This is a genomic window from Mycobacterium gordonae, from assembly GCF_017086405.1.
GTDB lineage: Bacteria > Actinomycetota > Actinomycetes > Mycobacteriales > Mycobacteriaceae > Mycobacterium > Mycobacterium gordonae_D.
Genome location: NZ_CP070973.1, coordinates 6,447,150 through 6,677,835, shown reverse-complemented (window position 1 = coordinate 6,677,835; position 230,686 = coordinate 6,447,150). Strand labels below are relative to the sequence as shown.

Below are 230,686 nucleotides of genomic sequence, written 5' to 3'. Positions count from 1 at the left end.
GGCGGCTGAGACGGCCAACGTCGGCGCCGCCGCGGTCGCATTGGAAGCACTGAGTGTCGAACCGATGCCGGCAAGATTGCGAGCCGCTGCCACCAAGCGGTCGGGCGCCGCGTTCACAAACGACATGACACCTCCCAATCGGTCTACGACGACAGACTCGGCCAGTGTCTGTTATCCGTCGCTGGGCAGCGACGGATATGAGCACCGTAGCGCCTTTTCGAGAAAATGAAACCAACAAATTTTCCGAGATTTCCGGCGAGCCTGCGACAGTGAGGCAGGACAACCCGTCCAGTTCGGCCGGACCTATGGCCTTGCCGCCCGCGCCACCGATTCCGGCCGCCCCGGCGATGGCAGCCATCCCGCCAGTGCATCCGCCGCCGCCACCGCCGGGCCAGCCGGCCTCGCCGCCCGGCCCGCCGGGTCCGCCCGCTCCGGTCCCTCTCCGGTGAGGTGGCTGGCCGTTCGCCCGGCACCGCCGGCCTCACCGAGGTCCAACGGGGTCCCACCGGTCCCGCCTTATCCGCCGTCCCCGGGACGACAGGAGAAGCCGAGCCACGGCTGCGCCGGCCCCACCAAGGCCGTGCGTTGACGGTTTACTCGACGCGACCGAGCGCGTCGAGCACAAGCTTCAGCACCTGCACCGCGCCCGCCTTGTCCAGCGGATCGTTGCCGTTGCCGCACTTGGGTGACTGCACGCACGAGGGGCATCCGCTCGGACATTCGCACGCCCGGATCGCCGCGGCGGTGGCCCCGAGCCAGGTGGTGGCCCTACGAAAGCCGCGTTCGGCGAACCCCGCCCCGCCCGGATAGCCGTCGTAGACGAAGACCGTCGGTAGGCCTTCGGGACCGAGCGCGGTGGACAGCCCGCCGATGTCGCCACGGTCGCAGCTGGCCACCAATGGGAGCAGACCGATGGCGGCATGCTCGGCCGCGTGCAGCGACCCCGGAACGCGTAGCATTTCGATACCGTTGCGCTCCAACGTATCCGGATCGACGGTGTACATCACCGCGGTGGTCGGCAGCGAATGCTGCGGCATGTCGAGCTCGATAAAATCGATCACCTCGCCGTTGCTCCGCCGACGCAGATATCCGACCACCTGGTGGGTGACGGTCACCGGCACCAGGCCCAGCGTGACCGGTCCGAACGCCGAACGCTCGCCCTGTCCGGTCACCGCGATGTCGGTGATCTCCCGCGCGAACGTGGCGTAGCCCGGGTCCTCGGCGTGGACGAACGCGATGCCCTCCTCGAGGTCTAGGGAGTCGACCACGTAGCTCTCGCCCTGGTGCAGATACACCGCGCCCGGATGGATGGAGGCCGGCGCTTGCCCGACACCGGTGTTGCCCAGCAGGCGTCCGGTGTCGGATTCCACGATGACGATCTGGCCACCGATGGAGCCCCGGATGTCAACCGCGCCATGGGGATCCATTCCGGGTGCGGGAAAGTACTTGCTGCCTCGTCGTTTCAGCAGACCGTCGTCGACCAGCCCTTCGGCCACGTCCACCGCGTCCAGTGACCGCACTTCAGTGTCGTCGAGTGGCAGTTCGGTTGCCGCGCAGAGTAATTGGGGACCCAGGAGAAAAGGATTGCGCGGGTCGATGACGACGCGCTCCACCGGCCTGTCCAGCAATGCGGTCGGGTGGTGCACGAGGTAGGTGTCCAACGGATCGTCGCGGGCGATGAGTACGACCAGTGCGCCCTGACCACGTCGCCCCGATCGGCCGGCCTGCTGCCAGAACGAAGCCACCGTTCCGGGAAACCCGGCCAGCACCACGGCGTCCAGGCCCGCGATGTCGACCCCGAGCTCGAGGGCATTGGTGGTGGCCACACCGCGCAGCCGCCCGTCGGCCAGCGCGTTCTCCAGGGCCTTGCGATCCTCGGCCAGATATCCGGCGCGGTAGGACGCTACCGTCGGGACCAGTTGCGGCGCAAGGTCGCCCAAGCGTGCCTGCGCACCGAGTGCGGTCAGCTCGGCCGCCCGTCGGGACCGCACGAACGTCAGCGTCTGAGCGCCCTCGATGATCAGGTCGGCCATCACCCGGGATGCCTCAGCGCCGGCCGACCGTCGCACCGGAGCGCCGTTCTCGCCCAGCAGATCGGACAGCAGGGCCGGCTCCCACAACGCGACGGTGCGGGCGCCTTGCGGTGAGCCGTCCTCGGTGACCTCCGCCACCGGCTGGCCGATCAGCTCGGTCGCCGTGATGCCCGGGGAGTCTGTGGTCGCGCTGGCGAAGATCACCGTCGGGTATGACGAATAGCGGGCGCACAGGCGCAACAGGCGGCGCAGCACCATCGCCACATTGGAGCCGAAAACCCCGCGGTAGTAATGGCATTCGTCGACAACCACAAAGTGCAGGCCGCGCAGCAGCACCGTCCACCGGGGATGGTTGCGCAGTATCGACAGGTGAACCATGTCGGGATTGGAGAAGATCCAGCGGGAACGCTCACGGGCGAAGCGGCGCACTTCGGTGGGACTGTCGCCGTCGTAGGCAGTGGGCGCGACGTCGTTCAGGGCGGCGGAGGTGACCAGTGCCTGCGCCGCGCGCAACTGGTCGTGCCCCAACGCCTTGGTGGGTGACAGGTACAACACGCGGGCGCGCGGGTCGCCGGCCAGCGCGTCGAGCACCGGCAGCTGGTAGGCGAGCGACTTCCCCGACGCGGTGCCGGTACTCACCACGACATGACGTCCGGAGTGCGCCAGTTCGGCGGCCTGCACCTGGTGTGACCAAGGCGCCCGGATGCCCCGATCGGTGAATGCGCGCACCACGTCGGGGCGCGCCCACGCCGGCCACCCCTGCGGCCGCCCGGGCCGGGGTGGGAGTTCGGCGGTGTGACGCAGCGGATGCTCGTCAGCCGCGGTACCGGCGAGCGCGGCGGCAAGCAGTTCACTGCCGAAACTCGCCATCGGTAACCTTTCTCGGCCCTGTTTTGGCCGGGGGCGCCCCCGGGCTGTGACGCTGACGTAAATTGACCGTCGATTCGGCGGTCTGTCTGGGCCTAGAGACTGTCGCCGACGCGTTGAACATGGTTGACTGAGTGCGGTCGCAGCTTCTGTGTTCGTGTAAAACTTTCGCAGGATCGACGTTGCGGTCGCGGTTCCTGCGAGGTTATCTGTCGGGTGAAGTTCCGGCGACTCTGCGAGGTATGGCGGTCGCGGCTGGCCCGGGGCATCGAAAGGCGGCGCCCCGCACCCAGAAAGAAAAGGAAAGATCGAGAGATGCCACAGGGAACTGTGAAGTGGTTCAACGCGGAGAAGGGCTTCGGCTTCATCGCCCCCGAAGATGGATCCGCGGATGTGTTTGTCCACTACACGGAGATCCAGGGGACGGGCTTCCGCACCCTCGAAGAAAACCAGAAGGTCGAGTTCGAGATCGGCCACAGCCCTAAGGGCCCCCAGGCCACCGGAGTCCGCTCCGTCTAGGCGGAGAGATTCTGACGTAACCCCCCGGCGCAGGCTCGCAGCAGCGAGAACCGCCCCGGGGGGTTTTCGTGTCTGCCCGCCCGCGCTCGTGTTGCGAAACGCGGGGTTTGCCACGGCGGGGGAGGGCGGTGGCCAGCGCCGTCCCGTCGGCGGGCATTGGTGGCCCGGCCTCCTGCTTGGGGGTCCGGGGATCGGTTCGGATCGTGATGGGCGCGGCCCCGGTGGGCCAGATTGCGTGCGGCGTTGGTGTCTGTGTCGGCGGTGTGCCCGCAGCCGCAGGTGAACAACCGATCGACCAGCGTCATTCCGGTGTTGACCGTGCCGCATTGCGGGCCTAGCCGGGTTGAGGGATGCCAGCGGTCGGCCTCGATGGGCTGCCCGACCCCGCGGGTACGATGCTGATGGGCTGGGTGCAGATCAGCGGCCTCGATATTGAGTGAGATCCACCACCTGCCGCCGTGATGACTGATGGTGGCAAACAGAATTTCGCTCGGTGTTTGGCGATCGTCCGCCGCAGCCGACGGGTGTCGTCATGCACCGCAACAGCACCAATGCCGGGCAGCGTGACCGAGCTGGACCGCACGGGTTCGACGGGGCAAAATTGATCGATGGCGTCAAACGCCATGTGCTCGTCGATCCGCCGGCGTGCTGGTTGCCGACGTCGCCACCACAGGCGACATGCAGGACCGGGCCGTATTCCCCACGCTGCTTCGTCAGGCAAAACGCATCGCCGCGACCATCAGCCACGTGTGGGCGGACAACGGCTACACCGGTCAGACCGCGTTACCAGCGCCGCCGCCAGGGCCGGTGTCACAGTGGACGTGGTGTCCGGGCCGAAACCCGGCCACAGGTTCATCGTCCAACCACGACAGTGGGTGGTCGAACGCACCAACGGCTGGATCAACCACTGCCGCCGCATCGACCGCCGCTACGAAACCACCCTGGCCGCGCACGAAGGCTTCGTCTACCTCAGCCAAACCGCCCCGCAGCTCCGACGACTCGACCGCAGCCAGTTGTTCGACACGCTCTAGGTGCTGACGCCGCCGGCTCCACCGGTGCCGCCGGCACCGCCGGAAAATCCGTTCGCGTTGCCGCTTGTCGTGCGAGGTGTGCCGGGCGCGCCGGCCGTCCCGCCCTTGCCGGCTACCGGGATCCCGCCGGTCCCGCCGGTCCCGCCGGTCCCGCCGGTCCCGCCGTTCCCGCCCCACCCGCCTTGGTTGATTGCGCCGGCTAAGCCGCCGGTCCCGCCGGTCCCGCCGGCCCCGCCGGCTCCGGCCCTGTGCTGGCTATCCCCGCCGTTGCCGCCGGCCCCACCGACGCCACCACCGTTGCCGTAGATTCCCCCGCCGCCGGTGCCGCCGGCCCCGCCCACCCCGCCGGTACCTCCATCGTTGGAACCGAAACCACCTAAGCCGCCGGCGCCGCCGGCGCCCCCAAGGCCGCCGTTCCAATAGGCGTAGTAGCCGACCCCACCCGTTCCCCCTGTACCTCCTGCGCCGCCATTGCCGCCGATGACGGCCGAACCCCCTTGCCCGCCCTTGCCGCCGGCTCCGGCCATCCCGGCGATGGGATTGCTATTCGTTCCGTTGTTGCCCGCGCCGCCGTTGCCTCCGGTGCCGCCTTTACCGCCGGCCCAGGCATTAGCGGCAAGCGAACCCTTGGCGCCGTTGCTGAGGCCCGCGCCGCCGGCCCCGCCAGCACCGCTGTTTCCGGCATTGCCGCCATTGCCGCCATTGCCTCCCAAGCCGCCCCCACCACTGCTGTCGTTCCAAGCGCCAACCCCGCCGACGCCGCCGTCACCGGGCTTACCTCCCTGCCCTCCGGTACCGCCGTCGCCGCCGATGCCTCGTAGCCCGTCGACGTTGCCCTTGCCGTGCGCGATCCCGCCGAGACCGCCGTCACCGCCGGCCCCACCGGCGCCCCCGTCGCCGCCGTGTCCACCGTTTCCACCGGCGGCACCGAAGGTGGCATTTTGGTCCTGACCGTTGGTGGCATTGCCGCCGATCCCGCCCGTGCCGCCGGCGCCGCCGGCGCCGCCTTGGCCACCATTGCCGGCCAGCGAACCAGCCTCGCCGCCCTTGCCGCCTACGCCGCCCTTGCCGCCGGCAGAGCCGGTTGTACCGTTAGCGCCGTCAAGGCCAGGGCCGGCCGCGGCAGTGGTGCCGTTGGCGCCAGTTCCGCCGGACCCGCCCACACCGCCGGTGCCACCGTCGCCGACCAGCCCGCCTTTGCCGCCGGCCCCACCGGCTGCACCGTCGCTCCCGGGCCCGGGAGCACCAGGGGCGTCACCAGCGGCGCCGGTGCCGCCGGCACCGCCATTGCCGCCGGAGGAGGGCAGGCCACCTTTGCTGCCGGCGGCACCGATGGTGCTGCCGAAACCGCCTTGTCCGCCCTGGCCGCCGAGTCCGGGGTCACCGCCTTGGCCGCCCGTTCCGCCCACGCCGTTGTTGACCGACCACAGGCCCGCGCCGCCCGCGCCACCCTTGCCGCCCATGCCCGCGACACCGCCATCACCGCCGGCTCCGCCAGCGCCTTCCTGGCCTCCCACGAAGCTGAAGCGCAGCGTCCCAGACGCGCCGCCAGCGCCACCGTTACCGCCGACTCCGCCGTTGCCGCCGGTCCCACCGGCAAAGCCTGCTTTAGAGGCTGCACCGGAGGCACCGTCACCGCCCAGCCCGCCGGTGCCTCCGGCGCCGCCGGTGCCTCCGGCGCCACCGGAACCCGCCAGGAAGCCGCCGGCGCCGCCGGCGCCACCATCTCCACCGGCCCCGCCAGTACCGCCCGTGACGCCCACGCCCGATGTGCTGCCGCTGGCGGCCAAGCCCGGGGCTCCGGCACCGCCGGCACCGCCGGCACCACCGTTGCCGAACAAGATTCCGCCCGAGCCGCCGTTGCCGCCGAGGCCGCCCCTCGTCGCGAGATCGGTCGCGGCACCGCCGGCACCGCCTTGGCCGCCCACGCCCCCCAACCAGCCGCTGTTGCCGCCTAATCCTCCGGTGCCACTGCCGGTTCCGCCCGCACCGCCTGCTCCTCCCGCACCCCACAGGAAGGCGCTTCCCCCGGTGCCACCCACGCCGCCGCCGCTGCCGCCGATACCACCTGTGCCGCCTTGACCGAGCAACCACCCACCCGCCCCGCCGGCACCACCGGCGGTGCCCCTGCCGCCGGCCCCACCGGTTCCGCCGTTGCCGATCAGCCCGGCGGCCCCGCCGGTCCCGCCGGCCAACGATGAGGTTCCAGCAGCCCCGTTACCGCCGTTACCGATGAGCAATCCGCCCGGACCGCCAGCCTGCCCGGGCAATGCGCCATTGGTGCCGTCGCCGATGAGCGGGCGTCCCAGCAATAGCTGGGTGGGCGCGTTGATGGCGTCCATCACGCCGTCCACCAGGGTTTGCAGCGGCGAGGTGCTGGCCGCCTCGGCGGTGGTGTACAGGCCCGCCGAGGACGTCAGCGCCTGCACAAACCTGGTGTGAAACGCCGCCGCCTCGGAGCTGACGGCTTGAAATTGTCCGGCGTGCGCACCGAACAGAGCGGCGATGGCCGCCGATACCTCGTCAGCGCCGGCAGCTGCGATGGCTGTTGTCGGAAGCGCGGCCACCGTCCTTGCTTCGTCCAATGTCGTACCCAGGCTCAGCAGATCTGAGGCGGCGTTTATCAGATAGTCGGGTGCCACACTTACAAACGACATGGTCAATCCTTCTGTCGGGCTTGTCGCCCGTGTTCCGGGCAACAGTGCAAGTAGATTGACCCGCGTACAAGGGCGCGTCTAGGACAAGTTTTCGAAGATTATCTTGCGTCCGCTTGAACGAATTACCAGAGGCGCAGCGCTACCGAAGTTAGGGCTAATTAAACGATTTCACCGTGCCCACCAACCGTTGAGGAAGACGCAACAGTGTCTTCGCAACCTTGTGCTAGACGCCCATGTGGGGGCTCCTTACTGTTTGCTGAACACCGGCGCCCAACAGCGATAGCCGAACGCCCGGCGTGCTTTCCCGGTCCAGTGAAGCAAAGAGACCGGCGGGCCAAACGGCGGCAGTCCTGGCGCGAGAAACCCGCTCCGGTGCAACCCACGGTATTGGTCTCGGGCCCAAGTGAGGACGGTGTCATGAACTTCGCGGTACTGCCTCCGGAGATCAATTCCTCGCGTTTGTACTTCGGTGTCGGCTCGGGCTCGCTACTGGCGGCGGCGTCCGCCTGGGAGGGGCTTGCGGCGGACTTTGGTACGGCCGCAAACTCGTTCGCTTCGGTTACCGCGGGTCTGGCGGATGCTGCCTGGCAGGGTTCGGCCTCGGCGGCCATGACCAACGTAGCCGCCCCCTATCTGGGTTGGCTCAACGCGGCAGCAGTCCACGCTGGGCAAGCAGCCACCCAGGCCCGGCTGACGGCGGCCGCATTCGAGTCGGCGCAAATGGCGACGGTGCATCCGGTGATCATCTCGGCCAACCGCGCCCTTTTTTTGGCGCTGGTGCAGGCGAACGCGCTGGGCCAAAACGCTGGCGCGATTGCTGCGGCGGAGGCCCAGTACGAAGCGATGTGGGCGCAGGACGTGGCCGCGATGTTCGACTACCATGCTGGCGCCGCAGCCGCGGCTTCGGAGTTGACGCCGCTCATTGCCGGCGTGCAGGGGATGCCGGGCCAAGTCTTGGCCGCGGGCCAAACATCCATCCTCGGTGCGTTCGCCAACCTGGGCTCAGCGAATGTCGGTGGGGGCAATGTGGGCAACGCAAACGTCGGAAGTTTCAACGTGGGCGGCGGAAATCTCGGACATACCAATTTCGGCATCGGGAACTTAGGCAGCCAGAATGTTGGTTTCGGCAATCATGGCAGCTACAACTTCGGGTTCAGCAATACCGGGGACGCCAACACCGGCTTCGGGAACAACGGTGCCGACAACATCGGCCTCGGTAACTCCGGGACCAGCAACATCGGTATCGGGCTGACCGGCAGCCGGCAAGTCGGATTCGGTGCTTGGAACGCCGGTACCGGCAATCTTGGCCTGCTGAACTCGGGCACCGGCAATATCGGATTCCTCAATTCGGGCACTGGAAATTTCGGAATTGGTAATTCGGGAAATTTCAACACCGGGATTGGCAATGCTGGAATATCCAACACCGGGTTTTTCAACGCGGGCAACATCAACACCGGCTATGGCAACCCGGGTAGCCTCAACACGGGCATATACAGCACGGGCACGTCAAACACCGGAAACTTCAATACCGGAAGTTACAATTCCGGTAGCTACAACGCGGGCAGTTACAACACCGGATCGTTGAACACCGGTTCGTTCAACACCGGTTTTTTCAATTCAGGACACTTCAACAACGGAGCTTTCGTCCACGGAGACAATTTGGGACACGTAGGGTTCGATCTTGCCATCACTACGCCCACTGTCCCCATCGACGTGCAGGAAAGCATCCCGGTCAACACGACGATTCAAGTCGGCGGAAACGTGGTCAGCCTGCCGGGTTACTATTACCCGCGCACGAATTTTCTCGACGATTATTTTTATCTCGGCCCGTTCAATATCCCGGTTTCCTCGATCTCCGTTCCCTTGGTAACAATCAATGTGGGTGGACCAACCACAGCGCTTGCCATAAGCTTCGTCGGCGCGTTGGAGGGACGGACCATCCATTTCCTCAGTTTCCCTGGTGGTCCGGGGTATGGTAATTCGACGGGGGGGCCGTCGTCGGGCTTTTTCAATAGTGGGGCCGGTAGTTCGTCGGGGTTAGGTAACTTTGGGCCGAATAATTCCGGTCTGCAGAACATCGCGCGGGGGGCGGTGGGTAGCTCGGGTTTGTTCAACGTCGGTGTGCTGCAGTCTGGTTTGTTCAACCTGGGCAATACGATGTCGGGGGTCTTCAACACCGGCAGCTCGGGGTTCGCGGTTCCGGCGCTGAACTCGGGTCTGTTGAACGTCGGGAACGAGCTGGCCGGCCTGTCTCAAGGCGGCTCTGGGGGGCTGGTCGTCAACCTGGGGCTGGCTGATCACGGCGTGTGGAACGTGGGCCTGGGCAATACCGGCGATTTCAATCTGGGCAGTGGCAACGTGGGCCGGTTCAATCTCGGTGGGGGCAACTTCGGTGATGTCAACCTCGGTGCCGGCAACATCGGAAGCGGCAACGTCGGCTTCGCCAACACCGGGCCGCAGCTCACGGCGGGGCTGAACAATATTGGGTTGGGCAATACCGGCAGCAACAACATCGGGTTCGGCAACGTCGGGACGGCCAATACCGGGTTCGCCAACACCGGTTCGGACAACATCGGTATCGGGTTGTCCGGGACCCGCCAGATCGGGTTCGGCGGGTTTAACAGCGGTGTCGGCAATCTCGGCTTGTTTAACTCCGGCACCGACAACATCGGTATCGGCAACTCCGGTCACGGCAATGTCGGGCTGTTCAACTCCGGCAGCTTCAACACCGGCATCGCCAACACCGGCAGCACCAACACCGGCCTGTTCAACGCCGGCATCGCCAACACCGGCCTGGCCAACACCGGCCACTACAACACCGGCAGCTTCAACACCGGCAGCACCAACACCGGCATCGCCAACCCGGGTGACTACAACACCGGCCACCTCAACACCGGCCACTACAACACCGGCATCGCCAATGCCGGCGATATCAACACCGGCGCCTTCATCGCCGGCAACCAAAGCAACGGCCTGCTGTGGCGGGGTGATCTCCAGGGCCTGGCCGGAGCCAACTACACAATCCGTGTGCCCGAAATTCCGTTGCATGTCACTGGAACGGTTCCCGTCAATATCCCTATCACGACTACATTCACCGATACCGTTTACAGTGGCATGACCATCTCCAATATTCCCCTGGGTTTCACTGTGGCCCTCGGTCCCATACCAGCTTTCACGGCTAATATCAATTCACTTTTTATCCCGCCGGTCACCGTTGTGGGTCCATTACCCTACCCTAGCGCGACTATCGGCGGTCCAGGCGTGTCGATAAATATTACTGGCTTCGCCAGCATCGGTCCGGCAGAGCTAACTCTCTTCAACGTCGGCGGAAAGCCCGGATTCGGAAATTCGTCGACATTGCCGTCGTCGGGGTTTTTCAACAGTGGTACGGGCAGTTCGTCGGGTTTCTTCAACCTCGGCCCGAACAATTCCGGATGGCAGAACATCACCTCGCGCGGAATCTTGGGGAACTCCGGCGTCGGCAATATCGGCACCCTGCAATCGGGCATCGCCAATACCGGCAGCGTCATCTCCGGGTTGGTCAACGCCGGCCCACTGGGGCCTGCCACGCCCCACAACATCTCCGGCTTCCAAAACGTGGGCACCGGCCTAGCCGGCCTCCTGCGCGACAGCACCAACGGCACCACCATCAACCTCGGGCTGGCCAACGTCGGCGCGCTGAACATCGGCGGCGCCAATATCGGCAGCGTGAACCTCGGTGGCGGCAACGTGGGCCGGTTCAATCTCGGTGGGGGCAACCTCGGTGACTTCAACCTCGGTGCCGGCAACATCGGAAGCGGCAACGTCGGCTTCGCCAACACCGGGCCGCAGCTGAGCGCGGGTCTGAACAATATTGGGTTGGGCAATGCCGGCAGCAACAACATCGGGTTCGGCAACGTCGGGACGGCCAATACCGGGTTCGGCAACACCGGTTCGGACAACATCGGTATCGGGTTGTCCGGGACCCGCCAGATCGGGTTCGGCGGGTTTAACAGCGGTGTCGGCAATCTCGGCTTTTTTAACTCCGGCACCGACAACATCGGTATCGGCAACTCCGGTCACGGCAATGTCGGGCTGTTCAACTCCGGCAGCTTCAACACCGGCGTCGCCAACACCGGCAGCACCAACACCGGCCTGTTCAACGCCGGCATCGCCAATACCGGCCTGGCCAACACCGGCCACTACAACACCGGCAGCTTCAACGCGGGAGACTTCAATACGCTCGATTTCAACACCGGCCACTACAACACCGGCAGCCTCAACACCGGAAACTACAACACCGGTCTGGCGAACTCCGGCAATTTCGACACCGGCGCGCTGATCGCCGGCAGTTTTTCCAACGGCATCCTGTGGCGCGGTGACTATCAAGGACTCTTGGGCTACGGATTCGGCATTTCGATTCCCGACACCGCTATACCGGTAAACGTTGATGTGCAGGCACCGATAAATATACCCGTTCAGGTGAAGCTCGGTACCGTTTCAGTTCAGCCGTTCGTCCTTCCGAGATACACGGCCACGATAAACTTGCTCGGTACCGGAGATATCTCGACAGTTGCCCTTGGGCCTCTCGCAATACCGCGGATCAGCATCACACTGCCAAATATCACGACTCAAATTGGTGGGCCAAGTACCTCAATACACCTTAGTGGTGCGGGCGGTATCGGCCCCATCAGGATCCCCATCTTCGAGCTACCCGCCGGTACCGGGTTCGGCAACTCGACCACCGCCCCCTCCTCTGGTTTCTTTAATTCCGGTTCGGGGAATTCCTCTGGCATTGGGAATATCGGTGGCAACCTATCCGGGTTCGTCAATAGCTCATACGTCGGCCTTGGCGCCTCCGGCTACGGAAACCTGGGCGAGTTGTTGTCCGGTGCATCAAACATCGGCAACACGATCTCGGGTCTTTTCAATACGAGCACGTTGGACATCTTTAGTTCAGCCAATGTCTCGGGCATCGCGAACACCGGTCAAGAGATCGCGGGCTTGGGCGATGGTTCGCTGGTCTTCAACGTGGGCCTGGGCAATACCGGCGATTTCAATCTGGGCAGTGGCAACGTGGGCCGGTTCAATCTCGGTGGGGGCAACCTCGGTGACTTCAACCTCGGTGCCGGCAACATCGGAAGCGGCAACGTCGGCTTCGCCAACACCGGGCCGCAGCTGAGCGCGGGTCTGAACAATATCGGGTTGGGCAATACCGGCAGCAACAACATCGGGTTCGGCAACCTCGGGACGGCCAATACCGGGTTCGGCAACACCGGTTCGGACAACATCGGTATCGGGTTGTCCGGGACCCGCCAGATCGGGTTCGGCGGGTTTAACAGCGGTGTCGGCAATCTCGGCTTGTTTAACTCCGGCACCGACAACATCGGTATCGGCAACTCCGGTCACGGCAACGTCGGTTTGTTCAACTCCGGCAGCTTCAACACCGGCGTCGCCAACACCGGCAGCACCAACACCGGCCTGTTCAACGCCGGCATCGCCAACACCGGCCTGGCCAACACCGGCCACTACAACACCGGCAGCTTCAACACCGGCAGCACCAACACCGGCATCGCCAACCCGGGTGACTACAACACCGGCCACCTCAACACCGGCCACTACAACACCGGCATCGCCAATACCGGCGACATCAACACCGGCGCCTTCATCGGCGGCAATTACTCCAACGGCCTGTTCTGGCGGCAAGATTACCAGGGCTTGATTGGATTCAGAATTGGTATCCACATACCAGAGATACCGCTGTTGAACATGAACTTGGAAGTTCCCGTCAATCTTCCAATAGATCTGAACCTGAGCACACTCAGTCTTACGGGCTTTGTTATTCCGCGGTTTGGTGTAACACTCTTCGATTCGGATTACTCCTCGGTCAGTATCGGCCCCATCGTCGTGCCGGCCGTCACTGGGACGCTGCCTCATATAACCGCATTGGTCGGCGGACCGGCAACGACGTTAAATGTTCAAATCACCAGCAGCGTTGGTCCAATCGATATCCCGATTATCGACATTCCGCGAGCTCCCGGTTTCGGTAATTCGACGGGTGGGCCGTCGTCGGGCTTTTTCAATAGTGGGGCCGGTAGTTCGTCGGGGTTGGGTAACTTTGGGCCGAATAATTCCGGTCTGCAGAACATCGCGCGGGGGGCGGTGGGTAGCTCGGGTTTGTTCAACGTCGGTGTGCTGCAGTCTGGTTTGTTCAACCTGGGCAATACGATGTCGGGGGTCTTCAACACCGGCAGCTCGGGGTTCGCGGTTCCGGCGCTGAATTCGGGTCTGTTGAACGTCGGGAACGAGCTGGCCGGCCTGTCTCAAGGCGGCTCTGGGGGGCTGGTCGTCAACCTGGGGCTGGCTGATCACGGCGTGTGGAACGTGGGCCTGGGCAATACCGGCGATTTCAATCTGGGCAGTGGCAACGTGGGCCGGTTCAATCTCGGTGGGGGCAACTTCGGTGATGTCAACCTCGGTGCCGGCAACATCGGAAGCGGCAACGTCGGCTTCGCCAACACCGGGCCGCAGCTCACGGCGGGGCTGAACAATATTGGGTTGGGCAATACCGGCAGCAACAACATCGGGTTCGGCAACGTCGGGACGGCCAATACCGGGTTCGGCAACACCGGGTCGGACAACATCGGTATCGGGTTGTCCGGGACCCGCCAGATCGGGTTCGGCGGGTTTAACAGCGGTGTCGGCAATCTCGGCTTGTTTAACTCCGGCACCGACAACATCGGTATCGGCAACTCCGGTCACGGCAATGTCGGGCTGTTCAACTCCGGCAGCTTCAACACCGGCATCGCCAACACCGGCAGCACCAACACCGGCCTGTTCAACGCCGGCATCGCCAACACCGGCCTGGCCAACACCGGCCACTACAACACCGGCAGCTTCAACACCGGCAGCACCAACACCGGCATCGCCAACCCGGGTGACTACAACACCGGCCACCTCAACACCGGCCACTTCAACACCGGCATCGCCAATGCCGGCGATATCAACACCGGCGCCTTCATCGCCGGCAACCAAAGCAACGGCCTGCTGTGGCGCGGTGATCTCCAGGGCCTGGCCGGAGCCAACTACACGATCACCATTCCCGAGATACCGGCATTTGTCGACGTCAATATTCCGATCAACATCCCCGTTACCGCATCGATCACCAGGGTAGACATTCCAGCGATCACCATTCCGGCCGTCCCGTTCTCGGGTTTCGACAATGGTCTTGGGGGGACGGTTCAGGGCAAGATCGGGCCGATCTCCATCTCGCGCATTGTCCTGGACGTCGTGAATCCCGCGGTGACCCTGAATATCGGCAATCCCGATGGCTCGACGGTGATCCATGTTGCCGGCACAGGCGGTCTCGGGCCGATTCAAATCCGACTCATCGATATTCCGGCAACCCCTGGCTACTTCAATTCGTCGGCATTGCCGTCGTCGGGGTTTTTCAACAGTGGTACGGGCAGTTCGTCGGGTTTCTTCAACCTCGGCCCGAACAATTCCGGATGGCAGAACATCACCTCGCGCGGAATCTTGGGGAACTCCGGCGTCGGTAATATCGGCACCCTGCAATCGGGCATCGCCAATACCGGCAGCGTCATCTCCGGGTTGGTCAACGCCGGCCCACTGGGGCCTGCCACGCCCCACAACATCTCCGGCTTCCAAAACGTGGGCACCGGCCTAGCCGGCCTGCTGCGCGACAGCACCAACGGCACCACCATCAACCTCGGGCTGGCCAACGTCGGCGCGCTGAACATCGGCGGCGCCAATATCGGCAGCGTGAACCTCGGTGGCGGCAACGTGGGCCGGTTCAATCTCGGTGGGGGCAACCTCGGTGACTTCAACCTCGGTGCCGGCAACATCGGAAGCGGCAACGTCGGGTTCGCCAACACCGGGCCGCTGCTGAGCGCGGGTCTGAACAATATTGGGTTGGGCAATACCGGCAGCAACAACATCGGGTTCGGCAACCTCGGGACGGCCAATACCGGGTTCGGCAACACCGGTTCGGACAACATCGGTATCGGGTTGTCCGGGACCCGCCAGATCGGGTTCGGCGGGTTTAACAGCGGTATCGGCAATCTCGGCTTGTTCAACTCCGGCACCGACAACATCGGTATCGGCAACTCCGGTCACGGCAACGTCGGTTTGTTCAACTCCGGCAGCTTCAACACCGGCGTCGCCAACACCGGCAGCACCAACACCGGCCTGTTCAACGCCGGCATCGCCAACACCGGCCTGGCCAACACCGGCCACTACAACACCGGCAGCTTCAACACCGGCGAAGCCAACACCGGCAGCGCCAACCCCGGCGATCACAACACCGGCTACTTCAACCCCGGCAACTACAACACCGGCGCCCTGAACAGCGGCGACGTCAACACCGGCGCATTCAATTCCGGCAACTACAACAATGGGGCTTTCCAGAGAGGCGATTATGGCGGCCTTTTTGACATTTCCTACCGCATCACTATCCCCGAAATTCCGTACCACTACGACGTGCGCAGTGACATCGAGGTACCGATCAGCGGAATCATCAATCAAATTAATCAGCAAGCCTTTGTCGTCGGGGAGATCCCACTCGTCATCGACCTCGTTCAAGAAGTATGCATTCCGATCCCCCTGCCGCCGTTCTTCGATTGCTACAACGTCACCGTGTCTGTTTACGACGGCACAATCGGAGGATGGACGATCGACCAGAGTGCGATTCAGCCTGCAACGCCGATCAATTACCTGTATCAAATGCCTATCAATTACTCCGGGGCGGGTAATCTGGGACCCTTCGACTTCGGTTTCGATTTGCGGCAGAGTCCGGGAATATTCAATACGACGGACGCTCCATCGTCAGGTTTCTTCAACTCCGGCAGTGGCAGCGACTCGGGGTTCTTCAACGCAGGACCAGGTCGTTTGTCGGGCATTCTTAACGCGGGGGCCAGCGATTTAGGTGTCCTGAAGTCGGGAATAGTGAACGCCGGCAGGGCCCCTTCGGGCCTATTCAACATTGGCCCGGCAGCGCTGGACATCCGTGCGCTTATATCTGGCGCCGGAAACGTAGACGTGCAATTGTCTGAATTATTGCGCGGCTTAGGACTATCCTGACCCAGCACCGGCGGCGCCGTTCGGGCTCCTAGTTGGCCTCGGCAGCCAGCGCATCGATGAGTTCGTCGAGTTCGGTATAGATCAGCGCGAGGTGCAGCTAGCCGTTGTCGGCGCGGATAGCGACGACGATGTCGAGTATCGACTCGGTGTCCCTTCACTGCGGGCGACGCAGGTCGTAGATCGAACGCGGCCCAGTTGCGAACCCGGCCGCCATCCTCGCAGCGACTGCAGCACCAGCCGATCGGCCGCGGTGGTTGGGCACCGAACACGATGGTTGGGCACGGAACACGACGATGCGGCCGGGGCAGGCATGGTGGGCCGGCGGGCGGCAGCACGGTAGAGCGGTTTCCCATCGGGGTGTGGGCATCCCCAGCGACCACCATGGCCCGGTTACCGTTGACGGGCGCGGTGACGATCCCGTTCTCCGCCTCGCCGGATGCGGACAAGCGCCTGATCGCCGCGCTGGCCTACTGTCTGTGGCGTGAGCCAGCTTTCCTTCTTCGCCGCGGAGTCAGTACCGCCCGCGGTCGGGGACTTGTGTGGGCTGCTGGCGGCACCCGGTCAGATCGTGCTGGTCGGCGCCGGCGCGCGGCTGTCGGTGGTTGTCGACGAGGCCTGGCGTGCTGCGGCGCTGGCCGAGATGATCCGGCAGGCCGGCCTGGTCCCTGAAATCACCCGGACCGACGAAAACCACCCGTTGGTGCGGACCGCCGCCGACCCGGCGTTGCGCAGCATCGCGACCGAATGGACGCGAGGTGCCGTGAAGACGGTTCCGCCGCGCTGGTTGCCCGGGCCGCGGGAACTGCGGGCCTGGACCCTGGCGGCGGGCAACCCCGAGGCCGACCGGTATCTGCTCGGGCTGGATCCGCACGCGCCGGACACCCATTCACCGCTGGCATCGGCTCTGATGCGGGTCGGCATCGCGCCCACTTTGATCGGTACTCGCGGTGCCCGCCCAGCGCTTCGGATCAGCGGCCGGCGGAGGCTATCGCGCCTGGTAGAGAACGTAGGGGAGGCTCCCGATGGACCAGATGCGGCAGCCCGATGGCCACGTGTTTGACGGCCCGCCGCGACCCCGTCACCGGTGGTCCGGTTGGCCGCCGGTTTGCGCGGGCCCGCCCAAGGGTGCGAAATTGTCAGTTGCCCGCGGGGCGAAGATACGGCGGCGTACCTATGGTTGACCGGAAATCCGGAATATCGGGGAGCCGCCCTGTCATTGTTTCTGCGAGACGGTTCCGCCCAGGGACCGATACAGGAGATGGAGCGTAGGCGCAGTTGGTTGAGCGGGCCCCCAAGAGGGCTAGCAGCGGGAGAAACGGCAGCACCCGGCGACTCGTGATCGTGGAGTCGCCCACCAAGGCGCGCAAACTTGCTGGTTACCTGGGATCCAATTACATCGTCGAGTCGTCACGTGGACACATCCGCGACCTGCCCCGCGCGGCCGCCGACGTTCCCGCGAAGTTCAAATCCGAGCCATGGGCGCGGCTGGGCGTCAACGTCGACGCCGACTTCGAACCGCTCTACATCATCAGTCCGGAGAAGAAGAGCACCGTCACCGAGCTCAAAGGCCTGCTCAAGGACGTCGACGAGCTCTACCTGGCAACGGATGGGGACCGCGAAGGTGAGGCGATCGCCTGGCACCTGATGGAGACCCTCAAACCCCGCATTCCGGTCAAGCGGATGGTTTTCCACGAGATCACCGAGCCGGCCATCCTCGAAGCCGCCGAAAACCCCCGCGACCTGGACATCGATCTGGTCGACGCGCAGGAGACCCGTCGCATCCTGGACCGGCTGTACGGCTACGAGGTCAGTCCGGTGCTGTGGAAGAAAGTGGCGCCCAAACTGTCGGCGGGCCGGGTCCAATCGGTCGCCACCCGCATCATCGTGCAGCGCGAGCGCGACCGAATGGCCTTCCGCAGCGCCTCCTACTGGGACATCCTGGCCAGGCTGGACGCGAGCGTGTCCGACCCGCAGGCACAGCCGCCCACGTTCGCCGCACGCCTGACCAACGTCGACGGGCTGCGGGTGGCCACAGGTCGTGACTTCGATTCTCTAGGCGTGCTGCGCAAGGCCGACGAGGTGATCGTGCTCGATCAGGCGGGTGCTACCGCGCTGGCCAACAATCTGCAGGGCGCGCAGCTCAATGTCGCCTCGGCCGAAGAGAAGCCGTACACCCGCCGTCCGTACCCACCGTTCATGACGTCGACGCTGCAGCAGGAGGCCGGCCGCAAGCTCCGGTTCTCCTCCGAACGCACGATGAGCATCGCGCAGCGTCTGTATGAGAACGGCTACATCACCTATATGCGTACCGACTCGACGACCCTGTCGCAGTCCGCCATCACCGCGGCACGCAACCAGGCGCGTCAGCTCTACGGCGAGGAATACGTGTCGCCGTCGCCGCGGCAGTACACCCGCAAGGTGAAGAACGCCCAGGAGGCGCACGAGGCCATCCGGCCCGCGGGCGAGACGTTCGCGACGCCGGACGCGGTGCGCCGGGAACTCGACGGCGACGAATTCCGGCTCTATGAGCTGATCTGGCAGCGTACGGTCGCCTCGCAGATGGCCGACGCGCGCGGCACCACGCTGAGCCTGCGGATCGAAGGCCGCGCCGGCGAGCAGCAGGTGGTGTTCTCGGCGTCCGGGCGCACACTGACCTTCCCGGGCTTCCTCAAGGCCTATGTGGAAACGGTCGACGAGCTCGCCGGGGGCGAGGCCGACGACGCCGAGCGCCGACTACCGAACCTGTCGCCGGGCCAGCGGCTGGCCGCCATCGAGCTGACGCCGGACGGCCACTCCACCAACCCGCCCGCCCGCTACACCGAGGCCTCGCTGGTCAAGGCGCTCGAAGAACTGGGTATCGGTCGGCCATCCACCTATTCGTCGATCATCAAGACCATTCAGGACCGCGGCTATGTGTACAAGAAGGGCAGCGCCCTGGTGCCGTCCTGGATTGCGTTCGCGGTGATCGGCTTGCTGGAACAGCATTTCGGCCGGCTGGTCGACTACGACTTCACCGCCGCGATGGAGGACGAGCTCGACGCCATTGCCTCCGGCAATGAGCGACGCACCAACTGGCTCAACAACTTCTATTTCGGCGGCGACCACGGGGTGCCCGACTCGGTGGCCCGCTCCGGCGGCCTGAAGAAACTGGTCGGGGTCAATCTCGAAGGCATCGACGCTCGGGAAGTCAACTCCATCAAGGTGTTTGACGACGCTGAGGGCCGTCCCGTCTACGTGCGTGTCGGCAAGAACGGGCCGTATCTGGAACGCACGGTGACCGGAGACGATGGCGAACCAACTCCGCAACGGGCCAACCTCAACGACTCGCTCACCCCCGACGAGCTAACTCTCGAAGTGGCAGAAGAGCTTTTCGCCACTCCGCAGGAGGGGCGACTGCTGGGAGTGGACCCGGCGACGGGTCACGAGATCGTGGCGAAGGACGGCCGGTACGGACCGTACGTGACCGAGCTCCTGCCCAAGCCCGAGGGCGACGACGACGGCGGTGCTGGGGCCGGCGCCAAGAAGGGCAGGAAGCCCACCGGACCCAAGCCCCGCACCGGTTCGTTGTTGCGCACCATGGATCTTCAGACGGTGACCCTCGAGGACGCGCTCAAGCTGCTGTCGCTACCGCGGGTCGTCGGGGTGGACCCCGCTTCCGGAGACGAGATCACCGCGCAGAACGGCCGCTACGGCCCATATCTGAAGCGCGGCACCGATTCCCGGTCTTTGGCGACCGAGGAGCAGATGTTCACCATCACCCTCGACGAAGCCCTGAAGATCTACTCGGAGCCGAAACGTTCCGGGCGCCAAGCCGCTTCGGCACCTCCGTTGCGAGAGCTGGGTAACGACCCGGTTTCGGGCAAGCCGATGGTGATCAAAGACGGCCGCTTCGGGCCCTACGTCACCGACGGCGAGACCAACGCCAGCCTGCGCAAGGGCGACGACGTCCTGTCGATCACTGACGAGCGGGCGGCGGAGCTGCTGGCCGACCGCAGAGCCCGCGGCCCGGTGAAGCGCACCGCAAAGAAGACCGCCCGCAAGGCGCCGGCCAAGAAGGCGCCGGCCAAGAAGGCCGCCAAACGGAGCTAGACATCCCAGGTGGTTAAGTCGTCAAGCTGCTGCGGGGGTTTGGCGGTGGGCCCAAGCTGTGTATTCGTCGTATGGCGTGTGGTGGCGTAGGCAGCCGTGGAGGATGCCGACGAGTCGGTTGCCGAGGGCGCGTAGGGCCTGATGGTGGGTGTCACCCTTGGCGCGGTGCTGGTCGTAGAAGGCGCGGGCACCGGGGCTTCTGGTGAGGGCGCAGAATGCCCATTGATCGAGCGCGTCGTAGAGACGTCTGTTGCGGGCGTGGCGGGCCAGCACGGCACGTTTTCGGCCTGATGCGATGGTCAACGGTGATGTTCCGGCGTAGTTCTTGCGACACTTGGCAGTGGTGTAGCGGTTCGGGTCATCCCCGAACTCACCGAGCACCCGGGCGCCGAGCACAACACCAAGTCCTGGCAGGGAACGGTAGATGTCGGCGTCCGGGTGTTTCTCAAAATGGTCGGCCAGCGCGGTCTCGAGCTCGTCGATCTGAACATTGAGTGCGGCGATCACATGGACCGCTGCAGTCGTGGTGGCGCCGAAGGCAGTAGCCACCGCTGGGGGTGCTGTGAGGTGTTCGCGACGCAAAATGGTCTGAATCTGCCCAGCGCGTGTCTCGATATTGCGTTGCCGGCCAGCCGCTTTGAGCGCTGAGCCGATCTTCGACAGGCTCAACCGAGCGCCCTGTTTAGGAGTGGGTGCGCGACTCAAGACTGCCAACGCGTCACCGTCGGTGAGGGATTCGAAGGCCTCCAGGGCGGCGGGGTAGTACTCCCGCAGGCCGCTGCGCAGCATGTTGGCATGGCGCGTCCGTGCCCAGATCAAGCTCTGATGGGTACGGGCCAGCACCTTGATCGCCTCGGCATCGGCGCTGTCGCCGGCGATCCGGCGGTGGTTGTGCCGATCGGTTCGGACCAGGTCAGCGAGCACTTTGGCGTCCCCGGCATCGGACTTCGCACCCGAAACATGGTGGCGATCGCGGTAGCGGGCCGCCGCCATCGGGTTGATCGCCCACACCTGATAACCGGCTGCTGCCAACGCCGAGACCCACAGGCCACGATCGGTCTCGATGCCGATCATCACCTGGTCGGGTTCCTCGGCGTGTGCGGCAACCAATTCGTGTAAGGTGCCAATCCCTAGTAAGCCCTCGGGTAATCGCCGGGCTGCCAATCGTTGGCCAGCCTCGTCCATCAGATACACGTCGTGATGGTCTTCGGCCCAGTCGTTGCCGACAAAGATCACCAGTGCCCACCTCCTGCAGTCGTCGTTGACTCACATTGAGCCAGAGGACACCCGGCAGCGGACTAATGGATCAGTGCTCGCAGTGGCACGACATCCCATCAGCGCTTCAAGCGACCTCACCGAACCGGCCGGGGCACGATCTAGCTCTAGGGATCAACATTCATCCCGGTCCTACACAGTGCTCGCCGGCCAGCGGCTCGATGATCAGCGTCCTGCGGTCAACAGCTCAAACCCGACAACGCCACGCTGATCGACTCCCATTAGTCCTGCGTTACGGCGGGGACCCCATTGTGCCTTTCGGCTTCTGCTTGGCTCTTTGCGCGAGCTGTGATGGCCTTTCGACGCGAGTGGATGGCGTCCGCGCTATTGGCTACGATTCGGCGCAGGATCTTTGCGCCGCCTTCGCGGGCCACAACAAATCTCGCAAGCTGCCGAAAGGCTGGATAAGAACCAATCAATGCCCATCCAAAGTCGCCGGGGCATCTCAGACACGCCAACCCGCGCCCCGTCCCAACGTGGCCGCCGAACCGTCCCTATCGAAGCAACGGCCGCTGCTGCGCACTGTTGTGCACCGGCGCGCGCTGCGTATGTGTGAAGTGCACATTGCGGCTCACATTCGGGTTGATCCACAAGGTGCAGCGGTTGAATATCAGGTGCTCGCGCCCGTGGTAGTTAAGTCCGCGCGTCCCGCGGGTTGTCGTTCAATCCACAGTCAGTTGGACTGGCCGTTGCCACCGTTCGTGGCGGCGAAAACGCCGCCGGCAGCGCTACGGCCGCCGACACCGCCGCTTCCGATCCCGCCACCGAAGCCGCCGCTGTTACCCTGGCCGTAAGCGTTGCTCGCGCCGCCGGCCCCGTTGCTGTTTCCAGCGATGCCGGGCAGCGACTGGCCGAGAGAGGTCGCCCCGGCCCCACTCCCTCCGCCGCCGCCGGTAAGGGTGCCACCGGTCGCACCCGCACCGCCGCTGCCGGTCGTGGTGCCAGTACCGATGCCGGTGGCGGTGCCGCCCGTGCCTCCGTTGCCCGCGCTGCCGCCGGTCGCAACGGGTCCGCCCCCGCCGCCCCCGCCGCCGCCATTGGCGACGCCTGCCGTTCCGGAATTGACGACAACCGCCTGTCCGCCGGCGCCACCACCTCCACCGGTGCCGCCGACGCCCCCGGCTGCGTGGCTGCTGCCGCCGCCTCCGCCGCCTCCGCCGCCCGCGGTCACCTGCATGAAGTCGGAGGTAGCTGTGGCGGTGCCGCCGGCACCGCCGTTGCCGCCGTTGCCGCCGTTGCCGCCGGTTCCACCAGCGCCGATCCCGCTGCCAGTGGCGCCGCTGGTCCCGCCGGCGCCGCCTCCGCCGCCGCCGCCGGCGTAGGCGAAAGTAGCTGTCGACGCGGTAGATGCGGCGCCGCCGGCACCGCCGTTGCCGCCGTTGCCGCCGTTGCCGCCGTCGCCGTTGGTTCCGCCGTTGGGGGTGGCGCCACCGGTTCCGCCGGCCCCGCCGTGGCCGCCGGTGCCCCCTGCGCCGCCGAGGAGGAAGCTGCTGTTATACGGGATGTTGTCGGCGCCGGTGTCGCCGCGTCCGCCGTCGCCGCCTGTTCCGCCGGTTCCGCCGGTTGCGGCTGCACCGCCACTGCCGGAGCCGGTGCCGGCGGCGCCGGCGTTGCCGCCCGCTCCGCCGGTCCCGCCGTCGCCGCCGTTGGCGCTGGTGCCGGTGCCGGTGGTGTAGCTGTAGCCGGTCCCGCCGTTGCCGCCGGCGCCGCCGTTGCCGCCGTTTCCGTTGGTTCCGCCGTTGGGCGTTGCGCCGCCCTGGCCGCCGTTGCCGCCGGTGCCGCCGGCATAGCCGGCGCCGCCGGGGATGCTTGCGTTGTCGCCGTTGCCGCCGCGCCCGCCGGTGCCGCCGTCGCCGCCGGTTCCGGCGTTGCCGGTGCCCCCGGTGTTGCCGCCGGTGCCGCCGGTGCCTGCTGCTCCGCCGGCGCCGGCGGAGCCAGCGTCTCCACCGGTGCCGCCGTTTCCGCCGGTCTGTCCGGGCGTGCCGACGCCGTCGGCGCCGGATCCGCCGGCTCCGCCGGTGCCGCCGGTGCCGCCGTCTCCGCCGAGTCCGCCGTTGCCGTTGGTGCCTCCGGCGCCGGAGTTGCCGCCGGTGCCGCCGGTTCCGCCTGCCCCGCCGGCGTAGCCGGTGTTGCCGGTGTCGCCGGTTCCGGCGGCCGCGTCGGTGCCGTTGTCGCCGTTGCCGCCGCGCCCGCCGGTGCCGCCGTCGCCGCCGGTTCCGGCGTTGCCGGTGCCCCCGGTGTTGCCGCCGGTGCCGCCGGTGCCTGCTGCTCCGCCGGCGCCGGCGGAGCCGGCGTCTCCACCGGTGCCGCCGTTTCCGCCGGTCTGTCCGGGCGTGCCGACGCCGTCGGCGCCGGATCCGCCGGCTCCGCCGGTGCCGCCGGTGCCGCCGTCTCCGCCGAGTCCGCCGTTGCCGTTGGTGCCTCCGGCGCCGGAGTTGCCGCCGGTGCCGCCGGTTCCGCCTGCCCCGCCGGCGTAGCCGGTGTTGCCGGTGTCGCCGGTTCCGGCGGCCGCGTCGGTGCCGTTGTCGCCGTTGCCGCCGCGCCCGCCGGTGCCGCCGTCGCCGCCGGTTCCGGCGTTGCCGGTGGCTGCGGCGGGCGCGAACAACCCGGTCTGCCCCGGCGCTCCGCCGGCGCCGGCCGCGCCTCCGGCGCCACCGTCACCGCCGTCCCCGCCGACATCGTGCACACCCGTCGCGCCGTCGCCGCCGGCTCCGCCGAGCCCGCCACTGCCACCGGTGCCGCCGGCTCCGGCCGCCCCGAACAGGCCCGGATGCGCGCCCCCGGCCCCGCCGGCACCCCCGGCCCCGCCCGCAGCACCCACCTCGCCGGCATCACCGGGGTTCACGCCGCTAAGGCCGCCGCCGCCGGCCCCACCGGACCCGCCGATCCCGCCCGCACCCCCGGCCCACAACAACACCGCCCGACTAGCCCCACCGGCCCCGCCTATGCCGCCCGCGCCCCCGGCCATCCCGGTCAGGCCGTCCCCACCGGCGCCCCCGGCCCCACCGGCCCCGCCGAAACCACCCAGCCAGCCCCCGGCGCCTCCGGCCCCACCAGCACCGCCGAGCTGTCCGGGCGCGCCCGCCCCGCCGGCACCCCCGGCCCCACCGGAGCCGAACAACCCCGCACTGCCGCCGGCCCCGCCGGCCCCGCCGGGGGCACCTGAGCCGCCCGCGCCGCCATTGCCCCATAAGAACCCGCCGGCCCCACCGGCTTGCCCGCTGCCCGCGGCGCCGGCGGCACCATCACCGATCAATGCCCGGCCGAACAGCGCGTTGGTGGGAGCGTTGATCACTCCCAACACCGCCTCCTCCAGCCACTGCAACGGCCCGGCATTGGCCGCTTCAGCACCGGCGTAGGCCCCCGCCCCAGCGCTCAACGCCGCCACGAACTGGGCGTGAAACGCCGCCGCCTGCGCCCCCAGGACCTGATACTGACGGCCATAGGCACCGAAGCACACCGCGATCGCCGCCGACACCTCATCGGCGGCCGCGGCTGCCACCGCCACCGTGGCATCAGCGGCCGCGGCATCAGCGGCCGCGACCCCCGAGCCGATCCCAGCTAGCTGCACCGACACCGCGGCCAACACCTGCGGCGTGACCATCGCATACGACACGATCGACTCCCACTCCCGAATAACGCCCATAACCACTATTGCCCACCCCCTGAAATACCGGTCAGACCGCAATTAATCAACCTGAAAATTCGGCGACATCCCAACAAATCGAGCAAAATGTCTAGACGCTGCACAGAAGATTATTTATGCCTGTGAGATGACTCGCCATTGCCGAGATCGCAGATTTTCTCGTTCGCCCAGAAATTGCTGTGCGTGTCAATATTTTCGACGGCAAATGACTTTATGTCTGGTCGACACCGTGCAACCGTGGACGCGATCGTCCTCGCGAAGTGTGAAGGCTCGCCGGCTGCTAGCGGCGAACGTCGCTGGAAACCTCGCGGGAGACGTCTTCCGGCTCAGCCAGATTCAGCGGGCGGGCCAACTGCGTGGGCGCGGCGCGGCCCCGCAGGAACACCACCTCGCCGACGTCCCAGCACAGTGCCTCGGCGTCCAGCGCGCCGCTGACCGCGATCGCCGAGGCCAGCACGTGGCCCGCTTCGAGCTTGGCCAGCTCGGTGAGGCGGGCGGCTTCGTTGACCGGGTCGCCGATGACGGTGTACTCGAAACGCGCCTGCGCGCCAATGTGTCCGGCGATGGCGCGGCCCGCCGACACGCCGATACCGAACTCCGCGGATCCCAGCACGGGGATGAGCTCGTCGTGCAACTCGCGGGCTGCGGCCAGCGCCGCACCGGCACCATCGGGGTGTTCGATCGGGGCGCCGAAGATCGCCAGCGCGGCGTCGCCCTGAAACTTGTTGACGAACCCGCCGTGCCGGCCGACGGTGTCGACCACCACGCGGAAGAATTCGTTAAGCAGATGGACGACCTCGACGGGCGGCCGTGACGCGGCGAGCTGGGTGGAACCGACCAGGTCCACGAACAACACCGCGACGTCGCGTTCCTGCCCGCCCAACTCGGTGCCCCGTTCCAGTGCCCGCCGGGCCACGTCCTCGCCGACATAGCGGCCGAACAGGTCGCGCAGCCGCTGCCGTTCGGACAGGTCGCGGACCATGTCGTTGAATCCGGCCTGCAGCAGACCGAGCTCACTGGCGTCGTAAATCTGCATGTGCGCGTTGTAGTTGCCCCGCTGCACCTCAGACAGCGCCCAGCGGAGCTGGCGCAGCGGGTCGGCGATGGACATCGACACCAGCAGGGTGCTGGCCGCTCCGATGCCCAGTGCCGCCAGCGCCAGCAGCAAGATCGGGTTGAACAGCTTCTCCGGTGAGGCGCGCAGCAGCGCGATCTTGTCGGAAACCACCGCCAGCACGATGGCCAGCAGCGGGACGGCCGTCGAGAGCACCCAGGTCAGCATCAACCGCAGGATCACGCCGGGTGCCCGCACGCTCTCGGGGACGCCACTGCGCAGCGCGGCCACCGCGACCGGACGCAACACCCGCTCGGACTGCAGGTAGCCGATGATCGCGGTGGCGGTGGCGCCCAACGCGGTGGCGACCACCACCACCGGCGCGGCTTCCCGAGCCACCGACCAGCTGGCCAGGATGAAAATCACGCTCCCGACGGCCCAGGAAGCCGCGCTGGTCATCGTGCGGTAGAACGGCATCCGGAGCGCGCGGGTGCGGGCCAGCTCAGTGGTGGACGGGTCCGCTTCGACCAGCAGGTTGTCGCGTCGCTGCCAGCGGAAAACCGGCACCAACAGCTTGAGGTTCCAGGCGAACCCCGCGAAGAACAGAAAGATCACCGAGCTGATGAAGATTGCGACGTTCAGCGGCGGCAGATCACCCAGCTCGATCCGGTCGCGCGGCGGCAGACCGTAACGCAGAAAGCCCAGCACGAACAAGCCGCCGATGATGTCGGCCTGCAGCATGCTGAGCGAAAACACCGGCCATGGAGTGCGCACCACCCACCTGGCGAATGCGCTGATTCGCCGCGGGAGTGTTGCTGCCATGGCCACGCACCCACCGTATCGGTCAGCGGGGACTCGTCGGAAACCAAAAATGTCTCCGGCACGTCGCGTGGCGTGGGCGAAAGTTGCCGAAAGATCACGGATTTGTCGCAAAACGGATGCTGATCGGTCTCTGTCGGGCGCCCTGGCTACTGTTGCCGATGATGACCGGGGTGTTTACGCGGCTGGTAGGCCAGCAGGCGGTGGAAGCCGAACTGCTCGCCGCGGCCAGGTCCGCCCGCCGAGATGCTCGGAGTGATCAGTATCACGGAGGCGCCGACGTCGGGAATATGACACACGCGTGGCTGATCACCGGACCGCCCGGCTCCGGCCGTTCAGTGGCCGCGCTCTGCTTCGCGGCAGCGCTTCAGTGCACGTCAGAGGGCGAACCCGGCTGCGGGAGCTGCCGCGCCTGTACGACGACGATGGCCGGCACTCACGCCGACGTCCGGCGGGTCATCCCCGAGGGTCTGTCCATCGGGGTGGACGAGATGCGGGGGATCGTGCAGGTCGCGTCGCGGCGGCCCACCACCGGTCGCCACCAGATCGTCGTCGTCGAGGACGCCGACCGGCTGACCGAGGGTGCCGGCAACGCCCTGTTGAAGGTCGTCGAGGAACCGCCACCGTCGACCGTTTTCCTGCTGTGCGCGCCGTCGGTGGACCCCGAGGACATCGCGGTCACCTTGCGCTCCCGGTGCCGGCACGTGGCACTGGTGACACCACCCACCGAGGCGATCGCGCAGGTGCTGGTCGACGGCGACGGACTGGACGCCGACACCGCAGGCTGGGCGGCGTCGGTCAGCGGCGGGCACGTCGGCCGGGCGCGCCGGCTGGCCACCGACCCGGAGGCCCGGCAACGACGCCAGCAGGCGCTGGAGCTGGTACGTGACGCCGCGCGGCCGGCCCGCGCCTACACCGCCGCCGAGGAACTGGTGGCGGCGGCCGAGGCCGAGGCGGTGGCACTCACTGCCGGACGGGCCGAGGTCGAGACGGAAGAACTGCGCACCGCCCTGGGGGCCGGCGGCACCGGAAAAGGCGCGGCAGGTGCGATGCGCGGCGCCGCCGGTGCGATCAAGGACCTCGAGCGCCGGCAGAAGTCGCGCCAAACCAGGGCCTCGCGCGACGCCCTGGACCGGGCGCTGATCGACTTGGCCACCTACTTCCGGGATGCGCTGGTGGTCTCGGCGAACGCGGGCCACGTGCAAGCGAACCACCCGGACATGGCCGAGCGGGTGGCGTCGTTGGCCGGGCACGCCAGCCCCGATCGGTTGCTGCGCTGCATCGAGGCCGTGCTGGAATGCCGGGAAGCGTTGGCCATCAACGTCAAGCCCAAGTTCGCCGTCGACGCCATGGTCGCCACCATCGGCCAGCAACTGCGTTAGACTCGTGCCGCCCGCCAGGGCACGGCCGCCTTAGCTCAGTCGGTAGAGCGATTCACTCGTAATGAATAGGTCAGGAGTTCGATTCTCCTAGGCGGCTCCGCACCACCACTCCCGATGGATCGGTCGCGTCGCGGTTCGACGCGCGCCTGAGACCGGCATGCAAATGTCCGCCGTTTCGCCATGGGCGTCGACCAGCGAGCGAACAGGGCCGCGACGAGAACGTGGCCGGATAGCTCAATAATGCGAAGCGTTATATCGATCCTATTGATCCCGGATCAGCAGGTCTAAGCTACGTCTGTCGCGGTCGACCGCGTCGCGACCGAAGCCGGTCCGGCCCCGACGGGGGGCTTCGCACGGGAAGATCCGTTTCTGGGCAGAACGGACATTGATGCAAGCTTCTGCTGCGCTGGCTCAGGCTGGACAGCCCCTCCTCCGTCAAACCGGATTGTCGGTTTCCGCTAGTCCTGGGAGCTGGTCCGGTGACCGATAGCGGCCAGGGTCAAGCACCGATATCGGCGCCGACGGACCTGCCGGTCGGCGAATTCGTTCCGATCGGCATGCCCATCGACTTGGACAATTGTGCCCGCGAGCCGATCCATATCCCCGGCAGTATCCAGCCACGCGGGGTGCTGGCGGTGGTGCGCGAGCACGACTTCACGGTGCGCCAGGTGAGTGTCAACGTCGTCGACCTGCTCGGGCACTCGCTGAACGCCATTCTGCAAAGGCCGCTGTCTGCCCTCGTCGGCACCGAACAGGCCGCCCGAATTCAGCAGGTCGCCTCGACGACGCCCGATCTCGACCATCGCGACCCGCTTGACTGCGTGATTGAGGTCGCCGGCGAGCCACGGGCATTCGAGGCAGTGTTGAGTCGAGCATCCCACGGTGTGCTCTTGGTCGAACTCGAGCGGGCCTATGGCGAGCGCCCGTTTGCCTTCCCCAACACCTATCAGGCGGTGCGCAGTTCGGTGGAGGCGTTCAACAGAGCCGTCTCGCTGAGCGAGCTGTACGACACTGCCGCCCGCGCGGTGCGCTACCTGACCGGCTTCGACCGGGTCATGGTGTATCGCTACGACGAGGACTACAACGGCGAAGTGGTCGCCGAGTGCAAGCGGGCGGACCTCAATTCCTTTCTCGGCCTGCACTACCCCTCCACCGATATTCCACTGCAGGCCCGGGCGCTGTATGAAAAGAATCGGCTGCGGCTGATCTCCGACGTCGACTACACACCCGCACCATTGGTGCCGGCCATCGACCCGGAGACCGGTACGCCATTGGACCTCACCTATGCCATGCTGCGCAGCGTCTCACCCATCCACGTCGAATATCTGCAGAACATGGGTGTGCGCGCGTCGATGTCGATTTCTCTGTTGCGGCACGGCCGGCTGTGGGGTCTGATCGCCTGCCACCACTACGCCGGTCCCCTGCTGCCGCCGCTGGGGACCCGCGCGGCGGCCGAACTGCTCGGCGCGACCCTGTCGGTACACCTCGTCGACAGGTTCGAGGAGGAGCAACTGCACAAACGATTGGCGGCGCAGGCGGTGCTGGGCAAGCTGGCGGTCGCTGTGATGGAAGACGGCAAACCGCTCTCGGCGGCGTTGCTGGGGACGTCCGGGCTGTTCGACCTCGTGCCGGCCGACGGAGTGGTCGTGAATGTCCAAGGCGATTACCGGGTCCGCGGGGCGGTACCGCCACCGCAGATAGTGGCGGCCGTCGTCGCGTGGGCCCGTGACGCCGGGGAAGGCATTGCCAGCACCGATTGTCTGTCCGGCGAGCTCTCCGCACCCGACCTCGATCCCCAGGTGGTCGCCGGTGCGCTGGTACTCAACCTGCCCGACGGGCAGTATGCCGCCTGGTTCCGGCGTGAGGTACTGCGCTCGGTGGATTGGGGTGGCGATCCGCACAACAAGGCGATCGCGGTCGGCGAAGGTGACACAGTCCGCATCAGCCCGCGAAAATCGTTCGAGCGGTGGCGGGAAATCGTCGAGCAACACAGCCAACCGTGGACACCGAGCCAGGTCGAGTGCGCCGATGCGTTGCGGCGCCACCTGGTCGATTCGCTGTACAGCCGCACCCGCGGTGCGCTGCGGGTGGCCGAGACGGTGCAGCGCAGCCTGCTGCCGGAGTCGATCCCGACGCTGCACGACTGGCAGCTTTCTGCGCACTACCAGCCGGCCGCGGGCGACAACGTCGGCGGCGACTGGTACGACGCGTTCGAGCTACGCGACGGCCGATTGATCGTGCTCATCGGTGACGTCGCCGGACACGGCATCACCGCGGCCGGCACCATGGCACAACTGCGCAACGCCCTGCGGGCGCAATTGTTCGCCGGGGCGTCACCGGCCGAGGCGTTGCACCAGCTCAATGACTTCTGCTTGCACTTGTTGCCCGGGGCATTTGCCACGGTTGTCGTCGCGCGCGTCGACTTGGGCTCGGGACGGGTCGAGGCCGCCTGCGCGGGACACCTGATCCCATACCTGGCGGATTCCTCCGGATCGACAGCCGCGCCGGCGCCGATCCGGCTTTCCCCACCGATCCGCATTCGCGGTGCGACCTACGCCCCGAGCGCCTTTATCCTCGAACCGGGACAGGGGTTGGTGATGTTCTCCGACGGCCTGGTGGAGCGTCGGGGTGAGCCTCTCGATCGCGGTTTGGACCGGCTGGCCCAGACCCTCGGCCAAGCTGTCGACGTGTCGGCGTCCTGGGTAGGGGCCGCGATGGCGGCGGGCAACACTGACGATGACGTCACCGTCATCGCGCTGCGCCGCACCTGATACCTGGCGCAGAGTGCCCGGCAACTGGCTCTAGCGGGTAAAGCATTCAGAAGCCAGAGTTTGCGGACATTTCGGGTTAGTCGAGTTTGGATCCATCAGGTGCCGGCCCGGCGTGTCGTTTTTCCTTTCTGCTGCAAATACTTGCCGGTCGCATGCGGTCCAGGCCGATATGAGGTGGCAGGCCTTTTGCGCGCATAAGACTTGCGCGGGACGATTGTTGCCTGCTGATCCGCTACCCCGCAGGGCCAGAGCACCAGGTGGGATTGGGTAGCCGTCGAGCAGGTCCAAGGACGCGGTCGATTCCGGAATGAATTCAATTCATGAGATGAATTCAAATCAGCCCCGGCTGAATAGCGCTTCTCGCCGGAAATGCGGAGATCACTAAGGCGCACGGAGGGCCAGTTACCAGACTCAGCTGCTAAGCAACGAGTCAAAATCCAATAAACGAAAAACGGATGGCCTTGTTCGTTTGTATCGCGCCAGGCCGGGTACGTCTGTGTTCCCATCCGAACTGGCGGTACCGAGGAATGGCGGATCAATGCAGGTCGCGATCGTCTGTGAAAACGATGCCTGGGCAGATTCCGACGACGTCGTCGGCGGCGATCTCGGCGACAACACAACGCAGTTCTGCGCCGCGCTCACACGCCAGGGACAGACTGTCACCGTCTACCAGCGTGGATCAGCCGTGCAAGCCTCCTCGGTGGACAGCGGCGGCTACCGGGTGGTGGCGGCAGGCGTGGGACCGACCGCGCCGGTGGCCCCGGCGAAGGTATTGCCCTTCGTCACGGAGTGGGCTGCTGAACTGGAGAGACTATGGTCGTCAAACTCACCCGAGATCGTGCATGCCTTCGGATGGCTGGGCGGCTTGGCGGCGCAATTGGCCGCACGTCGGTTGCTGCTACCTACCGTGCAGAGCTTCCACGGTCTGGCTGCCACGATCGGTCCAGCAGCCGAACCTGGCGCCGTCGCCGAACGCGCCCGTCTGGAACCTCTTCTCGCGCGTAATGCCAGCTGGATCACCGGCGGGAGTTCGCCAGAACTTGAAACGCTGAGCAGGCTGCGACGTGGTCGGGCGCAGGTTTCGCTACTGCCCGCCGGGATCGACTGCGGGCGTTACCTTACGCCCGATCCCACCACAGCCGGGTCGCTGCGCATCGTCCAATTGGAACGCAATCCATTGCCTCAGTCCGGATTCGACAGGGTTATCCGGTCCCTGCCCAGGCTGCCGGACGCCGAACTGGTGCTTGCGCAAACGCAAAGCGAAACGATCCGGCACCGGAAAGAATGGGCAAAGCTCAGTCGGTTGGCTGATCAGTTGGGCGTGGGAAAGCGCGTGCGATTCATGGGTCACGTTGTCGCGCAGGATGTTCCGGCGTTACTGCATTCCGCCTCCGTGATCGCCTGCACAGCGCGGCAGATGCCATCTGCTGCCACAGCGCTGGCGGCGATGGCCAGCGGCGTGGTTGTTGTTGGAGTGGCTGTCGACGCGCTGACCGATGCGGTCATCAACGGTGTCACCGGAACTTTGGTGTCACCGACCAACCCGCACGAATTGACTGCAGCGCTGAAACTCCTTCAGGCGAGCCGTTTTCAGCGAGACAGCATGGGATCGGCGGGCCGGTCGCGAGTGATGTCACGCTTTTCCTGGGACCGGATCGCGCTAGACGCGAGCCTCACCTACGGAAAAGTCGCTGTGCAGAAGCCGAAGCTGGCGGCGACACCCACCTGAATCCCGTCCGGGCCGGTCTGCGCGGGACTGTGAGCGCCGCAACTGACCCCATCGACGTCGAAGATCCTGCTGTCGCCTGCGACGAGCCGCGCTACCTCGACTGACCGGCCCGCCTCCCACGCCGCAGCCGGTAAATGCCGGACTGTTCGGTCAACTCGTGACCATAATCAGAAGTGGTCGACGGACGGGATCAGTCGAGGGGAGGAATTGCATGCCGCAGCTGCTCGTTGGGCCGGAGGCGCTGACGATGGCGACGGCGAATGTGGCAGGTATCGCTTCGGGCCTCGATACGGCGCGCCTGGCCGCCGCTGCCCCCACCACCGCGCTCGCCGCCGCTGCCGCTGACGAGATATCGGTGGCGGTAGCCGATCTCTTCGCCGGATTCGGTCAGCAGTACCAGGCGCTCGGCGCGCAGACCAACGCTCTGCTGCAACAGTTCGGTCAGTCCATCGGCGGGGCGGCCCAGGCGTATGCGGCTGCGGAGGGAGCGAACTCGTTGCTCCTGGAGTCGACCGGCTTCCTCCGCCGCCAGTTCGCCATCTACGACTTCAGCGACGCGCGCGGCTGGGCCGCGTTCATCTTGGACTACACCTGGGGGCTTCCCGGGACGGCGCTGGGCTACGGCGTGCAGATCGTCAACGAGTTCACGCCGAATTCCAATTACGACCCGGCGCTGAGCGCACTGGCCGGCTCGCACGTTTACCGCGGCGGTATCGGGCTCTCCGGCTACGCCACCACGTTCGGCAATGTCACCAGCAATCTGGGCTACACCCCGAAGGCCGTGGACCTCATGCTCAACCACGAAGCGCTTCATGTCTGGCAGAACAGGGTGTTCGGCCCGCTGTTCTCTGCCAGTTACCACGCCTGGACGGTGGGTGGGACCGCCGTCGGGGTCGGGTACTGGTTGTTACACCCCGGAGAGGACCTGTCCCGGCTGATCATGACGGCCGCTTACTACGACAATCCTTGGGAGACCTGGGCTTATCGCAACGATCATGCCTGGCCGCCACCGGGGGCGAGCCCCGCGCTGCTCTGGCCTTTGTAGGTCAGGCGAACGCGGCTCGGCGTTTGGCCAGGAAAGCGTCGATGCCCTCCTGCCCGTCGGGGCTGCCCGCGCATGCCGCGATCATGCGGCCCTCGATCTCCATCTGTTCCTCCAGCCCGTTGCCGAAGCTCATCAGCATTAGCCTCTTCACCGAAGCATTGGAAAGCCTTGCTGTAGAACGCAATTCGGCAACCAAAGCTTCCGCGCGATCGGTCAGGGCGGCATCGGGCACGACCTCGGTGAGCAATCCCCACTGCGCCGCTTCCGTGGCCGATAGCCGCCGGTTGGTCAGCATCAGCTCTTGCGTGCGCCGCACCCCGACCAGTCGCGGTAGGTAGTAAGACGAACTGCCGTCGGGACTCAGCCCCGCCTTCGTGTAGGCCATCGTGAAGGATGCCGACTCGGCGGCCAACACGAGATCGCCGATCAGGGCGAGGCTGAACCCGGCTCCTGCCGCCGCGCCGTTGACGGCGACGATCAAGACGGCCTCCATGCGGGCGAACGTCGAGATCGCCCGGTGCAGATCGTCGGCCAGGCCCTTCACGAAGCGGCCCGCGCCCAGCGGCGAGCGTGCCATCGCACCCAAATCACCGCCGGCGCAGAAGAAACGCCCATTGCCGGTGAGCAGCACCACTTTCGTCTCTGCGACATCGCACCGGCTCGCCGCATCCCTCAATTCACGGCCCAGCACGTCGTTGATGCTGTTCGCCGCGTCCGGCCGGTCGAGTGCGATGCGGGTGACTGGCCCGTCTTGCGCGAAGTCGAGAGTCTCGTAGGCGGTCATGCATGGATGCTAGCCAGGGACGCCTCAGCCGTTCGGTCCGGGCAAGCCGACCGCCCCGAAAACGACGCCCTTGGCGCCGCCGGGCCCGCCGGTCCCGCCGGTCGATGTCCCGGGCGGCGGGCTGGGCACACCGCCGGCCCCGCCGTTGCCGCCGGTGCCGAGGATCTTGGCCGATCCGCCAACCCCGCCGTTGCCGCCGTCACCGCCGGCCCCGCCGACGCCGCCGGTTCCGCCCGCGCCGCCACCGCCGGCGTTGCCTCCGGTGCCCACCCAGCCGGCGTCGCCGCCCTGGCCACCGGCACCCCCGTCGCCTCCAACGCCTGCCGGGGATGAGAACGCCTCGCCGCCCCGGCCGCCGAATCCGCCGACACCACCGTTCCCGTACACCGGGCCCGCGGCGCCGCCCGCCCCGCCGCTGCCGCCGTTACCGCCCACCCCGCTGCCGTCCGCCACGCCGCCCATTCCGCCCGCACCGCCGTTGCCGCCGCCGCCGAACAGAAAGCCGCCCGCACCGCCGGCGCCGCCACCACCGCCGGTCGCGCTCGGCGCGCCGGTTCCGCCCGCACCGCCGGCACCGCCGAAGCCGATCACCCGGGCAGCTCCGCCCGCGCCGCCGCTGCCGCCGCCCAACCCACCCGATCCGCCGCCGCCGCCGTTACCCAGCAGCCATCCGCCGGTGCCGCCGGCACCGCCCCCGGCCCCGGCACCACCGCTGCCGCCCACTCCTCCGTTGCCGATCAGACCCGCTGCCCCGCCCGCCCCGCCGGTCTGGCCGGCCCCGCCGGCCGCGCCATTCCCGCCGTTTCCGATCAGCAGGCCGCCCGCCCGCCGGCACCGCCCGGCGTCGTCGCGTCGGCGCCGTTTCCGATCAGCGGGCGCCCCAGTAACGCCTGGGTCGGCGCGTTGATGAGGTCGAGTAGCGGCTGCAACGGTCCTGCTGCGGCGGCATCGGCGGACGTATATGCCCCGGCGCCGGATGCCAGCAACTGCACAAACCGCTGGTGGAACGCCTCAGTTTGGGCGCTCAGCGTCTGGTACTGCTGCGCGTAGCCGGAGAACAGCGCCGCCACCGCGGCCGAGACCTCGTCGCCGGCGGCGGCCGGCACCGCCGAGGTGGGCAGCGCCGCAGCCGCGTTCGCGTCGTGCAGCGCCGACCGGATACCCGCCAGGTCGTTTGCCGCTGAGGACATCAGCTCCGGAACCGCCAAAAGGTTCGACAACGCTGCCCTCCCGCTCGGACTGATGGACAATCAGCGTATCGGGATCGCGGGTGAGAATGTTTCACCCAGTGGCTGACAGCGGAGCTAGAAATCCGACCGGTCCCGACGCCAGGCATAGCGAGAGCGCGGCGGTGGCGGCCCGAACCGTGATCGCGTCGCCGGCGCCCGGCAATCGGGCGTACACGCGGTTGAGGCCCGGATGCACCGGGACCTTGACCTCGGGCCCCTCGGACAGGGCCAACACCATGGATCCGTCGCTGTTGCCCAGGTAGTTCAATTCGACGGTCCAGTCGGCCGGCAACAGCGGCCCGTCCAGCACCAGGCGTGCCGGCTGGTCGGGTTGGGTGAAGTAGCCGCAGTGCGGTACGGGACCCGGTGCGATGGTCCGCACCCAGGTCACCCGTGCCGCGACCAGCTGGCCCTTACTGTTGATCATCCGCAACTGCGTTGTAGCAGTGCTGAATTCGGGCCTGTCGCGGACCAGTGCGAACATGTGGCTGGCCAGGTTCTCCGGCCAGGCAACCCGCTGCAACACCAGCGGATCGACGTCCTGATCCAGCAGGGGAGCGGCCCGGTCCGAAGCCGCCAGACCGGCCTGCGCGTTCTTCAGGTAGGGCTCGGCCGGGTTGTCGCGCCAGGACGTCAGGAACGTTGCGGTCGAGTACAGGCTGCTGGCCAGAAACGCCAGCGCCACCAGGGTCGTCAGCGCGGTGCGCGGCCGCGACGGGGCCAGCCAACCGGACGTGTCCCGGTTCGGCGCGGTGAACGCGACCGCGGCCAGCAGCGCCAGCACGAAAACCAGATCGGGGAAATATCTCAGCGTCTGTGCCAGCTCCAATGCGGTGAACCGGGACGACCGCATCAGGTAGATCGGCACCTGGCAGGCCACCGCGTAACCGGCCGCGGTGAGCCACACCCATCCGATGCGTCGCTTGCGGATCAACGAAACAGCAAGCAGCGCAAAGAGAGTCAACCAGCCGAGCACCATCACCGGCAGCGCAGGCGTGGCCCAGGGCGAGGCGGGTGCCCAGCGCGCCCAGTCCCACGGCCCACCGGCCAGACCCGGCACGATGCCGTGGGTGATGGACCGGCGCAACAACGCCCACGTCATCGCCAGATCCGAACTCCAGCGTCGCTGGTTGACCACTGCCAAATACAGCGCCACCCAGCAGGCGGTCAGCATCAGCGCGGCCACCCACAACCGGACACCGCCGCGCCACGCCGTGCGCAGTGCGGAAGCACCGGACACGTGACACATCAGCGCAACTACCGCGAAGGCCACGAACGGGATCACCGCCGCCTTCTCGAAGAACAGCAGGCCGCCGAAATAGACCAGCACACCGGACACCGCGTAGCGCTGGTTGCCGGTCCGCACCAGCAACACGGCGTCGCCGCACACCCAGGCCAGCGCAGCGAGCATCGGCAGTGAGTTCAGCGCCGCCGACCACCAGGCGAATCCCGGTACCCCCAACGGGGTGAACAGCGCGAACGTCAACGGAATCAGTAGCACCGGCCGCCAGCCGAGGATCACGTACAACGCGCGCAGCAGCGCCAGTGAGGCGAGCAGCTGCAGCACCACCAGGCTGACCGCCGGCCACGTCCAGACCAGCGGCGCCAGCCGGATGATCATCCCGGCCACCAGGAATGCGCCCGGCATCACATGTCCGTCGTGGTCGTCGAACAGGTAGGACGGCGATAACAGACCCTGCGTGCCGGCCCGGCCGATCAGAATCAGATCGTCCCAATAGAAGTAGCCACGAAACGCCAGCACTGCGCGAACGCCCAGCTGCGCTGTGATCAGCGCGGCCGCCGCCACCACGACTCGGTATGGTGGGCCGGTGCGAGCACTGGTCACCGGGGCAGCCGGTTTCATCGGGTCGACGCTAGTCGACCGTCTCCTGGCGGACGGTCACACGGTGGTCGGCCTGGACAACTTCGCGACCGGTCGGGCGACCAACCTAGAGCACCTGGCGGACAACCCTGCACACGTCTTCGTCGAGGCCGACATCGTGACCTCGGACCTGGATGCCGTCCTCGGCGAGCACCAGCCGGAGGTGGTGTTCCACCTGGCCGCCCAGATCGACGTCCGGCGCTCGGTGGCCAACCCGCAGTTCGACGCCTCGGTCAACGTGATCGGCACAATCCGGCTGGCCGAAGCTGCGCAGCGCGCGCAGGTCCGCAAGGTGGTGCACACGTCGTCGGGTGGATCCATTTACGGTGTGCCGCCGCAGTATCCGACGCCCGAGACGGTGCCCACCGATCCTGCGTCGCCCTATGCCGCGGGGAAGGTGTCCGGCGAGATCTACCTGAACACGTTCCGTCACCTGTACGGCCTGGACTGTTCGCACATCGCGCCCGCCAACGTCTACGGGCCGCGCCAGGACCCGCACGGTGAGGCCGGCGTGGTGGCGATCTTCGCGCAGGCGTTGCTGGAAGGTAAGTCCACCAAGGTGTTCGGTGACGGCTCCAACACCCGCGACTACGTGTTCGTCGACGACGTCGTCGACGCCTTCGTCAAGGCGTCCGGTGACGCCGGGGGTGGGCAACGTTTTAACGTCGGCACCGGCATCGAGACGTCGGACCGCCAACTGCACACCGCCGTGGCGGCGGCGGTCGGTGGCCCCGACGACCCGGAGTTCCATCCGCCGCGGCTAGGCGATCTGAAGCGCTCCTGCCTGGACATCGGTTTGGCGGCAGGGGTTTTGGGCTGGCGGCCGACGGTGGACCTGGATGAGGGGGTGCGTCGCACGGTCGAATACTTCCGGCGGCACAAGCACGCCTAGTACCTAGTTCTCGGGCGGTTGCGCTCCCTCGAGTGCGATCGCGCGGGCCAGCCGGGCGTAGCGCAGTTCCAGGTCCTTGAACCGCATGTAGGTGCTGAGCGTGGTGAAGCTGAACGCCATGATCAACCCGTACAGCATCAGGTCGGTGCCGCGCCGCACCCCGAACCACTTGGCCACCACCGTGGTGTCGTCCGGTCGCAGCACCGCATAGACACCGAGCAGCACGAACAGGACGTAGCCGACCTTAACCCAGGCGCGCGCCCGGGCACTGCGCCGCGACCGCAGTAGGAAAACCAACAGCGCGATGATCGATCCGATCAGCAGCACCTGGATCCAGTTCATCGCCGCATTCTCCCTCGCAGAAATCCATCGAAGATGATGTTGACACCGTTGAGCAACGGCTGGCCCTTCGACTTCGAGTAGTCGGTGTAGAGCACCTCGACCGGCACTTCGGCTACCCGCCAATGGTTTTCGGCGATCATCATGACGATCTCGGTGGCGTGGCTCATGCCGCTCATGGTGATGTTCAGGCCGTCGGCGACGGCCTTGTTGAACACCCGCAGGCCGTTGTTGGTGTCAGTCAGGCCGAGCCGCCGGCCCCGGCGGCTCAGCCGTGCGGCGGTCTGCAACACCAGGCGCTTGACGAGCGGTGGCCGGTTGGCGACCTGCTGGCCGAATCGGGTTCCGATCACGATGTCGACGTCGCCCCGATTGAGCCGGTCGATCATCGTCACCACGTCCTTGACGCGGTGCTGGCCGTCGGCGTCGAAGGTGGCGAACACCGTGGCGCCGGGTTGCCGGCGGGCGTACTCGACGCCGGTCTGGATGGCCGCGCCCTGGCCGAGGTTGATGGGATGACGCACCAGGGCCGCACCGGCCTGCCGGGCGATCTCACCGGTACCGTCCGCGCTGCCGTCGTCCACGCACACGACGTGGCCGAAGACGGTTCGCAGTTCGGCGACGACCTCACCGATGACGACGGCTTCGTTGAAGGCGGGGACGATGATCCAGACGTTGGAGTAATCCGTTTGTAAGGCCATTTCAAGGCCAAAATTACACGCGTTGGCCGCGCCCGAGCGCGACCAGATGGACGGCGATTCCCACCATGGGGCCGCACAACAGACCGATGACCGTGCGGGTCTCCAGCGCAAGCGGCAGCGCCAGCAGCAGCCCGGAGGCGACGGTGGCGCTGACCCACCCCAGCGAATAGGCCCGGTGCAATGCGGCGGCCACCGACGCGGCACCGGTGAGTGTCAGCAGCGCGATGGCCACCGCGGCGGCGGTGAGCCAGGCCAGCAGCGCACTACTGGCCTGATACTGCGAGCCGAACGCGAAGCGCAACAACCACGGCCCCACCAGGCCGGCGAGTAGAACGCCCATGCCGCCGATGCCGGCGATGAGCAGGGCCGGCGAGACCAGTGCCCGCAGCCGGTGACTGCGCTCGTCGACGAAATGCGCGATCAGGTTGCCCTGCATGGCGGTCAGCGGGACCAGCAGCGGCGCACGGGTCAGGGTGACCGCCAAGATCACGACGCCACCCTGGGCGCCCAGTTCGGTCGACGTCAGCTTGAGCAAGACCGGAAATCCCATGACCAGGATGGCGCTGGCGCCAGCTGCGGTGATCGAGTGGGCCGCCCCTTGCAGAAACGTCCTGGTGCTGCCGGGTGTCAGCACGCGGGCCGAATGGCGTGCAACAGGTGAGCTGGCCAGGATGATCAGCCAGGCCAGCGAACCGGCGACGGTCGCCCACAGAAACCCGACCAGGCCCCAGCTGAGGACAAACGTCGCCAGGGCGACCGCCACCCGAATAACGGCGTCGGTCACCATCAATGCGCCGTACTGGCCCCACCGGTTGACTCCGGCCAGCATGCCCAGCAGCGTCGCGTGCAGGCAGAACCCGGCCAACCCGATGCTGAGCAGCGCGACCGACAACCAGCGGTCCTGAACAAAGACCCGTCCGCTCCACAGCGCCGCGCTGCCCGCGATCACGGCGGCCGAGGTCAGCCCGACCATGCCGGCCACCCGCAGCGGATGGGTTCGAGCGCCGTCCGGGAGCACGTCGAGGTACTGCATCGCCCGGACTTCCCGGGTCGTCTCCTGCAGCAGGCCGTTCGTGGCCCCGGTCACCAGGCCGAAGGCCCCCCAGAAGACCCCGAATACGGAGAACCCGCTCGGTGCCAGGTTGCGTGCCGCCAGGTAGATCACCGCGTAGCCGCACAGCGCGGTCACTGCCGTCGCGCTGCCGACCCGGGCGACGCTGCCGCGCGCGACCGGCCCCACCGAGGCGCCCGTCGCTCCGGGAGTTCCCGAGCTGTCCTCGCCGTCTGTCACCGTGGCGACACTATCCGACGGAGCGTTCAGTGCCCTTCGGCCTGGAACCGCTCCACCGAACGCTGCACCTCTGCCTCAGCCTCAGCCCGCCCGACCCAGTCGGCGGCCTTGACGAACTTGCCCGGCTCGTTGTCCTTGTAGTGCTCGAAGAAGTGCTTGATGTCGTCCAGCTCGCATTGGGGGACGTCGGCGAGTTCCTGCACGTGGTCCCACCGGTGGTCACCGGCCGGCACGCACAGCACCTTGTCGTCGCCGCCCTTCTCGTCGACCATCCGGAACATCGCCACTGGCCGTACCTCGATCAGCACACCGGGGAACACCGGCTGGGGCAGCAGCACCAGCGCGTCCAGCGGGTCTCCGTCCTCGCCGAGGGTGTCCTCGATGAAGCCGTAGTCGGCCGGGTAGGCCATCGGGGTGTGGAGGTAGCGGTCCAAGCGCACGCGTCCGGTCTCGTGATCGATCTCGTACTTGTTGCGCTGACCCTTGGGGATTTCGATGGTCACGTCGAATTGCACGGGTACACAGTAGTCGAGCGGGTGCCGCGGCACTGCTCTGCGGCCTATTCGGCAGAATGGGACACGAAAAGACAGGAGTTCACCGATCTCTATGGGCCCCAAACGCTGGCGCAAGTCCACCCACGTGCTGGTCGGGCTGGTGGTGCTGGCGTTCGTGGTCGCCGTCGTGGCAGCCGCGGTGCTCTTCACCACCGGCGGGCACGGCGTCGGCGGGGCGCGCTCCCCGGTCCCGCCGCCGCGGCCGCCGACGGTCAAGGCGGGGGTGTCGCCCGTCGCCGACAATTCCGCCGCGCCCAGTCCCGCTGCCGTGACGGCAGCGTTGGCACCTGCCGCTGCTGATCCGAACCTGGGCAGGCTGGGCGGCCGGATCACCGACGCGATGACCGGCAAGGAGTTGTGGCGCCAGCTCGACGATCTGCCGATGGTGCCGGCGTCGACGAACAAGGTGCTGACCGCCGCGGCGGCGCTGCTCACCCTGGACCGACAGTCGCGAATCAGCACCCGGGTGGTGTCGGCAGGTCAGGCTGCGCAGGGCCCGGTGGTGCTGGTGGGGGCGGGGGACCCGACGTTGTCGGCCGCACCGCCTGGTGTGGAGACCTGGTATCGAGGTGCGGCGCGCATCAGTGACCTGGTCGAACAGGTGCGTCGCAGCGGCGTGACTCCGACGGCCGTGCAGGTCGACACCGCTGCGTTCAGCGGTCCCGGGTTGGCGCCCGGCTGGGATCCGGCCGACGTCGACAACGGCGATGTGGCGCCCATCGAGTCCGCGATGATCGACGCCGGGCGCATCCAGCCGACCACCGTCAACTCGAGGCGTTCCAAGACCCCGGCGCTCGACGCCGGACGGCAGCTGGCGATCGCCCTCGGCCTCGATCCGGCTGCGGTGACCATTGCCTCGGCGCCGGCCGGCGCGCGCCAGCTGGCGGTGGTCCAGTCGGCGCCGCTGATCCAACGGCTGTCTCAGATGATGAATGCCTCGGACAACGTGATGGCCGAATGCATCGGCCGTGAAGTAGCCGCCGCCATCAACCGGCCGCAAAGTTTCACCGGCGCGGTCGACGCGGTCACCAGTCGGCTCAACTCCGCCCACGTGGACACCGGCGGGGCCGCGCTGGTGGATTCGAGCGGCCTGTCGGTCAACGACCGGTTGACCGCGCGGACCCTGGATGGGGTGATGCAGGCTGCGGCCGGACCGGATCAGGCGTCGTTGCGGGCGTTGCTGGACCTGTTGCCGATCGCCGGCGGCAGCGGCACGCTCGGTGAACGCTTCCTGGACCGCGCCACCACCCAGGGCCCGGCCGGCTGGCTGCGCGCCAAGACCGGCTCACTAACGGCGGTCAACTCACTCGTCGGGGTGCTCACCGACGCTAGCGGTCGGGTGCTCACCTTCGCGTTCATCTCCAATGACGCCGGCCCGAACGGCCGCAACGCGATGGATGCGCTGGCCACCAAGTTGTGGTTCTGCGGGTGCGCGACGTGAGCCCATCGACGTCCGGGTCGTCGGGTCTGTCCATGGGCAATGCCGTCGACTGGCGGTTCGCCGCCACGGTCGGGGAGAAGCTGGCCCGGGGCGGGCCGGTCACCTCCGACTACACGCGGCGGCAGGTGGTGGAGGAGTTGAGCCGGGCCGCCGAGCAGGCCGAGCCGCCGGTGCGCGAAGTCACCGGGCTGATCACCGGTGACGCGGTGCCGCCGGCCCGCATCGTGAACCGGCCGGAGTGGATCCGCGCGGCCGCCGAGTCCATGCGTGCCATGACCAACGGCGCGGAGAAGCCGCACAGCTTTTTCACCGGCCGGCTTACCGGCGCCCAGACTGGTGCCGTGCTCGCCTTCGTGTCCTCCGGCATCCTCGGCCAGTACGACCCGTTCACCACCCCAGACACCGGCACCCTGCTGCTGGTCTATCCCAACGTCATCGCCGTCGAACGTCAGCTGAAGGTGGATCCCTCGGACTTCCGGTTGTGGGTGTGCCTGCACGAGGTGACCCACCGCGTGCAGTTCACCGCCAATCCGTGGATCGCCGGCCACATGTCGAGCTCGCTGAGCCTGCTGACCCAGGAGCCCGCCGAAGACATCCGGGAGGTTGCCGGCCGGCTCGCCGACTTCGTCCGCAATCGGGGGCGCGACGAGTCCCATCCCGAAGGGATCCTGGGTCTGGTGCGCGCCGTGCAGTCCGAGCCGCAGCGCCAGGCCCTGGATCAACTGCTGGTGCTCGGCACACTGCTGGAAGGCCATGCGGAGCACGTGATGGACGCCGTCGGTCCGGTGGTGGTGCCGTCGGTCGCCGCTATCCGGAGCAAGTTCGATGAACGTCGTCAGCGCAGGCAGCCGCCGTTGCAGCGGCTGGTGCGTGCGCTGCTGGGTTTCGAAGCCAAACTCAGTCAGTACACCCGTGGCAAGGCATTCGTCGACCAGGTGGTGGACCGGGTTGGCATGACGCGGTTCAACGCGATCTGGACGGGTCCCGAGACGTTACCCCTGCCGGCCGAGATCGAACACCCGCAGCGATGGATCGACAGGGTCCTGTAGCCCACCTGCGCAGGGCGGTAACCGAATTCGCGCAGACATATCTGGGTGATACGGATCGCTGGTGTGTGGGCCTGTCCGGCGGGCCGGATTCGCTGGCCCTGATCGCGGTCGCGGCGCGGCTGCGGCCCACCACCGCGTTGATCGTCGACCACGGCCTGCAGGCTGACTCTGCGATTGTCACGGAAACCGCACGGGCACAAGCTATTTCGCTCGGTTGCACGGAGGCGCGGGTGCTGCGGGTAGCGGTAACCTCGGACGGCGGCCCGGAGGCCGCCGCGCGTGCCGCTCGTTATCGCGCCCTCGATGCGAATCGGGACGGGCCGGTGCTGCTGGCGCACACGCTCGACGACCAAGCCGAGACGGTATTGCTGGGGTTGGGTCGGGGATCCGGGGCGCGGTCCATCGCCGGCATGCGTCCCCACGATCCGCCGTGGTGCCGGCCGCTGCTCGGGGTGCGGCGAACGGTGACCCACGGCGCGTGTACCGAACTCGGCTTGGCCCCTTGGCGGGACCCGCACAACGCGGATCGCCGCTTCACCCGTGCCAGGTTGCGCGGCGAGGTGCTGCCGCTGCTGGAGGACGTGCTGGGCGGCGGGGTGGCCGAGGCGCTGGCGCGCACCGCCACGGCACTGCGCGAGGACACCGACCTGATCGACGCGATCGCCGCCGACGCGCTGCCGGGGGTCTCGACTGGGGCGGGGCTGGATACCGCGGCGCTGGCCGTGCTGCCCGCTCCGGTGCGCCGGCGGGTGATCCGCGGTTGGTTGCTGGCCGGCGGCGCGGTCGGACTGACCGACAAGCAGATCCGTGGGGTGGACACGCTGATCACCGGGTGGCGCGGGCAGGGCGGGGTGGCGGTCGGGTCCAGGCTGCGGGGTCGGCGCCTGTTCGCCGGGCGGCGTGACGGCGTACTTGTATTGCGCCAGCAGGCAATCTGACGCCTGCGTTGGTTCTTCTCAGGTGGGCGTGGCACGCTGTGCACGTGACGGCGGAGCTGTACCCGGGGGACATCAAGTCGGTGCTGCTCACCCAGGAGCAGATTCAGGACCGCATCGCTGAGCTGGCGCACCAGATCGGCGAGGACTATCGGGATCTGGCGGCTACCACCGGCCAGGACCTGCTGTTGATCACCGTCCTGAAGGGCGCGGTGCTCTTCGTCACGGATCTGGCGCGCGCCATCCCGCTGCCGACCCAGTTCGAGTTCATGGCGGTGAGCTCCTACGGCTCCTCGACGTCCTCCTCGGGAGTGGTGCGCATCCTCAAAGACCTCGACCGCGACATCCATGACCGGGACGTGCTGATCGTGGAGGACGTCGTCGACTCCGGCTTGACCCTGTCGTGGCTGTTGCGCAACCTGACCAGCCGCCATCCACGCTCGCTGCGGGTGTGCACGCTGCTACGTAAGCCGGAGGCGGTGGGCGCCAACGTCGACATCTCCTACGTGGGCTTCGACATCCCCAACGATTTCGTGGTCGGTTACGGCCTGGATTACGACGAGCGCTACCGCGATTTGTCCTACATCGGGACGCTGGACCCGCGGGTTTACCAGTAACTACGTCAGCTCCCACACCGCGGTCACCGAGAAGCCCACCGTCTGCTGACCCGGTTCCAGCGGCGCCATCGACGCGCGCGGCGCCGGCTGCGGGCCGGACGGGTGCGTCGCACCCGAGGCTTCCGAGATGGACAGCACCTTGCCCAGACTCAGTCCGGAGAGCTGGGCGTACTGCTGGGCGCGGTACTTGGCGTCGTCGAAGGCGCGGGCCCGCGCGTCCTTGACCAGCTGCGAGTCGTCGGCGATCGAATAGTTGACCGAGCCGATCCGGGTGGCGTCGCCCCCGGTGCTGACGACCAGGGCCAGCAGCTTGGACGCTGCGTCGGTGGGGTGGATCTTGAGTTCGACACCGTTGGTGGCGCGGTAGCCCGTGATTGTCGTCGTTCCGCTGGTCTCGGGGGTGGCGTACTGCGGCTGCAGGCTGACTGTGGTGGTGCGGATGTCCTTGCGGTCCAGGCCGGCACCGACCAGTGCGTTGATTACGGCTTGCTGACGCTCGTTGGTCTGGTTCATGGCGGTGGTGACGTCGGCCGCGGCGAACTCGATGGCCACGTTCGCGGTCAAGGTGTCCGGGACACCCTGAACCTCTCCCGAGCCGATGACCGTGACCTGCCGTGGATTGACTCCCGGAGAGGGTGTCGCTGGGTGGGAGTCGCAGGCCGACAAAGTGAGGAGCGTGAGGCCGGCGGTGGCTGCGACGATCAACGTTCGGAAGCGGTTTGCGGTCGGCATGTCCGTGACCCTAACCGCCGACAGGGCGACGGGAGTTGTTTACCTGCTGTTCAATCTTCGACCTCCGGCCGCGGGTGCGGCGTGCCCTGGTGGTGGTGTAGCAAAGGCATGTAGACCCGCTGACACCCGCACACCTCAAGTGTTATCCCGAGCTGGCTGCAATAATTCGTCCGCGCAGCGGCTCGTTTCGTGTGCGCATCGCAACTGCGCTCTGCGGTTCATTGGTCTTTGGTAACTGCTCAAACGCGGTTTTCGCCCCAGCTTCCGCGTGGCGAGACCGACGTACGGCTGCTCGAAGTCCCGCCGGCGACCCGTGGGCACCGTTTCCAAGGTGTTCAATCGCGGTTGATCAGGTCTTTTGTCTCAGCGCGCCGAGATGCATAGCATATCCGGCTAGATCCTGACGGCGTTTAGTGAGTAACTCATAGAAACCTCACTTCATATATGAAACATATATGATTCATAACTGGACGCTCTCTGTCCTGCGCTTATCGGTTAGCAAATGAATAATCGTTAACTCGACAATGAACAGGCTGTGCGAAGCATGTGGAGGTCCCATCCCGCTGCTTAACGTGAGTCCAGATCCGCTAACGCGCCGGTGACGACGGAGTCATTCGGCGCGCCACGCTGCCGATGCTCATTGCAAACCAGGGAGGAAATCTCATGTCGCTCGTCTACGCAGAGCCCGACACGCTGGCTGGTGCCGCGGGGGAGTTGCAGTCCATCAACGCGGCCATGCGCGCCGGCAATTCGGCCGCCGCAGGCCCCACCACCGCCATCGCTCCGGCCGCGTCGGACCTGGTCTCACTGCTGACTGCCACCCAGTTCGCCAGCCACGCGAATCTCTACCAGGAGATCAGCGCTCAGGCTGTGGCGGTTCAAGAGCAGTTGGCGGCGACCCTGGGACTCAGCGCGGCGTCTTATGGGATCACTGAGGGCGCTAACGCCGCCACGATCGGTTAGGGACGCTATTCATGGTGGACTTCGCAGCTTTTCCGCCGGAGGTCAACTCCACGTTGATGTACACCGGCGCCGGTTCGGGCCCGATGCTGGCCGCCGCCGCGGCGTGGGACGCGTTGGCCGGCGAGTTGCAGGCCGTTGCGGCCTCGTACGGTGCGGTCGTGATCAGCCTGACCGACGGGCCCTGGCAGGGGCCGTCTTCGGCCGCCATGGCGGCCGCGGCGACACCGCAGATTGCGTGGCTGAATGGCGCCGCCGAGAAGGCCGCACAGGCGGGCTCGCAAGCAGCCGCGGCGGCGAGCGCCTTCGAGGCCGCATTCCTGGCCACGGTGCCTCCCCAAGTGGTCGCGGCCAATCGGGCGCTGTTGGCGGCCCTGCTGGCGACCAACTTCCTCGGCCAGAACACCGCGGCCATCGCGGCCACCGAGGCTCAGTACCTTGAAATGTGGGCACAGGATGCGGCCGCGATGTACGGGTACTCCGGGGCGTCGGCGGCGGCAACAGCGCTGCCGGTGTTGACTCCACAGCACGTGGCCACCAGTCTGGCCGGGTTGGGCGCCCAGGTGAACGCGCAGTTCAATGCGCTGAACTCGGCGGCTGCGGCGGCAGGTCTGCATGAGATACCGAAGGCATTGAGCCAGATGGCCGGCCTGACGAACACGCCGCCGTGGTTGGCCAACCCGCAGGCGGCGCTGGGTCTTACCGGGCACACCTGGAACGCCACCGGTGATGGGATCGTCGTCAACGGAATGCTGGGCGACGTGGTGGAGGGCCTGACCGGATCGGCAACGCTGGATGCCAGCACCGCATTCGACTCTTACATCAGGCTGATCTCGCCGTTCCGTCTCTCCACTACGGCGCTGAAGGACATCGACGGCCTCTTCCACAGCGCGTTCCCTGCGGCCGCGAAGGCCGCCGAGGGCGCCGCGAAGGCCGCCGAGGGCGCTGCCGCGGCCGTTGCTCCCACCTTCGGCAGCGGACTGGGCAACGCGCTGGGCGGAATCGTCGGAGCGGCCGGTAACGCGGCCAAGGTCGGTGCGGTGTCAGTCCCGGCCAGCTGGGTCAGCACTCCGGCGGTCAACCCGATCACTGTGGCGCTGAACGGAATGAGTGGGGCTGCCGCCGCCGAACCTGCCACGGCGGCGTTTGGCGGGTTGCCCATGATGCCGGGAGCGGGCGCGGGTCGCAGTGTGGCCAACTTTGCCGCACCACGCTACGGGTTCAAGCCGACCATGGTCGTGCAGCCGCCGTCAGGGGGATAACGGCAGCACAAGATAGTTTCGGCAACAAAGCGGACGGCGGCAGTGTGAACTGCCGCCGTTTCGCATTCGTGGCGCGCCTGCGGTCCAATCGAAGCCCGGTGCCTTCTTCCAACGTCCCGTCAAACCCGAAAGTCTTTCGCCAAGAGGATGATTCGCCTTCTTGTGAGTGGGCTACGAGCCCGACTCCGCCCGTCGGCGATCGCGCAACAGCAAACCAATTGGGGCACAAATGCTTTCGACAGGAGAAGGAGGGTGGCGCAGATACGTCGAAAGTTGGAATATTCATACATGGCTCATAGAATCGGGATCTTAACACTGAGACCCCTTGTGGCAGATGAATTGTTGCCAACTCCATGATGAACAGGCCATCGAAACCCTTGTGCTGCCCCGAGGTCGCTCCCCTAGCCTGGCCAGTGGCCGCTTCGCAGACCCTCGGGCGTAGTCAGCGTGGCCGCCGATTGAGAAGTGCTTCGGGGGAAGTTGCTTTCACAACATGCTTTTAGGGAGGAAAAACATGTCACTCGTGATAGCGCGGCCAGAGATCGTGGCCGGAGTCGCTGGTGAGTTGCAGTCGATCAATGCCGTCGCCAGGGCGGGGGACGAGCTGGCGGCGGCGCCTACGACCGGAGTGGTGGCTGCCGCGGCGGATATGGTTTCTGTTCTGACCGCAGCCCAGTTCGCCGCCCACGCCAGGGTGTACCAGGTGATCAGCGCTCAGGCTGCCGCTGTGCAACACGAATTGGCGACCACGTTGGCCATCTCCGCCGGGTCCTACGCCGATACCGAGGCCGCCAACGCGACAACGGTCGCCTAGCGGGACATGCCAATGGATTTCGCGCTGATGCCACCGGAGGTCAACTCGACCTTGATGTACTCCGGCCCCGGTGCCGGACCAATGCTGACTGCCGCGGCCGCCTGGGAAAACCTGGCCACAGAACTGCAGGGAACCGCGGCGTCTTACCGGTCGTTGCTGTCCGGCGTCGCGGCGGGACCGTGGTTGGGGCCCGCGTCGGCGGCCATGTCCGTCGCGGTCGCGCCGCACTTGACCTGGTTGAGCACGACCGCTGCCCAAGCCGAACAGGCCGGAGCCCAAGCCGCTGCCGCGGCGGGCGCCTACGAGGCTGCGTTCGTCGGCACTGTACCTCCAGCGGAGGTGGCGGCGAACCGTGCTTTGCTCGCAACCTTAGTTGCTACCAACATCTTTGGGCAGAACACCCCGGCCATCGCGGTGGTGGAGGCCGACTACGCCGAGATGTGGGCACAGGACGCGAGCACCATGTACAGCTATGCTGGTACTTCGGCCGCGGCGACCACACTGCCCGAATTCGTACCGCCGAAATCGGCCACCACACCGTCCGGCCCGGCAGCCCAGGCGGCGGCGGTGGGTCAGGCTGCCGGCAGTGCCGCCGCGGCGGATACCGTTGCGCTGCAACAGATGATCAATTCCCTGCCCACCAGCCTGCTCGGCCTCGCCGGGTTCACCAACACTCCGCCCTGGCTGACCAATCCGGCTGCGGCACTTGGCTTAACTGGCCATACCTGGAACTCCAACGGTGACGGGATCGTCGTCGGCGGACTGTTCGGTGACGTGGTGGAGGGCTTGACGGGTTCGGCAACAATTGACGGCAGCACAGGCTTTGATGCCTTCATCAGGTTGGTCTCTCCGGTCAGGCTCTTCGGTACTGCCTTCAGAGACATTCAGGGTCTCAGCGCCGCAATGTTGCCGCATGCCGCCTCGGAGGGTGCAAAAGTGTTGCAGGCGTTGCCGGCCGCGATCCCAGCCCCTTCGCTGCTGCCTGGCCTGGGTGGGATCGGCACCGCCGCACAGATCGGCGGTTTGTCGGTTCCCAACGCCTGGGCTTCCGCGACGCCCGGGCTCGGCCGCGTTTCGACGCTGCCGTTCAGTGGCGCGGGCGCCAACGCGGCGGTGGCTCCCGAACCCAGTCAGCACATGCTCGGCGGCATGCCGTTGGCGGGTGGACTGGGACGCGGAGCGGCCGCCAACGCGCCCCGTTACGGATTTCACCCGACCGTCATGACACGGCCACCCTTTGCGGGTTAAGCCGCCTACGGCGTGACCAGAATCTTGCAGTGCCGCTCCGGATCTGCGAGATCGTCGAAGGCCGCCCCGACGTCCGTCAGGTCCACCTGACCGGTGATCATCGGCGCGACATCGATGCGGCCCTCGCCGATCGCACGCAACGAGTCGGCGAACTCCTCGGGCGTATAGGCGTTGACGAACTGCAGGTTGATCTCCTTGGCGATGCCGAAGAACGGGTGCACAGAGTCGGGTTGCATGCACACGCCGGCGACGACCAGTCGGGTACCGTTGCGCGCCCGCCGCATGATGTCGTCGATGATGCCGGGCACCCCGACCGCCTCGAACACCACTCGCGCCTTGACGCTGTCGAACGGGGATCCCTGCGCCGGGTCCACCGTCCGGTGTGCGCCCATCTTGGCCGCCAGCTCGCGGCGCTTCGGCGAGAAGTCTGACGCCACAATGGCTTCCACGCCGCGCAGCCGCAGCGCCGCGATGATGGCGATTCCGATCGGTCCGCAGCCGATCACCAGGGCGGTCTCGCCCGCCTGGATGGCGGACTTGTTCACCGCATGCAGTCCCACCGCCATCGGTTCGGCCAGTGCGGCGTGTCTGGGGTCCAGGCCGTTGGGAATGGGCAGCAGCAGCGGAGCGGAGAGCAACATCCGCTCGGCATAGCCGCCAAGCGTGGTGTTGCTGAAGACGATGGGCTCAATACCTTTGTCGGACAACACCACCGGGATCGACGTTACCAACGTACCGGGTGGTTCAGTTTCGGTGTTGGGTCCGGCTTCGAGCACCTCGGCACTGAACTCGTGGCCCATGAAGACGTCTTGGTTGAGATCCAAGTTCATGCTGCCCCGTCCCCGGGCCAGCTGGTTGCTCAGCGCCACGACGTCGGCGCCGTGCGCCGCGAAATGCAGATCCGAGCCGCAGATTCCGCAACACCGCACCGCGACCAGCACCTGGCCGGGTCCTGGAACCGGATCCGGCACGTCGTCACGGTAGACCATCCGACCGTCGCGCAGCACCGACGCGCGCATCAGTTGGCGGTTCCGTCGTGTTCGGCTACGTGCTGGGTGATCGCCTGCACGACGGCCTGGCCCGCCCGCCCGATCAGCTCCTCTCGCTTGTCCCTGGCCCATTCATGGGATGCGCGTGGCGCTTCCAGTTGACCCTTGAAGTGGGGAATAACCTTGCGGGCGAACAGATCATAGGAGTGAAAGGTCGCCTGCGGCGACGCCCAGTCATGCCCGAGCAGCAGCAAGGTCCCGAAGCCGCCCGAGCGGTCCAGCAGATCTTCGATGTGAGCGATCGCGACTTCGGGGGTTCCGATGCAGCAGTTCCCCTTGGCGGCATAGTCTTCGACGAACTCGCGGGGTGACTGCGCGCCTTCGACCGTGTTGGACAGTGGCACGAAGCCTGCAGCGCCGAAATACTTGGCGAAGTCCATCAGCCCATAGGTGCAATCCTCAATCGCCTGATCGCGCGTGTCCGCGATGTGCATGATGCTCAGGACCCGCCAGCCGTTACGGTCGGGCTCCGGCCGACCCGCCTTAGCGGCCTGCTCGCACACCACGTTCCAGGTGTTCTCCAGTGCCGCGAATCCGCCGGGCACCGACATCGACAGCGACAGCAGTGAGGTGCCTAGGGCGCCGGCCAGGCGCGGCCCGGACGGTGAAATCATTGCGGCAGTCGATATCTCGGGATATGGCCAGGTGTAAGGTCGGATGTGCAGCTGGGCATCGCGCAGGGTGAACCACTCGGTGTGACGGTCGATGCGTTCTTCCGGTGCGGCCCGGAACAACGCCAGGATCGCCTCCAGGGATTCCTGCATCATCCGTCGCTGGTCGACCGGATCGATACCCATCATGTACGCGTCGGAGGGCAGCGCACCAGGTCCGGTGCCGAACATCACCCGCCCCCGGGTCAGATGATCCAGCAGTACCCAGCGGTCGGCCACCATCAGCGGATGGTGGTAGGGCAGCGAAACTACGCCGGTGCCCAGTCGGATGTGCTTGGTGCGTTCGGCGGCAGCCGCGATGAAGACCTCGGGGCAGGCGATCAATTCGTAGCCGCCGGAATGGTGTTCGCCGAACCATGCCTCGTCATAGCCCAGGCGGTCCAGCGCGACGACACGCTCCATGTCGTACTCCAGAGCCACCGTCGGAGATTGGCCGGTCGGGTGAAACGGCGTGATGAAAACGCCGAATCGCATTGGTGCACTCACCATTTGACTCCTTCGAGGAATTCCAGCAGTGCTGAGTTCACTTCGTCGGGCCGTTCCTGCTGCAACCAGTGCCCGGCGCCGTCGATCATGAGCTCGCGGTAGGGGCCGCTGACCACTTCGGCGGCCCGGTCGCTGCGCGTGAAAGCCAGCACCGGATCGGCCCCGCCGCCGATGAACAGGCACGGCACGGTGATCTTCGCTTGGTCCAGTTCCGGCGTCGTCTCCCAGTTGCGGTCCATGTTGCGGTACCAGTTGAGCCCACCGGTGAAACCGGTTCGGCTGAATTCCCTGACGTAATGGTCGATCTCGTCCTGACTGATCCAGTCGGGCAGCGAGTCGGGTTCGGGGAGCCGGTCGATGAAGCCTTCTGGACCGGGTGCCACCATCCGCAATGCCGCGCCCTGGTCACCCGTCAACTGCAGACTGCCCATCATTCGGCGCATCACCCGGGCGGGGTCGCCGTTGAGTTCGGCATCGGCGACGCCCGGTTCCTGGAAATACAGGATGTAGAAGAAGTTGTCGCCGAACGTGCGCCGCAGCGCAACGGTTACCGGCCGCTTGGCCCGCGGTACCGGGGGAACGCTCAGCGCCGCTACCGCGGCGACACGGTCGGCGTGCAGCAGGCCGGCGTTCCACACCACCATGGCGCCCCAGTCGTGGCCGATCCACGCCGCCCGCTCGGCGCCGACATCGTCGAGCAGGCCCACGATGTCAGCCGTCAGATGGTGGATGTCGTAGGCGTCGATCGCCTCCGGGCATGAGGAACCGCCGTAGCCGCGCTGGTCGGGAGCGAGCACGTGATAGCCGGCATCGGCGAGCACCGGGATCTGGTGTCGCCACGAGTAGGCCAGTTCCGGAAAGCCGTGGCAGAGCACCACCACGGGGGCACCGCGGTCGCCGGCCTCGACCACCCGCAACCGCACACCGTTGGTGTCAACTAACCGTTCGGTTGATACGCCCATCGTCTCACCAAATCACAACACCGTCGGGCTGAGAAGGGGTCTCGAGAAGGGTCTTGAGATGGGAGCTCGAGAAGGGCCGGTCAGTTCTCGGGGGCTCGGCCGCGCATCATGGCTTCATGCGACTGGACCATGTGGTGCTCTGGACTAAGGACCCCGCTCGGGCGATCGATTTCTACACCAGGGTGGTCGGTCTGGCACCCGTCCGGTACGAGGAATTTCAGGCCGGCGACGCGCCTTTCCCCAGCGTGCGCGTATGCGACGACGCCATCATCGATCTGCTGCCGTCCGACGGCGCCCCCGACACCGAGGCGATGACCAAGGTGCAGGGCAGCGCGGGTCATCCGGTCAACCACGTCTGCCTGGCCATGACGAAAGCGGAGTACGACGCGCTGGACCGTCGGCTGCAGGCCGCGGGGGTGGATACGAGCGCGCGGTTGAATCACAGCTTCGGTGCCCGGGGCTGGGCGCCGCAGGGTTATTACTTCGCCGACCCGGACGGCAACGTGGTCGAGGCCCGCTACTACGCGTGACTGTTCGCCCAGATATTCCGCCCAACCTGGAATTGGCCGCACGCTCAGCGATGGTCGGGAACCGCTGATTGTCAGCCAGGACACAAAGACGACCCGCTCTGCCGGAGCTGGCCATCGCCACGGGCGGTAACCTGGACCTTTCCAGCTGCGTTTATCGGAAGGACCTGGCCCGTCGGCCGATGATTGATGAACCGTAAAAACGTGATACGCACCGTGACGGCAGTCGCCGTCCTGGTGCTGCTCGGCTGGTCGTTCTTCTACTTCAGCGACGACACCCGCGGTTATAAACCCGTCGACACCTCGGTGGCGATCACCCAGATCAACAGCGACAACGTCAAGAGCGCGCAGATCGACGACCGCGAACAGCAACTGCGATTGACCCTCAAGAAGGGCAACAACGACACCGAGAACTCCGACAAGGTCATCACCAAGTACCCCACGGGCTACGGTGTCGACCTCTTCAACGCGCTGACGGCGAAGAATGCCAAGGTCAGCACGGTAGTCAACGAAGGTAGCCTGATCGGCGAGCTACTCGTCTACGTGCTGCCGTTGTTGCTGCTGGTCGGCCTGTTCGTGATGTTCTCCCGCATGCAGGGCGGCGCCCGGATGGGCTTCGGCTTCGGCAAATCCCGAGCCAAACAGTTGTCCAAGGACATGCCCAAGACCACCTTCGCCGACGTCGCCGGCGTCGACGAAGCGGTCGAGGAGCTCTACGAGATCAAAGACTTCCTGCAAAACCCGTCGCGCTACCAGGCCCTTGGCGCCAAGATCCCCAAGGGCGTGCTGCTTTACGGCCCTCCCGGCACCGGCAAGACGCTGCTTGCGCGCGCTGTGGCGGGTGAGGCGGGAGTGCCGTTCTTCACCATCTCCGGTTCCGACTTCGTCGAGATGTTCGTCGGTGTCGGCGCATCGCGGGTGCGTGACCTTTTCGAGCAGGCAAAACAAAACAGCCCCTGCATCATCTTCGTCGACGAGATCGACGCGGTCGGACGTCAGCGCGGTGCCGGCCTGGGCGGCGGACACGACGAGCGTGAACAGACGCTCAACCAGCTGCTGGTCGAGATGGACGGCTTCGGCGACCGCGCCGGGGTCATCCTGATCGCCGCCACCAACCGACCCGACATCCTGGACCCGGCGCTGCTGCGGCCGGGCCGATTCGACCGACAGATCCCGGTCTCCAATCCTGACCTGGCCGGCCGCCGGGCGGTCCTGCGGGTGCATTCCAAGGGCAAGCCGATCTCCCCGGACGCCGATCTGGACGGACTGGCCAAGCGGACCGTCGGCATGACCGGCGCCGACCTGGCCAACGTCATCAACGAGGCGGCGCTGTTGACCGCCCGGGAAAACGGCACGGTGATCACCGGCCCGGCGCTGGAAGAGGCGGTCGACCGCGTCATCGGCGGACCGCGCCGCAAGGGCCGCATCATCAGCGAGCACGAGAAGAAGATCACCGCCTACCACGAGGGCGGGCACACGTTGGCGGCCTGGGCGATGCCGGACATCGACCCGGTCTACAAGGTCACGATCCTGGCCCGTGGCCGCACCGGCGGGCACGCGGTCGCCGTGCCGGAGGAGGACAAGGGCCTGAGAACCCGCTCGGAGATGATCGCCCAACTCGTCTTCGCGATGGGCGGGCGCGCGGCCGAAGAACTGGTCTTCCGCGAGCCGACCACCGGCGCGGTCTCCGACATCGAGCAGGCCACCAAGGTCGCTCGCGCGATGGTCACCGAATACGGCATGAGCGCGCGCCTCGGCGCGGTGAAGTACGGCACCGAACACGGTGACCCTTTCCTGGGCCGCACCATGGGCAACCAGGCGGACTACTCCCACGAGGTCGCCCGCGAGATCGATGAAGAGGTCCGCAAGCTGATCGAGGCCGCGCACACCGAGGCATGGGAGATCCTCACCGAATACCGGGACGTGCTGGATACGTTGGCCGGTGAGTTGCTGGAGAAGGAAACCCTGCACCGGCCAGAGCTGGAGGCCATTTTCGGCGACGTCGAAAAGCGCCCGCGCCTGACTCTGTTCGACGACTTCGGTGGCCGGATCCCGTCAGACAAACCGCCCATCAAGACGCCCGGCGAGCTGGCGATCGAGCGCGGCGAGCCGTGGCCGCAGCCGGTGCCCGAGCCGGCGTTCAAGGTGGCGATCGCGCGCGCCAGCAAGGCCGCCGAAGAGGCCGAGGCGGAGCAGGGCAACGGCGACCCGAATGCGCGCGGCGCCAACGGTTCGCACGCGAGCACGCAGCCCGACTACGGCGCACCGGCGGGGTGGCACGCACCCGGATGGCCGCCGCCATCGTCCAGCAGGCCGCAACCCGCACCCGGCTATTCCGGCCCGGATGAGTCTGACGCAGAGCAGCCCTCCGGTCCGCGGGACAAGGATGTGACCCGGTCCAATCCGCCGGCCCATGGCTGACTAGATGGAGGGTTCGATGACGCAACTGGAATCCATGCAAACCGGCGCCCGGCCGTTCGACCAGGCCCGCGCGGAGGCGGCGGTTCGCGAGTTGCTGATCGCGGTCGGTGAGGATCCTGATCGCCACGGTCTGCGCGACACGCCGGCCCGCGTGGCGCGTGCATACCGGGAAATTTTTGCCGGGCTCCACACGGAGCCCAGCGCGGTGCTCAGCGCGATGTTCGACGAGAACCACGACGAGTTGGTGATCGTCAAAGGGATACCGATGTACTCCACCTGCGAGCACCATTTGGTGGCTTTCCACGGGGAGGCCCACGTCGGCTACATCCCGGGTGCGGACGGCAGGGTGACCGGCTTGTCGAAAATCGCTCGGCTGGTGGACCTCTACGCGAAGCGTCCACAGGTGCAGGAGCGGCTCACGAGTCAGATCGCAGACGCCCTGGTGCAGCGGCTGGATCCGCGCGGGGTCATCGTGGTGATCGAGGCGGAGCACCTGTGCATGGCGATGCGCGGTGTCCGCAAGCCCGGGGCCACCACGACGACGTCCGCGGTGCGAGGTCAGTTCAAGTCCGACGCCGCTTCCCGGGCGGAAGTACTCGATCTGATTCTGCGTAAGTGAGTTTGGCACCCGTGCAGGTGATGGGGGTGCTCAACGTCACTGACGACTCGTTCTCCGACGGCGGTCGTTACCTCGATGCTGAGGGCGCGGTCGAGCACGCTCTGGCGATGGTCGCCGACGGCGCCGACATCATCGACGTCGGGGGCGAGTCGACCCGTCCGGGCGCCACTCGGGTGGACCCGGAGCTGGAAACAGCGCGTGTGGTCCCTGTCGTGAAAAATCTTGCCGCACAAGGGATTGCCGTCAGTATCGACACGATGCACGCGCGGGTGGCGCGCGCGGCGCTGGAAAACGGTGCGCAGATCGTCAACGACGTGTCCGGAGGGCGGGCCGACCCGGCCATGGCGCCACTGCTGGCCGAGGCCGGGGTGCCGTGGGTGCTGATGCACTGGCGGCCGGTATCGGCCGACCACCCACACCGGGTACCGGAGTACCGCGACGTGGTGGCCGACGTGCGCGAGGACCTGCTCGCCAGTGTGGACGACGCGGTGGCGGCGGGTGTTGACCCCGGCAAGCTGGTGATCGACCCCGGGCTGGGTTTCGCTAAGACGGGCCAACATAATTGGGCCTTGTTGCACGGACTTGCGGAGTTGGTTGCCACCGGGTTTCCGGTGTTGCTGGGGGCGTCGCGCAAACGCTTTCTCGGTACGTTGCTGGCCGGGCCCGACGGCGTATCCCGACCGGCCGACGGTCGCGAGACGGCGACCGCGGTGATCTCCGCATTGGCGATGCTGCACAGGGTCTGGGGGGTACGGGTGCACGACGTGCGCGCTTCGGTCGACGCCCGCAAGGTCGTCGGGGCGTGGCAGGGTGCGGAAGGGGCGACAACCGGTGGCTGACCGAATTGAGTTGCGCGGCGTCAAAGTTCGCGGACGTCATGGCGTTTTCGACCATGAGCGGCTTGACGGGCAGGACTTCGTCGTCGACATCACGGTGTGGATCGACCTGGTGCGGGCGGCAGCCAGTGATGAGCTGGCCGACACCTACGACTACGGCGCGCTCGCGCAACTGGCGGCCGACATCGTCGGCGGAACGCCGCGGAATCTGATCGAAACGGTGGGGGCCGAGATCGCCGACCGGGTAATCACCGACGAGCGGGTGCACGCGGTCGAGGTGACAGTGCACAAGCCACAGGCGCCCATTCCGCAAGCCTTCGACGACGTGGCCGTGGTGACCAGGCGGTCTCGGCGCGGCGGGCGCGGATCGGTGATCCCGGCGGGCGCGGTCGTATGACACGCGTCGGCAACGATGCAGTAAGGGCACCTGCCGCTTGCGGGGGAGAACGGCGCCAGTGACACGAGCGGTGCTGTCCATCGGCTCCAACCTGGGTGACCGGTTGGCCCATCTGCAGTCGGTCGTCGACGGACTCGGGGATGGGCTCGTCGCGGTGTCGGCTGTGTACGAGACCGACCCGTGGGGCGGCGTGGAGCAGCAACCGTTCCTCAACGCGGTCGTGATCGCCGAGGACCCTGACCGCGATGCGCATGCCTGGTTACGCCGGGCGCAGGAGTTCGAGCAGGCGGCCGGACGGGTTCGGGAGCTCCGTTGGGGCCCACGCACGCTCGATGTCGATCTGGTGGCCTGCTACGGCACGCAAGGTCCGATCGCCGTCGACGATTGCGAGCTGACCCTGCCGCATCCGCGAGCCCATCTGCGGGCCTTTGTGCTGGTGCCCTGGCTGGATGTCGATCCGGCCGCTGAACTCTGCCGGCCGGTGCGTGAGTTGCTCACCGAGTTGGAGGTGGACGTGGCAGGCGTTCGCCCGACGGCATTGGCGCTGGAAACCTGATGGGCCCGACCCGCAAACGCGATCTGACGGCCGTGGTGCTCGGTGCCGCGTTCGGGGGCTACCTGTTGATCACGGTGTTGTACCGGTACTTTCCGCCGATCACGGTGTGGAGTGGGGCCTCGCTGCTGGTGGTCGCCGTCGCGGAGGGGCTCTGGGCTCGAACCGTGCGGGCCAAGATCAACGACGGCGAGATCGGCGACGCACCTGGTTGGCTGCACCCGCTGGCGGTGGCCCGCAGCCTGATGGTCGCCAAGGCGTCGGCCTGGGTGGGAGCGGTGATGCTGGGTTGGTGGCTGGGGGTGCTGGTGTACTTCTTGCCGCGCCGGTCCTGGATGCGGGCCGCCGCCGAGGACACCGGCGGCGCGGTGGTGGCGGCGGTCAGCGCCCTGGCTCTGGTGATCGCGGCGATGTGGCTGCAGCATTGCTGCAAATCGCCTCCGCAGGATTCGGTTGAGCCTGGCGAGGGCGCCGAGACCTAGCCGTCCGGCCGCCCGGCAACACTTGCCGAGAATCGCCGGACTGGCGCGACACGCCAAGTGACCTCGCCCGGGTACAGTCAGGGGCCATGACCGTTCTGTCCCGCGGCGCCCGGGTTCGGCGCGGCGGCCGCAGGCCGGGGTGGGTGCTCTTGACGACGTTGCTGGTCCTGGCTATCGGGGCTAGTTCCGCGCTGGTTTTCACCGATCGGGTGGAACTTCTCAAGCTCGCTGTGATCCTGGCGTTGTGGGCCGCCGTGGCCGGCGCTTTCGTGTCGGTGTTGTACCGCCGGCAGGCCGAGGCCGACCAGGCCCGGGCGCGGGACATGAAGTTGGTGTACGACCTGCAGTTGGACCGGGAGATCTCGGCGCGCCGCGAGTACGAGTTGACTGTGGAGTCGCAATTGCGCCGGGAACTGGCCGCCGAGATACGCGCTCAGGCGGCTGACGAGATCGCGGCGTTGCGGGCCGAACTTGCCGCCTTGCGGACCAACCTGGAGATCCTGTTCGACACCGATCTCGAACAACGTCCGGCCCTCGAGACGTTGAACAGGGAAGCGGCGCGAGCGTTGACCGAACGGTCTGCCACCGCAGCCAAGAACGGCGAGAGCCCGGCCGCCGACTGGGTTGCCAGTGATCGGGTGACCGCCGTCCGCCAGCGGGAACCCGACGAAGAGCTCGCCCGCGAAGAGGAAGTTGCGATCATCGACGTCCCCGAGGAACCACTGCTGCCACCAAGGCAGCCGGCAAATGTCCGGGAGTACCCGCCGCCGCCGCAGCCGGCTTTTCAGCCGCGACACCGGCCACCACCACAGCCGAAACCGCAATTCCAGCCCCAGCCGCAGTTCCAGCCACCGCCGCCCCAACCCCAACCCCAACCCCAACCGCAACCGGCAGCCTGGCAGCCGGCCCCCGCAGAGGGGCAGTGGTTGCCACCGGGCACGCCAGGGAGCCATTGGGCGCCGACCGATGCCCCTGCAGTCGCGCCCCGCGTGCAGCCGGAGGCCCGCAGAAGGCGTTACCGGGACGAGCCCGCCGAGCCAGACTCCGGCGCTCTCGACGTCGCACCCGATGAGCCCGCGCCGCAATACGGCGGCCGCCGCTCGCGGTCCCGGCATTCCGCGGAGTACCGGGATTTCGGTGTCGGCAATCTCGCCCGGCCACGAGACATCCAGCCCGAGGAGGCTCTGGAGCAACCGGCACCTGCACCGCCTCGCCTTGCCCCGGCGCCGCCGGCGCCGCGGCATCGCAGTGCCGAGGAGCCGGTTGCCAGTCGAGAAGCAACCGACACTCCAAGCAGTGGTCAGTCGGCCGCCGACCTGTTGGCGAGATTCCAGGTGGAGCCGAGCGGCGGCGGCCGCCGGCGCCGGCGTGACGCCTGACACGCTGCGCTCGATCTGACGGATCGACTACAGTCGTAGTGACCGTCCGGTACCCCGACAGTGGGACTGGAACGTACGAACGAAATGTGTGAGGTCGTCTGCGATGGAGCAGTTCGACGGATTGCGCCCGGCCAGGCTCAAGGTGGGAATCATCTCGGCCGGCCGGGTCGGCTCCGCGTTGGGAGTTGCGCTGGAGCGCGCCGACCACGTGGTGGTGGCGTGCAGCGCCATTTCCCGGGCGTCTCTGCAGCGGGCGCAGCGGCGGCTCCCCGACACGCCGGTGCTGTCGCCGCCGGACGTCGCCGGCGCGGCCGAGCTGTTGCTGTTGGCGGTCACCGACAGTGAGTTGCCGGGTTTGGTGGCCGGGCTGGCCGCCACTTCGGCAGTACGCCCGGGCACCATCGTGGTGCACACCTCCGGGGCCAACGGGATCGGAATTCTCGACCCGCTGACTCAGCAGGGCTGCATCCCGGTGGCCATCCACCCGGCGATGACCTTCACCGGCGCAGACGAAGACATCGCCCGGCTGCCGGACACCTGCTTCGGTGTCACCGCGGCCGACGAAGTGGGATACGCCATCGGCCAGTCATTGGTTTTGGAGATGGGCGGGGAGCCGTTCTGCGTGCGCGAGGACGCCCGGGTGCTTTACCACGCCGCACTGGCGCACGCGTCCAATCATCTGGTCACCGTGCTGGCCGACGCGCTCGAAGCCTTGAGAACCGCCCTGAAGGGGGGCGAGTTGCTCGGCCAGCAGCGTGTCGACAGCCAACCGGGCGGTATCGCCGAACGTATCGTCGGTCCGCTGGCCCGCGCGGCGCTGGAGAACACGCTGCAGCGCGGCCAGGCCGCGCTCACCGGCCCGGTCGCCCGCGGCGACGCCGCCGCCGTTGCCGGACACCTGAACGCGCTCGGCAATGCCGATCCGCAGCTCGCCCAGGCGTACCGGGTGAACGCGCTGCGCACCGCGCAGCGCGCGCACGCCCCCGATGACGTCGTCGAGGTGCTGGCGCGATGATCGGCAACCGGAAGCCGCCCGCCTTCAAGCCGGGCGACCTGAATGTGTACTCGGCGCCCGCCGACGTCACCGACGTTGCCCGTGCGCTGCGGCACACCGGTCGGCGAATCATGTTGGTGCCGACCATGGGCGCGCTGCACGACGGCCACCTGACGCTGGTCCGTGCCGCCAAACGGGTGCCGGGCGCGGTGGTGGTGGTGTCGATCTTCGTCAACCCGTTGCAGTTCGGCGCGGGCGAGGATCTCGACGCCTACCCGCGCACGCTCGACCAGGATGTGGAGCTGTTGCGGGGTGAAGGCGTGGAGATCGTGTTCGCGCCTTCGGCATCGCACATGTATCCCGATGGACTGCGTACCACCGTGCAGCCGGGACCATTGGCTACCGAGCTCGAAGGTGGTTCGCGCCCTACGCATTTCGCCGGCGTGCTGACGGTCGTGCTCAAGCTCCTGCAGATCGTGCGGCCGGACCGGGCGTTCTTCGGCGAGAAGGATTACCAGCAGCTGGTGTTGATCCGGCAGATGGTCGCCGACCTGAACGTGGACGTCCAGGTGGTCGGTGTGCCGACGGTGCGCGAACGCGACGGGCTGGCGATGTCGTCGCGCAACCGCTACCTCGACCCGGCGCAACGCGAAGCCGCGGTGGCCCTTTCGGCCGCGCTGAGCGCGGGCGCGCACGCGGCGACGCATGGCGCTCAGGCTGCGCTGGATGCGGCGATCGCGGTGTTGCGGGCCACGCCCGAACTGGTGGTCGACTACCTGCAACTGCGCGACACCGAGCTGGGGCCGGTCCCCGCCGGCGGATCCGGCCGCCTGCTTGTCGCGGCGCGCCTGGGCACCACCAGGCTTCTGGACAACGTGGCAATCCAAATCGGCAGTTTCGCCGGCACCACCAGTGGGCCGGACGTCCAATCACATTGGAGGAATTGATGTTACGAACGATGCTGAAGTCGAAGATCCACCGAGCGACCGTCACCCAGGCCGACCTGCACTACGTCGGTTCGGTGACGATCGACGCCGATCTGATGGACGCCGCGGACCTGCTGGAGGGTGAACAGGTCACCATCGTCGACATCGACAACGGCGCCCGGCTGGTCACCTACGCGATCACCGGTGAGCGTGGCACCGGAGTGATCGGAATCAACGGTGCCGCAGCGCATCTCGTTCACCCCGGGGATCTGGTGATCCTGATCGCGTACGGCACCATGCAGGATTCTGAAGCCCGCGAATACCAGCCGCGGATCGTCTTCGTGGACGCCGACAACAAGCAGGTCGATCTGGGCAGCGATCCCGCTTACGTGCCAGACGGCGTGGACGAGTTGCTCGACCCCCGGATCGGCGTGCGGTAATCGTGCTGCTGGCGATCGACGTTCGCAACACTCATACGGTCGTCGGCCTGGTATCCGGAGCCAAAGAGAATGCGAAAGTAATCCAGCAGTGGCGGATACGCACCGAGTCAGAAGTCACTGCAGACGAGTTGGCGCTGACCATCGACGGCCTGATCGGTGAGGATGCCGAGCGGCTCACCGGCGCCGCGGGGTTGTCCACCGTGCCATCGGTGCTGCATGAGGTCCGGATCATGCTGGACCAATACTGGCCGTCGGTGCCGCATGTGCTGATCGAACCGGGGGTGCGCACCGGCATTCCGCTGTTGGTGGACAACCCGAAAGAGGTGGGTGCCGACCGCATAGTGAATTGCCTGGCGGCCTTCAACAAATTCGGTAAGGCCGCCATTGTGGTCGATTTCGGATCATCGATCTGTGTGGATGTGGTGTCGGCCAAGGGTGAGTTTCTCGGTGGCGCCATCGCGCCCGGTGTGCAGGTGTCCTCCGATGCTGCGGCGGCGCGCTCGGCGGCGCTGCGCCGGGTCGAACTGACCCGGCCGCGATCCGTTGTGGGCAAGAACACTGTTGAATGTATGCAGTCCGGCGCGGTGTTCGGCTTTGCCGGATTGGTCGACGGCCTGGTGGGCCGGATCAGGGATGACGTCACCGGATTCTCTGCTGATCACGACGTCGCCGTCGTGGCCACCGGGCACACCGCGCCGCTGCTGCTACCCGAACTGCACACCGTCGAGCACTACGACCAGCATCTGACGCTGCACGGACTGCGGCTGGTTTTCGAACGAAACCGGGATGCCCAACGCGGCCGGCTCGAGACCGCTCGCTGAGCGGGGGCGCGATTTCATTTAAGCTGGCACGTCGTGAGTGCCGCCGATCGAGACGCCGATAAAGATCCCGTCGAGGATCTTCCCGAGCAGTTCCGGATCCGTCGGGATAAGCGAGCGCGGCTGCTCGCCGAAGGCCGCGACCCCTACCCGGTGGCGATTGAGCGGACGCACACGCTGGCGGAGGTTCGCGCCGCGCACCCGGAGCTGCCCATCGACACCGCGACCGATGACGTGGTCGGTGTCGCGGGCCGGGTGGTATTCGCCCGCAACACCGGAAAATTGTGTTTTGCGACACTTCAGGACGGCGACGGCGCTCAGCTGCAGGCCATGATCAGCCTTGACCGGGTTGGTCAGGCGGCCCTGGATGCCTGGAAGGCCGACGTCGATCTGGGCGACATCGTCTTCCTGCACGGCACCGTGATCAGCTCACGTCGCGGCGAACTTTCTGTCCTCGCCGATTCTTGGCAGATGGTCGCCAAGTCGCTGCGGCCGCTGCCCGTCGCTCATAAAGAGATGAGTGAAGAGGCGCGGGTACGCCAGCGCTATGTCGACCTGATCGTGCGTCCGCAGGCGCGGTCGGTGGCCCGGCAGCGCATTGCCGTTATCCGCGCCATCAGAAATGCACTGGAACGCCGCGGGTTCCTGGAGGTCGAAACTCCCATCCTGCAGACGCTGGCCGGCGGAGCTGCCGCGCGGCCGTTCATCACCCATTCGAATGCGCTCGACATCGACCTTTACCTGCGGATCGCGCCGGAACTGTTCCTCAAGCGCTGCATCGTCGGTGGTTTCGACAAGGTCTTCGAACTAAATCGGGTCTTCCGGAACGAGGGAACCGATTCGACGCATTCGCCGGAATTCTCGATGTTGGAGACCTACCAGACGTACGGGACCTACGACGATTCGGCAGTCGTCACGAGGGAGCTTATTCAAGAGGTAGCCGACGAGGCGATCGGTACCAGACAACTTCCGATGCCCGACGGCAGTGTGTACAACATCGACGGAGAATGGGCAACTCTGCAGATGTATTCTTCTCTGTCCAAAGCTCTGGGAGAAGAGATCACGCCCGAGACGTCGGTCGAACGGTTACGTGAGATCGCGACGCAACTCGACGTGGAGATTCCCGACAATCGTGGCTTTGGTCACGGCAAACTCGTGGAGGAACTCTGGGAGCACGCGGTCGGCAACACGTTGACCGCGCCCACATTTGTGAGGGATTTCCCGGTGGAGACGACGCCATTGACCCGACACCACCGCAGCACCCGCGGGGTAACCGAGAAGTGGGACCTATACGTGCGGGGAATGGAGCTGGCCACCGGGTACTCGGAATTAAACGACCCGGTCGTGCAGCGGGATAGATTTGCCGATCAGGCGCGCGCCGCAGCGGCCGGGGATGACGAGGCGATGCAACTTGACGAAGATTTTCTCGCTGCCCTGGAGTTCGGGATGCCGCCGTGCACGGGAACGGGAATGGGTATCGATCGGTTGCTGATGTGTTTGACCGGGCTGTCAATTAGGGAGACGGTATTGTTCCCGATTGTTCGTCCGCACTCCAACTGAACTGCGCACGTTGTGTCTAGATTGAGTATTCTCCGTTTCTATGGCAGATTAGATCAGTGGGGAGTCTATACAAACTGGATCTGTAACCGCACGGGAAGAAACGCGAGGGTAAGCCAATGGCGAAAAAAGTGACCGTCACCTTGGTCGATGATTTCGACGGTGCCGGCTCCGCCGACGAAACGGTCGAATTCGGGCTTGACGGGGTGACCTATGAGATCGACCTTTCGAGTAAGAATGCGACGAAGCTGCGCAATGACCTTAAGCAATGGGTTGCTGCCGGCCGTCGCGTGGGCGGTAGGCGGCGCGGGCGATCCGGCTCGGGTCGTGGCCGCGGAGCAATCGACCGCGAACAGAGCGCCGCGATCCGCGAGTGGGCACGCCGCAACGGCCACAATGTGTCCACCCGTGGCCGTATTCCGGCCGATGTGATCGACGCGTTCCACGCCGCCACCTAGGCACGAACGGTCCGGCGCCCAGGCTTCCGAGCCTGGGCGCCGGATTTGTGCTTTCGCTTGTGGCGAACTGATCGGAGCCCAGCGCGGGAAACGCATTGGGGCTTTTCCTCGTTAAACCGGGTTGAACCGGGTTGAACCAGCCACTTACGAGCATCGCTGCGCACTGCGAGGTATGAACCCCGGCAGGCCGACCATTACAGTGGACGGCAGGTACGCGGTGCCGGGCGCTGAGTCGACAGAAGGTCGGCGAAGGCCGCCGGACGCCTTTCCGAGACGGAGTACCTAATGGTGAGGGAGAGCAGGTAACCGACGATGTTCGAAAGATTTACCGACCGTGCCCGCAGGGTCGTCGTCCTGGCGCAAGAAGAGGCCCGGATGCTCAACCACAACTACATCGGCACCGAACACATCCTCCTGGGTCTGATCCACGAGGGCGAGGGCGTCGCGGCCAAGTCGCTGGAGTCGCTGGGAATCTCGCTGGAAGGTGTGCGCAGCCAGGTCGAGGAGATCATCGGCCAAGGTCAGCAGGCGCCGTCCGGGCACATCCCGTTCACGCCGCGGGCGAAGAAGGTTCTCGAGCTGAGCCTTCGTGAAGCGTTGCAGCTCGGCCACAACTACATCGGTACCGAGCACATCCTGCTCGGCCTGATCCGTGAGGGCGAGGGTGTGGCGGCCCAGGTGCTGGTCAAGCTGGGCGCTGAACTGACCCGGGTGCGCCAGCAGGTGATCCAGCTGCTGAGCGGCTACCAGGGCAAGGAAGCCGCCGAAGCCGGCACCGGCGGGCGGGGCGGCGAATCCGGCAGCCCCTCCACATCGCTGGTGCTCGACCAGTTCGGCCGCAACCTGACCGCGGCGGCCATGGAGGGCAAGCTCGACCCGGTCATCGGCCGCGAGAAGGAAATCGAGCGGGTCATGCAGGTGCTGTCCCGCCGCACCAAGAACAACCCGGTGCTGATCGGCGAGCCCGGCGTCGGCAAGACGGCCGTGGTCGAGGGTCTCGCTCAGGCGATCGTGCACGGCGAGGTTCCCGAGACGCTCAAGGACAAGCAGCTCTACACGTTGGACCTGGGATCGCTGGTCGCGGGTTCGCGCTATCGCGGTGATTTCGAGGAACGCCTGAAGAAGGTGCTCAAGGAGATCAACACCCGCGGCGACATCATCTTGTTCATCGACGAGCTGCACACGCTGGTCGGTGCGGGTGCCGCCGAAGGCGCCATCGACGCGGCCAGCATCCTCAAGCCCAAGCTAGCCCGCGGCGAGCTGCAGACTATCGGCGCCACCACGCTCGACGAGTACCGCAAGTACATCGAGAAGGACGCCGCACTCGAGCGCCGTTTCCAGCCGGTGCAGGTGGGCGAGCCGACGGTGGAGCACACCATCGAGATCCTCAAGGGTCTGCGCGACCGCTACGAGGCTCACCACCGGGTGTCCATCACCGACGGTGCGCTGGTGGCCGCGGCCACCCTGGCCGACCGCTACATCAACGACCGGTTCCTGCCGGACAAGGCGATCGACCTGATCGACGAGGCCGGCGCCCGGATGCGGATCCGCCGGATGACCGCACCGCCAGACCTGCGCGAGTTCGACGAAAAGATCGCCGAGGCGCGCCGGGAGAAGGAATCGGCGATCGACGCCCAGGACTTCGAGAAGGCCGCCAGCCTGCGGGACCGCGAGAAGCAACTGGTCGCGCAGCGTGCCGAGCGTGAAAAGCAGTGGCGCTCTGGCGATCTCGACGTCGTCGCCGAGGTCGACGATGAGCAGATCGCCGAGGTGCTGGGCAACTGGACCGGCATCCCGGTGTTCAAGCTCACCGAGGCCGAGACCACGCGTCTGCTGCGCATGGAGGACGAGCTGCACAAGCGGATCATCGGCCAGGTGGACGCCGTCAAGGCGGTTTCCAAGGCCATTCGTCGTACCCGTGCCGGGCTGAAAGACCCGAAGCGCCCGTCGGGCTCGTTCATCTTCGCCGGCCCGTCCGGTGTCGGTAAGACCGAGCTGTCCAAGGCGCTGGCCAACTTCTTGTTCGGCGACGATGATGCGCTCATCCAGATCGACATGGGCGAGTTCCACGACCGCTTCACCGCGTCGCGGCTGTTCGGTGCCCCTCCTGGTTACGTCGGCTACGAAGAGGGCGGTCAGCTCACCGAGAAGGTGCGGCGTAAGCCGTTCTCGGTGGTGTTGTTCGACGAGATCGAAAAGGCGCACCAGGAGATCTACAACAGCCTGTTGCAGGTGCTCGAGGACGGCCGGCTCACCGACGGTCAGGGCCGCACGGTGGACTTCAAGAACACCGTGCTGATCTTCACGTCGAACCTGGGGACTTCCGACATCTCCAAGCCGGTGGGTCTGGGCTTCACTCAGGGCGGTGGTGCCAACGACTACGAGCGGATGAAGCAGAAGGTCAACGACGAGCTGAAGAAGCACTTCCGGCCGGAATTCCTCAACCGTATCGACGACATCATCGTCTTCCACCAGTTGACGAAGGACGAGATCATCCAGATGGTCGATCTGATGATCGGCCGCGTCGCCAACCAGCTCAAGAGCAAGGACATGGCTCTGGATCTGACCGACAAGGCCAAGTCGCTGCTCGCTAAGCGGGGCTTCGACCCGGTGCTGGGTGCGCGTCCGCTGCGGCGCACCATCCAGCGCGAGATCGAGGACCAGCTGTCGGAGAAGATCCTCTTCGACGAGGTCGGTCCGGGTCAGGTCGTCACCGTCGACGTGGACAACTGGGATGGCGAGGGCACCGGCGAGGACGCGGTGTTCACCTTCACCGGAACGCGCAAGCCGCCGGCCGAGCCGGACCTGGCCAAGGCCGGTGCGCCGAGCACCGGATAGGGGGCGGGCCGCGCAATAGCGCCCCAACGGACAAGACGCGGCGAAGAGCGGTCACCGAATTATTCGGTGACCGCTCTCGCCTTGGCGGGCGGTGTCAGAATCGGATTCCGAAATCTCAGGTCCGCGTCTTAGCCGGAGAGTATGCTCCGAACACTCATCAGTGTCGATGTCTGTCGGAGGTGGCTCATGTCGTTCGTGATAGTGACAAAAGACCTGGTAGCGGCCGCGGCCGCGGACCTTGCCGGCATCGGTTCGGCGGTCGGCTCGGCCAACAAGGCGGCGGCCACGACGACAACCGGTGTGGTGGCCGCGGCGGCCGACGAAGTCTCGACGGGCATCGCGGCGCTATTCAGCGTCCACGCACAGGAGTACCAATCGGCCAGCGCCAAGGCATTGGCGTCCACCACCCAAATTGTGCAGGCATTGAAGGCGAGTGCGGGTGCGTACGGCAGCGCGGAAGCCGCCAACATCGTCGGGCTCAATCTGCAGGATCTGATCAACTTGCCGTTCCGAACGCTGTTCGGGCGCGGGCTCATCGGCAACGGCGCCAACGGGGCGGCTCCGGGCGCCAACGGCGGTGACGGCGGGTTCCTCTGGGGTAACGGTGGTAACGGTGCGCCAGGTCTAGCTGCAGGACAGGCGGGTGGCAACGGCGGAAATGCCGGGCTGTTCGGCAGTGGCGGAAATGGCGGGGCCGGCGGACCCGGCGGGAACGGGGGCAGCGGTGGCAGCGCCTTACTGTGGGGCAACGGCGGGCTCGGTGGCGCCGGCGGTGCCGGAATCGCCGGTGTCAACGGGGTCAACCCTGCGACCAGCCCTGCGTCGACGGGTAATCCCGGGGTGGCGCCCGGCGGAGCCGGCAAAGCGGGAACCGACGCCTTCCTTTTCCAAGTTGGACAAGACGGCGGGGCCGGCGGCCACGGTGCAGACAGCCTCGCTGCCGGCGGCGGAGGTCCAGGTGGGGACGGCGGTATCGGCGGCTCCGGCGCATCCGGCGGCGTCGGAACCGCCGGTGGCAATGGTGGTGTCGGTGGTCACGGGGGGTTCCTGGTGGGCGACGGCGGCGACGGCGGCGTGGGCGGAGCCGGCGGATCTGGGGGCGCTGGCGCCCAAGGGGGAACCGGCGGAGCCGGGGGCGGCGGCGGCGACGATATCAACGCCTCCGGCGGCAGGGGCGGTGATGGCGGTAATGGCGGTGATGGCGGGACTGGCGGGGACGGCGGCGCCGGCGGCAATGGCGGTGCCGGCGGTGGGAGCGGGCTGTGGGGTCGTTCCGGCAGCGCTGGGTTCGGCGGCCTGGGCGGCGCCGCGGGTAGCGGTGGACCCGGCGGCAATGGCGGAGGCGCTGGTCAGGGAGGGTCAGGGTCCGTCAGCCTCGGGTTCACCGGGTCGCCCGGTAATCCCGGTAACCAGGGAGCCGGTGGGACGCCCGGCTTGAACGGCAACCCCGGCTGAGGTGCCGCTCGATTGCTCATCGGGCGGGTTCGCGCACTACACTGGCCTTGTTGTGGACAGGCAACGGAATCTGGTGAAATTCCAGAACGGTCGCGCCACTGTGCATAGTCAGACCCAGCGCCTGTCGCAGGCATAGGCATCCAGCGGGGACGCGAAATCCCCGGAAGGAGTTTGATCGTGGCGAGTTCTGAGACGACGCAGGTCGGTTCGGTTGACCTGTCGGCGGCCAATGCCGCGCTGTGGTTGGCGGCGACTGCTTTCCTGGCACTGTTGGCGATCTACTTCGTCGGCATCGACCAGGGAGCGGTGTCGCTGTTCGGTAGCGACACCCACGTGCACGAGTTCTTCCACGACGCAAGGCATTTGCTCGGCTTCCCGTGCCACTGATGCGCTTCTGAGCCGGCACTGTGGAGAAGCGTCTGATTGCGCGCGGTGTGCTGGCGGGTGCGCTCGGTGCCGTGCTGGCGTTCCTATTCGCCCGGGTGTTCGCCGAGCCTGTCATCGGCCGCGCCATCGAGTTTGAGGGCGCCCACGAGCACGGCAGTCAGCTGTTCTCGCGCGGCGTCCAGGGCAACGCCGGTTTGGGTTTCGGCGTGCTGTTTTTCGGGATCGCGTTGGGCGCGTTGTTTGCGGTGGTGTTCTGCGTCTATTACCCGAGATCGGGAAGCATTGCGCCACAATCGGTTTCGGCGCAAATGGCGGCCGCTGGATTTGTCGCGGTGTACCTGGTGCCATTCCTGAAGTACCCGCCCAATCCGCCCGCGGTCGGTCAACCAGACACGATCGGGGCGCGCACGCTGTGGTATTTGCTGATGGTGCTGGCTTCGGTCGGGGTGGCGATCGTCGCCCTCTGGCTCGCCCGGCGCTCGGTGGAGCGCTTCGGCACGTTCCACGCCAGGCTGCTCGCGGCCGGCGCGTACGGGGCGGCAGTCATCGCCGTCATGCTGGCGCTGCCGAATGTGGCGGAGGTGCCACCCGGCTTTCCCGCTGCGGATCTCTACGAGTTCAGACTGGTCTCGCTGGGTGCCCAGTTGGTGCTGTGGACGGCGGTCGGGCTGGTGTTCGCGCTGCTCGCGAGCAGGTTATTGGGTGATGGGGCGCAGGCGGAGAGCGTCGGGGCGTGACGCCGGCTGTCACCCGGCTCACGTTGATATCGCATGCCATGACCGACGCCATGGCGGCGCGGCGATTTCCCGCCGACGAGCCGCTCAGTGACATCGGCCGCCGTCAGGTCGAGCGCCTGAGAGGTGACTTTTCGGCGCTCGCCGCCCCCGAACTGCGAACGCGTCAAACCGCGGAACTGTCTGGTCTGCACGCCATGATCGAGCCACAGCTAGCCGATCTGGACTGCGGCCTGTGGCGCGGGCGAGGCATACCGGCCATCCCGCCCACCGACCTGCAGACCTGGCTGACCGACCCGGCGGCGGCGCCGCACGGCGGAGAGTCCGTCGCCGACCTCACCGATCGGGTCGCCGGCTGGCTGAAGTCGCAGGACGGCAACATGACTTCGACGGTGGCGGTCACTCACCCGGCGGTGATCAGGGCGGCGATCCTGGTTGCCCTCGACGCTCCGCCGAAGTCGTTCTGGCGCATCGACATTGCACCCGTCAGCCGCACGGTGCTGCACTGCCGCGCCGGGGCCTGGACGCTGCGGATCTAGTCAACCTGCCGGCAGGGTCAGCGGCCTCATCCGGCCTGCCCGTCGGCGCCACGGTGGCCGGTCACACCCGGACTGCCAGGTGCGCCTTCCCCGCCGATGCCTCAGCAAGACGCGTTACCTCCGCGCGCCGGCTCAACGTGCAGCGAAAATTCTAGTTCAGCGGGGCGCGACCAGGGCGAAGACCTGCTGCGCGACTTTCAGCATCCAGCTGGTCACCGTCGGCCCGTGGTCGTGCAGCCAGTTCAGCTGGAAACTGACGACCCACGGCTGCCCGGTCTTGTCGACGGCATACCAACTGAACGTCAGATCTCCCGGCAGGCCACCGGCTTTGGCGCCGATGTACGGCCATACGGCGGGATCCAATCGGATGCCGGCTACAGCGGACAGGATCTGGCGCACCGGCGCGGCCGCGCCCACGGCATCGGCCTGCAGCGCCACGTGAACGCGGCAGATGTCCTCGGCGTTGCCGTACCACTCCGCACCGTACGCGGACGCCGGCGTGTGTGCACGAAATGGATCAGGCTGGTAGTCGGTGGAATTCGCCTGCTCCAGCATCGCGGCTCGCTGCTGCTGCGATGCGTTCTTCCATCGCTCGCGCACATCGGGCTGGCCCCAGCCGATCGAGAACAACTCGTACATGGTGGGGAAGGGCGTCATGCTGGCCGGATCATGATGCCCGGCGGTGGCCAGAGCCCGCTCGATGGCGTGTGTTCCCACTCGCTCGATCAGCATGTCAGTGGCCATGTTGTCACTGGTGGCGATCATCTTCTCGGCCGCCGTACGCACCGAAACATGATCGCCGGGAGCCAGTTCCAAACCTGACGATCCGACCGCCTTGCCCTTGGCGGTCACCGTCAACTGGTCATCCCAGGACACCGTGCCGTTCTTGACCGCGGTCGCCACGGCGTGCAGGACGTACAGTTTGAAGATCGATGCCAACGGCAGGGGTTGGGAGGTGTTGGTGCCCGCTACCCGGTCGCACTGACCGTCGTCGACCTTGGCCACCTGATAGGAGTAGCGGGCGCCGGTCTTGCTCAACACCGCATCCACGTCCGACCAGGTGTTGATCGGCGGGGGCGGCTGGGTGTCGACTTCGAACCGGTCGACTTCGCCGGTATCGCCGGTGTGGATCCGGACGTCCTGACGCGCGCCGTAGGAGGAGATCAACTGCAATGTCGCGACGTTGGCCCCGATGAAGACGGAGTCCAGCGTGAAAGGCCGGTCCCACCACAGACTCTCCATGGTGGCTTGCACAGGCTCGACCTTGTCGGCGGCGGCCAGGGTACGCACTCCGTCCGGCCCGATAGGCCAGTCGGAGTTCAGCATGTCCATGGTTTGCTGGGCTCGCAAACCCGGTGGCGTGCTGGTGTCGATCCGACGTCCCACATTCGCCGCATTGGCCGACGGAGTGGGTGAGGAAGAGCACCCGGGGGTGAGCGTCACCACCAGCGCGGCGGCGGCACTCCACGCCAGCGCCCGACGCTGCGCCGCCCGCCGCCTAGCCGGCCTGGGCGCTGCCGGCAACGTCGAGCACGACCTCGAATTCCAGCAGCGACGCGCCACTGGCCACGGGGTTGGCACGCTCACCTGCGTGCGCTTCTTTCGCGGGCCCGTTCGCCCAGGCCTGGAACGCTTCATCAGACTCCCAATGTGTCACCACAAAGTAGCGGTCGTCACCTTTGACCGGACGCAGCAGCTGAAAGCCGAGAAAGCCGGGCTGGTTATCCACCGCATGCGCGCGATGAGCGAAGCGTTTTTCCAGTTCGGGGCCAGCGCCGGCGGGCACCGAGATTGCATTGATCTTCACCACTGGCATGGGGCTAGGTTACCGTGCCGAACATGGCCACCCATCTGCTGACCCATCGCGGGGGAGCGGGCAGGCCGCTGGTCTTGGTGCACGGGCTGATGGGACGCGGCACCACCTGGTCGCGGCAGCTGCCCTGGCTCACCCGCCTCGGCACGGTCTACACCTACGACGCTCCCTGGCACCGCGGCCGTGACGTCGAGGACCCCTTCCCGATCAGCACCGAACGTTTCGTCGCCGACCTCTCCGACGCGGTCAGCTCACTGGGCACCTCGGTGGTCCTCGTCGGCCATTCGATGGGCGGATTGCACTCTTGGTGCCTGGCCGCCGAGCGGCCGGAGTTGGTGAGCGCGCTGGTGGTGGAAGACATGGCCCCGGATTTCGTGGGGCGGACCACCGGCCCCTGGGAGCCGTGGTTGCACGCACTGCCGGTCGAATTCCATTCCGCTGCAAGGGTGTTCGCCGAGTTTGGGCCGGTGGCCGGGCAGTATTTCCTGGAGGCGTTCGACCGCACCGGCACGGGCTGGCGGTTACACGGGCACACCGCGAGATGGATTGAGATCGCCGCGGAGTGGGGCACTAGGGACTACTGGACGCAGTGGCGTGCCGTGCGCGCGCCGACGCTGCTGATCGAGGCGGGCCACACCGTCACGCCGTTCGGTCAGATGCGCCAGATGGCCCAAAGAAACTTCCCGACAACGTATTTAGCGGTCCCGGAGGCCGGCCACCTGGTGCACGACGAAGCCCCCGAGGCGTACCGGCGGGCCGTCGAATCATTCTTGGCCGGCAGAAGCCAGTAGCTGGAAGACCGGGCACGCCGCGTTCTGCGAGCGGCTGCGATCGGCGTCTGAACTGCGCCTCGGCAGCAAAGTGCGTGGGGCAGGACTTCCGGGCGGTCAGCGTCGCCGCGGCGGCAAGCCATCAGCGGTTCACCGGGGGTGGTGACGGCGGCAGCCGGTTCATATTCCGGTGTGTTGGCCGCCAGCGTCGAGCAAATGCTGCGCACTGTCATCAATGCGCCGACCCAGGCGTCGCTCGGCCTGCCCGCTGATCGGCAGGGTCCCAGTGGTGCCGGTGACGCGGTCGGAACGGGGTTTGTCAACAAGAACCCGGGGAGGGCGGCGGCTTCGGGGTGCCCGGTGCCGACGGGCAATCGGGTCAGGCGGGATCCGGCGCGGCGCGCGGGGGAATTAGCGAAGCCGTTTACGTGAAACAGGCATGGGTATCATCAAGCGGTGGCTGTTGCCAGAAAGCGCAGGGCAGAACCCGCGCCTGCGCTCGACACGCAGGACCGAAGCTGGACCTTCCTGACCAACCACGCCCATGTGTTGTTGTGCATCTCGACGGGCGAGGAGTTGACCGCACGGGAGTTGGCGCTGCGAGTCGGTATCACCGAACGCTCGGTGCAGGCGATTTTGACGGACCTCACCGCCGAGGGCTATCTGCTCAAGTCGAAGGTCGGTCGCCGCAACGTCTACGAAGTCAATCCCGACGGCAGGCTGCGTCACCCACTCGAAGCCACCCACACCGTCGGTGAACTGGTCGCCGCGTTGTCCTGACCGGCGTAAGGATCGATGGCCGCGACCCGCCGCACGCGGCAACGCCGCGCTTGCGATCGCCGTCAGGACCGATCGCGGCGACCCGCCGCACGCGGCAACCCCGCGTTTGCGATCGCCGTCAGGGATTGCACTGCGGACAGTAGCGCGGCTCGGCAGTCCCGGTACGGGCGGCCTCGCTGCGGTACACACACGCCGGGCAGCCGAGGATGTCGGACGCAACGAGCGTGGTGGGCGATCCACACGCACGGCACCGTAGCCCTTCGCGGACCGCAACCCTGCCGTATCCAGGACACAGGCAATTCGGACACGGCGTGGCCAGGCGTCCGGCGAGCCGCTTCGCCAGGGCCGACAGGACTTCCCGGCGACCAGGGTTGTGGTGTGCCCTCAGGTCGGGCTCCAGCCGGGCACGGTGGTCGTCGGAGGCCGCCGCCGCGGTGTTGACGGTATTGACCAGAACGAACGCGTCCGTGAGTCCCTTGCCGAACAAACGTGTGCTGCCCGCAATCGTGGCTGTGACCACCGCCCCTTGTTCCGGGAACCCGAACCGTCGCGCGGCGTCGATGGCTTCATGGCCGTTCTCGACCAGCTTGGGCGGTCCCGGAGCACGGGGCACATTGACCCCTTCGACAACATGGATCCCACGGTTGTCGTCGATGAAGACCAGTATTTCCTGGTGCATGGCCAGCATGCCGTACCAGGTGTCGTAGCTGGCTTCACTGGCCACACCGTAGGGCACCTTGGCCGCAGTCATGGCCAGCCGGGCTTTAGCGGTGGCCGCGGCTACCGGCGTCAACGTCCTGGTGACTTCACCGGTGAAGGTGCCGAACTGGTCGGTGTCAATTCCGGGTGGCGCGAATACCCGAGCGCCGAACTCAGCGGCGAAGGCCGGCGCCACCTGGCGTTCCTTACCGTGCATGGTGCCCATCGCGATCACCGTCCCGGTATAGCCGGCAACCTGCGCGTTCATAAGGTGGTCGCAGCAAGCTACCGGCCCGGACGCAAGCCGGGCCGGTAGCTTGTGCTGATCAGACAAGCTCCAACAGCGGTGTCTGGTTGTCGGCGATGTCGCCGATGGTCCCGCACACCTTCAGCCGGCCGTCCTCACGATCGATCACGGCGCAGACGATCCCGCACTGTCCGGTGTCGACGGCTTTTGCGACCACCGGCGACTTGTGCAGCAGCGACACACCGATGTGCGCCACATGGGCTGCCGAAAGATCGTCGGCGCTGTTGATCCCCGCGTCTTTGCGGGCGAGCGAGGAGATCGCCTGCTCGACGACAGCGCGGGATGCCCCTTCGGGGAATTTGGCGGTGTTCCAGGCGTCCAGGGCGGTCTGCATTGCGCTGCTCTCCGAATGCCCGAGGACGACGATCAACGGCGCCTTGAGCGTGCCGACGGCGTATTCCAGGGTGGCCAGGACGCCGTCGTCGATGACGTGTCCCCAGTTGCTGATGTCGATCAGCGAGCCCCAGTTCTGGCCGAACACCACCTCGCTGGCCATGTCGGAATCCGCCGAGCGGAACACGACTGCGAGGGGCGGTCGGCCACTGGCCGTGTTGTTCTGCTTGGCTCGCACTGCGGCGTAGAAGTGCTGGTTGCCTGCTTGCAGGCGCTGCCACGCGGATGAGGGGTTGGACATGATGGTTCCTTTCTTGGTGGGTTTTCAGCTGAAGTAATCGGGTCGGCTGACGTAGGTGTCGGTCACGAACATGACCCCGGGTGAGCCGTCGAGCAGGCGGCGCAGTCCGGCGATCAGCGCCTCGGACTTGTTGTCCGGGACGACGGTGATGAGCAGCTCCAACGCCGCTTGCTGGTTGAAAAGCAGCCGGCCCTGGTGATAGCCGTGGTGGCCGAGGCCCGAGACGCCGGAGACGCTGGTGAATCCGGTGGCCCCGGCGCCGCGGAATTGCTCGCGGACGGCGGGAGCGTGTTCGCCGGCTACGACCACTTCGATCTTGGTCATCTTGGTCAGTCCGTTCAGCGGCATGGGATTACCTCCTCAGTTGCGGTGTTGATGTCGAATTCGGCGTCCCAGCGCCGCCAGCCGGCGCGGGTCCAGCGCTGCCAGGCGTGTCCAGGACCTTCCCGGGCCGCCAGAGCAACCCAGTCGTTACCGAACAGGTGTATGAGCACCGGGTTGCGCTCGACGATGTCGTCGATCCGCTCTAGCGGCGCTTCGACGACGGTCAGCAGACGCATCGCCTCGTGTCCGAAGGACTGACCGTCGGTCAGCGACTGCCGAGGCAGCCCCAGCAGGAGGTCACCGCCGTGGCCGGCGAGCACACCCACGCCGGCGACGACGTTGTGGATCGTCTTGGTTCCCGCTCCGAAGAGCTCGGGGGCCACCGTCGAGAAGAAGTACTGGCAGTTGATCCACTGCGCGACCACCATGGGAGCGGTCAGGATGGTTTCCAGCGCGCTGCCGTCCGGGTCGACGTCTGCCTCGTAGGAGTGCAGAAACACCCGGCGCTGCAGGTCGATCCCACGGGTCATCGTTCGGGGCCCGACGATGAAGGCAGCGTTGCCGGCCAGACCCCACTCGGGGAAGACCTGTGCCCAGTCGGTCGATCGGCTGGCGACGTGCCGCGCGGCTCGGGCCGGGTCCGGACGGGTGGGACCACCCGGTAGCACGGCGCAGCGCTCGGCGGCCAGTTCGGCGCCGGCAGCGCCGAGGTCTCTTTCCAGCCGTTGCAAATCGGGAAGATGGCTGGCCGGCACGAGATGCTCGTCCAGGATGGTGACCCGGTCGGTCGCGGTGTCATGCAGCGCTGCGACGAACCAGGTGTCCTCCGGAATGGTGATCCCGCGTTCGGTCAGGTCGGCACGGACGTCGGCGTTGTTGAGTATCGCCGCAGCGGTCCGGGCATTCGGGCCGCCCGGCTGCCCGCCACACGCACCGCAGTCCAGCGCGGCCTGGTAGGGATTGTTCTCGGTGGTGCTGCCGTGTCCGCACATCACCACCAGCCGGCCGAACCCCTTGGTGAGGCCCATGGTGGTCAGTGCCACCTGCGCGTAGAGACCCCGGTGGGCCAGGTCGACGGTGTCGTTGACCGACAGCACGGTGGGGGCCGGCGGGGCCAGCCGGTCACGCAGCCGCCGGCGGAGGGTACCGGTGGCCGCCGGGCTCAGCGTCTTGGCCGCTGCCCAGGGACCGGCGGCCCAGCCGGAGGCCTCCGCCAAGGTGAATGGAGCGAGCAGCGCCTGTTTGGCGGTGTAGAAGGCCGCGTCGGCGCCGGCCATGACGGCGGTGCCGGCCTGTAATCGCGCCGCCGCAGCTGCGGCCGTCGGTGTCGGGCTTTCGTGCACCTCATGCTCGGGCCGGATCAGGACCGGGCACAGGTCGTTGGGCGCCCCGCCGACCAGGCTGGTGAACCGGATAGCGACGGCGAAAAAGCCAGCGAAACCCAGTGTTTCGTACCCGTCCTGGATTTCGATGTGGCGCCGTAAGCCTTCCGAGCGAGTGTCGATGCAGCACACGAGCTGGGTGTGCGGACGCTCGCCGGATTGGTGGGTCGTGCTGCGCGCCAGAGTATGCAGCAGCGAATCCCGGTAGTGCGCTTCGTAAGCCTGCTGCCACACCACTGACCGCGCGGTGACCGGCAGCGCCGCCAGGATCTTTGCCGCAGAGTCCAATTCACGGTCGCTCACCTGGTCGAGTTGCCACTGGGCGGCGAGATCCGCGGCCCGCTCCCGTGCCGACGGGATCGGCCGCCGATTGATCTGCTCCGGCTGGGGTGAGGGGCCAGAAAGTTTGTGCGACAACAGAATCGATTCATAGGTGAGCCGTATAGCCAGGTAGTCGAGCACGTCCGCGCCAAGGACCCGCTCGGCATACCACCGCACATGAGCCGCCCAGCCGGGGAGTCGCGTCAGGTGTGCCTGCAGGTAGGTGATGCGTTCGTCGTCGGTGACGCGCAACCGCCGCAGTGCATGCAATGCGGCGTCGTCAGCCCGATCCGGCACCTTCTGCAACTCGGCGCGCACTCGGCGGCCCAGTTTGTGGTCACCGGGAGCCAGGGCGCGCCAGGCGTGGAAGAAGCCCCGCTCCCGCCCGGGCATCGGCCAGCCGGCCGCGGGCGAGCCGAAGAAGGCCGCACACCACTTGGCGCACTGGGCATCGACCTCTTCGGCGACCTGTGGCGCGGTGAGTTCCGCCCGGGTGACGTTGCGGCGCTGCGGCTTTGCCGGGCCGCGCCCGTGGAGCAGGTCGCCCAGCAGCAGCTCGGACGGCGTCGCCGTCCGCGTCCCGAGCCGGATGGCTTCCCCGTCCAGCAGCGCGGGGTAGCGCAGTCGCAGTGTCGATTCGAGGTCGGCATCGGTGATCCGCCCACGGCGGTAGAGGTCGCGGTAGTCGGCTTCGTTCAACAACCCGGCCAGGCCGTAGAGGTCACCGGCGCGCAGGATCGCCTGCTCGAACGGCATCGTTTCGAGTCCGGCCAGTGGGTTGACCGCGATGAACGTCTCGAGCGGGTAGTGCGTCGGGATCACCCGGGCTGCGAGGTTCACCTCGCTGCGCAATTGTGCGCGCAGCGTATCGGTTGAGACGCGCTCATGAAGCATTGTCATCGGGGGGCTCCTGTCAGTTGTGGAGTCAGGCGGATTGCTGGAACAGTGCCGGCCACAAGGGCTTTGGTGTAGATGAAGCGCTGTATGCGGCCCAGGGAGCCGTCGCCGGGAGCCTGGCGCAGCAGCGCCAGCACACCGAGCACGATGGCCACCAGGGCAATGCCGAGCGCGGAGGAGGACGGCACGGTGACGGTCGGTATGGCGGGAGCCAGGAACCCGGTCACCGCGCCGAGCACCGCCAGGTAACCGATGGCCGCGGCGAACAGGACCGCCCCTGCGCCGACGACGGCTCGCGCATCCGGAGACCGCCCCAGCCAGCCCAGCAGGGCCGCAGCGGCGGTGGCCCAGGTGAAGATCAGCAGTGCTTGTGCCGAGCCGTGCTCACTGGCGTGCAGCGGCACCACCGTCGCGGCCACGTACAGCGCGGCGGCTGGTAGCAGTAGGGCGGTGAGCTGCACCGCTGCCCGTCGGGCCGGGGTCAGCGCCGGTGCGGGTGGCCGGGCCGCCTTCTGCCGGCGTTTGGCTATCGCCGACCCGGATGACAGGAACAGGGTGGCCTTGTAGAAACCGTGGCCCACCAGGTGGAACACCGCTGCGGCGGACAGGCCCAGGCCGCAGGTCACGATCATGAAGCCCATCTGGGCCATCGTCGAATATGCGAGCGAGCCCTTGATGTCGGACTTGGTGAGCATGACGACCGCCCCGTAGACCATGCTCACCAGGCCGGCGGTGAAGGCCATGCCCATCGCGACGGGCGATCCGCTGACTATCGGGCTCAGGCGCACCAGCAGCACACCGCCGGCGTTGACGACGCCCGCGTGCAGCAGGGCCGATACCGGGGTGGGTGCGGCGAGAGTGGCCGGCAACCAGCGGTGGAATGGAAGCTGAGCCGATCGGGACAGGGCCGCCACGACGATCAGCGCCGCTATGACCGCCAGTGTCGATGAGTTTCCGATCAAGTCGGCGTTCAGCGTCGACAGACTGCGGTTGCCTCGCAGCAGCGTGATCGAGGCCACCGCCGACCACAGGGCGAGGTCTCCGATGAGGAAGGCGGTAACCGTGCGCCGCACCCCGTCGCGCGCCGCCGGTAGTTCCCAGTAGGTCGCCAGCAGCAGGCAGAGGGCGGCTCCGGCCATGGTCCAGCTGACGGCCAGGCCGATCAGCGTTCCAGCGGTCATCAGGCCCGCTGAGGCCGAGGTGAGCAGGCCGGTTGCGGCGGTGAACCAGCCGGACCGACGGTCGCAGGCGAGGTACCGCAGGGCGAACAACTGCACGACCGTGCTCACCCCGTAGACCAGCAGCAGCAGCAGGGCGCTGAGCCGATCGGCTCCCAGTTCGGCGATCAGGGTGCCTTGGCCGGTCTGCAGGGTGGCGCGGACGGGCCCGTGCAGCAGCACGTCGACGGTCGTCGCACCTGCGGCCAAGAAGCCCGCAGCCGCAGCTGCGACGCCGAGCCGCCCGACCCAGGGTCGGGAGCCGGCCAAGAGTGCGACGAGCGAGGCGAGCAGGGGGACGGACAAAGCGGCGATGAGGACAGTGCTCACTGGTGATCACCACCCGTGGGTGCTACGAAATCTCCCGTGTTCATGCGAGAGAAATTACGCGAGACAAAATACATCTGTCAAGTCTCACGAAATAAATTTCGTATAAACGCCTTCTGCTATCCTTCTCCGCCCAGCGCAAACCGCCCGTCGGCAGTCTGTGTTACCAGACCGTCGATCAGTAGCGAGTAAAGCGCTCGGTCGCGCTGGGCGTTATCGGTCAGCCAGGCGATATCCAGCTGGGCGCGAGTGACCGGAGAGGTGTTGTTGCGCAACACATCAAGTAATCGACCACGAACTTGCCGGTCGGTGCCGGCGTAGGTCTGGGCCCGCCGCGGCGGCCCGTCGCCGGCCGGGAAACCCGCCTCGCGCCAGGCGCAGTTCTCCAGCGGACACAGGCCGCACCTGGGTGTTCGCGCGGTGCAAACGGTTGCACCGAGTTCCATCAGTGCAACCGAAAAAGTAGGTGCTACAGCGCCTTTCGGCAGCAGAGCCTCGACGTCGGCGTGATCGCGGGTGGCCGACGGGTTGCCCGCGTCGGCCCTGCCGTGAACGGCACGGGCCACCACGCGCCGAACATTGGTGTCCACCACAGGAACTCGCTGTCGATAGGCGAAGCATGCTACGGCCCGAGCTGTGTAGCTACCGACACCTGGCAACGTCAGCAACGTGTCCACATCGTCCGGGACGACGTCACCGTGGTCGCGGGCGATGACGACAGCGCACTCGTGCAGACGTTTCGCGCGACGCGGATAGCCCAACTTGCCCCAGGCCCGCAACACGTCCGCGGCGCTGGCCGCGGCCGTCGCCGACGGAGTCGGCCAGCGGTCCACCCACTCCGTCCAGACCGGCAGCACTCGCGACACCGGCGTCTGTTGCAGCATGAATTCGCTGACCAGAATCTGCCACGCACTGACCCCGGGCTGGCGCCACGGCAGATCCCGCCGCGACCGTTCATACCAGGCGACAAGATTGGTGGCTGGTATGTGTACTGGGCCGATCACCGGCCGTTCCGGCACAATAGCTGGCATGCCGAACAGCAACCCGATAAGCGCCTGGAAAGCACTCAAAGAGGGTAACGAGCGATTCGTCGCGGGCAAGCCCGCCCATCCCAGCCAGAGCGTCGACCACCGAACCAGCCTGGCCGGGGGCCAGACCCCGACCGCTGTCATCTTCGGGTGCGCGGACAGTCGAGTGGCCGCCGAACTGATTTTCGATCAGGGCCTCGGCGACGTGTTCGTGGTTCGCACCGCCGGTCAGGCCATCGATACGGCCGTGCTGGGCTCCATCGAGTACGCGGTCGCGGTGCTGAACGTTCCGTTGATCGTGGTGCTCGGCCACAACAGCTGCGGTGCCGTGAAAGCCACCATCGACGCGCTCGACGACGGCGCCATACCGGGCGGTTTCATCCGCGACGTAGTGGAACGGGTGGTGCCGTCGATCCTGGCGGGGCGCCGGGACGGCCTGAGCCGGGTCGACGAGTTCGAAGAACGGCACGTCAGTGAGACGTTGAAGCAGCTCATGACGCGTTCGTCGGCGATCGCGGACCGCGTGACCCGTGGCACCCTGGCGCTGGCCGGCGTCACCTATCAGCTCGCCGAGGGCAAGGCGGAACTGGTCGACCACATCGGCGACATCGGCGAACAGGCTCCGCAGGAACAAGCGGTCTAGCAGGTCCTAACACGTGGACTGTCCAGCAAACTCGGCGACACGCCGAGGCGGGTCAGACGAGGATGCGTGACCTGGTCCTACCGTGGAAATGTGCTGGATCTGGAACCGCGTGGCCCGCTACCGACCGAGATCTACTGGCGGCGCAGGGGACTAGCCCTGGGTATCGCGGTTGTGGTGATCGGGATCGTGGTGGCCACCGTCATCGCTCTCGTCAGTAGCAACGCCGGGGCCAAACCTGGCGCAAAGCCCGCCTCCGCTCAGAGTCATCCCGGCTCCGACGCTCCGCAAGCGCCGGCAACGCAGCAGCCCGCCGGGCAAACCGAGGCTCCGGCCCCCGGCGCGCCGCCGGGCGTGCTGAATCCAGAGTCGGCCACACCGACCGCCGCGGTCCAACCGCCGCCGGTGCTCAAGGACGGCGACGACTGCCCCGATGCGACGCTGGCCGTCAAGGGCTTGACCAACTCACCTCAGTACTACATCGGCGACCAGCCGAAATTCACCATGGTGGTCACCAACATCGGCCTGGTGTCCTGCAAGCGGGACGTCGGCGCCGCGGTGCTGGCCGCCTACGTGTACTCGCTGGACAACAAGCGGCTGTGGTCCAATCTGGACTGCGCGCCGTCGAACGAGACCCTGGTCAAGACTTTCACCCCGGGCGAGCAGGTCACCACCGCGGTGACCTGGACGGGGATGGGTTCGGCGCCGAAGTGCCCGCTACCCCGGCCGGCGATTGGGCCGGGCACCTACAACCTGGTCGTCCAGCTCGGCAACCTGCGCTCGCAGCCGCTCCCGTTCGTCCTCAACCAGCCGCCGCAGCCGCCGGGTCCGGCGCCCGCCCCCGGGCCGGCGCTCGCGCCGCCGCCGGAGGCGCCGCCCGCGCAGGGGAATTAGAACCAGCCAGTAATCCCGTCGTCGCGGTCAGTGATCCGTCAGCGTCGATTCGGCCAGCTGGGATAGCCCCTCGCGCACGTGGCGGGCCCACATGGCGCCGATGCCGTCGACGGATTGCAGGTCGTTGGCGCTGGCGGCCAGTAGCCCCTGCAGCGTCCCGAACGCACGCACCAGCAGGTCCACGTGGGCGAATTGCAGTCGCGGAATTCCGGCCATCGCACGGTAGCCACGCGGGCTCAACGCCGAGTCCTGGGCCTCAGCCGTCGTCGGGTAGCCGAACACCTTGGCAAGGGAAGTGAAATCGAGCAGCTCGGTGTCGGACAGGCCGTCCAGCTCGTTCAGCGTTTCGCCGATCTGCGCCGTGGACGGCGGCTCGGGATGGGCGTGGTAGTCGCGCACGATCAACTCACGGGCGATGTCGTTGCCGCCCAGGAGTTCCTCCTGCTGTAGCCGAAGCTGGCGACCGTCGGTGCCCAGTTCGACGGCGTCGTAGTCGATCGCCAGTCCGATGCGGCGGACCAGTTCGAGGCGTTGCACCACCGTCATCACGTCGCGCAGCGTGACGAAGTCCTCGATCTCGGCACGCGATAGCTGACGACTGACTTCGTCGAGCCGGGTCTTGTACCGCTCCAGGGTGGCGATGGCCTGATTCGCCCGCGACAGGATGGTCGCGGAGTCGGTCAGCACATGGCGCTCACCGCCCACGTAGACGGTCACGATGTTCATCGAGTGACTGACCGAGATGACCGGGTAGCCGGTTTGGATCGCTGCCCGCTCGGCGGAGCGGTGCCGGGTTCCCGATTCGTCGGTGGGTATCGAGGGGTCCGGCACCAATTGCACGTTGGCCCGCACGATGCGGCTGCCGTCGGTCGACAGGACCACGGCGCCGTCCATCTTCGACAGCTCCCGCAACCGGGTCGGCGCATACCGGACGTCGAGCGGGAAGCCGCCGTCGCAGATTGCTTCCACGTTCTCGTCGTGCCCGAGCACTATCAGGGCGCCGGTGCGGCCGCGCAGGATGCGTTCGAGGCCGTCACGCAGCCCGGTGCCGGGAGCCAGTCGGGCGACGGCCTCACGCAGGGTCGGACGTGTCACAGCGAGCATTCTGCTATGGCCGGCCGGGCAACGGGACCCCTACCGGGGGCTGTCGAGGCGATGCAATTCCACTTCGGTGGCGCTGCGGTAATCGGCGATGCCTGCCAGGTGCTGCAGGGCCTCGCCAAGGGTGGACGCGCTCAGGGCGCGCAGACCCGCGGGAATCGCCTTGCAACCCGGCGGGACCAGCGCGATGGTGAAGCCCTGTCGGGCGGCCTCGGCCAGCCGCCGGTCCATGCCGTGCACCCGGCGCAGATCGCCCGCCAAGCCCACCTCACCGATCATCACCGCGGTCGTGGGCAGCGCCAGGTTCGCGTACGCGGAGGCCAGCGCGGTGGCCACCGCGAGGTCCGAAGAGGGGTCGGTCAACCGCATGCCACCCACGGTGGCCAGGTAGATGTCGTTGACGGCGAGGCGCAGGCCGGCGTGTTTTTCCAGCACTGCGGTGATCATGGCTGCCCGGGAATGATCGATACCGCTCACGGCCCGGCGCGGCGAGCCGCCGTTAGGGGTGGCCAGCAGGGCCTGCACCTCGCCGATCAGCGGCCGCTTGCCGTCCAGGGTCACCGTGATAGCGGTGCCCGGGACCGGATTCGGCCGTTGGTCCAGAAATAGGTTCGACGGATCGGCGACCCCTTCGATGCCGCTGTCGTGCAGGAGGAAACACCCCACCTCATCGGCGGCGCCGAATCGGTTCTTGACGCCGCGGACCATGCGCAGCGCGCCGTTGCGATCACCCTCGAAGTGCAGCACCACGTCGACCAGGTGTTCAAGGGAACGTGGTCCGGCGATGGCTCCGTCCTTAGTGACGTGCCCGACGAGAACCATCGCGACGTCGTTGGCCTTGGCGGCGGCCGTCAGTGCCGCCGTGACGGCGCGTACCTGGGTGACACCGCCCGCGGCCCCGTCGACCTCGGTGGTGGACATCGTCTGCACTGAGTCGACGATGACCAACGCCGGCCGCACCGTGTCGATGTGCTCGAGCACCGTGTGCAGATCGGACTCGGCAGCGAGATACACCTCGTCGAAGGCAGCGCCGCCGCAGCCGATCCGATCGGCGCGCAGCCGCACCTGTCCGGCGGACTCTTCACCGGATATGTACAGCGCACGCCCTCCCCGCTGTGCCCAGCAGTGGGCGACTTCGAGCAGCAGCGTGGACTTTCCGACCCCGGGTTCGCCCGCCAGCAGCGTCACGGACCCGGGAACCACGCCGCCGCCCAGCACGCGGTCGAGTTCATCCACACCGGTCGAGCGATGCCGGCTCTTATTCGGCTCCACCGCGCTGATCGGCACCGCCCGCGAGCCGGACGGCACCGAGCGCTTCCCGTTGCCGACAGCGGCCAGTACGGCCACTTCTTCGACGGTCCCCCAGCTGCCGCAGTCCAGGCAGCGCCCAACCCACTTCGCGCTTACGTGACGGCACTCCGAACAGCGGTATTGCGATCGCGCGTTGGCCACCCCGTGACGGTATCGGGACGCGGTGACAGTTGCGGTCGAAAAACGCCGGGCCACCGGTCAGGCGTGGTTAGTGCCCTCGCGCGGTTGGGACAGCCCGGCCGAGATCGGCACCTGCACGCTCGCCTCACCGGCCTTCTCGAACTTGAAGGTGAACTTGTAGGTCAGGCCATTTGTGATCGGCTTGGTCAAGTTGACGGTCGCCTTGGCGGCGCCGTTGCCCTCGGCAGGTCCCGGAGCCACGGCCTGGCCCTCCGGAGTGCCGACGATCAACATCTTGCCGGCCGGCAGCTTTGCGTCGCCGGACACCGTCACGTTGCCGATGTCACTGGTGATCCCCGTGAGCCGGTCGTTGACGTCCGGTGAGTTGTTGACCGCCACCAGCACCAGATCGACGGTCTTACCTGGTTGCAGGAAGTCGCCGGTCTGCGGCGCCTGGATACGGATGTCGCGCAGTGCGATGTTGTTGACTGTCACCCTGTTGCCGTTGACGGCGGGCTCCTGGTTGGCAGTCTGGGAAATCTGCCCGGTTCCGCAACCACTGAGCGCGACCACGGCCAGCGCGACGGCGGCCAACCAGGCGGTCAGCTTCGCCAGGCGAAGTGGCGGGCGAATGTTCGAGTGGTTCACGCAATGCCTCCTGGTCGGCCCCGTCGCAATTCAGGCGCAATTCAACTATGCAGAGTAGTAGCAAGGCACCGCTGACGGTAGCGGAGGGATGCCCAGTGTTGTTCTTCGGCTGTCCTCACGCGGGCCGGACGCCCGGCGCAATCGAGTGGTCCGGGCGGCTAGTCTTTTCAGGCGCTTCCGGGCCCGCGGCCCGGGGGTCGGATGCGCATCCGGTGCCGGGCAAGTCGTGGTCGCGGTGCCACCCCACTGCACGTCTGGGCCCGCCTGTCAACCCCTAAGTTGCGCGTGGCGTGCCCCTGACCTGCACCGTTGATCTACACGTGGTGACCCGGCGTGTTAGAATGAACTAACGAAAGGGGCTCGAATCATATGATCTTCAAGGTCGGTGACACCGTCGTCTACCCACACCACGGTGCTGCGTTAGTCGAGGCGATCGAAACTCGGACCATTAAAGGGGAACAAAAAGAGTATCTCGTCTTGAAAGTTGCGCAGGGTGACCTGACTGTTCGAGTGCCCGCCGATAACGCCGAATACGTCGGCGTCCGTGACGTGGTCGGCCAGGAAGGCCTGGACAAGGTTTTCCAGGTGCTGCGTGCCCCGCACACCGAAGAACCCACCAACTGGTCGCGTCGTTACAAGGCCAACTTGGAGAAGCTCGCCTCGGGCGATGTGAACAAGGTGGCCGAGGTCGTGCGTGACCTGTGGCGTCGTGACCAGGAGCGCGGTCTGTCGGCGGGCGAGAAGCGAATGCTGGCTAAGGCACGGCAGATTCTGGTTGGCGAGCTGGCGTTGGCGGAGAGCACCGACGAAGCCAAGGCCGACACCATCCTGGACGAGGTCCTGGCTGCCGCGTCCTGAACGGCAAAGTAGTAGCGGTCGTACCGGCCGCCGGTTCCGGGCGGCGGTTGGCTGCCGGGGTGCCCAAGGCGTTCTATCAGCTCGAAGGGGAGTCCCTGGTTGAGCGCGCCGTAACAGGCCTACGCGCGTCCGGCGTGGTCGATACCGTCTTCGTCGCGGTCCCTCCGGACCGAACCGACGAGGCCAAACTGATCCTGGGTCACCTCGCAACCATCGTGGCCGGCGGAGCCAGCCGCACGGAGTCCGTGCGGCTGGCTTTGTCGGCATTGACCGACCCGGGGCCCGATTCGGCGCCTGAGTTCGTCCTGGTGCATGACGCGGCCCGGGCGCTAACCCCGCCGTCGCTGATCGTGCGCGTCGTGGCGGCGCTGCGGGACGGTCACGACGCGGTGGTTCCGGGCCTGCCGCTATCGGACACCGTCAAGGCCGTCGACGCCAACGGGGTGGTGCTGGGCACACCGGAACGAGCGGGTCTGCGTGCTGTGCAGACACCGCAGGGCTTCGCCACCGATGTGCTGTTGCGTGCCTTCCAGACGGCCACCGACACCGATTTCACCGACGACGCCGCCCTTGTCGAGCACATCGGCGGCCAGGTCCAGGTGGTCGACGGGGATCCACTGGCCTTCAAGATCACCACTCCGCTGGACTTGTTGCTGGCCAAGGCTATAGTGCGGCAGTGATGCAGATGCCGCGCGTCGGTATGGGTGTCGACGTGCACCCGATTGAGCCGGGTCGACCGTGCTGGCTGGTGGGTCTGCTGTTCCCCAGCGCCGACGGATGTGCCGGGCACTCCGACGGCGACGTCGCCGTCCACGCGCTGTGTGACGCCGTGCTCTCCGCCGCAGGTCTGGGCGACATCGGCGGCGTGTTCGGCGTCGACGACCCCCGCTGGAAGGGCGTCAGCGGTGCTGACATGCTGCGCCATGCCGTCGAACTTCTTTCCGAGAGCGGCTTCATGGTCGGTAACGCGGCCGTGCAGGTGATCGGTAACCGGCCGAAGATCGGCTGGCGCCGCTACGAGGCGCAAGCGGTGCTCTCCCGCCTACTCAACGCACCGGTGTCGGTGGCGGCTACCACGACCGACGGGCTCGGCCTCACTGGGCGTGGCGAAGGCCTGGCAGCGATTGCGACGGCGCTGGTCATTCCGCTCCGATGAACACCGGCCGCCCGGGTGCTGCGGGTGTAGGCAGTAAGCTGGCACGTCGTGACCGATCGTGCCCAATTGCGGCTTCATGACACGGCGACGGGAGCCGTCCGTGATTTCGTGCCGCTGCGCGCCGGACACGTCTCCATCTACCAGTGCGGTGCCACCCCGCAGGGACTTCCACACATCGGGCATGTCCGCAGCGGCGTTGCCTTCGACATCCTGCGCCGCTGGCTGACGGCCCGTGGCTATGACGTCGCGTTCATCCGCAACGTCACCGATATCGACGACAAGATCTTGAACAAGGCCGCGGCGGCCGGGCGCCCCTGGTGGGAGTGGGCCGCCACGCACGAACGGGCGTTCACCGCCGCGTACGACGCTCTCGACGTCCTGCCGCCGTCGGCCGAGCCGCGGGCCACCGGGCACATCACCCAGATGGTCGAATTAATGGAACGCCTGATCGAAACCGGCCACGCCTACCCCGCGGCCGGCGACGTCTACTTCGATGTGCTCAGTTACCCGGACTACGGCCAGCTGTCCGGTCACCGCATCGACGATGTGCACCAGGGCGAGGGTGTGGCCACCGGCAAGCGCGACCAGCGTGACTTCACCCTGTGGAAGGGCGAAAAGCCCGGCGAGCCGTCCTGGCCGTCGCCGTGGGGAAGGGGACGGCCGGGCTGGCACATCGAGTGTTCGGCGATGGCTCGCACCTATCTGGGACCGGAATTCGACATCCATTGCGGCGGAATGGATCTGATCTTCCCGCACCATGAAAACGAGATCGCCCAGAGCCGCGCGGCCGGGGACGGGTTCGCCCGTTTCTGGCTGCACAACGGCTGGGTGACGATGGGCGGCGAGAAGATGAGCAAGTCGCTGGGCAACGTGGTGGCCATCCCGGCGATGCTGCAGCGGGTGCGCCCGGCCGAGCTTCGTTATTACCTCGGCAGCGCTCACTACCGGTCGATGCTCGAGTACACCGAGGTCGCGCTGCAGGACGCGGTGAAAGCGTATGTCGGCGTGGAGGAATTCCTGCACCGCGTGCGCAGCCGGGTGGGTGCGGTATACCCCGGCGAATGGACGTCCCGGTTCGCCGCGGCGCTCGACGATGACCTGGCGGTGCCGATGGCGCTGGCGGAGATTCACCAGAAACGCGCCGACGGCAACCGTGCCCTTGACACCGGCGATCACGAAGGTGCCCTCAAGAGCGCTGCATCCATTCGCGCGATGATGGGCGTTCTGGGTTGTGACCCGCTGGACGAGCGCTGGGAGACTCGCGACGAGACCTCGGCCGCGCTGGCGGCTGTCGACGTTCTGGTTCAGGCCGAACTCGAAAATCGGAAGAAGGCCCGGGAACAACGCAACTGGGCGTTGGCCGACGAGATTCGCGATCGGCTCAAACAGGCCGGCATCGAGGTCACCGACACCGCCGACGGCCCGCAGTGGACGTTGGGCGGTGACGGCAAGTAGATGGCCGGTAACTCGCAGCGCCGGGGGGCGATACGGAAGGCCGGCTCCAAGAAGGGGCCGACTGTCGGCTCGGGTGGCCAGCGCCGTCGCGGCCTGGAAGGTCGTGGCCCGACGCCGCCGGCGCACATGCGTCCCAATCATCCTGCCGCCAAACGCGGCAAGCCCCAACAGCAGCGGCCGACCAAGCCGGTCGACGAGGTCGAGACGGTGCTGGGCCGCAACCCGGTGGTGGAATGCCTGCGCGCCGGAGTGCCGGCGACCGCGCTCTACGTCGCCCTGGGTGTTGAGGCCGACGAACGGGTGACCGAATCCGTGGCCCGGGCCGCCGAGAAGGGGATCGCCATCCTGGAGGTGCCGCGCAGCGATCTCGACCGGATGACGTCCAACCACCTGCATCAAGGCATCGCGCTGCAGGTTCCGCCCTTCGACTACGCTCACCCCGACGACTTGGTGGCCAGCGCCTTGGAGGCTCCGCCGGCACTGCTGGTCGCCCTGGACAATATCTCCGACCCCCGCAATCTCGGCGCGATCGTGCGGTCGGTGGCAGCGCTGGGGGGGCACGGCGTGGTGATACCGCAACGTCGATCCGCCTCGGTCACCGCTGTCGCGTGGCGCACCAGCGCCGGGGCCGCGGCGCGAATCCCGGTCGCGCGTGCGACCAATCTCACCAGGACGCTGAGGGACTGGGCCGACCGCGGGTTGCAGGTAGTCGGATTGGACGCCGGTGGCGACACCATGTTGGACGACCTGGACGGCAGAGACCCGATGGTGGTAGTGGTCGGTTCGGAAGGCAAGGGCTTGTCCCGGCTGGTCCGGCAGAACTGCGACCAGGTGGTTTCCATTCCGATGGCCGGTCAGGCCGAATCACTGAATGCGGCGGTGGCCGCCGGAGTGGTGCTCGCCGAAATCGCGCGGCAACGCCGAAGCTGAGCTGCTGCACGGCCGGTCTGACTGGCTCCCGATTCCTATGAATGTTCATAGGAATCATGTCGACATAGCGAACTCAAAGAATCTTGACCGGCCCGTCGGTCGGTCCATCCTCGCGCGTTACGAGTCCTATTTTCGCTGCTCGTGATCCAATGCCAGCGCCAAAATTGAACTCAGGCTGAACAAAAGTTTGCAGCGGGTGAACACTTGCCGCTACCGGTTTCTGTGACTTCGCCTTCAATCTAACGTGTTTCATATGAGAACTCGCTAAAGGGGAGGATCACGGCACGTTAGCAATATAAGATACGCGACTTTTTCGCGGGTACCGCCGATGTGCGGTGGTGCCGTCTCAACCACTGGGCTTTGTAGCCAACGCACCGAGCATTCAAGGAGTAACGATGTCGTTCGTACGCACCTATCCGGAGCACCTGGCGGCCGCCGCCAGCAACCTGCAGTCGCTGGGCGCGGCTCTGAACGTGGGGAGCGCGGCGGCCGCCGGCCCCATCACCGGCGTGATTCCCGCCGCTGTCGACGAGGTGTCCATCCTGACCGCGACGCAATTCGCCACTCACGGTCAGCGGTTCCAGGAATTGAGCGTGCAGGGGGCCCGGATCCAGGCGATGCTCGCCGCGACCCTGGCGACCAGCGGCAACTCCTACGCCGAGACCGAGGCGGCAAACGCCGCTCTGGCTCACTGAGCGGCTGAAGGCATCGGGGAGTCCTTGCAATGGTGGATTACGGGATGTTGCCGCCCGAGGTCAATTCCGCGCGCATCTACGCCGGTCCCGGGCCGGCCTCACTGGTATCGGCAGCGGTGGCATGGAACAACCTTGCCGCTGATTTCCAGGCAGCGGCCTCGGGCCACCGATCGGTGATCGAGGGTCTGACCGCCGGCCCGTGGCTGGGTCCTGCTGCGGCGAAGCTGGTTTCGGCCGTTTCGCCGTTCGTCAGCTGGCTGAGCAGCAGCGCCGAGCAGGCCGCCGAGGCAGGAGGTCAGGCGGCCGCCGCGGCGACCGCCTATGAGCGTGCGTTCGCCGCCAGCGTCCCGCCGCCGTTGATTGCCTCGAACCGCACCATGCTGCAGCAGTTGGTCACCACGAACCTGCTGGGCCAGAACAGCGCGGCGATCTCGATGCTGGAGGCCCAGTACGGCGAGTTCTGGGCTCAGGACGCCGGGGCGATGTACACCTATGCCGGAACCTCGGCAGCCGCAACGAATTTGACGCCGCTGGCGGCACCGGCCGAGGTGGTGGACCCGATGGGGGTGGCCGACCAGGCCATCGCGGTCTTCAAGTCCGGGGGACAGGGTGTGCAAAACCAACTCAGCGCCCTGGGAGCACAGCTCACTCCTCGCGTCAGCGACGTGGTCAAGTCCCTGTCTTCGCCGCTCAACGGCGCCGGCCCACAGATCGACGCGTGGATCATGGCCAACACCCCGTTCGACGACATCGTGCCGCTGTACAGCAAGTATCTCTCGCCCTACGTCAACTCGCTGGCGGCGATGATTCAGTCGACGCAGACCATCGGGCAGAACACCAGCGGTTGGTCGGGCGTCGGCAACCTCGCGAACACGTTGTTCAAGCCAGCCGCTCCGGCGGCCGCGAAGGCCGCCGAAGGCGTTGCGGCGGCGGCAAGTGGTGCTGGACAAGCGGCTTCCGGTGCCGCGGGCAACCTCGGAGCCGGTCTCGGCGGCGTGGCTGGCAGCCTGGGCAAGGCTGTGCCGATCGGCGGCTTGTCGGCGCCCGCGAGCTGGGTCCCGTGGCACGCCACCACCAACCCGGGCTTTGTGTCGGCGATTCCGGCCGCCGCCGAAGGCGGCAACAGTTTTCCCATGGCTCCGCCGCTCGGGCAGTTCGTCAACGGTGGATACGGCCGCAACGTCCCGCAATACGGCTTCAAGCCCTCGGTCATGGCCAAGCCGCCAGCCGCCGGGTGAGCACATGGTTGACTACGGTTCGTTGCCGCCCGAGGTCAACTCGGGGCGGATCTACACCGGTCCCGGCCCAGGGCCGATGCTGGCCGCCGCGGCGGCGTGGAGCGGGCTGGCCGCGGACTTCCAGGCCGCTGCGGCGGGCCATCGGGCGGTGATCACCGAGCTGACCAGCGGGCCGTGGATAGGACCGGCGTCGGCGGCGTTGGTCGCGGCTGCGTCACCGTTCATCGGCTGGTTGGACGGCAGTGCTGAGGAGGCAGGGCAGGCGGCGACTCAGGCGTTCGCGGCCGCTGCGGCCTTCGAGACCGCCTTCGCGGCAACGGTTCCGCCGCCGGTGATCGCGGCGAACCGGGCACTGCTGGCTGTTCTGGTCGCCACCAACTTTCTCGGGCAGAACACCCCGGCGATGGCCGCGACCGAGGCCGCGTATCTCGAATTCTGGGCTCAGGATGCGGCAACCATGTACAACTACGCGGGTAGCTCGGCGGCCGCGACTCAGCTGCCCGAACTGCCTGAGCCGGCCGAGGTGGTTGACCCGGGCGGAGTGGCCGACCAGGCTGTCGCGGTCGTCAAGAGTGTCGGTGAATCCGTGCAGGCGCAGGTCAATAGCATTGGCGCACAGTTGGGAACACGGGTCGGCGACGTCTTGCAGACGCTTTCCTCTCCGCTGAACGGGCAAGGAGCCGCCATCGACCAGTGGATCATGGCCAACACCCCGTTCGACGACATCGTTCCGCTGTACAGCAAATACATCTCGCCGTACCTGAACGCGTTCGCGCAGGGCCTCCAAGACACGCTATTCGTTGGGGACGAAACCGCCGGCTTCGCCAAACTCGGCAGTTTTGCGAACGATCTTGGCACCGCTGCGGCGGCGGCCGAGAAGGCGGCGCAAGCTGCGGACGCGGCAGTGCCCAAACTCTCCAGCAGCGCCGGTGGGGTGGCGGCGGGTCTGGGCAGGGCGCTCCCGCTGGGTAGCGGGTTGTCGGTACCGGTGAGTTGGACTTCGGCCACCGCCCAGACCGGGTCCGGGGTGACGGCGATCAGCAATGCCACCTCGATTTCGGCGGCGGCAGAAGGGGTCGTGAGCGGCAACATGCCGGTGGCGCCGCCGGTCGGGCAAATCGTCAATGCCGGTAATGGCCGCAGGAGTCCCGCCTACGGGCACCGGCTGACGTTCATGACGAGACCGCCGGCGGCCGGCTAGACCCCGAACACCCGCACGCTCGCCCAGAGCGCGAGCACCGCCACCACCAGGGCGGGAGGAACGGTGCACAGCCCGAGCTTGGTGTACTCGCCGACTGAAGCCGGTACCCGGTGCTGGCGCAGCACCCGCCGCCACAGCAGGTTCGATAGTGAACCGACGTAAGTCAGATTGGGGCCGATGTTGACCCCGATCAGCACGGCCAGTACGGCCACGGGCCCGCTGCCCGCCACCAGCGGCACCAATACCAGGGTGGCCGGCAGGTTGTTGACGACGTTGGCGAGCACGGCGGCCAGTGCCGCGATCCCCAGCAGCGCGGCCAGACCGGATCCGGTCGGCACCAGCGCCGACATCTTGGCGGTCATCCCGTTGAGCATGACGGCTTGCACGACGACGCCCAGCGCCAGCACGAACACTAGGAACCAAATGTTCACCGCTGCCAGGACCTCGCCCACCGTCGTGCGCCGGTGGCGCAGGCTGCGCGCTGCCAGCACCGACGCACCGGCCAGCGCCGCCCAGGCGGGAGCGATGTCCAACCACTCGGCCGCGGCGAATCCCACGAGCGTCAGCGCAACCACCGCCAGCACGAACACCGGAGGTCTCGGCGGGGGGCCGAAATGTTCCGGGTCGGGCTGGATGCGCAGGTCCTTGGCAAAGAACAGGCGAAAGACCAGGTAGACGGTAGCTATCGAGCACAGCCAGGGCAACGCCATCAGCAGGGTGAACCTGGTGAAGGAGATGTCGGCGCCTCGGTAGACCAGCAGGTTGGTCAGATTCGACACCGGTAGCAACAGCGAGGCGGTGTTGGCCAAGTGAGCGGTGGCGTAGGCATACGGCGGCGCCGCGGACCGCAACTGGCGCACCGTCGCGAGCACCACCGGGGTCAACAACACCACGGTGGCGTCGAGGCTGAGCACCGCGGTGATGGTGGCGGAAATGACGAAGACCTGGCGCAGTAGACCGTATGACCCGGAGCTCGCACGCGCCATCGCCGCGCCGGCGGCCTCGAACAGGCCTTCGTCATCGCACAATTTGGCCAGCACCAGCACCGCGCCCAGGAACGCTACGACCCGGGCCAGTCCGGACACCTGAGCTACGGCCTGGTGCGGCGATATCGCGCCGAGCGCGATCAGCACGGCCGCCGCCGGGACGGCCGCCACCGCTTCCGGCCAGCCCCGGGGACGCGCCACCGCGAATCCGAGCACGACCGCCAGCAGCGCCAGCGAGAGGACCAGAAGCAACGTCTATGCCCAGGGGTCTTCGCGACGAAAGACCGTGGGCAGTTGCAGGCAGACTCCGTCCCGTGCGGCGAGTTCGTCCAGCACGCTCATCGACACGTTCAGGTCGTCGCCGGCAAAGGGCAAGGCCCGCAACGGCTTTGACAGCGGGCGGAAGAAATCGTCCCAGTGGATCGGGATGATCCGACGCGCGCCCACCGCGCGCACCGTCTCATTCCAGTACTCGGTGATGTATGACCTGGACTGCAGTCCGAGTTGCCCGACGCTGAGGTAGGCCGCGTCGGCGCGCATCCCGTGCAGGGCGCCGGCGAGGTAGCCGGCGCTGCCCTGAATGAGCAGGCGCCGGTCCGACTGCCGGTGGTGAATCAGTGCCGACCAGGACTCGCCGCAGCGGTAAGCCGACGCCTTCACCGGTGGTCGCACCGGAGCCGTGATCGCACCCGGAAAACGGTCGGGTGGGCAGTGATGTGACTCGGTCAGCGTGACGTCGTAGGCGCCTAACGTCATCGGCACACCGGAGGTCGCTACCAGGATCCGATCCGCCGGGAGTCCGTACCCGCGGCCGATATTGGCAGCCGATTCGCCACCGACCAGTTGGGCGCCGGTGCGATCGGCCACCAGGGCGGAGTCCAGCGCGTGGTCGATGTGGGTATGCACCGGGATGACCGCGGCAAGTCGCGATACCTTGGCCCGCGCCAGACACCCGTCCACGCGCGCCGCGGACGGGGCCACCTTCCCGGCCGCCACCGAGGCCAGTCCGGGTCTGGAGAAATAGCCGTCCGTCATCAATGCCGAGGTGCCGTCGTCGACAAGTACCGTCGCGACTCCCATCCACGTGACCCAGAGCGGTGAATAACGTTGCGCTATCTGTACATTGAACCGGTCGGCATATTGGCTGAGATCCGGACGCCCGATTTTGAGTCGCATCAGCAGAATGCCCCGATCTCGACTCCGGCGGTGCGGAGGTATTCGTGCACGGCCGCCGCGATCTGTACGGCACCGGGTGAATCGCCATGTACACAAATGGATTCCGCGTCGAGCGCCAGCGCCGTACCGTCGGTCGCGGTTACCTCCCCGGTGGTCACCATATTCACCACTCGGCGTGCAATCAGCGCCGGGTCATCAAGCACCGCACCGGGTTCCCGGCGGGGGACCAGGCGCCCGTCGGGCTGGTAGGCGCGGTCGGCGAACGCCTCGGCCACCGTGCGCAGACCGCGCCGGTCGGCTTCCTCGAAGAACGCCGAACCCGACATGCCCAGCACGGGCAACGAAGCGTCCACCGTCGCCACCGCCTCGGCGACAGCGGCAGCCTGATCACGATGGGAGACAATCGAATTATAAAGTGCTCCATGTGGTTTCACGTAGGATACCGCCGATCCTGCGGCCTGTGCGATGGCCTGCAGGGCGCCGATCTGGAAGACGACATCGGCCAGCAGATCCTCCGGGGCGACGTCGATGAAGCGTCGGCCGAAGCCGACCAGATCCTGATAGCTCACCTGTGCGCCGATCCGCACGCCGCGTCGTGCCGCAGATCTGCACACGCGCAACAGACCCGCCGGATCGCCGGCGTGAAAGCCGCACGCCACGTTGGCGCTGCTGACGATACTGAGCATGGCGTCGTCGTCACCGAGTTGCCAGACCCCGAATCCTTCGCCCAGGTCGGCGTTGAGGTCGATGCGGGCCACCTCGCCAGCTTAGAAGGCCGCGCCGGCTACAGCTTGGCGACCTTGGTGGCGATCTGGTTGGCGATGTCGGTCGCCGACGGGCCGGTTTCCTTGTAGGCGCACGTGACGATGTCGATGGCGAGGTTATTGCGCACGGTCAAGGCGCGCTGGCAGGACCAGCCGTTCCCGGCCTCCTGGACCTGCGAGCTGGTCAGCATGCCGTTGCTGCTCGTCACCTCGCCCACCGACCAGATGGTGACGGGCTGGTTGGGGCTGCCGTCGTCGAACCGACGGTTGGAGCAGGACTTCCAGCTCTGGACCGAGGAGTTGTAGAAGTTGCTGGCGTCCTGGGCGTTCGGGAAGGCGACCACCGCCTGGATCGCGTAGTGCTTGCGCTTCTTGGAGTCGTCGATGCTGTCATCGAGGCGCTGGCCGCGCATCGACGTCCACCCGGTGCCCTCGTAGACCTTGTCTTGGGCGGCGCCGTCCACGGCCAGGCAGTTTTTGTCGTTGATGTTCTTGCTCCAGTCCCACATGCCCTTGGCCTTGAACCAGACCTTCATCGACGTGGCGCCCAAGGCACTGTTGATGCGCCCGGGATCCAGCATGAGGTCGTCCAACGCACTGACCGGTATCGGTGTCTGGTTCGCCAGGCCGGCCTTGTCGCCGGCGACAGCGTTTCCGTCGACGACGTCGGTGCAGCCGGCCACCAACGTGCACGCAGCGACCAGCACGGTAATCTGCAGGCGCACTCGATCCCCCCTCCCCGCGGCCCCCTGTCGCGAGTGTTCTGTCAGCTTAAGTGCTGCTCAGCGCTGTCGCCCGAGTAACCAGCAGAACAGGTAGATGACGAAGGAGATGGCGGCTACGAAGACCGATACGGGGACGCCGGGGGCCAACGACAACACGATTCCCCCGACCGCCGCGATCTCGGCGAACAGCACCGAGGCGGCGATGGCGGCCCCCGGCGAATTGATCACCCGAGCGGCCGCCGCGGCGGGAGTGATCAGCAACGACATCACCAAGAGCGCGCCGACGATCTGGACCGCCTGCGCGGCCACCACACCTACCATCGCGGCGAACACGATGCCCAATACCCGCACCGGCACGCCACGGGCGGCCGCGACGTCCGGATCGACCGTGGCGAAGAGCAGGGGGCGATAGCAGGTACCCAACACGCCCACGACCAGCGCACACACCACGGCCAGCATGACCAGACCGGAGTAGCCGACGCCGACGATCTGGCCGGTGAGCAGCGCGAAGCTGGTCCCGGTACGGCCCGGATAGAGGTGGATGAACAGCACCGCCAGGCCCATCCCGAAGGCCAGCACCACCCCGATCACCGAATCCCGCTCGCGGGCGCGCTGACCCAGGATCCCGAACAGCGCGGCCGCCAGGGCACTGCCGACCAGCGCGCCGATCCCCACCTCGAACCCCGCCAGCAGCGCGAAAGCGGCTCCGGTCAAAGACAGTTCGGCCGAGCCGTGCACCGCGAAGGACATCTGCCGCATCACGATGAACGGTCCGATCAGCCCGGCCACCAACCCCAGCAGGGCCGCCGCGGCCAGCGCATGCTGTACGAAGTCGTGCCTGAGCAGATGAAGGGTCAGGTCGAAGGCGAACAGGTGGTCCAGCATTTCGGTGAGCCGCTCGTTCATCACACCTGCCCGTCCGGGGCCCCGACCACGAAGTAGCGGCCTTTCACCTTGACCACTTCGATGTCGGCCCGGTAGAGCTCGGACAGCGTCTGCGCCGTCATCACCTGGTCGACCTCGCCGCTGCGGAATCGACCGTCGACCAGGTACAACACCCGATCGACGTACGGCAGGATCGGATTGAGCTCGTGAGTCACCACGATGACGGCGGTACCGGCAGCATTGCGGCGCCGGTGGATGAGTTCGGCGACCCGTTTGGCGTTGGCCGGGTCCAGGGTCAACAGTGGTTCGTCGTACAGCATCAGCGCCGGGTCGCTGACCAGCGCTTGCGCGATGCGCACCCGCTGCAGCTCGCCGCCGGACATCAGTCCTACCCTGACGTCGGCCAAGCGTTCGCCGTTGACTTGCTGCAGGGCCGCTCGCACGGCATCGTCGCGGCGTTGCCGCGGTGCCCGACGCAGCCCCCAGGCACCCCAGCGGTGCCCGTCGACGCCGAGCGCGACCAGATCGCGTCCGCGCAGCATCACTTCCCGGTCGATCGGATGATGTTGCGGCACATACCCGACCGGGCCGTTCACCGTCGCCGTCCCGGCGCTCAGCGGAAGCTGACCTAGCAACACCTTGAGTAGTGACGTCTTGCCGGTCCCGTTGGGTCCCAGCACCGCGATGAATTCGCCGGCCGCCACCGACAGGTCGAGGTGGTCCCAGAGCACGCGGTTACCGAAGGCCAGCCGGGCGCTGGTCAGCGCGACAACTTGAGGTTTCACGGACGCACCCGGTTAGCGGCCGGCGGCCGACTGCAGGGCGGCGGTCAGCTGGGCGACGGTGGTGCGCTGCCAGCTCAGGTAGTCCGAGCCGCTGGGCAGGCTCTCGGACACTTCGGTCACCGGTACGCCGGATTGCCGGGCGGCGGCTTGCAGGTCTGCGGTGGCGGCGGTCGCGGTCTGCGGATTGACCAATAGTGCCGCCACCTGCCGGCGGTTGATCAGATCCAGTGCGGAAGCCATGTCGGTCGGCGCGGGATCGGCGCCGTCCTCGTCGGCCATCGCGAACCCGACCGGAGTGCGGTCGGTCAGGCCCGCCGCCGTCAGCAGGTAATGCACGACAGGCTCGGTCGCGATGACGCCGGTGGCCGGGTACCTGGTCGCGATCGCGCGCTCGGAGCTGGCGATCGCGTCGGCGCCGCGGCCGAACTGGGCCGCATTGGCGCGGTAATCCGCCGACTTGAGCGGGTCGATGATCGCCAGCCGCTCGGCGATGGTGATGGCCACCGCCTTGGCGACGGCGAGGTTGTAGAACACGTGCTCGTCGGGCGCCTCGCGCGCCGGCGGGAGAAACGAGTACGCGTCGATCGCGTGGATACCGGGGTGGCCGGCCAGCACCCGGTCTACCCAGGGGTCATAGCCGCCGCCGTTGTAGATCACCAGGTCGGCATCGGTCAGTGCCGCCGCGTCGGCGGGAGTCGCCTGATACGAGTGTGGATCGACGTCCGCGCCGCTCAGGATGGATTTGACCACGATGTGGCCGCCGGCGACGGCACGTGCGACGCTGCCCCACACCTCGGTGGAGGCCACCACGGCTACCGCACCCGGGTGCTCCGGACCACCCGACGCGCAACCCGTCAAAGTGGTGGCGCAGACCAGGCAGACCGCAAGCCGCATCCGCACGTCGCATCCTCTCGCCCGGCCGGTTGGCCGACGCATAATACTAATGAAAATCGTTTCCATTAGAAAGTCGGTCGATCCGGCCGACGGGAATCGCTGTAGCGTCACCGAACGTGAGTCCCACACCGCGCAGGCGGGCGACTCTGGCGTCGTTGGCAGCCGAGCTCAAAGTGTCGCGCACCACGATCTCGAACGCCTTCAACCGACCGGATCAGCTCTCGCCAGAACTCCGTGACCGGGTCTTCGCCACGGCCAAGCGGCTGGGCTATGCGGGGCCCGACCCGGTGGCGCGCTCGCTGCGCACCCGCAAGGCCGGCGCGGTCGGTCTGGTGATGACCGAGCCGCTGACCTATTCCTTCAGCGACCCGGCGGCCCGCGATTTCGTTGCCGGAGTGGCGCAGTCATGCGAAGAACTCGGGCAGGGGCTGCTGCTGGTGGCGGTGGGCCCGAACCGCAGCATCGAGGACGGCACCTCCGCCGTGCTGGGTGCCGGGGTGGACGGCTTCGTGGTCTATTCCGTCGGTGACGACGACCCCTATCTGCAAGTGGTCCTGCAGCGGCGGCTGCCGGTCGTGGTGGTCGATCAACCCGTGGACCTGCCGGGGGTGTCCCGGGTGGGCATCGATGACCGGTCGGCGATGCGTGAGATCGCCGAGTACGTGCTGGGTCTGGGGCATCGGGAGATCGGGCTGCTGACCATGCGGCTGGGCCGGGACCGCAGGCAGGGCCTAGTCGACGCCGAGCGGCTGAAGTCTCCGACCTTCGACGTACAGCGGGAACGGATCATCGGTGTCTGGGAGGCGATGACGGCCGCCGGCTTGGACCCCGACTCGCTGACCGTGGTGGAAAGCTACGAGCACCTGCCGACCTCCGGCGGCGATGCCGCCAAGGTGGCCCTGGACGCCAATCCCCGAATCACCGCGCTGATGTGCACCGCCGACATCCTGGCGCTGTCAGCGATGGATTACCTGCGTGCGCATGGCATTTACGTTCCCGGTCAGTTGACGGTCACCGGTTTCGACGGGGTCGAGGACTCGCTGAGCCGCGGCCTGACGACGGTGGCCCAGCCCAGCCTGCAGAAGGGTCGTCGCGCGGGCGAACTGGTGCTCAGGCCGCCGCGGTCTGGATTGCCCGCGGTTGAACTGATGGCCACCGAGCTCATCCGGGGGCGTACCTCGGGACCCCCCGGCTAGCCGATGGTCGCGACCCGCGGCGACCGGCCTACGGCCGCTCTTGCGATCGCGACTGGCCAGCTGGTCGCGACCCGCGGCGACCGGCCTACGGCCGCTCTTGCGATCGCGACTGGCCAGCTGGTCGCGACCCGCGGCGACCGGCCTACGGCCGCTCTTGCGATCGCGACTAGCAGTTCTCGTGATCGCCGATCAGCAGCCGCACGGCCAGATCCAGCCGCTTGCTCACGTCGGTGGCTGAGGCGCGGCGGGTGAGCCACGCCAGCAGGTTGGACAGCCACACATCGGAGATCACCCGGGCGATGTGGTACTGATCCTCGGTCGGCTCGCCATCGCTCATCGCGCGGGCGAACATGCTGTCGATCAGCTTTTCGACTTGGTCGACTTCGCTGGCCGCCGATGCGTCGGCGAACACGTAGGCGCGCGTCATGGCCTCGGTCAACAGGGGGTTGCGCTGCATCGCGCGGTTGAGCTTGCCCACCATGAAGTTCAGCCGCTGGAACGGCGTGCCGCCGGCCACCGTGGAACGGTCGGTTTTGGCGTCGATGCGGCTGAACTCGCGGCCCAGCGCCGAAACCAGCAGGTGCACCTTCGACGGGAAGTACCGGTAGAGCGTTCCGACGGCCACGTCGGCGCGGTCGGCGACGGCGCGCATCTGCACCGCTTCGTAGCCGCCCTTCGACGCGATGGCCATGGTGGCGTCCAGGATTCGCTTGCGGCGCTCGCGTTGTGCTTCCGAGCCGAGCTCGGACTCAGCCAATACGGCCATGTTCACAACCTCGCGCGGTTGGCCGTCGGGCGACATGTGGCAGGCAGCTCCTCATGCGGGCGATTCGATCGCGAACGATACGCATTCATCGCGTTAATCTCCCACCTCCCTATGGCCGGGCCAACGTCCGTGTACTGGCCTGATGACCACCGACTTGACGGTCGATCGGTTCCACTATTAGAACACGTTCTAGTGTGGAGGAAAGATATCTTGGAATGTGAATTTGACGACGCGGAGGACTGCTGGTGGTAGCGACCGTCACCGACGAACAGTTCGCGGCCCGCGAGCTGGTGCGCGACTGGGCCCGCACCGCGGCGTCGGGGCAGACCGCGAGCGCGGCGGTCCGCGCCGTCGAACAAGGGGATCCCGACGCCTGGCGGCCGGTGTACGCCGGCCTGGCCGACCTGGGGATCTTCGGCGTCGCAGTGTCCGAGGACGACGGTGGCGCCGGAGGCAGCATCGGCGATCTGTGCGCCATGGTCGAAGAGGCGGCCAAGGCGCTGGTGCCGGGTCCGGTCGCCACGACGGCGCTGGCGACCCTGGTCGTCACCGATCCCGACCTGCGGGGCGCGCTGATGTCCGGTGACCGCGTTGCCGGGCTGGGGCTCGAAGGTGACGTGAGTATGGACGGAACGACGGTCTCGGGGGCTGTGCCGTGGGCACTCGGCGCTTGCGCCGGTGGCGTCCTGCTGGTGCCTGTCGACGGCAATTGGTTGCTCATCGATCTCGACGCTGACGGCGTCGCGCTGGAACCGTTGGAGGCCGCCGACTTCTCCCGTCCGCTGGCCCGGGTCGAGTTGACCGCGGTGGCGGGGACGGTGATCGAAACTCCCGGTGTAGGAGACCTGGCGGCGACCGTGCTGGCCGCTGAGGCCGCCGGCATCACCCGCTATGCGCTAGAAACCGCTGTCGCCTACGCCAAGGTGCGCGAGCAGTTCGGCAAACCCATCGGCAGCTTCCAGGCCATCAAGCACATCTGCGCCGAGATGCTGTGCCGTGCCGAGCAGGCTGAGGTGGCCGCGAGTGATGCAGCCGGGGCGGCGTCCGAATCCGATTCCCAGCAATTCGCCATCGCGGCGGCCGCGGCCGCCAGCATCGGCATCGCTTCGGCGAAGGCCAACGTCAAGGACTGCATTCAGGTGCTCGGCGGAATCGGCTGCACCTGGGAGCACGACGCGCATCTCTATCTGCGCCGGGCCCATAGCAACAGCCGCTTCTTGGGCGGTCTCGAGCACTGGCTGCGCACGGTCGCCGCGCTGACCCAGGACGGGGTGCGGCGCAAACTGTCGATCGACCTGACCGAGGTCGAGGGGCAGCGTGCCGAGATCGCCGCAGCGGTTGCGGAAGTGGCTTCTTTGCCGGCCGAGAAGCGACAGGTGGCCCTGGCCGAGGCGGGGCTGCAAGCACCGCACTGGCCGCCGCCTTACGGGCGCGGTGCGGGGCCGGCCGAGCAGCTACTGATCGACGAGGAGATGGCCGCCGCCGGCGTGGAGCGCCCGGACCTGGTGATTGGCTGGTGGGCGGCGCCGACCATTCTCGAATACGGCACGCCCGAGCAGATCGAGCGTTTCGTGCCCGCCACTCTGCGCGGCGACTTCCTATGGTGTCAGCTGTTTTCCGAGCCGGGCGCCGGTTCGGACCTGGCGTCTTTGCGTACCAAGGCCGTCCGCGGCGATGGTGGCTGGCAGCTCACCGGGCAGAAGGTGTGGACGTCGGCCGCGCACAAAGCCGCGTGGGGGGTGTGCCTGGCCAGGACGGACCCCGATGTCCCCAAACACAAAGGCATCACGTACTTCCTGGTCGACATGAAGTCGCCAGGGATCGAGATTCGGCCGCTGCGCGAGATCACCGGTGACTCGCTGTTCAACGAGGTCTTCCTGGACAACGTGTTCGTCCCAGACGAAATGGTGGTCGGTACGGTCAACGACGGTTGGCGGCTGGCTCGCACCACGCTGGCCAATGAGCGGATCGCGATGGCCACCGGAACCGCGCTGGGCAACCCAATGGAAGAGCTGCTGCTGGTACTGGCCGGGATGGAACTTGATGCGGCACAACAGGATCGGCTGGCCAAGCTGATTCTGCTGGCGCAGGCCGGGGCATTGCTGGATCAGCGCATCGCTCAGTTGGCCGTCGGCGGCAAGGACCCCGGCGCGCAGTCCAGCGTGCGGAAGCTGATCGGCGTGCGCTACCGGCAGGGGCTGGCCGAGTTCGTCATGGACGTGTCCGACGGCGGCGGCCTGGTGCGCAACCGCGCCGTGTTCGACTTCTTGAACACGCGGTGTTTGACGATTGCCGGAGGGACCGAGCAGATCCTGCTCACGGTGGCGGCCGAGCGGTTGCTGGGCTTGCCGCGGTAGTCGCAACCAGCTAACGGCTGGCGATAGATACTGTCCGCGCCGCGGATCAGTGCTGCGATGATCGAGATCAGCATGCCGACCGGGTGACCGCCCCGGACTGTGGGCTGGTCGATTGCGGGCCGACGTGCGTGCCGATCAATCATGAATGTCATTCCTGTTCAGCTAGTTTCAACATGACATTGATTTGCACAACACGAGGGTCGGCTACTCAACCACCGCCGACTCCGCGGCGAAGACAAAAACTGAGGCGATGAAATGCCCTTGACCTAGCGTAATTACGGACGTCAACACTCGTATTGTGCGATCCGAAAGGCGTTTTCGCCGTCACGGTCCTTGGGAACCATCAGACCGTCCAGCCGGTCGATACTGCGATTCGAGTCGCTGACGCCGTGGCCGCCAGCTTTCGCAAGCGCCCATGTGAGGGTTGACGGCAGGGCGACGCGCCAGCGTCGACGGCGTTACCCGGCTCTCAACAGACTCGTCGATCGTCACGCGTGATCGGCGTCCGCCACTTCGTGGGACGCTATCGCCACTTCGCAGGTCGCGGGCTCGGCCGACCGGTGCTGCCGGGGAGGATTCCCGTGGAGCGATCGCTCGGCAGAGGTAGGCCCCGACGCGACGACCGCCGTTGGCGTTCTGCCCCACAGTGACTGGGATCGTCGCCGCTGCGTTCAGATGCACCGTCTTACCGGCGATTTCGGGCGCTCGCACCAGGCGAGGCGCACGTGGGCAGCCGTGCCGCCCGAAATTTTCTTGCGCCTAAAGGTATGGAAAGCCCTGTTAATCCGACTGAACGTCGTTCTAATATGTCGCCTAATTTGAGTTCGCGATCAACCGGCCCAGGAGGCAATGCAGATGTCCTTTCTCACCGCCGTCCCAGCGGAATTGAATGCGACCGCCGTCCAGTTGTCGGGTATGGGTGCGGCAATCAGGCAGGCCGGTTTAGGCGCGGCAGGGTCAACGGCGCAGATTCTGCCGGCGGCTGAGGATGAGGTGTCGGCGGCGATCGCGGCGCTGTTCGGGTCCTACGCCCGGGACTACCAGGGTCTGAGTTTGCAGGTGGCGCGGTATCACGACCAGTTCGTGCAGGCGTTGGGTCGCGGCGGCGCGGCGTATGCGGCCACTGAAGCGGCTAGTGCCGGGCCGCTGCAAGGTCTCCTGGATGTCATCAACGCGCCCACTAATGCGCTGCTGGGGCGACCGCTGATCGGCAATGGCGCTGATGGGGCGGCCGGAACCGGCCAGGCCGGCGGCGCTGGGGGTCTCTTATTCGGTGATGGTGGCAGGGGAGGTTCGGGAGCGGCGGGCAAGGCGGGTGGCGCGGGCGGCTCGGCGGGGTTGTTCGGTAATGGCGGCGCCGGCGGTGCCGGAGGCGCGGCCGCCGTCGCTGGTGGCGCCGGGGGTTCCGGCGGGGCAGGTGGGGCCGGTGGATTCTTGGGTGGTAGCGGCGGTGCAGGCGGGATCGGCGGCGCCGGCGGGGCCGGGGCGGCCGGGCTGGCCGGCGGGGTCGGTGGGGCCGGCGGAGCCGGTGGGGTCAGCCGAACCTTGATCGGCTGGGCCGGCGGGGCCGGCGGGGCCGGTGGCGTCGGCGGCGCGGGCGGTGTGGGTGCGGCCGGCGCCGTCGGGGGTACGGGGGCCGTGGGCGGTGCCGGCGGGGCCGGCGGTGCCGGCGGGGCGGCGGTCGGTCCTTTGGGCGTGGGCGGCTTGTTCGGCGGCGGCGGTGCCGGCGGTCACGGCGGGGTTGGCGGTATCGGCGGCCAGGGAGGTATCGGCACCGACCACAGCGCCACGATCGGCCAGGTCGGCGGGCTGGGTGGCAACGGCGGCACCGGTGGTGCGGGCGGAGCGTCCGGCGCCGGTGGTGCGGGCGGATTCTTTGGTACCGCTGGGCAGGCGGGTATCGCTGGCGACGGCGGCCAGGGTGGTGCGGGTGGACAAGGCGGAGCCGGTGGTTCCGGCGCGGCGGCACCTGCGCCGGGAGCGACCGGCGATTCCGGTGCGCGCGGCGGGGCCGGCGGTACCGGTGGTGCCGGTGGCGCCGCAGGTGCGGGTGCTGGTGGTCGCCAGGGTGCCGGTGGTGTGGGCGGTAGTGGCGGGGTAGGCGGTACCGGCGGTCAGGGTGGCATCGGGGCCGACGGGACCGACCCGGCGCAGGCTGCCCAGGGTGGCGGTGATGGCGGGACCGGCGGGACCGGCGGGGACGCGGGGACTGGTGGTGTCGGGTTCGGTGGCACGGCGGCCTCGGGCCAGGCCGGTGACGGTGGTGCCGGCGGCGTTGGCGGCACCGGTGGGCGCGGTGCGGACTTCACCGCGGCGGTCGCGGCCGGTCAGCAGGGTGGTCAGGGCGGCCAGGGTGGGGCTGGTGGCACCGGCGGTGCCGGTGGTGCCGCGGGTAACGGTGGGGGCGGCAATCAGGGTGCTGGTGGGGTGGGCGGTAGCGGCGGGGCCGGCGGCAACGGCGGTGCCGGCGGCAACGGCGCCGATAGCTCGTCCGTAACCCAGTCCGGCGATGCCGGGGGGACCGGCGGGACCGGCGGGACCGGCGGGGACGCCGGGGCGGGTGGCAGCGGCTTCGGCGGCACAGCCGCAGGCGGCAAAGGCGGCACCGGCGGTATCGGCGGTGGCGGTGGGACCGGTGGTAAGGGCTTCGGCAGCGCAGTGTTTGGTGTCTCCACCACACAGGGCGGCATCGGCGGCACCGGTGGCACCGGCGGCCTCGGTGGAAACACGCCCTTCGGCGGACAGAACGGCACGGGCGGTCAGGGCGGCACCGGCGGCACCGGCGGCTCAGGCGGCGAATACGATGTGCCGTCCATCGCGATTGGAAACGGGGGTGGTGGTGGCGGCGGCGGCGCCGGCGGCGCCGGCGGTCAAGCGGGCACCGGCACCGGCCCCCTCGGAACGGGTGGCAGCGGCGGCATGGGTGGCACCGGCGGTACCGGCGGGAATGCCACCAGCGCAAAGCTCACCGGATTTGGTGGTGTGGGAGGCGGCGGAGGCGTCGGTGCATTCGGCACAACGGCGCCGGGCGCCGGCGGCGCTGGCGGCGGCGGCGGCGCCGGCGGCCATGTGACCGCGACCGGCGGGGCTGCCGGCGGTGGCGGTGGTGGTGGCGGCGCTGCGGTCGCCCTCGGCGGGCAGGGCGGCAGCGGCGGCGCCGGTGGCGACGTCGGCACCGAGATACCCGCTCGAACAGGCGGGTCCGGCGGTGCGGGCACCTTCTTCGTGCCCGGTTCTGCCGGCGGCGGTGGAGGCGGCGGGGGCGCCGCCGTCGATATCCTCGGCGTCTTCGCCGACGGCGGCAACGGTTTCGCAGGTAACAACGGTAGCGGTGGCGGCGCCGGTGCTGTCGGAGGAAACAGCGGTGGGTCCGGGGGCTCCAGCCCAGGACAAGGTGGTCAAGGAGGGATCGGGTACAACAGCATCGGCAACGGTGGCACTGGCGGCTCCACCTAAAGTGCTGCCCAAACGTCCGCTGACTGACCGATACCCTGCGACCCGCTGTCTGCGACTCGTCGCCACGAGGTGGCGGGCGAAAGCAGGCGTAATGAGGGCTGGAATGTCATCCGGTATTTCCGCGCCACAGCTAAGCCGTTCTTGTCACCCGGAACCGCCTAACCAGGTGCAGTGACCAGTTGCGACGGCGCAGCCACCCCTAGGAGAAGTTCGTCTGCGCGCAGGTGCTGGGGGAGGTGAGGTTGACCCCCGAGTAGACCACCTGCATGTGCGTGCACACGAAGACCATCACGTTGGTCATCGGCTGCCCGGTGGCCCAGCTGGTCGAGTCAATGACGCCGGTGGTCTGGTACTTGTCCGGCGGCCCTTCGCCGAAGTAGACGGTGGTGATCACGTCGCCCCCACCGGTTTTCATCACCCGCTCGAATTGGCTGGTGGCGTGGGCGTCCAAGTACGCCACCCGGCTGTTGGAGCGGATCTCGGTTGTCTGGCGCGCCCACAGGCCGGGTGGGAAACCCGCCGGCCCGTCGGGCGTCATCAGGTTTGCGCCCGCGACGAAGTCGCAGCTGCCGTTGCCGTGGCAGTCGACGAAGCTGTGCGTCTGAATCTGCGTCGCGTCATCGACGGGGAAAAGCGTGGTCGCGGTGTTGCTGGCGGCCGCAGCCGTGGGAGCGGGCGCCAACGCTGCCAGCAGCCCACCCAGCGCCAGACCTGGTAACAGCCGCTTCATCCTGCTCCCCTTCCCACCGATCGCCAAGCAGAACCTATCCCCGCGACTACTCGTCGTAGGTCACTTCTACCGAATCAGATTCCGGGTGAGATTGACAGGCCAGAATCAGCCCGTCGTCGAGGTCCTGCTGTTCGAGCACATCGTTGACCTCCATGCTCACTTTGCCGCTGCGCACGGTCACGGCGCAGGCGCCGCAGTGGCCCTCCCGGCAGGAGAACGGCGCGTCCAGCCCCTTGGCCAGCAGCACGTCGAGCAGCTTGGCGCTGCGCGGCCAGGACACGGTGTGGGATTCGCCGTCGAGTTCCACTACTGCGGTCGCCGGTGCCTCGTCGCCGTCGTCCTCGATCTTCACGGCCGCGAAGGGATCCGACTCGAGCGACTTGAACACCTCGATGTGCACTTGCTGCGCAGGGACTTTCAGTGCTTCCAGGGCAAGCCGTGCCGCCTCCATGAAAGGTCCGGGCCCGCAGATGAACGCCGAGCGGCTGGTGAACGGGGCGGCCAGCGCCGCCAGCGCGGCCGCGCTCGGCAGGCCCTGCAGCGATTCCAGCCAGTGCACCACGGTGAGCCGGTCCGGGTACTTGGTGCCCAGCTCCCGTAGCGCATCCCGGAAGATGACCGAGCGGTCGTCGCGGTTTGCGTAGACGAGAGTCACCTGCCCGCTGCCTTCGGACAACGCCGACTTGCAGATCGACATGATCGGGGTGATGCCGCTGCCGGCGGCCAGCAGCAGGAAGTCGCTGTCCAGCGTCTTGGGTACGAAGGTGCCGGACGGGGCGAGCACGTGGATGCGCATGCCCGGGTGTGCGTGCTCGCACAGCCAGTTCGACGCGTAGCCGCCGGCGGTCCGCTTCACCGTCACGGTCAGCGAGTCGTCGGTGAATGGCGAGCTGCACAGGGAGTAGCAGCGCGCCACCGAACCGGAGCGGTCGCTGGGCACCCGCAGCGTCAGGAACTGGCCGGGCGCGTAACGCAGCCGCTCGGGCGGGACGGCCGCATCGCCTGGCGCCTCGAACACGAGCGACCGTGCGTCGTCGGTTTCGGCGACTACCTCGGCGATCTGCAGCTCCAGCACGTGGTCGCCGAGCGGCTCGTCGGGCGCTTGGTCCAGATCCGCCTCCGTCAAGGCGCTTCCTCTCTTCGGTCTTAACTAGAACATGTTATAGAAAACCCGATTCGCATCTCTACCAGCCGCAGGAATACCCTGCTCGACACAAATCGGAACGTGTTCTAGTCTCTCTGTAAGTCAGCACTCCCAGGAGGCATACGTCAGTGACCACTATTCAACAGCGTGATGCGCAGACGGTCCTAGCTGCCATCGATGATCTGCTGCCGCGGATCCGGGAGCGCGCTCAGGCCACGGAAGATCGGCGCCGGCTGCTCGACGAGACCGTGCAGGAACTCGACGACATCGGCTTCTTCACCCTGCTGCAGCCCGAGCAGTGGGGCGGTCTGCAGTGCGAACCCGCATTGTTCTTCGAGGCGGTGCGCCGCCTGGCCAGCGCCTGCGGGTCCACCGGTTGGGTGAGCTCGATCCTGGGTGTGCACAACTGGCACATGGCGCTGTTCGACCAGCAGGCCCAGGAGGAGGTCTGGGGACAGGACGCCAGAACCCGAATTTCTTCGTCGTACGCCCCGATGGGCGCCGGGGTCGTGGTCGACGGTGGCTATCTGGTCAACGGGTCGTGGAACTGGTCATCCGGCTGCGACCACGCCACCTGGGCCTTCCTTGGCGGTCCCGTCATCAAGGACGGCCGCCCGGTCGACTTCGGCAGCTTCCTGATTCCCCGCACCGAGTACCGCATCGACGACGTGTGGCACGTGGTCGGGTTGAAGGGCACCGGCAGCAACACCGTCGTCGTCAAGGACGTCTTCGTGCCCCGGCACCGGTTCCTGTCCTACAAGGCGATGAACGACGGAACCGCCGGCGGTTACCGGACCAATACCGCTCCGGTTTACAAAATGCCCTGGGGCACAATGCACCCCACTACCATCTCGGCGCCGATCGTGGGCATGGCATACGGCGCCTACCAGGCGCACGTGGAGCACCAGGGCAAGCGGGTGCGCGCCGCCTTCGCCGGCGAGAAGGCCAAGGACGACCCGTTCGCGAAGGTGCGCATCGCCGAGGCGGCCAGTGACATCGACGCCGCCTGGCGGCAGTTGAGCGGCAACGTCGCCGACGAGTACGCGCTGTTGTCGGCCGGCCAGGAGATCCCGTTCGAGCTGCGGGCCCGGGCCCGCCGCGACCAGGTGCGCGCCACCGGGCGTGCGATCGCGTCGATCGACCGGCTCTTCGAGGCATCCGGCGCCACCGCCTTGGCCAATGACGCACCGGTGCAGCGTTTCTGGCGGGATGCACACGCCGGCCGGGTGCACGCTGCCAACGACCCGGAACGGGCGTACGTGATCTTCGGGAACAACGAGTTCGGGTTGCCGCCCGGCGACACGATGGTATGACCGCGACAGACGAGCTGACGTTCGAATCCACCTCGCGCACTGCCGAAGTCGACGTCGACGGGCCGCTGCAGCTGCACTATCACGAAGCGGGCGCCGGTAACGACCAGACGGTGGTGTTGTTGCACGGCGGCGGCCCTGGCGCGTCGAGCTGGTCGAACTTCTCGCGCAACATCGCGGTGCTGGCGCAGCAGTTCCACGTGCTGGCGGTCGATCAGCCGGGCTACGGGCACTCCGACAAGCGCGCCGAGCACGGGCAGTTCAACCGCTACGCGGCCCGCGCGCTGAAGGGGCTGTTCGATCAGCTGGAGTTGGGACGCGTTCCGCTGGTGGGCAATTCACTCGGTGGCGGCACCGCGGTGCGGTTCGCACTGGACTATCCGGACCGGGCCGGCAAGTTGGTGCTGATGGGGCCGGGCGGCCTGAGTGTCAACCTGTTCGCGCCTGACCCCACCGAGGGGGTCAAGCGGCTGGGCAAGTTCTCCATGGAGCCCACCCGGAAGAATCTCGAGGCATTCCTGCGGGTCATGGTGTACGACCAGAAGCTGATCACTCCGGAGTTGATCGACCAGCGTTTCGAGTTGGCCAGCACCCCGGAATCGCTGCAGGCGACCCGTGCCATGGGAATGTCGTTCTCCGGAGCCGACTTCGAGCTCGGCATGATGTGGCGCGAGGTGTACAAGCTGCGCCAGCCGGTGCTGCTGATCTGGGGGCGGGAGGACCGCGTCAACCCGCTGGACGGCGCGCTGGTGGCACTCAAGACCATCCCTAGGGCCCAGCTGCACGTTTTCGGGCAGTGCGGGCACTGGGCTCAGGTGGAGAAGTTCGACGAATTCAACAAACTGACGATTGATTTCCTAGGAGGTGCGAGATGAGCATTCGGTCATTGGGCTATCTGCGCATCGAAGCCACCGACATGGCCGCGTGGCGCGACTACGGCCTGAAGGTGCTCGGCATGGTCGAGGGCAAAGGTACGGTCGACGGTGCCCTCTATCTTCGGATGGACGACTTCCCGGCCCGGCTGGTGATCGTTCCCGGCGAGCAGGACCGGCTGGCCGAGGCCGGCTGGGAGTGCGCGAATGCCGAAGGGCTGCAAGAGATCCGGAACCGTCTTGAAGTCGAGGGCACGCCGTACAAGGAGGCCACCGCGGCCGAACTGGCCGAACGCCGGGTCGACGAGATGATCCTGTTCAACGACCCGTCCGGTAACCCGCTGGCCGTCTTTCACGGCGCTGCCCTGGAACACCGCCGCGTGGTCAGTCCCTACGGGCACAAGTTCGTCACCGAGGAGCAGGGTCTGGGTCACGTGGTGCTGACCACCCGCGACGACGCCGAGGCGCTGCACTTCTACCGCGACGTGCTCGGTTTCAAACTGCGCGATTCGATGCGGATGCCACCGCAGGTGGTGGGCCGGCCCGCCGACGGTGCCCCGGCGTGGCTGCGGTTCTTCGGCTGCAATCCCCGGCATCACTCGCTGGCTTTCCTGCCGATGCCGACGCCGTCGGGCATCGTGCACCTGATGGTCGAAGTGGAGAACTCCGACGACGTCGGCCTGTGCCTGGACAGGGCCCTGCGCCGCAAGGTGCCCTTGTCGGCCACGTTGGGCCGGCATGTCAACGACCTGATGCTGTCCTTCTACATGAAGACACCAGGCGGCTTTGACGTCGAATTCGGTTGTGAGGGAAGGAAAGTCCAAGACGAAGGCTGGATTGCGCGGGAGAGCACCGCGGTGAGCCTGTGGGGTCACGACTTCTCCGTCGGCATGCGTGGCTAGCCTCGAGGAATGACTGCTGCGCCGATTGACCCGCGCGCGTTCCGCACCGTGCTGGGTCAGTTCTGCACCGGGATCACCATCATCACCACCGTGCACGACGACGTGCCGATCGGCTTCGCCTGCCAGTCGTTCGCCGCGCTGTCGCTCGACCCGCCGCTGGTGTTGTTCTGCCCGACCAAGGTGTCGCGGTCCTGGCAGGCCATCGAGGCCAGCGGCCGGTTCTGCGTGAACGTGCTCACCGAGGCGCAACAACACGTGTCGGCCCGATTCGGTTCTCGAGAGCCCGACAAGTTCGCCGGGATCGACTGGCGCCCTTCGGAACTCGGCTCACCGATCATCAACGGGTCGTTGGCCTACATCGACTGCACGGTGGCGTCGGTGCATGACGGCGGTGACCACTTCGTGGTGTTCGGCGCGGTGAACTCGCTCTCCGAAGTGCCCGAGATCAAACCGCGCCCGTTGTTGTTCTATCGCGGCTCCTATACCGGAATCGAACCGGACAAGACGACACCGGCCCAGTGGCGCGACGATCTGGAGGCCTTTCTGACTACCACCACGGACGACACCTGGCTTTAGCCGTGGTGTCAACAGGCTTTACGTGTGCCGAGTGAAACTTTTGGCGCCGCGAATTTGTCCACCGGTGTGATCGTAAATTGTTGCAAAATTAGACAAAATTGTCTTTTGAAGAAGCTGTTCCATTTCTGCTATTGCGCGGTTAACATCTGGGCCATCTTGCTCCGCTCACAGAAAAGGCCACCGAATGTCAATTGAAGCAACCGAGTCGCGCGTCTCCGAGCTCCGGAAGCGGGAGGCGGCAGAAGAGGCCTGGCAATGGATCGTCGACCTCAAAGAACAGGCGAAGTCCGACAGTGCCGCGGCAGCGGCGGAACTCGACGCGATCTTCCGCAAGGGGACGCCGCCGGGCGACCTGGACGGACCCACGGACGGCATCCTCGTCATGACGACGACGAATCCGCTCGTCGACGCCGCGGCACGCTTCGTGACCGGCTTGTGGATGCCCTGGCAGGGTAAGCGCTTCGACCTCTCGGCCGGCACCGGCGACAACCGGATGACCTCCAATGCCAAGCTGCCCTCGAAGTTGCTGTGGCCGCTGTACAAGATGAAGGACGCCGCCGACGGCAAGCTCGCCTTCGACTTCAAGACTTACCAGGATGCCGGCAAGCAGGACCCGGATGTGCAGGTGATGGTCATCGACTATGCCGATGTCAAGGAAAACCCCTACGTGATCATCCGTAGCATCCGCGACGAGTTGGTCGAGGTGGTGCCGGGCACGTATCTGGGCAAGATCCTGTTCCGCCTGCCCCGCGACCGCTACGAGATGATCGGCTTCTTCGCGCTCCGCACCTAATTTCGTGCGGGGTTTCGTGCGGGCCCGGCGTGGTCTAGGCCCGGTCGTCGCCTTCGACGGCCGGGTCATAGCCGGGCAGACCCAGATCCTCCCGCATGAGATCGGCCGTCCGCTCGGCGAACATCGAGATGGTCAGGAACGGGTTGACCCCAATGGCGCGCGGAATCACCGACGCGTCGCACACGTACAGCCCGTCGTAAGTGCCGCCGTCCGGCCGGAACACTCGTCCCGCATGGTCGACCACACCCGCGTCGACATTGTCCGCCGTGGTGCACCCGCCCATCGGATGAGCGGTGATCAGGTGCTTGCCCAGAAAGCGCTTGTCCCAGCGCGGGTTCTTGATGTAGGTGCCCCCGATCGCTTCGACCGCCGGCCGCATGACGGCGTCCACATCCTTGTAGACGAGTTCGGTCGGAGCCCCCGGCCAGTCGATCTTGACGGTGCCGTTCTTGCGCAGCACCAGCTCGCCGTCGGAATTGTCGTGAACCATGATCAGAAAGCCCAGCGAGTGGTTCATCGCCCCGTCGGTGTTGAACGTGATGTCCCGGCGCCACCGGTCGAGCTTGGCCTTGCGGTAGTCGCGGTAGCTGGTTGCCGCCAACCCCATCAACCCGAAGCGGAAGCTGTCGATCAGCGCGCGAGGCAACGACAGATCCTGCACCGTGAAACGTTTACGCAGGTCGGACTGGTCGGCACCGAAACGCATCGCGGCGGTGATGCTGGGCCCGCAGGCCAGCAGGGACCGCGGTGGCCCATCGGTGGTGGCCCAGGTCTGGGTGTCGGTCTGCATGTCGGTGTTGTAGGCGATGCCGAAGTTGTCGCCGTTGCCGCTGAAGTTCTTGCCGAGCCGGGTGGACAACTGCAACCCCGCCTGGCTTGAACGCAGCAGGATCCCGTTGCTCCCCAGCGTGCCCGCAGCCACCACCACCTGCCGCGCGATGACCGCGGTCTCCTCACCGCCCTTGCCTCCGGTGCGACGGGTGATCACACGCCAGCGGCCGTCGTCGGTTGGCTCGACCCGAAGCCCCTCGATGCCGGTGAACAACTCGACGCCGAAGTGCGCGGCCATCGGCAGGTAATTGGTCATCAGGGTGTTCTTCGAACCGGTGTTGTCGCCGGTACCGTCACCGCCGTGGTTGGGGCAGCGCCTGCGCTGCACGCCGTATTTCGTCACCCGGTCCTCGGTGCTGACGGTGAGGTTGAGTAGCTGCAACTGGGCGCCGGCGTTCTTGGCGATCTGGGTGAAGGCGTCGACCCGGCGCAGCGGCACGTTTTCGGCGTACGGCGCCGCGCCCAGCATGCGCCGGGCGCGCAAGAAGTACTCCTCGAGGCCGCCGACGCCTTCCCGCTCCTGCTCCACCAGCCGCTGGAACTGCTTGGGCCACGACGCCAGGAACACTTCGCGGTCCGGCACGATCGCCACGTTGAAATTGATCAGCGAGGTGCCGCCCAATCCGTTCGCGTGGATGACGTCGATGGTCTTGAAGCGTTCGAGTTCGATCAACCCCAGTGGGTTGAGCGGCGAGCGCAGCTCGGCCGCCGCCGCCTTCTCGGTCTCGGGGAAGGTGCCGGTCGGATGCTCGGAGCCGCGCTCGAAAACCGCGATGCTCAGTTTGCCGCCGGCTCGTGCGTTTGCCACCCCGAGCCGCGCGGCGGTGATCGCACCGCCGTAACCGGACCCGAGGACCACCACGTCGTAGTCGTTGCGCAGTGCGTCCGGGTGAGTTGCCAGCGTCGCGGCTCGTTCCAGGGCCGTTCGGGAGAGTGATGACTCCATGACGGCAACCTCCAATGTCGGGGACCGGTAAATGTGTAGCGCAGCCTAAACCCGTGGCGGCTCGCATACCACAGTTCTTTCCAAATTGGACGAGAATCTTTTCAGATTTGACGCGGGGGCGTTTATCGAGGCTTCACGGCGGCCACGTAAAAAAGGTTTACATCCGAATTCGAGTCCCTATGTCAAAGCCTTGGACACCGAACCGCGGCGCAGAAGAAATAACGGTTGGGACTCGCTTTAATAACGCACGGTGTTGTACTGTGCGATCCACTAACAACGTCAGTTAGTCCAAACTTCCGTGTGATCCCGGGGAACCGCCATGTCTTTTTCGTCTGCCTGCCCAGTTGCGGTCGGTGTGCCGACGGACGCGGCGGTCGCATCCGAGGCGCCTGTCGCGCGCCGCCGCAGCGCTCCGAGGATCGTCAGGGCGGGCCGCCGAGCGGTGCGAAAAGCCGACGGATCGCTGCAGACGCTCGGCCGCTTCTTCGACCTGGCCGTGCAGTCCGCCGTGTACCTGATCACCGATCTGTTCCGGCTGCGTCACCCGTGGCGGGACACGCTCAGCCAGGCGTCGTTCATCGTCAGTGTCACCGCGATTCCCGCCCTGCTGATCTCCATTCCGTTCGGCGTCATCGTTGCGGTCCAGGTGGGCAGCGTCATTCAGCAGGTCGGTGCGACCTCGATCTCCGGCGCGGCCGGCGGTCTGGGCGTCATCCGGCAGGCCGCGCCGATCGTTGCCGCGCTGCTGCTGGGCGGCGCGGCGGGAGCTGCGGTCACCACCGACCTGGGCGCGCGCAGCATTCGCGACGAGGTCGACGCGCTGCGGGTGATGGGCATCAACCCGGTGCAACGCCTGGTGACGCCGCGCTTGGCGGCGATGATCATGGTGGCCCCGTTCCTGTGTGTCTTCATCATCTTCATGGGGCTGTCGGCAGGCTACGTGATCAATGTGGCCTTCCAGTCCGGCACCCCGGGCAGTTACATTGCCTCGTTCGGATCCTTTGCCACCACAGCCGATCTCGTCGTTGCGCTGTTGAAGACATGGCTGTTCGGCGTGATCGTCACCTTGATCGCCTGCCAACGGGGGCTGGAGGCCAGGGGCGGCCCGCGCGGAGTGGCTGACGCGGTCAACGCCGCCGTCGTGCTGGGCGTGGTCGCGGTCTTTCTGCTGAACCTGGTGATCACCGAACTCGTCACCACGCTGATGCCGACGAAGGTGGGCTGATGGCGGGGTATGTGGCAAGGCCGGCGCGGTACCGGCCCGGTGGTGGGGCCGCAGTGCTGCGGCTGCCGCTGGGGGTCGCCAACCGGGGCCTGTCGTTCTTCGAGCGTCTGGGGCATCAGGCCAGCTTCCTGATCCTGGCGCTGGGCGCGATACCGCGCACCGTGACCCGCTACCGGCGTCATACCGGGGCGATCCTGGTCGACATGATCTGGGGCAACGGTTCATTGATCGTCGGCGGCGGGACCGTCGGCGTGTTGGTGTTTATGGGCGCGGCGATCGGAGCGTCGGTCGGAATCGAGGGCTACGCGGCTCTGGACATGGTCGGAATGGGTCCGCTGACCGGCTTCATCTCCGCCTATGCCAACACCCGGGAAATGGCGCCGATGATCGCGGCGATCGGATTCGGCGCACAAGCGGGCACCCGGATGACCGCCGAGATCGGCGCGATGCGGATCTCCGAAGAGATAGACGCCCTTGAGGTGCAGGGGATTGCCTCGATTCCCTACGTGGTCACCCCGCGTGTCATCGCCGGCGTCATCACGATCGTTCCGCTCTACCTGATGTCGCTGGTGCTGAGCTACCTGTTCTGCTCCCTGGTGGTCAACGTGATACACCACCAGTCGTCGGGCACCTACTACCACTATTTCGACGCGTTCATCCAACCGTCCGACGTGCTGCTTTCGGTGATCAAGGCGGCCATCTTCGTGCTGCTGATCGTTGCGATCCATTGCTACGAGGGCTATTACGCGGCCGGCGGTCCCGAGGGCGTGGGCCAGGCTTCGGGCCGCGCGATCCGGGCCAGCCTGATCTCGGTGGTGGTCGCCGACATGGTGCTCACGTTGGTGTTCTGGGGCAACAACCCTGGCCTGAGACTTTCGGGGTAGCGCATGACGATTCGTGCCCTGGTCGCGCGACGGGCGACCGCGACCACCTTGAGAATTCGCGGGCTGGTTGTCGCCATCGTGTTGGCGGTGCTAGGCACCGTGCTGTACCAAACCGCGCAAGGCGACTACGACGATACTTTCAGACTGACCGTGATCGCCAACACCATCGGTGAGGGCCTGGGGCCGGGCGCCGAAGTCAAGTTTCACGGTCTGGCCATCGGCTCGGTCAAGGAGCTGGAATCGGTCGGCTACAACAGGCAGCGGATGACGGTGGTGCTCGATCCGAACCAGGCCCGCGCGCTGACCACCGACACCAAAGCCAGATTCACCTCGTCAAACGTATTCGGCACCGCCGCAGTCGAACTCGTCAGCGGCGGCGACGGGCCACCGTTGCGGTCAAACCAGACCCTGGTGATGAGCGCCGACGTGCAGGCAGCATCGATCACCGGTCTGTTGCGGCAGGGTCAGAAGCTCAGCCGCAGTTTCGACAACCCGGAATTCGAACACGTCATCGACGTGCTGCGTCGCCACGCCGACATCGTCGAGCCGCTGGCCCGAGCGGGGTCGGATCTGGCCAAGATCATCGCTGACACCGACACCATGCCTGTCGCGCAATCACTTTCGGTGCTGGCATCGTTCGTCAACGGGCTGGGTGACGCGCTGCCCGTGGTTGGACTGAGCACCAACCTGGTGGACGGGTTGACCCCCCTGGTCAGCCCCGGCGGCATCGAGCGGACCAACCTGGTATTCGGCCAGACCGGGCAGTTGCTGATCGATGTCGGACAGCTCGCCGCGCAACACAACACTTGGATCGTCCAGTTCGTCAACGCGGTCATGAACATCGGCATACCGGCGTCCTTCGCGGCCGGCAGTCTCGCCCCCGCCTACGACCGGCTGTCCAGCCTTGTCGACCGCGCCGACAGCGCCCTGATCGTGGTGGACGGACAGGTCCGGCTGCGCACCGAAGTTTCCCTGGACGGCGGGCCGCGACGATGAGAAAGCTTGCCAGGCCGGTCTTTTGGCTATCGGTGTTCACCGCGGTGGCGACCGTGTGCGCGATCCTGCTGCTCACCGCGCTACGCAGTCCGGTCAACGGCGTGGTCTCGCACTACACGGCGACATTCACCGACGTATCCGGGCTGGATGTGGGCAACGACGTGCGCATCTCCGGCGTGCAGGTCGGCAAGGTGAAGGCAATCCGGCTCGACGGCCGCACGGCCAAGGTCGACTTCAGCGCGCTCAATGAGCATCCGGTGTATCGCAACACCGTTGCGGCCGTCCGTTATCAGAACCTGCTGGGCCAGCGCTATATCGAGCTGGTTCAGACGTCCGCGGCTGGCGAACGACTGCCCAACGGTTCGAACATCCCGGTCGGCCAGACGGTGCCGTCATTCGATATCACCAAGCTGTTCAACGGGTTCCGGCCGGTATTCCAGACCCTCGACGCGGCCCAGCTCAACCAGTTCGGGGAGAACCTGCTACGGCTCATCCAGGGCGACGACACCGGAATCGGGCCGGTGCTGCGAGATCTGGACGTCATCTCGAAGTACGCGGTCAATCGGCAGGCCGTCATCACGATGCTGTTGCACAACCTAAGCGACCTGTCACAGGATCTCGGCGGGAAGTCGCAGCAGTTGTTCGACCTCATCAACGCACTCAACGGTGCGCTGTCGACGTTCACGTCCAAAGCCGAGGAATTCCGCACTTCGATCGACATCGAACTGCCGATGATGCGCAGCCTGGTCCGGGTGCTGCAAACCGCGGAGCGCGGTTTCGACGCATCGACGTCTCCGTTGTACGGCCTGACCACCCGGCTGTTCCCACAGACACCGACGGTGATCGCCGGGCTGTCCCTGACCCCCACCCTGATCCAGGGGTTGCGGGATTCTCTGGTTGACGACGAGCGTCCGGCGTTTACCTGCTCGAACGGCGAGATGCTGCTGCCCGGCATCGGCCAAGTATCCTTCGCCCAGCAGGATTTGGTGGTATGCCGATGATCAGCCTGCGGAACCGTCGCGTGCTCGACGATCGCGGCGAGGCGGTGCGTAATCGCCGGCTTGGCGTCGTGGGTGTGTTCGCCATCGTGGTCGCGTTGGTCACCACCGGGCTGGCCTACGTCAACCCGGCGGGACAGGCCAGCTATACCGCGCACTCGGCCACCTCCGGTGGGGTGCGGGTCGGCGATGAGATCCGGGTAGCCGGAGTGCCGGTGGGCAAGGTCACCGGCGTGCGGCTGAACCGGACGCTCGTCGAGATGACGTTCGACGTCGATCGGTCGGTCTCCATCGGGACCGATTCGACGTTGGACATCCGGCTGCTGACCCCGCTCGGCGGTCATTACGTGGCGCTCGATCCGCACGGAAGTGCACCGTTGGGCCACAACACTATTCCCCCCCAGCGGGTCAAGACCCCGTTCGAGGGAAACGACATCATCCAGGCGGTCACGCCCTTCCTGCGGGATGTCAACGGCCAGGTCATCCACGACACGTTCACCGAACTCGCCAGCGCGACCAACAAGTACCCCGACGCGCTGCGCGAGATCCTACAGTCTGCCAACGAGTTGACCGGATCGCTGAGCAAGATGAGCGGTGACTTTCATCGCGGCCTCGATTTCGTCAACGACGCCAGTAGCGCGTTCGCGTCCGGGCGTCAGCAACTCACCGCTCTGATCGAGCAGTTCGCGCTGGTAGGGCAGCGCTACACCACCAAGTCGGTCGATATCGTCGAATTCTTCACCCTGCTAGGTGAATTGACCCGCATCATCGACCGGGTCATGGTGTTCTACAACCGTGAGTTGGCACCGTCGATCAATGGCATCGACGACATCGTCACCGCACTGGTGGCCCACCCGGAGCGGGTCGGCAAGGCCAGTGAGGGCCTGACTCAGATCGTCAATGTCCTCTTGCCGATGCTGCAAGGACACGGCGTGGTCGTGGACCAGAGCAATCGAGTCGTGCATGCTCCGCCCGTATGTCTGCCCAACATGGTGAAGCAGTGCTGAGATGAAGAACAAATCCGCTTGGATCGGTGCCACGGTGTTGGCCGCTATCGTCGGAGTCGTCGCACTCGCGATCACCGGCGCCAAGGCGATGACCCCTGCCACCCGGGCGTTGTGCGCCGAATTCAGCGACGCGGTGGGTCTTTACCCGGGAAACAAGGTGCAATTGCTGGGCATTGATGTGGGATCGGTGACCGCCATCGCCAACAAGCCCGATTACGTGCAAGTGGACTTCACTGTGCCCGGCGACCTCGAGTTGCCGGCGGATGTCGGAGCACTGACGTATTCGCAGTCGATCGTCGCCGACCGGCACGTCGAACTCACCAAGCCCTACGCCGGTGGTCCGAAGTTTTCCGGTGCGCAGTGCATCAAGCTGGAGTCGACCAAGACGCCGATCAGCGTCAGCCAAACCTTCTCTGCGGTAGACAAACTCGCCGGCGCCATCCTGGGTGACGGCCCGGACCCCGCGAAAGCGCCCGGTGCCCAGGCGATCAACCAGAGTCTGGCGGCGCTGAGTCGCTCCCTGGAGGGCACCGGCCCGGAGACCAACCAGACGCTGCGCGATCTGGTGACGCTCGTGGGCGACCCCGGCCATGCCGACACCGAATACCGGCAACTGCTGGCCAACAGCGAGATTCTGACCTCGGACCTGCTGGCGCACTGGGACACCTTCACCACGGTGCTGCAGACCTTGCCCGAAAGCCTGCGGATGATCGAGGGTCTGTCCAATGGATTCGGTTCCGCGCTAGCGCATCTCGCGCACTCACTGCCGCTTCTGGTCGATGCGTTGAACCGCTTCGGGCCCAGGGCCTATAACAACATCGGCGACAGACTGATCCCGTGGCTCAGGGACGTCCTCACCGCCTATACCCCGCAGATCGTCGGCTTCATCAACGCTCTGCCGCCGGTGACCAACTGGATTGCCGCGCAATATCAGCCGGCCTGGGGTACGCACCGTGTCACGTATGTCCCGCCGCAGGTGTCGATGTCACCGTCGCAGGCCGGCGCGATCTGTGCCGTTCTACAGCAGCGGCAGGTGCCCGGCGCCGAGGCGGCCTGCGCACCCGGAGCCAGGTCCGATGCGCTCACCCTCGGTCTGACCGACCTGCTACTCGGGGCGGCATCATGATGCGGCGGTGGCTGGTCGGGGTGTCGGTGGCCTGCGCGTGCCTGCTGTCGGGTTGTTCGCTTGACCCGACGCGTCTACCGGTTCCAGGGGCCTACGTGCCGATCGACAAGTACAGCATCAAAATCGAGTTCTCGAGTGTGCTGAATCTGCCGGCGCGGGCCAAGGTGGACCTCGGCGGTGTCCAGGTGGGTATCCTGGACCGGGTACAGTTGGTGGGCAGCACGGCCGTCGCCTACGTCGACGTCGACAATAGCGTCAAGCTGCCCCAGAACACCCGAGCCGAGTTGCGTCAGGCTACGGTGTTGGGCGACATCTACATTGCGCTGTTGCCGGCGGAGCGCCCGGCACCTACCCAGCTGCACGAGGGCGACACCATACCGCTGCGCAATACCGTGCCGGCGGACAACGTCGAAGACATTTTGCGCTCGGTCTCGACCCTGGTGTCCGGCGGGTCACTGAACACGCTGGAAGAGTCGGTGGCCAATTTCAACAAGGCCTTCTCGAAAGATCCGGTCGAGTTGGACCGGATGCGTCAGAAGCTCGCCGGAATGTTGCGCGACCTGGCGGCCAACCAGGACAAGATCGACGAGATCCTAACCAGCACACAACGTGTCAGCAACGACTTGCTGGCCGAGACCGGGGCCTTCGACCGGCTGATCAATGAGGGGCCGGTGCGACTGCGGGCGATGTCTGCCGTACTGCCCGGCATCGTCCACTTGCTGGTATGCGCACAGGATCTGGGCCGTTACGGCGGAGAGTTGTTCGTACCGAACACGCCCGATTTCCTGCAGATGCTGTCTTACATCACGCCTACGGTTCGAACCATCGCTGCTGCCGACACCTCACTGCCTGCGATGACCGAGAAGATGGTCGCGCTGATCCGCGACAAACTCATCCCGTTCTACAGCAACGGTAGTCCACGGTTGAGCGTGTCGGTCGACCCGGGAACCCGCGCGGACGAGGCGATTTCGGCGATGCGGACGATGGGTATGCTGCCATGAAATTCAATGCCGGGGTAACCGTAGCGGTTCTCGTGATCGCAACGCTGTTGGGGGCGGGGTATTTGACGTTTGGGGTGCTCAAGGTGGAACCTACGGCCCAGCCCACCCGGCTCACGCTGATGCTCGACACTTCCGGTGGGTTGATGCCGACGTCGCAGGTGACGATGCGGGGTATCAGGGTCGGCAAGGTGTCGGGGATCCACACCACCCCAAGCGGATTGAAGGTGTCGATCGACCTCGACCCGGGGCATTCGATCCCCGCGGACAGCGCGATCAGCATCCAGAACCTGTCACTTGTCGGCGAGCAGTACATCGACTTCAAGCCGCAACATATCGCCCCGCCCTACCTCAGCGACGGCACCGTGATCCCCGCCGAGCGGGTGGCCTCCGCCGTTACGGTGAGCGACCTGCTCACCAAGGCCAATGCGTTGCTGTCGGTGCTCAACCCGACGTACGTGAACAACATCGTCGGCACCGTGTCGCAGGTGTTCTCCGGCAACGACGCCGCCATCGACTCGTTGGCGGCCACCGCGGGCGGGGTGGCCAAGATCGAGCGGGACAACAAGCAGATCCTGGCTGCGCTGTTCGGCAACCTCGCCACATTGACCACCAACATCAGCGAGCAGGACGTCGGCGGAGTGCTCAGCCGCAGCGGAAAGATGCTGCCGAGCTCGATCTTGGCGCTGGCCAGGCTGACCCACGAGGTCGACGTGTACGCCCATTCCGGTGATGGCGTGTTCGCCCCCGGCGCACCGGTCCCCACCTTGGTGGCCAACCTCCGGCGATACCTCGACATGCTGTCGGGACCGCTGAGCACCTTTGCCGCGGCATTGGAGCCGGCGACCGCGCCGCTGCGCGGATTCAAGGTCGACGCGGGGCATTTCGTCGACATGTGGGAGTCAACTTTCAGCGATGCAGGCGAGGTTCGCGTGCAGGTGAGCGTTCCGGAGGGACACCGATGAGTGACACGTTGATTGATGAGAAAGAGACGCTCGACGAGATCGAGATTGCTGTGGAGGTCACAGCGGCCGCCGAGTCGCGGCCGAATCGATTGCGCGACAAGCGGTACTGGCTGGTCGCGCTGGCTCTGGTCGCGGTTGTCGCGGCCGGGTGGTTCGCGTTCGACAAGTATCGCAGCGTGAGCGGTGAGCTGGCTGCTCTGCAGCAGACCCAGGCCGATAGCGATGCGGCGGCCAAGCTCGCCAGGGACTACGCGCTGAAATCTCTGACCTACACCTTCGAGGACCCCGACGCCTTCTTCCGATCGGTCGAAGAGGGTGTGTCGCAGACACTCAAGGACAAGTACCTCAACGCCACCGAACTGCTCAAGGGCATCATGACGCAGGCGCAGGTGACGTCCTCGGGTGAGGTGCTGGCCACTGACGCGGTGGCCCAGCCCGGGCAGGTCTACCAGGTGGTGGTGTCGGCCGCGCAGACGACCCGCAACCTGCAGAACCCGAAGTCGCGGGTGTCGCTCATCCTGCTGCAGGTCACCGTCAACAAGGTGGGCGGTCAGTGGCAGGTCTCCGATATCGGGCCCAAGACCGGCAGCCACACCGGTGCGGACCCGATCGGCCCGCTCGACCCGGGGCAGGTGCCGGGCCGGTGAGGTTTGGCGGCCGCGTATGCGGCAATGCTTCGCGGTGTGGCGAACCAAGCTTGTGACACGGTCGTCGATTATCTGAGCGCGCAGCTCGACCAGGTATTCGCGGGTTTGGTGGGGCTTCGCGAAGGTGACGATCCCATCCACGACACTCGGGTGGCGATCCGGCGGCTGCGCAGCACCCTGCGGGTATTCGGCAAGGTGATGGACGCAGCGGCCGTCGGCGACCTGGACGAGGAACTGAAGTGGTTCGCCGGCCTGCTCGGTGAGGTCCGCGACTGTCAGGTCCAGTTGCGCCGCTTCACCGCGGCGCTCGACGAACTGCCCGACGAGCTGGTGCTGGGCCCGGTCAAGTCACGCATTCGCAATGACCTTCGCGCCGTTGAACTTCCCGCCCGCAATCGGGTGGGCGCGGAGATGGAGTCGACCCGTTACCAGGCTTTGCTGGCGGTGCTGCGGGATTGGCGGGTGAGGCCGCCCGTGGCCGCGGGAGTAAGCCGCAAAGACTTGCGCAAGAGAGCGTCCCGGGCCGCGCATAAGGCGGACCGGCGATTGGCGGCCGCGCTCGAAGATGGTTCCGGCGACATGCTGCACAGGGCCCGCAAGTCGGCGAAGCGCGCTCGCTACGCCGCCGAGCTGCGAAAACCCGTGGATCGGCGGGCGAGACGAGTTGTTCGGCATTACAAGCAGATACAAACCGTGCTCGGTGATCATCAGGATGCCGTGGTGGCTACCGAGGTGTTGCGCCGGATGGCGGCGGTGGCGGGAACGACGCCAGGGGAGAACGGGTTCACCTTCGGCTTGCTCTATGCGCGCGAGGAGCGGATCGCGTCCGAGTCGAGGTCACACTTGTCACTTCTGCATCTGCATTCCGGGGCATGACATCGTCTGAAACGTGATATCGCCGGCAATATCACGTCCGCGGGCATGGATCTGATATCACCGGCGATATCGACTTCGCGAGGGACTTGTGCCCTGGCTTTCCGCTGCCAAAGTGACTGCTGTGATCGCGCCGGACCCACCGGCCATCGCCAGTGACTGGTGAGATCAGCGTCGCCGTGCTACCCAGTTCGACGTGAACCGCTACACATTCCGCGTCGAGTGGTGTCCGGAATACGACGCGTACCTTGCTAAGTGCCTTGAGTTACCGTTTCTGACCGAACGCGCGCCGCTGGCTCAGCAGGCCGTCGCGCTGGCGGCGGAGGCAATCGAACGGCACCTAGAGACCTGCCGAGAAGAAGGCAGCGAGGCGCCGCCGCCACTGACCGAGCGTGACCACAGCGGTACTTTCGTCGTGCGAACATCGCGCGCGTTACACACCCGGCTCGTCATCGAAGCAAACGAACAGGGCGTGTCGATGAATCACTGGGTGGTGCAACAGCTTTCGGGACGTCAGTCGAAGGGTAGCTTCGGCGAACTCTTTTTCGACTGACGGCCCGGTACGCCAGCGGTGCCACCGGTCAGGTGCGCGCCCCGCGGAAGTGATCGGTGTCGCCGTAGGAACCTTCGCGGGTCACAATGTCGTCGCGGGTCTGCGACTGCTCGGCGTTCTCCAGCCTGGTGTTCGGGTCGATGGTGTCGGCCCGCTTCCACTGCTCGTCGAGCTGTTCGCGCGACGTGGCGGCCTCGCTCTGATGGGCGGCTGCGCGATCCTGCAGGCGCTTGGCCTCGGCGGCCTTGGCCTCCGCCTCGGCTTGGGCGGCACGGGCCCGCGCGGCGGTCTCCTCGGCCAGCGCCTCGCGGCGCTCCAGGCGGGCGGACTCCACTCTGGCCTGCTCGCGTATCTCCTCGGCTTGCTGAATCTGCCGACGCCGTTTTGCCTTGGTGGACAAGACGATCAAGCCAACGATCACCGCGACGACGACTAGCGCGGCGATCACGATCAAGACGATAGTGCCGGTACTCATGGGGAGCTCCAGTGATAGGACGGTTTGCTGTTGTGCGGTGGCCGTCTGCAGGCCGTCTGGAGCGAATCCCCATATTCCACAAAAATAAAACAAGCACCGGGAAGTGCTACATGAAGTCCAGTGCCTCAACCGTCGCGGTACCGCCCTCGTGCGACGGCCGGTTTGCGCCGCCGATCACGTAGATCGTGCTACCAACCGTCGCGACCGCCTCGCCGTGGCGCGCGGTCGGCATCGGCGGCAACGTCGACCATTTGCCGTCGGCGATGTCATAGGCCTCCACCACGGCCAGCACCTGGGTCGGTTCCTCACCGCCGACCGCCACGACCCGGCCGTCGATGAACGTCGCGCCGTAACTTCCACGCGGCGTCGGCATGTCGACCAACTTGGTCCAGGCATCCGCTTGCGGGTCGTAGCGCTCGAAGGCGGCGGAATTCTTGTCGGCCGACAGGAACCGGCCGCCGACGGTGTACACATAGGTGCCGTCCGACACCGCCGCAAGGTGCTCCCGCGGGGTCGGCATGTTCGCCGCGTCCTTCCACGAGTTGCCGTCGAAGACCTCGGTCTGGGGCACCACTTGCTTGGCGTTCTGCCCACCGACTACCACGAGCTTGTCGCCGACCACCGCGGCGGCCGGCGCGGCCCGCGGGTGGGTGAGGCTCGCCAACTCAACCCAGCTCCCGCCACGCAACGCGAAGACCTTGTTAGAGGCGTCGGCGATGTTGTCGCTGGCACCGCCGAGCACCACCACCTCGTTGCGGTACGTGGCCGCTGCGGCGTGGTGCAGCGGGATGGGCAATGGCGGCCCGGTTTCCCAGACGCCGCTGCGCGGGTCGTAGCTTTCGACCGTGGTCAGGACCGATCCGTTGTAGAGCCCGCTGATCAGCCAGATCTTGTCGCCCTGCACCGTCCAAGCCATCATCAGCCGGGGACTCTTCGCGTCCGGCAGGCTGCGCCATTGGGCGGCGGGCTGAGTCTTGCGGGCCGGCAACGTCAACGCTTCGGCCGACGACACCACCTGCTGGTCACCCGGCCCGCTCGCGCCGCCGATCGCGTAGACCGTCTTCTCCACCGCGGCCACGGCCATCCCGTGCCGTGCGCTCGCCATGTCGGGCAGAGAATCCCAGTTCTTCGCCATGAGGTCGAACACCGACACGCTCTTGAGCACCTCGCCGCCGGACAAGCCGCCGGCCGCGACCAGACGTCCGTCGGCGATCGCCACGCCGAGATCGCTGCGGGGCCGTGGCAACGGCGGCAACGTCGTCCATGTTTTCGCGTCCGGGTCGTATGCCTCCACCGCGGCCGAATCGGTGCTGCCGCTGGCTCCGCCGACCGCGTACACCAACTTGCCGTTGGTGGCTGCGGCGAGCAACTGCCTCGGCGTCGGCAGTGGAGCGCCTAGCGTCCACGAATTACCGTCGAAGACTTCGGTCGTGTTCAGCAGCGCGCCGCCGGCGTCCACACCACCGGTCACGATGATCCGGTCGCCGACCACCGCCGCGGCCGCGGCGGCCCTGGGCTGCAGCAGGTGTGGCAACTCCACCCAGTGGCTATTGACCACCCGCCAAACCTGATCGGTCGCAACAGGTTTGGTACCGGTCGTCTTCCAGCCGCCGAGCACCACCGGGTTGCCCTGCCACGTCACCGCCATAGCGCGCTGAACCGGGACCGGAAGGTCGTCGCCGCCCTTCCATTCGTCGATGGCCGGGTCGTATCCCTCGTGGCGTCCGGTGACGTTGCCGTCGCTTCCGACGCCGCCGAAGATCCAGATGGTGCCATCGGATTGCGTCGTCGCCACCGCATCGCGGGCGATCCGCGCATTGGTAATGGGTTTCCACACCACCGGCGCCTGAGTCCGCGACTGGCTATTGGCGGTGGTGTTCTTCTTGTCGTCGGGCATCGCAAGGAACACTCCGCCGGCGACCAGCAGCAGGACCACCAGGATCGCCGCCCCGATCAGCAGAAACTTCTTGTTGCTCGCCGCCCTGGCGGGGGGAGTGGCCGACGCCGGTGCCGGCGGGACCTGGGCCTGCCTGTGGGTGCCGTGCGCATCGCGCAGCATTCGCGCGGCTTCGGCAGGGTTCTCCGCGACGCCGGGCTCGGCGGCCGGCGGAGGGATCGAACGGCTGATCGCGGACGTGGGGCCTTCAAAAACTGCGTCCCGGCGCGGCGGCGGGATTTGCCGTGTCTCGCCGGTCCCCGCCGGCGGGCTCGCCGAGACGCCCGGCCCCGCGATGGACGTGCGCCCGGTGTTGTCGCCCATACTGGTGATGGCCATCGCGTCGGGCTTCAATCCGCTGGCGCGCTGCGCGGCCTGCAACTCACGCCCGAATTCCTCGGCGGACGCCGGCCGCTTCTCCGGATCGATTGACATCGCATGCTCGATCGCCGAACACACGGCGTCGGGGATCCCGTCTGGCCGCATGTCCGGGATGCCAGTGGAACTGATCCGCAGATACTGGGCAATTAGGTCTTCGCCCTTGCGACGCTCATGCGCGGCATTGCCGGCGATCAGCGCGTAGATCGTGGCCCCCAGCGAATAGATGTCAGCGGCGACCGTGGCGGGGTTACCGGTCATCACCTCCGGAGCGGTGTAGTCGATCGTGCCGGAGAAGAACCCGGTCGCGGTCTCGTATCCGCCTTCGATGTGGGCGATGCCGAAGTCGCTCAACTGCGGCTCGCCGTAATCGTTGATGAGCACGTTCGCCGGCTTGATATCGCGGTGCAGGGTGCCGTTGCGGTGCGCGGTTTCCAGTGCCCCGCAGAGCTTCACCCCGATACGCAGCGCCTCGGGCCATGGGATGGGCCCCTCATGGCGCAGCCGGACCGCGAGGGAATCCGCGGCGTGGTAGGGCATGACGATGTAGGGGCGGTTGCTGATGGTCATCCCGACGCGCAGGATGTGCACGATGTTCGGATGCCCGGAGAGCCCGCCCATCGCGTAGCCCTCCCGCAGAAAGCGCTCCCGGCTCTCCTCGTCGAAGTGGGACGGCAACACCTTCACCGCGACGTTTCGTCCCAGTGCCGTCTCGTAGCAGCGGTAGATCACCCCGGCGCCACCACGGCCGACCTGTCGGGCATCCTCGAATCCGGCCGCGGTGAGTTCGTCTGCGATGCCGCCTGTTACGGGCGCGCCGTCGGATTCCTCAGGCATGTGCTGGTGCTTCCCCTCCGCAGCGATGGACGTTTCGCGACGTCAACAGTAGCGAACCCGACCCTAGGTAGTCGCGGTTCAGGTCAGAATGGCTTCATGGCAGTAGATCTGAGCGCATACTTCGACAGGGTCGGCTACGACGGGGCCACCGAGCCGACCCTGGACGTGCTGCAGGCTCTGGTGACCGCCCACACCCGCACCATTCCGTTCGAGAACCTCGACCCGTTCATGGGCCTGCCGGTCGCCGATCTTAGCGTGGATGCGTTGAGCGACAAGCTGGTTCGTCGGCGCCGCGGCGGCTACTGCTACGAGCAGAACGGTCTGTTGGGCCATGTGCTGGCTCAACTGGGTTTCCAGGTTCGCCGGTTCGGGGGTCGCGTGGTGTGGATGAATCCGCCGGATGCGCCGGTTCCCGCTCAGACCCACACCCTGCTCGCGGTGACCTTCCCCGGTAGCGAGGGACCGTATCTGGTCGATGTCGGGTTCGGCGGCCAGACACCCACCTCGCCGCTGCGGATGGCGATCGGCGGGGTGCAGCAGACGATGCATGAGCCGTTCCGGCTGGAAGATCGTGGCGACGGGTTGGTTCTGCAGGCCCAGGTCCGTGACCAATGGCAGTCGCTGTACGAGTTCACCACGCAGACCCGCCCGGAAATCGATCTGACCGTGGGCAGCTGGTACGTCTCCACACACCCGTCCTCGCATTTCGTGACCGGTCTGATGGTGGCCGCGGTCACCGACGACGCCCGGATGAACCTGGCCGGTCGCATCCTGACGATCCACCGCGCCGACGGCAGCGCGAAGACCGTGCTCGGCGACGCGGCCGCGGTGGTGGATATCGTGCGCACCCGGTTCGGTATCGATGTGCCCGACCCGGGTGGCCTCGAAGCCCGGCTGGACGCGCTACTGGCTCGGCAACCAGGCGCCGATTCGGCGTAGGGCGGCTTCGATATCGCTCGTGGGCCCGGCGAACGACAACCGGACGTAGGAGTTGCCCCGGGCCGGATCGAAATCGATGCCAGGGGCGATGGCTACACCGGTTTCGTTCAGCAGCTTCGAGCAGAACGTCAACGAGTCGGTGGTGAAGTCCGAGACATCGGCGTAGACGTAGAACGCGCCGTCGGTCGGCGCCAGCCGGTCGACGCCAATTCGGCGCAGGCCGTCCAACAGCATCGAGCGGTTGACCGAATAGTGATGCAGGTTCGCCTCGGCCTCGGCTATCGACTCGGGGCTGAAGGCCGATACCGCGGCGATCTGCGACAGCACCGGCGGACAAATGGTGAAGTTTCCGGTGAGGCAGTCCACCGCGCGGCGCAGCTCGGTGGGCACCACCAGCCAGCCGAGCCGCCACCCGGTCATGGCGAAGTACTTGGAGAAGCTGTTGACGATCAGCGCGTTTCGCGATGTCTGCCATGCGCAGCTGGTCTGCGGCGCGCCGTCGTAGACCAGGCCGTGGTAGACCTCGTCACTGATCAGCCGCACCCCGGACTGGTCGCACCACGAGGCGATGGCGGCCAGTTCTTCTGGTGGTATCACGGTGCCGGTGGGATTGGCCGGACTGGCCACGATGACGCCCTTGACCGGGGGATCCAGGTCGGCGAGCAGCTGCGCAGTGGGCTGGAACCGGGTCTGCGGCCCGCAGGGAATTTCCACCACCTCACATCCCAACGCCGACAGGATGTTTCGGTAGCACGGGTAGCCGGGGCTGGCCATCGCCACCCGGTCGCCGACGTCGAAGCAGGCCAGGAACGCCAGCAGAAAGCCGCCCGAGGAACCGGTGGTGATCACCACCGCATCGGCCTCGACAGAAATACCGTGCTGGCGCCGATAATCCGCGGCGATTGCGGCACGCAGCTCCGGAATGCCCAGCGCCACGGTGTAGCCCAGTTGGTTGAGATGCAGCGCCGCAGCGGCGGCGGCGCGCACCGGTTCCGGGGCGCCCACGCTGGGCTGTCCGGCGGACAGGTTCACCAAGTCGCCGTGGGTGCGCTGGCGCTCGGCCGCCGCCAGCCACACGTCCATCACGTAGAACGGCGGTATGCCGGCTCGCTGGGCGACGTGCTGGTTCACGATGTCGAGAGTACTTCGGATTCCAATCGGCCCAGCAGCTGTCGCGGCGAGTCAAGCAGATGGGCACTGCCATGAGCCCGTTTGAAATACAGATGCATGTCGTGTTCCCAGGTGATCGCGATACCGCCGTGCAGCTGGATACCTTCGGCCGCAACGGCGTTCAGCGCTTCGGTGGCCGCCAGTCGGGCGGTGGCGGCGTTGGTCGGGGTGGGCGCGGCGCAGGCGTCGTCGACGACGGCGCGAGCCGCGCTGACCGCGACGTAGAGGTCGGCCATCCGATGCTTGAGCGCCTGGAAGCTGCCGATGGGCCGGCCGAACTGCACCCGGCTCTTGGTGTACTCGACGGTGAGGTCAAGGCATCGCTCCGCGGCACCGATCTGCTCGGCGGCCAACAGTATTGCCGCGAAGTGGGACAGCCCCGGATCGTCGCCCACCGGCCGGGTGTCCTCGGGCTCAAGTCGAGCGAGCCGGCGGGTGACGTCCATAGTGGCGACGGGCTCGGCGCTGAACCCGGTCCACCTGGTCAGCTGACCATCGGTGGCGGCGACCACGACGTCGGCGATTTCGCCGTTGACCACATAGCCCGGGTCGAGCACTAATGCCCCGATGGACGTGCCTTCGGCGAGTGCGGTCAGCGTGTCGGCATCGGGTTCGGTGCCGGCGAGCAGCGCCAGTTCGGCCAGCGTGGTGCCCAGTAGCGGGGACGGCACCAGGGCGCGCCCGAGTTCCCGCAGAACCGTTGCCGCATCGGCCAGTTCGCCACCGGCCCCGCCCAGCTCCTCGGGGACCACCAGAGCCGCCGCGCCGACCTGCTCGCACAACAGCTGCCACAGCGACTCGTCATAGCCGCGCTCGGACTCGATCGCGGCGCGTACCGCTGCCGGGCCGGCGTGTTTGGCCACCAGGGCCGCAACGGTTTCGCGCAGCATTTCCCGTTCGTCTGACGACGTGCTCATCAGAGCGCCTCCAACACTCGGCGTCGGTGCGATTGCGTTGTGCCCCAGGCGGACCGCAGGGCCTGCACGCGCAGCAGCAACAGCGACAGATCGTGTTCCTGGGTGAAGCCGATGGCGCCGTGCGTCTGCAGGGCCGAGCGCGCAGCGAGCAGACCAGCCTCGCCGGCGGCGACCTTGGCGGCGCTGACGTCGCGCGGTTCCAGTGACACCGCCGCGCCGTACACCAGCGGCCGGGCCAGTTCGATCGCGATGTGCACGTCGGCGAGCTTGTGTTTGATCGCCTGATACGAGCCGATCAGCCGTCCGAACTGGGTCCGCTGTTTCGCGTAATCGACACTGCCCGCCAGCAGTGCCTCGGCCGCGCCGATCAACTGCGCGGCGGTGGCCAACGCGCCGAACTCGTAGGCCTTTTCGGTATCCGCCGACCAGGCTGCACCGGTCGCGGTGACGTCGTGGAGACGGCGGCTGGGATCGACGGAGTCGTGGCGGTCACCCGGTGTGCCCGCGGTGACGCTGCCCTGACCGGCCTGCAGCACCAGAGCGGCGGTGTCGGCGTCGACGGCGCGCGGAACCTCCGGCGGCAGTGCGACGGTGGCGATCAGCTCACCGGCGGCCAGGCCCGCACTGCGCTGGTCGTCGGCTAGCAGAATCGGGGCCACGGCAATGGACTCGGTGACCGGCCCCGGCACGCACCAGTGGCCGAGTCGCTCCATCGCGACCACCAGGTCCACCGGCGAGGCATCGATACCGTCGTACTTCTCGGGCACGATCAGGGCGGTGATGCCGAGGTTGGCCAGTTGCGCCCACACTTTGAGGCCGGGTGCGGTGTCGCCCGCCGACCAGGCGCGCACGGCGGCCGGTAGATCCGCCGCACCCAGGGCCGCGTCGATGCTGGCAGCGAAGTCGCGCTGCTGCGCGTCCAGTGCGAAGTCCATCAGCGCTTCTCCCGGGGTAGGCCGAGCAGTCGTTCGGAGATGATATTGCGCTGAATCTCGTTGGTGCCGGCGTAGATCGGACCGCCGAGCGCAAACAGCAGGCCATCGGTCCACGGGCCGACGAGCTCGGCGTCTGCGCCGCGGATGTCCAGTGCGGTCTGGTGCAGCTCCACATCCAGGTCCGACCAGAACACCTTGGTGACCGAGGACTCCGCGCCCAACTCGCCGCCGCTGGTCAGCCGGGTGACGGTCTCGAACGTCTGCAGGCGGTAGGCCTGTGCCTTGATCCAGCCGTCAGCCACGCGGTCGGCGAACTCTGGAGGCGAGCCGCTGTCTTTCCATAGTCGCACCAGGCGTTCGGCGGCCGCGAGGAATCGGGCCGGGCTGCGTAGCGACATGCCACGCTCATTGCTGGAGGTGCTCATAGCCGCCCGCCAACCGTCGTTCGGGTCGCCGATGACGTCGTCATCGGGCACGAAGACGTCGTCGAGGAAGATTTCGCCGAAGCCGGTGTCACCACCGAGTTGGACGATCGGGCGCACCGTGCTGCCCGGTGCCGTGAGGTCGAACATGAAGTAGGTCAGCCCGTTGTGGCGCTGCGCGGACGGGTCAGAGCGGAACAATCCGAATCCCATGTCGGCGAACGGCGCCCTAGAGCTCCAGATCTTCTGACCGTTGAGCAGCCAGCCGCCGTCGGTCTTGGTGGCGGTGGAGCGCAGCGATGCCAAATCGCTGCCGGATTCCGGCTCCGACCATGCCTGCGCCCAGATCTGTTCGCCGCTGGCCATTTTCACCAGAATCCGGTCCAGCTGCTCTTGGGTGCCGTGCGCAAACAGGGTGGGCGCCAGCATCGAGGTGCCATTCGCGCTGGCCCGACCGGGCGCACCGGCGCGGAAGTACTCTTCTTCATAGACCACCCAGTGCAGTAGCGGCGCATCGCGGCCACCGTATTTCGCGGGCCAGTTGATCACCGACAGGCCCGCGTCGAACAGCACCTTGTCCCAAAGCCGATGCTGGGCGAAGCCTTCGGCATTGTCGTAGGACTTTGTCGGGATGGACTCCCGATTGGCCGCGAGAAACTCGCGCACCTCGGCCTGGAAGGCCAGCGTTTCTTCGTCGAATATCAGGTCCACTTCAGGTCCAATCTCAGGCCATGTCTCGCAGTTGTGGTTTGACCACCTTGCCGCCGGCATTGCGCGGCAGCCCGTCGACGAACCGCACCGAGCGCGGTGCTTTGAAGTTCGCCAAATGCTCTCGGGTGTAGGCGATTACCGATGCCTCGTCCAGTTCGGCGCCAGGCCGCGTGACGACGAACGCCCGTCCCACCTCACCGAGCCTCGGGTCGGGCACGCCGATCACCGCGGCGTCGGCGACACCGTCCATCCGGGCCAGCACCTGCTCGATCTCGGCGGGGTAGACGTTGAACCCGCCGCAGATGTACATGTCCTTGAGGCGGTCGGTGATGCGCAGGTTGCCGGCGTCGTCGACGACGCCGATGTCACCGGTGTGCAGCCAACCGTCGGAATCTATTGCTGCAGAAGTCGCTTCGGGATCATCGAGGTAACCCAACATCACATTGGGTCCACGCAGCAGCACTTCACCTGTTTCGTCGATGCGTAATTCGAAGTCGGCGAAGGGGCGCCCGCAGGTGGTGGCCACCGTCACCGCGTCGTCCTCGGCGCGGCACATGGTTCCCATGCCGTTGGCCTCCGTCAGGCCGTAGGCGGTCAGCACGATGTCGATGTCGAGTTCGGACTGCATGCGCTCGACCAGCACTACGGGCACGGTGGCCGCACCGGTGACCGCGAACCGCAGCGAGCTCAGGTCGTAGTCACCACGGGCGGGGTGATCGAGCAGGGTCTGGTAGATCGTGGGCGGCCCGGGCAACACGGTGATGCGGTGTTGCTCGATGGCTTGCAGGGCGCGCAGCGGGTCGAAGGTCAGATGGGGGATCAGCGTTGCGCCGGTCTGCAGGCAGGCCAGGATGCCGGCCTTGTAGCCGAAGTTGTGAAAGAACGGGTTGATGCACAGGTAGCGGTCGGCGCTGGTGATTTTGCCGTTGGCGGCCCAGGATGCCGACGCGGCCAGCGACTGCCGGTGCGCGCACAGCACGCCTTTGCTGCGGCCCGTGGTGCCGGAGGTGAACAGGATGTCACTGACGTCGTCGGGGGCGACGGCGGCGCTGCGCGCCGGGACCGGGTCGAGGTCGACGCCCCGGGCGATGAAGTCGTCCCAGTTCCCGTCAGCCTCCTCGATCGGAATCCGCACGATGTGCCGCAGCGCGGGCAGCCCGTCGCGGTCCAGGTTCGCGGCCCGGTCGGCACCGAGGAACTTGCCCGCTGCGAACAGCACCGGCGCTTCGGTGCGCGCGATGATGTCGGACGCCTCGGCCGCGGTGTATCTCGTGTTCAGCGGCACCATCGCCGCTCCGGCGTGATGGCTGGCCAGACACGCCACCACCCAATGCCAGGTGTTGGGCGACCAGATGGCTACCCGGTCCTTCGGCTTGACGCCGAGCGAGACGAGCGCGGCCGCCGCTCGGTGCACCTCGGCCCGCAGCTCAGCGGCGGTGAAGCTGCGGTCATCGGTGATCAGCGCGGGGTGGTCGGGGAGCTCGCGCGCGAATCGATCCAGCGCCGCGGGAATCGTGCGCGGATCGCTGGACATGGTGGACGCTCCTCCTCAACCGGCCACAGCGGCCTGCTTCGGCGCCGGGCTAACAAAGCAAGTGCTTGGTAGGTTAGCCTACAGGTTATGCAGGACGTCGAAGAGTTCCGGGCCGAGGTCCGCCAGTGGCTCGCCGACAATCTGGTCGGCGAATTCGCGGCGCTGAAGGGTCTCGGCGGGCCGGGTCGAGAGCACGAAGCCTTCGAAGAACGCCGCGCGTGGAACCAGCACCTGGCGAAGGCGGGTCTGACCTGTCTGGGCTGGCCGGTGGAACATGGCGGCCGTGGGTTGTCGACCGCGCACCGGGTGGCGTTCTACGAGGAGTATGCCCTCGCCGACGCCCCGGACAAGGTCAACCACTTCGGTGAAGAGCTGCTGGGTCCGACGCTGATCGCTTTCGGGACTCCAGAGCAGCAACAGCGCTTCCTGCCGCACATCCTCGATGTGACCGAACTCTGGTGCCAGGGCTACTCCGAGCCCGGCGCCGGCAGCGACCTTGCGAATGTCTCGACCACCGCCGAACTCGACGGCGACCAGTGGGTGATCAACGGCCAGAAAGTGTGGACGTCCCTGGCGCACCTCTCGCAGTGGTGCTTCGTGGTCGCGCGCACCGAGAAGGGCTCCAAGCGGCACGCCGGATTGTCGTATCTTCTTGTGCCACTGGATCAGCCCGGTGTCCAGGTGCGGCCGATCATCCAGATCACTGGCACTGCTGAGTTCAACGAGGTCTTCTTCGACGACGCCCGGACCGACGCGTCGATGGTGGTCGGTCAGCCCGGCGACGGATGGCGGGTCGCCATGGGAACGCTGACCTTCGAGCGCGGCGTCTCGACTTTGGGCCAGCAGATCGTCTATGCCCGTGAGCTTTCCAATCTGGCCAAGCTGGCCCAGCGCACCGGTGCGGCTGACGATCCGTTCGTCCGGGAGCGGTTGGCTCGTGCGTGGACCGGGTTGCGCGCCATGCGGTCCTATGCCCTAGCGACCATGGACGTCGAGCAACCCGGTCAGGACAACGTGTCAAAGTTGTTGTGGGCCAACTGGCATCGCTCGCTCGGCGAACTGGCCATGGACGTGATCGGCAAGCCGGGGTTGGTGTTGGACGACGGTGAGTTCGACGAATGGCAGCGGCTGTACCTGTTCACCCGCGCCGACACCATCTACGGCGGATCCAACGAGATTCAGCGCAACATCATCGCCGAGCGGGTGCTCGGTCTGCCGAGGGAGGTTAAGGGTTGAGCTTGTCCGAGGTGCCGGAGGAAATTGCCGGGCACGGGCTTCTGCAGGGAAAGGTGGTCGTGGTGACCGCCGCCGCGGGCACCGGCATCGGCTCGGCCACCGCGCGCCGCGCGCTGGCCGAGGGCGCCGATGTGCTGGTCTCGGACCACCACGAGCGCAGGCTGGGCGAGACGGCTTCGGAGCTGTCCGCGCTGGGACTGGGCCGGGTGGAGCACGTGGTGTGCGACGTGACATCGACCGCGCAGGTCGACGCGCTGATCTCGTCCTGCACTGCGCGGTTCGGCCGGCTTGACGTGCTGGTCAACAACGCCGGGCTCGGCGGCCAGACGCCGGTGGCCGATATGACCGACGAGGAGTGGGACCGCGTGCTGGACGTCTCGCTGACGTCGGTGTTCCGGGCCACTCGCGCGGCGCTGCGGTACTTCCGGGACGCGCCACACGGCGGCGTGATCGTCAACAACGCCAGTGTGCTGGGCTGGCGCGCGCAGCACTCGCAGTCCCACTACGCCGCCGCGAAGGCCGGCGTGATGGCGCTGACCCGCTGCAGCGCAATCGAAGCCGCCGAGTACGGAGTGCGGATCAACGCCGTGTCGCCCAGCCTCGCGCGCCACAAGTTCCTGGACAAAACCACCTCGGCGGAGCTGCTGGACCGGCTGGAAGCCCAGGAGGCATTCGGGCGCGCCGCCGAGCCGTGGGAGGTTGCGGCCACGATCGCGTTCCTGGCCAGCGATTACTCGAGTTATCTGACCGGAGAAGTGATTTCGGTCTCAAATCAGCACGCTTGATCCGAGGCGTTGAATTTCCGCGCATTTTTGTGTCCGACTGCGCCGTACACTGAAAGTCATTTCAAGTCGCGCTTGGGCTGGTCGGCGCCGTCCGCACCGGGGGGATTGATGCGCAGGATCGTATTGCTGGCAGGAGTCGTGCAGTGAGCTACAGGCCGGATCCGCATCCGTGGGACCACCCGCCCAATCCCGCAGACGGCCCGACTCAGGTCGGCTGGCTACCTCACAACCCGGCGCCTAACCCGCCGGCGTGGCCTGCCCAGCCGAATGCGGGATTTCCGCCGGGCCCGCCTCCGCAGGGCCCGCCGGCTTGGCCGGTGGGGCCTCAGATGCCCGGTCAATTCGGTCCGCCGGCTAACCCCGGACGGCGTAGCCGGAAGCCGCTCATCATCGCGCTATGCGCCATCGCGACCGTGATACTCGCGGTGGTCCTCGTCGTATCGCTGGCATCGACTGGCGACAGCGGATCGGGTAAGGCCGGTGATGCCGTCAAGGGATACCTCGATGCGCTGGCGCGGGGAGACGCCGCCGCTGCTTTGACCTACAGCAGCGATCAACCGGGATCCGACCAATTCCTCACCGACGACATCCTCAAGAAGCAGATTGCCCGCTGGCCTATCAGCGGAGTCAAGATTCTCGGCGACGACTCCGAGCACAGTTTGGGCTTCGCCCGGGTGCACGTAGTGGCGAAGTTCGGTGACAACACCTCCGACGTCACGATGTCGGTCAAGAAGTCCGGCAAAGCGTGGAAGATCGAGCATGCCGCGACCAAGATCGAACCCCTCGGCACCGTGGACAACGACGCGCTCAAGACCCTGCTCTTCTTCGGCAGTCCCGTGGGCACCGCCCCGGTGTATGTGTTTCCGGGCTACATCGACGCGTCGACCAGCAACGCGAACATCGCGGTGAAGCAGAAGAAGCCGTACCTGCTCGACGGGCTCTCGGCGTCGGGTGGCTACTTCAACGACTTCGACTTTGCGCTCAGCGACGCGGGGCAGTCGGCGACGATGTCGGCGATCACAGCGGCGCTGTCCGACTGCACGAAATCCACGCAGTTGGCGCCGCCCAACTGCCCGCAGCGCGCCCGCGATCCCGACGTCGTCGACGGCACCGTCAACTGGGGACCGCCCGACACCACCCAACTCAAGCTCAGCTTTTTCGATCCGTATCGCCTCGAGGCGCGATACAGCGGCGACGTGCTGTTCCCGCTCACGGCCAAGACCAAGTCTGGTGGTGACAAGACCGGCGTCGTCCGGAGTTTCCTGAGCGTCAAATCCGACGTCTCGCAGGAACCGCCGCAGGTGTCCGTTCGCTGAGCTCTCCCGGGGTGCCGCGGGTGCCCAGTATGGTCGCCAATCGGACTGTCGCGCAGTCGATTTCACACTCAGCGTCGGGGTGCGACGTGTTATGTCAGCTGTTTGAGCAGGCTTTCGATGCTGAACAGCCCGGACATGAAGCTGCCGGTGTTCAACAGGCCTGACACGAACTGGCTGACGTTGGGGTTGGGCAACGAACCGGGAACCGCGGTGTTTCCGAAGCCTGACACGAGGCCGTTCGACGTGCCGCCACCAGCCTTGTTGAAGAAGCCGGAGATATTACCGGCGCCGGGCCCGGTGGCAGAGTTGAGGAATCCGGACATTCCCGGACCGGAGTTGCCGAAACCTGACTGGGTGGCGCCGGAATTTGTGGTGAAACCGACGCCGCTGTTCACGTTGCCGGAGTTCCAGAAACCGGTGTTCAACCCACCCGAATTTCCCCAACCAGTGTTCAGTACGCCCGAGTTCCAGAATCCGGTGCTCAGCGTTCCGGCATTTCCGAAGCCGGTGGACTCTGACCCGGTGTTGCCGAAGCCGGTGCTGAAGTTGCCGGCATTCCCGAGGCCGAAGTTGCCCGCACCCGAGTTGCCGAAGCCGAGGTTTCCTTGGCCTGCGTTTCCGATGCCGAAATTGCCGGGCAGGGCGCTCAGGTTGGCGCTGGTGTTGAAGATGCCGACGTTCCCATCGCCGGAATTGAAGAACCCGATGTTGTTGGTCCCCGAGTTGCCGAAGCCGATATTTCCGCTGCCCGAGTTCAACAGGCCGGCCAGGTTGATGCCCATCTGATTGTTGCCGGTCAGACCGATGCCGATGTTGTTGTTGCCCGTATTGCCGAAGCCGAAGTTGCCGTTTCCGGTGTTGCCACCACCGATATTGTTGGAGCCGAAGTTGCCGCCACCCCGGTTGTCGTTGCCGCGGTTCCCCAGGCCCCAGTTGTGATTGCCGGCGTTACCCACGCCGACGTTGTTGCCGGGATTCACATTTGTGGTGGCGTCTCCGGCGTTCCCGAATCCGACATTGCCGTTCGAGACGTTTCCGGAGCCGATGTTGTAGTTGCCATTGTTGCCACTACCGACGTTTCCGGCGGCCGGATTGCCAGGTAAGCCGTTGCCGCCGCCGATATTGCCGCTGCCGTTGTTGCCACTACCGATATTGGCGGCGCCGTTGTTGCCGTTACCGATATTGCCGGTGCCGCCCTTGTTGCCGATCCCCAGATTCGGGAGTGTCGAGAGCAACTGGGCAAACGGGTTCAACTGCGCGGCAGCCGCCGCTGCACTGGCCTGATAGCCCGTCATCGCCGCGACATCGGCTGCCCACATCTCCTCGTACTGAGCTTCCGCGGCGGCGATCGCGGGGCCGAACAGTCCCAGGACGTTCGACCTCACCAATCCGAGGAAGGCATTGCGATTGGCCGCGACGGCCACCGGATGGATGGTCGCCGCGCGAGCTGCCTCGAATGCGCCAGCCACCGCCTGGGCTTGACCGGCTGCCGTCGCGGCACGTGTCGACGCGTCGCTGAGACACTCCGCGTACGAGGCGGCCACCGCTGTCATTGCCGCCGAGGCCGGCCCCTGCCACGCCTGACCGGCCAGTGAGGAGGTTGTGTACGTGAAAAGACCTGCTGCGGCGCCCAGTTCGTCGGACAGCACGTTCCAGCCCGCAGCCGCCTGCGCCATCGGGGCGGAGCCCGCACCGCTGAACATCAGCAATGAATTGAGTTCCGGTGGCAACATCGGATAACTGACCATGGTCGACCTCCAACCTGTTCCACCGGCCGCCATGCAGGAGGCCGTGCCCGAACGGAATCAGGTGTCCGTTGCGATGCTAGGACCTCGATTGGAGTTTTATTTGTGTTTGGAGCGAACTGGTGGCGCGCCAAAGGGCTAACCCAGCAGCCGGCCGAGGCTGAAGATGCCGGACAACGACGCACCGAAGTTGAGCAGGCCGGAGTTGAAGCCGCTGATGACGCCGTCCAATGGATCGCTGCTTGCGGGGGTGGGCAGTCCGAAATTGAAGAAGCCCGAGCCCCTGCCGTTCACCTCGGGCGACCCGCCGGCGGTATTCCCGATGCCGGAGAGGAAGCCGCTTGCGGGGCCGCTGGCGGAATTGAAGAATCCCGACGTGCCCTCGCCGGCGTTGAAGAAACCGGAGCTGCTGGCGCCGCTGTCGGTGGTCGCGCCGACCCACGTATTCACGCTGCCGGCGTTCCACAGCCCGGTGTTCGAGTCGCCGGAGTTCCCGATTCCGGTGTTGGCCAGGCCCGAGTTGTCCCAACCGGTGTTCCAGCTGCCGGCGTTGGCGAAGCCGGTGTTGACGCTGCCCCCGTTGGCGAAGCCGGTGTTGACGCTGCCCCCGTTGCCTACCCCCGTATTGCCGAAGGCGGCGTTGAACAGGCCGAGGTTGCCGGTGCCGGAGTTGCCCACGCCTATGTTGTTGAGGCTTCCGGGAGCGAAAGGGTTTGAGCCGGAACCGAAGAGGCCGACATTGCCGTCACCGGAGTTGAAGAAGCCGATGTTGTTGTTGCCGGAGTTGAACAAGCCGATGTTGCCATTGCCGGCGTTCAAGCCATGCAGGACGAACTGGCCGGTGGCGCGGTCGAAGTAGGCGTTGCCGAAGCCGATCAGGTTGTCCCCGGTAAGGCCGAAACCGATGTTGTTGTTGCCGCTGCTGCTGCCGCCCAGATTCCGATCCCCACTGTTGCCCAGGCCGACGTTGCTGTTGCCGCTGTTGCCGAAACCGATGTTGTTGTCACCGTCACCGGCGAACCGAAAGCCGTTGCCCAGGCCGCTGTTTCCGAAACCGATGTTGTTCTGGCCGAAGTTGCCGCCACCGATGTTGCCGCTGCCGACGTTGCCGCTGCCGATGTTCTGGCTGCCGTTGTTACCGCCGCCGAGATTCGAGCTGCCGAGGTTGCCGCCGCCGAGGTTGCCGCCGCCGACGTTGCCGCTGCCGATATTGGCGTTGCCCAAATTTCCGACGCCCAGGCTGGGCAGGGTGGCGATAAGTTGCTGCAGCCCGGTCGGAATCGGGATCAGGTCTGCGACCGCCGCCGAGGCGCCGGAGTAGTAGCCGGCCATTGCGGAGACGTCGGCGGCCCACATCTCTTCGTAAACACTTTCGGCGGCCGCAATCGCTGGGGCGTTGAGCCCCAGAATGTTCGAGCGCACCAGCGCAACGAACGCGTTGCGATTCGCCTCGACGGCTAGCGGATGAACTGTGGCGGCCCGAGCAACCTCGAAGGTGCTGGCCACCGCGTTGGCCTGGGTGGCGGCGAGGAGCGCCTTCGTCGACGCGGTGTTGAGGAACCCGGTGTACGGTGCCGCGGCCGCCGCCATGGTTGCCGCGGCCGGTCCCTGCCAGGCCAGGCTGGCCAAACCGGAGGTCACCGACGAAAACGCTTCGGCCGCCGTCGCCAACTCGTCGGCGAGACTGGCCCAGGCACTCGCGGCTTCGAGCATCGGCGCCGACCCGGCGCCGATGAACATCCGCAACGAATTGACCTCAGGCGGTAGCACCGCAAAGTTCGACACGCTTGTCCCCCCAGATTGATGCGCAGCGGCCCCCCATGACCGCCGACTTGCAAACCCTGGCTGACACTACGGTGGGTTTGGCTACGCCACATGGCATTTCGTCAAAATTTGAGTCGACTAATCAATTGGTGCAGGTGAGGCGGTCAGGGCCGGCTGAGCTTGAGGACCGTGTGGCCCCCAGATCCCCGATTGAAATGACCCGTGGTGGGACGGCTGTCGACGGGAGGAAGCTGTCGCGTGAGCTGAAGATGCCGACGTTGCACTGCCGGTGTTGCCGCTCCCGATGTTGGAGACGCGCCTGTTACCGGATGCCGATATTGGGCAGGCTCTGCAGGCCGGCGGTCCAGGGCGCCAGTTGGGCCCCGGCCGGGGCGGCGCCGGTGTGGGGCCGAACCTGCACCGAGGAACATTCGCAAGAAATCAATTTCCGGTGGGAGCGCAGCGAAATTCATCTCGACGCATGACCATATAGCGAAACCTGCTCGCAAGCAGGTGTTTTCGGCAATGGCCGCCAGGGAGACCGAACGATCAGGCCTGGTGCCGGCAGTGCGGAATGCTCGCCAAGGCGCAGGCCTCGGCGAGCATTCTGGTGCGCTCCATCCTCGATTGGTTACAGGTTCTTCAGAAGTTGTGTGAGGCTGAAGAATCCGCCACCAAAGCTGCCGGTGTTGAAGAAGCCAGAAGCAAAGCCGCTAACGGTGATCGGAGGCGGGAAGATGGGCGGTTGGCTCGCCGGTGCACCGGTGTTGAAGAATCCGGATATGGCGCCGTTCACCGCGTTGGCGCCGCTCGCCTTATTGAAAAAGCCCGAGACGCTACTGGCGCCGGTACCGCTGGTGGAGTTGTTGAAGCCCGAGGCGTTTGTTCCCGTGTTGTTGAAGCCGGACTGGGTGGCGGCGACGTCGGTAGTAGATCCGATGGTGGTGTTGAAGTCTCCGGAGTTCCAGAAGCCGGTGTTGACGTTGCCCGAGTTCCCGTCGAAGGTGTTTAGCGAGCCGGAGTTGCCCCAACCGGTGTTCAGGCTGCCCGCGTTTCCGAAGCCGGTGTTAAGGGTGCCCGAGTTTCCGATTCCCGTGTTCAGGCCGCCCAACCCGGTACCGGAGTTGCCGATGCCGAAGTTTCCTGAGCTGGTATTGCCTATGCCGATATTGCCGAAGCCGGAGTTGCCGATGCCCAGGCCCTGAATCTTGCCCAAATCGGCCGGAACCAGGTTGGCGCCCGAGCTGAAGATGCCTACATTGCCGTCTCCGGAGTTGAAGAAGCCGATGTTTCCGGTGCCAGAGTTGCCGAAGCCGATGTTTCCGGTGCCGGAGTTGAGACCGTCAAAATGGAACTGGCCCGCTACCGTGTCGTAGTACGCCCCGCCGATGCCGACCAGCTTGTTCCCGGTGAGGCCCAGCCCGATGTTGCCATTCCCGGTGTTTCCGGCGCCGACGTTCGAATCGCCGTGGTTCCCGACACCGAAGTTCCCGTTGCCGGCGTTACCGAGGCCAACGTTCGCGCCCGGGTTGGCGCTGGTGAGGGGATTGCCAAGGTTTCCGAGGCCGATGTTGCCATTGCCCCTGTTCCCGAAGCCGATGTTTCTCGCACCAGCGTCGCTGCCGGTGAAACCACTATTGCCGCTGCCGACGTTCTGGTTCCCGATGTTTCCGCCGCCGAGGTTCAGGTCGCCGGTGTTTCCGTTGCCGATGTTGTTGTTGCCGGTATTACCGTTCCCGACGTTCAGCCCGCCGTCTTTGTTGCCGATGCCGATGTTCGGGTCTCCGGGCGCGGCGGGGGCGGCGCCCTTGACCCCGCCGAAGAGCTGTCCGATGCCGGGCAGGCTCTGCAGGGTCTGCTGCCAGGACGACAGTTGGGCTGCTACTGCGGACGCGCCGCCGTGGTATCCGAACATGGCGGCGACGTCGGTGGCCCAGAACTCCTCGTAGGCGGCCTCGGCTGCGGCGATGAAGGGGGCGTTGAAGCCGAAGAAGTTGGTGCGGACCGCTTGCAGCATGGCTTGCCGGTTGGCGGTGATCACTTGCGGGTGGACCATCGCGGACTTGCAAGCTTCGAAGACCGCGGCGACTTCTTTGGCGCCGGTGGAGGCGGTGAGAGCGCGGGTGGACGCCAACCGCAAGAACAGGTGGTACGGCTCTGCGGCTCGGGTCATGGCCTGGGCTGCGGGCCCCTGCCAGGCTTGGCCGGCCAGGTTCGAGGTCACTGAGGAGAACGAGTCCGCCGCCGAACCGAGTTCCTCGGCCAGGCCCGACCACGCCGCCGCGGCTTGCAGCATGGGGGCAGGCCCAGCACCGCACATCATCCGCATGGAGTTGATTTCCGGTGGAAGCATGGAAAAGTTCATGGCGCGCTGACCTCCGTTAATCCCGCCGCCCGTGGCGAGTAGACCCGATAGCGCAGAACCTTAAGGCTGCGTGCTGAACTTTGTTCCGTTTTGCTGAAATTTTCTCGAAATCACTCCGGAGTGGACGTTCCGCCCGATCTGTCGTCGCCCTGCGGTAGCTGACGCGATCCCGGCGGGTCCGCTCGATGAGCCGGATGGCGCGCGACCGTAGCGGCCTGGGCGGACCTGCCATTGGCCGAGCAAGCGCTTGGTTGATACCCTGGTCCAGTGGAGCGTGTGGCCGGCCAGGCTAACAGTCGCCGAGACGAGTTATTGGAACTCGCGGCGGTGATGTTCGCCGAGCGCGGTTTGCGTGCCACCACGGTGCGCGACATCGCCGACGGCGCCGGCATTCTGTCCGGCAGTCTCTATCACCACTTCGCCTCGAAAGAGGAGATGGTCGACGAGTTGCTGCGCGGTTTTCTCGACTGGCTCTTTGCGCGCTACCGCGAGATCGTCGACAGCGAACCCAATCCCTTGGAGCGCCTGAAGGGCTTGTTCATGGCGTCGTTCGAGGCGATCGAGCATCGGCACGCCCAGGTCGTCATCTATCAGGATGAGGCGCAACGACTTTCGTCCCAGCCGCGATTTTCCTACATCGACGACCTGAACAGACAGCAGCGCCAGATGTGGGTCGACCTGCTCAAGCAGGGCATCAAGGAGGGTTACTTCCGGCCCGATTTGGACGTCGACCTGGTCTATCGATTCATCCGTGACACCACGTGGGTGTCGGTGCGCTGGTATCAACCCGGCGGACCGCTCACCGCCGAGCAGGTGGGTCAGAAATATCTCGCCATCGTTCTGGGTGGAATCGCGAAAGAAGGGATTTGAAAATGGCTGGGTTTTCCGAGGCCTATGTGATCGACGCTGTGCGGACCGCGGTTGGTAAGCGCGGCGGCGGGTTGGCCGGAATCCACCCCGTCGACCTTGGTGCCTTGGGGTGGCGCGGACTGATGGACCGGGTGGACGTGGACCCGGCCGCCGTCGACGACGTGATCGCCGGTTGCGTCGACGCAATCGGCGGGCAGGCCGGCAACATCGCCCGACTGTCGTGGTTGGCTGCCGGTTACCCCGAAGAGGTGCCGGGTGTCACCGTCGACCGCCAATGCGGATCCAGTCAACAGGCCATCTCCTTTGGCGCGCAGGCGATCATGTCTGGTACCGCGGACCTCATCGTGGCCGGTGGCATGCAGAATATGAGCCAGATCCCGATATCGTCGGCGATGACCGTCGGTGAACAATTCGGATTCACCTCGCCCACAAACGAATCCAAGCAATGGCTGCACCGCTACGGCGACCAGGAGATCTCCCAGTTCCGGGGCTCGGAGATGATCGCCAAGAAGTGGAACCTCTCGCGTGAAGAGATGGAGCAATACTCGCTGACCAGCCACGAGCGTGCCTTCGCGGCGATCCGCGGCGGCAACTTCGACAACGAAATCCTCAGTGTCGAAACGGAATCCGGGGCTTTCCGCGTCGATGAAGGACCACGGGAGTCCTCGCTGGAAAAGATGGCCGGATTGAAGACTCTGATCGAGGGCGGCCGTTTGACCGCGGCGATGGCAAGCCAGATTTCCGACGGCGCGTCCGCGGTGCTGCTGGCCTCCGAGCAGGCCGTCAAAGACCACGGTCTGACCCCGCGTGCGCGCATCCACCACATCAGCACCCGCGGAGCCGACCCGGTGTTCATGCTCACCGGGCCCATCCCGGCCACCCGTTACGCGCTGGATAAGACGGGACTCTCCATCGATGACATCGACACCGTCGAGATCAACGAGGCTTTCGCACCCGTCGTGATGGCCTGGCTCAAGGAGACCAAGGCCGACCCGGAGAAGGTCAACCCCAACGGCGGCGCGATCGCGCTCGGTCACCCGTTGGGCGCCACCGGCGCGAAGTTGTTCACCACCATGCTGAACACGCTCGAGCGCATCGGCGGTCGTTACGGGCTTCAGACGATGTGCGAGGGTGGCGGCACCGCCAACGTGACCATCATCGAGCGTCTCTAGTTCTCATCCCTTGGCGTCGAGTGTGAATCTCTCGACGCCACAACGGCGTGTCGCGTCGTGAGTTACACACTCGCTCGGAGGTGGGGATGGGTGACGGCGGCAATCGGTGGTCAGGTGACAGCATCCGCGCATGGACTGGCCGTTTCTCGGCACCGAAGTGCTGTCCGCGAACGCAATTCCCGAGCGCGCCCTGCGCACGCTGTACGCCGCCGTCTATCCGGGCATCTACTGCCCGGCCGGTATCGAGCTGACCGCGAGTCAACGAGCACGAGCCGCATGGCTGTGGTCGCGCCGGCGCGGTGTTGTCGCGGGCAATTCGGCGGCGGCGTTACTCGGCGCGAAATGGGTCAGTCCCTCGTTGGATGCTGAGTTGGTACACGACAATCGAAAACCTCCGGCGGGCATCGTCGTTCACTCGGACAGGCTGGCATCGCACGAAGTGCTGACTTTCGGCGGGATCAGAGTGACCACCCCGGCTCGCACCGCATTCGACATAGGACGCCGAACCACCACCCGCCTACTCGCAGTTCAGCGCCTCGATGCCCTGGCGAAGGTGACCGATGTCAAGGTCGCCGATGTGGAGGCCGTCGTCGCTGAACATCGCGGCGCGCGCGGCCTGGTCAGGCTTAGGCAGATATTGCCGCTGGTGGATGGTGGCGCGGAATCGCCGCAGGAGACGCGGACGCGGCTGGCATTAATCGATGCCGGGCTACCGAGACCCCAGACGCAGATCAGGGTATGCGGCGATTACGGAGACTTCGTGGCGCGCATCGACATGGGCTACGACGAGTTGCGCGTCGGCATTGAATATGACGGCCCTCAGCACTGGACGGATCCCGAACAGCGCGCCCGCGATATCGACCGGCACGCCGCGTTGCTCGATCTGGGCTGGACGATCATCAGGGTCAGCAGCGAACTGCTTCGATATCGGCAGGCCACTTTCATCGGCCGCGTCGTCGCGGCGATGGAGGCGGCGGGCTGGCGTCGATGACTTGCCGAGTGTGAATCTGCCGACGCTCAAACGGCGTGTCGCGTCGTGAGATTCACACTCGGCGGCGAAGGGGAGGGGAGTGGCCGGCGGGCGCTTGCAGTGGACTCAGGCGTCGTAGTCGACGGAGACGAACGGCGTCGTCGGATGTGACTGGCACGTCAGGATGTAACCGGCGTCCAACTCGGCCTGCCCCAGCGCGAAGTTGTGGTCCATCTCGACGCTGCCCTCGACCAACTTCGCCCGGCAGGTGCCGCACGCGCCACCCATGCAGGCGTACGGCGCATCATCGCGCACCTGCAGCGCACCTTCCAGAATCGAGTCGCCGGGCGTCAGGTCGTACGTCCATTGCTTGCCGGACAGGGTGAACGTCACCGTCGCAGCCTCATACGACTGGTCCGTGGCCGGAGCGCTCTCGAAGCCGTGGAAGAGTTCGAGGTGGATGCGCTCGCCGTCCACCCGGTGCTCCAGCAGCGTCTCGCGCACCGCGGTCGTCATCTCCAAAGGACCGCAGATGAACCACTCGTCGACATGGTCGGGCTGCAGATTGCCGGTCAGCCAGAGGTTGAGTTTGTCCCGGTCGATCCGCCCTCGCAGTTCCGGAGCGTGCAACGATTCACCCGAGAGCACATGCAGCACTTCCAGGCGGTCTGCGTACCGCGATTCGAGGCGGTCGAGTTCGGCGCGGAACATCGTCGACTCCTTGGTGCGGTTACCGTAGATCAGCGTGAACCGGCTCTCCGTCTCGATCTCCAAAGTTGTTGCGACAATTGACAACACGGGCGTGATCCCGCTGCCGGCCACCAGTCCGACGTAGTGTTTGCGGTTCAGCGGATGCAGCGGGGTGCCGAACCGGCCGGTCGGCGTCATCAACTCCAGCACGTCACCGGCCTTCAGCTGTTCGGCCACGAACGTCGAAAAGGCGCCGCCGGGAATGTGTTTCACCGCGATCCGTAGCTGCGCCCGTGTTGCTGGAGCGCAGATCGAGTAGTTGCGGCGCACGCCTTCGGCGCCCACGACGGTGACGTGCTGGCCCGGCTCGAACCGGAACGCGTCCTGCAGATCCTCGGGCACGGCGAAGGTGACCAGGGTGCTGTCGGCGGTGATGGGATCCACCGACGCGACCGGGATGCGGTGCAGCACGGCGTGCGGCGAACTGGATCGGGACGGCATCCGAACCGGCAGCAGCTTGGACAGCCGACCGTTGAGCTCCTTCCACTCCCGATACTCATCGGGATTGAGCTGCTGGCCGAAAACGGTGTTGATGGCCGCGTTGCGTTCCAGGTAGGCTTCTTCGTTGCGTTTCCAGGTCCGCAGGTACCGGTAGAACGGGACCGACGGGTGCAGGTGGTGCACCAGGTGGTAGTTCTGCGACAGCAGCACCGGGGTGAACAGCCACTCGGCGCCGACGCGATTGCGGGTCGCGCGGTAGCGGTTGGTGCGCTGAGTGTCTTCCAGCCCGTGATGAGGCAGCCAGTCGAACCACCAGGCCAGGATGGTCAGGCCGATGCGCTGTGGGATCAGGAAGACGACGAGCAGGATCCAGAAGTTGCCGGTGGCGATCGCGACGGCCAACCCGGTGAGGGACAGCACCATCATCACCACCGTCTCGGCGACTTCGGTGACGGGCCGACTGCGGGCACGCGGCAGGTAATACCGCAGGTAGAAGTACTCCACCTGCGACCAGCGCAGCGGCAACTGCCACCATTTCCCGTGCGAGGCGAAGGTGTCCGGATCCTGGTCGTCGTCGTTGGAGTGCCGGTGGTGCTGAATGTGGATGTACCCGAACGACGGGAAGGCGACCACCGGACCGACGAAGAGCCAGGCCAGGCGCCCCATCAGCCCGTTGACCCAGCGAACCGAACTGATCGAGTAGTGCGATGCGTCATGCACGACGGTGAACATCACGAACGTCACCGCCGCGTTGACCGGAATGGTCACCCACCAGGGTGACCAGCCGTTGACGTAGCCGACGGTGCAGGTGACAAATGCGGTCAGGGACGCGAGAAAGATCCCGATGGTGGGCAGGGCGAGCTTGGGTACCGCCTCGCCCGGATCGGGCAGCGCGTGCTGCGCGGCGGACCCGGAGGTCGCTGGTGCCTGCTCGACGGTCGACATAGCTGGAAGAGCTTAGTCGACACGCGTCAACTACTCCACTAGCTTCGACGCGGCCTGCAGATGTTCGATCGCCTCGGCCACGACCGACTCGATCAACTCGGCGCACGACGGCAGGTCGTCCAGGATGCCGGCCACCTGGCCGGAGGCCAGCACGCCGGCCTCGGTGTTGCCCTCCACCAGTCCGGCCTTGAGCAGCATCGGGGTATTGGCCGCCATCACCACCTGCGACCAGGTGAGTTCCTTGCCGTGCCGCATGGCCAAACCGTCTTGGATCATCGACCGCCAGCTCATCTGCGACATCTGCTTGAACTTGGCGGCGTTGCGCACCGCCGCAGTGAAACCCCTTGCCCGCGAGCCACTTTCCAGCTTCTCCACCAGGCCGGTACGCAGCACGCGGTGCGGCATGCCGTCGACCCGGGTGGTGACCACCGTGCCGTCCAGAGCCGACTCCAGATACCGCCGCTTGACCGCGTCGGGAACCGTGGAGTCCGACGTGAGCAGGAAGCGGGTGCCCATCGCTACGCCGGCCGCGCCATACGAGAGAGCCGCGGCCAGTCCGCGTCCGTCGAAGAATCCGCCGGCGGCGATCACGGGGATGCCGGTGCCCTTGACCGCGTCCAACACGGACGGCAACAGCAGGGTGGTGGCGACTGGGCCGGTGTGCCCACCACCTTCGCCGCCCTGCACGATCATCGCGTCGGCACCCCAACCGGCGACCTTGCGGGCATGCTTGGCCGCGCCGATCGACGGCACGACCACCGCCCCGGCCTCTTTGAGCCGGGAAATGAGTTCCGGCTTGGGTGCCAGAGCGAACGACGCCACCTTGACGCCCTCACGGATCATCAGCTCGACACGATCACCCGCGTCGGCGGCGTCGGCGCGGATGTTGACGCCGAACGGCTTGTCTGTCGCAGATTTGACTTTGCCGATGGCCGTGGCTAATTCGTCCAGTGTCATGGTGGCCGACGCCAGGATGCCCAGGCCGCCGGCGTTGGCCGTGGCCGAAACCAGCCGCGCACCGGCCACCCAGCCCATCCCGGTCTGCACCACCGGGTGCTCGATGCCGACCAGCTCGGTCAGCGGTGTCCTGAGCTTCACTGCCGGATCTCTCTGTCGCGCAACGCTTTCGGGTCGATGACCTCGCGAATCAACCGCAGCTCGTCGTCCGTCGGTGGTCGGGTTTCGTCCGCCTCGGCGAGCCCGTGTACTTCGAACGAGGTGGCTTCCCGGACGTCGTCGGGGGCGACGCCGGGATGCAGGGACACCGCGCGCATCGTGTGGTCCGGTCCGCCGAAGTCGAAGACGCCGAGGTTGGACACCACCCGGAAGACGTTGACGAACCGGAACGCGGGATTGTCCGGGTCGACCTTGTCGTAACCGATGCCGGAGACGATGTCGACCGTTTCGGTGAACACCCGCTTGGAATGATTGCCTACCCAGTAGCTGGTGGCGTGGTTGATGGTGTTGCCTGGCGAGCCGCGCACCCCGAACATCTGCCGGGTCGGCTGTTGCAGCGGGCCGAATGCCGAGATGTTCTGATTGCCGTAGCGGTCAACCTGATTGGCGCCCATCACGACATGGCGCCGGCCCCAAGACAGGGTCTCGAAGACCCGCCCGAACGGCATCCAGCCTTCGACCGGTCCGGTCTTGCCCAGCGCCGGTGTATCGGCGAGCAGTTGTGCCTCGCCGTCGGTCAGCAGGACGTCGGGGGAGAACGTCAGCCGTGCCAGCCGGGCGCCCACCGATGCCATGTTCGTCATCGGGCTGATCATGATTTCGCCGGCGTCCCTGAACAACTCGGCGCAGGCGACCGCGCATACCTCCGCCCGGGAGACCGTCATTTCGCTGCCTCCTCGGCGAACTTGCGCACGGCGGACTGGTAGTCCTCTTCGCTGCCGGACAGATATCTCTCGACGAATTGTTGCCAGCCTTCCTCGGTGGAGGCGGCCTCGGCGTAGTGCCGCTGGAACTTCTCGTCGCGGCCGTAATCGGGTGCGGCGGTGGTGAAGTGAGCGCCACCGGGTGCTTCGACCACACCGTCCACCATCATCCGGTTGATCAACAGCGCTTGCGGTGGTACGGATTTGACGAGTTCCTCGGTGGAGACGATCCGTTCCACCGACAGGAAGCGCTTGTCGGCGGCCATCAGGAACAGGTCGTCGAAGTAGGGGTCGATGCCGGTGTACGCGGCATTGCCGCGGTTGTCGCCGATATTCAGGTGGGCGAACGCGGCGTCCAGGCGCAGCGCGGGCATGGCGATCAGCATTTCGTACCCGCCATCGGTCGGATAGGGGCTGGTGACGGTCTTGAGCTCGCCCTCCCAGAAATCCAGTACCGCACTACCGAGTCCAGCGCGGGTCGGCAGGAACGGCAACCGTTGAGCGGCCGCCTGCAGCCCGTTGCGCAGCATGCCTTCGTCCATCTCGCGAGCCTCAATGGCACCGCTGGTGCGGGCCTTGGCGAACCACGGGTCGTAGAACGGTGGCGAGTCCAGCGAGACGAATCCGTAGTAGACCCGTTTGACCTTGCCGGCCGAGCACAGCAGGCCCAGATCCGGTCCGCCGTAGGTGACCACGGTCAGGTCGGTGACGTCGGTGCGCAGCAGGGCACGGACGAAGGCCATCGGCTTACGACGCGATCCCCAACCGGCGATACCGATGGTCATGCCGCTGCGCACGTGCGAAACGGCGTCGTCCAGGGTGGTGCGCTTGTCGCGTGTCATTCCTTCTTGCCTTTCGCCGTTCCGGCGAACGCGTCGCGGTGCTCGTCGGCAACGCCGGCGAGGTTGAGCTCGAACGTAAACCCTTGCTCCATGCGGTAACTCGAGTTGACGCGTTGTACGTCTATCAGGTTCAGCGCTTCCTTGGCGGCACGGATGACGCGGGTGTCCTTGGCGGCGATGTCGCGGGCCACCCGCAGTGCCGCTTCGTCCAGCTCCGCGCGCGGCACCACCTCGTGTACCGAGCCGAAGTGGTGCAGGGTTGCGGCGTCCACGGTGGCGGCGGTGAAGAACAGCCGCCGCATCATGTGCTGGGGGACCAGGCGGGACAGGTGGGTGGCCGCGCCGAGCGCGCCGCGCTCCACCTCCGGCAGCCCGAATGTCGCGTCGTCGGAGGCGACGATGACGTCGGCGTTGCCGACCAGACCGATGCCGCCGCCGACGCAGAATCCGTTCACCGCGGCGATCACTGGAACTGCGCATTCGTAGACAGCACGGAACGCCGCGAAGCAGCCGCGGTTGGCGTCGATCAGCGCGGTGAACCCTTCGGTTCGCTGCATTTCCTTGATGTCGACGCCGGCGTTGAAGCCGCGGCCTTCGGCACGCAGGATCACCGCGTGGGTCTGCGGATCCCGTCCGGCCGCCGTGATCGCGTCGCCGAGTTCGAACCATCCCTGCGACGGAATGGCGTTGACGGGTGGATAGTCGACGGTGACCGCGACTATTCCCGGTTCTGGGGTGGTGGAGGTGATCGTCATGGCACTTCCTGCTGGATCTGCTGGGTCAGTTACCTAAGCAAGCACTTGCTTGGTACGCTAGCACAGTGACCCGACCCCGCTCAGCACCCGACGGCATCAATCTAGGTCTGGCCGGGCGCGTGGTGTTGGTGACGGGTGGCGTGCGAGGCGTAGGCGCCGGCATCAGTACGGTTTTCGCCGAGCAGGGGGCGACAGTCGTCACCTGCGCGCGTCGGCCCGTGGAGGGTTTCCCGCATGAGTTTCACAGTTGCGACGTGCGCGATGACGAGGCTGTCAAGGCCCTGATCGACGCGATCGTCGAACGGCACGGCACGCTCGATGTCGTCGTGAACAACGCCGGCGGTTCGCCGTACGTGTTGACCGCGGGATCAAGTCCGAGATTCAGCCGCAAGATCATCGAGCTCAATCTGATTGGTGGCCTGGTGGTTTCGCAGTTCGCCAACGACGTAATGCAGAACCAGCCCGGCGGCGGCTCGATCGTCAACATCTGCAGTCTCAGTGGCCGGCGGCCCAGTCCGGGCACCGCGGCCTACGGGGCGGCCAAGGCCGGCCTGGAGAGTTTGACCGAGACGCTGGCGGTGGAATGGGGGCCGAAGGTCCGGGTCAACGCGTGCGTGGTCGGCATGGTCGAAACCGAGCAGGCCGACCTTTTCTACGGTGACGCCGAGTCGATTGCCGCGATTTCGAAGAATGTGCCACTTGGCCGGTTGGCCAAGCCGGAGGACATCGGTTGGGCCGCAGCATTTTTAGCGTGTGACGTGGCGTCGTATATCAGTGGGGCAACGCTGGAGGTGCACGGTGGCGGCGAGCCGCCGCACTATCTGGCCACGACGAACGCCAGCGCGATCAAGTAGAGGGAGAAGGTAAGTATGGGTTTGCTCGACGGACGGGTTGTCATCGTGACCGGCGCGGGCCGCGGCATCGGCCGTGCGCACGCCCTGGCGTTCGCCGCGGAGGGTGCGCGCGTGGTGGTCAACGACATCGGCGTCGGACTGGACGGTTCGGCCGGCGAAAGCCCGGCACAGCAGGTCGTCGACGAAATCATCGCGGCCGGAGGGGAAGCCGTGACCAACGGCGACGACGTCGCCGACTGGACGGGCGCGCAGAACCTGATCGACACCGCCGTCGACACCTTCGGTGGGTTGGATGTGCTGGTCAACAACGCCGGTTTCATCCGCGACCGAATGTTGGCCAACACCAGCGAAAGCGAGTGGGACGCCGTCATTCGCGTGCATCTCAAGGGACACTTCGCCACGCTGCGGCACGCGGCAGGCTATTGGCGTCGGCAGATCAAGGCCGGCACCGTCGGGCCCGATGACCTCAACGCCCGCATCATCAACACGAGCTCCGGCGCCGGCCTGCAGGGCAGCGTGGGACAGGGCAACTACTCCGCGGCAAAGGCGGGTATCGCCGCGCTGACCCTCGTCGGTGCAGCCGAATTGGGCCGCTACGGCATCACCGTCAATGCGATCGCGCCCGCTGCCCGCACCCGGATGACCGAGGCGGTGTTCGCCGAGACCATGGCCGCGCCCGAGGACGGCGGGTTCGACGCGATGGCGCCGGAGAACGTCTCGCCGCTGGTGGTGTGGCTGGGCAGTGTCGAATCCCGCGACGTCACCGGCAAGGTATTCGAGGTTGAGGCCGGGCTGATCCGCGTCGCCGAGGGGTGGGCGCACGGACCGCAGATCGACAAGGGCGCGCGCTGGGATCCCGCCGAGTTGGGTCCGGTGGTCACCGATCTGCTGGCCAAGTCGCGGACGCCGGTTCCCGTGTACGGGGCCGGTTCATAGCCGGCGTCGTAACATAGGCACCGAAAGGAGCGGGGAAGTCGGCGAACCGTTCGGAAAGCCATTGTCCCTGAACACCATTGGACGAGCCGGTAGCTGAATCGCTCAACGACCTGACGACGCACGGTTATTTCACGGCGGAGTTCTGCGCCGGTACGACCCCGCTGGGCCACAGGTGGGAACTTCGGCGGTTCGACGGCAGCCTGCTTGCCCGAACCGCCAGGGTGCACCGCGGCGGAGCTGTTGCGCAGCGATTGTGGAAGGTTGTGGTTCTGACCGGCATGGACGCCGGCAACGACATCCATGTCGAACTGCGGGGAGCATGCGGTGCCGTGTTGGCTCGGATCAGCTCGATCAACGAGAAACCGGCGCCGGTGACGGTGAGCGATCCAGATGGGCGCCTCATTGCAAAAAGTGTCCACCACAAGGACGTCCTGACGGTGTACGGCGCCGATGACGGCATAACTGCGCGCATTGAGTGCCGGGGCGGTGGTCCTTGGCCGGTGAATGATGCGCGGGGCGCGTTGATTGGCGAACTGGTCGGCGGTGAACCGGGACCGTCGGTAAGTCCCCAGCTCTCCGAACTGCTGGTGTCGCCCCAGACGGCGCTCAACTCGGCGGCCTACAACAACAGTCAGCATCTGGGTTTGCGCCGGGTCACCCGATACAGGTTCATCCCAGCGACCGAGCGACCGGCGCCCATGCCGGTCGTGTTGCTGCCACTTTTGGCCGGACTCACGTACTGAGCCGCGTCTTCCGACGCGGTCGACCGTTGGGGTGAACTCGGTCGCCGTCAGGACCTGGGGACGGATTCTTCGCGAACTGCAAGACGGGCGTTTCCCCGCCGCAGTACTGTGCGTTTCTACCCGATCCATGATCAGGGCATGGGCTGGTATGGCGCGACCTCTCGGAGGTGTCAGATGTCATTCGTGATCGTGGCGCCGGAGAACATTTTCTCGGCAGCGACAGATTTGGCCGGCATCTCGTCGGCCCTCGACGCCGCGGATGTGTCGGCCGCGGCTCGAACCACCGGGATTCTTGCGGCTGCCGAGGACGAGGTGTCCGCGGCGATAGCGGCGGCCTTCTCCCACCACGCCCTGGGTTATCAGGCGCTCAGCACACAGGCGGCGGTCTTTCAGCAGCAGTTCCTGTCGGCCTTGACGGCGGGTGCGGGGGTCTATGCCGCCGCTGAGACGGCCAACGCTTCTCCTCTGCAGCAGTTGCTTGCCGGGGTGAACGCGCCGGTGCAGGCGCTGACCGGGCGCCCGCTGATCGGCAACGGCGCGGATGGGGCGCCGGGCACCGGTGCCAACGGGGCGCCGGGTGGGTGGCTGCTCGGTGACGGCGGTGCCGGCGGCTCCGGAGCGCCCGCAACGGCGTCCACACCCGGCGGCTCCGGCGGCGCCGGCGGTGCGGCCGGACTGTTGGGCTCAGGTGGTGCCGGCGGCGCCGGCGGGCGCACATCGTTTGCCGCACAGCCCGCTGGGCGCGGCGGCGCCGGTGGGTCCGGCGGGTGGTTGTCGGGCGACGCTGGTGTCGGCGGCGCCGGCGGAGCCGCGTGGGGGGGCGGAATGGCCGGCGCCGGCGGGATGGGCGGGGCCGGTGGCTTGCTGGGCAGCGGCGGAGCAGGCGGCGCGGGTGGGGTAAACGTAGCTGCGGGCACCGGCGGCGCCGGGGGGGCCGGCGGGACCGGCGGGCTGCTCGCCGGGCTGGTTGGCGCCGGCGGCGGTGACGGCGGAGTCGGCGGCTTCGGCCAAATCGCCGGCGGGGCAGGAGGTGACGGCGGCGCCGGGGGCCTGCTCGCCGGACCGGGTGGTGCCGGCGGCGCCGCCGGGGGCAGCATGAAGGCTCCCACCGGCGCGGCGGGGGGGAACGGTGGCAACGCCGGCCTGCTGTTCGGCAGCGGCGGTATCGGTGGGGATGGCGGGTTTAGCGGTATCGGCACCGGAGGGGCCGGTGGGCGCGGTGGAAACTCCGGTCTGCTGTTTTCTAGCGGGGGTTCGGGCGGGGCCGGCGGATTCAGCGGTGGTGGCCCTGCTGCGGCCGGTGGGACCGGCGGAGCCGGCGGCGACGGTGGTTTGCTCGGCTGCGGCGGGATTGGCGGCGCCGGAGGGTACGGCACGAATGGTGGTTCTGGCGGGGCCGGCGGCGTCGCCGGCAAACTGCTGGGCATCGGGGGTGCCGGCGGGGCCGGTGGCGAGGGCTCGACGACTGGCGGTGTCGGCGGGCTGGGCGGGAACGCCGTGCTGCTCGGCAACGGCGGCAACGGCGGCAACGGGGGGACGGGCCCAACATTCGGCGCCAATGGCGCGGGCGGCACTGCCGGCCTGGTGTTCGGAGCCAACGGGACTAACGGTCCCGATCCGGCGGCGCCCCTGCCACCGGTGCGACAGGCTCTGCTGGACGCGATCAACTCGGTCACCAGCCGTCCACTGATCGGTAATGGTGCGAACGGGGCCCCGGGCACGGGAGCCAATGGAGCGCCGGGCGGGTGGTTGCTCGGCGACGGTGGGTCCGGCGGGTCGGGGGCGGCGGGCAGCGGCCAAGCCGGAGGTGTGGGCGGCGCCGGTGGGCTGTTGGGATCCGGCGGCGCCGGCGGGGGTGGCGCGAGCGCCTCGTCGGGTACCGCCGGGGCCGGTGGTGCCGGCGGAGCCGGGGGTTTGGTGTCGGGCAATGCCGGAGTCGGCGGGGCAGGTGGACCCGCGACGGGTTTCGGGCCCGGCTCGATCGGCGGGGCGGGCGGGCTTGGCGGTAACGGCGGGCTGCTGGGAGCGGGCGGCGCCGGCGGCGGTGGCGGCTTCAGTCTGGGCTCCGGAGGTGCCGGCGGGACGGGCGGCGGCGGGGGGCTGCTTGCCGGGTTGGTCGGCGCCGGCGGCGGTCACGGTGGTGGTGGCGCCTTCGGCCACACCAACGGCGGCGCGGGCGGGGCCGGGGGCAACGCGGGCCTGATCGCGGGGCCCGGCGGCGCCGGCGGGGCCGGCGGGGTTGGCGCAGGCGGCGTCGGTGGTCACGGCGGCAACGCGGGCAATGCCGGCCAGCTGTTCGGCAGCGGCGGGCTTGGTGGAACCGGCGGACTCAGCGTGGGTGGCTCCGGCGGGGCGGGTGGTCATGGTGGAAACGCCGGCCTGCTCTTTTCGAGCGCCGGCGGTGGCGGTGGCGGCGGTAATGGCGGCACTACCGGCGGCGCCGGGGGTGACGGCGGCGATGCCGGCTGGCTGGGCTGCGGCGGAATCGGCGGAGCCGGCGGGTATGCGAGCGTCAGCGCCGGTGCCGGGGGCAAAGGCGGGACCGGTGGGGGGTTGTTGGGTGTCGGTGGCGCCGGCGGCGCCGGCGGGGACAGCACCTCCACCGGAGGCAAGGGCGGTGACGGCGGCAATGCCGTGTTGATCGGCAACGGCGGCAACGGCGGCAACGCCGGCGTCGGTCCGACCACGGGTGCCGGCGGCACGGGCGGCACGGGCGGGACAGTGCTCGGCGTCGACGGGTTGGCCGGGTTGACGTAGCCGGCCGGTTCGGTGCCGTAGCAACGAACTGCGCTTCAGCGCTTACGGTTTGGGCGGACTCGAGGGGTTTCGTTCGGCCTCGGGCATCAGGCTGGGGCGCAGATGACGATCGGGATTGTGCGATCGGTCCAGGACTGGTAGTCCTCGTAACTCGGGTACATATCCACCAGTTGCGGCCAATACCTGGCGCGCTCCTCGTCGGTGGCATCGCGGGCGGTCAGGTCCAGCACTTCCTTCTTGATCTGCACCTGCACCTGGGGATTGGCCTTGAGGTTGAGGTACCACATCGGGTTTTTGGCCGCCCCGCCCTTCGACGCCGCCACGATCACCCGGTCGCCGTCACGCAGGAAGTACAGCGGACTGACCCGGGGTTCGCCGGTCTTACGGCCGGTGGTGGTCAACAGGGCCACCGGGATCTTCTGAAACGTTCCGCCCAGACCTTCGCCGCCGTTACGGCGATACAGCCACGTGTTAAGTCGTGACATCAATTTGATGAAGTGGTCGGTCAGGGGTGAATCCTGAAAACGTGGACGGGATTTCGGCATGGACTGATCCTAGTGCTGAATGAACGGCCGGAAGCTGGCTCTGATGTGGTGGATCTCGGCCTTGCCGGTGGCACTTTCGGCCGGAATCACGAAGGTCTCGTCGACGCGGGCCGCGACTCGCCGTCCGGCGAAGGCCGCCTTGCTAACAATGTCGAAGCGGGCGTGCACCTCGTCGCCGTCGATGCGGTAGTCCGGCGGCGTCACGTCGGCGATGACACGGTATTGCAATCCGCGATTGAGGCCGCGCCGCAAGTGATTTCCGGAGAAGCCGTTGCGCAGGCCGAACTCGGTGCGGGTACAGCCCGCCGCGAACGGAACCGCCTCGGCGTCGTGACTGACCAACGCATCGATGTAGCTCTGCGCCGCCGCGATGCGCCTTTCCTCGGAGACGTGCACCGGACTAAATACGTTCGATGATGGTTCCGGTCGACAGGGCGCCGCCCGCGCACATGGTGATCAGCGCGGTGCTCTGGTCGGTGCGCTCGAGTTCGTGCAGCGCGGTGGTGATCAGCCGGGCGCCGGTGGCGCCCACCGGGTGGCCCAGGGCGATGGCGCCGCCGTTGACGTTGACCCGGTCCATGTCCGGCTCGTGCACCCGCGCCCAGGACAGCACCACCGAGGCGAATGCCTCGTTGATCTCGACGATGTCGATGTCGCCCATCTTCATGCCGGCCTTCTCCAGCACCCGGGCTGTCGACTGCACGGGACCGTCGAGGTGGTAGTACGGCTCGGCGCCGACATTGGCCTGGCTGACGATGCGGGCCCGCGGGCGCAGGCCGAGCGCCTTCGCCTTGTCCTCGTCCATCCACAGCACCGCGGCCGCACCGTCGGAAATCTGCGACGAGGTGCCCGCCGTGTGGATGCCGCCCTCCATCACCGCCTTGAGCTGGCTCAACCCCTCCAAGGTGGTGTCGCGCAGGCCCTGGTCGCGGGTGACCGGTGCGCGATCGTCCGTCGGCCGCTTGTTCTCGTCGAGCACCGGCGCCACGATCGGGGAGATTTCGCGGTCGAACCGGTTCTCTTCCCACGCCCGCTTGGCCTTCGCCTGAGAGGCGAAGCCGAACGCGTCGATCTCCTCGCGGGTGATGCCGCGCCGCTTGGCGATCCGCTCGGCGGCCTCGAACTGATTGGGCATGTCGATGTCCCAGGACGCGGCGCGGATGGCCGCACGGTCCGGGCCGGCGTTGGCGCCCAGGCCCACGCGGCTCATCGCCTCGATGCCGCAGGCGATGCCGATGTCGATGGCGCCGGTCGCGATCAGTCCGGCGACGAGGTGGTTGGCCTGCTGGCTACTGCCGCACTGGCAGTCGATGGTGGTGGCGCCGACGTGCTCGGGCAGCCCTGCCGTCAGCCAACCCACCCGGGTGATGTTGTTGGACTGCTCGCCGAACTGCGTCACGCAGCCGCCGACGAGTTGTTCGACGTCCCCGGCGGCTATCCCGGCCTTCTCGACCAGTGCCTTCTGTACCGCTCCGAGCAGTTCGGTGGCGTGCAGTCCTGACAGCCATCCGTTGCGTTTGCCGATGGGGCTGCGGGTGGCTTCGACGATTACCGGGTTACCCATGAAGTCAGGCTAGAACACGTTTCATTACTATGACAAGCGACGACGGTTACCTGCCTTTTATCTGCGGAGGAGCCGTGTTTTACTGGCACTAGAACACGTTGCAATTGGTGTTGCAAAAGGAGCGCATATACATGGCACCCCCCAACATTCCCGCCGACTTCGACTTCCTTGACCCCGATGTCAACCTGGCCGGGCTGCCCGTCGAGGAGCTTGCCACGCTGCGGAAGGCAGAGCCCGTCCACTGGGTGGATATCCCGACCGGCTCGGGCGGGTTCGAGGACCACGGATATTGGCTCGTGACCCGACACGCCGACGTCAAGGAGGTGTCTCGGCGCAGCGACGTCTATTCCAGCTGGATGAATGGCGCCATCCCGACGTGGCCGCCGGAGATGACGCGCGAGCAGGTCGAACTGCAACGCAGCGTCATGCTCAACATGGACGCACCGCACCACACCCGGCTGCGCAAGATCATCTCCCGCGGCTTCACGCCAAGGGCCATCGGCCGACTGGAAGCCGAACTGGCGCAGCGCGCCCAGAACATCGCCAAGACCGCGGCGTCCGCGGAGAGCGGCGACTTCGTGGAACAGGTGGCGTGTGAGTTGCCGCTGCAGGCCATCGCGGGCCTGCTCGGCGTTCCCCAGGAAGATCGCGACAAGCTGTTCCGTTGGTCCAACGAGATGACCGGTGGCACCGACCCCGAGTACGCCGACATCGATCCGGCGCAATCGTCGATGGAACTGATCACCTACGCCATGGCGATGGCCGCGGAGCGAAACCAGAACCCCACCGATGACATCGTCACCACCCTGATCCAGGCCGACATCGAAGGCGAGAAGCTCTCCGATGACGAGTTCGGCTTCTTCGTCATCATGCTCGCCGTCGCCGGCAACGAGACCACGCGGAACTCGATCACCCACGGCATGATCGCGATGGCGAACAACCCCGATCAATGGGAGCTGTTCAAGAAAGAGCGCCCGTCCACCACCGCCGACGAGATCATCCGGTGGGCCACCCCGGTGTCGGCTTTCCAGCGCACCGCCAACCAGGACACCGAATTGGCCGGCGTGCACATCAAGAAGGGTCAGCGGGTGGTGATGTCCTACCGGTCGGCGAATTTCGACGAGGACGTCTTCGGCGACCCGCACAGCTTCAACATCCTGCGCGACCCGAATCCCCATGTCGGATTTGGCGGCACCGGTGCGCACTACTGCATCGGCGCCAACCTGGCCCGTATGACGATCAATCTGATCTTCAACGCGATTGCCGACCACATGCCCGACCTCACGCCGATCTCCGAACCGGAGCGGTTGCGGTCGGGCTGGCTCAACGGCATCAAGCACTGGCAGGTCGACTACACCGGCAACAGCCCGGTCGCGCACTGAGGATATAAACGACAAGATGGACTTCGATCTCTCCGCAGAGCAACAGGCCGTTGCCGATGTGGTCACTTCGGTGTTGGGACGTGAGCTGAGCTGGAAGGCGTTGGCCGACGGCGGTGTAACGGCATTGCCGGTGCCCGAACGGCTCGGTGGCGACAGCGTCGGGCTGGCCGAGGTGGGCACCGTGCTCACCGAAGCCGGCCGTCACGGCGCCATCACTCCGGCACTGGTCACGCTGGGGTTCGGCGCGGTGCCGCTGCTGGACCTGGCATCCGAGGAGCAGCAGGATCGTTTCCTGCGGGGGGTCGCCGAAGGTGGCGTACTGACCGCCGCACTGAACGAGCCCGGGTCCGCGCTGCCGGACCGGCCATCGGTTACGTTCGCGGGCGGTCGGCTGTCCGGCGTGAAAGTCGGTGTCGGGTACGCGGAGTCGGCGGACTGGATGCTGGTGACGGCCGACAGTGCCGTTGTGGTGGTCTCGCCCAAGGCCGACGGAGTGCGGCTGGTCCGGACTCCGGCTTCCAACGGCTCCGACGAGTACACGGTGACATTTTCCGACGTCGCGGTGGCCGACGCCGATGTACTCGCGGGTGCTTCGGCCGCCCGGGTGAATCAGTTGGTGCTGGGCATGATCGGCGCCTATGCCGCCGGCCTGGTGGCCGGGGCGCTGCGGCTGACCGCGGATTACGTGGCGGGGCGTAAGCAGTTCGGCAAGCCGCTGTCGACATTTCAGACGGTGGCCGCGCAGCTGGCGGAGGTGTACATCGCCTCGCGCACTATCGATTTGGCGTCCAAGGCGGTGATCTGGAAACTGGCCGAGGGTCGCGACGCCGGGTCCGATCTCGAGGTGCTCGGTTACTGGCTGGCTTCGCAGGCGCCGCCGGTGATGCAGACCTGCCATCATCTGCACGGCGGTATGGGAATGGACATCACCTACCCGATGCACCGGTACTACTCGACGATCAAGGACCTGACCCGGCTGCTGGGCGGGCCCTCGCATCGTCTCGATTTGGTGGCGATCGCCAGCCCGGCCCAGCCGGGCGCGGCGGGTCGCCGCCCCGAAGACCTGGTTGGAGTCTAGATGTTCATCGACCTCACACCGGAGCAGCGACAGCTGCAGGCGGAGTTACGCGAGTACTTCACCAACCTGATCACGCCTGAAGAGGCGAAGGCGATGGAGAAGGACCGCCACAACGAGGCCTACCGGGCGGTGATCCGCCGGATGGGCAAGGATGGCAAGCTCGGCGTGGGCTGGCCAAAGGAGTACGGCGGCCTGGGCTTTGGTCCGATCGAGCAATCGATCTTCGTCAACGAGGCGCACCGGGCCGACGTGCCGCTGCCCGCGGTGACGCTGCAGACGGTCGGTCCGGTGCTGCAGCAGTTCGGCACCGAGGCGCAGAAGAAGAAGTTTTTGCCGGCGATCCTCGCCGGGGAGGTGCACTTCGCGATCGGTTACAGCGAACCGGAGGCCGGTACCGATCTCGCGTCGTTGCGCACGTCCGCGGTGCGTCAGGGCGACGAGTACATCGTCAACGGCCAGAAGATGTGGACCACCGGCGGGCACGACGCCGACTACATCTGGCTGGCCTGCCGCACCGACCCGGAAGCCGTTAAGCACAAAGGCATCTCGATCCTGATCGTCGACACCAAGGATCCGGGCTATTCCTGGACACCGGTGATCCTGTCCGACGGCGCCCACCACACCAACGCCACGTACTACAACGACGTGCGGGTGCCGGCCGACATGCTCGTCGGTGAGGAGAACGGCGGATGGCGGCTGATCACCACCCAGCTCAACAACGAGCGGGTGATGCTCGGACCGGCCGGCCGCACCGCCGGCATCTACGACCGCTTACATGCGTGGGCGGCCAAGCCCGGCGGCAACGGTGTCACCCCGATCGACCACTATGACGTCAAGCGGGCGCTCGGCGAAATCTACTCACTGTGGCGGGTCAACGAACTGCTCAACTGGCAGGTTGCCGCCGCCGGCGAGGACATCAACGTGGCCGACGCGGCATCGACGAAAGTCTTTGGCACCGAAAAGATCCAATACATCGGGCGGTTGGCCGAGGAGATCGTCGGCAAGTACGGGAACCCGGCCGAGCCGGACACTGCCGAGCTGCTCGAGTGGCTGGACTCGCAGACCAAACGCAACCTGGTGATCACCTTCGGCGGCGGTGTCAACGAGGTCATGCGCGAGATGATCGCCGCCGCTGGTCTCAAGGTGCCGAGGGTGCCTCGATGACCGAATTGCAGTCGGCCATCGCGGAGATCGTCGCCAGTGGCGGTGCTCAGCCGCGCGTCGGCCGTGATCCGGTGAACCAGCCGATGATCAACAACTGGGTCGAGGCGATCGGTGACCGCAACCCGATCTACGTCGACGACGCCGCGGCCCGGGCGGAGGGGCACCCGGGAGTGGTGGCGCCACCGGCGATGATCCAGGTGTGGACCATGTTCGGGCTTGGTGGCGCTCGCCCGGACGACGACCCCATGGGCCCGATGATGAAGCTGTTCGACGACAACGGCTACATCGGAGTGGTCGCGACCAACTGCGAGCAGACCTACCACCGTTACCTACGGCCCGGCGAGGAGGTCAGCATCACCTCAGAGATGGGTGAGGTGGTGGGCCCGAAGCAGACCGCTTTGGGCGAAGGCTTCTTCATCAACCAGCACATCGTGTGGCGGGTCGGCGACGAAGATGTGGCCGAGATGAACTGGCGCATCTTGAAATTCAAGCCGTCGGCGGCAACGTCCGCGGCTTCCGCGGTGCCCGACGACCTGGACGCGGACGCCATGATGCGGCCGGCTTCCTCGCGCGATACCGCGTTCTTCTGGGAGGGCGTCAAGGCCCACGAGCTGCGGATCCAGAAACTGCCCGACGGTGGCTTGCAGCACCCGCCGGTGCCGGCGGTGTGGCAGGACCCCGCCGACCCTGTCGACTATGCCGTGGCCAGTGGGCGCGGCACGGTCTACAGCTTCGTCGTGCACCACGCGCCGAAAGTGCCCGGTCGCACTTTGCCTTTCGTGATCGCGTTAGTCGAATTGGAGGAAGGCGTGCGGATGCTGGGCGAGCTGCGCGGCGTCGATCCCGCCGCGGTGGAGATCGGGATGGCGGTGCGCGCGACGTACATCGACTTTCCGGCGGGCGATTCCGGGCCGGAGTGGACGCTGTACGCGTGGGAGCCGGACGCATGAGTGCGCCGGCCGTCGGCTTCGCGCTGCCCGAGCTCAAACTGTATGGGGATCCGACCTTTATCATCTCAACGGCCTTGGCCACCAGAGACTTTCAGGATGTTCACCATGATCGGGACAAGGCCCAGGCCAAAGGTTCCAAGGACATCTTCGTCAACATCCTGACCGACACCGGGCTGGTGCAGCGCTACATCACCGACTGGGCCGGGCCGTCGGCCCTGATCAAGTCGATCGGGCTACGGCTCGGGGTGCCCTGGTACGCCTATGACACGGTGACCTTCTCCGGTGAGGTGACTGCGGTGCAGGACGGCTTGATCACGGTGAAGGTGATCGGCGCCAACAGCCTCGGCAACCATGTCATCGCGACGGTCACGCTGACGATGGGGGACGCATAGATGTTGTCCGGTAAGTCGGCCATCGTCGGGATCGGCGCCACCGACTTCTCGAAGAACTCCGGCCGGTCCGAGCTGCGACTGGCCGCCGAGGCGGTTCGTGATGCGCTTGACGACGCGGGGCTTTCGCCTGCCGACGTCGATGGCTTGACCACGTTCACCATGGACACCAACACCGAGGTGGCGGTGGCACGCGCGGCCGGCATCGGTGACCTGAAGTTCTTCTCCAAGATCGGATACGGCGGCGGGGCGGCATGTGCGACCGTGCAGCAGGCGGCCATCGCCGTGGCCACCGGAGTGGCCGACGTAGTGGTCGCTTACCGCGCCTTCAACGAACGCTCCGGCATGCGGTTCGGCCAGGTGCAGACGCGGCTGACCGAGAACGCTGATTCGACGGGCGTTGATAACTCATTCTCCTACCCGCACGGGCTTTCGACGCCGGCCGCGCAGGTGGCCATGATCGCGCGTCGCTACATGCACTGGTCGGGTGCCACCAGTCGCGACTTCGGGGCGGTGTCGGTGGCCGACCGCCGACATGCCGCCAAGAACCCGAAAGCGTACTTCTACGAGAAGCCGATAACCATTGAGGACCACCAGAATTCGCGGTGGATCGCCGAGCCGCTGCGGCTGCTGGACTGCTGCCAGGAGACCGACGGCGCGGTGGCGATCGTGGTGACATCTGCGGAGCGGGCACGCGACCTCAAGCACCGTCCGGCGGTCATCGAGGCGGCGGCCCAGGGCTCCAGCCCGGACCAGTACACGATGGTCAGCTATTACCGGCCCGAGATCGGGTTGCCCGAGATGGGCGTGGTGGGCCAGCAGCTGTGGTCGCAGTCGGGGTTGCAGCCTGGCGATATCCAGACCGCGGTGTTATACGACCATTTCACGCCGTTCACGCTGATTCAGTTGGAGGAGTTGGGGTTCTGTGGCCGCGGTGAGGCCAAGGACTTTGTCGCCGACGGTGCAATCGAGGTCGGTGGACGGCTGCCCATCAATACCCACGGCGGTCAGCTCGGTGAGGCCTACATCCACGGCATGAACGGAATTGCCGAAGGCGTAAGGCAATTGCGGGGGACGTCGGTAAACCCGGTACCAGACGTCGAGCATGTGCTGGTGACGGCGGGGACGGGCGTTCCGACATCGGGGTTGATTCTCGGCTAGCGCCTGCCCGGCCGCGAACGGGCAGCGTCCGGTGGATACTGGTATGACCACCTGGCCCCTTGACCTCTGGCCGACGTGCGGCTAGGGTCGTTTTATGCCCCTGCAGCCGGTCAACCGCAAGTCGGTCCCCGAAGAGGTCTTCGATCAGATCGTGGCTGAAGTGCTCAGTGGGGGGATCCAGCCCGGGCAGACGCTGCCGAGTGAACGTCGCCTCGCCGAGGTGCTCGGGGTGTCTCGACCCGCGGTTCGTGAGGCGCTCAAGCGCGTTGCCGCAACGGGTCTCGTGGAAGTCCGGCAGGGCGACTCCACCACGGTGCGTGACTTCCGCCGGCACGGCGGCCTGGACCTGCTGCCCAGTCTGCTGGTGCGCGCCGGCGAACTCCAATACCCGGTGGTCCGGAGCATCCTCGAGGCCCGTTTGCACATCGGGCCCAAGGTGGCCGAATTGGCGGCGCAGCGTCGGCCGCCGGAGTTGGCCGTGTTGCTCGAGGATGCGCTCGACGCCCTCGAGGCTGAGGCAGACCCGATCGAGCGTCAACGTCGCGCCATGGCTTTTTGGGATCACGTCGTCGACGGGGCCGATTCGATCGTATTTCGGTTGATGTACAACACACTCCGCGCCGCGTACGAACCTGCACTGTCGGCTCTCGCCGTCGTCATGGCAGCCGAAGTCGGACGAATTGCGGGCTACCGCGCGATTGCGAGCGCCATCGCCGAGGGCGATCAGCCCGCAGCCAGGCAAGCCGCGTACGACCTGCTCGAACCCGCTACGGCGGCAATCAATGCCGCTTTGACGAGTCTGGAGGATTCACGATGACCACAGCAGCCCGCAAGGGCCTCACGCTCGCCCGAGCGGGCCGCGAATTCTGGAAACACCCCTCGCCGTGGATGATCGGCACCACGTTTCTCGTCGCGCTGGTAGCGCGGGTGGTGGTCGGTGACTGGCAATGGACCGACGCGCTGCTGCCCGCGCTGATGGTGGCGACGTTCCCGTTCTATGAGTGGGTCATCCATGTGGTGATACTGCACTGGCGCCCCCGCAACATCGGCCGACTGAAAATCGACCCGCTGCTTTCGCGCAAACACCGTGCTCATCATGCGGATCCACGCAATGCCGCGCTCGTCTTCATACCGTGGAAAGCACTGCTCTGGATTCTTCCGTTCTCGTTGGTGTTTGCGGGCGCGCTGGCCGAACTCACCCGGCCAGGGCTGGGGCTGACCTACCTGACGGTTTACGCCGGCATGGGCATTGTCTACGAGTGGTGCCACTATCTAGTCCACTCCGACTACAAGCCCAAGACGAGGCCGTATCGGGCCATCTACCGCGATCACCGGCTGCACCACTACAAGAACGAGCATTACTGGTTCACCGTGACGACTTCGGGCACGGCCGACCGCGTGTTCGGCACCTATCCCAATCCCGCCGATGTGTCTACGTCACCGACTGCCAAGAATCTGCACGGCGGTGCCCGAGACACCATGGAGCCGGTGCCCGCGGCGGGCTGAGGGATGACCAGCGCTAGCCGGGAATCAACTCGACGCCGCTGAGCACCACCGCATCATCACGCGCCGGCGCGATGACGCCGGCCAGGAAGCGGCCGTCCTCCTTCCAGACGTTGACCTTCAGCGTTTCACCCGGATAGGCCACGCCCGCGAAGCGCACGCCGTAGGCCGCGACGGCCGAGGCGTCCCCGTCCAGCAGTGCGTCCGTGATCGCCTTGCACGCCATGCCGTAGGTGCACAGGCCGTGCAGGATCGGCCGGGGAAAGCCTGCGGCAGCGGCGAATTCGGGATCGGAGTGCAGCGGGTTGCGGTCGCCGCACAGGCGATAGAGCAGCGCCTGCTGCGGCAGGATCGGCATCGCCAACTCGAGATCCGGGGCGCGCTCGGGTGCGGCGTCCGAACCCGAGGGCCCCCGCTCACCGCCGAAACCGCCTTCACCGCGAGCGAAGATGGACCGCTTCTGCGTCCAGAGCAGGTCACCGGAAGGCGCGGTCACCGTCGTCTCGCTCCAGATCACCGCGGCCTTGCCCTTGTCCCAGATGTCGGTGAACCTGGTGACGGCCTTTCCCGAGCCCGAAGGCGGTAGCGGCCCGGGTACTTCCACCCGTTCCGAGGCGTGCAATACCCTGCTGAGTTCGATGTCGATGCCGGGGAACTGAACGGTGGGCGGCGTGGTCAGATGGAAGCTGGCCGCCACGCTGCCGAAGGTGGGGAGCACCTGCGGCGCGTCGTCAACCAGATAGCGCAGCTCCCGCGGATCCATCGGGTCGGCGCCGGCGCCCAGGCCGAGGTGGTAGAGCTGGATATCGCTACTGGTCCAGGAGAATTCGATGGGATCCAGTTCCGCGGCGAGTGCGACTTCGACGTCGATCGGCATTTCAGCGTGCTCCTGCGATGTGTAGTGCCGCCAGGTATCCGAACGTCATGGCCGGCCCGATGGTACCGCCGGGTCCGGGGTAGGTGTGTCCCATCACCGGTGCGCTGACATTGCCTGCGGCGTAGAGCCCCTCGATGATGCTGCCATCGTCGCGTAGGGCCCGTCCATGTACGTCGGTGCGAATGCCGCCCTTGGTGCCCAGGTCGCCGGGCACCATCTTGGCGGCGTAGTACGGCGCATGCGTGAGCTCGCCGAGGTTGGGGTTCGGCTTGTTGGTCGGATCGCCGTAGTACTTGTCGTAAGCGCTCTCGCCGCGGTGAAAGTCCTCGTCCACCCCGGAGCGCGCGAACCCGTTGAAACGCGCCACGGTCTTGGTGAATTCGTCGACCGGCAGACCGGCCTTGGTCGCCAGATCTTCCAGAGTGTCGGCCTGAATGATGACGCCCGATTCCATCCACCTGCGCGGAATGCGTTGCCCGGGCTGCAGTCCCGCGAAGATATAGCGCTCCCGGTACTGCTGGTCGAACACCAGCCAGGCGGGGATGTTCTCGCCCGGGCCGGGGCCCTGGCCGTACTCGCCGCCGTACATGTGGTGGCAGGCCTCGACATAGGGCATCGACTCGTTCATGAATCGCCTGCCGGACATGTTGACGATGATCGACCCTGGCGAGTTGCGCTCCGACAGCGCGAACCAGGGCGCGCCCACCAGCGGCACCGTCGGACCCCACCACGCGTCTTCCATCAAATCCAGCGCGGCGCCCAGCTTTTCGCCTGCGACGATGCCGTCACCGGTATTTGCCTTGGCGCCCACCGTCCACTCGGTGGTGATCGGGGCGCGCTGGTACTTCACCCGCATCTGCTCGTTGTGCTCGAAGCCGCCGGAGGCCAAGATCACGCCGCGCCGGGCCCGGATCAGCTGTGGCTCAGCCGATTCCGGAGATCCCGCGTCACGGACATACACACCGCGCACCACACCGTCCTCGACGTAGAGGTCGGTGAGCGCGGTGTTGAGGACGACCGGGACTCCGGCGCGCTGCAACCCGATTCGCAATGGCCCGATCAACGCTCGGCCCATGCCGACCAGGTTCTTACCGGTCGCCTTGGCCCACATGGTGCGCCCGCCGACCTTCAGGCTTCGCAGCACACCGCGGGGGTGGCGTTTGAGCATGTTCAGCCGCACGTAGTCCTGTTGCATCACCACGACGTTGAGCGGCACCTTGCCGTAAGCAGGTTCGAGGCCGGCTTCGTCGGCCCCGAGTTTGCGGGCGTTGAACGGCTTGGGTTCAATCGACCGGCCGCCGGCGCGCCCACCCGGCGCCTCCGGGTAGTAGTCGGAGTAACGCGGCACCCAGCACATCTTCAGCGGCGTGTGCTTCAGCACGAACGAGAGCATTTCGGGCCCGCGCTCCAGGTAGGTGTCGATGCGTACGGGCTCGACAACGTCGCCGACGATGCCGTGCAGATAGGTGCGGGCCGCCTCGGGGGTGTCCTTCACTTTGTCGCGCCGCAGGACCTCGTTGTTCGGGATCCACACGCCGCCGCCCGAGCGGGCGGTTGAGCCACCATAGTGCGGAGCCTTCTCTATGACTACTGTCGAGAGGCCGCGGTGCGCGGCGGTGAGGGCAGCCACCATACCGGCGCCGCCGCTACCCACCACGACGACGTCGTACTCCTGTGCTGTCATGTAGAACACGTTATAGAATTGCCCGGGCTGGGCGCTACTGGCCCGGTCACGCGGACGAAGGAACTTCGGTAAATGCTTAGTGATGCGACCCGGGAAGCGCTTGCCGCCGACCTGGCACAGGCCGAACGCAGCCGCGAGGGAATCGCTCCGTTGACGCCCGCGTACCCCGACATCGACGTCGTCGACGCCTACGAGATTCAGTTGCTCAACATCCGCCGCAGGCTGGCCGCGGGTGCGCGCGTGATAGGCCACAAGGTGGGGCTCTCGTCGCCGGTGATGCAACAGATGATGGGCGTCGACGAGCCCGACTACGGGCACCTGCTCGACGACATGCAGGTCTTCGAGGATGTGCCGGTGCAGACGTCGCGGTACCTGCTGCCACGAGTGGAGGTCGAGGTCGGCTTCATCCTGTCCGGTGACCTGCCGGGCGCCGAGTGCACCGAAGAGGACGTGCTCGCCGCCACCGAAGCGTTGGTCCCGTCGATCGAGCTCATCGACACCCGGATCAAGGACTGGCAGATCAAGATCTGCGACACCATCGCCGACAACGCCTCCTCGGCCGGCTTCGTGCTGGGGGCCGCCCGGGTTTCGCCGGCCGATGTCGACGTCAAGGCTATCGACGCGAAGTTGACCCGCAACGGCGAGTTGATCGCCGAAGGCCGCAGCGACGCCGTTCTGGGTAATCCGGTCACCGCCGTAGCCTGGCTGTCCCGCAAGGTGGAAAGTTTCGGCGTACGGCTAAAAAAGGGTGACATCGTGTTACCCGGATCGTGCACCTTCGCGGTCGACGCCCGGGCCGGCGACGAGTTCGTCGCCGACTTCGCGGGCCTTGGTGCCGTTCGTCTGTCATTTGAATAAGAGGAGCGATCGCGAGCGCGGCGCAGCCGGGCGAAGCGGGTCGCGACCAGAGGGTTAGGAGCGTTAACATGCCTGCTAAGGCAAGCGTCGCTATCGTCGGGTCGGGCAATATCAGCACCGATCTGCTTTACAAGCTGCTGAGATCCGACTGGCTGGAGCCCCGCTGGATGGTGGGCATCGACCCCGACAGCGAAGGCTTGGCGCGGGCGCGCAAGCTCGGGCTGGCGACCAGTCACAAGGGCGCCGACTGGCTCTTGGAACAGGACGAGAAACCCGACCTGGTGTTCGAAGCGACCAGCGCCTACGTCCATAAGGCGGCGGCGCCCAAGTACGAGGCGGCCGGCATCCGGGCCATCGACCTGACCCCGGCGGCCGTCGGCCCCGCGGTGATCCCGCCGGCGAACCTGCGCGGTCACCTGGACGCCCCCAACGTCAACATGATCACCTGCGGGGGACAGGCGACGATTCCCATCGTGTACGCCGTGAGTCGCGTGGTCGACGTGCCTTACGCCGAGATCGTGGCTTCGGTGGCTTCGGTGTCCGCAGGGCCGGGCACCCGGGCCAACATCGACGAGTTCACCAAGACGACCTCGCGCGGCGTGCAGACCATCGGTGGGGCGGCCCGCGGCAAGGCGATCATCATTCTGAACCCGGCGGATCCGCCGATGATCATGCGCGACACCATCTTCTGCGCGATCCCCGAGGACGCCGACCGGGAAGCGATCGCCCAGTCCATCCGTGACGTGGTCGCCGAGGTGCAGACCTACGTGCCCGGATACCGACTGCTCAACGATCCGCAGTTCGACGAACCGTCGGTGGTCAACGGCGGCAACCACGTGGTGACGACGTTCGTCGAGGTCGAGGGCGCCGGAGATTACCTACCGCCCTACGCGGGCAACCTGGACATCATGACGGCGGCCGCGACCAAGGTCGGCGAGGAAATCGCCAAGGAGACGCTGGCTGTGACTGGAGGCGCACGATGACTGGCCACATTCTCGAAGGTGCGTGGGACGTCCGGATCACCGACACGTCGCTGCGCGACGGGTCCCACCACAAGCGGCACCAGTTCACCAAGGACGAGGTGCGCACCATCGTGACTGCACTGGACGCCGCCGGGGTGCCGGTGATCGAGGTGACCCACGGTGACGGCCTCGGCGGCTCGTCGTTCAACTACGGATTCTCCAAGACGCCCGAGCAGGAGTTGATCAAGCTCGCCGCCGAGACCGCACAGGAGGCGAAGATCGCCTTTCTGATGCTGCCCGGGGTGGGGACCAAAGAGGACATCAAAGAGGCGCAGGACAATGGCGGTTCGATTTGCCGTATCGCCACGCACTGCACCGAAGCCGACGTCTCCATTCAGCATTTCGGGCTGGCCCGCGAATTGGGGCTGGAAACCGTCGGGTTCCTGATGATGTCGCACACCATTCCACCGGAGAAACTGGCCGCGCAGGCCCGCATCATGGCCGACGCCGGCTGCCAGTGCGTCTACGTCGTGGACTCGGCCGGCGCTCTGGTGCTCGACGGCGTCGCTGACCGGGTTGCAGCGCTGGTGGCCGAATTAGGCGAGGACGCGCAGGTCGGTTTCCACGGGCACGAGAACCTCGGCCTCGGGGTGGCCAACTCGGTGGAAGCGGTACGCGCCGGCGCTAAGCAGATCGACGGCAGCGTGCGCCGGTTCGGCGCGGGAGCGGGTAATGCGCCGGTAGAGGCGCTGATCGGGGTGTTCGACAAGATCGGCGTCAAGACCGGCATCGACTTCTTCGACATCGCCGACGCCGCCGAAGATGTGGTGCGCCCGGCCATGCCGGCCGAGTGCCTGCTGGATCGCAACGCGCTGATCATGGGCTACTCCGGGGTGTACTCGAGCTTCCTCAAGCACGCGGTGCGCCAGTCCGAGCGTTACGGCGTCCCGGCTCACCAGCTGTTGCACCGGGCGGGCCAGCGCAAGCTGATCGGCGGCCAGGAAGACCAGCTGATCGATATCGCTCTGGAAATCAAGCGCGAGCAGGAGAGTGGCGCCGCCGCGACGAGTTGAATTCCCTGGCGTCGAATTTCGTGAAAACCCTTACTCCATAACCGAATTGTCATAGCGTTCCTTGCGTCGCATCGTCGGGTTGCGAGCGAAGGGACGTGGACTGTGAATTTTTCCGTACTGCCGCCAGAGGTCAATTCGCTGCGGATGTTCGTCGGCGCGGGTTCGCCGCCGATGTTGTCTGCGGCGTCGGCGTGGCAGGGTCTATCCGACGAACTGGCCGCGGCGTCACACGGGTTCGCCTCGGTGACCGCCGGTCTGACCGATCAGGCCTGGCAGGGTCCGGCGGCTGCGGCGATGGCTGCCGCCGCGACGCCCTACGCCGGGTTCCTGGACGCGGCCGCAGCGCAGGCTGCCGGGGCGGCCGAGCAGGCTCGCGCCGTGGCCGGTGCTTTCGAGGCCGCTCGCGCGGCGATTGTGCACCCGATTGCGGTCGCCGAAAACCGAGACGTTTTCGTGCGGCTAGTGCGGTCGAACTGGTTCGGTCTGAACGCGCCGGCGATCGCGGCGGCCGAGGCAGTCTACGAGGAGTTCTGGGCTCAGGATGTGACCGCGATGTTCGAGTACTACTCCGGAGCATCGGCGGCGGCGGCCCAGCTGGCGCCGTGGGCCGCGGCGTTGCAAGATCTGCCGAACCTGGGGATCGGCAACATCGGCAACGCGAACCTGGGGAGCGGGAACACCGGCAGCCTCAACTTCGGCAGCGGCAACTTCGGCAACAATAACTTCGGCAGCGGCAACGGTACGACCCTTGCCCCCGAGACCAGCAATGGGAACATCGGCAGCGGCAACTTCGGCAACAACAATGTCGGCGGCGGAAACTTCGGTGACTCCAATTTTGGCTTCGGTAATGGGTTTATTGGTGTCAAAGGTTCTGGCAATTTCGGTAACGGTAACTTCGGCAATAACAATGTCGGCAGCGGCAACTTCGGCGACTCAAATAACGGGTTCGGGAACACCGGCCTAGGCAATGTGGGGCTCGGCAATACCGGCATATCAAACCTCGGCGCCGGAAATAACGGTGCGAACAATCGGGGCTTCGGTAACTCCGGTATCGGCAACCTCGGGTTCGGAAACACCGGCAATAACAACATCGGTATCGGGCTCACCGGAAACAACCAGGTCGGCTTCGGCGCCTTGAACTCCGGAAGTGGAAACATCGGCCTGTTCAACTCAGGAAACAATAACATCGGTTTCTTCAACTCCGGAGACGGAAACTTCGGCATCGGCAACTCGACGACGGCGAACGTCGGCATAGGTAACTCGGGATCGGCTATAGGCAGCCTTCCGGGTGGCCATAACACAGGCTTTGGCAACTCGGGCGGCTTGAACACCGGTTTCGGAAACGGTGGCGCGCTGAACACCGGTGCCGGGAACAGTGGGCTGTACAACACCGGCTTCGGGAATAGCGGTTATCTGAATTTCGGGAACTCCAATGCGGGCATCTTCAACGCCGGCAACTTCAACGGCGGCTACTACAACACCGGTGACTTCAACTCTGGGGCCGCCAACACCGGATGGGCCAACTCCGGCGCCACCAATACCGGCATATTCAACGCGGGCACACTCAATACGGGCGCCGGTCTCATCGGCACCGCACCCGGGCCGAACTCCGGTATCGGCAACACCGGCTCGGGCAACTCCGGCTTCTTCAACAGCGGACCCAACCTCCACTCTGGCTTCCTAAACGCTGGGGACACCACCTTCGGATACTTCAACATGGCGAGCGCGCAGGGCGCCGCCGGCATCGGTAACCAAGGCTCGAACGTCGCGGGCATTGCTCTTGCGGGCACCCTCAGTTCTGGGTTCTTCAGCTCAGGCTCCACTTCTTCCGGCGCCTTCAACAAGGGCAATGAGCAGTCCGGCTTCGGTCGCTGATGCCGCACCGATCAGAGGTAGTTGTTCGTGAGAACTTCCAGCCCGTACAGCAATTCCCCGGCAGAAGCGTTCGAGATTTTCCAGCCGCCATCGTTGACAAAGGTGAGTGAACGCGTAGTTGCCCCGGAACGAGGGCCCCACGTCGAGACTTCAGCCGTCGCAGTATTTGGTCCGGCCGGCGCAATATCGGTCACCCCGAACGTGAAGGGCACCAGACCCCAGAATTGAGCCTTGTTCATGGCGAGGTCCGCCTGATAGATCTGCCAGCCGGTCAGACCGCCTTGAACCAGGTCACCCTTGCCCGAGAAGTCGGTTGGACTGGCAAAGCCGTTGAGCAGGTCAAGGAGCTGAACCTGGCTGGGCACCGCTGACAGTGGGGCAAGCGGGAGCGGGGCCTGGAACGCAACGGGGCTGACGGTGGGGCGCAAGGGATGCGGCGGCGACAGGAGCGTGACTCCGGTGGCGGCCACACCGATCGCGGTGACGGTAATCGCGCATTTGACTCCGAATTGCATTAGATCTCATCCTTTCAGGAGATCCCAGTAAAGAGCGTTGCCCGCCATTAGTCGATCGGGATTGTGCATTCATCGATAACTGGACGCTATTGACCCGTCGCCGTTAGCAGACCGTGCGCGTAGTCTCGATGAAGACGTATTCGCAAGCAAAGGAGCAATCCGATGGCTGTGACTTTCAAGATCGCCCGCGGACTGTGCGCCGGCCTACTGGGAGCGCTAGGCGCGGGACTCATAGCGATGCCCGCGGCCGGCGCGGATCCTGGGCAACAGTGCAACACCACGTTCGGGCAGACGGCATCTGAGCAGGTCCAGGGCTACCTCGACCGTCATCCTGACGTGAAAGCCGACATCACGGCGCGGTCCGAGGCGTCGGGTTCGGGCACCAACCTGGTCGACTATCTGAATCGGCACCCGGACGTCCGGCAGGCGCTGATCACACTGGCCAATCAGTGCACCTCCTGAAGGTGATCGGGCTTCGTCAGTCGGCGTCATGCTCGACACGCGCAAATGTTCGCGGTTGACTCAAAATAGGAACACGTTCTAGCGTCAAAGTTGTGTTTTCTGATCAGCTCACCGCAGCGATCGCCGAAGCCGAGAACCTGGTGGCAGCCGCTCCGCACATCGAGACCGAAGCCGACCTACTGGAAGGACTGCAGTATCTGGCCGGCTGCGTGACCGGCTGCATGCATCTGGCGTTCGACTACGAGCGCGACCATCCCTTCCTGCAGTCCGGCACCGGGCCGTTCACCAAGATGGGGCTGGACAACCCCGACACCCTCTACTTCGGCACCCGGGTGCACGCCGACCGCGATTACGTGGTCCGTGGGGTGCGCGGCACCACCACCGATCTGAGTTTTCAACTGCTCGGGGGCGAATACACCGACGACAATGTTCCCGCCAGCCAGGCCGCGTTCGACGACCGTGAACTCGACATCGCTCCCGACGGCAGCTTCGAGTGGCGGTTGCGGCCAACCAGCCCGGGGCAACTGGTCATGCGCGAGGTCTACGGCGACTGGTCGGCGACCCGCGGCACACTGACCATCGAGCGGTTGGACACCGCCGGCACCGCGCCGCCGCCGCTGACCCGCGAGCTGATCGAAAAGCGTTATGCCACAGCGGCTAAGCAGCTGGTCAACCGGGTCAAGACATGGCTGCAGTTCCCACAGTGGTTCTACCTCAAGATCCCGGTCAACACGATGGTGCCGCCGCGGCTGACTCCCGGCGGGCTGGCGACCCAGTACTCGTCGGTCGGCCACTTCGACCTGCGTCCGGATCAGGCCCTGGTGATCACGGTGCCGGTGAGCGACGCCCCGTACCTAGGCTTTCAGCTGGGCAGCATGTGGTACATCTCGCTGGACTACATCAACCACCAGACGTCGCTGAACAACACCCAGGCGCAGGCGGATCCGGACGGCAAGGTTCGCATCGTGGTCAGCGACTCGAATCCCGGTGTGACCAATTGGGTTGAGACGCTCGGCCATCGGCGTGGGTTTCTGCAGTTCCGTTGGCAGCGGGTGTCCCGGGAGCTCACCGATGCCGATGGCCCGACGGTCGAGTTGGTCGATGCCGATGCGGTACCGGCGTCGCTGCCCTATTTCGAACACAACAAGATTTCCGAGGACGACTGGCGGGCACGCATTGCACTGCGCCAGTTGCAGATTGCGGCAAGGATGCTGGGATGACCGACATGCTCGACGGCAAGATCGTGGTGATCAGCGGCGTCGGCCCAGGCCTGGGTACGACGTTGGCGCGCCGATGTGCGCTCGAAGGAGCCGATCTGGTGCTGGCGGCGCGTAGTGCCGACCGGTTGGACGACGTCGCCAAGCAAGTCGTCGACCTCGGCCGCAAGGCGGTCGCGGTGCCCACCGACATCACCGACGACGACCAGGTGAGTAGCCTCGTCGACGCCTCCTTGGAGGCGTACGGCAAGGTCGACGTGCTGGTCAACAATGCGTTCCGGGTGCCGTCGATGAAACCGTTGGCCGGCACCACTTTTCAGCACATCCGCGATGCGATTGAACTCAGTGCCCTGGGCGCGTTGCGGCTGATCCAGGGCTTCACACCGGCGCTGGCCGCGTCGAAGGGCTCCGTCGTCAACGTGAACTCCATGGTCATCCGGCACTCCCAAGCCAAGTACGGCGCCTACAAGATGGCCAAGTCCGCATTGCTGTCCATGTCGCAGTCACTGGCCACCGAGTTGGGTGGCCAGGGCATCCGCGTCAATTCCGTTGCCCCGGGCTATATCTGGGGTGACACACTGCAAGGCTACTTCAACCACCAAGCCGGCAAGTACGGCACCACCGCCGAGCAGATCTATCAGGCCACCGCCGCGAACTCGGATCTGAAGCGGCTGCCCACCGAGGACGAGGTGGCGTCGGCGATTCTGTTCATGGCCAGCGACCTTTCCAGCGGTATCACCGGGCAGACGCTCGACGTCAACTGCGGGGAGTACCACAACTGATGGCCGCTGTCGACGATGCATAGCGCAGCGATGAGGAGGAGGCGGCGCAACAATGACCGAGCGAACTGATGTGGGCACCGTCGACGACCTGCATGCGTCGGCGACCAAACTGACCGGGCTGGACGACTTCGGCACCGACGACGACAACTACCGCGAAGCGCTGAGCGTGCTGCTGGACTCCTACAAGCGCGAGGCGGGCCTGACAGCGTTGGGCAGCAAGATGAATCGGTTCTTCCTGCGCGGAGCGCTGGTCGCCCGGCTGCTGTCGGAGTCCGCGTGGAAGCAGTATCCGCAGTACGCGGGCGTGGCCATCGACCAGCCGATCTTCGTGACCGGACTGCCGCGCACCGGCACGACCGTGCTGCACCGGCTGCTCGGCGCCGACCCCGCCCACCAGGGCCTGCACCTGTGGCTGGCCGAGTTCCCGCAGCCCCGTCCGCCCCGGGACATGTGGGAATCAAATCCCTGGTATAGCCAATTGAACGAGCAGTTCAACAGGCACCATCAGGAAAACCCGGACTACACCGGTCTGCATTTCATGGCGGCCTATGAGCTGGAGGAGTGCTGGCAGCTGCTGCGTCAGTCGCTGCATTCGGTGTCCTATGAGACGTTGGCCCATATCCCCAGTTACGCGCAATGGCTGGCGCAGCAGGACTGGACGCCGTCATACCAGCGGCACCGCCGCAACCTGCAACTCATCGGGTGCAACGACGCCGACAAGCGTTGGGTGCTCAAGAATCCCAGCCATCTGTTCGCGCTCGACGCGTTGATGGCCACCTATCCCGATGCCCTGGTGATTCAGACCCACCGCCCGGTGGAGACGATCATGGCCTCGATGTGCTCGTTGGCGCAGCACACCGCCGAGGGCTGGTCGACGACGTTCACCGCCGAACAGATCGGTGCGGACGCGATGGAAACGTGGTCACGCGGGCTGCAACGATTCAACACCGCACGCGCCTCGTACGATCCGACCCAGTTCTGCGACGTGGACTACCGCGACCTGATCACCGACCCCCTCGGCACCGTCGCCTCGGTGTACCGGCATTTCGGTCTGACGCTGACCGACGAGGCGCGAAAGGCGATGGAGGACAGCCACGCCGAGAGTCAGACCGGTGCACGGGCGCCGAAGCACAAGTATTCACTGGCCGATTACGGACTGACCGCCGAAGAGGTCAAGGAGCGATTCGCCGGGCTGTGATGCCGCATCGAGAACTACTCGGCCTCGGCCGGCTCCCGCTCCAGAATGCCTTCGGCGACCGCATGTTCGATGCTGTCGGACAGCCGCGGACAGGACTTGGTGCGGGCCGTGTTGCCGCCGCAGGCGCGTACTTCGGCGAAATGTGCGCAGCGTTGCGACGCCTGGGTATTCCATTGCACCGCAGTGTGACCCGGACCCAGCCTGCGCACCGCGACGGTGATGTGGCAGAACCGGCAGTCCACCGGTCGCAGGCCGGCCGTCAGGTAGCGTTCGCGGTCCGCGCGGCTGGCTTCGGCCACCGCAGCGGCGCGCTGCGGATCGTTGCTGAAATCCCTTGACTTGGACCACGAACCGGATCCGCCGTGGCTGGTGTGCGGCTCGTCGTGACCATGGTGATCACCGTGCAGCATCAGCATCGACCGGACGAGCCGATCGACGTCGGGAACGGCCGGCTGATCGTCGGTCATGATCGTCAGTGCTGCTCGGCGGGCACTTCGTCGGAAACCGCTTCAGCGTCTTTGGCTTTCAGGTTCTCGGCGACCTCGGCGTTCCAGAACTCGTTGGCGCGGGTGGTGTCCACCTCCATCTCGAAGCGCTCCACCATCTCCGGGGTGATGTCGGCTACATCCACGTAGAACTGCTGATACCAGCGGCGCATCTGGTAGACGGCCCCGTCCTCTTCGACCAGCAACGGGTTGTCGATACGGGTCTTGTGCTTCCAGATCTCGACGTCCTGCATGAAGCCTTTGCTGACGCCTTCGGTGAAGACGCGGGACAGCTTGTCGCTCATCTTTTCGTCCAGGCCCTTGGGCTTTTCGACGATCACACCCCACTGCAGCACGAAGGAGTCCTGCGTCACCGGGTAGTGGCAGTTGATCAAAATCGACTCGGACTTGTAGCCGCTGTAGCTGTTGTGCAGCCAGTTGATCATGAACGACGGCCCGAAATAAGAAGCCTCCGAATCCAATTCGGCCTCACCGTAGGAGGTGCCCAGATCGCTCACGTCGGGACGTCCCACGTTGTGCAGATACTGCGAAGCGATGTGGCCTTCGAAGACGTTCTTAAAGTAAGTCGGCAACCCGAAGTGGATGTAGAAGAAGTGCGCCATGTCGGTGATGTTGTCGATGATGTCGCGGCAGTTGGATCCTTCGATGAGGATGCGGTTCCAGCGCCAGTTGGTCCAGTCATCGCTGTGGGCTTCCGGGATCTCGGGAATGCGCACCGCGGGGTCGGGTGGGTTGCCCTCGTGGTCATGCCAGACAAACAGCAGGCCGCCGCGGACATCGGTGGTCCACGCCCGGGTGCGCGCCGTCTTGGGGGTGCGCTTGGCGTAGGGCACAAGTTTGCAGCGGCCGTCCCCGCCCCACCGCCAGTCGTGGAAGGGGCACGCGACTTCGTCACCCTTGATGGTGCCCTCGGACAGGTCGCCGCCCATGTGCCGGCAGTAGCCGTCCAGAATCTTGATGTCGCCGTTGGAGTCGGCGAAGACCACCAGCTTGGTGCCGAAGGCTTGAACCGAGTGCGGCTTGCCGTCGCGGAAGTCCTCGGCCACGCCCAGGCAGTGCCAGCCTCGGGCATACCTGGTCGGCAACGCGCCGGCATCGATCTCCCGGACACCGACGCCATTTGTGTCGGTACTCACCCTGTCACCTCCAGATCGCGGGTACTAACTAGAACACGTTACAGTTTTGGGGCGGGGGAGCGCAACGACGGCGAGTCTGGCTGGGTTTGCTGAAGGCGGATGCACATTAGGGGTATATGTAATCAATGCCGCTGTTCTCTTTCGAAGGTCGATCGCCGAAGGTCGATCCCACCGCGTTCGTGGCACCGACCGCCACCCTGATCGGTGACGTTACCGTCGAGGCGGGGGCGTCCGTCTGGTACAACGCCGTGCTGCGCGGCGACTACGCGCCCGTGGTGATCCGCGAGGGCGCCAACGTGCAGGACGGGTCGGTGCTGCACGCGCCGCCCGGCATCCCGGTCGACGTCGGTCCTGGGGCCACCGTGGCGCATCTGTGCGTCATCCACGGGGCCCACATCGGTTCTGAGGCGTTGATCGCCAATCATGCGGCGGTGCTCGACGGTGCCGTGATCGGTGCGCGCTGCATGGTCGCCGCCGGCGCCGTGGTGGTGGGCGGCACGCAGATTCCGGCCGGCATGCTGGTGACCGGCGCTCCGGCGAAGGTCAAGGGACCGATCGAAGGCACCGGTGCCGAGATGTGGGTCAACGTCAACCCGCAGGCCTATCGCGATCTGGCGCAGCGGCATATCGCTGGCATCGAAGCGATCTAGTCCGACCGGGCGCGGCGTATCAGTTTGTCGACAGTTTCACGATCCGGTTGTGGAAGTCGGCGACATACACGTTGCCGTGATTGTCGATGGCGACGCCATAGGGGAAGTCCAGATCGACGAAGGGCAGTGTTGCCGGGGCGGATGAGCCGGCTGTCAGCTTAAGCACCCGATTGTTGTTCAGGTCGGTCACGTAGACATCGCCGTGAAGGTTCACCGCGACCCCGTGGGGAAAGTTCAAGCCGGTCAGTGGGAGGTCGACCGTAGTGGGGGCCCCGGCGGCTAGCTTGACGATCCGATTGTTGTCGCTGTCGGCGACGTAGACTGCGCCGGCCGAGTCCAAGGCGGCGCCCAGCGGGTGATTCAGGCCGGTGAATGGCAACTCGATGGGGTTGTCCGAGCCGGCGGCCAATTCGAGCACCCGGCTGTTGCCGGAGTCGACGATGTAGACGCTGCCGTTGCCGTCCACGGCGACGCCATGCGGGGTATTGAGGCCGGGAAAAGGCAGTTCAACCGGCGCGGTGGAGCCCGCCGTGAGTTTGAGTACCCGGTTGTTGGATGCGTCGACGACGTAGATGTTCCCGCTGCCGTCGACCGCGAGGCCCGCCGGGCGGTTCAGGCCGGTGAACGGCAGCACAAGCTGGCTCGTTGCGCCTGGCGGCAGCTTCACGACCTGATTGCGGCTGGAATCTGCGACGTAGACACTGCCCGCGCTGTCCACCGCGACTCCGTCGGGATCCCCGATGTCGAACGGCAGCACCACCTGTTTAGGTCCGGTCGCGGTGGTCGGCGAGGCGGCCTGATTCCGTACCACGTGGCCGGACGGCGCCCGCCAGAACACGAAGTACGCGGTGATTCCCGCGGCGACGAGGACGGCTACTGCGCCGACCGCAATGGCGAGGAAGCGTAGCTTGTTGGGCGTGCTGCTTCCGGAATCCCCTGCCTCCACCAGTGGGCTCCCGTCATGCTTTCGTGGTGACCGCTTTGATCAGCGCGTCAGGCTCGGTCACGCTGACGTACAACGACTTCAGGTTGATCGGCACGCCCATGACGCGTGCCTGCGCCGGTGGGCTGACGGTCAACTCGACTATCCCCTTCGATGAGCCATTGACCAGCCAGCGTCCCCGGAATCCGTGGGCGCCCCAGGACAACACCCGCTCGGTGCGCGGCTTGGCCTCGGTGACGGATGAAACCGGAATCGCGGCACTGAAGCCCCAGCCAAATTTGACGTGCAAAGTGCCGTCCTGGACCCGAACCTCGCTGTGCTTCGGCCCGAGCCCGAGCGGAACCGACAGCGGCAGGAACCAACGGTCATAGCGCAATTCAGTAGCCACGCGTGCGAGTGTAAGCGCGACCGGGTCCGGCCGAGCTACTTTTTCCTCGTGCTTGCTGCCGCTTTATCGATCTCCCAGTAGGCGCGCAGCGCCACCATCTGCCCCTGGTCGTCGGCCTTGTACGTGAAAACGCCCTCGGCGGTGGTCTGGTAATCGCCGGTGGTGATCAGGATGTGCCCGACATTGGCTTCCTCGTTGCCGCACTGGTAGGTGTCGCGGAAGAAGAATTCGATGCTGGTGGTGGGCGCAATCGCCTTGTCCCAGAACGCCGATATGGCAGCACGCCCGCGGTGGCCCGTGCCGTCCGGATCGAACGGCGACGGGCCGACGGGGTCTTCGACGATGGCGTCGTCGGCGAAGACCGCCAGCCAGGCGTCCTTGTCGCGGGCGACCACCGCCTCGCGGGAGCGCCGGCCCGCCTCGTGAGCGGGGTGGCTCACTTGTCCTGCCAGCCCGAGTGGATGTAGGTGTCGGCGAATCGCTTCATCGAGTCCTGCTTCTTGTCCAGCGGCGCATCGAAGGCCAGCCCGTCGAAGACCCACGGGATGGTGATGTAGTCAGTCACCCCGATCTCGGCCAGCTCCCGATGACCGTCCACGCCAAACTTGTCTATGCAGACGGCCTGGTACTCGAACGGGTCGTCTGCGCGGCCGTTTTCGGCGAGTAGCGTCTTGAGCTTGCGGATGGTCTCATCCAATTCCGCATGGGTCATCATGGCGCTGGTCCAGCCGTCACTGACCCGCGCGGCACGCTTGAGGGCGACGTCGGTGTGGCCGCCCACGTAGAACGGCACCGGCTCGCTGGGTGCGGGACTCATCTGCAGACGGTCGAAATCGTAGAACTCGCCATGGAATTCGACCATCCCGCCGGCAAGTACCAGCTTGATCACTTCGATCATCTCGTCGACGCGCTTGCCGCGACGGGCGTACGGCACCCCACACCATTCGAATTCCTCGGGCGCCCAGCCGATTCCCACGCCGAAGCCGAAGCGGTTGTTGGTGAGGTTGGCGACCGAGCCGACCTGTCGGGCCAGTAGCAGTGGGTTGCGCGAACCCAGCTTCATCACGTTGGTGTAGAACCGCAGCTTCGAGGTGACCGCACCCATGGTGCCCGCCAGGATCAGCGGATCGACCCAAGGGGCATTCTCGTCGAACATCCGCTTGCCGTCTGCAGTGTAGGGATAGTCGACGGACTGCTTCTCGAAGTAGAAGATCGAATCCGGCAGCGCGACGGAGTCGAACCCGACTTCCTCTGCGGTCTTCGCGAGTCCGGTCAGTTGGTCGATCGGGCTGAACGCGATGCTGAGCGTGTACTTCATTTCGCGGCTTGCCCGGGTTTGTCGCTGCCGACTACCCACATCGAGTAGTACTGGGATCCGCCGCCGTAGGCGTGGCCCAAGGCCTTTCGGGCGTTCGGCACCTGGTGATCCCCGCCCTTGCCCATCACCTGGATGGCCGCTTCGGCGAAGCGGATCAGCCCAGAAGCGCCAATCGGGTTCGAGCAGAGCACTCCCCCCGACGCGTTGACCGGTATTCGCCCCCCGATCGCGGTCTCGCCAGCCTCAGTGAGCTTCCATCCCTCGCCCTCGGCGGCAAAGCCAAGGTTCTCCAGCCACATCGGTTCGAACCAGGAGAATGGCACGTAAATTTCGGCAGCGTCGATTTCATCGATCGGACTAGTGATGCCAGCGGCCTTCCACAGGGCTGCAGCGGCATCTCGTCCGGCTTGCGGGCTGACCTGATCGCGTCCGGAGAACGCCAGCGGTTCGGTTCGTAGTGCGGTGGCGTGTATCCACGCAACCGGTTGTCCCTGCGCCAAGCGCGCTTCGGCGCTCTCTTCGTTGCCGATGACGAGTGCGGCGGCGCCATCCGAAGATGGACAGGTTTCGTCAAAACGTATCGGGTCCCAGAGCATCTGGGATTTCATAACCTTTTCCACGGTGATATCGGGCTGCTGCAGATGCGCCAGCGGGTTGCGGCTGCCGTTGAGTCGGTCTTTGACCGCAACTAGTGCGCCGATATGTGTGGGAGCTCCTGATCGGCGGATATACGCCCGCACGTGCGGAGCGAAGTAACCACCGGCACCCGCGCCGACCGGCTTGGTGAAGGGTACGGGGATTGACAACGCCCACATGGCGTTCGACTCTGATTGCTTTTCCCAGGCAAGGGCCAGTACACGGCGGTACTTGCCGGACTGCACGAGGCTGGCTGCGACCACGCCGGTGGATCCGCCGACTGAGCCCGCGGTGTGGACCCTGATAATCGGCTTGCCCGTTGCGCCCATCGCATCGACCATGAAAAGTTCCGGCATCATGACACCCTCGAAAAAATCGGGTGCTTTGCCGACGACCACCGCGTCGATGTCCTCGAACGTGGAGCCGGAATCCTGTAATGCTCGATCGATAGCTTCCCGCACCAGGCCGTTCATCGAGACATCTTGGCGTTTGGCAACATACTTCGTTTGCCCGGTTCCCAGTACAGCGGCTAGGTGCGCACCCGCGCCGGCCATCAGTTCTTCCCTTCCAAGACGGCGACCAAGTTTTGTTGCAGCGCAGGTCCGCTGGTGGCGTGTGCCAGTGCCCGCTGCGCTGACCCGGCCCAGATGTGCTGTGCTGCAAAACCGATTCGCTCAAGACCGGCGACAAACATCGGGTTGGCGGCCAATGCGCCGCCGGATGGGTTCACCAGGGTGTTGTCGGTCAACCCTATCGCTTCGGTGAGAATCAGATGCTGGTGAGTGAACGGGGCATGAAGCTCTGCCACTTCGATGTCCTCTACTTTGCCGCCGGTGGCTGCCTTTGCCGAGACCGCGGTGGACGTGGACACCGTGAGGTCGCGCAGGCCCAGCGCGGGTGTCTCGATGCGGTGCTCGATTCCTGTTATCCACGCAGGGTTTTCGCGCAGTTCTCGGGCGCGACCGTCGGCGGCGAGGACGACGGCGGCCGCACCGTCGGTAATCGGCGCGATGTCATGCCGGCGCAATGGGTCGTTGAAGAAAGGTCGTGCCAGCAGTTCGTCGACACTGCTGGCCGGCTTTTCCGAGTCGTTGCGGTCGGATTGAGCGAACGAATCGAGTGCGACCTGGGCCATCTGCTCGGGTGTCCACTTACCGGAGTCCAAGCCAATCCGGGCTTGTAGTCCGGCCATAGACACCGAATCGGGCCACAGCGGGGCAACGGTGTACGGGTCAGTCTGCCGCGACAGAATTTGGCGCAGGGTACCCGCCGACGACTTGCCGAATCCGTATACGAGAGCCGTATCTACTTCGCCGGTGAGGATTTTGATGTAGGCCTCGTAAAGGGCCCAGGCGCCGTCCATCTCCACGTGTGACTCGTTGATCGGTGGCACCGCTCCTATCGAGTCCACGGCGTTCAGGAATGAAAAGGCGCGCCCGGCAAGGAAGTCGGAGGAACCCGAGCACCAGAAGCCGATATCGGACTTCGTGATGCCCAAGTCTTGATACAGCTGCGCGAAGCACGGCATCAGCATCTCGACGCCGTTGGTGGTGCCGTCGGTACGGCGAACGTGCGGCGCGTGGGCGAAGCCGACTACCGCGACAGTGCGATCACTCATATGTAGCTGTGCCCTTTACAGGTGGTGTTTGTAGGTGTCGTATTCGGCGTCCGGTTCGCCTGTGGGCCGGAAGTATTCGATGTTGTCGATGCCGAATCCCCACTCCTCACGGGGTTTCCACACCGCCTCGACGCGCATGCCCATGCGCACCTCGTGCGCGTCGACATCGGCGACCAGGTGCAGGAACGGAATGTCGGCGCCGTCGAGCAACACGTAGGCCGCCACGTAAGGCGGTTTGATGCGCTGGCCCTGGAACGGAATATTGATGATCGCGAACGTGGTCACCGTGCCCTTGTCCGGCAGTTCGACGAATTCGGTGGTGGGCACGCCGGTCGCCGGGTCAGCGCCATGCGGCGGGAAATACACCTTCCCGGTCTCACCAGTTCTGGCGCCCAACAGTTTTCCTTCGGCGATCGCACGTAGGTACGCGCTCTCCTCGTGGGACGCGGTGTGCTGGATCGCCAGCGAGACAGGCGTGACGACCATGGTCACCGGGTCGAGGCCGGCCTGCGGCTCAGGCGTGTCCTCGGCCTCGTCGCCGAGTGCGAAGTAAGCGATGTCGGTGATGGCGCCGACGGTCTCGTCGGCCCAGTGCACGTGCACCCGGGCGCCGGTCTCGATCGCGTCCGGCGAGCCGGCATCGACCGCGTGAATCAACGGGGTATCGGCGCCGTCCAACTTGATCAGCGCCCACGCGAACGGGCGGTCCAGCGGTTCGCCGCCGATCGGGGCGGGCTGCCACGTCCACGACACGACAGTGCCGACGCTTTCCACCGGTACCATCTCGCCCAGCGGCTCGTAGGTGACCGGGTCGTACTCCGGCGGCGGAACATGTATCCGGCCGTCGGAACCGCGTGCTCCCAGGACGCGGCGCTCACGCAGTGCGGTGAAAAACTTGCCGAGGGTGGGACCCGCCGAACGGGTGTAGTCGAAGGCAAAGGTCAACGTTGCAGAAAGGGGCGGCTCAGGGTGATCGATCAGGGCCGGGCCGCTTGAACTGGCAGTCACGCCTTCGAGTAGAACAGGTTCTAAGAATGGTTTCAACATCGGTGTATGAGAGGTGCGCATGAAGCTCGGGTTGCAACTGGGGTATTGGGGCGCGCAGCCGCCGGAGAACCACGCCGAACTCGTCGCGGCCGCCGAGGAGGCCGGATTCGACGCCGTCTTCACCGCCGAAGCGTGGGGTTCGGACGCCTACACGCCGCTGGCCTGGTGGGGCCGGGAGACTCGCCGCGTGCGGCTGGGCACCTCGGTGGTGCAGTTGTCAGCTCGCACCCCGACCGCCTGCGCGATGGCCGCGTTGACGTTGGATCATCTGTCCGGCGGCCGGCACATCCTCGGCCTGGGCGTGTCCGGACCGCAGGTGGTCGAGGGTTGGTATGGGCAGCGCTTCCCCAAACCGCTGGCCCGGACCCGCGAATACATCGACATCGTGCGGCAGGTGTGGGCCCGGGAGAAGCCCGTCACCAGCGACGGACCCCACTACCCGTTACCGCTGACCGGCGAGGGGACAACGGGATTGGGCAAGCCTCTCAAGCCCATCACCCATCCTCTGCGTGCCGACATCCCGATCATGCTGGGGGCCGAGGGGCCGAAGAACGTGGCACTGGCCGCCGAAATTTGTGACGGCTGGCTGCCCATCTTCTATTCGCCGCGGATGGCCGACACCTACAACGAATGGCTGGACGAGGGATTCGCCCGGCCGGGCGCCCGCCGCAGCCGGGCGGACTTCGAAGTCTGCGCGACGGCGCAGGTGGTGGTGACCGACGACCGTTCCGGGACCTTCGAGGCGGTCAAGCCGTATCTGGCCCTCTACATGGGTGGCATGGGCGCCGAGGACACCAACTTCCACGCCGACGTCTACCGCCGCATGGGCTACTCCGAGGTGGTCGACGAGGTCACCAAGCTGTTTCGGTCGAACCGCAAGGACGAGGCGGCCAAGGTCATCCCCGACGAGCTCGTCGACGATGCGATGATCGTCGGCGACCTGGACTACGTGCGTAAGCAAATCGTGGCCTGGGAGGCATCCGGTGTCACCATGATGGTGGTGGGCGCCCGCAGCGTTGAACAGGTACGGGACCTCGCGGCACTGACCTGAAGGCCGGTGCTTGCGGCTCGGTTAGAACGCGTTCTAGATTGTCCGGATGGGGATGGTCTCAGACGGCGCGTGCGTCGCCGAAGGACATCTCCACGTTGGCCACCGACTGGCTCATCAGGGCCCGTTTCGGCAGGCCCAGCGTCGCCAGTTCCTTGGCGTAGGGGTGATTGCCGAGGCGAATCTGGGCTCCGCCGAGTCGGGTCCGTACGCCGGTCATCTGCATGGTCGAGGTGGTCTCGCGGGTCACTCCATCCAGGCAGGAGTACGTCGTGAGGGTCTGGGGGCCCGGCGCCGGATGCGGCAGCCCGCGGCTGAACTCGATGCCGGCGATCAACTGGCCGTCGGCGCTGACGTCGAACGCGAATTTGCGGCCCTCGCGAACGTTGAAGTCCGCCATGATCTTTGGGTAGCCCCAGATGGTGCGGCCGGCCTCGAGGGTGAATTCCTGATCGACGGGCAGCTGATGGATGAAGGTGGCGGCTTGGGCCATGGCGCGGATCCCGCTCGTGTGGGTGCCGGGCTTGTTGACCAGGAACGCGGTGCCGTACTCGTGATACTCGCCCAGGTCGCCGTCGATATAGCGGACCAGCAGCTGCACCAGAATCGCCCGGCCGGGCAGGTATTCGAAGACCTGCAGGCCGCTGTAGTCGATGAGGCGCTGGGCGGCGTCGGCGTTGACCGAGAACATCGCCGAATGCTGGTCGGCCTTGCGGATCACCACCGGCATGGTGAGAACGGTTCCGGCGATGGTGTGTTGCGAGACAGGCATGGGGCTTACTGTAATGGCCTCGAGGCAGAAAACTGGAGGCTGTAGATGACTTCGACGATTCCGGACACGATCCTCAACATCGATCTCGCCGACGGCAACTTCTATGCCGACGGTGTGGCGGCGCGCGAGGCGTACCGCTGGATGCGGGCCAACCAGCCGGTGTTTCGGGACCGCAACGGATTGGCAGGCGCGACAACGTATCAGGCGATCCTGGACGCCGAGCGCAACCCGGAACTGTTCTCCAGTACCGGCGGCATCCGTCCCGATCAGCCCGGGATGCCCTACATGATCGATATGGACGACCCCGCGCATTTGGTGCGGCGCAAGCTGGTCAACGCCGGGTTCACGCGCAAGCGGGTGAAGGACAAGGAGGCGTCGATCGGGGAGTTGTGCGACACCCTGATCGACGCGGTGTGCGAGCGGGGGGAGTGCGACTTCGTTCGGGACATCGCGGCGCCGCTGCCGATGGCCGTGATTGGCGACATGCTGGGTGTGCTGCCCTCGGAGCGGGGGATGCTGCTGAAGTGGTCGGACGACCTGGTGTGTGGGCTGTCGTCGCACATCGACCCCGCCTCGGTGGAATTCCAGACGGTGATGGAGGCGTTCGCCGGGTACACGGCGTTCACCATGGACCTGATCGGCAAGCGCCGTGCGGAGCCCACCGATGACCTCTACTCGGTCCTGATCAACGCCGAGGTCGAAGGTCAGAGGATGTCCGACGAGGAGATCGTCATGGAGACGCTGCTGATTTTGATCGGCGGCGACGAGACCACCCGGCACACATTGAGCGGGGGGACCGAGCAGCTGGTGCGGCACCGCGATCAGTTCGCCGATCTGGTGGCCGACCCGTCGTTGCTGCCGGGTGCCATCGAGGAGATGCTGCGCTGGACGTCGCCGGTGAAGAACATGTGCCGGACGCTGACTGCGGACACGGACTTCCATGGCACCTCTTTGACCGCCGGTGAGAAGATTATGCTGCTGTTCGAGGCGGCTAATTTCGACGAGTCGGTGTTCGACCAGCCGGAGAAGTTCGACATCCGGCGAAACCCGAACAGCCACTTGGCGTTCGGCTTCGGCACCCACTTCTGTATGGGTAATCAGCTGGCTCGGCTGGAGTTGTCGCTGATGACGTCGCGGGTGTTGCGGCGGTTGCCGGATCTGCGGTTGGCCGACGAGTCGGCGTTGCCGTTACGGCCGGCGAACTTCGTGTCCGGCCTCGAGTCGATGCCGGTGGTGTTTACGCCGAGTGCGCCGGTATTGGGATAGCGGCTCGTTTTTCGGCTTGTTGCGTCGAGTGTGCCGTGAGGGTTGGTTTCAGGCCGCCTTTCCGCCGCTATGACACGTTCGGCGAGCCCAGGCGGTTGCGAGGCGCCCAAGAACGCCACCCGGGGTGTCCTGGCTGGTGACTCTGATGGCGATCCAGTCGAGATCGTTCGTCATTGTCTCGTAGCGCGCGATGTCGTGGTCGAATTGCCGCGGCGTTCGTTGATGCTCGCCGTCGTACTCGAGCGCGAGTTTCAGCTCCGCCCAACCCATGTCGACGATCCCCACCAGCTCGCTGTACGAGCCGTGAATCGGGAGCTGGGTCTGCGGTCGTGGGTAGCCGGCTTCGGTCACGAGCAACCGCAGCCAGGTCTCTTCTGGCGACTGCGCGCCGGGGTCGACAAGGGCCAGGGCCTCTCGGGCATTGCGGATGTTGTGGTGGCCTCCATACCGGTGGACCAGTGCTTGTGTCTCAGCGGTCGTGAATTTGGTGGCGCGCGCGAGAGCATCGATGGCTGCGACCGCTCTGTTGAGTGGATAGCGGCAGGCGAGGTCGAATGCCGTGCGAGCGGGCGTGGTGACCGCGACGCCGGCGATTACCTGTCTTTCGTCCGACGAGATGCGATCGAGCCAGGTGATGATGCCCGGGGGCGGGCGGCGGTGTTCTTGCAATAGTTGCGCGGGAGCTCGGGGTCGGCCCATTTTGCGCGGTGCAGTGCCGACGCGGACTGCCCGGCCACGATGCCGCGTCGTTTCGACCCAGAGCCACGCCGCGTAGGCGCGCTCTGGCGCGGTGACGTCGACGTCGGGCGAAACGTAGACGTCGGAATGGAGTTTGACGAAGCGGCTGCGCAGCTGGTGACGCGTAAACGCGCCCGACGTCAGCGCCTCACTGCCGATGAACGGTCTCAATCATGGCGGCGAGTCTGCACCGGGACACCGACGGGGCCGCCGAACGTGTTCTGAGGGTTGAGAATCGCCCGTCGGGCCGCCCTGGCGTCACGCTCGGCGAGGAAGGGGAGTGGCGAAAGGACGTCAACGGTTCTTGAACTCGGGCTTGCGCTTCTCGGCGAAGGCTCGCGGACCTTCCTTGGCGTCGTCGGACAAGAACACCTGGATGCCGATCTGGGTGTCGATCTTGAACGCCTCGTTCTCGTGCATGCCCTCGGTCTCCCTGATGGTTTTCAGGATTGCCTGAACCGCCAATGGGCCGTTGTTCTCGATGATCTCCGCAAGCTCGAGCGCCTTGGTCAGGGCTTGACCGTCCGGAACGACGTGTCCGACCAGCCCCATCTCTTTCGCTTCCGCGGCCGTGATGTGACGCCCGGTCAGCAGCAGGTCGCAGGCCACCGTATAGGGGATCTGGCGTACCAGGCGGACGGCCGACCCGCCCATCGGGTACAGGCTCCACTTGGCCTCGGAGATGCCGAACTTGGCGCTCTCGCCGGCCACCCGGATGTCGGTGCCCTGCAGGATCTCGGTCCCGCCGGCGATCGCGGGTCCTTCGACGGCCGCGATCAATGGTTTGGTGAGCCGACGACCCTTGAGTAGGGCGTCGATGCGCGACGGGTCGTAGCTGCCGTCCTTGAAGGAGTCGCCCGGCGGCTTCTGGGTCGCGGTTTTGAGATCCATACCGGCGCAGAAGTAGCCACCGGCGCCGGTGAGGATGCAGCAGCGGATGTCGGGATCGTTGTCGACGCGGTCCCACGCCTCGACCATAATATGCATCATTTCGGTGCTCAACGCGTTGCGGCGATGCGGCCGGTTCATGGTCACGATGAGTGTGTGGCCGCGCTGCTCCACCAGCGCGTCGGGTCCGGATTCGTTTGCTGGCTGCTCTGCCACGGCTACCGCCTCTTCCTCGACATCGGGTCTGAGCTTGTCAAGAAATGTAACACGTTCTAATTTGGTGGCCGTGGCTCTGAATATTGCTGACCTTGCCGAGCACGCCATCGACGCTGTGCCGGACCGTGTAGCCCTCATCTGTGGTGACGAACAGTTGACCTACGCCCAACTCGAAGAGAAGGCCAACCGCTTCGCGCACTACCTGATGGAACAGGGCGTGCGCGAGGGCGATAAGGTCGGCCTGTACTGCCGCAACCGCATTGAGATCGTCATCGCGATGCTCGGCATCGTCAAGGCGGGCGCGATCCTGGTCAACGTCAACTTCCGTTATGTCGAAGGCGAGCTGCGCTACCTGTTCGACAACTCAGACATGGTTGCCCTGGTGCACGAGCGTCAGTACTCCGACCGGGTCGCCAACGTCCTGCCGGACACCCCGAACGTCAAGACGGTGCTGGTCGTGGAGGACGGTAGCGACCTGGAATACCAGCGCTACGGCGGTGTCGAGTTCTACGCCGCGATCGCCGACAGCTCGCCCGAGCGCGACTTCGGTGACCGTACCGAAGATGCCATCTATCTGCTCTACACCGGCGGCACCACGGGCTTCCCCAAAGGCGTCATGTGGCGTCACGAAGACATCTACCGCGTGCTATTGGGCGGAACCGACTTCGCCACAGGGGAATTCGTCAAGGACGAGTACGACCTAGCGAAGGCTGCGGCCGCGAACCCCCCGATGGTCCGCTATCCGATTCCTCCGATGATCCACGGGGCCACCCAATCGGCCACCTGGATGTCGATCTTCTCGGGCCAAACCACCGTGCTGGCACCGGAATTCAACGCCGAGCAGGTATGGGAGACCATTCACAGACACAAAGTGAACCTGCTGTTTTTCACCGGTGACGCGATGGCCCGCCCGTTGTTGGACGCATTGCAGAAGGACAACGATTACGACCTCTCCTCACTGTTCCTGCTCGCCAGCACGGCCGCGCTGTTCTCGCCGAGCATCAAAGAGAAATTCCTTGAGCTGCTGCCGAATCGCGTTATCACCGACTCAATCGGATCGTCGGAGACAGGCTTCGGCGGCACCAGCATCGTCGCGAAGGACGCGCCGCACAGCGGTGGACCACGGGTGACCATCGACCATCGCACCGTCGTCCTCGACGAAGAAGGCAACGAGGTGAAGCCCGGCTCCGGTGTGCGCGGATTCATCGCCAAGAAGGGCAATATTCCGGTCGGGTATTACAAGGACGAGAAGAAGACAGCCGAGACGTTCAAGACCATCAACGGTGTGCGCTATGCGATTCCGGGCGACTACGCAATGGTCGAAGAGGACGGCACCGTCACGATGCTGGGCCGCGGCTCGGTGTCGATCAACAGTGGCGGCGAGAAGATCTACCCCGAAGAGGTCGAGGCGGCGCTGAAGGGTCACCCCGATGTGTTCGACGCGCTAGTGGTCGGTGTGCCGGATCCGCGCTATGGCCAGCACGTCGCAGCCGTGGTGCAAGCCAGGGAAGGGGCGCGGCCTTCGTTGGCGGAGCTGGACTGCTTCGTTCGCTCGGAGATCGCGGGATACAAAGTGCCACGAAGTCTTTGGTTCGTCGACGAGGTGAAACGCTCACCGGCCGGTAAGCCGGACTACCGCTGGGCCAAGGAGCAGACCGAGGCGCGGCCGGCTGATGATGTGCACGCGAGTCACGTGACTGCGTGACGGCCAGGATTTCGCTGATGCAGAGGCTTTGACACAGCACTCGCCTCAGTGTTTCGTGCCGTTGGTCCGATTGATTGATCGGTAGAAATGGGCTCTGCCGTAGAGGTTTCGTTTCTCAGAGGTGGGCGGGGTGGTCCTGAAGAGCGACCATTTGCAGCCAGTCGGCGAGGTCCATCGAGCACTGCATGATGACGCGCCAGATCTGCACCGTGTTCGGAACGGGCTCGGCGGCGATCCCGCAGCCTTAGAGCTGGGCAGTTGCACGCGACCGGTGCTGGTGGCAACGGCAGACAGCCGCAACAAGTTGCAATCGATCAGTCGCAGCTGCGCGCCCGGGCGCGGCCGTTTCTTGCCCCGGGTCGACTCTCATCTTGGGCGACCAGCTGGCCAGGTCGAGCATGCTGGTCGCTCCGGCGACCCATGCCCCTCGGGCCACCCCCCGGAGCTGCCGCGTGGCCGATCTGGACGTGCTGCAGGCGCCGCCAGCGCGATGTTTTTCGTGCCCGTCGGTCCGCCCCCGACCCCAACAGAACTAAGTCCGACAGCGCGCGGCCATACAGTCCGGCATTTGCGCTGCCCCACCTTTGTCGCACTCTGCCTGTTCCGGAGGTGCTCTTGCGGATCAATCTCTAGGTCCGATGGCTGCGGGCCGGGTCCGGGCCGCGTGGAGCCGCGCACCGGAATCTCGCGCAGTCGCAATGGCAGTCGCTCCGCTGCCCCTTGCTAGCGATCACGCGGAGCCGCCGTCTCCGCCGGAGCCGGCAGTGCCTCCCTTGCCTCCGGCGCCGCCGGCTTTACCCACCGCGACAAACCCGGCCGACCCGGTGCCGCCGCCCGTCCCGGTGGCGCCAGGGTTGGCGCCGCCCCCGCCAGTGCCGCCCTTGCCGCCGCCCCCGCCGGTGCCACCGTTGCCGCCGGTGCCGCCGATGCCGGCGCCCGTGCCGTTGCCGCCGTTGCCGCCGTTGCCGCCGGTCGCACCGCTGCCACCCTTGCCGCCGGCGCCTGTGGCGCCACCAGCGCCGCCGGTGCCGCCGGCGCCGCCGGCGCCGCCGTTGCCGCCGTTGCCGCCGTTGCGGTTGCCGCCGCCGGCGTTGCCTCCTGCGCCGCCGCCGCCGGCGGCGCCGCCGTTGCCGCCAGCGCCGCCGCTGCCGGAGCCGAAGCCGTTGCCGCCAGTGCCGCCGGTGGCGCCGCTGCCCCCGGTGCCCCCGGCAGCGCCGGCGGCGTTGTTACCGCCGGTGCCTCCCGTGCCGCCGGTTCCTCCGGCACCGCCGTTGCCGCCGTTACCGCCGCTGCCATTGCCGCCGAGAGCATTGCCACCGTTGCCGGCGGTCCCACCGGCGCCGCCAGCGCCGCCAGCGCCTCCGGTGCCAAGGGTGATACCGGTGCCGCCGGTGCCGCCGGTGCCGCCGGTGCCTGCGGCACCCGCATTGCCGCCGTCGCCGCCGCTCGTGCCGCCTGCGCCACCTTGGCCGCCGGTACCACCCTGGCCGCCCTGGCCGCCAGCGCCGCCGACGTCACCAGCATTAACCCGGTTGTCACCGGCTCCACCTTTGCCACCGTTGCCGGCCTGGCCGCCCGCGCCGCCATTGCCGCTCAGCCCACCGCTGCCGCCGGTACCGCCGGATCCGCCCTGCCCGCCAATGCCACCGTTACCGCCGATTTGACCGCCTTGACCGCCTCCACCACCGACGCCGCCTTTGCCGCCCTGACCGCCGTCCCCGCTGACTCCGCCAGCACCGGCGGCTCCGGCGGTGCCGCCAGTACCGCCCTGGCCCCCCTGGCCGCCGGTTCCGCCGGGGACGGTTGCGTTGTTGCCCTGGCCGGCCAGGCCGCCCGCGCCGCCGCTACCGCCGAGGCCGCCGTCACCACCGTTTCCACCGGTCACGCCCACGGCGCCGGCGCCGCCCTGGCCGCCTTGACCGCCCGCGGCGCCGTTGGTCCGTGCAGCGGTGGGGCTTATGTTAAAGCCAGCGCCGCCGGCGCCGCCGTCGCCGCCCTTGCCGGCGGTTCCCACGCTGCCTTGGGTGCCGCCGGAGGGGGTACCGGCACTGCCCCCTTGGCCGCCCTGGCCCCCTTGGCCGCCAGCTGTGGCGTTTACGGCGGCGGTGGCCGCCGCGCCGGCACCGCCGGTTCCGCCCGTTCCGCCGGCTCCACCGGAGCCGGCGTTAAGGCCGTTTCCGCCGTTTCCGCCGGCGCCCCCGGCACCGCCGGTGGCGGCAATGCCCCCAATGCCAGCCGCAGCGCCGTTGCCGCCGTTGCCGCCGTTTCCGCCGTTGCCGCCGCTGCCCTGGTTGCCCGCCGACCCGCCGCCGGTCGCGGCTCCCGCGGTTCCGCCTGCACCGCCGGCGCCTCCCTTTCCACCGGCTGACCCGGCGGGTGTGCTGACGCTACCGTTTCCGCCATTCGCGCCGTTTCCACCGAGACCGCCGCTGCCGGCGTTTCCAGCGACGCCGCCACCACCGCCGGTGCCTCCCTGGCCGCCGTTGCCGCCTTGGCCGCCGCCGGTAGAGCCTGTGCCATTGCCTCCGAGGCCGCCGTTGCCGCCGATGCCACCGGTCCCGCCGGTACCCAGGGCGCCAGCCACCCCGCCGGTTCCTGCGGCGCCGGCAGCACCGGCGGTCCCGCCTGTGCCGCCTTGGCCGCCGTTACCGCCATTGGCGCCAATGCCGCCGTTGCCGCCGTTGCCGCCGTTGCCGCCGGTTCCACCGATTCCGCCTTGGCCGCCGTTGCCGCCGTTAGCACCCCCGGTGCCGCCGGCGCCGCCAGTGCCGCCCGTGAAGCCGAGCGACCCCGCGGCGCCCGCGCCGCCGTTGGTACCCGTGCCACCCTTGCCGCCGGTGCCGCCGGTGCCGCCGTTGCCGCCCGTGCCCGCGCCGCCTGCGGCGCCTGCGCCGGAGCCTGCAGTTCCGCGGGCGCCGCCGGTGCCGCCTTGGCCGCCAGCCCCACCGTTGCCGGCGCTCGGAGAGCCGCCGGTGCCGCCTTGGCCGCCGACGCCGCCGGTACCAGCGGCGCCGTTGATACCGCCAGCAGCGGCGTTGCCCCCGCTGCCGCCAGTGCCGCCGGTGCCGCCTTGGCCTGCAGCGGTCGCGGTTGTGCCGGCATTCACGCCGCCGGTACCGCCGGCGCCGCCGGTGCCGCCGGTGCCGCCTTGGCCGCCGGTGCCCACTCCGCCGACGCTGCTTCCGGTGCCACCAGCGCCCGCGGCGCCGCCGGTACCACCTTGGCCGCCCTGGCCGCCGTTACCCCCAGGCAGAGTGGCGGTGCCTGCAGTGCCGGTGCCGCCGGTGCCGCCGGTGCCGCCTTGGCCGCCGGTGCCGCCCTTGCCGCCGGCGCCCTGAATACCAGCGTTGCCGCCGTTGGTGGCTCCGGCCGCGCCGCCGGCGCCGCCCTGGCCGCCGTCGCCGCCGGCCGCGCCCAGGCCGCCGGTCCCGCCGCCGCTGCTACCGGTACTGCCTTGGCCCGCGGCGCCGCCGGTCCCGCCGCCACCGCCGATTCCGCCGTTGCCGGCGGTGCCGGCCGCGCCGGTGCTCGACCCGGTGCCGCCCTTGCCGGCGCCGCCGCCGGTGCCACCGACACCACCGGTGCCGCCAGCGCCTCCGGCGATGCCCGGGTTGGTGCTGTTGTCGGTCCCGGTGCCGCCGGTGCCGCCTTGGCCGCCGGTGCCGCCGATGCCGCCCTGGCCGCCGGCGCCTTGGGTTCCGGCGGTGCCGCCGTTGGTGGCTCCGGCGGCGCCGCCGGCGCCGCCCTGACCGCCGTCGCCGCCGGCTGCGCCTTGGCCGCCGGTGCCGCCGCCGCTGCTGCCGGTGTTGCCTTGTCCGCCTTGTCCGCCGGTGCCGCCGGTGCCGCCGATTCCGCCGTTGCCGGCGGTGCCGGCTGCGCCGGTGCTCGACCCGGTGCCGCCCTTGCCGGCGCCGCCGCCGGTGCCGCCGGTGCCGCCGGTGCCGCCTGCGCCTCCGGCGATGCCCGGGTTGGTGCTGTTGTCGGTCCCGGTGCCGCCGGTGCCGCCTTGGCCGCCGGTGCCGCCGATGCCGCCCTTGCCGCCGGCGCCTTGGGTTCCGGCGGTGCCGCCGTTGGTGGCTCCGGCCGCGCCGCCGGCACCGCCCTGACCGCCGTCGCCGCCGGCTGCGCCTTGGCCGCCGGTGCCGCCGCCGCTGCTGCCGGTACTGCCTTGTCCGCCTTGTCCGCCGGTGCCGCCGGTGCCGCCGATTCCGCCGTTGCCGGCGGTGCCGGCCGCGCCGGTGCTCGACCCGGTGCCGCCCTTGCCGGCGCCGCCGCCGGTGCCGCCGGTGCCGCCGGTGCCGCCTGCGCCCCCGGCGATGCCGGGGTTGGCGCTGTTGTTGGTCCCGGCTCCGCCGGTGCCGCCGCCGCCGCCGGTGCCGCCGATGCCGCCCTTGCCGCCGGCGCCTTGGGTTCCGGCGGTGCCGCCGTTGGTGGCTCCGGCCGCGCCGCCGGCGCCGCCCTGACCGCCGTCGCCGCCGGCTGCGCCTTGGCCGCCGCTGCCGCCGCCGCTGCTGCCGGTGTTGCCTTGTCCGCCTTGTCCGCCGGTGCCGCCGGTGCCGCCGATTCCGCCGTTGCCGGCGGTGCCGGCTGCGCCGGTGCTCGACCCGGTGCCGCCCTTGCCGGCGCCGCCGCCGGTGCCCCCGACACCACCGGTGCCGCCTGCGCCCCCGGCGATGCCCGGGTTGGCGCTGTTGTCGGTCCCCGTGCCGCCGGTGCCGCCTTGGCCGCCGGTGCCGCCGATGCCGCCCTTGCCGCCGGCGCCTTGAACACCGGCGGTGCCGCCGTTGGTGGCTCCGGCCGCGCCGCCGGCGCCGCCCTGACCGCCGTCCCCACCGGCCGCGCCCTGGCCGCCGGTCCCGCCGCCGCTGCTGCCGGTGTTGCCTTGTCCGCCTTGTCCGCCGGTGCCGCCGGTGCCGCCGATTCCGCCGTTGCCGGCGGTGCCGGCTGCGCCGGTGCTCGACCCGGTGCCGCCCTTGCCGGCGCCGCCGCCGGTGCCGCCGGTGCCGCCGGTGCCGCCTGCGCCCCCGGCGATGCCCGGGTTGGCGCTGTTGTTGGTCCCGGTGCCGCCGGTGCCGCCGCCGCCGCCGGTGCCGCCGATGCCGCCCTTGCCGCCGGCGCCTTGAACACCGGCGGTGCCGCCGTTAGTGGCTCCGGCGGCGCCGCCGGCGCCGCCCTGACCGCCGTCGCCGCCGGCTGCGCCTTGGCCGCCGGTGCCGCCGCCGCTGCTACCGGTGTTGCCTTGTCCGCCTTGTCCGCCGGTGCCGCCGGTGCCGCCGATTCCGCCGTTGCCGGCGGTGCCGGCTGCGCCGGTGCTCGACCCGGTGCCGCCCTTGCCGGCGCCGCCGCCGGTGCCGCCGGTGCCGCCGGTGCCGCCTGCGCCCCCGGCGATGCCCGGGTTGGCGCTGTTGTCGGTCCCGGTGCCGCCGGCACCGCCTTGGCCGCCGGTGCCGCCGATGCCGCCCTTGCCGCCGGCGCCTTGGGTTCCGGCGGTGCCGCCGTTGGTGGCTCCGGCGGCGCCGCCGGCGCCGCCCTGGCCGCCGTCGCCGCCGGCCGCGCCTTGGCCGCCGGTCCCGCCGCCGCTGCTACCGGTGTTGCCTTGGCCCGCGGCGCCGCCGGTCCCGCCGGTGCCGCCGATTCCGCCGTTGCCGGCGGTGCCGGCCGCGCCGGTGCTCGACCCGGTGCCGCCCTTGCCGGCGCCGCCGCCGGTGCCACCGACACCACCGGTGCCGCCAGTACCTCCGGCGATGCCCGGGTTGGTGCTGTTGTCGGTCCCGGTGCCGCCGGTGCCGCCTTGGCCGCCGGTGCCGCCGATGCCGCCCTGGCCGCCGGCGCCTTGGGTTCCGGCGGTGCCGCCGTTGGTGGCTCCGGCGGCGCCGCCGGCGCCGCCCTGGCCGCCGTCGCCGCCGGCTGCGCCTTGGCCGCCGGTGCCGCCGCCGCTGCTGCCGGTGTTGCCTTGTCCGCCTTGTCCGCCGGTGCCGCCGGTGCCGCCGATTCCGCCGTTGCCGGCGGTGCCGGCTGCGCCGGTGCTCGACCCGGTGCCGCCCTTGCCGGCGCCGCCGCCGGTGCCGCCGGTGCCGCCGGTGCCGCCAGTACCTCCGGCGATGCCCGGGTTGGTGCTGTTGTCGGTACCGGTGCCGCCGGTGCCGCCTTGGCCGCCGGTGCCGCCGATGCCGCCCTTGCCGCCGGCGCCTTGGGTTCCGGCGGTGCCGCCGTTGGTGGCTCCGGCCGCGCCGCCGGCACCGCCCTGACCGCCGTCGCCACCGGCCGCACCTTGGCCACCGGTGCCACCACCGGCAGTCCCTGTAGTTCCGGCACCGCCCTGGCCACCGGTGCCACCAACGCCGCCTACGCCGCCGTCACCGGCGGTGCCGGCTGCGCCGGTGCTCGACCCGGTGCCGCCCTTGCCGGCGCCGCCGCCGGTGCCACCGACACCACCGGTGCCGCCGGCGCCCCCGGCGATGCCCGGGTTGCCGCTGTTGTCGGTCCCGGCCCCGCCGGTGCCGCCGCCGCCGCCGGTCCCGCCGATGCCGCCCTGGCCGCCGGCACCTTGAACACCGGCGGTGCCGCCGTTGGTCGCTCCGGCCGCGCCGCCGGCGCCGCCCTGACCGCCGTCGCCACCGGCCGCGCCCTGGCCACCGGTGCCACCACCGGCAGTCCCTGTAGTTCCGGCACCGCCCTGGCCACCGGTGCCACCAACGCCGCCGATTCCGCCGTCACCGGCGGTGCCCGCGGCACCGACTGAAGAACCAGCGCCGCCGAGGCCGGCCGCGCCGCCGGTGCCACCGACACCACCGGTGCCGCCAGCACCCCCGGCGATGCCCGGGTTGGCGCTGTTATCGGTCCCGACACCACCCTCGCCACCAATGCCGCCGGTGCCGCCGATGCCGCCCTGGCCGCCCGCGCCTTGGGTTCCGGCGGTGCCGCCGTTAGTCGCCCCGGCGGCGCCCCCGGCGCCGCCCTGACCGCCGTCCCCACCGGCCGCACCTTGGCCACCGGTCCCGCCACCGCTGGCACCGGTGTTGCCTTGGCCCCCGGCGCCGCCGGTCCCACCGACACCGCCGATTCCGCCGTCACCGGCGATGCCAGCGGCACCGACTGAAGAACCAGCACCGCCGAGGCCGGCCGCACCGCCGGTGCCACCGACACCACCGGTGCCGCCAGCACCCCCGGCGATGCCCGGGTTGGCGCTGTTGTCGGTCCCGGCCCCGCCGGTGCCGCCGATGCCACCGGTCCCGCCGATGCCGCCCTGGCCGCCGGCACCTTGGGTTCCGGCGGTGCCGCCGTTGGTGGCCCCGGCGGCACCGCCGGCGCCGCCCTGACCGCCGTCGCCACCGGCCGCACCTTGGCCGCCGGTCCCGCCACCACTGGCACCGGCGCTGCCTTGGCCCCCGGCGCCCCCGGTCCCACCAACGCCGCCGATTCCGCCGTCACCGGCCGTGCCGGCTGCGCCGGTGCTCGACCCGGTGCCGCCCTTGCCGGCGCTACCGCCGGTGCCCCCGACACCACCGGTGCCGCCAGCACCCCCGGCGATGCCCGGGTTGGCGCTGTTATCTGTCCCGGCCCCGCCGGTGCCGCCGCCGCCACCGGTGCCGCCGATGCCGCCCTGGCCGCCGGCACCTTGAACACCGGCGGTGCCGCCGTTGGTCGCTCCGGCCGCGCCGCCAGCGCCGCCCTGACCGCCGTCCCCACCGGCCGCACCTTGGCCACCGGTGCCACCACCGGCAGTCCCTGTAGTCCCGGCACCGCCCTGGCCACCGGTCCCGCCAACGCCGCCTACGCCGCCGTCACCGGCCGTGCCGGATGCGCCGGTGCTCGACCCGGTGCCGCCCTTGCCGGCGCTACCGCCGGTGCCACCGACACCACCAGTGCCGCCAGCACCCCCGGCGATGCCCGGGTTGCCGCTGTTATCGGTCCCGGCCCCGCCGGTGCCGCCGCCGCCACCGGTCCCGCCGATGCCGCCCTGGCCGCCCGCACCTTGAACACCGGCGGTGCCGCCGTTAGTCGCCCCGGCCGCGCCGCCGGCGCCGCCCTGACCGCCGTCGCCACCGGCCGCACCTTGGCCACCGGTTCCGCCACCGGCAGTCCCTGTAGTTCCGGCACCGCCCTGGCCGCCGGTCCCGCCAACGCCGCCTACGCCGCCGTCACCGGCGGTGCCGGCTGCGCCGGTGCTCGACCCGGTGCCGCCCTTGCCGGCGCCGCCGCCGGTGCCCCCGACACCACCGGTGCCGCCAGCGCCCCCGGCGATGCCCGGGTTGGCGCTGTTGTCGGTACCCGTGCCGCCGGCACCACCAATGCCACCTGTCCCGCCGATGCCGCCCTTGCCGCCGGCACCTTGAACACCGGCGGTGCCGCCGTTAGTCGCCCCGGCCGCGCCGCCGGCGCCGCCCTGACCGCCATCGCCGCCGGCCGCACCTTGGCCACCGGTTCCGCCACCGCTGGCACCGACGCTGCCTTGGCCCCCGGCGCCGCCGGTCCCACCGCCGCCGCCGATTCCGCCGTCACCGGCGATGCCCGCGGCACCGACTGAAGAACCAGCGCCGCCGAGGCCGGCCGCACCGCCGGTGCCACCGACACCACCAGTGCCGCCAGCACCCCCGGCGACGCCCGGGTTGGCGCTGTTATCGGTCCCGGCCCCGCCGGTGCCGCCGCCGCCGCCGGTGCCGCCGACACCGCCTTGGCCGCCCGCGCCTTGGGTTCCGGCGGTGCCGCCGTTAGTCGCCCCGGCCGCGCCGCCAGCGCCGCCCTTTCCGCCGTCCCCACCGGCCGCCCCTTGGCCACCGGTTCCGCCACCGCTGGCACCAGTGGATCCGGCACCGCCCTGGCCGCCGGTCCCACCAACGCCGCCTACGCCGCCGTCACCGGCGGTGCCGGATGCTCCGGTGCTCGACCCGGTGCCGCCCTTGCCGGCGCTACCGCCGGTGCCACCGACACCACCGGTGCCGCCAGCGCCCCCGGCGATGCCCGGGTTGCCGCTGTTATCGGTCCCGGCACCGCCGGTGCCACCAATGCCGCCGGTGCCGCCGATGCCGCCCTGGCCGCCCGCGCCTTGGGTTCCGGCGGTGCCGCCGTTAGTCGCTCCGGCCGCGCCGCCGGCGCCGCCCTGACCGCCGTCGCCACCGGCCGCCCCTTGGCCGCCGGTTCCGCCGCCGCTGGCACCGGTGTTGCCTTGGCCCCCGGCGCCGCCGGTCCCACCAACGCCGCCGATTCCGCCGTCACCGGCGGTGCCCGCGGCACCGACTGAAGAACCAGCACCGCCGAGGCCGGCCGCGCCGCCGGTGCCACCGACACCACCGGTGCCGCCTGCGCCCCCGGCGATGCCGGGTTGGCGCTGTTGTCGGTGCCGGTCCCGCCGGTGCCGCCGCCGCCGCCGGTGCCGCCGATGCCGCCCTGGCCGCCCGCACCTTGAACACCGGCGGTGCCGCCGTTAGTCGCCCCGGCCGCGCCCCCGGCACCGCCCTGACCGCCATCCCCACCGGCCGCGCCCTGGCCACCGGTCCCGCCACCGCTGGCACCGGCGCTGCCTTGGCCCCCGGCGCCGCCGGTCCCACCAACGCCGCCGATTCCGCCGTCACCGGCCGTGCCGGCTGCGCCGGTGCTGGATCCCGATCCGCCGAGGCCGGCCGCGCCGCCGGTGCCACCGACACCACCGGTGCCGCCAGCGCCCCCGGCGATGCCCGGGTTGGCGCTGTTGTCGGTCCCGGCCCCGCCGGTGCCGCCGCCGCCGCCGGTGCCGCCGACGCCGCCTTGGCCGCCCGCACCTTGAACACCGGTGGTGCCGCCGTTAGTCGCCCCGGCCGCGCCCCCGGCGCCGCCCTTTCCGCCGTCCCCACCGGCCGCACCTTGGCCACCGGTTCCGCCACCGGCAGTCCCTGTAGTTCCGGCACCGCCCTGGCCACCCGTCCCACCAACGCCGCCGATTCCGCCGTCACCGGCGGTGCCCGCGGCACCGACTGAAGAACCAGCACCGCCGAGGCCGGCCGCGCCACCGGTGCCACCGACACCACCGGTGCCGCCAGCACCCCCGGCGACGCCCGGGTTGGCGCTGTTGTCGGTCCCGGCACCGCCGGTGCCGCCGCCGCCACCGGTGCCGCCGATGCCGCCCTTGCCGCCGGCGCCTTGGGTTCCGGCGGTGCCGCCGTTAGTCGCCCCGGCCGCGCCGCCGGCGCCGCCCTGACCGCCGTCGCCGCCGGCCGCACCTTGGCCACCGGTTCCGCCACCGGCAGTCCCTGTAGTTCCGGCACCGCCCTGGCCGCCGGTCCCGCCAACGCCGCCTACGCCGCCGTCACCGGCGGTGCCGGCTGCGCCGGTGCTCGACCCGGTGCCGCCCTTGCCGGCGCCGCCGCCGGTGCCCCCGACACCACCGGTGCCGCCAGCGCCTCCGGCGATGCCGGGGTTGGCGCTGTTGTCGGTGCCGGTCCCGCCGGTGCCGCCGCCGCCACCGGTCCCGCCGATGCCGCCCTGGCCGCCCGCACCTTGAACACCGGCGGTGCCGCCGTTGGTCGCTCCGGCCGCGCCGCCGGCGCCGCCCTGACCGCCGTCGCCACCGGCCGCGCCTTGGCCACCGGTTCCGCCGCCGCTGCTACCGGTGTTGCCTTGGCCCCCGGCGCCGCCAGTCCCGCCGCCACCGCCGATTCCGCCGTCACCGGCGGTGCCCGCGGCACCGACTGAAGAACCAGCGCCGCCGAGGCCGGCCGCGCCGCCGGTGCCACCGACACCACCGGTGCCGCCAGCACCCCCGGCGATGCCCGGGTTGGCGCTGTTGTCGGTCCCGGCACCGCCGGTGCCGCCGCCGCCGCCGGTCCCGCCGATGCCGCCTTGGCCGCCCGCACCTTGAACACCGGCGGTGCCGCCGTTAGTCGCTCCGGCCGCGCCGCCGGCGCCGCCCTGACCGCCGTCGCCACCGGCCGCGCCTTGGCCACCGGTTCCGCCGCCGCTGGCACCGGTGTTGCCTTGGCCCCCGGCGCCGCCGGTCCCACCGACACCGCCGATTCCGCCGTCACCGGCGGTGCCCGCGGCACCGACTGAAGAACCAGCGCCGCCGAGGCCGGCCGCGCCGCCGGTGCCACCGACACCACCGGTGCCGCCAGCACCCCCGGCGATGCCCGGGTTGGCGCTGTTATCTGTCCCGACACCACCGTCGCCACCAATGCCGCCGGTGCCGCCGATGCCGCCCTGGCCGCCCGCGCCTTGGGTTCCGGCGGTGCCGCCGTTAGTCGCCCCGGCCGCGCCCCCGGCGCCGCCCTGACCGCCATCCCCACCGGCCGCACCTTGGCCACCGGTGCCGCCACCGGCAGTCCCTGTAGTTCCGGCACCGCCCTGGCCGCCGGTCCCGCCAACGCCGCCTACGCCGCCGTCACCGGCGGTGCCGGCTGCGCCGGTGCTCGACCCGGTGCCGCCCTTGCCGGCGCCGCCGCCGGTGCCCCCGACACCACCGGTGCCGCCAGCGCCCCCGGCGATGCCCGGGTTGGCGCTGTTGTCGGTCCCGGCCCCGCCGGTGCCGCCGCCGCCGCCGGTGCCGCCGATGCCGCCCTGGCCGCCCGCGCCTTGAACACCGGCGGTGCCGCCGTTAGTCGCTCCGGCCGCGCCGCCGGCGCCGCCCTGACCGCCGTCCCCACCGGCCGCACCTTGGCCGCCGGTCCCGCCGCCGCTGGCACCGGCGTTGCCTTGGCCCCCGGCGCCGCCAGTCCCGCCGCCGCCGCCGATTCCGCCGTCACCGGCGATGCCCGCGGCACCGACTGAAGAACCAGCGCCGCCGAGGCCGGCCGCGCCGCCGGTGCCACCGACACCACCGGTGCCGCCGGCACCCCCGGCGACGCCCGGGTTGGCGCTGTTATCGGTCCCGACACCACCCTCGCCACCAATGCCGCCGGTGCCGCCGATGCCGCCCTGGCCGCCCGCGCCTTGGGTTCCGGCGGTGCCGCCGTTAGTCGCCCCGGCGGCGCCCCCGGCGCCGCCCTGACCGCCGTCGCCGCCGGCCGCACCTTGGCCACCGGTTCCGCCACCGGCAGTCCCTGTAGTTCCGGCACCGCCCTGGCCGCCGGTCCCGCCAACGCCGCCTACGCCGCCGTCACCGGCGGTGCCGGCTGCGCCGGTGCTCGACCCGGTGCCGCCCTTGCCGGCGCCGCCGCCGGTGCCCCCGACACCACCGGTGCCGCCAGCGCCCCCGGCGATGCCGGGTTGGCGCTGTTGTCGGTCCCGGCCCCGCCGGTGCCGCCGCCGCCGCCGGTCCCGCCGATGCCGCCCTGGCCGCCCGCACCTTGAACACCGGCGGTGCCGCCGTTAGTCGCCCCGGCCGCGCCCCCGGCACCGCCCTGACCGCCATCCCCACCGGCCGCGCCCTGGCCACCGGTCCCGCCACCGCTGGCACCGGCGCTGCCTTGGCCCCCGGCGCCGCCGGTCCCACCAACGCCGCCGATTCCGCCGTCACCGGCCGTGCCGGCTGCGCCGGTGCTGGATCCCGATCCGCCGAGGCCGGCCGCACCGCCGGTGCCACCGACACCACCGGTGCCGCCAGCGCCCCCGGCGATGCCCGGGTTGGCGCTGTTGTCGGTCCCGGCCCCGCCGGTGCCGCCGCCGCCGCCGGTCCCGCCGACGCCGCCCTGACCGCCCGCACCTTGAACACCGGCGGTGCCGCCGTTAGTCGCCCCGGCCGCGCCCCCGGCGCCGCCCTGACCGCCGTCCCCACCGGCCGCACCTTGGCCACCGGTTCCGCCACCGGCAGTCCCTGTAGTTCCGGCACCGCCCTGGCCACCCGTCCCACCAACGCCGCCGATTCCGCCGTCACCGGCGGTGCCCGCGGCACCGACTGAAGAACCAGCACCGCCGAGGCCGGCCGCGCCACCGGTGCCACCGACACCACCGGTGCCGCCAGCACCCCCGGCGACGCCCGGGTTGGCGCTGTTGTCGGTCCCGGCACCGCCGGTGCCGCCGATGCCACCGGTCCCGCCGACGCCGCCCTGACCGCCCGCGCCTTGAACACCGGCGGTGCCGCCATTGGTCGCTCCGGCCGCGCCGCCGGCGCCGCCCTGACCGCCGTCGCCACCGGCCGCACCTTGGCCACCGGTGCCACCACCGGCAGTCCCTGTAGTTCCGGCACCGCCCTGGCCGCCGGTCCCGCCAACGCCGCCGATTCCGCCGTCACCGGCGGTGCCCGCGGCACCGACTGAAGAACCAGCGCCGCCGAGGCCGGCCGCGCCGCCGGTGCCACCGACACCACCGGTGCCGCCAGCGCCCCCGGCGATGCCCGGGTTGCCGCTGTTGTCGGTCCCGGCCCCGCCGGTGCCGCCGCCGCCGCCGGTGCCGCCGATGCCGCCCTGGCCGCCGGCACCTTGAACACCGGCGGTGCCGCCGTTGGTCGCCCCGGCCGCGCCGCCGGCGCCGCCCTGACCGCCGTCGCCGCCGGCCGCACCTTGGCCGCCGGTCCCGCCGCCGCTGGCACCGGCGTTGCCTTGGCCCCCGGCGCCGCCGGTCCCGCCGCCGCCGCCGATTCCGCCGTCACCGGCGGTGCCCGCGGCACCGACTGAAGAACCAGCGCCGCCGAGGCCGGCCGCGCCGCCGGTGCCACCGACACCACCGGTGCCGCCAGCACCCCCGGCGATGCCCGGGTTGGCGCTGTTATCGGTCCCGACACCACCGTCGCCACCAATGCCGCCGTGCCGCCGATGCCGCCTTGGCCGCCCGCGCCTTGGGTTCCGGCGGTGCCGCCGTTAGTCGCCCCGGCCGCGCCCCCGGCGCCGCCCTTTCCGCCGTCGCCACCGGCCGCACCTTGGCCACCGGTGCCACCACCGGCAGTCCCTGTAGTCCCGGCACCGCCCTGGCCACCCGTCCCACCAACGCCGCCTACGCCGCCGTCACCGGCCGTGCCGGATGCTCCGGTGCTCGACCCGGTGCCGCCCTTGCCGGCCGCGCCGCCGGTGCCACCGACACCACCAGTGCCGCCAGCACCCCCGGCGATGCCCGGGTTGCCGCTGTTATCGGTCCCGGCCCCGCCGGTGCCGCCGCCGCCACCGGTGCCGCCGATGCCGCCCTTGCCGCCGGCGCCTTGGGTTCCGGCGGTGCCGCCGTTAGTCGCCCCGGCCGCGCCGCCGGCGCCGCCCTGACCGCCGTCGCCGCCGGCCGCCCCTTGGCCACCGGTTCCGCCACCGGCAGTCCCTGTAGTTCCGGCACCGCCCTGGCCGCCGGTCCCGCCAACGCCGCCTACGCCGCCGTCACCGGCGGTGCCGGCTGCGCCGGTGCTGGATCCCGATCCGCCGAGGCCGGCCGCACCGCCGGTGCCACCGACACCACCGGTGCCGCCAGCGCCTCCGGCGATGCCGGGGTTGGCGCTGTTGTCGGTGCCGGTCCCGCCGGTGCCGCCGCCGCCACCGGTCCCGCCGATGCCGCCTTGGCCGCCCGCACCTTGAACACCGGCGGTGCCGCCGTTGGTCGCCCCGGCCGCGCCGCCGGCGCCGCCCTGACCGCCGTCGCCACCGGCCGCGCCTTGGCCACCGGTTCCGCCGCCGCTGCTACCGGTGTTGCCTTGGCCCCCGGCGCCGCCAGTCCCGCCGCCACCGCCGATTCCGCCGTCACCGGCGGTGCCCGCGGCACCGACTGAAGAACCAGCGCCGCCGAGGCCGGCCGCGCCGCCGGTGCCACCGACACCACCGGTGCCGCCAGCACCCCCGGCGATGCCCGGGTTGGCGCTGTTGTCGGTCCCGGCACCGCCGGTGCCGCCGCCGCCGCCGGTCCCGCCGATGCCGCCCTGGCCGCCCGCACCTTGAACACCGGCGGTGCCGCCGTTAGTCGCTCCGGCCGCGCCGCCGGCGCCGCCCTGACCGCCGTCGCCACCGGCCGCGCCTTGGCCACCGGTTCCGCCGCCGCTGGCACCGGTGTTGCCTTGGCCCCCGGCGCCGCCGGTCCCACCGACACCGCCGATTCCGCCGTCACCGGCGGTGCCCGCGGCACCGACTGAAGAACCAGCACCGCCGAGGCCGGCCGCGCCGCCGGTGCCACCGACACCACCGGTGCCGCCAGCACCCCCGGCGATGCCCGGGTTGGCGCTGTTATCTGTCCCGACACCACCGTCGCCACCAATGCCGCCGGTGCCGCCGATGCCGCCCTGGCCGCCCGCGCCTTGGGTTCCGGCGGTGCCGCCGTTAGTCGCCCCGGCCGCGCCCCCGGCGCCGCCCTGACCGCCATCCCCACCGGCCGCACCTTGGCCACCGGTGCCGCCACCGGCAGTCCCTGTAGTTCCGGCACCGCCCTGGCCGCCGGTCCCGCCAACGCCGCCTACGCCGCCGTCACCGGCGGTGCCGGCTGCGCCGGTGCTCGACCCGGTGCCGCCCTTGCCGGCGCCGCCGCCGGTGCCCCCGACACCACCGGTGCCGCCAGCGCCTCCGGCGATGCCCGGGTTGCCGCTGTTGTCGGTCCCGGCCCCGCCGGTGCCGCCGCCGCCGCCGGTGCCGCCGATGCCGCCCTGGCCGCCGGCACCTTGAACACCGGCGGTGCCGCCGTTGGTCGCCCCGGCCGCGCCGCCGGCGCCGCCCTGACCGCCGTCCCCACCGGCCGCACCTTGGCCGCCGGTTCCGCCGCCGCTGGCACCGGTGTTGCCTTGGCCCCCGGCGCCGCCAGTCCCGCCGCCGCCGCCGATTCCGCCGTCACCGGCGATGCCCGCGGCACCGACTGAAGAACCAGCGCCGCCGAGGCCGGCCGCGCCGCCGGTGCCACCGACACCACCGGTGCCGCCAGCACCCCCGGCGACGCCCGGGTTGGCGCTGTTATCGGTCCCGACACCACCGTCGCCACCAATGCCGCCGGTGCCGCCGATGCCGCCCTGGCCGCCCGCGCCTTGGGTTCCGGCGGTGCCGCCGTTGGTGGCTCCGGCCGCGCCGCCGGCGCCGCCCTGGCCGCCGTCGCCGCCGGCCGCCCCTTGGCCGCCGGTACCGCCGCCGCTGGCACCGGTGTTGCCTTGGCCCCCGGCGCCGCCGGTCCCACCAACGCCGCCGATTCCGCCGTCACCGGCGGTGCCCGCGGCACCGACTGAAGAACCAGCACCGCCGAGGCCGGCCGCGCCGCCGGTGCCACCGACACCACCGGTGCCGCCTGCGCCCCCGGCGATGCCGGGGTTGGCGCTGTTGTCGGTGCCGGTCCCGCCGGTGCCGCCGCCGCCGCCGGTGCCGCCGACGCCGCCCTGGCCGCCCGCACCTTGAACACCGGCGGTGCCGCCGTTAGTCGCCCCGGCCGCGCCGCCGGCGCCGCCCTGACCGCCGTCCCCACCGGCCGCCCCTTGGCCACCGGTTCCGCCACCACTGCTACCGGTACTGCCTTGGCCCCCGGCGCCGCCGGTCCCACCAACGCCGCCGATTCCGCCGTCACCGGCGGTGCCGGCTGCGCCGGTGCTCGACCCGGTGCCGCCCTTGCCGGCGCTACCGCCGGTGCCCCCGACACCACCGGTGCCGCCAGCACCCCCGGCGATGCCCGGGTTGGCGCTGTTATCTGTCCCGACACCACCGTCGCCACCAATGCCGCCGGTGCCGCCGATGCCGCCCTGGCCGCCCGCGCCTTGGGTTCCGGCGGTGCCGCCGTTAGTCGCTCCGGCCGCGCCGCCGGCGCCGCCCTGGCCGCCGTCGCCGCCGGCCGCGCCCTGGCCGCCGGTTCCGCCGCCGCCGCTACCGGTGTTGCCTTGGCCCCCGGCGCCGCCGGTCCCGCCGGTGCCGCCGATTCCGCCGTCACCGGCGGTGCCCGCGGCACCGACTGAAGAACCAGCACCGCCGAGGCCGGCCGCGCCACCGGTGCCACCGACACCACCGGTGCCGCCAGCACCCCCGGCGACGCCCGGGTTGGCGCTGTTGTCGGTCCCGGCACCGCCGGTGCCGCCGCCGCCGCCGGTCCCGCCGACGCCGCCCTGACCGCCCGCGCCTTGAACACCGGCGGTGCCGCCGTTAGTCGCTCCGGCCGCGCCGCCGGCGCCGCCCTGACCGCCGTCCCCGCCGGCCGCCCCTTGGCCACCGGTTCCGCCGCCGCTGGCACCGTGTTGCCTTGGCCCCCGGCGCCGCCGGTCCCACCAACGCCGCCGATTCCGCCGTCACCGGCGGTGCCCGCGGCACCGACTGAAGAACCAGCGCCGCCGAGGCCGGCCGCACCGCCGGTGCCACCGACACCACCGGTGCCGCCAGCACCCCCGGCGATGCCCGGGTTGGCGCTGTTATCGGTCCCGGCACCGCCGGTGCCGCCGCCGCCGCCGGTGCCGCCGATGCCGCCCTGGCCGCCCGCACCTTGAACACCGGCGGTGCCGCCGTTGGTCGCTCCGGCCGCGCCGCCAGCGCCGCCCTGACCGCCGTCCCCACCGGCCGCACCTTGGCCACCGGTGCCACCACCGGCAGTCCCTGTAGTCCCGGCACCGCCCTGGCCACCGGTCCCGCCAACGCCGCCTACGCCGCCGTCACCGGCGGTGCCGGATGCTCCGGTGCTCGACCCGGTGCCGCCCTTGCCGGCGCTACCGCCGGTGCCACCGACACCACCGGTGCCGCCAGCGCCTCCGGCGATGCCGGGGTTGCCGCTGTTATCGGTCCCGGCCCCGCCGGTGCCGCCGCCGCCACCGGTCCCGCCGATGCCGCCCTGGCCGCCCGCACCTTGAACACCGGCGGTGCCGCCGTTAGTCGCCCCGGCCGCGCCGCCGGCGCCGCCCTGACCGCCGTCGCCACCGGCCGCACCTTGGCCACCGGTTCCGCCACCGGCAGTCCCTGTAGTTCCGGCACCGCCCTGGCCGCCGGTCCCGCCAACGCCGCCTACGCCGCCGTCACCGGCGGTGCCGGCTGCGCCGGTGCTCGACCCGGTGCCGCCCTTGCCGGCGCCGCCGCCGGTGCCCCCGACACCACCGGTGCCGCCAGCGCCTCCGGCGATGCCCGGGTTGGCGCTGTTGTCGGTCCCGGCCCCGCCGGTGCCGCCGCCGCCGCCGGTCCCGCCGATGCCGCCCTGGCCGCCCGCACCTTGAACACCGGCGGTGCCGCCGTTAGTCGCCCCGGCCGCGCCCCCGGCACCGCCCTGACCGCCATCCCCACCGGCCGCGCCCTGGCCACCGGTCCCGCCACCGCTGGCACCGGCGCTGCCTTGGCCCCCGGCGCCGCCGGTCCCACCAACGCCGCCGATTCCGCCGTCACCGGCCGTGCCGGCTGCGCCGGTGCTGGATCCCGATCCGCCGAGGCCGGCCGCACCGCCGGTGCCACCGACACCACCGGTGCCGCCAGCGCCCCCGGCGATGCCCGGGTTGGCGCTGTTGTCGGTCCCGGCCCCGCCGGTGCCGCCGCCGCCGCCGGTCCCGCCGACGCCGCCCTGACCGCCCGCACCTTGAACACCGGTGGTGCCGCCGTTAGTCGCCCCGGCCGCGCCCCCGGCGCCGCCCTGACCGCCGTCCCCACCGGCCGCACCTTGGCCACCGGTTCCGCCACCGGCAGTCCCTGTAGTTCCGGCACCGCCCTGGCCACCCGTCCCACCAACGCCGCCGATTCCGCCGTCACCGGCGGTGCCCGCGGCACCGACTGAAGAACCAGCACCGCCGAGGCCGGCCGCGCCACCGGTGCCACCGACACCACCGGTGCCGCCAGCACCCCCGGCGACGCCCGGGTTGGCGCTGTTGTCGGTCCCGGCACCGCCGGTGCCGCCGCCGCCGCCGGTCCCGCCGACGCCGCCCTGACCGCCCGCGCCTTGAACACCGGCGGTGCCGCCGTTAGTCGCTCCGGCCGCGCCGCCGGCGCCGCCCTGACCGCCGTCCCCGCCGGCCGCCCCTTGGCCACCGGTTCCGCCGCCGCTGCTACCGGCGTTGCCTTGGCCCCCGGCGCCGCCGGTCCCACCAACGCCGCCGATTCCGCCGTCACCGGCGGTGCCCGCGGCACCGACTGAAGAACCAGCGCCGCCGAGGCCGGCCGCACCGCCGGTGCCACCGACACCACCGGTGCCGCCAGCACCCCCGGCGATGCCCGGGTTGCCGCTGTTGTCGGTCCCGGCACCGCCGGTGCCGCCGCCGCCGCCGGTCCCGCCGACGCCGCCCTGGCCGCCCGCACCTTGAACACCGGCGGTGCCGCCGTTAGTCGCCCCGGCCGCGCCGCCGGCGCCGCCCTGACCGCCGTCCCCACCGGCCGCGCCCTGGCCACCGGTCCCGCCGCCGCTGGCACCGGCGCTACCTTGGCCCCCGGCGCCGCCGGTCCCACCAACGCCGCCGATTCCGCCGTCACCGGCGATGCCCGCGGCACCGACTGAAGAACCAGCACCGCCGAGGCCGGCCGCACCGCCGGTGCCACCGACACCACCAGTGCCGCCAGCACCCCCGGCGATGCCCGGGTTGGCGCTGTTATCGGTCCCGACACCACCGTCGCCACCAATGCCGCCGGTGCCGCCGATGCCGCCCTGGCCGCCCGCACCCTGAACACCGGCGGTGCCGCCGTTAGTCGCCCCGCCGCGCCGCCAGCGCCGCCCTGACCGCCGTCCCCACCGGCCGCACCTTGGCCACCGGTGCCACCACCGGCAGTCCCTGTAGTCCCGGCACCGCCCTGGCCGCCGGTCCCGCCAACGCCGCCTACGCCGCCGTCACCGGCGGTGCCGGATGCTCCGGTGCTCGACCCGGTGCCGCCCTTGCCGGCCGCGCCGCCGGTGCCACCGACACCACCGGTGCCGCCTGCGCCCCCGGCGATGCCGGGGTTGGCGCTGTTGTCGGTGCCGGCACCGCCGGTGCCGCCGCCGCCGCCGGTGCCGCCGATGCCGCCTTGGCCGCCCGCACCTTGAACACCGGCGGTGCCGCCGTTAGTCGCCCCGGCCGCGCCGCCGGCGCCGCCCTGACCGCCGTCCCCACCGGCCGCGCCCTGGCCACCGGTCCCGCCGCCGCTGCTACCGGCGCTACCTTGGCCCCCGGCGCCGCCGGTCCCACCAATGCCGCCGATTCCGCCGTCACCGGCGATGCCCGCGGCACCGACTGAAGAACCAGCACCGCCGAGGCCGGCCGCACCGCCGGTGCCACCGACACCACCAGTGCCGCCAGCACCCCCGGCGATGCCCGGGTTGGCGCTGTTATCTGTCCCGACACCACCGTCGCCACCAATGCCGCCGGTGCCGCCGATGCCGCCCTGGCCGCCCGCACCTTGAACACCGGCGGTGCCGCCGTTAGTCGCCCCGGCCGCGCCGCCAGCGCCGCCCTGACCGCCGTCCCCACCGGCCGCACCTTGGCCACCGGTGCCACCACCGGCAGTCCCTGTAGTCCCGGCACCGCCCTGGCCACCGGTCCCACCAACGCCGCCCACGCCGCCGTCACCGGCCGTGCCGGATGCTCCGGTGCTCGACCCGGTGCCGCCCTTGCCGGCCGCGCCGCCGGTGCCACCGACACCACCAGTGCCGCCAGCACCCCCGGCGATGCCCGGGTTGGCGCTGTTATCGGTCCCGGCCCCGCCGGTGCCGCCGCCGCCACCAGTGCCGCCGATGCCGCCCTGACCGCCCGCACCTTGAACACCGGCGGTGCCGCCGTTAGTCGCCCCGGCCGCGCCCCCGGCACCGCCCTGACCGCCGGCCCCACCGGCCGCACCCTGGCCACCGGTACCACCACCGGCAGTCCCTGTAGTCCCGGCACCGCCCTGGCCACCCGTCCCACCAACGCCGCCGATTCCGCCGTCACCGGCGGTGCCCGCGGCACCGACTGAAGAACCAGCACCGCCGAGGCCGGCCGCGCCACCGGTGCCACCGACACCACCGGTGCCGCCAGCACCCCCGGCGACGCCCGGGTTGGCGCTGTTATCGGTCCCGACACCACCGTCGCCACCAATGCCACCAGTGCCGCCGATACCGCCCTGACCGCCCGCACCTTGAACACCGGCGGTGCCGCCGTTAGTCGCCCCGGCCGCGCCCCCAGCACCGCCCTGACCGCCATCCCCACCGGCCGCACCTTGGCCACCGGTCCCGCCACCGCTGCTACCGGTACTACCTTGTCCGCCTTCTCCGCCGGTCCCACCAACACCGCCTACGCCGCCGTCACCGGCCGTGCCCGCGGCACCGACTGAAGAACCAGCACCGCCGAGGCCGGCCGCACCACCGGTGCCACCGACACCACCGATGCCGCCAGCACCCCCAGCCACCCCGGGGTTGAGGCTGTTATCGACGCCGGCCCCGCCGTCACCACCGACGCCACCAGTGCCGCCGAGCCCGCCTTGGCCGCCCGCACCTTGCTGGCCGCCGCCACCGGACCCGGCCGAGCCGCCGGCACCGCCCTGGCCGCCATCCCCGCCCGCGGCGCCTTGCCCGCCGGTGCCGCCCCCGGTAGCCCCCGTCGTTCCGGCACCGCCTTGGCCACCGGTCCCGCCCACACCGCCGACCCCGCCGTCACCAGCGGTGCCCGCGGCACCGACTGAAGAACCAGCACCGCCGAGGCCAGCCGCGCCACCGGTGCCCCCAACACCGCCGATGCCACCTGCACCGCCAGCGACGCCGGAGTTGGCGCTGTTATCGGTCCCGACACCACCGTCACCACCAATGCCACCGATGCCGCCGACGCCGCCCTGACCACCCACCCCCTGGTTGCCGCCGCCACCTGATCCGGCGGCCCCGCCGGCACCGCCCTGGCCGCCGTCACCTCCGGCCGCGCCTTGGCCACCAGTGCCACCGCCGCTGCTGCCGGTGCTGCCTTGTCCGCCCCGGCCGCCGATTCCGCCGCCGCCACCTACGCCGCCGTCACCCGCCGTGCCGGACGCCCCGGTGCTCGATCCGGATCCGCCGAGGCCGGCCGCGCCGCCGACACCGCCGACACCGCCGACACCGCCCGCGCCGCCGGCGAGCCCAGGATTGGTGCTGTTGTCGGTGCCCGCGCCGCCTTGACCGCCGACGCCACCGATCCCGCCGATGCCGCCCTGCCCGCCGGCACCCTGAACTCCGGCGGTGCCGCCGTTGGTCGCTCCGGCGGCGCCACCGGCACCGCCCTGCCCGCCGTCCCCACCGGCAGCACCCTGACCGCCCCCACCGCTACCGGTGGTCCCGGCGGTCCCGGCACCGCCTTGGCCGCCGGTCCCGCCTACGCCGCCAATACCTCCGTCACCGGCAGTGCCCGCGGCACCGACAGAGGAACCGGTGCCGCCGAGGCCGGCCGCACCGCCGGTGCCGCCAACACCCCCGGTGCCACCCGCGCCCCCGGCCACCCCGGGGTTGGCGCTGTTGTCGGTACCAGAACCACCGGTGCCGCCGACGCCACCGATCCCACCGGCACCGCCCTTACCGCCGGCTCCCTGCTGACCGCCGCCACCGGATCCGGCCGCACCGCCGGCACCACCCTGACCGCCGTCCCCACCGGCAGCACCCTGACCGCCACCCCCGCCACCGGCCAGCCCAGCGTTGCCGGCACCACCCGCACCGCCCACACCGCCGACGCCACCAACCCCGCCATCACCAGCAGTTCCTGAAGCGCCCGTACTGGAACCAAAACCGCCCAGGCCCGCCGCACCGCCTGTGCCACCCACGCCTCCGGTGCCGCCTGTGCCGCCGGCGAGCCCAGGGTTGGTGCTGTTGTCGGTGCCGGCGCCGCCTTGACCGCCGACGCCACCGACCCCGCCGATGCCGCCCTGCCCGCCGGCACCCTGAACACCGGCGGTGCCGCCGTTGGTCGCTCCGGCGGCGCCACCGGCACCGCCCTGCCCGCCGTCCCCACCGGCAGCACCCTGACCGCCCCCACCGCTACCGGTGGTCCCGGCGGTCCCGGCACCGCCTTGGCCGCCGGTCCCGCCTACGCCGCCAATACCTCCGTCACCGGCAGTGCCCGCGGCACCGACAGAGGAACCGGTGCCGCCGAGGCCGGCCGCACCACCGGTGCCGCCAACACCCCCGGTGCCACCCGCGCCCCCGGCCACCCCGGGGTTGGCGCTGTTGTCGGTACCAGAACCACCGGTGCCGCCGACGCCACCGATCCCACCAACACCGCCCTTACCGCCGGCTCCCTGCTGACCGCCGCCACCGGATCCGGCCGCACCGCCGGCACCACCCTGACCGCCGTCCCCACCGGCAGCACCCTGACCGCCACCCCCGCCACCGGCCAGCCCAGCGTTGCCGGCACCACCCGCACCGCCCACACCGCCGACGCCACCAACCCCGCCATCACCGGCAGTTCCTGAAGCGCCCGTACTGGAACCGAAACCGCCCAGGCCCGCCGCACCGCCTGTGCCACCCACGCCTCCGGTGCCGCCTGCGCCGCCGGCCACCCCCGGATTCGCGCTGTTGTCGGTACCGGAACCACCGGCACCACCGGAGCCACCGGCGCCGCCGACGCCGCCCTGACCACCCGCCCCCTGCTGACCACCGCCACCCGAGCCAGCAGCTCCCCCATCACCGCCGCGCCCACCGCCGCCGCCGGCGCCGCCCTGAGCGCCCTGCTGGCCGGCAGCCACAACGGTCGCATTGTCAGCACCTTTACCGCCGGTCCCGCCGACTCCACCAGAGCCGCCGTCACCAGCCGATCCGGCCGCGCCCGCGCTCGATCCGGAACCGCCCGACCCTGCCGCGCCGCCGGTCCCTCCGGTGCCGCCCTTACCGCCGTCCTGAGCAGCGACTAACGGATCGGTGCCGGCTTTCCCCGTACCGCCGGTCCCTCCGGTGCCGCCGACCCCGCCGTCGCCGCCGCTACCTCCGGCACCCTGCTGACCACCCCCGCCGGACCCGGCAGCACCGCCGGTGCCGCCCTGGCCACCGGCACCGCCGGTGCCGCCCTGCGCGCCCTGGGCGCCGGGCGCCACGAACGTGTTGTTGTCGCTGCCCTTGCCCCCGGTGCCGCCACTGCCGCCAGCGCCGCCGTCGCCGGCGACTCCCGATTTGCCCGTTGTCGCACCGGCACCGCCAGCGCCGGCCGCTCCGCCTGTGCCGCCAGTTCCGCCCTGACCGCCGGCCTGAGCGGCCAGGAGGGGATCGGTGCCATGTGCGCCGGTACCGCCCTGGCCGCCCACACCACCTGCGCCGCCACTGCCGCCGGCGCCGCCAGCACCCTGTTGCCCGCCGGTCCCGGCGCCCGCGGCCCCTCCAGTGCCGCCGCTGCCGCCGGCACCACCGGTGCCGCCCTGGCCGCCTTGCGTTCCCGCCGCGGCGACGGAGGTGTTGGCAGCACCTTTACCGCCGCTGCCGCCCGCACCACCGGCCCCGCCGTCCCCGGCCGTTCCCGCCGCGCCTTTGCTGAAGCCGGTCCCGCCGGCTCCGGCCGCGCCACCGGTGCCTCCGGTCCCGCCCTGGCCACCGGCCTGGGCGGCCAGCTGCGGATCATTACCGTCAGCCCCGGCGGCACCAGCACCACCGGCGCCGCCGGTGCCGCCACGACCGCCCGCGCCACCTGCGCCTTGATGCCCGCCGCTGCCGCTACCGGCAGCCCCACCGGTACCACCTTGACCGCCAGCCCCACCGGCGGCGCCCTGACCGCCCTGCGCACCGGGTACGACCGCGTCCAATCCGGCACCGCCGGATCCGCCGGAGCCGCCCTTGCCGCCCAGTCCGCCATCGCCCGCGACGCCCGCAGCTCCGGCGACCGACCCCGACCCACCGAGTCCTGCGGCACCGCCAACCCCACCGGTTCCACCTTGACCGCCGGCCACGCCGGCCGTGTTCACGCCACCCGAAGAGCCAGACCCGCCGGCTCCACCCGCACCGCCAACCCCACCCTGGCCACCGGCACCGCCGGCTCCCTGCAACGCTCCAACACCGCCACCGGCGCCACCGGTGCCACCCGCACCACCGGCGAAACCAGTCCCACCAACAGCAGCCGAACCGGCTGCGGCATCAGTGCCAGCTGCCCCCGCACCACCAGCGCCGCCCGCACCGCCTGTGCCGTTGCCGCCCACGCCTCCTGCTGCGCCGCCGCAACTCAAGAACCCGCCGGCCCCGCCGGCCCCTCCCAGGCCAGCGGTGCCCCCGGTACCACCCGTGCCGCCGGTGCCACCGACTCCGGCAATAGCCCCGTCACCACCGCGCCCGCCAACACCGCCTACACCACCGGACCCGCCGGCTCCGCCATGACCACCGGGACCGAACAGCAGTGCACCGTGACCGCCGACACCGCCAGAGCCACCAGCTCCGCCGGTCCCGCCGAGCCCACCCAGCGCGCCGCCATCAATCCCCGCGACCCCAGCTCCGCCGGCCCCGCCCGCGCCCCCGGCGCCGCCGCCGCTAAACAGCCAACCGGCGCCTCCCGCGCCACCGGCCCCTCCGTCACCACCGAGAACACCCGTCGTACCGATCCCACCAGCGCCGCCGGCGCCTCCACAGCCGAACAGCAGCGCGGCACGTCCACCGGCGCCGCCGGTGCCGCCGCCGTATCCGCCAATGCCACCAGCACCCCCGCCACCCCAGATGAGCGCACCGTCTCCGCCGACGCCACCCGTTCCGCTGCCGGAGCCACCGGCGCCGCCGTTACCGGCCGCGCCAAAGAACCATTCACCGCGCCCGCCGGCGCCCCCGGTACCGCCACCGGTCCCACCAATCCCGCCGGTACCGCCACCGCCCCACCACAACCCGCCGTTACCGCCGGCACCGCCGGTTCCGCCACCGGTCCCGCCCATTCCACCGGTTCCGCCGACGCCCAACAGCCACCCGCCGTTGCCGCCGGCTCCACCACTGGCGGTCGCGCCACCCGCGCCACCGGAGCCGCCGTTGCCCCACAGGCCCGCCGACCCACCCGCCCCGCCGGCCTGCCCTACAGCACCGGCCGCGCCGGCCCCGCCGTTACCGAACAAGATCCCGCCGTCACCGCCGGCGCCGCCCGGTACGGTCGCATTGGCACCGTCACCGATCAGTGGCCGGCCCAGCAGCGTCATCGTGGGTGCGTTGATCGCCCCGAGTACCGCTCGCTGGGCGTTCTCCACCTCTGTCCACACATACTCACCCGCGCCGGCGCGCAGCGTTTGGGTGAATTGGGCCTGGAGCTGCCCCACCAACTCACTGACAGCCTGATACTCGCGACCGTGTGCGCCGAACAATGCGGCGATCCGCAGCGACACCTCGTCGGTGGCGGCAGCCAACACCTGTGAAGTCGGGACCGCTGCGGCCGCATTCGAGACAGCAACCGATGATCCGAGTCTCGACAGGTCCGTGGCAGCGGCTGCCAGACTGTCGGGGGAGACCCAGAGGAACGACATCGTAAACAGCTCCAGGCAGCAGGGGACGAGTTCACAATCTCGCCCCCACGCCGGGATCGCTTGGCCGGATCTTATGGTTTTCCCGGTCCAATGTCACCGTTTTTGTAGAACCCGGTACTAATAGTTTGAATTTAAATCAAGCACCCGAAACCAGGTCTGGCGGCGATGCTTCGTTAGATGACCTGGGATTACGCCAGACGGATACCGCTCGAAGAACCCGTGCTAGCTCGATCGGGTGCACATGCTCACCCCGCGGCTGTCGCCGCGCATGCGGGTTTGGAGAGCCAGCAAACGTTCACCAGGCGCAGCAAGTGACCGATCCTGGTTGAGGACTGCGTGACCCGCTGAACGCCGGGGTAGTCCCGAATGCCGGGGTTGCCCGTGCAACCGTTGCTTCCTCCGCCCGCACCGGTGCCCCCACGACCGCCGAGACCACACCACTGCCGGTTGGCGCGCCGCCGGCGGCACCCGCGCCACCGGCACCGCCCGCGAACTCAGCCTTGCAAGACCAATCCGACGCCACCGCCGGCTGCGCCGGTCCCGCCTCCGAAGCCACCACGGAAAATTGACGTTTAGGTCGGGATCTTGTTCGGCACAGGTGTCATGAACCATCGGCCCTTCGGGACGAATTCAAAAGCAAGCCGCTGAACGGGATTCCAATACGCCCAACAGGTTTCGTGTCTGCATCCCGTTCCTGAAGGTATATGGTCTACCCTCCAGGCGATGCCTTCGACGAGCCCTTGGGCGTCCATGTGACAGATTTCGTCAAGCGAAACCCGGCCGCGCCCGCCGGCTTCTTCGCCTGGGAGGCGGCCGGGCTGCGGTGGCTGTCCGGTGTCGACGGCGGCGTGCCCTGTGCCCAGATTCTGGATGTCGGCGCCACGAGTCTGAGGCTGCGCCGGCTGGAGTCGGTGCCGCCCAGTCGCGACGCGGCGCGCGTGTTCGGCGTCAGGCTGGCGATAATGCACGACGCGGGTGCCGCGGCATTTGGTGCGGGGCCTGACGGGTGGGACGGGGCAGGCTACTTCGGTCCGCTGTCGCAGCCATTGCCCATGTCGTTGCGCAGGCATCCGAGCTGGGGTGCCTTCTACGCCGACGAGCGGCTGGTTCCGATGACGAAACTGGCGGCCGACCGGCTCGACCCCGCGACGCGGCAGGCGATTGATGCAGTGGTCGTGCGTTGTCAGGCGGGGGAGTTCGACGACGACGACCCTCCGGCGCGCCTGCACGGAGACCTGTGGAGCGGCAACGTGATGTGGACGCGCGACGGCGCGGTGCTGATCGACCCGGCCGCACACGGCGGCCACCGCGAGACCGACCTGGCCATGCTCGCACTGTTCGGCTGCCCGCACGACCACGCCGTTCTGTCCGGTTACCAGCAAGTCCGATCGCTGAAACCTAACTGGCGTAACCGGATTGGGCTGCATCAGCTCTACCCGCTGCTGGCGCACGTGGTGCTGTTCGGCAGCGGGTACGTAGGGCAGACCCGCGCCGCGGCACTTTCTGCGCTGAGCGCTTAGGGTCCACCTGCCGGGCGCGGTCCGCCCGCTTCGCCGGCGGCGCTGAGCCTTTGTTGAGCCTCCTGCGCCCGGCACTCCGCACCGGGCATCGTCGGCGGGCTAAAGTCAAACCGCGATGACGATCGACGTGTGGATGCAGCACCCGACGCAGCGGTTCCTGCGCAGCGACATGCTCGCGTCACTGCGTCGCTGGACCGATGGGTCCATGCCGGATGCCGAAATCCCGATCGAGGTGACCGTCGCCGCGATGGACGCCGCTGGCGTGGAACTCGGGTTGTTGAGCGCCTGGCTCGGTCCGGCCGGTCAGTCCCTGGTGTCCAATGACGAAGTCGCTGAGTGGATCACGTTGCATCCCAATCGGTTTAGAGGCCTGGCGACCGTCGATCTGGACCGCCCGATGGTTGCGGTCCGTGAGTTGCGCCGCCGAGTAGGCGAGGGATTCGTCGGGTTGCGGATGGTGCCGTGGCTGTGGAACGCCCCACCCACCGACCGGCGCTACTATCCGCTGTTCGCCCAGTGCGTCGAGTCCGGGGTGCCGTTCTGCACGCAGGTGGGGCACACCGGTCCGCTGCGTCCGTCGGAGACCGGACGCCCGATTCCCTATATCGACCAGGTGGCCCTTGACTTCCCGGAGTTGACGATCGTGTGCGGACACGTCGGCTACCCGTGGACCGAGGAAATGGTCGCAGTGGCCCGCAAACACGAGAACGTCTATATCGACACCTCCGCGTACACGTTGCGGCGTTTGCCGGACGAGTTGACCCGGTTCATGAAAACCGGTACCGGGCAACACAAAGTGCTATTCGGCACGAACTATCCGATGATCGCCCACGAGCATGCCCTGGCGGGTCTTGACGAACTGGGGCTCAGCGACGAGGCTCGTCGGGACTTCTTGCACGACAATGCCGAGCGGGTCTTCAGGCTGCAACGAAAGGCGGACAGGTGAACGGTGCACAGGCGCTGATCAACACCTTGGTCGACGGTGGCGTCGACGTGTGTTTCTCCAACCCCGGCACGTCGGAGATGCACTTCGTCGCGGCACTTGACACCGTCGACCAAATGCGCGGTGTGCTAACCCTTTTCGAAGGAGTGGCCACGGGTGCGGCCGACGGATACGCCCGCATCGCCGGCCGTCCGGCCGCGGTGCTGCTGCACCTCGGGCCCGGTCTAGGCAACGGCCTGGCCAACCTGCACAACGCCCGGCGCGCCCGGGTGCCGATGGTGGTGGTCGTCGGCGATCACGCGACTTATCACAAGAAGTACGACGCCCCACTGGAATCCGACATCGACGCTGTGGCGGGCACGGTTTCGGGTTGGGTGCGCAGGACCGCAACGGCGGACGGCGTCGGAGCCGACACCGCCGAGGCCATCGCCGCCAGCATGTCGGGGTCTTTTGTCTCGACGCTGATCCTGCCCGCCGACGCCTCCTGGTCTGAAGGCGCCCAGCCGGCCACGGTCACCACGGCCGCTCCGGAAACCGCCAGTGCAGACATGAGCGCCCTGGCGGCCGTACTGCGCTCGGGCGAACCCACCACGATCCTGGTCGGGGGAGACGCTACCCGCGAACCGGGTCTGGCCGCGGCCGCGCGGATCGCCGAGGCGACCGGCGCGCGCCTACTGTGCGAGACCTTCCCGACCCGACTGGAACGGGGCGCCGGCGTGCCTGCCATCGAACGGTTGGGCTACTTCGCCGAAGCCGCCGCGGCCCAACTGGACGGCGCCAAGCATCTGGTGCTGGCCGGAGCCAGATCGCCGGTCTCGTTCTTCGCCTACCCGGGCATGCCCAGCGATCTGGTCCCGTCCGGTTGCGAGGTGCATGTCTTGGCCGAATGCAGTGGCGCCACAACCGCTTTGGCTGCGCTTGCCGACGAGGTGGCACCCGGGACGACGGCGCCAACCGCGCCCGCTTCCCGTCCCGAGCTACCCTCTGGTGCACTGACGTCCGCGTCGGCCGCCGAGGTCATCGGCGCACTGCTGCCCGAGCGGGCGATCGTCGTCGACGAGTCCAACACCTCGGGTCTGCTGTTGCCGCAAGCCACCGCCGGCGCGCCGGCCCACGATTGGCTGACGCTGACCGGTGGGGCCATCGGTTACGGCATCCCGACCGCGGTCGGCGCAGCTGTGGCCGCGCCCGACCGTCCGGTGCTGTGTCTGGAATCCGACGGGTCGGCGATGTACACCATTTCGGGGTTGTGGAGTCAGGCGCGGGAGTTGCTGGACATCACCACCGTCATCTACAACAACGGCGCTTACGACATCCTGCGGCTCGAGTTACAGCGCGTAGGAGTTGCAGCCGGACCGGGCCCGAAGGCCAAGGACCTCCTCGACATATCGCGTCCGACAATGGATTTCGTCAAGATCGCCGAAGGGATGGGGGTGCCGGCCCGGCGTGCCACCACCTGCGAAGAGCTCGCCGAGGCGCTGCGTGACGCCTTCGCCGAGCCCGGCCCGCACCTGATCGACGCGGTGGTGCCGTCGCTGCTGGGGTAGCCGTCGGGTCGGCGCGGACCCGCTGCGCGTCAACGTCAGACGGCAATGCCGCCCGCACCGCCGGCGCCGGCGGCGCCGCCGGCGCCACCGTCCCCACCGGCCGTCACCACACCGGCCTTCCCGGTGTTGCTCAACCCACCGGGAACGCCCGATCCGCCATCTGCGCCGTTTCCGGCTTGGCCGCCGGTGCCGCCGGTGCCACCGAACCCGCTGTCGCCGCCGGTGCCGCCGGTGCCGCCGGCGCCCCCGGCACCCAATCCTGGCGAGCCGCCGTTACCACCGGTGCCGCCCGCACCGCCGGTGCCGCCAGGCGCGCCAGCGCCTCCGTTGCCCGCACCGCCGCCACCGCTGGCGCCACCAGCGCCGCCGTTGCCGCCCTGGCCCGCATCGCCGCCCCGGCCGCCGGTTCCGCCGTCACCGCCGTCACCGGCGGTTCCGTCGATGCTGGCCCCGCCCGCCCCGCCGGTGCCGCTACCGGCGTTTCCACCGGTACCGCCGCCGCCGCCGACGGCCCCCTTCCCGCCGTCACCGCCGATGCCACCGGCACCGCCGACTCCGCCGGTACCGCCGTTTGCGCCGCCTGAACCGCCCGCACCGCCGAGGCCGCCGTCGCCGCCTCGGCCCGCATTGATGCCGCCACTGGCGCCGTTGCCGCCGTTGCCACCGTTGCCGCCGGTCGCGGTGCCGTTGGTGCCGGTTGCGGACGCGTTGCCGCCGTTGCCGCCGTTGCCGCCGGGGGCGCCGTTACCGCCCAAGCTCGCCGGGGTGCCGGCGGTGGCGTTGCCGCCATTGCCGCCGTTGCCGCCGTTGGCGACCCCGTTGTCGTTGTTCGCGGTGGCTAGGCCGCCTGCGCCACCCTGACCGCCGGCTCCGAACGCGCCGCCTTTCCCGCCGTTGCCGCCATTGCCGGCGTTGGCTATGCCACCCTTGCCGGATTCGGTGGCGGCACCGCCCGCACCGCCCGTGCCGCCGGGCGCATTCGGCCCGCCGGTACCGCCGTCACCCCCACTTCCGGCGTTGGCGGCCTGGTTGTCGTTGGGGTTGGTCACGGGGGTGCCGGCACCGCCCGTTCCGCCCTGCTCAAGTAGTGCGGTGCCGTCGGCCCCGGTTCCGCCCGGGCTACCGGGGTTCGGTATTCCGGTGGCGGCGGTTGAGGTCGGCGGAAGGAGAAGGTTCACGCCGTCGGCGCCGTTGCCGCCGTTCCCCGCTTGCCCGCCGGCACCACCGTTGCCGCCCTTGCCGATGCCACCCGCGTTACCGCCTGCACCGCCGGCGGCCCCGCCGCCGCCGGGTGTGCCACCAGGCGAGCCGTCGCCGCCGGCACCACCATCGCCGGCATTCGGAGTAGGCCCGACGGTGGCGCTGAAGCTGTTCGTGCCGTTGGCGCCATTAGCGCCGATGCCGCCGGTGCCGCCCTTGCCGCCGTTTCCGCCGCTGCCGCCGGAACCACCGGTGAGCCCACTGCCGCCGGCGCCGCCTTGACCGCCGTTGCCGGCGTTGCCGGCGTTGCCGCCGTTGCCGCCGTCCCCCGCGGTGATGCTGCCGGACTTCGGGTCGGCATTGCCGCCGGCCACACCAAGACCGCCGTTGCCGCCGTTGCCGGCGTTGCCGCCGTTGCCACCGCTGCCACCGACGCCTGCGGGAGCCTTCGTCGCACCCGCTCCGCCAATGCCGCCGGTGCCGCCGGTGCCGGCGTTGCCTCCTTGACCGCCCGCTCCGCCGGACCCGGCGGGAGCATCGATGTCTTGGATGCCGCCCTGCGCCCCCTTGCCGCCCTGGCCGCCCTTGCCCCCATCGCCGCTGTTGCCACCGGTGCCGCCCGCACCGCCCGCACCACCGACGCCGGCCGCGCCGCCGGTGCCGCCGGTGCCGCCGGTGCCGCCGGTGCCACCTGTTCCGCCGGTGCCGCCGTCAGGTGCGATGATCACGCCGCTGGTTGGTTGCACGGCAGCGCCACCCTGGCCGCCGTTACCGGCGTTACCCGCCTTGCCGCCGGTGCCGCCCGCGCCGCCGCTGCCGCCAGGACCGCCGGCGCTACCACCATTGCCGCCGGCCCCACCATTGGCGCCGGCTCCACCGGTTCCGCCTTGGCCGCCGGCCGGCGCGGTGGCCGTCCCGGTGGCGCCCGTGGCGCCGTCGCTACCGCTGCCACCGAAGCCGCCGCTGCCACCCTTGCCGCCGCTGCCGCCGAGCCCGCCATTTGCTCCGGCCAGCCCGCCGCCGCCGCCCGCTCCACCGGCACCGCCACCGGTGCCGGGGTTGCCGTCACCCGACACGACCGCGGCGCCGTCGACGCCATTGCCGCCGCCGCCGCCGTTGCCGCCAAGGCCGCCGGTTCCGCCCTTGCCCAAGGCGCCGGCGGTCCCGCCGTTGGCCGCACCGCCCGCACCCGGCGCCCCACCATTGCCACCGGCGCCACCCTGGCCGCCGACGACGGCGGCCGCGTTGTTGGCGGTGTTGGTACCGGCGTTGCCACCGTCACCGCCGGTGGCTCCGTTGCCTCCACTGCCGCCAGCGCCACCCGTCCCGCCCGGCCCGCCCGCGCCGCCGCCGGCGCCGCCATTGCCGCCATTGCCACCAGGGTTGCCCGCGCCGCCGGCGGTGTTGGCATTCGCGGAGTTGTCGGTGCCGGCACCGCCCTTGGTGCCGTTGCCGCCGTCGCCACCGAGGCCCCCGTCGCCGCCGGCGCCGGTCGCCCCGGCCTTCCCGCCTCCACCGGTCCCTGCGGCACCCCCGGCGCCGGCCGCGCCGCCCTTACCGCCGACCCCGCCGTTACCGCCGTCATTGCCGCCTGCCGCACCGTCGGCTCCGGCGCTGGCGTTGCCACCGTGCCCGCCCGTGCCGCCGACGCCGCCATTGCCGGCAACCCCTCCCGTGACGGCGGACCCGCCGGTGCCACCCTTACCGCCCTGGCCGCCGGTGAAGCCGTTGTTGCCGTCCTTGCCCGCGACCAGCTGCACGGCGCCGTCGGCGCCCGCACCGCCCTGACCGCCGGTCCCGCCCGTACCGCCGGCGCCGACCCCACCGGCCAAACCACCGTTGGACAGCACGCCGGAGGCGCCCGCCGACCCGCCGGCGCCGGCTGCGCCGCCGGTGCCGCCATCGCCGCCGGTGCCGCCGATGCCGGTGGGGTTGTCGGCGCCGGCGCCACCGGTTCCGCCGGTACCGCCCTGACCGCCGAGACCACCCGCGCCGCCGTGACCGAACAGCACCGGACCCGCACCACCTTGACCGCCTGCGCCGCCGTTGCCGCCCAGGCCGCCGGCCTTGCCGGGCACGGCGGGGTTCGCGGAATCAAAACCGGCGCCGCCGTTACCGCCCTGGCCGCCGGCCCCGCCGTCGCCGCCGTTCATGAACAGCCCGCCGGCCCCGCCGTTGCCGCCGGTGCCGCCGTTGCCGGCGCCGCCTCCGCCTAGATCACCCGGGGCACCGATTCCGCCGGCGCCACCTTTCCCGCCGGCGCCGAACAGCCAGGCGCCGGCGCCGCCGTCGCCCCCGTGACCGCCGGTGCCACCGCCCGTACCGCCCTGGCCGCCGGCCCCGCCGACGCCGCCACCACCGAACAGCCACGAGCTGTTGCCCCCGGTGCCGCCGGCGCCACCCAAGCCACCGCCGGCCGCACCGACGCCGCCGATGCCGCCGCCACCGCCGGCGCCGAACAGCAGGCCACCATTGCCGCCGTTACCGCCGCGAGCGCCGCCGCTGC

At 68.0% G+C, this 230,686-nt stretch carries 180 protein-coding genes, 1 tRNA gene and 2 pseudogenes (2 of these 183 only partly in view); 103 read left to right on the top strand and 80 right to left on the bottom strand.

Annotated elements, in window-relative coordinates:
- Both JX552_RS33565 and JX552_RS28725 read right to left on the bottom strand, forming a co-directional pair.
- Positions 1-126, bottom strand: partial view of a PE family protein gene (locus JX552_RS33565; protein ID WP_205875210.1) — the 5' end (the start) only. Its footprint begins 735 nt before the window's first position; 126 of the gene's 861 nt are visible here — the first part of the coding sequence; the start codon lies at positions 124-126; its stop codon lies beyond the left edge, outside the window.
- A 467-nt stretch (positions 127-593) separates the two neighbouring features.
- Positions 594-2,903, bottom strand: a complete 2,310-nt coding sequence (locus JX552_RS28725; RefSeq protein WP_205875209.1) for a DEAD/DEAH box helicase — start codon at positions 2,901-2,903, stop codon at positions 594-596.
- 312 nt (positions 2,904-3,215) lie between these two features.
- Between JX552_RS28725 and cspA the strand changes: the two genes are divergently transcribed.
- Positions 3,216-3,419 carry a cold shock protein CspA gene (gene cspA / locus JX552_RS28720; protein WP_036363014.1) on the top strand — a complete coding sequence of 68 codons (204 nt, stop codon included), beginning with the start codon at positions 3,216-3,218 and terminating at the stop codon, positions 3,417-3,419.
- On the opposite strand, the gene JX552_RS34350 is transcribed toward cspA, so the two are convergent.
- Complete coding sequence (locus JX552_RS34350; RefSeq protein WP_431196017.1) at positions 3,416-3,790, bottom strand: zinc ribbon domain-containing protein; 375 nt, start codon at positions 3,788-3,790, stop codon at positions 3,416-3,418. The two genes, cspA and JX552_RS34350, sit on opposite strands and share 4 nt — an antisense overlap.
- A 453-nt stretch (positions 3,791-4,243) precedes the next feature.
- Between JX552_RS34350 and JX552_RS34345 the strand changes: the two genes are divergently transcribed.
- The gene (locus tag JX552_RS34345; RefSeq protein ID WP_431195901.1) at positions 4,244-4,450 is read left to right on the top strand and encodes a hypothetical protein; all 207 of its coding nucleotides are present in this window, start codon (positions 4,244-4,246) and stop codon (positions 4,448-4,450) included.
- Here the strand turns inward: JX552_RS34345 and JX552_RS33560 are convergent.
- Complete coding sequence (locus tag JX552_RS33560; RefSeq protein ID WP_205875207.1) at positions 4,447-7,107, bottom strand: PE family protein; 2,661 nt, start codon at positions 7,105-7,107, stop codon at positions 4,447-4,449. The genes JX552_RS34345 and JX552_RS33560 overlap by 4 nt on opposite strands.
- Before the next feature lie 417 nt (positions 7,108-7,524).
- On the opposite strand from JX552_RS33560, the gene JX552_RS28700 reads away from it, so the two are divergent.
- The 3 genes from JX552_RS28700 (at position 7,525) to topA (ending at position 20,274) form a co-directional block, all read left to right on the top strand.
- A complete protein-coding gene (locus tag JX552_RS28700) occupies positions 7,525-16,185 on the top strand; it encodes a PPE family protein (RefSeq protein WP_205875206.1) in 8,661 nt (2,886 codons plus the stop codon).
- 481 nt (positions 16,186-16,666) lie between these two features.
- Positions 16,667-17,245 (top strand): hypothetical protein, encoded by a 579-nt coding sequence (locus tag JX552_RS28695; RefSeq protein ID WP_205875205.1) that lies wholly within the window; start codon positions 16,667-16,669, stop codon positions 17,243-17,245.
- A gap of 215 nt (positions 17,246-17,460) precedes the next feature.
- Positions 17,461-20,274: a type I DNA topoisomerase gene (gene topA / locus JX552_RS28690; RefSeq protein ID WP_205875204.1), complete on the top strand. Its 2,814-nt coding sequence runs from the start codon at positions 17,461-17,463 to the stop codon at positions 20,272-20,274.
- A 21-nt stretch (positions 20,275-20,295) separates the two neighbouring features.
- Here the strand turns inward: topA and JX552_RS28685 are convergent, their stop codons facing one another.
- The 3 genes from JX552_RS28685 to JX552_RS28675 all read right to left on the bottom strand — a co-directional run bounded on the left by JX552_RS28685 (position 20,296) and on the right by JX552_RS28675 (position 27,071).
- The gene (locus tag JX552_RS28685) at positions 20,296-21,510 is read right to left on the bottom strand and encodes an IS110 family RNA-guided transposase (RefSeq protein WP_205875203.1); all 1,215 of its coding nucleotides are present in this window, start codon (positions 21,508-21,510) and stop codon (positions 20,296-20,298) included.
- 712 nt (positions 21,511-22,222) lie between these two features.
- Positions 22,223-25,165: a PE domain-containing protein gene (locus JX552_RS28680; protein WP_205875202.1), complete on the bottom strand. Its 2,943-nt coding sequence runs from the start codon at positions 25,163-25,165 to the stop codon at positions 22,223-22,225.
- 310 nt (positions 25,166-25,475) lie between these two features.
- Entirely contained in the window at positions 25,476-27,071 is a 1,596-nt protein-coding gene (locus JX552_RS28675; RefSeq protein ID WP_205875201.1) for an adenylate/guanylate cyclase domain-containing protein, read from the bottom strand.
- A gap of 161 nt (positions 27,072-27,232) precedes the next feature.
- On the opposite strand from JX552_RS28675, the gene JX552_RS28670 reads away from it, so the two are divergent.
- The 5 genes from JX552_RS28670 to JX552_RS28650 all read left to right on the top strand — a co-directional run bounded on the left by JX552_RS28670 (position 27,233) and on the right by JX552_RS28650 (position 33,995).
- Positions 27,233-28,450, top strand: a complete 1,218-nt coding sequence (locus tag JX552_RS28670; protein WP_205875200.1) for a DNA polymerase III subunit delta' — start codon at positions 27,233-27,235, stop codon at positions 28,448-28,450.
- 24 nt (positions 28,451-28,474) lie between these two features.
- Positions 28,475-28,547 (top strand) — tRNA-Thr (locus tag JX552_RS28665).
- 460 nt (positions 28,548-29,007) lie between these two features.
- Positions 29,008-31,221: a SpoIIE family protein phosphatase gene (locus tag JX552_RS28660; protein WP_205878735.1), complete on the top strand. Its 2,214-nt coding sequence runs from the start codon at positions 29,008-29,010 to the stop codon at positions 31,219-31,221.
- Positions 31,222-31,759: 538 nt separating this feature from the next.
- Positions 31,760-32,950 (top strand): glycosyltransferase, encoded by a 1,191-nt coding sequence (locus JX552_RS28655; protein WP_205875199.1) that lies wholly within the window; start codon positions 31,760-31,762, stop codon positions 32,948-32,950.
- Between the two features lie 211 nt (positions 32,951-33,161).
- Entirely contained in the window at positions 33,162-33,995 is an 834-nt protein-coding gene (locus JX552_RS28650) for a PE family protein (protein WP_205875198.1), read from the top strand.
- 1 nt (position 33,996) lies between these two features.
- Here JX552_RS28650 and JX552_RS28645 read toward each other — a convergent pair whose 3' ends face one another.
- From JX552_RS28645 to JX552_RS28635, 3 genes and pseudogenes are all read right to left on the bottom strand, one after another.
- Positions 33,997-34,779 (bottom strand): enoyl-CoA hydratase/isomerase family protein, encoded by a 783-nt coding sequence (locus JX552_RS28645; RefSeq protein WP_205875197.1) that lies wholly within the window; start codon positions 34,777-34,779, stop codon positions 33,997-33,999.
- Positions 34,780-34,818: 39 nt separating this feature from the next.
- Positions 34,819-35,999: pseudogene (locus JX552_RS33555) on the bottom strand (PE family protein); the annotation flags it as partial.
- Positions 36,000-36,060: 61 nt separating this feature from the next.
- Positions 36,061-37,872: a hypothetical protein gene (locus JX552_RS28635; RefSeq protein ID WP_241010752.1), complete on the bottom strand. Its 1,812-nt coding sequence runs from the start codon at positions 37,870-37,872 to the stop codon at positions 36,061-36,063.
- Here JX552_RS28635 and JX552_RS28630 point away from each other — a divergent pair.
- Complete coding sequence (locus tag JX552_RS28630) at positions 37,838-38,782, top strand: NAD-dependent epimerase/dehydratase family protein (protein WP_205875196.1); 945 nt, start codon at positions 37,838-37,840, stop codon at positions 38,780-38,782. The genes JX552_RS28635 and JX552_RS28630 overlap by 35 nt on opposite strands.
- 3 nt (positions 38,783-38,785) lie before the next feature.
- Here JX552_RS28630 and JX552_RS28625 read toward each other — a convergent pair whose 3' ends face one another.
- Genes JX552_RS28625 through JX552_RS28610 form a run of 4 tightly spaced genes read right to left on the bottom strand, consistent with a single transcriptional unit; the run spans position 38,786 to position 41,628 of the window.
- Positions 38,786-39,124: a DUF2304 domain-containing protein gene (locus JX552_RS28625; protein WP_205875195.1), complete on the bottom strand. Its 339-nt coding sequence runs from the start codon at positions 39,122-39,124 to the stop codon at positions 38,786-38,788.
- Positions 39,121-39,822, bottom strand: a complete 702-nt coding sequence (locus JX552_RS28620; RefSeq protein WP_205875194.1) for a glycosyltransferase family 2 protein — start codon at positions 39,820-39,822, stop codon at positions 39,121-39,123. Before JX552_RS28620 ends, JX552_RS28625 begins: the two co-directional genes overlap by 4 nt.
- 13 nt (positions 39,823-39,835) lie before the next feature.
- Positions 39,836-41,113: a polysaccharide biosynthesis protein gene (locus JX552_RS28615; protein WP_205875193.1), complete on the bottom strand. Its 1,278-nt coding sequence runs from the start codon at positions 41,111-41,113 to the stop codon at positions 39,836-39,838.
- Between the two features lie 26 nt (positions 41,114-41,139).
- Entirely contained in the window at positions 41,140-41,628 is a 489-nt protein-coding gene (locus tag JX552_RS28610; RefSeq protein ID WP_205875192.1) for an inorganic diphosphatase, read from the bottom strand.
- A 91-nt stretch (positions 41,629-41,719) separates the two neighbouring features.
- Here JX552_RS28610 and dacB point away from each other — a divergent pair, with 91 nt between their 5' ends.
- The 4 genes from dacB to hpt are packed head-to-tail and all read left to right on the top strand — an operon-like array spanning position 41,720 to position 45,709.
- On the top strand, positions 41,720-43,108 hold the full coding sequence (gene dacB / locus JX552_RS28605; RefSeq protein ID WP_205875191.1) for a D-alanyl-D-alanine carboxypeptidase/D-alanyl-D-alanine endopeptidase: 1,389 nt from the start codon (positions 41,720-41,722) through the stop codon (positions 43,106-43,108).
- A 32-nt stretch (positions 43,109-43,140) separates the two neighbouring features.
- Positions 43,141-44,157: a zinc-dependent metalloprotease gene (locus JX552_RS28600; RefSeq protein WP_205878732.1), complete on the top strand. Its 1,017-nt coding sequence runs from the start codon at positions 43,141-43,143 to the stop codon at positions 44,155-44,157.
- Positions 44,136-45,095, top strand: coding sequence for a tRNA lysidine(34) synthetase TilS (gene tilS, locus JX552_RS28595; RefSeq protein ID WP_205875190.1), 960 nt, complete (start codon positions 44,136-44,138; stop codon positions 45,093-45,095). Before JX552_RS28600 ends, tilS begins: the two co-directional genes overlap by 22 nt.
- The gene (gene hpt, locus JX552_RS28590) at positions 45,092-45,709 is read left to right on the top strand and encodes a hypoxanthine phosphoribosyltransferase (protein ID WP_205878733.1); all 618 of its coding nucleotides are present in this window, start codon (positions 45,092-45,094) and stop codon (positions 45,707-45,709) included. Before tilS ends, hpt begins: the two co-directional genes overlap by 4 nt.
- Here hpt and JX552_RS28585 read toward each other — a convergent pair whose 3' ends face one another.
- On the bottom strand, positions 45,710-46,441 hold the full coding sequence (locus JX552_RS28585) for an SIMPL domain-containing protein (RefSeq protein WP_205875189.1): 732 nt from the start codon (positions 46,439-46,441) through the stop codon (positions 45,710-45,712). It abuts the gene before it with no gap.
- Positions 46,442-47,104: 663 nt separating this feature from the next.
- Between JX552_RS28585 and JX552_RS28580 the strand changes: the two genes are divergently transcribed.
- The 4 genes from JX552_RS28580 to JX552_RS28565 all read left to right on the top strand — a co-directional run bounded on the left by JX552_RS28580 (position 47,105) and on the right by JX552_RS28565 (position 50,725).
- On the top strand, positions 47,105-47,404 hold the full coding sequence (locus tag JX552_RS28580; protein WP_205875187.1) for a PE family protein: 300 nt from the start codon (positions 47,105-47,107) through the stop codon (positions 47,402-47,404).
- A gap of 11 nt (positions 47,405-47,415) precedes the next feature.
- The gene (locus JX552_RS28575; protein WP_205875186.1) at positions 47,416-48,663 is read left to right on the top strand and encodes a PPE family protein; all 1,248 of its coding nucleotides are present in this window, start codon (positions 47,416-47,418) and stop codon (positions 48,661-48,663) included.
- A 514-nt stretch (positions 48,664-49,177) separates the two neighbouring features.
- A complete protein-coding gene (locus JX552_RS28570) occupies positions 49,178-49,477 on the top strand; it encodes a PE family protein (protein ID WP_205875185.1) in 300 nt (99 codons plus the stop codon).
- A gap of 12 nt (positions 49,478-49,489) precedes the next feature.
- Positions 49,490-50,725: a PPE family protein gene (locus JX552_RS28565; protein WP_205875183.1), complete on the top strand. Its 1,236-nt coding sequence runs from the start codon at positions 49,490-49,492 to the stop codon at positions 50,723-50,725.
- A gap of 5 nt (positions 50,726-50,730) precedes the next feature.
- Here the strand turns inward: JX552_RS28565 and JX552_RS28560 are convergent, their stop codons facing one another.
- From JX552_RS28560 to JX552_RS28550, 3 genes are read right to left on the bottom strand one after another with little or no spacing between them, the layout of a single operon-like run.
- Complete coding sequence (locus JX552_RS28560) at positions 50,731-51,744, bottom strand: zinc-binding dehydrogenase (protein WP_205875181.1); 1,014 nt, start codon at positions 51,742-51,744, stop codon at positions 50,731-50,733.
- Positions 51,744-52,931, bottom strand: coding sequence for an LLM class flavin-dependent oxidoreductase (locus JX552_RS28555; RefSeq protein ID WP_205875179.1), 1,188 nt, complete (start codon positions 52,929-52,931; stop codon positions 51,744-51,746). The genes JX552_RS28560 and JX552_RS28555 overlap by 1 nt, the downstream gene beginning before the upstream one ends.
- On the bottom strand, positions 52,928-53,893 hold the full coding sequence (locus tag JX552_RS28550; protein ID WP_205875177.1) for an alpha/beta fold hydrolase: 966 nt from the start codon (positions 53,891-53,893) through the stop codon (positions 52,928-52,930). Before JX552_RS28550 ends, JX552_RS28555 begins: the two co-directional genes overlap by 4 nt.
- A 116-nt stretch (positions 53,894-54,009) precedes the next feature.
- Here JX552_RS28550 and JX552_RS28545 point away from each other — a divergent pair, with 116 nt between their 5' ends.
- The 19 genes from JX552_RS28545 to JX552_RS28455 all read left to right on the top strand — a co-directional run bounded on the left by JX552_RS28545 (position 54,010) and on the right by JX552_RS28455 (position 72,253).
- Positions 54,010-54,423, top strand: a complete 414-nt coding sequence (locus JX552_RS28545) for a VOC family protein (RefSeq protein ID WP_205875175.1) — start codon at positions 54,010-54,012, stop codon at positions 54,421-54,423.
- 186 nt (positions 54,424-54,609) lie between these two features.
- The gene (ftsH, locus tag JX552_RS28540; RefSeq protein ID WP_205875174.1) at positions 54,610-56,841 is read left to right on the top strand and encodes an ATP-dependent zinc metalloprotease FtsH; all 2,232 of its coding nucleotides are present in this window, start codon (positions 54,610-54,612) and stop codon (positions 56,839-56,841) included.
- 16 nt (positions 56,842-56,857) lie between these two features.
- Positions 56,858-57,460 (top strand): GTP cyclohydrolase I FolE, encoded by a 603-nt coding sequence (gene folE, locus JX552_RS28535; RefSeq protein ID WP_205875173.1) that lies wholly within the window; start codon positions 56,858-56,860, stop codon positions 57,458-57,460.
- Positions 57,457-58,299: a dihydropteroate synthase gene (gene folP, locus JX552_RS28530; protein WP_205875171.1), complete on the top strand. Its 843-nt coding sequence runs from the start codon at positions 57,457-57,459 to the stop codon at positions 58,297-58,299. Before folE ends, folP begins: the two co-directional genes overlap by 4 nt.
- The gene (gene folB / locus JX552_RS28525) at positions 58,292-58,693 is read left to right on the top strand and encodes a dihydroneopterin aldolase (protein ID WP_205875169.1); all 402 of its coding nucleotides are present in this window, start codon (positions 58,292-58,294) and stop codon (positions 58,691-58,693) included. Before folP ends, folB begins: the two co-directional genes overlap by 8 nt.
- 58 nt (positions 58,694-58,751) lie before the next feature.
- Positions 58,752-59,249 carry a 2-amino-4-hydroxy-6-hydroxymethyldihydropteridine diphosphokinase gene (gene folK, locus JX552_RS28520; RefSeq protein WP_205875168.1) on the top strand — a complete coding sequence of 166 codons (498 nt, stop codon included), beginning with the start codon at positions 58,752-58,754 and terminating at the stop codon, positions 59,247-59,249.
- Positions 59,249-59,728 (top strand): DUF3180 domain-containing protein, encoded by a 480-nt coding sequence (locus JX552_RS28515; RefSeq protein ID WP_205875166.1) that lies wholly within the window; start codon positions 59,249-59,251, stop codon positions 59,726-59,728. Before folK ends, JX552_RS28515 begins: the two co-directional genes overlap by 1 nt.
- Positions 59,729-59,814: 86 nt before the next feature.
- Complete coding sequence (locus JX552_RS28510; RefSeq protein WP_205875165.1) at positions 59,815-61,107, top strand: DUF6779 domain-containing protein; 1,293 nt, start codon at positions 59,815-59,817, stop codon at positions 61,105-61,107.
- Between the two features lie 103 nt (positions 61,108-61,210).
- Positions 61,211-62,122: a Rossmann-like and DUF2520 domain-containing protein gene (locus JX552_RS28505; protein WP_205875164.1), complete on the top strand. Its 912-nt coding sequence runs from the start codon at positions 61,211-61,213 to the stop codon at positions 62,120-62,122.
- Positions 62,119-63,048 (top strand): pantoate--beta-alanine ligase, encoded by a 930-nt coding sequence (gene panC / locus JX552_RS28500; RefSeq protein WP_205875162.1) that lies wholly within the window; start codon positions 62,119-62,121, stop codon positions 63,046-63,048. Before JX552_RS28505 ends, panC begins: the two co-directional genes overlap by 4 nt.
- The gene (gene panD, locus JX552_RS28495; protein WP_205875160.1) at positions 63,048-63,467 is read left to right on the top strand and encodes an aspartate 1-decarboxylase; all 420 of its coding nucleotides are present in this window, start codon (positions 63,048-63,050) and stop codon (positions 63,465-63,467) included. Before panC ends, panD begins: the two co-directional genes overlap by 1 nt.
- Before the next feature lie 2 nt (positions 63,468-63,469).
- On the top strand, positions 63,470-64,288 hold the full coding sequence (locus JX552_RS28490) for a type III pantothenate kinase (protein WP_205875159.1): 819 nt from the start codon (positions 63,470-63,472) through the stop codon (positions 64,286-64,288).
- A gap of 33 nt (positions 64,289-64,321) precedes the next feature.
- A complete protein-coding gene (gene lysS / locus JX552_RS28485) occupies positions 64,322-65,845 on the top strand; it encodes a lysine--tRNA ligase (protein WP_205875157.1) in 1,524 nt (507 codons plus the stop codon).
- 116 nt (positions 65,846-65,961) lie between these two features.
- Entirely contained in the window at positions 65,962-66,300 is a 339-nt protein-coding gene (gene lsr2, locus JX552_RS28480; protein ID WP_055577626.1) for a histone-like nucleoid-structuring protein Lsr2, read from the top strand.
- A gap of 312 nt (positions 66,301-66,612) precedes the next feature.
- Positions 66,613-69,138: an ATP-dependent protease ATP-binding subunit ClpC gene (clpC1, locus tag JX552_RS28475; protein ID WP_205875156.1), complete on the top strand. Its 2,526-nt coding sequence runs from the start codon at positions 66,613-66,615 to the stop codon at positions 69,136-69,138.
- Between the two features lie 186 nt (positions 69,139-69,324).
- Positions 69,325-70,593 (top strand): PE family protein, encoded by a 1,269-nt coding sequence (locus tag JX552_RS28470; RefSeq protein WP_205875152.1) that lies wholly within the window; start codon positions 69,325-69,327, stop codon positions 70,591-70,593.
- 171 nt (positions 70,594-70,764) lie between these two features.
- The gene (locus JX552_RS28465) at positions 70,765-70,980 is read left to right on the top strand and encodes a CbtB domain-containing protein (protein ID WP_370530900.1); all 216 of its coding nucleotides are present in this window, start codon (positions 70,765-70,767) and stop codon (positions 70,978-70,980) included.
- 20 nt (positions 70,981-71,000) lie between these two features.
- Complete coding sequence (locus JX552_RS28460; protein WP_205875150.1) at positions 71,001-71,717, top strand: CbtA family protein; 717 nt, start codon at positions 71,001-71,003, stop codon at positions 71,715-71,717.
- Positions 71,714-72,253 (top strand): histidine phosphatase family protein, encoded by a 540-nt coding sequence (locus JX552_RS28455; RefSeq protein WP_205875148.1) that lies wholly within the window; start codon positions 71,714-71,716, stop codon positions 72,251-72,253. The genes JX552_RS28460 and JX552_RS28455 overlap by 4 nt, the downstream gene beginning before the upstream one ends.
- Positions 72,254-72,409: 156 nt before the next feature.
- On the opposite strand, the gene JX552_RS28450 is transcribed toward JX552_RS28455, so the two are convergent.
- Complete coding sequence (locus tag JX552_RS28450) at positions 72,410-73,777, bottom strand: serine hydrolase (protein ID WP_205875147.1); 1,368 nt, start codon at positions 73,775-73,777, stop codon at positions 72,410-72,412.
- Complete coding sequence (gene mhuD / locus JX552_RS28445) at positions 73,752-74,069, bottom strand: mycobilin-forming heme oxygenase MhuD (RefSeq protein WP_205875145.1); 318 nt, start codon at positions 74,067-74,069, stop codon at positions 73,752-73,754. The genes JX552_RS28450 and mhuD overlap by 26 nt, the downstream gene beginning before the upstream one ends.
- Before the next feature lie 23 nt (positions 74,070-74,092).
- Here mhuD and JX552_RS28440 point away from each other — a divergent pair, with 23 nt between their 5' ends.
- Complete coding sequence (locus JX552_RS28440) at positions 74,093-74,857, top strand: alpha/beta fold hydrolase (protein WP_431195900.1); 765 nt, start codon at positions 74,093-74,095, stop codon at positions 74,855-74,857.
- Between the two features lie 435 nt (positions 74,858-75,292).
- Positions 75,293-75,616 (top strand): helix-turn-helix transcriptional regulator, encoded by a 324-nt coding sequence (locus tag JX552_RS28435; RefSeq protein ID WP_205875141.1) that lies wholly within the window; start codon positions 75,293-75,295, stop codon positions 75,614-75,616.
- A gap of 118 nt (positions 75,617-75,734) precedes the next feature.
- Here the strand turns inward: JX552_RS28435 and JX552_RS28430 are convergent, their stop codons facing one another.
- The 6 genes from JX552_RS28430 to JX552_RS28405 all read right to left on the bottom strand — a co-directional run bounded on the left by JX552_RS28430 (position 75,735) and on the right by JX552_RS28405 (position 82,755).
- Positions 75,735-76,583, bottom strand: a complete 849-nt coding sequence (locus JX552_RS28430; RefSeq protein WP_205875139.1) for a DUF6671 family protein — start codon at positions 76,581-76,583, stop codon at positions 75,735-75,737.
- Positions 76,584-76,641: 58 nt separating this feature from the next.
- Positions 76,642-77,256 carry a carbonic anhydrase gene (locus JX552_RS28425; protein WP_205875137.1) on the bottom strand — a complete coding sequence of 205 codons (615 nt, stop codon included), beginning with the start codon at positions 77,254-77,256 and terminating at the stop codon, positions 76,642-76,644.
- 24 nt (positions 77,257-77,280) lie between these two features.
- On the bottom strand, positions 77,281-77,604 hold the full coding sequence (locus JX552_RS28420) for a P-II family nitrogen regulator (protein WP_205875136.1): 324 nt from the start codon (positions 77,602-77,604) through the stop codon (positions 77,281-77,283).
- Positions 77,595-80,183 (bottom strand): DUF2309 domain-containing protein, encoded by a 2,589-nt coding sequence (locus tag JX552_RS28415; protein ID WP_205875134.1) that lies wholly within the window; start codon positions 80,181-80,183, stop codon positions 77,595-77,597. Before JX552_RS28415 ends, JX552_RS28420 begins: the two co-directional genes overlap by 10 nt.
- Positions 80,180-81,727 (bottom strand): proton-conducting transporter transmembrane domain-containing protein, encoded by a 1,548-nt coding sequence (locus JX552_RS28410; protein WP_205875132.1) that lies wholly within the window; start codon positions 81,725-81,727, stop codon positions 80,180-80,182. The genes JX552_RS28415 and JX552_RS28410 overlap by 4 nt, the downstream gene beginning before the upstream one ends.
- A gap of 116 nt (positions 81,728-81,843) precedes the next feature.
- Complete coding sequence (locus JX552_RS28405) at positions 81,844-82,755, bottom strand: HhH-GPD family protein (protein WP_205875131.1); 912 nt, start codon at positions 82,753-82,755, stop codon at positions 81,844-81,846.
- Here JX552_RS28405 and JX552_RS28400 point away from each other — a divergent pair.
- Entirely contained in the window at positions 82,754-83,395 is a 642-nt protein-coding gene (locus JX552_RS28400; protein WP_205875129.1) for a carbonic anhydrase, read from the top strand. The genes JX552_RS28405 and JX552_RS28400 overlap by 2 nt on opposite strands.
- Before the next feature lie 90 nt (positions 83,396-83,485).
- A complete protein-coding gene (locus JX552_RS28395) occupies positions 83,486-84,286 on the top strand; it encodes a hypothetical protein (protein WP_205878731.1) in 801 nt (266 codons plus the stop codon).
- Positions 84,287-84,313: 27 nt separating this feature from the next.
- Here the strand turns inward: JX552_RS28395 and disA are convergent, their stop codons facing one another.
- The 3 genes from disA to JX552_RS28380 are packed head-to-tail and all read right to left on the bottom strand — an operon-like array spanning position 84,314 to position 87,466.
- Positions 84,314-85,390, bottom strand: a complete 1,077-nt coding sequence (disA, locus tag JX552_RS28390; RefSeq protein WP_205875127.1) for a DNA integrity scanning diadenylate cyclase DisA — start codon at positions 85,388-85,390, stop codon at positions 84,314-84,316.
- 30 nt (positions 85,391-85,420) lie between these two features.
- Positions 85,421-86,839 carry a DNA repair protein RadA gene (gene radA, locus JX552_RS28385; RefSeq protein WP_205875125.1) on the bottom strand — a complete coding sequence of 473 codons (1,419 nt, stop codon included), beginning with the start codon at positions 86,837-86,839 and terminating at the stop codon, positions 85,421-85,423.
- 57 nt (positions 86,840-86,896) lie between these two features.
- The gene (locus tag JX552_RS28380; RefSeq protein WP_205875124.1) at positions 86,897-87,466 is read right to left on the bottom strand and encodes a copper chaperone PCu(A)C domain-containing protein; all 570 of its coding nucleotides are present in this window, start codon (positions 87,464-87,466) and stop codon (positions 86,897-86,899) included.
- Positions 87,467-87,835: 369 nt separating this feature from the next.
- Here JX552_RS28380 and carD point away from each other — a divergent pair, with 369 nt between their 5' ends.
- The 8 genes from carD (at position 87,836) to JX552_RS28340 (ending at position 94,999) form a co-directional block, all read left to right on the top strand.
- The gene (gene carD / locus JX552_RS28375; protein ID WP_065132069.1) at positions 87,836-88,324 is read left to right on the top strand and encodes an RNA polymerase-binding transcription factor CarD; all 489 of its coding nucleotides are present in this window, start codon (positions 87,836-87,838) and stop codon (positions 88,322-88,324) included.
- Positions 88,321-89,004, top strand: coding sequence for a 2-C-methyl-D-erythritol 4-phosphate cytidylyltransferase (gene ispD, locus JX552_RS28370; RefSeq protein ID WP_205878730.1), 684 nt, complete (start codon positions 88,321-88,323; stop codon positions 89,002-89,004). Before carD ends, ispD begins: the two co-directional genes overlap by 4 nt.
- Positions 89,001-89,480 (top strand): 2-C-methyl-D-erythritol 2,4-cyclodiphosphate synthase, encoded by a 480-nt coding sequence (gene ispF / locus JX552_RS28365; RefSeq protein WP_205875122.1) that lies wholly within the window; start codon positions 89,001-89,003, stop codon positions 89,478-89,480. The genes ispD and ispF overlap by 4 nt, the downstream gene beginning before the upstream one ends.
- A 48-nt stretch (positions 89,481-89,528) precedes the next feature.
- On the top strand, positions 89,529-90,935 hold the full coding sequence (gene cysS / locus JX552_RS28360; protein ID WP_205875120.1) for a cysteine--tRNA ligase: 1,407 nt from the start codon (positions 89,529-89,531) through the stop codon (positions 90,933-90,935).
- Positions 90,936-91,865, top strand: coding sequence for a 23S rRNA (guanosine(2251)-2'-O)-methyltransferase RlmB (gene rlmB / locus JX552_RS28355; RefSeq protein ID WP_205875118.1), 930 nt, complete (start codon positions 90,936-90,938; stop codon positions 91,863-91,865).
- Between the two features lie 395 nt (positions 91,866-92,260).
- Entirely contained in the window at positions 92,261-92,560 is a 300-nt protein-coding gene (locus tag JX552_RS28350) for a PE family protein (protein WP_205875116.1), read from the top strand.
- Between the two features lie 29 nt (positions 92,561-92,589).
- Positions 92,590-93,798, top strand: coding sequence for a PPE family protein (locus JX552_RS28345; RefSeq protein ID WP_205875115.1), 1,209 nt, complete (start codon positions 92,590-92,592; stop codon positions 93,796-93,798).
- 4 nt (positions 93,799-93,802) lie between these two features.
- Complete coding sequence (locus tag JX552_RS28340) at positions 93,803-94,999, top strand: PPE family protein (protein ID WP_205875113.1); 1,197 nt, start codon at positions 93,803-93,805, stop codon at positions 94,997-94,999.
- Here JX552_RS28340 and JX552_RS28335 read toward each other — a convergent pair.
- The 7 genes from JX552_RS28335 to JX552_RS28305 are packed head-to-tail and all read right to left on the bottom strand — an operon-like array spanning position 94,996 to position 101,214.
- Complete coding sequence (locus JX552_RS28335; RefSeq protein ID WP_205875111.1) at positions 94,996-96,237, bottom strand: SLC13 family permease; 1,242 nt, start codon at positions 96,235-96,237, stop codon at positions 94,996-94,998. The two genes, JX552_RS28340 and JX552_RS28335, sit on opposite strands and share 4 nt — an antisense overlap.
- A gap of 3 nt (positions 96,238-96,240) precedes the next feature.
- Complete coding sequence (locus tag JX552_RS28330; RefSeq protein WP_205875109.1) at positions 96,241-97,161, bottom strand: MBL fold metallo-hydrolase; 921 nt, start codon at positions 97,159-97,161, stop codon at positions 96,241-96,243.
- Complete coding sequence (locus JX552_RS28325; RefSeq protein ID WP_205875108.1) at positions 97,161-97,919, bottom strand: LamB/YcsF family protein; 759 nt, start codon at positions 97,917-97,919, stop codon at positions 97,161-97,163. Before JX552_RS28325 ends, JX552_RS28330 begins: the two co-directional genes overlap by 1 nt.
- 26 nt (positions 97,920-97,945) lie before the next feature.
- Positions 97,946-98,650 (bottom strand): sensor domain-containing protein, encoded by a 705-nt coding sequence (locus tag JX552_RS28320; protein ID WP_205875106.1) that lies wholly within the window; start codon positions 98,648-98,650, stop codon positions 97,946-97,948.
- Between the two features lie 57 nt (positions 98,651-98,707).
- The gene (locus JX552_RS28315) at positions 98,708-99,556 is read right to left on the bottom strand and encodes a metal ABC transporter permease (protein ID WP_205875104.1); all 849 of its coding nucleotides are present in this window, start codon (positions 99,554-99,556) and stop codon (positions 98,708-98,710) included.
- Entirely contained in the window at positions 99,556-100,320 is a 765-nt protein-coding gene (locus JX552_RS28310; protein WP_205875102.1) for a metal ABC transporter ATP-binding protein, read from the bottom strand. Before JX552_RS28310 ends, JX552_RS28315 begins: the two co-directional genes overlap by 1 nt.
- A 12-nt stretch (positions 100,321-100,332) precedes the next feature.
- Positions 100,333-101,214, bottom strand: coding sequence for a metal ABC transporter solute-binding protein, Zn/Mn family (locus tag JX552_RS28305; RefSeq protein ID WP_205878729.1), 882 nt, complete (start codon positions 101,212-101,214; stop codon positions 100,333-100,335).
- Between the two features lie 116 nt (positions 101,215-101,330).
- Here JX552_RS28305 and JX552_RS28300 point away from each other — a divergent pair, with 116 nt between their 5' ends.
- On the top strand, positions 101,331-102,410 hold the full coding sequence (locus JX552_RS28300) for an Rv3575c family transcriptional regulator (protein WP_205875101.1): 1,080 nt from the start codon (positions 101,331-101,333) through the stop codon (positions 102,408-102,410).
- A 166-nt stretch (positions 102,411-102,576) separates the two neighbouring features.
- Here the strand turns inward: JX552_RS28300 and kstR are convergent, their stop codons facing one another.
- Complete coding sequence (gene kstR, locus JX552_RS28295; RefSeq protein WP_205878728.1) at positions 102,577-103,176, bottom strand: cholesterol catabolism transcriptional regulator KstR; 600 nt, start codon at positions 103,174-103,176, stop codon at positions 102,577-102,579.
- Between the two features lie 245 nt (positions 103,177-103,421).
- On the opposite strand from kstR, the gene JX552_RS28290 reads away from it, so the two are divergent.
- Complete coding sequence (locus JX552_RS28290; protein WP_205875099.1) at positions 103,422-105,533, top strand: acyl-CoA dehydrogenase family protein; 2,112 nt, start codon at positions 103,422-103,424, stop codon at positions 105,531-105,533.
- A gap of 855 nt (positions 105,534-106,388) precedes the next feature.
- Complete coding sequence (locus JX552_RS28285; RefSeq protein ID WP_205875097.1) at positions 106,389-108,989, top strand: PE family protein; 2,601 nt, start codon at positions 106,389-106,391, stop codon at positions 108,987-108,989.
- 199 nt (positions 108,990-109,188) lie between these two features.
- Here the strand turns inward: JX552_RS28285 and JX552_RS28280 are convergent, their stop codons facing one another.
- Both JX552_RS28280 and JX552_RS28275 read right to left on the bottom strand, forming a co-directional pair.
- Entirely contained in the window at positions 109,189-109,719 is a 531-nt protein-coding gene (locus JX552_RS28280; protein ID WP_205875096.1) for a hypothetical protein, read from the bottom strand.
- 46 nt (positions 109,720-109,765) lie between these two features.
- Positions 109,766-110,845: a ferredoxin--NADP reductase gene (locus JX552_RS28275; RefSeq protein WP_205875094.1), complete on the bottom strand. Its 1,080-nt coding sequence runs from the start codon at positions 110,843-110,845 to the stop codon at positions 109,766-109,768.
- Positions 110,846-110,991: 146 nt separating this feature from the next.
- On the opposite strand from JX552_RS28275, the gene hsaA reads away from it, so the two are divergent.
- The 5 genes from hsaA to JX552_RS28250 all read left to right on the top strand — a co-directional run bounded on the left by hsaA (position 110,992) and on the right by JX552_RS28250 (position 115,316).
- Positions 110,992-112,176: a 3-hydroxy-9,10-secoandrosta-1,3,5(10)-triene-9,17-dione monooxygenase oxygenase subunit gene (hsaA, locus tag JX552_RS28270; RefSeq protein ID WP_205875092.1), complete on the top strand. Its 1,185-nt coding sequence runs from the start codon at positions 110,992-110,994 to the stop codon at positions 112,174-112,176.
- A complete protein-coding gene (gene hsaD / locus JX552_RS28265) occupies positions 112,173-113,048 on the top strand; it encodes a 4,5:9,10-diseco-3-hydroxy-5,9,17-trioxoandrosta-1(10),2-diene-4-oate hydrolase (RefSeq protein WP_205875090.1) in 876 nt (291 codons plus the stop codon). Before hsaA ends, hsaD begins: the two co-directional genes overlap by 4 nt.
- Positions 113,045-113,947, top strand: a complete 903-nt coding sequence (gene hsaC / locus JX552_RS28260; RefSeq protein WP_205875088.1) for an iron-dependent extradiol dioxygenase HsaC — start codon at positions 113,045-113,047, stop codon at positions 113,945-113,947. The genes hsaD and hsaC overlap by 4 nt, the downstream gene beginning before the upstream one ends.
- 9 nt (positions 113,948-113,956) lie before the next feature.
- Entirely contained in the window at positions 113,957-114,523 is a 567-nt protein-coding gene (gene hsaB, locus JX552_RS28255) for a 3-hydroxy-9,10-secoandrosta-1,3,5(10)-triene-9,17-dione monooxygenase reductase subunit (protein ID WP_205875086.1), read from the top strand.
- 184 nt (positions 114,524-114,707) lie between these two features.
- On the top strand, positions 114,708-115,316 hold the full coding sequence (locus tag JX552_RS28250; RefSeq protein ID WP_205875084.1) for a hypothetical protein: 609 nt from the start codon (positions 114,708-114,710) through the stop codon (positions 115,314-115,316).
- Between the two features lie 34 nt (positions 115,317-115,350).
- Here JX552_RS28250 and JX552_RS28245 read toward each other — a convergent pair whose 3' ends face one another.
- A complete protein-coding gene (locus JX552_RS28245; protein WP_205875082.1) occupies positions 115,351-117,093 on the bottom strand; it encodes a GMC oxidoreductase in 1,743 nt (580 codons plus the stop codon).
- Positions 117,094-117,412: 319 nt separating this feature from the next.
- Here JX552_RS28245 and JX552_RS28240 point away from each other — a divergent pair, with 319 nt between their 5' ends.
- The 11 genes from JX552_RS28240 (at position 117,413) to JX552_RS28190 (ending at position 127,365) form a co-directional block, all read left to right on the top strand.
- Positions 117,413-118,318 (top strand): MlaE family ABC transporter permease, encoded by a 906-nt coding sequence (locus JX552_RS28240; protein ID WP_205875080.1) that lies wholly within the window; start codon positions 117,413-117,415, stop codon positions 118,316-118,318.
- Positions 118,318-119,202: an MlaE family ABC transporter permease gene (locus JX552_RS28235; RefSeq protein WP_205875078.1), complete on the top strand. Its 885-nt coding sequence runs from the start codon at positions 118,318-118,320 to the stop codon at positions 119,200-119,202. Before JX552_RS28240 ends, JX552_RS28235 begins: the two co-directional genes overlap by 1 nt.
- 3 nt (positions 119,203-119,205) lie before the next feature.
- The gene (locus JX552_RS28230; RefSeq protein ID WP_205875076.1) at positions 119,206-120,198 is read left to right on the top strand and encodes an MlaD family protein; all 993 of its coding nucleotides are present in this window, start codon (positions 119,206-119,208) and stop codon (positions 120,196-120,198) included.
- Complete coding sequence (locus tag JX552_RS28225; RefSeq protein WP_205875074.1) at positions 120,195-121,199, top strand: MlaD family protein; 1,005 nt, start codon at positions 120,195-120,197, stop codon at positions 121,197-121,199. Before JX552_RS28230 ends, JX552_RS28225 begins: the two co-directional genes overlap by 4 nt.
- The gene (locus JX552_RS28220) at positions 121,196-122,203 is read left to right on the top strand and encodes an MlaD family protein (RefSeq protein ID WP_205875072.1); all 1,008 of its coding nucleotides are present in this window, start codon (positions 121,196-121,198) and stop codon (positions 122,201-122,203) included. Before JX552_RS28225 ends, JX552_RS28220 begins: the two co-directional genes overlap by 4 nt.
- Before the next feature lies 1 nt (position 122,204).
- Complete coding sequence (locus JX552_RS28215; RefSeq protein WP_205875071.1) at positions 122,205-123,329, top strand: MlaD family protein; 1,125 nt, start codon at positions 122,205-122,207, stop codon at positions 123,327-123,329.
- Positions 123,326-124,330 carry an MlaD family protein gene (locus tag JX552_RS28210; protein ID WP_205875070.1) on the top strand — a complete coding sequence of 335 codons (1,005 nt, stop codon included), beginning with the start codon at positions 123,326-123,328 and terminating at the stop codon, positions 124,328-124,330. The genes JX552_RS28215 and JX552_RS28210 overlap by 4 nt, the downstream gene beginning before the upstream one ends.
- Positions 124,327-125,292: an MlaD family protein gene (locus JX552_RS28205; RefSeq protein WP_205875069.1), complete on the top strand. Its 966-nt coding sequence runs from the start codon at positions 124,327-124,329 to the stop codon at positions 125,290-125,292. Before JX552_RS28210 ends, JX552_RS28205 begins: the two co-directional genes overlap by 4 nt.
- On the top strand, positions 125,289-125,939 hold the full coding sequence (locus JX552_RS28200; RefSeq protein WP_205875067.1) for a hypothetical protein: 651 nt from the start codon (positions 125,289-125,291) through the stop codon (positions 125,937-125,939). Before JX552_RS28205 ends, JX552_RS28200 begins: the two co-directional genes overlap by 4 nt.
- A 36-nt stretch (positions 125,940-125,975) precedes the next feature.
- The gene (locus JX552_RS28195) at positions 125,976-126,815 is read left to right on the top strand and encodes a CHAD domain-containing protein (RefSeq protein ID WP_241010751.1); all 840 of its coding nucleotides are present in this window, start codon (positions 125,976-125,978) and stop codon (positions 126,813-126,815) included.
- A gap of 193 nt (positions 126,816-127,008) precedes the next feature.
- Positions 127,009-127,365 carry a toxin-antitoxin system HicB family antitoxin gene (locus JX552_RS28190; protein ID WP_205875063.1) on the top strand — a complete coding sequence of 119 codons (357 nt, stop codon included), beginning with the start codon at positions 127,009-127,011 and terminating at the stop codon, positions 127,363-127,365.
- 28 nt (positions 127,366-127,393) lie between these two features.
- Here JX552_RS28190 and JX552_RS28185 read toward each other — a convergent pair whose 3' ends face one another.
- Complete coding sequence (locus JX552_RS28185) at positions 127,394-127,840, bottom strand: hypothetical protein (protein ID WP_241010750.1); 447 nt, start codon at positions 127,838-127,840, stop codon at positions 127,394-127,396.
- A 106-nt stretch (positions 127,841-127,946) separates the two neighbouring features.
- Positions 127,947-130,991 carry a serine/threonine-protein kinase gene (locus JX552_RS28180; protein ID WP_205875061.1) on the bottom strand — a complete coding sequence of 1,015 codons (3,045 nt, stop codon included), beginning with the start codon at positions 130,989-130,991 and terminating at the stop codon, positions 127,947-127,949.
- 96 nt (positions 130,992-131,087) lie between these two features.
- Between JX552_RS28180 and JX552_RS28175 the strand changes: the two genes are divergently transcribed.
- Positions 131,088-131,930 carry an arylamine N-acetyltransferase family protein gene (locus tag JX552_RS28175; RefSeq protein ID WP_205875059.1) on the top strand — a complete coding sequence of 281 codons (843 nt, stop codon included), beginning with the start codon at positions 131,088-131,090 and terminating at the stop codon, positions 131,928-131,930.
- On the opposite strand, the gene JX552_RS28170 is transcribed toward JX552_RS28175, so the two are convergent.
- From JX552_RS28170 to fadD3, 5 genes are read right to left on the bottom strand one after another with little or no spacing between them, the layout of a single operon-like run.
- Entirely contained in the window at positions 131,895-133,013 is a 1,119-nt protein-coding gene (locus tag JX552_RS28170) for a pyridoxal phosphate-dependent aminotransferase (RefSeq protein WP_431196016.1), read from the bottom strand. The genes JX552_RS28175 and JX552_RS28170 overlap by 36 nt on opposite strands.
- Before the next feature lie 44 nt (positions 133,014-133,057).
- The gene (gene ipdE2 / locus JX552_RS28165) at positions 133,058-134,017 is read right to left on the bottom strand and encodes an acyl-CoA dehydrogenase IpdE2 (protein ID WP_205875055.1); all 960 of its coding nucleotides are present in this window, start codon (positions 134,015-134,017) and stop codon (positions 133,058-133,060) included.
- Positions 134,017-134,952 (bottom strand): acyl-CoA dehydrogenase family protein, encoded by a 936-nt coding sequence (locus JX552_RS28160; RefSeq protein WP_205875054.1) that lies wholly within the window; start codon positions 134,950-134,952, stop codon positions 134,017-134,019. The genes ipdE2 and JX552_RS28160 overlap by 1 nt, the downstream gene beginning before the upstream one ends.
- Positions 134,952-136,085, bottom strand: a complete 1,134-nt coding sequence (locus JX552_RS28155) for an acyl-CoA dehydrogenase family protein (RefSeq protein ID WP_205875052.1) — start codon at positions 136,083-136,085, stop codon at positions 134,952-134,954. The genes JX552_RS28160 and JX552_RS28155 overlap by 1 nt, the downstream gene beginning before the upstream one ends.
- Positions 136,086-136,098: 13 nt before the next feature.
- Entirely contained in the window at positions 136,099-137,619 is a 1,521-nt protein-coding gene (gene fadD3 / locus JX552_RS28150; protein ID WP_205875050.1) for a FadD3 family acyl-CoA ligase, read from the bottom strand.
- Positions 137,620-137,706: 87 nt separating this feature from the next.
- Between fadD3 and ipdE1 the strand changes: the two genes are divergently transcribed.
- From ipdE1 to JX552_RS28135, 3 genes are all read left to right on the top strand, one after another.
- Positions 137,707-138,855 carry an acyl-CoA dehydrogenase IpdE1 gene (gene ipdE1, locus JX552_RS28145; RefSeq protein WP_205875049.1) on the top strand — a complete coding sequence of 383 codons (1,149 nt, stop codon included), beginning with the start codon at positions 137,707-137,709 and terminating at the stop codon, positions 138,853-138,855.
- Complete coding sequence (ipdF, locus tag JX552_RS28140) at positions 138,852-139,640, top strand: (5R,7aS)-5-hydroxy-7a-methyl-1-oxo-2,3,5,6,7,7a-hexahydro-1H-indene-carboxyl-CoA reductase (protein ID WP_205875047.1); 789 nt, start codon at positions 138,852-138,854, stop codon at positions 139,638-139,640. The genes ipdE1 and ipdF overlap by 4 nt, the downstream gene beginning before the upstream one ends.
- 425 nt (positions 139,641-140,065) lie before the next feature.
- Positions 140,066-140,956 (top strand): DUF4878 domain-containing protein, encoded by an 891-nt coding sequence (locus JX552_RS28135; protein ID WP_205875045.1) that lies wholly within the window; start codon positions 140,066-140,068, stop codon positions 140,954-140,956.
- An 89-nt stretch (positions 140,957-141,045) separates the two neighbouring features.
- Here the strand turns inward: JX552_RS28135 and JX552_RS28130 are convergent, their stop codons facing one another.
- The 3 genes from JX552_RS28130 to JX552_RS28120 form a co-directional block, all read right to left on the bottom strand.
- Positions 141,046-142,704, bottom strand: coding sequence for a PPE family protein (locus JX552_RS28130; RefSeq protein WP_205875043.1), 1,659 nt, complete (start codon positions 142,702-142,704; stop codon positions 141,046-141,048).
- Between the two features lie 135 nt (positions 142,705-142,839).
- Positions 142,840-144,486 carry a PPE family protein gene (locus tag JX552_RS28125; protein ID WP_205875042.1) on the bottom strand — a complete coding sequence of 549 codons (1,647 nt, stop codon included), beginning with the start codon at positions 144,484-144,486 and terminating at the stop codon, positions 142,840-142,842.
- 610 nt (positions 144,487-145,096) lie between these two features.
- Positions 145,097-146,830 (bottom strand): PPE family protein, encoded by a 1,734-nt coding sequence (locus JX552_RS28120; RefSeq protein ID WP_205875036.1) that lies wholly within the window; start codon positions 146,828-146,830, stop codon positions 145,097-145,099.
- A gap of 267 nt (positions 146,831-147,097) precedes the next feature.
- On the opposite strand from JX552_RS28120, the gene kstR2 reads away from it, so the two are divergent.
- The 3 genes from kstR2 to JX552_RS28105 all read left to right on the top strand — a co-directional run bounded on the left by kstR2 (position 147,098) and on the right by JX552_RS28105 (position 149,863).
- Positions 147,098-147,700 (top strand): TetR family transcriptional regulator KstR2, encoded by a 603-nt coding sequence (gene kstR2, locus JX552_RS28115; RefSeq protein ID WP_205875032.1) that lies wholly within the window; start codon positions 147,098-147,100, stop codon positions 147,698-147,700.
- Between the two features lie 2 nt (positions 147,701-147,702).
- Positions 147,703-148,872 carry a steroid 3-ketoacyl-CoA thiolase FadA6 gene (gene fadA6 / locus JX552_RS28110; RefSeq protein ID WP_205875031.1) on the top strand — a complete coding sequence of 390 codons (1,170 nt, stop codon included), beginning with the start codon at positions 147,703-147,705 and terminating at the stop codon, positions 148,870-148,872.
- 130 nt (positions 148,873-149,002) lie between these two features.
- Positions 149,003-149,863 (top strand): endonuclease domain-containing protein, encoded by an 861-nt coding sequence (locus JX552_RS28105; protein ID WP_205875030.1) that lies wholly within the window; start codon positions 149,003-149,005, stop codon positions 149,861-149,863.
- Positions 149,864-149,968: 105 nt separating this feature from the next.
- Here JX552_RS28105 and JX552_RS28100 read toward each other — a convergent pair whose 3' ends face one another.
- Genes JX552_RS28100 through echA20 form a run of 5 tightly spaced genes read right to left on the bottom strand, consistent with a single transcriptional unit; the run spans position 149,969 to position 155,455 of the window.
- Positions 149,969-151,978 (bottom strand): fatty acid desaturase, encoded by a 2,010-nt coding sequence (locus JX552_RS28100; protein WP_205875029.1) that lies wholly within the window; start codon positions 151,976-151,978, stop codon positions 149,969-149,971.
- A 30-nt stretch (positions 151,979-152,008) separates the two neighbouring features.
- The gene (gene ipdC / locus JX552_RS28095; protein WP_205875028.1) at positions 152,009-153,076 is read right to left on the bottom strand and encodes a (3aS,4S,5R,7aS)-5-hydroxy-7a-methyl-1-oxo-octahydro-1H-indene-4-carboxyl-CoA dehydrogenase; all 1,068 of its coding nucleotides are present in this window, start codon (positions 153,074-153,076) and stop codon (positions 152,009-152,011) included.
- Positions 153,073-153,819 (bottom strand): cholesterol ring-cleaving hydrolase subunit IpdB, encoded by a 747-nt coding sequence (gene ipdB, locus JX552_RS28090; protein WP_205875027.1) that lies wholly within the window; start codon positions 153,817-153,819, stop codon positions 153,073-153,075. Before ipdB ends, ipdC begins: the two co-directional genes overlap by 4 nt.
- On the bottom strand, positions 153,816-154,700 hold the full coding sequence (ipdA, locus tag JX552_RS28085; RefSeq protein ID WP_205875026.1) for a cholesterol ring-cleaving hydrolase subunit IpdA: 885 nt from the start codon (positions 154,698-154,700) through the stop codon (positions 153,816-153,818). The genes ipdB and ipdA overlap by 4 nt, the downstream gene beginning before the upstream one ends.
- On the bottom strand, positions 154,697-155,455 hold the full coding sequence (gene echA20, locus JX552_RS28080; RefSeq protein WP_205875025.1) for a (7aS)-7a-methyl-1,5-dioxo-2,3,5,6,7,7a-hexahydro-1H-indene-carboxyl-CoA hydrolase: 759 nt from the start codon (positions 155,453-155,455) through the stop codon (positions 154,697-154,699). The genes ipdA and echA20 overlap by 4 nt, the downstream gene beginning before the upstream one ends.
- Positions 155,456-155,550: 95 nt before the next feature.
- Between echA20 and JX552_RS28075 the strand changes: the two genes are divergently transcribed.
- The 4 genes from JX552_RS28075 to JX552_RS28060 all read left to right on the top strand — a co-directional run bounded on the left by JX552_RS28075 (position 155,551) and on the right by JX552_RS28060 (position 160,745).
- Positions 155,551-156,309, top strand: coding sequence for an SDR family oxidoreductase (locus tag JX552_RS28075; protein ID WP_205878727.1), 759 nt, complete (start codon positions 155,551-155,553; stop codon positions 156,307-156,309).
- Between the two features lie 15 nt (positions 156,310-156,324).
- A complete protein-coding gene (locus JX552_RS28070) occupies positions 156,325-157,245 on the top strand; it encodes an SDR family oxidoreductase (RefSeq protein ID WP_205875024.1) in 921 nt (306 codons plus the stop codon).
- 77 nt (positions 157,246-157,322) lie between these two features.
- Entirely contained in the window at positions 157,323-157,988 is a 666-nt protein-coding gene (locus JX552_RS28065) for a hypothetical protein (RefSeq protein WP_205875023.1), read from the top strand.
- A gap of 174 nt (positions 157,989-158,162) precedes the next feature.
- Entirely contained in the window at positions 158,163-160,745 is a 2,583-nt protein-coding gene (locus tag JX552_RS28060) for a PE family protein (protein WP_205875022.1), read from the top strand.
- 86 nt (positions 160,746-160,831) lie between these two features.
- Here JX552_RS28060 and JX552_RS28055 read toward each other — a convergent pair whose 3' ends face one another.
- The 3 genes from JX552_RS28055 to JX552_RS28045 are packed head-to-tail and all read right to left on the bottom strand — an operon-like array spanning position 160,832 to position 162,854.
- The gene (locus JX552_RS28055; protein ID WP_205875021.1) at positions 160,832-161,290 is read right to left on the bottom strand and encodes a nitroreductase family deazaflavin-dependent oxidoreductase; all 459 of its coding nucleotides are present in this window, start codon (positions 161,288-161,290) and stop codon (positions 160,832-160,834) included.
- A 9-nt stretch (positions 161,291-161,299) separates the two neighbouring features.
- Positions 161,300-161,686: a DUF8021 domain-containing protein gene (locus JX552_RS28050; RefSeq protein WP_205875020.1), complete on the bottom strand. Its 387-nt coding sequence runs from the start codon at positions 161,684-161,686 to the stop codon at positions 161,300-161,302.
- 4 nt (positions 161,687-161,690) lie between these two features.
- Entirely contained in the window at positions 161,691-162,854 is a 1,164-nt protein-coding gene (locus JX552_RS28045) for a steroid 3-ketoacyl-CoA thiolase (RefSeq protein WP_205875019.1), read from the bottom strand.
- A 131-nt stretch (positions 162,855-162,985) separates the two neighbouring features.
- Here JX552_RS28045 and JX552_RS28040 point away from each other — a divergent pair, with 131 nt between their 5' ends.
- From JX552_RS28040 to JX552_RS28005, 8 genes are all read left to right on the top strand, one after another.
- On the top strand, positions 162,986-164,236 hold the full coding sequence (locus JX552_RS28040; protein ID WP_205875018.1) for a cytochrome P450: 1,251 nt from the start codon (positions 162,986-162,988) through the stop codon (positions 164,234-164,236).
- A 16-nt stretch (positions 164,237-164,252) separates the two neighbouring features.
- The gene (locus JX552_RS28035; RefSeq protein ID WP_205875017.1) at positions 164,253-165,314 is read left to right on the top strand and encodes an acyl-CoA dehydrogenase family protein; all 1,062 of its coding nucleotides are present in this window, start codon (positions 164,253-164,255) and stop codon (positions 165,312-165,314) included.
- Positions 165,315-166,478 carry an acyl-CoA dehydrogenase FadE29 gene (gene fadE29 / locus JX552_RS28030; RefSeq protein WP_205875016.1) on the top strand — a complete coding sequence of 388 codons (1,164 nt, stop codon included), beginning with the start codon at positions 165,315-165,317 and terminating at the stop codon, positions 166,476-166,478.
- A complete protein-coding gene (locus JX552_RS28025) occupies positions 166,475-167,428 on the top strand; it encodes a bifunctional MaoC family dehydratase N-terminal/OB-fold nucleic acid binding domain-containing protein (RefSeq protein WP_205875015.1) in 954 nt (317 codons plus the stop codon). Before fadE29 ends, JX552_RS28025 begins: the two co-directional genes overlap by 4 nt.
- Positions 167,425-167,820 carry a MaoC family dehydratase gene (locus tag JX552_RS28020; RefSeq protein ID WP_205875014.1) on the top strand — a complete coding sequence of 132 codons (396 nt, stop codon included), beginning with the start codon at positions 167,425-167,427 and terminating at the stop codon, positions 167,818-167,820. The genes JX552_RS28025 and JX552_RS28020 overlap by 4 nt, the downstream gene beginning before the upstream one ends.
- The gene (locus tag JX552_RS28015; protein ID WP_205875013.1) at positions 167,821-168,978 is read left to right on the top strand and encodes a lipid-transfer protein; all 1,158 of its coding nucleotides are present in this window, start codon (positions 167,821-167,823) and stop codon (positions 168,976-168,978) included.
- Between the two features lie 94 nt (positions 168,979-169,072).
- A complete protein-coding gene (locus tag JX552_RS28010; protein WP_205875012.1) occupies positions 169,073-169,795 on the top strand; it encodes a FadR/GntR family transcriptional regulator in 723 nt (240 codons plus the stop codon).
- Positions 169,792-170,484 (top strand): sterol desaturase family protein, encoded by a 693-nt coding sequence (locus tag JX552_RS28005; protein WP_205875011.1) that lies wholly within the window; start codon positions 169,792-169,794, stop codon positions 170,482-170,484. The genes JX552_RS28010 and JX552_RS28005 overlap by 4 nt, the downstream gene beginning before the upstream one ends.
- Before the next feature lie 13 nt (positions 170,485-170,497).
- Here JX552_RS28005 and JX552_RS28000 read toward each other — a convergent pair whose 3' ends face one another.
- Complete coding sequence (locus JX552_RS28000; protein ID WP_205875010.1) at positions 170,498-171,358, bottom strand: MaoC family dehydratase; 861 nt, start codon at positions 171,356-171,358, stop codon at positions 170,498-170,500.
- Between the two features lies 1 nt (position 171,359).
- Entirely contained in the window at positions 171,360-173,042 is a 1,683-nt protein-coding gene (gene kstD, locus JX552_RS27995; protein WP_205875009.1) for a 3-oxosteroid 1-dehydrogenase, read from the bottom strand.
- 72 nt (positions 173,043-173,114) lie between these two features.
- On the opposite strand from kstD, the gene JX552_RS27990 reads away from it, so the two are divergent.
- The 4 genes from JX552_RS27990 to JX552_RS27975 all read left to right on the top strand — a co-directional run bounded on the left by JX552_RS27990 (position 173,115) and on the right by JX552_RS27975 (position 177,810).
- Positions 173,115-173,900, top strand: coding sequence for a 2-keto-4-pentenoate hydratase (locus tag JX552_RS27990; protein WP_205875008.1), 786 nt, complete (start codon positions 173,115-173,117; stop codon positions 173,898-173,900).
- A 68-nt stretch (positions 173,901-173,968) separates the two neighbouring features.
- Positions 173,969-174,883, top strand: coding sequence for an acetaldehyde dehydrogenase (acetylating) (locus JX552_RS27985; RefSeq protein WP_205875007.1), 915 nt, complete (start codon positions 173,969-173,971; stop codon positions 174,881-174,883).
- Positions 174,880-175,935: a 4-hydroxy-2-oxovalerate aldolase gene (gene dmpG, locus JX552_RS27980; RefSeq protein ID WP_205875006.1), complete on the top strand. Its 1,056-nt coding sequence runs from the start codon at positions 174,880-174,882 to the stop codon at positions 175,933-175,935. The genes JX552_RS27985 and dmpG overlap by 4 nt, the downstream gene beginning before the upstream one ends.
- A 102-nt stretch (positions 175,936-176,037) precedes the next feature.
- Positions 176,038-177,810, top strand: a complete 1,773-nt coding sequence (locus JX552_RS27975) for a PPE family protein (RefSeq protein ID WP_205875005.1) — start codon at positions 176,038-176,040, stop codon at positions 177,808-177,810.
- Between the two features lie 11 nt (positions 177,811-177,821).
- Here the strand turns inward: JX552_RS27975 and JX552_RS27970 are convergent, their stop codons facing one another.
- Complete coding sequence (locus JX552_RS27970; RefSeq protein ID WP_205875004.1) at positions 177,822-178,325, bottom strand: MTB12 family secreted protein; 504 nt, start codon at positions 178,323-178,325, stop codon at positions 177,822-177,824.
- 162 nt (positions 178,326-178,487) lie between these two features.
- Between JX552_RS27970 and JX552_RS27965 the strand changes: the two genes are divergently transcribed.
- The 4 genes from JX552_RS27965 to JX552_RS27950 all read left to right on the top strand — a co-directional run bounded on the left by JX552_RS27965 (position 178,488) and on the right by JX552_RS27950 (position 181,984).
- Entirely contained in the window at positions 178,488-178,787 is a 300-nt protein-coding gene (locus JX552_RS27965) for a hypothetical protein (RefSeq protein ID WP_205875003.1), read from the top strand.
- Positions 178,788-178,879: 92 nt separating this feature from the next.
- Positions 178,880-180,007, top strand: coding sequence for a hypothetical protein (locus JX552_RS27960; RefSeq protein ID WP_205875002.1), 1,128 nt, complete (start codon positions 178,880-178,882; stop codon positions 180,005-180,007).
- Complete coding sequence (locus JX552_RS27955; protein ID WP_205875001.1) at positions 180,004-180,786, top strand: SDR family oxidoreductase; 783 nt, start codon at positions 180,004-180,006, stop codon at positions 180,784-180,786. Before JX552_RS27960 ends, JX552_RS27955 begins: the two co-directional genes overlap by 4 nt.
- 52 nt (positions 180,787-180,838) lie before the next feature.
- The gene (locus tag JX552_RS27950; RefSeq protein WP_205875000.1) at positions 180,839-181,984 is read left to right on the top strand and encodes a sulfotransferase family protein; all 1,146 of its coding nucleotides are present in this window, start codon (positions 180,839-180,841) and stop codon (positions 181,982-181,984) included.
- Between the two features lie 14 nt (positions 181,985-181,998).
- Here the strand turns inward: JX552_RS27950 and JX552_RS27945 are convergent, their stop codons facing one another.
- Together JX552_RS27945 and JX552_RS27940 are read right to left on the bottom strand one after the other, a co-directional pair.
- Positions 181,999-182,451, bottom strand: a complete 453-nt coding sequence (locus JX552_RS27945; protein WP_205874999.1) for a hypothetical protein — start codon at positions 182,449-182,451, stop codon at positions 181,999-182,001.
- A 5-nt stretch (positions 182,452-182,456) separates the two neighbouring features.
- Positions 182,457-183,626: a 3-ketosteroid-9-alpha-monooxygenase, oxygenase component gene (locus JX552_RS27940; protein ID WP_205874998.1), complete on the bottom strand. Its 1,170-nt coding sequence runs from the start codon at positions 183,624-183,626 to the stop codon at positions 182,457-182,459.
- A gap of 125 nt (positions 183,627-183,751) precedes the next feature.
- On the opposite strand from JX552_RS27940, the gene JX552_RS27935 reads away from it, so the two are divergent.
- Positions 183,752-184,276 (top strand): gamma carbonic anhydrase family protein, encoded by a 525-nt coding sequence (locus JX552_RS27935; protein ID WP_205874997.1) that lies wholly within the window; start codon positions 183,752-183,754, stop codon positions 184,274-184,276.
- Between the two features lie 19 nt (positions 184,277-184,295).
- Here JX552_RS27935 and JX552_RS27930 read toward each other — a convergent pair whose 3' ends face one another.
- Genes JX552_RS27930 through JX552_RS27900 form a run of 7 tightly spaced genes read right to left on the bottom strand, consistent with a single transcriptional unit; the run spans position 184,296 to position 190,187 of the window.
- On the bottom strand, positions 184,296-185,222 hold the full coding sequence (locus tag JX552_RS27930) for an NHL repeat-containing protein (protein ID WP_205874996.1): 927 nt from the start codon (positions 185,220-185,222) through the stop codon (positions 184,296-184,298).
- Positions 185,223-185,235: 13 nt separating this feature from the next.
- Positions 185,236-185,607: a hypothetical protein gene (locus JX552_RS27925; protein ID WP_205874995.1), complete on the bottom strand. Its 372-nt coding sequence runs from the start codon at positions 185,605-185,607 to the stop codon at positions 185,236-185,238.
- Between the two features lie 35 nt (positions 185,608-185,642).
- The gene (locus JX552_RS27920) at positions 185,643-186,047 is read right to left on the bottom strand and encodes a nuclear transport factor 2 family protein (RefSeq protein WP_205874994.1); all 405 of its coding nucleotides are present in this window, start codon (positions 186,045-186,047) and stop codon (positions 185,643-185,645) included.
- Complete coding sequence (locus JX552_RS27915) at positions 186,044-186,925, bottom strand: TIGR03619 family F420-dependent LLM class oxidoreductase (protein WP_205874993.1); 882 nt, start codon at positions 186,923-186,925, stop codon at positions 186,044-186,046. The genes JX552_RS27920 and JX552_RS27915 overlap by 4 nt, the downstream gene beginning before the upstream one ends.
- Entirely contained in the window at positions 186,922-188,115 is a 1,194-nt protein-coding gene (locus JX552_RS27910; RefSeq protein ID WP_205874992.1) for a thiolase domain-containing protein, read from the bottom strand. The genes JX552_RS27915 and JX552_RS27910 overlap by 4 nt, the downstream gene beginning before the upstream one ends.
- Complete coding sequence (locus JX552_RS27905; protein ID WP_205874991.1) at positions 188,115-189,179, bottom strand: thiolase domain-containing protein; 1,065 nt, start codon at positions 189,177-189,179, stop codon at positions 188,115-188,117. Before JX552_RS27905 ends, JX552_RS27910 begins: the two co-directional genes overlap by 1 nt.
- Before the next feature lie 15 nt (positions 189,180-189,194).
- Complete coding sequence (locus JX552_RS27900; protein ID WP_205874990.1) at positions 189,195-190,187, bottom strand: Zn-ribbon domain-containing OB-fold protein; 993 nt, start codon at positions 190,185-190,187, stop codon at positions 189,195-189,197.
- A gap of 58 nt (positions 190,188-190,245) precedes the next feature.
- Between JX552_RS27900 and JX552_RS27895 the strand changes: the two genes are divergently transcribed.
- The gene (locus JX552_RS27895) at positions 190,246-191,277 is read left to right on the top strand and encodes an LLM class F420-dependent oxidoreductase (protein WP_205874989.1); all 1,032 of its coding nucleotides are present in this window, start codon (positions 190,246-190,248) and stop codon (positions 191,275-191,277) included.
- Positions 191,278-191,335: 58 nt separating this feature from the next.
- On the opposite strand, the gene JX552_RS27890 is transcribed toward JX552_RS27895, so the two are convergent.
- Complete coding sequence (locus tag JX552_RS27890) at positions 191,336-192,046, bottom strand: acetoacetate decarboxylase family protein (protein WP_205874988.1); 711 nt, start codon at positions 192,044-192,046, stop codon at positions 191,336-191,338.
- Positions 192,047-192,091: 45 nt separating this feature from the next.
- Here JX552_RS27890 and JX552_RS27885 point away from each other — a divergent pair, with 45 nt between their 5' ends.
- On the top strand, positions 192,092-193,312 hold the full coding sequence (locus JX552_RS27885) for a cytochrome P450 (RefSeq protein WP_205874987.1): 1,221 nt from the start codon (positions 192,092-192,094) through the stop codon (positions 193,310-193,312).
- Positions 193,313-193,360: 48 nt separating this feature from the next.
- Here JX552_RS27885 and JX552_RS27880 read toward each other — a convergent pair.
- Both JX552_RS27880 and JX552_RS27875 read right to left on the bottom strand, forming a co-directional pair.
- Positions 193,361-194,221, bottom strand: a pseudogene (locus tag JX552_RS27880) (type IV toxin-antitoxin system AbiEi family antitoxin).
- A 123-nt stretch (positions 194,222-194,344) separates the two neighbouring features.
- Entirely contained in the window at positions 194,345-195,079 is a 735-nt protein-coding gene (locus JX552_RS27875) for a crotonase/enoyl-CoA hydratase family protein (protein ID WP_241011223.1), read from the bottom strand.
- A 139-nt stretch (positions 195,080-195,218) separates the two neighbouring features.
- On the opposite strand from JX552_RS27875, the gene JX552_RS27870 reads away from it, so the two are divergent.
- Positions 195,219-196,859: an acyl-CoA synthetase gene (locus tag JX552_RS27870; RefSeq protein WP_205874985.1), complete on the top strand. Its 1,641-nt coding sequence runs from the start codon at positions 195,219-195,221 to the stop codon at positions 196,857-196,859.
- 730 nt (positions 196,860-197,589) lie between these two features.
- Here JX552_RS27870 and JX552_RS34340 read toward each other — a convergent pair.
- The 6 genes from JX552_RS34340 to JX552_RS27765 form a co-directional block, all read right to left on the bottom strand.
- On the bottom strand, positions 197,590-205,104 hold the full coding sequence (locus JX552_RS34340) for a PE family protein (protein WP_431196015.1): 7,515 nt from the start codon (positions 205,102-205,104) through the stop codon (positions 197,590-197,592).
- A 599-nt stretch (positions 205,105-205,703) separates the two neighbouring features.
- Positions 205,704-208,316 (bottom strand): PE family protein, encoded by a 2,613-nt coding sequence (locus tag JX552_RS34335; protein ID WP_431196014.1) that lies wholly within the window; start codon positions 208,314-208,316, stop codon positions 205,704-205,706.
- Between the two features lie 610 nt (positions 208,317-208,926).
- Positions 208,927-213,201 carry a hypothetical protein gene (locus tag JX552_RS34330; RefSeq protein ID WP_431196013.1) on the bottom strand — a complete coding sequence of 1,425 codons (4,275 nt, stop codon included), beginning with the start codon at positions 213,199-213,201 and terminating at the stop codon, positions 208,927-208,929.
- 577 nt (positions 213,202-213,778) lie between these two features.
- The gene (locus tag JX552_RS27775; protein WP_205874966.1) at positions 213,779-214,261 is read right to left on the bottom strand and encodes a hypothetical protein; all 483 of its coding nucleotides are present in this window, start codon (positions 214,259-214,261) and stop codon (positions 213,779-213,781) included.
- A 6-nt stretch (positions 214,262-214,267) separates the two neighbouring features.
- Positions 214,268-214,570: a hypothetical protein gene (locus tag JX552_RS27770; RefSeq protein WP_205874965.1), complete on the bottom strand. Its 303-nt coding sequence runs from the start codon at positions 214,568-214,570 to the stop codon at positions 214,268-214,270.
- 54 nt (positions 214,571-214,624) lie between these two features.
- Positions 214,625-222,970 (bottom strand): PE family protein, encoded by an 8,346-nt coding sequence (locus JX552_RS27765; protein ID WP_205874964.1) that lies wholly within the window; start codon positions 222,968-222,970, stop codon positions 214,625-214,627.
- 752 nt (positions 222,971-223,722) lie between these two features.
- Between JX552_RS27765 and JX552_RS27760 the strand changes: the two genes are divergently transcribed.
- The 3 genes from JX552_RS27760 (at position 223,723) to JX552_RS27750 (ending at position 226,980) form a co-directional block, all read left to right on the top strand.
- Entirely contained in the window at positions 223,723-224,490 is a 768-nt protein-coding gene (locus tag JX552_RS27760; protein WP_205878726.1) for a fructosamine kinase family protein, read from the top strand.
- A gap of 115 nt (positions 224,491-224,605) precedes the next feature.
- Entirely contained in the window at positions 224,606-225,436 is an 831-nt protein-coding gene (locus JX552_RS27755) for an amidohydrolase family protein (RefSeq protein ID WP_205874963.1), read from the top strand.
- Positions 225,433-226,980 (top strand): acetolactate synthase large subunit, encoded by a 1,548-nt coding sequence (locus JX552_RS27750; protein ID WP_205874962.1) that lies wholly within the window; start codon positions 225,433-225,435, stop codon positions 226,978-226,980. The genes JX552_RS27755 and JX552_RS27750 overlap by 4 nt, the downstream gene beginning before the upstream one ends.
- Positions 226,981-227,015: 35 nt before the next feature.
- Here the strand turns inward: JX552_RS27750 and JX552_RS27745 are convergent, their stop codons facing one another.
- Positions 227,016-230,686, bottom strand: partial view of a PE family protein gene (locus JX552_RS27745; protein ID WP_205874961.1) — the 3' portion only. It continues 505 nt past the right edge of the window; 3,671 of the gene's 4,176 nt are visible here — the last part of the coding sequence; its start codon lies beyond the right edge, outside the window; its stop codon occupies positions 227,016-227,018.

Bases quoted from the DNA above. Each gene is read 5' to 3' on its own strand.
- JX552_RS28725 (WP_205875209.1), bottom strand. From the start codon at position 2,903: ATGGCGAGTTTCGGCAGTGAACTGCTTGCCGCCGCGCTCGCCGGTACC.
- cspA (WP_036363014.1), top strand. From the start codon at position 3,216: ATGCCACAGGGAACTGTGAAGTGGTTCAACGCGGAGAAGGGCTTCGGC.
- JX552_RS33560 (WP_205875207.1), bottom strand. From the start codon at position 7,107: ATGTCGTTTGTAAGTGTGGCACCCGACTATCTGATAAACGCCGCCTCA.
- JX552_RS28700 (WP_205875206.1), top strand. From the start codon at position 7,525: ATGAACTTCGCGGTACTGCCTCCGGAGATCAATTCCTCGCGTTTGTAC.
- JX552_RS28675 (WP_205875201.1), bottom strand. From the start codon at position 27,071: ATGGCAGCAACACTCCCGCGGCGAATCAGCGCATTCGCCAGGTGGGTG.
- JX552_RS28670 (WP_205875200.1), top strand. From the start codon at position 27,233: ATGACCGGGGTGTTTACGCGGCTGGTAGGCCAGCAGGCGGTGGAAGCC.
- JX552_RS28660 (WP_205878735.1), top strand. From the start codon at position 29,008: ATGCCCATCGACTTGGACAATTGTGCCCGCGAGCCGATCCATATCCCC.
- JX552_RS28655 (WP_205875199.1), top strand. From the start codon at position 31,760: ATGCAGGTCGCGATCGTCTGTGAAAACGATGCCTGGGCAGATTCCGAC.
- JX552_RS28650 (WP_205875198.1), top strand. From the start codon at position 33,162: ATGCCGCAGCTGCTCGTTGGGCCGGAGGCGCTGACGATGGCGACGGCG.
- JX552_RS28645 (WP_205875197.1), bottom strand. From the start codon at position 34,779: ATGACCGCCTACGAGACTCTCGACTTCGCGCAAGACGGGCCAGTCACC.
- JX552_RS28635 (WP_241010752.1), bottom strand. From the start codon at position 37,872: ATGAAACCGGCTGCCCCGGTGACCAGTGCTCGCACCGGCCCACCATAC.
- JX552_RS28625 (WP_205875195.1), bottom strand. From the start codon at position 39,124: ATGAACTGGATCCAGGTGCTGCTGATCGGATCGATCATCGCGCTGTTG.
- JX552_RS28620 (WP_205875194.1), bottom strand. From the start codon at position 39,822: ATGGCCTTACAAACGGATTACTCCAACGTCTGGATCATCGTCCCCGCC.
- dacB (WP_205875191.1), top strand. From the start codon at position 41,720: ATGGGCCCCAAACGCTGGCGCAAGTCCACCCACGTGCTGGTCGGGCTG.
- JX552_RS28600 (WP_205878732.1), top strand. From the start codon at position 43,141: ATGGGCAATGCCGTCGACTGGCGGTTCGCCGCCACGGTCGGGGAGAAG.
- tilS (WP_205875190.1), top strand. From the start codon at position 44,136: ATGGATCGACAGGGTCCTGTAGCCCACCTGCGCAGGGCGGTAACCGAA.
- JX552_RS28585 (WP_205875189.1), bottom strand. From the start codon at position 46,441: ATGCCGACCGCAAACCGCTTCCGAACGTTGATCGTCGCAGCCACCGCC.
- JX552_RS28580 (WP_205875187.1), top strand. From the start codon at position 47,105: ATGTCGCTCGTCTACGCAGAGCCCGACACGCTGGCTGGTGCCGCGGGG.
- JX552_RS28575 (WP_205875186.1), top strand. From the start codon at position 47,416: ATGGTGGACTTCGCAGCTTTTCCGCCGGAGGTCAACTCCACGTTGATG.
- JX552_RS28570 (WP_205875185.1), top strand. From the start codon at position 49,178: ATGTCACTCGTGATAGCGCGGCCAGAGATCGTGGCCGGAGTCGCTGGT.
- JX552_RS28565 (WP_205875183.1), top strand. From the start codon at position 49,490: ATGGATTTCGCGCTGATGCCACCGGAGGTCAACTCGACCTTGATGTAC.
- JX552_RS28560 (WP_205875181.1), bottom strand. From the start codon at position 51,744: ATGCGCGCGTCGGTGCTGCGCGACGGTCGGATGGTCTACCGTGACGAC.
- JX552_RS28550 (WP_205875177.1), bottom strand. From the start codon at position 53,893: ATGGGCGTATCAACCGAACGGTTAGTTGACACCAACGGTGTGCGGTTG.
- JX552_RS28545 (WP_205875175.1), top strand. From the start codon at position 54,010: ATGCGACTGGACCATGTGGTGCTCTGGACTAAGGACCCCGCTCGGGCG.
- ftsH (WP_205875174.1), top strand. From the start codon at position 54,610: ATGAACCGTAAAAACGTGATACGCACCGTGACGGCAGTCGCCGTCCTG.
- folE (WP_205875173.1), top strand. From the start codon at position 56,858: ATGACGCAACTGGAATCCATGCAAACCGGCGCCCGGCCGTTCGACCAG.
- JX552_RS28515 (WP_205875166.1), top strand. From the start codon at position 59,249: ATGGGCCCGACCCGCAAACGCGATCTGACGGCCGTGGTGCTCGGTGCC.
- JX552_RS28510 (WP_205875165.1), top strand. From the start codon at position 59,815: ATGACCGTTCTGTCCCGCGGCGCCCGGGTTCGGCGCGGCGGCCGCAGG.
- JX552_RS28505 (WP_205875164.1), top strand. From the start codon at position 61,211: ATGGAGCAGTTCGACGGATTGCGCCCGGCCAGGCTCAAGGTGGGAATC.
- panC (WP_205875162.1), top strand. From the start codon at position 62,119: ATGATCGGCAACCGGAAGCCGCCCGCCTTCAAGCCGGGCGACCTGAAT.
- panD (WP_205875160.1), top strand. From the start codon at position 63,048: ATGTTACGAACGATGCTGAAGTCGAAGATCCACCGAGCGACCGTCACC.
- lsr2 (WP_055577626.1), top strand. From the start codon at position 65,962: ATGGCGAAAAAAGTGACCGTCACCTTGGTCGATGATTTCGACGGTGCC.
- clpC1 (WP_205875156.1), top strand. From the start codon at position 66,613: ATGTTCGAAAGATTTACCGACCGTGCCCGCAGGGTCGTCGTCCTGGCG.
- JX552_RS28470 (WP_205875152.1), top strand. From the start codon at position 69,325: ATGTCGTTCGTGATAGTGACAAAAGACCTGGTAGCGGCCGCGGCCGCG.
- mhuD (WP_205875145.1), bottom strand. From the start codon at position 74,069: ATGCCAGTGGTGAAGATCAATGCAATCTCGGTGCCCGCCGGCGCTGGC.
- JX552_RS28440 (WP_431195900.1), top strand. From the start codon at position 74,093: ATGGCCACCCATCTGCTGACCCATCGCGGGGGAGCGGGCAGGCCGCTG.
- JX552_RS28430 (WP_205875139.1), bottom strand. From the start codon at position 76,583: ATGAACGCGCAGGTTGCCGGCTATACCGGGACGGTGATCGCGATGGGC.
- JX552_RS28425 (WP_205875137.1), bottom strand. From the start codon at position 77,256: ATGTCCAACCCCTCATCCGCGTGGCAGCGCCTGCAAGCAGGCAACCAG.
- JX552_RS28420 (WP_205875136.1), bottom strand. From the start codon at position 77,604: ATGCCGCTGAACGGACTGACCAAGATGACCAAGATCGAAGTGGTCGTA.
- JX552_RS28415 (WP_205875134.1), bottom strand. From the start codon at position 80,183: ATGACAATGCTTCATGAGCGCGTCTCAACCGATACGCTGCGCGCACAA.
- JX552_RS28400 (WP_205875129.1), top strand. From the start codon at position 82,754: ATGCCGAACAGCAACCCGATAAGCGCCTGGAAAGCACTCAAAGAGGGT.
- JX552_RS28405 (WP_205875131.1), bottom strand. From the start codon at position 82,755: ATGCCAGCTATTGTGCCGGAACGGCCGGTGATCGGCCCAGTACACATA.
- disA (WP_205875127.1), bottom strand. From the start codon at position 85,390: ATGCTCGCTGTGACACGTCCGACCCTGCGTGAGGCCGTCGCCCGACTG.
- carD (WP_065132069.1), top strand. From the start codon at position 87,836: ATGATCTTCAAGGTCGGTGACACCGTCGTCTACCCACACCACGGTGCT.
- rlmB (WP_205875118.1), top strand. From the start codon at position 90,936: ATGGCCGGTAACTCGCAGCGCCGGGGGGCGATACGGAAGGCCGGCTCC.
- JX552_RS28350 (WP_205875116.1), top strand. From the start codon at position 92,261: ATGTCGTTCGTACGCACCTATCCGGAGCACCTGGCGGCCGCCGCCAGC.
- JX552_RS28345 (WP_205875115.1), top strand. From the start codon at position 92,590: ATGGTGGATTACGGGATGTTGCCGCCCGAGGTCAATTCCGCGCGCATC.
- JX552_RS28340 (WP_205875113.1), top strand. From the start codon at position 93,803: ATGGTTGACTACGGTTCGTTGCCGCCCGAGGTCAACTCGGGGCGGATC.
- JX552_RS28330 (WP_205875109.1), bottom strand. From the start codon at position 97,161: ATGCGACTCAAAATCGGGCGTCCGGATCTCAGCCAATATGCCGACCGG.
- JX552_RS28315 (WP_205875104.1), bottom strand. From the start codon at position 99,556: ATGAACGAGCGGCTCACCGAAATGCTGGACCACCTGTTCGCCTTCGAC.
- JX552_RS28305 (WP_205878729.1), bottom strand. From the start codon at position 101,214: ATGCGGCTTGCGGTCTGCCTGGTCTGCGCCACCACTTTGACGGGTTGC.
- kstR (WP_205878728.1), bottom strand. From the start codon at position 103,176: ATGGCCGTATTGGCTGAGTCCGAGCTCGGCTCGGAAGCACAACGCGAG.
- JX552_RS28285 (WP_205875097.1), top strand. From the start codon at position 106,389: ATGTCCTTTCTCACCGCCGTCCCAGCGGAATTGAATGCGACCGCCGTC.
- JX552_RS28280 (WP_205875096.1), bottom strand. From the start codon at position 109,719: ATGAAGCGGCTGTTACCAGGTCTGGCGCTGGGTGGGCTGCTGGCAGCG.
- hsaD (WP_205875090.1), top strand. From the start codon at position 112,173: ATGACCGCGACAGACGAGCTGACGTTCGAATCCACCTCGCGCACTGCC.
- hsaC (WP_205875088.1), top strand. From the start codon at position 113,045: ATGAGCATTCGGTCATTGGGCTATCTGCGCATCGAAGCCACCGACATG.
- hsaB (WP_205875086.1), top strand. From the start codon at position 113,957: ATGACTGCTGCGCCGATTGACCCGCGCGCGTTCCGCACCGTGCTGGGT.
- JX552_RS28250 (WP_205875084.1), top strand. From the start codon at position 114,708: ATGTCAATTGAAGCAACCGAGTCGCGCGTCTCCGAGCTCCGGAAGCGG.
- JX552_RS28245 (WP_205875082.1), bottom strand. From the start codon at position 117,093: ATGGAGTCATCACTCTCCCGAACGGCCCTGGAACGAGCCGCGACGCTG.
- JX552_RS28240 (WP_205875080.1), top strand. From the start codon at position 117,413: ATGTCTTTTTCGTCTGCCTGCCCAGTTGCGGTCGGTGTGCCGACGGAC.
- JX552_RS28235 (WP_205875078.1), top strand. From the start codon at position 118,318: ATGGCGGGGTATGTGGCAAGGCCGGCGCGGTACCGGCCCGGTGGTGGG.
- JX552_RS28230 (WP_205875076.1), top strand. From the start codon at position 119,206: ATGACGATTCGTGCCCTGGTCGCGCGACGGGCGACCGCGACCACCTTG.
- JX552_RS28225 (WP_205875074.1), top strand. From the start codon at position 120,195: ATGAGAAAGCTTGCCAGGCCGGTCTTTTGGCTATCGGTGTTCACCGCG.
- JX552_RS28220 (WP_205875072.1), top strand. From the start codon at position 121,196: ATGATCAGCCTGCGGAACCGTCGCGTGCTCGACGATCGCGGCGAGGCG.
- JX552_RS28215 (WP_205875071.1), top strand. From the start codon at position 122,205: ATGAAGAACAAATCCGCTTGGATCGGTGCCACGGTGTTGGCCGCTATC.
- JX552_RS28210 (WP_205875070.1), top strand. From the start codon at position 123,326: ATGATGCGGCGGTGGCTGGTCGGGGTGTCGGTGGCCTGCGCGTGCCTG.
- JX552_RS28205 (WP_205875069.1), top strand. From the start codon at position 124,327: ATGAAATTCAATGCCGGGGTAACCGTAGCGGTTCTCGTGATCGCAACG.
- JX552_RS28200 (WP_205875067.1), top strand. From the start codon at position 125,289: ATGAGTGACACGTTGATTGATGAGAAAGAGACGCTCGACGAGATCGAG.
- JX552_RS28185 (WP_241010750.1), bottom strand. From the start codon at position 127,840: ATGAGTACCGGCACTATCGTCTTGATCGTGATCGCCGCGCTAGTCGTC.
- JX552_RS28180 (WP_205875061.1), bottom strand. From the start codon at position 130,991: ATGCCTGAGGAATCCGACGGCGCGCCCGTAACAGGCGGCATCGCAGAC.
- JX552_RS28175 (WP_205875059.1), top strand. From the start codon at position 131,088: ATGGCAGTAGATCTGAGCGCATACTTCGACAGGGTCGGCTACGACGGG.
- JX552_RS28170 (WP_431196016.1), bottom strand. From the start codon at position 133,013: ATGGACGTGTGGCTGGCGGCGGCCGAGCGCCAGCGCACCCACGGCGAC.
- ipdE2 (WP_205875055.1), bottom strand. From the start codon at position 134,017: ATGAGCACGTCGTCAGACGAACGGGAAATGCTGCGCGAAACCGTTGCG.
- JX552_RS28160 (WP_205875054.1), bottom strand. From the start codon at position 134,952: ATGGACTTCGCACTGGACGCGCAGCAGCGCGACTTCGCTGCCAGCATC.
- fadD3 (WP_205875050.1), bottom strand. From the start codon at position 137,619: ATGTCCAGCGATCCGCGCACGATTCCCGCGGCGCTGGATCGATTCGCG.
- ipdE1 (WP_205875049.1), top strand. From the start codon at position 137,707: ATGCAGGACGTCGAAGAGTTCCGGGCCGAGGTCCGCCAGTGGCTCGCC.
- JX552_RS28130 (WP_205875043.1), bottom strand. From the start codon at position 142,704: ATGGTCAGTTATCCGATGTTGCCACCGGAACTCAATTCATTGCTGATG.
- JX552_RS28120 (WP_205875036.1), bottom strand. From the start codon at position 146,830: ATGAACTTTTCCATGCTTCCACCGGAAATCAACTCCATGCGGATGATG.
- fadA6 (WP_205875031.1), top strand. From the start codon at position 147,703: ATGGCTGGGTTTTCCGAGGCCTATGTGATCGACGCTGTGCGGACCGCG.
- JX552_RS28105 (WP_205875030.1), top strand. From the start codon at position 149,003: ATGGACTGGCCGTTTCTCGGCACCGAAGTGCTGTCCGCGAACGCAATT.
- JX552_RS28100 (WP_205875029.1), bottom strand. From the start codon at position 151,978: ATGTCGACCGTCGAGCAGGCACCAGCGACCTCCGGGTCCGCCGCGCAG.
- ipdB (WP_205875027.1), bottom strand. From the start codon at position 153,819: ATGACGGTCTCCCGGGCGGAGGTATGCGCGGTCGCCTGCGCCGAGTTG.
- ipdA (WP_205875026.1), bottom strand. From the start codon at position 154,700: ATGACACGCGACAAGCGCACCACCCTGGACGACGCCGTTTCGCACGTG.
- echA20 (WP_205875025.1), bottom strand. From the start codon at position 155,455: ATGACGATCACCTCCACCACCCCAGAACCGGGAATAGTCGCGGTCACC.
- JX552_RS28070 (WP_205875024.1), top strand. From the start codon at position 156,325: ATGGGTTTGCTCGACGGACGGGTTGTCATCGTGACCGGCGCGGGCCGC.
- JX552_RS28060 (WP_205875022.1), top strand. From the start codon at position 158,163: ATGTCATTCGTGATCGTGGCGCCGGAGAACATTTTCTCGGCAGCGACA.
- JX552_RS28055 (WP_205875021.1), bottom strand. From the start codon at position 161,290: ATGCCGAAATCCCGTCCACGTTTTCAGGATTCACCCCTGACCGACCAC.
- JX552_RS28045 (WP_205875019.1), bottom strand. From the start codon at position 162,854: ATGGGTAACCCGGTAATCGTCGAAGCCACCCGCAGCCCCATCGGCAAA.
- JX552_RS28040 (WP_205875018.1), top strand. From the start codon at position 162,986: ATGGCACCCCCCAACATTCCCGCCGACTTCGACTTCCTTGACCCCGAT.
- JX552_RS28035 (WP_205875017.1), top strand. From the start codon at position 164,253: ATGGACTTCGATCTCTCCGCAGAGCAACAGGCCGTTGCCGATGTGGTC.
- fadE29 (WP_205875016.1), top strand. From the start codon at position 165,315: ATGTTCATCGACCTCACACCGGAGCAGCGACAGCTGCAGGCGGAGTTA.
- JX552_RS28025 (WP_205875015.1), top strand. From the start codon at position 166,475: ATGACCGAATTGCAGTCGGCCATCGCGGAGATCGTCGCCAGTGGCGGT.
- JX552_RS28020 (WP_205875014.1), top strand. From the start codon at position 167,425: ATGAGTGCGCCGGCCGTCGGCTTCGCGCTGCCCGAGCTCAAACTGTAT.
- JX552_RS28015 (WP_205875013.1), top strand. From the start codon at position 167,821: ATGTTGTCCGGTAAGTCGGCCATCGTCGGGATCGGCGCCACCGACTTC.
- JX552_RS28010 (WP_205875012.1), top strand. From the start codon at position 169,073: ATGCCCCTGCAGCCGGTCAACCGCAAGTCGGTCCCCGAAGAGGTCTTC.
- JX552_RS28005 (WP_205875011.1), top strand. From the start codon at position 169,792: ATGACCACAGCAGCCCGCAAGGGCCTCACGCTCGCCCGAGCGGGCCGC.
- JX552_RS28000 (WP_205875010.1), bottom strand. From the start codon at position 171,358: ATGCCGATCGACGTCGAAGTCGCACTCGCCGCGGAACTGGATCCCATC.
- kstD (WP_205875009.1), bottom strand. From the start codon at position 173,042: ATGACAGCACAGGAGTACGACGTCGTCGTGGTGGGTAGCGGCGGCGCC.
- JX552_RS27990 (WP_205875008.1), top strand. From the start codon at position 173,115: ATGCTTAGTGATGCGACCCGGGAAGCGCTTGCCGCCGACCTGGCACAG.
- JX552_RS27985 (WP_205875007.1), top strand. From the start codon at position 173,969: ATGCCTGCTAAGGCAAGCGTCGCTATCGTCGGGTCGGGCAATATCAGC.
- dmpG (WP_205875006.1), top strand. From the start codon at position 174,880: ATGACTGGCCACATTCTCGAAGGTGCGTGGGACGTCCGGATCACCGAC.
- JX552_RS27970 (WP_205875004.1), bottom strand. From the start codon at position 178,325: ATGCAATTCGGAGTCAAATGCGCGATTACCGTCACCGCGATCGGTGTG.
- JX552_RS27965 (WP_205875003.1), top strand. From the start codon at position 178,488: ATGGCTGTGACTTTCAAGATCGCCCGCGGACTGTGCGCCGGCCTACTG.
- JX552_RS27955 (WP_205875001.1), top strand. From the start codon at position 180,004: ATGACCGACATGCTCGACGGCAAGATCGTGGTGATCAGCGGCGTCGGC.
- JX552_RS27950 (WP_205875000.1), top strand. From the start codon at position 180,839: ATGACCGAGCGAACTGATGTGGGCACCGTCGACGACCTGCATGCGTCG.
- JX552_RS27945 (WP_205874999.1), bottom strand. From the start codon at position 182,451: ATGACCGACGATCAGCCGGCCGTTCCCGACGTCGATCGGCTCGTCCGG.
- JX552_RS27935 (WP_205874997.1), top strand. From the start codon at position 183,752: ATGCCGCTGTTCTCTTTCGAAGGTCGATCGCCGAAGGTCGATCCCACC.
- JX552_RS27915 (WP_205874993.1), bottom strand. From the start codon at position 186,925: ATGAAGTACACGCTCAGCATCGCGTTCAGCCCGATCGACCAACTGACC.
- JX552_RS27910 (WP_205874992.1), bottom strand. From the start codon at position 188,115: ATGGCCGGCGCGGGTGCGCACCTAGCCGCTGTACTGGGAACCGGGCAA.
- JX552_RS27905 (WP_205874991.1), bottom strand. From the start codon at position 189,179: ATGAGTGATCGCACTGTCGCGGTAGTCGGCTTCGCCCACGCGCCGCAC.
- JX552_RS27895 (WP_205874989.1), top strand. From the start codon at position 190,246: ATGAAGCTCGGGTTGCAACTGGGGTATTGGGGCGCGCAGCCGCCGGAG.
- JX552_RS27890 (WP_205874988.1), bottom strand. From the start codon at position 192,046: ATGCCTGTCTCGCAACACACCATCGCCGGAACCGTTCTCACCATGCCG.
- JX552_RS27885 (WP_205874987.1), top strand. From the start codon at position 192,092: ATGACTTCGACGATTCCGGACACGATCCTCAACATCGATCTCGCCGAC.
- JX552_RS27875 (WP_241011223.1), bottom strand. From the start codon at position 195,079: ATGAACCGGCCGCATCGCCGCAACGCGTTGAGCACCGAAATGATGCAT.
- JX552_RS27765 (WP_205874964.1), bottom strand. From the start codon at position 222,970: ATGTCGTTCCTCTGGGTCTCCCCCGACAGTCTGGCAGCCGCTGCCACG.
- JX552_RS27755 (WP_205874963.1), top strand. From the start codon at position 224,606: ATGACGATCGACGTGTGGATGCAGCACCCGACGCAGCGGTTCCTGCGC.